The following is a 226518-nucleotide window of genomic DNA, read 5'->3' as shown; positions in this document are numbered from 1 at the left end:
TTCTTCGCCTCGTCCATGAGCGGCTGCGCCTGCTCCTTGACGCCCTCGGCGAGGTCCTTCTCCTTCTCCGAGGCCGGGATGAGCGAGGACACGAGCAGCCCCGCGGCGAACGCCATCAGGCCCACCGCCAGCGGGTTACCCTCCGCCTTGGCCGCCACGCGGTGCCCGGCGTCCTTCACGGACGAGCCCGCGTCGTGCAGCGAGGAACCGGCGTCGTCGGCACTGCCCATGATGCGCTCCTTCACGGACCCGAAGGCCCCCTTGATCTTGTCGGTCTGACGGTGCGCGATCTTCGACGGGGTCACCTTGTCGACGAGCGCGTCCGTGTCGTAGCTGAGTTCCCGGCGAGTCCGCTCGATCTCCGCGCGGATCGCCTCGGGCGAATCGGTCATCGGTTCTCCTCATTTCTCTTGAGGGCGTCGGGGATCTGCCCGAGCGTCTCCGCCGTGCGCGGAGCTCCCTTCACTTCCTTGAACTTGTTGCGGCCGACGAGGAACAGGATGGCGGCGATCACGCCCCAGATCAGGGCGACGATCACGGCCGACCAGCCGAGGCCGACGAGCTGTCCGATCGCCCACCACAGGGCGACGGACAGGAAGAACACGGCCATGAGCGCGGCGTATCCGGCGCCGCCCATCATTCCCGCACCCGTGCCGGCCTTCTGCGCCGACTCCTTGAGCTCCGCCTTGGCCAGCGCGATCTCCTGGCGCATCAGCACAGAGAGATCCTGCGTGACCTCGCCGAGCAGGTCGCCGAGCGAGGACGAGGCCGCCTTCTGCTCGGACGGCGTGGGGTCATCGACCATCGCGCGCCTCCCCCGGTTCCGTGAAGTCGGGCTCGGCCGCGGGGTTCGCGGCGCGGGACTCGTCGTACATCGGCGTGGGCTCGGACTCCGCTCCGGTCGTCGGGTATGCCGACGGCGTGCCGGTGGGGTCGGCCGGGTAGAGGGCCGGGTCCTGGTAGCCCTCGGTGGGGTACTCGGACGTCTCGAGGCCGGTCGCGCCGGTCGCGGTCACGCCCGCGGCACCCGCGCCGTACGCGGCTCCCGCGCCCGTCTGGTCGACGCTCGTGGCCATGCCCGTGGGGCTCGGCGTGCCCGATCCGAACGCGCCGCGCGCGCCCTCGCCGCCGGGGGTGGACGACACGGCGCCGGTTCCGGAGTCGTGCTCGTCCTTGGCGTTCTCGGTGAGCGCGCGCGTCAGGCGGCCGGCCGCGAGGCCCGCGACGAGCGCACCGGCGATGAAGACGCCCGGCTTGCGGCGCGCGAACGACTTCACCTCGTTCAGGAGGGAACCGGGGTCGCGCTGCGACAGCCACGAGGACGCGTCGCTCAGGCGCGTGGACGCCTGCTCGACGAACTCCGTGGCCATGCCGCGGTTCTCGGACCCGCGAGCCATCGACTGCAGCTCCTCGCCGATCGAGCGGAGCCCGTCGGCGACGCGCTGCTGCTGGGTGGCCGCCTGGTCGCTCAGCTGCTGCTTGGTCTGGGCGTACACCTGCTTCGCCTGCGACTTGGCCTCGTGCGCCACGTTGGACGCCTCCTGCTTCGCCGTCTGCGCGACGTGCCCGGCTTCGGCCTTGGCCGTGTCCTTGACCTCGCCGGCCTCCTGCTTGGCTGTGTCGGTCTTGCCCGAGGACGATGCGGCACCGCCCTGCGCCGATCCGTATCCCGTTGTGTCCGACGGCGATCCGTATCCCGTCGTTCCAGACGGGGGCACCTCACCATAGTTCTGCGACATCGGTCTTCCTCTCGGTAGCCGCTCGTGGTCTTGGAGCCACCATGTAACTGCGCAGGTGGGGGATGATGCTCGGGGGTTGACCCGTTGGGTTTCACGTGCCATAACGCATGGCGCGCGGACGACCGCTGCTGGGGTTGCCACGGATGCGCACGCCGCGTCAAGTGGGAGGCGTGCGTGGGCGGGGCCGGTTTTCATGGAGGAATGAGCCCCGCGACAGATCACTCCGTCCGCGATGAGAAGAACGCCCCCGACCCCGAGCACCCGTCGAAGCCGGACTCGCTCGGGGAGATCGAGAAGCGGTCGTGGATCTACGTCCTGAAGAAGACGATCCGCGAGTTCACCGACGACGGCTGTCAGGACCTCGCCGCCGGCCTGACGTACTACTCCGTGCTGTCCCTGTTCCCCGGCCTGATCGCCGTGTTCTCCCTCCTGGGCATCTTCGGGCAGGGTCAGCAGGGCGCGGATGCCGTGGTCGGCATCGTCGAGCAGGTCGCGCCCGATGCCGCACGGACCCTGAGCGGCCCGATCGAGCAGCTCGCCAGCGCCCCGGGAGCGGGCTTCGCCCTCATCAGCGGTATCGTCCTCGCGATCTGGACCGCGTCCGGATACGTGGGCGCCTTCGGCCGCGCGATGAACAAGATCTGGGAGATCGACGAGGGACGGCCCTTCTGGAAGCTCAAGCCGGCCCAGCTCCTCGTGACGCTACTCGCCATCGTGCTCGTCGTGATCGCGCTGGTTCTGCTGATCGTCTCGGGGCCCGTCGCCGAGGCCATCGGCCAGGCGATCGGGATCGGCGAGACCGGCCTGCTGATCTGGCAGATCGCCAAGTGGCCCGTGCTGGCCTTCATCGTGGTGTTCTTCGTGGCGGTGCTGTACTACTTCACGCCGAACGCGAAGCAGCCGAAGTTCCGCTGGGTCAGCACGGGCGCGGTCATCGCGATCGTCGTGCTCGCGATCGCCGGGGCGGGCTTCGGGATCTACGTCGCGAACTTCTCGAACTACAACCGCACGTACGGCTCGCTCGCCGGCGTCATCATCTTCCTGCTGTTCACCTGGATCACGAACCTCGCGCTGCTGTTCGGTGCGGAGTTCGACGCCGAGCTCGAGCGCGGCCGCCAGCTGCAGGGCGGTCTGCCCGCCGAGGAGCGCATCCAGCTCCCGCCGCGCGACACCAAGCAGATCGACAAGAAGGCCGAGCGCGAGGAGAAGGAGATCGCGGAGGCCCGCGAGATCCGGCAGAACGCGGCGTCGGAGGACGACGACCGCGGACGCTGAGCCCCGGAAGCACGAGACCCCGGATCCGATGCGGATCCGGGGGTCCCGTCATGAGTGCGCATGCGGCACTAGACCGCCGAACGATCAGCCGTTACGGTGTGGGCCATGCGATGGCGGCATCGTTCGATTCGCACCTGGGCCGCGGTCGGCGCAGGAGTGCTGACCGCGGGGATCTTGACTGCTGCGACGGTCGGCGCCACGCCGCCCGCGCACGCCGAGCCGGTCTCGCCGCTGTCGGTGACGTATGTCGCCCGCGTGTGCGACTCGTACTCGGACATCATGGCGAACAAGGCAAGGAACAACATCCAGGAATCGTTGTTCAACCTCGGGCGCGACTCTACGTACGCGCCGACGGACATCGTCGATCCGACGGATGAGGCCGAGGGATCCCCAGGGTGCCGACCGTTCCCGGGATGGCGGTTCTCGACCGGCTCCGGAATTGCGGGTAAGTCTCCGGCGACGTCCAACCTGTCAACGGTGACCGGCGTGTTCCGAAGCAACATCGTCACGGAATCGTCGACCACATTGCTTGACGGGCAGGGACAGCCTGTCACCGGCACCGACGGCCAGGAGCGGTCGATCGAGGGGGCGGTCACCGTGCAACTGACCGGCGCGGAGGCGGCGTGGGTCCGAAACGGCCGGCAATTGTGGGTGCAGGGCGGGACGCCGACGGACCCCTTGAACGGGTCCGCCGACATCGGGTTCGGTGCGCTGCGGTGCGCGCAGGACGCGTTGAACGGGGACAACGTCGACGCGGTCACCTACCCGCAGGGACGAACCCACGTCTTCTGCTACTACTACGCCGTCACGCCGCCGCCCCCGCCCGGGACGATCACGGTGGTGAAACACGTCGAAGGCGCCGCGCAGGGAGGGACCTTCGACTTCCAGGGCAACATCTCATACAACCCCGGCGGGACATTCTCGATATCCGCGGAGCCTGGGCAGGACCGCTCGGAGCGATTTGTGCGCGGTGCGACGTTGGGGAGCACGACGCAACCGCCGTGGTCCTTCTCGGAGTCCGCCGAGGCTGGATGGGCCCCGCCGCAACCTGCCGTATGTACATCGCGTACGGGGCAAAGCGTGATCACGACGTCCGGTGCGACAACGAGCGTGGACCTCGCCGGCGGCGATGACGTCACATGCACCTACACGAACACCCCGGCTCCGCTCGGGGCCGGGCAGCTGGCGAAACAGACCATCGGCGGAGTGGGCAGCTTCCCCTTCGAGATCACCGGCCCCGGCACGACGCAGAACGCCACGGCTACCACCACCACCCCCGGCACCCCCGTCACCTTCGCTTCCAGCACCGGGGCGCCGTCCGGGCAGTACACCGCGACCGAGACCATGCCCACGGACATCAGCCGCACCGGCCCGGGCACCTGGAGGTTGACCTCAGCTGTCTGCAACGACGCCGCAGTGCCGGTGGTGAACACACCAGCAACCGCGCCCACCACCGCCACCGCCACCTACACGGCTTCTCCGGGCAGTGACGTGTCGTGCTTGTTCACCAACACCTTCACTCCGTCCGGATCGATCGACATCGTCAAGACCTCTGAGGGAGGAACGGGACGATTCGAGTACACGGTCCTCTCCCCGAACCAGAATCTCACCTCCGTGGGCAGCCCGGCCGCCGTCACGACCGTCCCCGGACAGCCGACGACCGCGTCCCCGTCCATCACCGGCCTCTCTGCAGCTCCCGGCTCGCGATACCTCATCCGCGAAAGCTTGCCGGCACCGGATGCCGGTGGTTTCTGGGTCCTCGCCTCGGCCGACTGCGGGCCGAACTCACTGCAGGTCGACCTGGCGCGAGCGGGCGTCCTCGTGGCCCTCACTCCGTCGAACCCGCACGCGACCTGCCGGTTCGTGAATCGGTACCAGCCGTACGGCACCCTGTCCGTGGTGAAGAACACCACACCTGACGAGACGCTTCGACCGAACGCTGCGCAGGTCGACGTCGCCTGCACCGACGGTGTCGGCGGCCCCTTCACCGTGCCGGCCGGACAGCCCGCCGCGGACAGCGGCATCGCCGTGTTCGACCGGAACCTGGACTGCACGGTCACGGAGCCGAGTTCGGGCGCGGCCGACGATGTGACAGTCACGACGACAGCGGAACTCATCGTCGACGGCGGTCCACCACGCCCATACACGCTCGGAGACCCGTTCACTGCGGAACTCGGCAGCGACACGCAGCTCGTCATCACCAACACAATGCGCGCTCCGACGCCGACCCCCACCCCGACGCCGACCCCCACGCCGACGCCGACACCGACACCGACACCGACACCGACATCGACACCGACACCGACACCCCCGCCGACCGCGCCTACGCCCGCGCCGTCACCCACGCTTGCACCGAACGAGCCTGACGGCCAATCCCCGGCCGACGACCCGGCTGACGGCCTCACTCCCGGCTCAGGCTCGGGTCGCGATGGCGATGCAGGCGACGGTGATCTGGCGTCCACCGGCACCGACGGCACGGCCGGTCCGCTGGCCGCCGCCCTTGCCCTTCTGCTCACAGGATGCGCGCTCTGGACCCTGTCCCGGCGGTCTCGCCATCAGGAGGGCGGCACCCGCCGACGCTAGCGACCGCAGCCCGGTTTCGTCCTCGACGGCGACTTCGTCGACGTGTTCGAGCGGAGATCAACCGGCGCGCCGCAGGCCCGCGCAACTCGGCGGCAGTGCAGCGACTGCCTGATCGCGACCGGAGTCAAACCGGAGTCACGGCCGCTTCCTGAGAGCCGTCCCCAGAAAAGACGAAGCCCCCCGATCCGTTGTCTCGCAAGGGATCGGGGGGCTTTCGCAAGTGCGACAACGTCCGTGGAGCTGGGGGAATCGAACCCCCGTCCAGCGCTGAGTCTCTGGGGCTTCTCCGGGCGCAGTCTGTGGAAGCGTTCTGCTCGGCCCCGACCTTTGTCACAGACACCTAAGTCGACGGGCCCAGTCGAGAAAGAGTCCCGCGTGACGTCCCGACACCGTCACGCAGCAAGATCCCTAGATGACGCCAGGATCCGTGTCGGGATCAACCACGGTCTGACGGACTATCGGGCTCGCTTAGGCAGCGAGGGCGAAGTCAGTGCGCTTGGATTCGGCACTTATTGGTTTGCAGGGAGCGTTAACGAGATAACCCCGCATCCTCGGCCCGCTTCTCGCAGATTCGCAAGCACTGTCGAAACCGATCAGCCCCGTGAATCCTTCTCGTGAAGGAGGCGTTGTCGCACTGTTGAGTTGCCAGGCCCGCCGGAGCGGGCCACCTCGGTGACGGACACCGAGCATCACAGACTACAACGGATCGGCGCGCCGCGCCATTCCCGGCCGGGAGCCGCGACTCTCCCCCCGCCTTCACGGGGTCGCGTCTGCGCGCGCCCATCGGGCAGGAAGGGCGTTCACGCGGGACTCGCGCGCCCCACTAATGTGAGCGCATGGCAGACCCGGGCCACGTCCCCTCCCTCTCCCACGCCGCCGGCATCCCGCGGCGCGACGGCGCACCCGAGCGCCTCGCGCGCATGATCCGGATTCCCACGGTGAGCGCCGAGTTCGCCACGCGCGGCCAGGCGCCGTTCGAGGAGTTCGTGGCCCTGCTCGCCGAGTTGTATCCGCAGGTGCACGCCGCGTTCGAACTCGAGCGGATCACGGATCTCGGACTTCTGTACCGCTGGCGCGGCACGAGCGAGGACGCGCCGGTCGTGCTGATGGCGCACTATGACGTGGTGCCGGCCGACGCGCTCGACGGATGGACCCACCGCCCGTTCGACGGCGTGATCGACGACGGCTGGGTGCACGGCCGCGGCGCGCTCGACGACAAGGGCCCGCTGCTCGTGATCCTCGAGGCCGTCGAGGATCTGCTCACCGCGGGCTTCACGCCCGCGCGCGACGTCTATCTGTCCTTCGGCGGGAACGAGGAGACCTTCGGCGAGGCGGCGAAGGCGATCGCGCAGACCCTGCGTGAGCGAGGAATCGTGCCCTGGCTCGTGATCGACGAGGGCGGCGCGGTGGTCGACGCTCCCCTGCCGTTCGTGACAGGGCGGGCGGCGATGATCGGCGTGAGCGAGAAGGGCGTCGCGACGTTCCGCATCGAGGCCCGCGGCGACGGCGGCCACGCCTCCGCGCCGCACGGCCCGACCGCGGTGGGTCGCATCGCCAGGGCACTCGACCGCCTCGGTCCGCGCACCTTCCGCGCGCGGATGCCGCGGACGATCGCGCGCATGCTGCGAAGCCTCGCCGACCGCGCGACCGGTGCCCCGGGGCTGCTGCTGCGGACGCTGGCGGCCCTGCGTCCCGTCACGGCCCAGGCGTTCGCGCTGCTCGGCGGCGAGCCGGCCGCGCTCGTGCGCACCACGATCGCCGCGACCATGGCGGAGGGCGGATCGGCCGCCAACGTCCTGCCCTCGCGCGCGTCGGCGACGCTCAACGTGCGGATCCTGCCGGGCGAGACCGTGTCCGGATCCCTGCGGCGCATCCGGCGCCGGATCCGCGACCCCAGGGTGAGCGTCGAGGTGCTGGAGGGGAGCGACCCGTCGCCCGAGTCGCCCGTCGACGGCCCCGCGTTCGCCGCCGTCGCCGCCGCGGCGCGCGTCGCCTACCCGGACGCGGTGCCGGCGCCGTACATCATGATGCAGGCGAGCGACGCGCGGCACTTCCACCGCTTCAGCCCGGCGGTGTACCGCTTCGCACCGCTGGCGATGTCGGCCGCGCAGCGCGCGGCGATCCACGGCGTCGACGAGCGCGTCGACGTCGACTCCCTCGCGCGCGGCCGTGACTTCCACGTCGCGCTGCTGACGAACCTTCCGGACGGCGCATGACCGCCGTCGTCGCCGCGAAGCCCAGGCTCGGGACGCTCGCGAGCATCGTCGGCTTCCTTGCCTTCGTCGAGTTCACGAGCGGCGTGCTGCAGGGCTATTACACGCCGATGCTGACCGACATCGCGCGGCACCTGGGCATTCACGACGCCGACGTGAACTGGCTCGAGGGGTCGCAGCTCATGCTGTCGGCGCTCGTGGTGCCGATCTTCGCGAAGCTCGGCGACATGGTCGGCCACAAGCGCATGCTGCTCGTGTCGACCGCGCTGACGGCCGCGGCCTCGTTCGCGTTGCCGTTCACGGACTCATTCGCCGTGTTCCTCATCGCCTGGACGCTGCAGGGCTTCTACGTCGTCTGGCTGCCGCTCGAGATCGCGCTGATCTGGTCCCGCTCGCGCGCGACGGGATCGGGCTCCATCCGGACCGCGCGTGCCGCGGGGCTGCTCGTGGCGGCCCTCGAGGGCGGCGCGATCACGGGCGCGCTGGTGGGCGGCGCGCTCGTGGATGCGCTGCCGCTGTGGATCGTGCTGCTCGTGCCCGCACTCGCCGTCGCGGCGTGCTTCGTGGTGATCCTGTTCGGCGTGACCGAGTCGACGGTCGTGAACGGCGGACGCTTCGACACGGTCGGCGTCGTCCTGCTGACGCTCGCACTGCTCGCCTTCACGGGCGGTCTCAGCCTGCTGCGCCTGGACGGCGGTCTGGTCGCGTGGGCGCTCGTGATCGGCGGCGTGCTGCTGATCTGGCCGTTCGCGCTCTGGGAGCTGCGCTCGGCGGATCCGCTCATCGACGTGCGGATGTTCGCCGACCCGGCGCTGTGGCCGGTGTTCCTCACGGCGGGCCTGTTCGGGGTGAGCGTGCTCGGGGCACAGGCTCCCCTGTCGACGTTCGCCCGCACGGATCCGGCGGTGCATGGCTACGGCCTCGGCACGGCGGGATTCGCCACCTCGCTCATCATCGGCCTGTATCTGATCGCGATGATCGTCGGCGCACTGCTGTACCCGGTCGTCGCGCGGCTCGCGACACCGCGCGGCGCGCTCATCGGGGCGTCGGTGCTTGTGGGCGTCGGGTACCTGCTGTTCCTGCCGTTCCACGGGTCGTACGTCCAGGTGGTGCTCAACATGGCGCTCGCCGGCGTCGGATCGGGCGCGCTCGTGGCCGCGTTGCCGGCCGCGGCGGCCGCGGCCGCGCCGGTGCGGGCGACGGGACAGGCGACGGGCCTCACGAACGGCGTCAAGACGATCGGCGGTGCGATCGCCTCCTGCATCTTCGGCATCGCGCTGCTAAACGGCGCGCACGCCGCGGCCGAGTCGACCGCGGGCTCCTTCGCCGGCTACCTCACGGTCTGGATCGTGTGCGGTGCGACCGCGCTGGTCGCCGCGGCCGCGCTCCTGCTGGTGCCGAAGAGGGCCTTCACCGACTGACCTCGTGAGCGCCCGGTCGCCCGCCCGACCAATCACCTGATTCGCGCGTTCGCTCATGAGGAGCTATCGTTCGATCATGACCACGAAAGAACGCCACAGCCGCATCCTGGCGCGCGTGCAGGAGGAAGGCGCTGTCACGGTCGCCGACCTCGTCGCCGAGCTCGGCGCCTCCGAGGCGACGCTGCGTCGCGATCTCGCCGAGCTCGATGCTCAGGGTCTGCTGCGACGGGTGCACGGCGGAGCCCGTCGCGCCGAACTGCGGGGACTCGAGGAGCCGTTCGCCGCCCGCTCGGGCGCGAATCCCGAAGGCAAGCGCCGCATCGCCCGCGCGATCGCCGCGCTGCTCGCACCCGGGGAGGCGGTCGTGCTCGACAGCGGGACCACGACGCTCGAGGTCGCCCGCGCCGTGCGCGAGCTGCCGTTGCGCGTCGTGCCGCTCTCCCTCGCCGCACTGGACGTCCTCGCCGAGGGCGAGCGCGTCCGCGTCACCGTGCCGGGCGGCGAGCTGCGTCCCGGCGAGCGCTCGTTCGTGGGTCCGCTCGCCGAGCGCTCACTGGCCGCTCTGCGCTTCGACACCGCGATCATCTCGCCGTGCGCGCTGGACATCGCGGGAGGTGCGACCGCGTACGACACCGAGGACGCAGCCGTGAAGCAGGCGGCCATGCGGTCGGCCGAGCGACGGATCCTGGTGTGCGACGCGACGAAGTGGGGCCGGTCGGCGTTCGCCGCGATCGCAGATCTGTCGTCCTTCGACGTGCTCGTGACGGATCGCGACGTCACGCCCGACGAGAGCGCCATGCTCGAGGAGAAGCGGGTCGAGGTGGTCGTCGCATGACCGCGCAGAACCGACGCGCCCGCCGCGCCGTCATCGGCGCCTTCCTCATCAACGGCTTCCTGCTCGCGACGTGGGTCGTCAACATCCCTGCCGTCCAGCAGCAGGCGGGCGTCTCGCACGGCGTGCTGGGCGGGCTGCTCCTGCTGCTGGGCCTGGGTTCGTTCCTTGCCATGCAGGCGACCGGATGGGTCGTCGATCGGGCCGGCAGCCGGGTCGCGACGGTCGCCGGCGTCATCCTGCTCGCGCTCGCCACGCTGCTGCCGCCGTTCGCGTCGGATCCGCTCACCCTGGGGGTCGCGGTGTTCACGATCGGCATCGGCAACGGCACGCTCGACGTCGCGATGAACGCGCACGCCGTGGTCGTCGAGCGACGTTACGGCCGCCCCATCATGTCGAGCTTCCACGCGTGGTTCTCGGTCGGCGGCGCGCTGGGCGCGGGCTTCGGCGCACTCGCGAACGCGCTGGGCTGGGCCCTGCCGCTGCTCTTCGCGGTCCCGGTCGCGCTCGCCGTCGTCGCGGCGGCACTCGCACTCCCCGGGCTCTTGCGCGCATCGGACGCCGCCCCCGAGACGGAGGAATCCGACGCGACCGAGGCACCCTCCGGCGGGATCGCGCGCCGCGCCGTCCTGCTGGGCGCGCTCGCATTCATGCTGATGCTCGCCGAGGGCGTCGCCGCCGACTGGAGCGCGCTCCACACCCGCGAGCACCTCGGCGCTCCCGAATCGACCGCGGCGCTCGCCTACGCGGCGTTCGCCGTGGCCATGACCGCGGGGCGCTTCGCGGCAGACCGCGTCTCGGCGCGGATCGGCGCGGTCGCGGTCGTGCGCTTCGGCACCCTCATCGCCGCCGCGGGACTGCTCGTCGTGACGATGTCCGGATCGGTGCCGCTCACGCTCGCCGGCTGGATCCTGTTCGGCATCGGCCTGTCCGGCGCCGTGCCGCAGATCTTCACGGCCGCCGGCAGCCTCGGCGCGGCCCGCGCCGGCATCGTGATGTCCCGCATCGTCGGCGCGGGCTACGTGGGACTGCTCGCCGGGCCCGCGCTGATCGGCTGGCTCGCCGAGGGCATCACCCTCAGCGTGGCGATCGCCGTGCCCGTGCTCCTGTGCGCGGGCGCCGCCGCGCTGGCGTCCGCCGTCGCGACGCCGGCGCGCGCTGAGAGCGTGCGGATATGAGCGGGCGGCCGACCATCCGCGACGTCGGGCGCGCGGCCGGCGTCTCCCGTCAGACGGTGTCGCGCGTGCTCAACGCGTCCGAGGCGGTCCACCCCGCGACGCGCGCCCGCGTCGTCGCGGCGATCGAGAGCCTCGGCTACGTCCGGGACGAGGCGGCCGCACAGCTCGCACGGCGGCGCTGAGAGGCCGAGCACCGCGGCGGCACTGGACCGGTGACCCCGGACGCTGCGCCGCTGAGCGCTCCGGCGGGTGACCTCAGCTCGCGGAGCGGGCGTGCCAGTCGTCCCAGGTGGCCATGAGCCGGTCGATCGCGGCGTGGAAGCGCGCGGTGGCGGCGCCGGGAGTGGTGTCGCCGAAGTAGTGCGTCACCCAGTGCTGCAGGCGCGCGGCCGCCTCGGGGTCGGCCTGGACCCGCTCGACCTCGGCGACGATCCGCGGCGCGTCCGCGGCGTGCAGCCACTCGCACGCCGACAGGTAGCCGCCCTCGTCGACCTCGGCGGCCGGATCCTCCGGGCGGGTGATGAGCAGCGGCTTGCCGGCGGCGAGGCGGTCGTAGACCATGGCGGAGATGTCGACGATCGCGACGTCCGCCGCTGCCAGCTGCCAGCCCAGCTCCGGCTTGTCGTCGTACACGTGATGGGCCTGCGGATCCGCCGCGTTCGCCGCCGTCAGTGCACCGATGATGCGCTGGTTCGCGGCCCCGAACTCGGGGTCCACGACGCCGCTGCGCGGGTGGGGGCGGTAGATCACGCGGTGCCGGCCCGTCGCGAGCAGCGCCGTCACGAGCGCCTCGCCGTGGGTGGCGACCGAGCCGTAGTGCGCGGCGGGGCGGTCGCCCTCCCACGTCGGCGCGTACAGCACCACCGTGCGCTCGTCGGGCGCGTACGGCAGCTCGCCCGAGTAGTGATCCGCCTGCGGCCGGCCGATCTCGATCGTGCGACGATCCAGATCGAAGTCCCACAGCGTGCGGCTCAGGCGCTCGCGCGCGGCCTGACCGGCGATCAGCGCGTAGTCGTACGCCTTGTACTGGTTCGTCGTCATGTACATCTTGTCCGACTCGCCGTGGTTGATGAACACATGCCAGCGCTCGCCGTACCGGAACATCTGGAAGTTGCGGGTGTTCTGGTTGACGTACAGGACGATCCGGATGTCCTGCTCGTCGAGGAAGCGCTCGATGTCGCGCACGCCGGGCACGTAGGCGACGGGGATCTCGTCGTCGTTCAGGATGGCCGCCGCGCCCGTCGCATTGCGCGCCAGGACGACGACCGGGTGCGTCCGAGCGAGCTCGGCGAGCGGGCGGTACCACTGGCGCAGCTGGTACATGTTCACCGCGCCGTCCGCGAAGTACACGGCGATGCGGAATCCGCGCGGCGGGTGCGGCGGCCGGGCGGCGATCGCACGCGCGATCTCCTGCTTCGCCTGCCGGGCTGCGAGGGCCTTCCCGACGAGTTCCGCGGCCTTCTTGACGTCCCTCGCGATGCCCATCGGACAAGCCTAACCGGGGTCTCCCGGCCTCCCCGTGGGATGATCGACGAATGCGTAACGATCCCGCCGAGCGGCCGTCGTCGCCGCGGGAACGGCCCCGACGCGACGCGCCCGCGGTGCCCGACGGCTCCGGAGTGTCCTTCGTGATGCCCGTGCTGAACGAGGCCCGCTACCTCCGCCGCGCGGTCGAGACCGTGCTCGAGCAGGATGTGCACGGGCCCGTCGAGATCGTGCTCGCGCTGGGCCCGTCGAGCGACGGGACGACCGAGCTCGCGCAGCAGCTCGCGACCGAGGACGACCGGATCGTGCTCGTCGACAACCCGGCCGCGGACATCCCCGTCGGACTGAACGCCGCCATCCGGGCGAGCTCGCACCCCACGATCGTGCGCGTCGACGCGCACTCCGAGCTGGCCCCGGGCTACACGGCCCGCGCGCTGCGCACGCTCGCCCGCACGGGCGCCGGCAATGTCGGCGGCGTGATGCGCGCCGACGGTCGCACACCGTTCCAGCGCGCGGTGGCGCGCGCCTACAACTCGCGCGTCGGCCTGGGCGGCGGTGCGTACCACGGCGGCGAGCACGAGGGCGAGGCCGAATCGGCGTACCTGGGCGTGATGCGACGCACCGTGCTCGAGGAGGTCGGCCTTTTCGACGAGTCGATCCGTCGCGGTGAGGACTGGGAGCTGAACCTGCGAATCCGCTCGGCCGGCTACCGCGTCTGGTTCGATCCGGCGCTGTCGGTCACCTACTGGCCGCGGGAAAGCTGGCCCCGCCTCGCGCGGCAGTTCCTCGCGACGGGAACGTGGCGGGGCGAGCTCGTGCGCCGTTACGGACTGCGCAACTCGCTGCGGTTCTTCGCACCGCCCGCGCTCGTGCTCGCGGTGGCGGTCAGCCTGGTCCTCGGCGTCCTGCAGGCGACGGGCGTGCTGGGCGCGCCCTGGTCGATCCTGCACCTGCCGGTGCTGGCGTACGTGCTGCTGATCCTCGGCGTGGCGATCGGCCCCGGCGGCGGCTCCGGGATCCGCGACAAGCTGTGGACGCTCGCCGTGCTGCCCACCATGCACCTCTCGTGGGGTGCCGGCTTCCTGGGCGGCCTGCTGCGCGGCGCGCACGACACGGTCGACACGTCGCGCCTCGCCGGCCGGAACACCCCGCTGCCGTAGCGGGCCTCAGCGGGTCACGAACCCGCTGTCCAGGATGCGTGCGACGACGCGCTCCGCGGCCCGGCCGTCGTCCCGCGCGTTGAACCGGGCCGTCCATTCGGCGTAGCGCTCGGCGTGCGCGGCGGGATCCGCGGCGAGCGCGCCGACCAGCTCCTCCTGCGTGCGCACGAGCGGGCCCGGCGCGTGCGCGGCCAGGTCGAAGTAGAACCCCCGCAGCTCGCCGCGGTAGTGCTCCATGTCGGGCACGAGGAAGTACATCGGCCGGCCGGTCACGCCGTAGTCGAACATCACGGACGAGTAGTCGGTGATGAGGGCGTCGGCGGCCAGCAGCAGCGGCGCCGTGTCGGGGTAGCCCGTGACGTCGATCACCCGCGCTCCCGCGGCATCCTGCCCCGGGATGAGCGTGCGGGAGTGGCCGCGGACGAGCACCACCGCGCCGGTCGCGGCCGCGAGCGCGGCCGGGTCGAGGAAGTCGACGATCTCCTGGCGGTCGTCACGCCAGGTGGGGGCGTACAGCAGCACGCGCTCCCCCGGCGCGATGCCGAGCTCCGCGCGCGCCGCGGCCGCGTCGCCCGTGCGCAGCACGTCGTTGCGCGGGTACCCCTCGACCCACAGCGGCCGGCCGAGGAAAGCGTACGCCTTGCGCAGGATTCGGGCGGCGTACGGATTCTGCGCGAGCAGCACGTCCCAGCGCAGCGATTCCTTGATCACGGCACCCGCTCGCCTCGGGTCGAAACCGGGCCGATGCAGCGCGAGGCGCTTGAGCGGTGTGCCGTGCCAGGTCTGCAGCACCTTCTGCCCTCTGCGGCCGGCGTAGCGGCGGCGCAGCCAGTCGTTGACGACGAGCAGTCGCGCGACGCTGCGGGCGCGCCACCACTCCGGGCTGCCCTCCACGACGGCGATCGCGCCCTCGGGCACGCGCACGGACAGGTCGACCACGCTCCAGTACCGGATGACGCCGGGCGCGACGCGCGCCAGCTCGCGGTCGATCGCGAGCGGGTTGCAGCCCGCGCCGCGGCCGTAGAAGCTCTCGAAGAACACGGCGTTCTCGAGCGGCGCGGTGTGATCGACGTAGCGCCGCTCGAGCGCGCCCTGCGCCTCGGCGCCGTCGTAGATGGGGTCGGTCGGCGGGCCGATCTCGAGCCGGTCGCCGCGCAGGCTCGCGCGCAGGCCGTGCAGCAGCCGCAGCGGGAGCCGGGCGTCGACCTCGACGCCCTCGATCTCGACGCGGTACTCGCCCGACGGCAGCGGCAGCTCGGGACCACCCCAGCGTGCGGCGCGCAGCGGGAACCGCGCGGTCCACGTCTTGCCGCCCCCGTGATCCGCGCGGTCGTGCGCGCGCGCCGGCCGGACAGGACGGCCGAGGCTGGGCGGGCTCCCGTGCCCTGGATCACCAGCTGCGCACCGGCCTGATCGAAGCCGGCCGTGGTCTGGGCTGTCATGCGGATGATCCCCCTCGATCCGTGGTGCGGGCCGCGATCGCGGCGTACACGCGTTCGGCGCTGCGGTCGTCGTGGAAGGCGTGCACGCGGGCGCTCAGCTCGCGAGATCGCCGGATGCGCTCGGCCGAAACGGCCTCGTCGCCCAGCAGCGCGTCCAACTGCGGCAGGAGCTCGCGCCACGTCGTCGCCACCTCGTCGCCCGCGATGTCGCGATATGCGCCGTAGAAGCCGCGCCGTCGCGCGTACGCCGCGACGTCGGGCGCCAGGAACAGCACGGGCAGCGGCACGAGCGCGACGTCGTACACGAGCGACGAGTAGTCGGTCACGAGCGCGTCCAGGCCCGGCAGCGCCACGGTGACGTCCGGGAGCAGGTCGGCGTCGAGCGCGCGCACCCGCTGCACCCCGGCCGGCGGGGCGTAGTCCCCCGCGCCCAGCCGGTGCGACCGCACGAGCAGCACGGCGTCGTGCCGCGCGAGCGTCTCGTCGATCGCACGCCAGTCCTCCTCGCCCGGCACCGCGGGATCCGGCTCGCCGTCGCGCCAGGTGGGCGCGTACAGCACGAGGCGGGGCTCGCCCGCGGGCAGGTCCGGGATCAGCCGCCGGAGCAGCGCCCGCGCGCCCTGCCGCCGCTCCTCCGCCGTGCCGCGCGAGAGGACGTCGACGCGCGGCTCCCCGGTCACGAGGATCCGGTCGTGAGGCAGCCCGAACGCCGACTCGAGGCGCCCGCGCACGAGATGCGAGGCGGCGGGCAGGATGTCGATGCGCCGCGAGGACAGCCGGTACAGGATGCCGAGGGCGCTGCTGATGAGCGGCGCCGCGAACCGCACGGGGCTGCGCAGGGTCTCCGGCGCGTCCAGGCCGATGCGCTTGAGCGGGATGCCGTGCCAGAGCTGCGCCACGACCGGACGCCCCGTCACTCCGCCGCTGATCGCATACGGGTTCACGTCGCCCAGTCCGTACGCGACGACGATCACGCCGGCGCGGGCCGTGGCCCAGAAGCCCGCGAGCGACGAGGCGCGCAGGGTCGGGATGCCGAGGGCCGCCGCATCACGCGCCGCGCGCGGGTCGTCGGTCAGCCAGACCGCGTCGCGGCCGTTGTCCTCGGCGACGCGCCACAGCTCGAGCGGTCCGTCGCCGATGCCGGCGCCGCAGCCGAAGACCCAGCGGTCCGTGCGGGGCACGAAGAGCGTGACGAGCCGTCCGAGCGCATACAGCGGGATCCGCGCGAGCTTCCGGGCGTTGCCCGCGCCGAAAGAGAAACCCACCCCGCCAGAGTAGCGGGGTGGGTGCTCTTCGCCTTCCGGAGGGCGCGAAGCCGACGACTACTGCTCCAGGTCGCCCAGGGTGACGTCGACCGAACGGGTCTCGCCGTCGCGGACGTACGTCAGCGTCGCGTCGCTGCCGCCCGCCACCGCACGCACCTGCGCCGTCAGGTCGACCGCGTTGCCGATGCGGACGCCGTTGAACTCCGTCACGATGTCGCCCTCGCGCAGGCCCGCCTCCTCGGCCGCTCCGCCCTGCGTGACCTCGGCGATGAGCGCGCCGGCGGTGGTGGCGTTCTCGTCCACGCTCGACGGCTGCACGCTCGCGCCGAGCAGGCCGTGCGTCGCGACGCCGTTCTCGATCAGCTCGTCGCTGATCCGCTTGACGATGTTGGACGGGATGGCGAAACCGACGCCGATCGATCCGGACTCCTCGCTGCCGCCGGCCGAGGCGATCGCGACATTGATGCCGATCAGCCGTCCCTGCGAGTCGACGAGCGCGCCGCCCGAGTTGCCGTGGTTGATCGCGGCGTCGGTCTGGATCACCGAGATCGAGATGGACTCGGTGGGCGTGCTCTGCTCGGGCAGTCCATTGTCGAAGCGGAACGGGCTGTCCTCGTCCTCGGGCGACGGCTGCGCCTCGTCGCCGGAGTCGGGCGCGGCCGCCGACGCGATCTCGATGCTGCGGCTCAGCGCGCTGACGATGCCGGTCGTGACGGTGTTGGACAGGCCCAGCGGCGCGCCGACCGCGGCGGTCGTGTCGCCCACGTTGAGCTTCGCCGAGTCGGCGAACTCGATCGGCGTCAGGCCCTGCGCGTCCTGCAGCTTGATGACCGCCAGATCGTAGGTGGGGTCGGTGCCGACCACCTCGGCGCCGTAGATCCGGCCGTCCGCGTCGGTCACGCGGATCTGCGGATCGGCCGTGGCACCGCCGAGGGTCACGACGTGCGTGTTCGTGACGACGTAGCCGTCCTCGCTGATCACGACGCCGGATCCGCTGCCCGCCTGCGAGTCGCCGCTCACGTCGATCGTGACCACGCTGGGCAGCACCTCGGTCGCGATCGCGGTCGCCTCGTTGACCGAGCCGGGGTTGTTCACCGTGATGTTCGACGGTCCGGTGGCGGAGCCTGCCACCACGGTGCCGCCCGCGAGCTGATCCTGGAGGGCGGATCCGCCCATGCCCGCCGCACCGCCGACCAGCGCGGCGGCGACGAGGAGCGCCGCGACCCTGCCCGCGCCGCCCTTGCGACGGCTCTCGGCACGCTTGTCGTGCTCGGCGCCGGCGGCGGCCATCCGGAACTCCGGCGGCAGCTGCTGCGTGGCCTGGGTCTGCGCCACACCGGGCTGGTGCGCGGCGTGGCCGAAGGCCTGCCCCTGCGGCGCGCCGTGGCTGTGGGCGCCGTACGGCTGGTCGCCTGACGGCTGGCCCGGGGCCGGGAAGTGGGGCTCCGGCGGCGCGCCGAACGGCGCACCGTACGACGGTGCCGGCGGGCGCGGCGGGATGTGCAGGTCCTGTGGCGCGCGGTACTCGCCCGCCTGCGCGGCCGGGTCCTGCCGCGCGCGGTACTCGCCCGCCTGCGTCGTAGGCTGCTGCACCGTCGGGTCCTGCGTCGTCGCGGGATCCTGCGCGGCACCGGTGTTCGAGGTGTCTGTCTCGTCGGAACGCTCGTTGGTCATCGCTGCTCCTTCTTCCAAAGCCCTTACAGCGTCGCGCCGGATGCTTTGTGATCGCTATGACGACCGTAAGCCGTCTGTGTGACTTCCGGCGCCGGATCGCCGGGATCCCGCCGGTAGCCTGACGGGATGCAGCACCAGATCCCCGGCGCATGGCGCCGTACGGCGGCCGGCGCGGGCCTGCTCCGTCCGGACGGATCCGTCGGCAGCACGATCTTCGCCGAGATGTCCGCGCTCGCCGCGAGCACCGGCGCGATCAATCTCGGCCAGGGGTTCCCCGACGAGGACGGCCCCGCCGAGGTGCTGGAGGCCGCGCGCGAGGCGATCGCCCGCGGCGAGAACCAGTACCCGCCGGGCATCGGCATCCTCGATCTGCGCGAGGCGATCAGCGAGCATCAGCGCCGCTTCTACGGGCTCGAGATCGACCCCGCCACGCAGGTCGTCGTGACGGCGGGCGCGACCGAGGCCCTCGCGGCCGCGCTGCTCGCGCTTATCGACTCGCCGGATGACGAGGTCGTCGTCTTCGAGCCGTACTACGACTCGTACGCCGCCTGCGTCGCGCTGTCGGGTGCCCGGCTGCGCACCGTTCCGCTGCGCTGGCCCGACTTCCAGCCGGATCCCGACGAGCTCGCGACCGTGGTGAACGACCGCACCCGCGTGATCCTCGTCAACAACCCGCACAACCCGACCGGCGCCGTGTTCGATCACGCCGTACTCGAGGAGATCGTCCGGCTCGCGCACGCGCACGACGCGGTGATCCTGACCGACGAGGTCTACGAGCACCTGTCGTTCGGTGCGCCGCACACGCCGGTCGCGACGCTGCCCGGCGCGTGGGAGCGCACGCTGACGGTGTCGTCGGGAGGCAAGACGTTTCGCACCACGGGCTGGAAGACCGGCTGGATCACGGGCCCTGCCGAGCTCGTCGCCGCCGTGAACACCGTCAAGCAGTACCTGACGTTCACGAGCGGGTCGCCGTTCCAGCCGGCGATCGCGGTGGGGCTGCGCCTGCCCGACGCGTTCTTCACGGGTCTCGCCGACGAGCTGCGGCGCAAGAGCGACATCCTGGGCGACGGTCTGCGTGCCGCGGGCCTCGCGGTGTCGCCGCCGCGCGGGTCGTACTTCACGCTCGCGGACGCCGCCTCACTCGGCGCAACCGACGCGGACGACTTCTGCCGCGGCGCGCTCGCGGAAGCCGGAGTGGTGGGCGTGCCCATCACCGCCTTCGTCACGCCCGAGCGTCGCGCGGACTACGCCACGTTCATCCGCTTCGCCGCGTGCAAGCGCGTCGAGGTGCTGGGCGAGGCCGCGGCGCGTCTCGCGTCGCTCGCGCGTTAGCGGGGAACGACGCGGTATCGCCGCAGCTCGAGCGCGGGGTTCACGCGGCGCACGTTGCGGATCGTGTCGCGATCCGCCCAGCCGACCGTCACGTCCGTCGCGGTGCCGATCGAGGCGATCGTCACGCCCAGCGGATCGATCACGGCCGAGTGCCCCACGCCGAGGGTCGGCGGATGATCCGCCGCCGCGAGGTACATCGTGTTCTCGATCGCCCGCGCCGCGAGCAGCGTCGTCCAGTGGTGTTCCTTGAGCGGGCCCCGCACCCACTCGGCCGGTACGAGCGCGACGTCGGCGCCCGCATCGGCCAGGGCGCGGCCCACCTCGGGGAAGCGCAGGTCGTAGCAGGTCATCAGCCCGAACCTCAGGCCGCCCGCCTCGAACGTCTGCGGCGCGTCGAGGGCGCCCGGCTCGATCCAGTCGGACTCGCGCTGACCGAACGCGTCGTACAGGTGCTGCTTGCGATACAGCGCGACGATGCCGGATCCGTCCACGGCGACGACCGTGTTGCGCACGCGCCCGTCATCCGCGCGCTCCGTGAGACCGGCCACGAGGTGCACGCCGAGCTCGGCCGCCAGCGCGGCGAGCGCCCGCACGAACGGGCCGTCCAGCTCCTCGGCGTTCTCGGCGAGGGTCGCGTCGAACGGATCCGTGAAGAAGCTCGAGTACTCGGGGAACACCACGACCGAGGCGCCGCGCTCGGTCGCCCGACGGGCCAACGCCCCGATCGCCTCCCGGTTGGCGGCGGCGTCCGACGTCGGCGCGAACTGCGCGACGGCGATCCCGACGGGTTTCGTCATCGCTTCTCCTTTCGACGAGCACGCACGATGAGCGGGATCACGATCCACAGCACGCTCACGACCAGCAGCAGGCCGCCCGCCATGATCCAGGCGCTCGTCGTGCCCACGACCACCTGGAAGACGAAGCCCACCACGCCGATCAGCAGCGCCGAGACGATCACGAGCGCGCAGACGAGCGCCAGGTGCCCGTACGCGACGGTGGCGCCCTTGGCCCCGGCGCCGAAAAGCAGGCGGTGCAGCGCGACGGGGGCGAGCGCGATCACGGCGCTCACGGCCGAGAGCACGACGAGCACCAGATAGAACGTGCGCTGACCGTCCGTCAGATCGTGGAACGCGGGCTGGAAGGCGAGCGCGAGCAGGAAGCCGGTCAGGATCTGCGTGCCGGTCTGGAGGACGCGCAGCTCCTGCAGGAGCTCGTTCCAGTTGCGGTCGTAGCGCTCGGCGGGTGTCTCGTCACGCTCGGCGCCGCGGTCGATCTCGCCGGTCATGCGCCCATCCTCCCGTCACGGCGAGGGTCGGGCAAACTCTTGCGCACCGCGGCCGGCAGAAGTAGAGCCCGGGTCCGACCGATCCGACGGGTGCGTGTCGATCGGGCCCGGGCTGTGGGGACCACGGGCTCCCCCGGAGTCATGATCCCGATGCGGCCGATGGCCGGCACTCCGGCATCCCCCGGACGCCGATGTACTCCTCAAGGCTCCCACCGCCACCTGTCCCCCGACAGGGGTTGAACTGCCCATATCGGTGTGGATGCCCCGGGAGTTCCCTGTGTGCCGGCTGGACCAGGCGCGCTCGACGGGCATCCACAGCTCGCACGTGGCGGTGCGGAAATCGTCGGCGCGCTCCAGGATCGCCACGATCGAGGGCCCCGGACGCAGACGCCACGGATTGGAGGGGAACCACTCCGTCGCCGTCGCCGCCCACGCCTCCTGGAGCGCCTCCGGATGCGGACCCAATGTGCGGAAGACGACCCAGGAGCCGGCGGGCGCGACGATCACGTCGAGGTCGTCGGGCACGGCGGATCCGTCGGCGACCGCGACGCCGTGCAGGTAGGTGAGCATGCTGCCCTCCGTCACGTCGTCCTGTTCCGACGTCACCTGCAGCAGCCCGGCGGGCTCGGTGTCGGCGAGCTCCTTGAGGCGCAGGTGCTCCTGCATCGGGATCGAGGCGATGTGCTGCTCGATGTGCGGGTTGGCGCCCCGGTGGATCAGCGGCACGCGCGTCGCGTGCCCGATGAGGCGGAATGCGGGTCGTTCGGTGATGCGGGCGTCCATGGACGTCGTCCCTTCTACGGTCAGGCGGAACCTGAGCTGCGGTTGTGAGCGAAGGGGCCCGCCGTCGCGACGCACATCCGACGGTCCGGCGCCGTGCACGGCACGGAAGGCCCGCCCGAACGCGTCGCTGGAACCGTAGCCATACCGGACCGCGACACCGAGCAGGTCCTCGCCGGCGACGACGTCGCCGGCCGCGACCGTCATGCGGCGTCGGCGCACGTACTCCGACAGCGGCATGCCCGCGAGCGCCGAGAACATCCGGCGCAGGTGATACTCGGTGGTGCCTTCGTCGCGGGCGAACCCCGCGACGTCGAGCTCTTCGTCCAGACGTTCCTCGATCCGGGCCGAGAGCCGGTTCAGCGTCGCGATCATGCGATCCCCTTTCGCCTTCCAGCGTTGTCTGTGACCCGCGCCGGCGCCCGATCATTCCGGTCCGATCCTGTCGGATCGCGCGGCGGATGGAATGCCCCGCCGTGCGAGAGCGCCGTGCACCCGGCGTCCCCGCTCCGCGGCGTGGGAACCCTCGCCGATGTCGGAGCCCGCTTGTACCCTCGGCCGTGAGAGAAGCGAGGACCCATGGACTTCCGGATCGAACTCATCTTCGTGCCCGTCTCCGACACCGACCGCGCCGTCGCGTTCTACGGCGACACCCTCGGCTGGAATGTCGATCACGACCATCGCGTGAACGACTCGCTCAGGTTCGTGCAGGTGACGCCGCCTGGCTCCGCCTGTTCGATCAGCTTCGGCGACGGCATCACGGACGATGCGCCCGGCAGCATGCGCAATGTGCAGGTCGTGGTCGACGATGCGGACGCCGCGCTCGCCTACCTCCGCGAGCGCGGCGTGGACGCGCAGGGTGTCGAGGATCAGGCGTGGGGGCGCTTCGTGCACTTCGCCGACCCCGACGGCAACGCCTGGGCGCTGCAGCAGCTCGTGCAGCCCGGTTCCTAGCGCCGCGGTGGGCAGCTCGGGCCACGTCGGTCCGAGACATCGGATGTCATCGCCCACTTCCTGCGTGCACGGCCCCGGCCAAGATCACTCTTGCGCGGGAACATCCGATGTTTCAGGATGGGACGCGTGGCGGAGACGGACGCAGCGATCGAGCGCATCGGCTTGTCGCAGTCGGACGCGGCATATTGTCACGGCGCGCGCGGTGATCGGCGTGCTCGACGCGCGGCGCCGCGGCGACCGCACAGACGTTTCGTCGAGCACCGAGCGATCCCCGTTCGCGACACCGCCCTCGGCGACGCGGTAGGACAGGTGCTCAACTCCGACCTCGGGCGCCGACCGAGCCGGGCTCGTGGCACCTGACGCACGAGCACCCGCCGGCCGGAGCGTCCCCCGGCGCCACACGAGCAGTCTCGACCGACGAAGGAGAGATCGATGTCGATGATCACCCGGGCGCGTGCCTACCTCGTCGACCTCGACGTCGAGACCGAGCGGACCGACGCGGTGCAGAGCTTCCTGAAACAGGAGACGATCTTCGTCGAGATCGCGACGGACGATGGCCTCGTGGGCACGGGCTACTCCTACACGATCGGCACGGGTGGCCGCGCCGTGCTGTCGATGCTGCGCGACCACCTGCTGGACCGGTTGATCGGGATGGACCCGGGGCGCATCGAGGCCGCGTGGATGACGCTGTTCACCTCGACCCGGGCGACGACCACGGGAGCCATCACCTCGCTCGCCCTGGCTGCCGTCGACACCGCACTCTGGGACCTCCGATGCCTCCGCCACGACGCGCCGCTCTGGCAGGTCGCGGGCGGCTTCCGTCGCGACGTGCCGCTCTACGACACCGAGGGCGGCTGGCTGCACCTGTCGCCGGACGAGCTCGTCGAGGGCGCACGCCGGTCGGTGGCGGAGGGCTGGGCCGGGGTCAAGATCAAGGTCGGCAGCCCGCACGTCTTCGACGACGTCGAGAGGCTGCGCGCGGTGCGGGACGCCGTCGGCGAGCGCGTCGACATCATGGTGGACGCGAACCAGTCCCTGACTCGTGGCGAGGCTGTCCGCCGTGCCAAGGCCTTCGAGTCCCTCGACCTCGCATGGTTCGAGGAGCCCATGCTCGCCGACGACGTCGAGGGCCACCGCACCCTCGCGCGCTCGACGTCCATCCCGGTCGCCGTGGGCGAGTCGATGTACGCGGTCAGCCCGTTCCGCGAGTACCTGGAACGCGGCGCCGCGAGCATCGTGCAAGTCGACGTGGCACGCATCGGCGGCATCACGCCGTGGCTGAAGGTCGCGCACCTCGCCGAGGCGTTCAACGTCGCCGTGTGTCCGCACTTCCTGATGGAGCTGCACGTCAGCCTCGCCGCCGCCGTGCCGAACGGACGCTACGTCGAGCACATCCCGCAGCTGCGCGCCATCACCCGGAGCGAGATGCAGATCGCCGACGGTCACGCGCTGGCCCCCGAGAGGTCCGGGCTCGGGATCGACTGGGACCGCGACGCGATCGACGACAGGATCGTCGCATGAGCGCGCGCGGCTGTCCGTCGGACGACGGCGTCGCCCGGGACCGGGAGACGGAAGGGAGCCCGGCGTGATCGTCGACGCACACGCGCATCTCTGGCAGCGGCACCTGACGCCCCAGCCGTGGATCGACCCGATCACGATGGCGGCGATCGACCGGGACGTCTGGCTCGACGATCTGCTCGCGATGCAGCGGCAGAGCGGCATCGCGCGCACCGTTCTGGTGCAGACCGCGCACAGCACGGCGGAGACGCTCGCGTTCCTCGCCGTCGCCGACGCGCATCCGAGGACGGTTCCGGGAGTCGTCGGCTGGCTCGATCTCCACGGCGACGTCGAAACCGCGCTGCGGCGGCTGCGCGACGCACGAGGCGGTGACGCGCTCGTGGGCATCCGCCACCTCGTGCATCAAGACCCCGACGAGCACTGGCTGTCGCGTGCGCGCACGGGAGCGGGGCTCGACGCCCTCGCGGCCGCCGACCTTCCGTTCGATCTGGTGCTGCGTCCCGAGCAGCTCGCCGACGCGGCGGCGCTCGTCGCCCGTCATCCCGAGACGCGGTTCGTCCTCGACCACCTCGGCAAGCCGCCGATCGCGGCTGCCGGGATGGGCGCGAGGGACGGCCTGGAGCGGTGGCGGGACGACCTCGCGGCGGTCGCCGCGGCGCCGAACACGGTCGCGAAGCTCTCCGGGGTCGTCACCGAGGCACACTGGGACCGGTGGGACGGCGACGAGCTCCGCGGTGCGATCGACCACGCGTTCACGGTGTTCGGGCCCGATCGGCTGCTGTTCGGCAGCGACTGGCCCGTCGTGCTGCTCGCCGCGGCACCGCGCGAGTGGGTCGACGTGGTCGACGGGGTGCTCGCGGATCTCGCACCGGATCTGCGCGCGCGGGTATGGGGCGGCAACGCCGTCCGCGTGTACGGTCTGGCACACGTGGAGAACGACCGATGAAGACGCGCGCACTGCGCACCGGGCTGGAGCTGACCGAGATCGGCCTGGGCGCCGCACAGTTCGGCAACCTCTTCCGGGAGACGACCGCGGAGACCTCCGCGGATGCGGTGGAGCGCGCGTGGGACGCGGGCATCCGCTACTTCGACAGCGCCCCGCACTACGGGCTCGGGCTCTCGGAGGAGCGGCTGGGCGCGGCGCTCGCGGGATATCCGCGCGACGAGTACGTGCTCTCGAGCAAGGTCGGACGCCTGCTGCGGCCCAGCCCGGGCACCGCGGATCGCCTCGACGACGAGGGCTTCGTCGTCCCCGCCGCCACCCGGCGCGTGTGGGACTTCAGCCGGGACGGCGTGCTGCGTTCGCTCGACGCGAGCCTGGCGCGACTGCGCACGGACCACCTCGACATCGTCTACCTCCATGATCCGGACGAGCACTGGGCCGCGGCGTCGACGACCGGTGTCGACGCGCTCGTCGAGCTGCGCGAGCAGGGCGTCGTCGGCGCGATCGGCGTCGGCATGAACCAGGCGGAGATGCTGGCCGAGTTCATCCGGCGCTGCGACGTCGACGTCGTCATGGTGGCCGGGCGCTTCACGCTCGCCGATCAGCGCGCGCTCGACGAGATGCTCCCGCTCGCGCTCGAGCGCGGCGTCGGCGTCGTGGCCGCAGCCGCCTACAACTCGGGCCTGCTGAGCGCACCCGCGGTGCCGGACGACGCGCACTACGACTACGGCCCCGCCCCGCGCGAGACGATCGAGCACGCGCGCCGCATCGCGCGCGTGTGCGAGGCGCACGGCGTGACCCTGCCGGAGGCGGCGGTGCAGTATCCGCTGCGGCACCCCGCCGTCGCGTCGGTCGTGCTCGGCAGCCGGACTGCGGAGCATGTGGCGAGCACGATCGAGCGCTACCGCGCGCACGTGCCCGACGCCCTGTGGGCCGAACTCGACGCCGAGGGGCTGGTTCCGCGACCTGAACGAGAAGATCCCCGGCACGTCGGAAGGACATCATGACGCTCGGACGCCTCCGGATCGTCGGCCGCGAGACCGGCGTCGGCGACCCGCAGAACCTGTGGCTGCGGACGGGTGCGAAGACCGATGCATGACGACATCCCGCTCACCGTCGGACGTGCCGTTCGGGTGCTGCGCGAACGGATCCTTCCCGCCGTCCACGCGCAGCGCGTGCCGCTCGAGGTCGAGTTCCACGAGCTGCCCGGGGAGCCGATCGCACCGGCCGACGGCCTCCGACTCGACTTCCACCCCTTCGAGGTCGGCTCCTCGTGGGGTGCCGCGTGGGGCACGACGTGGTTCCGCGTCCGAGGCACGGTCCCGGCGGAGTGGTCGGGTCGCCGGGTCGAGGCCCTCGTCGACCTCGGCTTCGACGTCAACTTGACCGGTTTCCAGTGCGAGGGCCTCGTGTACCTGCCGGACGGCTCGCCGGTGAAGTCGCTCAATCCGCGCAATCAGTGGGTGCGGATCGCGGATGTCGCCTCCGGCGGTGAACCGGTCGAGTTCTTCATCGAGGCGGCATCCAACCCGGTGGTGCTGGACGTCGCCGCCTTCCCGGCGGGCCAGCCCTTCCTGCCGACGCAGCAGGGCGACATCCGGACGTCGTCGCCGCGCAGGCTTTACACGACGCGCTGCTTCGACCTCGCCGTTTTCGAGGCCGAGGCCTTCGAGCTCGCGCTCGACCTCGAGGTGCTGATCGAGCTGCAGGCGGAGCTCGCCGACTCGGGTCCGCGTCGCATGCGCATCCTGCAGACACTCGACGACGCGCTCGATCTGCTCGACCTGCAGGACGTCCCCGGCACGGCGGCCGCGGCGCGCGCGGCGCTCGCTCCGGCGCTGGCGTCGCCCGCCGAGGCGTCTGCGCACGAGATCTCCGCCGTGGGGCACGCGCACATCGACTCGGCGTGGCTGTGGCCAGTGCGGGAGACGATCCGCAAGGTCGCCCGCACGACGTCGTCCATGACCGATCTGATCGGCGAGACCGACGAGTTCGTCTACGGCATGTCGAGCGCACAGCAGTACGCGTGGATCAAGCAGCACCGCCCCGAGGTGTACGAGAAGGTGCGCACGGCGGTCGCGGAGGGGCGGTTCCTGCCGCTCGGCGGGATGTGGGTCGAGTCCGACACCGTCATGCCGACCGGCGAGGCGATCGCCCGGCAGTTCCTCTACGGGCAGCGGTTCTTCGAGGAGGAGTTCGGCATCCGCTCGAAGGGCGTGTGGCTGCCCGACTCGTTCGGCTACTCGCCCGCGCTCCCCCAGCTGATCCGGCGTGCAGGCTTCGAGTGGTTCTTCACGCAGAAGATCTCCTGGAATCAGGTGAACCGGTTCCCCCACCACACGTTCGCGTGGGAGGGCATCGACGGGTCGCGGGTCTTCAGTCACTTCCCGCCGATGGACACCTACAACTCCCGCCTGGCAGGCGCGGAGATCGCTCGCGCGACGCGTCAGTTCCGCGAGGCGCGTCTCGCGAACGGCTCCATCGCCCCGGTCGGGTTCGGGGACGGCGGCGGCGGCACGACCCGAGAGATGACCGGCATCGCGAAGCGCCTGGCGGATCTCGAGGGATCGGCCAGGGTGCGCTGGGAGCACCCGGACGCGTTCTTCGACCGCGCGAAGCAGCAGCTGCCGCAGCCGCCCGTGTGGGTCGGCGAGCTCTACCTCGAGCTGCACCGGGCGACGCTCACGAGCCAGCACAAGACCAAGCAGGGCAACCGGCGCAGCGAGCACCTGCTGATCGAGGCGGAGCTGTGGGCCGCGTCGGCGACGTTCTGGACGGGCGCCGACTATCCCTACGACGAGGTGGATGCCCTCTGGCGGCAGGTGCTGCTGCAGCAGTTCCACGACATCCTCCCCGGCACCTCGATCGCGTGGGTGCACCGCGAGGCTGTGGAGCAGTACGCCCGCGTGATCGCCGCGGCGGAGGCGCTCATCCGCCGGTCGATCGCCGCACTGAGCGGCGGCGAGACCGAGCTCGTCTTCAACCCGGCCCCGATCCCGCAGCACGGCGTGCCGGCGCTGGGCGCGGGGCGCCCCGCACGGTCGGGCGCGAGCGCGCGGGCTACGCCCGCGGACGGCGGGTACGTGCTGGAGAACGAGCTGGTGCGGGTCGTGATCACGGCGGAGGGCCTCATCGCCTCGGCGGTGGATCTCGCGACCGGGCGCGACGCGATCCCCGCCGGCGCGGAGGCGAACCTGCTGCAGCTCCATCCGGACTTCCCCGCGATGTGGGACGCGTGGGACGTCGACCGCTACTACCGCAACCGTGTCGACGATCTGCGCGCGGTGGAGTCGCTGACGATCGAACAGGCGTCGGACGGCGTGTCCGTGGTCGTGTCGCGCCGCTTCTCGCGGTCAGCGGTGACGCAGAGGATCACGCTGCGGGGCGGTTCGCGGGCGCTCGAGTTCGCGCAGACGACCGACTGGCGCGAGACCGAGAAGTTCCTCAAGGTCGCCTTCCCGCTCGCCCTGCATGCGGAGCACACCGCGGCAGAGACGCAGTTCGGCTACGCCAAGCGCGTGACGCACACGAACACAAGCTGGGAGGCCGCGAAGTTCGAGACCGCGATGCACCGCTTCGTGCACGTCGGGGAGCCCGGCTTCGGCGTCGCGCTCACGACCGATTCGACGTACGGCTACGACGTCACGCGGGACTCCACGCCCCGGCAGGGCGTGACGACGACCGTGCGCCTGTCGCTCCTGCGCGCACCGCGGTTCCCGGACCCGGAGACGGATCAGGGCGAGCAGACGCACCGCTACGCGTTCGTGATCGGCGCCGACATCGCCGAGGCGACCGCGGCGGGGCTCGCGATGAACCTCCCGCTGCGCGCGGGCGGCGGCACGGACGCGGGCGCCGGCCCGGCGCGATGGGAGCCGGCGACGATCGCACCCGTGGTCGAGGTCTCCGACGGCATCCTCGTGTCGGCGGTGAAGCTCGCGGCCGACCGCTCGGGGGACCTCGTCGTCCGCCTGTACGAGCCGCACGGGCGTCGCGCGACCGGCTGGCTGCGATTCGCTCGCGCGGTGACGGCGGTCGCCCCCGCGTCGCTCATCGAGGACGACGACGGGACCCTCGAGCCCGTCACGCTGGTCGACGGACGCGAGGTGGCCCTGTCGCTGACGCCCTTCGAGGTGCGCACGCTGCGCGTGACGCTCTGAGGCCCGAGCCCGAGGACCGACAGCCCGACAGGCCTGATCGCCCGCGGCCGCCGGGCGATCAGGCGCGCGGCATGTGCCGCGAGAGCTCGCCCGCGGCCTCCAGCCAGAGATCGGCGAGCGCGCGATGCCCGTGCGCAGTGGGATGGACGCCGTCGGCGGCAAGTGCGGGGTTGTCGCCGCGCATGCGGAGTTCGCGATCCGCCCGCACCAGGACGGCGTCGCGCTCCGCCGCGAGCGCATGCACGACCGCGATCTTCTCCTCGAGGTCGGCGCGCCAGGCGGCCTGCTCCTCGCGGACCGCCAGCAGGAAGGGCTCGATCAGCACGAGCCGCGCGCCGTCCGTCCCGTCCAGGATCGCGCGATAGTCGCGCTCGAAGTCGGCGGCGGATGTCGGATCGTCGCTGTCGAAGCGGCGCCACATGTCGTTGACGCCGATCAGCACGCTCACGATCGCGGGCTCGTGGACGGCGACGTCCTCCGACCAGCGCGCGCGGAGATCCCGCACGCGGTCCCCCGCGATGCCTGCGTTGACCACGCGCGCGCCGGCCAGTGCCGGGTCGTCCGCCAGCAGCCGCACATAGCCCTGACCGAGTCCGGCGGGGTCCATCCGGCGATCCGCGTCCGTGACACTGTCACCGGCGAAGACGAGCGTGGGCGCTGTCATGGGTACCTCCGTGGTCCGTCACCTCACCCTCGCAGGCTTTCTTTCGAGCGTCAATCAATCCGCGGCACCCTCTTGCACCACGCCTGCATGCGTGGTTACTTTATCTCGTCAAAAAAGGTGCTCCCCCGACGGGACGCGCCGTGCGCCCTGGAACAGTGCCGTTCCCGCACCTCGGCCAGCGCGCATCCCCCGAAATGGATGGAGAGCACGATGACACCCCCGATCCCCCGCACGCCCCGGCGACTGCTCCGGCAGATGCTCGGCGGGCTCGCCGCCGCCGGCGTGGTGGCCCTGGGCATGACGGCGCCCGCCCTCGCCGAGAGCGGCGGGCCCGCACCGGCCGAGAGCGTCCCGTCCGCCCCGACGGAGAGCATCGCCTCTGCAGCCGTCGCGGCCGGGCGCACGTCCGATGCGCCGGCACCGGTGCCCCGCCTGGAGCCGGGCGACCTCGCCACGGCGCCGTACATGGGCTGGAGCAGCTTCAGCCTGCAGGTCTACACGTCGAAGAACGACATCATCGACGCCGCCCAGCTCATGGCGCAGTCCGACGCCATGCACGCCAAGCTGCAGAAGTTCGGCTACGACCACATCAACGTCGATGCGGGCTGGAACGACGGCTTCGACGAGCACGGTCGCCCGAAGCCCAGTGCCGAGCACTTCCCCGACGGCATCGAAGCCGTGATCGACCACGTCCACGACAACGGGCAGAAGTTCGGCCTCTACTTCATCCCCGGCATCGGGCCGGAGGTCTACGAGGCGGCACTGCCGATCCTGGACGCCCCGGGCTGCACGACGCACGACATCGTGAAGCAGCCGCTGCAGCAGGCGGACTACTGGGATCTCGGCTACGCACTGGACTTCGAGAACCCCTGCGCGGCCGCGTGGGTCGACTCGGTCGGCGCGCTGCTGGAGGACTGGGGCGTCGACTTCGTCAAGTTCGACAGCGTCACGCCCGGGTCCGGCATCAGCGACCTGTCGCTCGACGCCCGCGCCGATGTGGCGGCGTGGTCGAAGTCGCTGCACAGCCGGGGCATCTGGTTCGAGCTCTCCTGGGCGCTCGACCCGGCATACTCCGACTACTGGCGTGAGCACGCGGACGGCTGGCGCGTCGACTGGGACGTCGAGGCGTATGCGCCGGGAGACGCGATGGTGAGCTGGGAGACGATCTCGCGGCTCTTCCCGAAGGCAGCGACCTGGTGGCGCGAGACCGGCCCCGGCGGCTTCGGCGACTACGACTCTCTGAACGTCGGCAACGGCAACATGAACGGACTGACGATCGACGAGCGCCGCACGGCCACCACCCTGTGGGCGATCCAGGCGGCGCCGATGTACACGGGCGACGACATGACGAAGCTCGACAAGGTCGGCCTCGAGCTGCTCACGAACCCCGAGGTCATCGCGATCAACCAGTCCGCGACGCCGGCCCGGCCCGTGTCGATGAGCACGCAGCAGCAGACCTGGTACGCCCTGCACGACGACGGCAGCTACACGGTGGCGCTGTTCAACCTGGGACGCACCGGACGCGACATGACCGTCCCCTGGAAGGCCATCGGCCTCTCCGAGAACAAGGCGAAGGTCCGCGACGTGTGGGCCCGCAAGAACCTCGGGACCTTCACCGACGGCTTCACGGCGGAGGCGGTGCAGCCTCACGCGGTGCGCCTGCTCACGGTGACGCCCGCCAAGGGCGCGACATCGCGGCTCAACGACGACACGATCCAGATCGGCTACCAGGGCGACTGGCGCCGCAACGGCGGCGACCAGGCGACGGCGACCACGCAGGATCTCGCGGTGAAGGTGGTCGCCTCGGGCGGTGACACCACGCCTCCCGCCGACACCACCACGCGACTGACGACGCTCAACAACTCGGATTCATCGATCATCTACGAGGGCGGCTGGAGCAGGAACGGACCGGGTCGAGGTCTCGGCGACATCGGCGACGACGTCGCGTTCGCCGAGCAGAACGGCGCGAGCTTCACGGTGCCGTTCACGGGGTCGGGGATCCAGTACATCACCGAGAAGGACGCCTCTCAGGGCGAGGTCGAGGTGTACCTCGACGACGAGCTGAAGGCCACGGTGGACACCTCGCTGCCCGCCGGCACGCCGCGCCAGTCCCAGCAGGTCGTGTGGGAGATCGCGGATCTGGAGGAGGGCCCGCACACGCTGCGCGTGGTCAAGAAGAGCGGCGACTTCATGCTGCTCGACGCCGTGAAGGTCAGGCAGCAGAACCTGCTCGTCCCGAACGCGGTCGTGATCGAGCGGGGCAAGGCACCCGACACGGAAGTGGTCATCGAGCGCGGCGCCGACGAGCTCGCGTCGATCGCGCGGGACGGGGCCGAGCTCGAGGAGGGGACCGACTACACGATCACCGACGCCGCGGTGGTGCTGAAGAGCTCCTTCCTCTCGGCCCTCCCGGAGGGCGACACCGCGATCGCCTTCTCGTTCCGCGGCGACCGCGACGACGACGTGCACACCGGCACGGGCGACGCGTGGACGGACCTCACCTTCACCGGCACCGCGGTCTCATGGCTCGCGCCCACGGCCCCCGATCAGGGGAAGGTCAAGGTGTTCGTCGACGGCCGCCTCGCGAAGACCGTCGACACGCACTCCGACTCGCGCCGCACGGAGCAGAAGCTGTTCTCCGTCGATGGCCTGAAGCGGGGCACGCATCGGATCGTCGTCCAGAACGCGGGCGACGGGGTGATCCGCAGCGACGGATTCTCCTTCACCCGCTGACCCGGGCGCACACGAAGCGCCGGTCGCCCACAGGGCGGCCGGCGCTTTTCGTGTGCCAGGTCGGCTCAGTCCACGGCGGAGAGCTCCAGCACCATGCCGGACGCGGGCTGCAGCACCGGCAGGGTGAGGCCCGCGGCGGCGAGCACCGCACCGGGCACGCGGAAGCCCTCGGGGCCGCGCGCCTGCGCGATCCACGCCGGCTCGTCGCCGTGGATCGCCGCCGCGCCGAGGGCGTCGGGCACCCGGACGACGTACGCCCGATCGCGGTCGAGACCCGGGAAGGGGACGCGCGCGGCCTGCGGACCTCCGGAGGTCTCCAGCCGAACCCATGCGAACAGCGCAGCCGACCCGTCCTGCGCGACGGTGCCGTGCAGCAACGTCTGCGCGTCGGGCAGGTCGGCGTGCACGCGCACACCGCCGTGCAGCAGGTCGCGTCGCGACGTCACGTACTCCGCCCACGCCGCGAGGCGATCCAGCTCCTCCTCCGAGCATTCCGTGATGTCCCACTCGATCCCCGGCGCCGCGAAGGCCGTCGTCACGAGCCGGAAGGAGAGGTCGGTGGTCCGGTGCGTAGTGTGCGCCCGCGGCGCGCCGACGTGGGATCCGAGCAGCTCGGGCGGCACCAGCAGCTCGCTCCAGCGCTGGATACCCTGCCGCTCCACGGGGTCGTTGCAGTCGGACGTCCACACCCGCTCCGTGCGGTCGAGGACGCCCAGGTCGATCCGGCCGCCGCCCGAAGCGCAGCTCTCGATCTCAAGCGCCGGATGGCGGCGGTGCAGCTCGTCGAGCATCGCGTACAGGGCCAGCGTCTGACGCCGCACCCCCGGGCGGTCGCCGCCGGCGTCGCGGGCGACCGCCTCATGCAGCTCCCGGTTGTGGTCCCACTTGATGTAATCGATGTCGTAACGCTCGACGAGCTGGGAGATGGCATCGACGAGGTACGCGTACGCGTCGGGGTTCGCGATGTCGAGCACGTACTGGTTGCGGAAGCTGGCGCCGACCCCGTCGGACGGGGCGAGCAGCCACTCCGGCCGCTCGCGCGCGACGTGCGAGTCGAGATTGACCATCTCGGGCTCGAACCACAGGCCGAACTGCATCCCCGCCTCCCGCACGCGCGTGACGAACGGCTCGAGGCCCTCCGGCCACACCGTGGGATCGACCTGCCAGTCGCCGAGCCCCGCGCGGTCGCTGCGACGGCCGACGAACCAGCCGTCGTCGAGGACGATGCGCTCCACGCCGATCCGGGCGGCGCGGTCGACGAGCTCCCCGAGCCGGTCCATGTCGTGGTCGAAGTACACCGCCTCCCACGTGTTGAGCACCAAGGGCTGCGGCGAGCGGCGGCCGCGTCGCGTGCGCATCCGGCGATGGAAGCGATCCGCGAGGCCGTCGAGCCCCGCGTCCGACCACGCGAAGAGCACCGCCGGGGCGTCGTAGCTCTCGCCCGGCGCGAGGCGCACCTCGCCCGGGCGCAGCAGCTCACCGCCCCGAGCACGGCCGCCAGGGAGCCCGCGCCCTCGGGCAGGCGCTGAGCGATCCAGCGCTGGTCCCCGCTCCAGGCGACGTGTGCGGCCCAGACCTCGCCCGAGCGGTGCGCGAACGCCGGCGTGCCGGCGACGAGCAGATAGGGAGAATCGAGCCCCGGCTTGCCGCGTCGCACCTCGCGCATGTGCGCTCCGTCGACGAGAGGCAGGCGCTGAGGCGCGCGCTCGCGGCTCCAGCGCCCGCTGAAGTCCAGGATCTCGGTGGCGCGCGACGGGATCGGCATGAGCGCCGTCAGGTGGGACAGATCGTAGGGGTCGCCGCCCGTGGCCGTCGAGCGCGCGGACCACTGCACGCGCAGGATGCCCGTCGTCTCCAGTTCCAGTTCGAGGGTCAGCTCGAGGTCGCCGATCGGGTCGTGCAAGGTGCAGCGCACTGTCCCGCCCTCGGCGCCCTCCGCCTGAGCGATCTCGGCGCGCGTGAGCACCGGGCGCGGCGTCGTCGCCGCACCGCCGCGGTGCCCCTCCAGTCCAGGCAGGCCCGACCAGGTGTCGCGCTCCAAGGGCAGCACGGTCACGGCGCGCGACGTCTCCGGGGAGTTCGCCACCCGCGCGGTCGCTCCCGCGGCTCGCAGGGCGGCCACTCCCCCGGCGTCGAGCGGGCCCAGGTCTTGACCCCAGTGCAGGACGGCGGGCGTCTCGCCCGTCAGATCCAGCAGGAGCGACACCCCTGATGCTCGCAGCACCGCGTATCCCGCCTGAGCGGACATCGTGACCACCTCGCCTCGATTTTATTGACAGCAGAAACTTACTGATCCTACGCTGACGGAGCAAGGCGAGCACACCGCCGTGCCCTGAGAGAAGTGAGGACGATGGCTCCCTCGAACCGCTCCGACGGCCTCCGGCTGCGCTGGACCGCTCCCGCCGCGCACTGGACAGAGGCCGCGCCGATCGGCAATGGCGCGCTCGGCGGCATGGTGTTCGGGGACAGGACGGGACGCGTCGCCCTGAACGACTCCAGCGTCTGGTCGGGCACCCCGGACGGCCCCGCGCGTGCGCTGGAGTCGGTCATCGCGAAGGGCGCGGGCCCCGCACGCCTCGCGGAGGCGCGCGCCGCGGTGGCCGCGGGCGACGACGATACCGTCGAGCGCCTGCTGCGCACGTTCGAGGGGCCGTGGAGTCAGGAGTTCCTGCCGCTCGGCGACCTGGAGGTCGACCTCGGCGCCGTGGATGCGCAGGAGTACGAGCGCGTGCTCGACCTGGACCGGGCGGTCGCCGAGGAGTCGTTCACCCGCGACGGCGCGCGTATCCGCCGGCGCACCTGGGCCTCCGCGCCCGATGGCGTGCTCGTCGTGGACGTCGCGGCGGACGCTCCGCTCGCGGCGCGCATCCGGCTGCGCTCGCCGCTGCGCCTCCTCGATGCGGCGGCAGGCGCGACGGCGGCCGGGAGCGGCGCGATCGACGTGCTGGTGCAGGCCCCCGTCGACGGTGCGCCGAGCCATCACCCGAATGCCCCGGCGCACGTGTGGGCGAACGACGCGTCCGAGGGCTTCGATCCCGCGGCGGCGGTCGCGCTCGCCGTGCGGACGGACGGCGAGGTGACCGCTCGCGACGCCGACCTGCGCATCGCGGGCGCGCGGCGGATCACGGTGGTCCTCGCGACGGAGACGAGCGCGCGCCGGTGGTGGAACCGCCTCCCGGCGCTCGCGCGTCCAGAGCTCGCGGCCCTCGCGCGCGAGCGCGCCACCCGCGCCGCCGACGAGGGCCCGGACGTGCTGGCCGCGCGTCACGAACAGGATGCGACGCGGCTGCTCGGGCGCGCGCGCCTGCACCTCGGCGATGCGTCCCGCGGCGCGGTCGACGTCGCGGACCTGCTCGCCTCGGGCGACGACCGCCGCATGGCCGAAGTGCTGTTCGCCTTCGGGCGCTACGTGCTCGTCTCCTCCTCGCGTCCCGGCTCACCGCCGGCGAACCTGCAGGGCATCTGGAACGACTCGATGCGCCCACCGTGGTCGTCGAACTACACGATCAACATCAACACCGAGATGAACTACTGGCTCGCCGAGCGCACCGGGCTGGGCGAGCTGCACGAGCCGCTGCTCGATCTGATCGACCGCGTCGCCGAGTCGGGTGCGGCGGTGGCGCGCGCGCTGTACGGCGCTCGCGGCTGGGTCGCGCACCACAACACCGACCCATGGGGCTACGCGCTGCCGGTCGGCGCCGGCGAGGGCGCCACGTCCTGGGCGTTCTGGCCGATGGGCGGCCTGTGGCTCGCGGATCACCTCTGGCAGCGGTGGGAGTACGGACGCGACCGGGCGCAGCTGGCGGAGCGCATCCTGCCCCTCCTGCGCGGGGCGAGCGCCTTCGCGCTCGACTGGCTCGTGGAGGACGGCAGGGGCGATCTCGGCACCTCGCCCGCGACCTCGCCCGAGAACTCGTTCCGTCGCGCGGACGGATCCGTCGGATCCGTCTCCACGTCGACCGGCATGGACCTCACCCTCATCCGCGCGACGCTCGAGCGCACCCTCGCCGCGGGCACGGCGGCGGGCACGGAGGGCGATCCGCTGCTCGAGGAGATCCGTGCGGCGCTGCCCCGCATCCCGCTGCCGCGCGTCGTCCCGGCGGGCGGGACCGCCCCCGCGGGCCAGGTCGCGGAATGGGGCGCCGATGTCGTCGCGACGGACGCGCACCACCGCCACGTGTCCCACCTCGTCGGGCTGTATCCGCTCACGACCATCGACGTCGAGCGCACGCCCGAGCTCGCCGAGGCCGCGCGGGCGACCCTCGACGCGCGCGGCGGCGGCGCCATGGGCTGGTCGTGGGCGTGGAAGATCGCGCTGCGGGCACGGCTCGGCGACGGCGAGGCGGCTCGCGACCTCTTCCGCGAGGCCATCCGTCCGTACACGGACGATCCGGATGTCGACGGCCCCGTCGATGGATCGGCCTGGGGCGGCCTCCTGCCCAACCTGTTCTCCACGCATCCGCCGTTCCAGCTCGACGGCAACTTCGGCTTCACCGCCGCGATCGCCGAGATGCTCGTCGGATCCGGCCGGGGAACGGCCGACGATCCGATCCGCCTGCTTCCGGCCCTGCCGACCGCGTGGCCGAGCGGCGAGATCAGGGGCGTGCACACGCGGGGCGGCGTCGCGATCGACCTCGCCTGGCGGGACGGACGGCCGACGGCCGTGACCGCGCACGACGCGACCGGCGCAGCCCCGGCGCGCGTCACGGTGAGCAACTGCGGCGAGCGCCACGAGGTGACGGTGGGGGCGGGCGCCGTGACCCTCCCCGCGTCGGCGGCGACGCGGTGAGCGCGGATCCGCGCGAGCCGGCGCTGCGCGCCTACCGGTCGACGCAGACGCCGCCCGACGACTTCGCGGCCTTCTGGCGCGGCACGCTCGCGGAGGCCCGCCGAGCGACCCAGGAGCCCGTGGCGACGCCGGTGGACACACCGCTCGAGACGGTCGACGTGTTCGATCTCGCGTTCTCCGGCTACGGCGGCGACCGCGTGCACGCGTGGCTGCGGCTGCCGCGGCACCGGCACGGCCGACTGCCGGCCGTCGTGCACTTCACGGGATACGGCGCGGGCCGCGGGCAGGCGATCGACGACCTGACGTGGTCATCCGCGGGATACGCGCACATCGTGATGGACACGCGCGGTCAGGGCGACGGGAGCACGCCGGACCGCGCCTGGCGCGACGGGACGGGCTACCTCACACGCGGCCTCGAGAGCCCCGACGCGTACTACTACCGGCGCGTCTTCACCGATGCGGCGCTGGCCGTCGACGCGGTGCGGCAGCTCCCCGACGTCGACCCGGCCCGCGTCGGGCTGATCGGCAACAGCCAGGGCGGCGGCATCGCGCTGGCCGCGGCCTGGCTCGCCGACGACGTCGCGGCGGTGCTCGCACAGGCGCCGTTCCTGTCGGACGTGCCCGGCGCCCTCACGATGAGCGCCCGCTACCCGTACCAGGAGCTCTCGGATCTGTTCGCGCGCGACCGCGGACGCCGCGCGACGGCGCTCGCCACGCTGCGCTACTTCGACGTCGTGAACTTCGCGCGCGTAGCGCACACCCCGGCGTGGTTCTCCTGCGGCCTCGCCGACGACATCGCCCCGCCGGCGACGACGTTCGCGGCGTACAACGAGTACGCCGCCGCGAAGGAGATCGCCGTGTGGCCCTCGAACGGGCACGACGCCGGCGGCAGCGCCGATCGGCTCGGCGCCCTCGCCGTGCTGCGTCGTGTGCTGGGCGCCGTCAGCTGACTGCGCGCGGGATCGGCCCGCCGCGGTCGTTCATCCGGTCCACGCGAAAGGCCCGACGTCCGGGACGTCGGGCCTTTCGCGTGGTCCGCTGCGCGCTGGCATCCGGTGCGCAGCGGGCGGGTCACAGGGCGTCGTACCCTGCCTGCATGAGCTCCAGGTAGCGGGGCAGGCCGAGGCCCTCCAGATCGGAGCGGTACGCGTCCCATGCCCCGTCGTCCGCGATGTCGCGCTGGCCCGTGACGAACTCGGCCTGCGCCTGCGAGACGTAGGTGGCGATGTTCGTCTGCAGCTCCGCGACCTCGGCGGACGTCTCGGGGTCCGGCCAGAGCTTCTCGACCGGAAAGAGGACGTCCTCGCCCGGCGCGGCGGGCTCGTACAGCTGCGTTGCCTGCAGGAGGCGGCGCTCGTACCCGTCCGTCGAGTAGATGTCCTCAGGGAAGACCTGGGCGTTGCGGTACTCCAGCGAGTCCCAGTACTGGCCCATCGAGCGCCACGACGCGTTCGACCCCTCGTCGTACGTGAGCGGCTTGAACGTCGGCTCCAGCTCGGGGTCGAGCGCCACGTCGCCGGACTCGGCGGGCACCCACGCCTCGCCCTCGGGGCCCATGGCGCCGAGGCGGTTGCCCTCGTCGGTGACGAGGTAGTCGATCAGCTCGATCGCCTTGATGCGCTCCTCCTCGCTGGACTTGTTCGTCAGCGCGAACATGCCCACCGGGTTCACGGGCGACATCCACGTCGCCAGGCGCGTCCCGTCGGGTCCCGCGATCGGGGCGACCGCGTCGTACGCGGTGTCGCGGCCGTCCTCCGCCGGCGCGGTCGTGATCTCGTAGGGGTGCAGCACAGCCGCCGAGCCGAGGATCACGTCGCCCGCGTTGTCGCCGAGCGCGCGCAGCGCGTCGCCGTTCTGCGTGAAGGCGGCGGTGTCGAGCAAACCCTCCTCCGCGAGCGAGCGCATGAACGCGAGCCCCTCGCGCCACTTGTCGGACTGGGCCGCCAGTGCGACCTGGCCGTCCTCGAGCACGAGCGGCGCCGGGCGGTTGCCGCCCGAGATCGGCGCGTAGGTGAAGGCGTTCATGAAGTAGTCGATGACCGACTCGTTGTTGTGCCCGCTGAGCGGGATCTCGTCGGCCTTGCCGTTGCCGTTCGGATCGTCGTTCTTGAACGCGCGCAGCACGGCGACGAGCTCATCCGTGGTGGTCGGCTGCTCGAGTCCGAGGTTGTCGAGCCAGTCGGAGTTCATCCACAGCTTGCGCTGGAAGCTGCAGTGGAAGCACTCGCTCCACTGCGTGATGGCGTAGATGTGACCGTCGGGGGCGGTCATCGACTGCCGCCACTCCGGCTTCTCCTCGAAGCGCGCCATGAGGTTCGGCGCGTGCTCCTCGATCAGGGTCTCGAGCGGCAGCAGCACGCCCTGCTTGCCGTACTTCAGCACCTCGTTGCGGGTGAAGCCGTCGACCCACGGCACGAGGAAGTAGGCGTCCGGGTAGTCACCGCTCGCGAGCGAGATCTGCCGCGCCTCGTTCGCGACGGCTCCGTCGTAGGTGGTGGTCTGCCAGGAGAAGTCGATGTCGAACTTCTCCTCCATGGCCTTCGAGAACACGTTGTCCTCGAGCGTGCCGTTGGTGCCCTGGGGCGCGAACACGGTGAACGTGCCGTCGTCCGCCGGCGCGCCGGGCGCGCACGCCGACATCGTCAGGGTGGTGGCCGCGATCGCGGAGGCCGCGATCGCGATCCGGAGAACACTGCGCTTCATTGCTGGGTCTCTCTCTCGGTGGTGGGGTGGGAATGAGCGGATCCGGATCAGCCCTTGACGGCGCCGATCATCATCCCCTTGGTGAAGTGCTTGGCGATGAACGGGTAGACGATCATCATCGGGACGGTCGCGATCACGACCGTCGAGTAGCGCAGCAGATCGCGGATCTCCCGCCGCTCGAGCTGCGTGGCGAGATCGGCGGCGCTGCCCTGGTCGTTCAGGATGAGCAGGCCGCGCAGCACGAGCTGCAGCGGCTGCAGATCGGCGTCGCGCAGGTACAGCAGCGCATCGAAGTACGAGTTCCACTGGCCGATGGCGTACATCAGCGCGATCACCGCGATGAGCGGCTTCGCCAGCGGCAGCACGATCTTCCACAGGATGCGCAGCTCGCTCGCGCCGTCCAGCTGCGCGGCCTCGTGTAGCTCCTCCGGCACCGAGGAGCGGAAGAACACCATCGCGATGATGACCTGCCACACGCCGATCGCGTTGGGTACCAGCATCGCCCATCGGGTGTCGAGCATGCCGAGGGACTGGACGACGAGGTACATCGGGATCACGCCGCCCGAGAACAACATGGTGAACACCACGCCGCCCGTGAGCACCTTGCGTCCGAACAAGTGGGTGCGAGACAGCGGGTAGGCGATGGCGATCGTCCCGGCCACGCTGATCGAGGTGCCGACGATCGTGTAGAACAGGGAGTTCGCGAAGCCGCGGACGATGCCGGGGTTTTCGAGCGCCAGTTCATAGCCGCGCAGCGTGAAGTCGACGGGCCAGAACAGCACGCGCCCGGAGGCGACGGCCGAGGGGCTGGAGAACGAGCTCGCGACGATGTTGAGCAGCGGCAACAACACCACGAGCAGGAACACCGTCAGCAGGATGTACGCGCACACGACGAAGATGCGATCCGCCCGCGTCTCCTTGACCTTGACCCCGCGCGAGCTCGGGCGCCGCCATGGCCACCGCCCGCGACGGCCCCGCGCCTCGCTCGTGACGATCAGCTCGGTGGCGTTCATCCGCCGCTCGTCGAGTGCGCTCACCACAGCCCGCTCCCCGTCACTCGCTTGGCCACCGCGTTCACCACGAGCAGCAGCACCAGATTGACCACGGCGTTGAACAGCCCGACCGCGGCGCCGAAGCTGAAGTTCGCGTTGAGGATGCCCGTCTTGTAGACGTACGTGGCGATGATCTCCGCGGTGGAGAGGTTCAGCTGGTTCTGCAGCAGGAACGCCTTCTCGAAGCCGATCGCCATGATGTTGCCGACACCGAGGATGAGGATGATCATCGCGGTCGGCATGATCGACGGGATGTCGACGTTGCGGATCTTCTGCAGCCGTGAGGCGCCGTCGATCTTCGCCGCCTCATAGAGCGACACATCGACCGATGCGAGCGCGGCGAGATAGATCACGGCGGAGTAGCCGGTCGTGGTCCAAAGGTCGGTCGCGACGTAGATGTGCCGGAAGAAGTCCGCGTCGCCGAGCAGGTCGACCTGCCCCATCCCGAAGGCGCTGAACGTCCTGCCGAGGATGCCCGCGCGGGGCGCGAGGACCAGGATCGTCATCGAGACGATCACGACGGTCGAGATGAAGTACGGCGCATACGTGACCATCTGCACGGTGCGCTTGAAGAACCGCAGCCGCACCTCGTTGAGCAGCAGCGCGAGGATGATGGGCAGCGGGAAGCTCGCCAGCAGCGTGTATCCCGCCAGCAGGAACGTGTTGCCGATGAGCCGCGGGAAGACCGGGTTCGAGAACAGGTTCTCGAAGTGCGTGAACCCGACCCACGGGCTGCCCCAGACGCCCAGCACCGGGCTGTAGTCCTTGAACGCGATGACGGCGTTCGCCATGGGGACGTAGCGGAAGACGATGAACCACACGACGGGCACCGCTAGCAGCAGGTACAGCTGCCAGTGCCGGCGCATGCTGCGCCACGCCTTGCCCCGCTTCGTGCGGACCGGGCGCGGCTGGGCCGACGCCGCAGGTCTGCGGGACACCCGGACGGCGGGCGCCTCCTCGACAGTTGTCATCTTCGCCTCCTCGCGAATTAATTGACGGCGTAACATTAACCCATCGGCGCGCAGTACGCCACCGTCCTCCGACCCTCCCACCGAGAGCCGTACGCCACCGCGAAGGAGCACATGCGACCACCCCCCACTCCGCACCCGCACCGCGGACCGGGCCGTTCCGCGCGCCCGCCCTCGCCGGCCCACGCGGAGCTCGTCCGACCTCGTCACCCGCGACGCTCGCTCCCATCGCGGCGGCCCGCTTCGCGAGATGCCCCGCCTCTTCCCGCCCGTCAGTACCATCGGACCAGCGCGATCGTCCTGCGTGACCGCTGCCGACCCCCATCAAGGAGTCTCATGAGCGCTGCGTCACCGGTTCTGACGCCCGACGACAAGCGGGGCATGCTCCCCGAGCTGCGGACAGCGACGTCCGCGGAGATCTTCACGCGGATCATCACGCATGGTCCGATCAGTCGAATTGAGATCGGACGCATCACGGGCCTGTCTCCCGCGAAGGTCACCAAGACCGTGAGCCCGCTGATCCGCGACGGCTTCGTGAATGTCGGCGAGCACGCCGAGCACTCGGCGCCGGGCCGGCCGGTCTACCCGCTCAGCGTCGTCCCGCACTCGATGCTCGCGCTCGGCGTGAAGGTCAACGCGGACGAGGTCGTGGCGACGACGGTCAGCCTCGGCAACGAGGTGCTCGCCTCCACGCGGCGCCCGCTCGCCGAGCACGATCCATCCACCGTCACCGCGGCGATCGCGGAGTGCGCCCGCGAGCTCATCGACGAGCTGGGAGACGCGGCGGATCGGCTCGCCGGCCTGGGCGTGTCGGTCTCGGGCGACATCGACACCGACACCGGCGTCGTCCGGCACTCACCGCTGATGGGCTGGTCGCAGGTGCCGCTCGGCGCGCAGGTCGGGACGCACATCGACCTGCCGGTGGTCATCGAGAACGACGTGCGCGCGCTCGCCAAGGCCGAGCAGTGGTTCGGCGTCGGCGCCGAGGCCGCCAGCTTCGCGATCGTCACGATCGGCGCGGGCATCGGCTGCGGCATCTACGTCAACGGCGACGTGGTCGTCGGCTCGCACGGCGTCGCCGGAGAGATCGGTCATCTCCCCCTCGCGTCACCGGACGCCCTGTGCGTCTGCGGGCGACGGGGCTGCGTGGAGGCCGTGGCATCGTCGAGCGCCATCCGGGACGCCGTCCGCGCCGCGCACGGCGACGCGGACCTCAGCCTGGAGGACGCGATCCGCCTCGCGCACGAGGGCGACGCGGGCGCCGTGGAGGCGTTCGATCGCGCGGGCACCGCCATCGGCGCGGCTCTGGCTGCGACCGTGAATCTCGTCGGCCCCGAGGTCGTCGTGCTCGCGGGCGAGGGCGTCACGGCGTACGACCTCTACGAGCGGCGCATCCGCGAGGAGTTCGCGGCACACGCCTTCGGCGCGGCCGCCCACTGCCGGCTCGTCCTGCAGCACCACACGTTCATCGACTGGGCACGCGGCGCGGCAATCGCTGCATTCCGCTCAGCGATCGCGACCGCCGCGGGCAGCTCTGCCGCCTAGCCACCATACGCGGATCACTCAGGCGGCCGGAGCCGCCGTCGAGGCGCGCACGATCAGCTGCGAGCCGAGCGAGACGACGTCGTCGATCGCGGTGCCGGACATCGCCTGCAGCAGGAGGTCGACCGCGAGCGCGCCGCTGCGCTCGATCGGCATGCGCACGGTCGTGAGCGCGGGAGTGACCGCGCCCGCGAGGTCGATGTCGTCGATGCCCACGATGCTGATGTCCGTGGGACAGCGTCTTCCGAGCTCGAGCAGCCCCGCCTCGAGACCGAGGGCCACGAGATCGTTGTAGGCGACGACGGCGGTCGCCCCGCTCGCCAGGGCCGGTGCCGCGGCGGCGCGGCCGCCCTGGATCGAGGCGGCATGGTGGCTCAGTCCAGTGAGGCGGATGCCGTGGCGCTCGCAGGCGCGTGCGACGGTGTCCGCCCGGCGCACGTCGGCCCAGGAGCCCCTGGGCCCCGCCGCGTAGGCGATGTGGGTGTGGCCGAGGGCCGCGAGGTGCTCGATCGCCTGCGCGGGGCCGTGCTCGGTGTCCATCAGGACGCACGGGGCGCCGTCGATCTGCCTGTTGACGATGACGCACGGGGTGCCGCCGACGAGCCCGAGGACCTCCGCGTCGGGGAGACGAGGCGAGCACAGCAGCATCCCGTCCAGCTTGCGGGCCTGCTCGATCTGCTCGCGCTCGCGTCGGAGGTCCTCGTCCGCGTCGAACAGCACGATGCGGTGCCGCCCGTGCCACGCCTGCCCCTGGATCGCCTTGAGCAGCGTGGCGTAGACCGGATTGGAGACGTCGGGCACGACGACTCCGAACGTGCGCGTTGCGGAGGCCGACTGCGGCGTCTGATACCCGAGCTCGTCGGCGGCCTCCAGCACACGGCCGAGCGTGTGCGGCGCGAGGCGATCCGGCTCTCCGAACGCGCGCGATGCGGTCGCGATGGACACTCCCGCACGCCGTGCCACATCCGTCAGCGTCGCCGCCATCCCCACCTCCCGGTTTCGCACAATCCTATGGTCCGTCGCCTCACTGCAAAAGGATTGACAAGTTTGTACAACTAATACACACTGTCTTTCACGACGATCATCGCCGATCACCCGCGTGGTGCGAGGCCAGAGCGAAGGAGCCACCGCGTGAGCATCGGAGCACCGGTCCTGCGCCGCAGCACCCCGGCGACAGCGGCGCCGCTGGTCACCCCCACCGGCGCGGGCATCCTGCACCTCGGGCTCGGGAGCTTCCACCGCGCGCACCAGGCGGTCTACACAGCGGCGGCCCTCGCGGCCGACGGCGGCGATTGGGGCATCGTCGGCGTCGCCTCGCGCTCCCGCTCCATCGTCGAGGCCCTGCACGCGCAGGACTTCCTGTACTCGGTGGCGACCATCGCTCCCGGCAGCACGTCGCTCGCCATCCCCGGCGTGCACACCGACGCGTTCGTGGGCGCCGACCAGCCGGAGCGCGTCATCGCGCAGATCGCCGACCCGGCCATCCGCATCGTGACCCTCACGGTCACGGAGAACGGGTACAGCTACTCCCCCGCGACGCAGCGCCTCGACCTGGACGACGCCACGGTGCGCGCGGACCTTCACGGCGGCCCCGCACGTTCGACGGTCGGCCAGCTCGCCCGCGGCCTCCAGGCGCGCGCGGCAGCGGGAGGCACTCCGATCGCCGTGCTCAGCTGCGACAACCTCGCCTCCAACGGCGCGCACACCGAGAAGCTCGTGCGCGAGTTCCTGCACGAACTCCCCGGCTCGGAGGGCGCGGAGGCGCTCGCCTTCCTCGATCGGTCCGTCTCGTTCCCCTCGAGCATGGTCGACCGGATCGTGCCCGCGACGACGACCGAGCTGCGCTCCCGAGTGAGCGCGCTGCTCGAGGCGCGCGACGACGTCCCCGTTCCGGCCGAGCCGTTCACGATGTGGGCGATCGAGGACCGCTTCGCCGGAGGGCGTCCGGCGTGGGAGGCCGGCGGCGCGGTCTTCACGGACGAGGTCGGCCGCTACGAGCAGATGAAGGTGCGCCTGCTGAACGGCACCCACTCCCTGATCGCCTACCTCGGCGCGCTGCGCGGCGTCGGCACGATCCCCGACGCGATCGGGCTGGACGCCATCGAGAACGCCGCGCGCGCAGTCCTGCGCGATGAGTACGAGCCCTCGATCGAGGTCCCGTCCGGTGTCGACATCCGCGCGTACGAGAGCGAGCTCTTCGAGCGGTGGGCGAACAGCGCTCTCGGGCACCGCACGAGCCAGGTCGGCACGGACGGCTCGGTCAAGCTCCGCCAGCGCATCCCCGAGCCGGCGCTCCTCGCCCTCGGCAAGGGCGCCATGCCGCACCTCATCGCCCTGACCGTGGCCGGCTACCTGTCGTGCCTCGCTCCGCTGCCGGGGTTCGACCCCGGCGCGCACGCCGCGGCGATGACCGACGGGGCCCGTGAGCGCCTCGCGGGACTCGCCGCCACCGCCCGCGACGGGCGAGAGCTCGCCCGGCGCGTGATCGGCGAGCTGCACCTGTTCGGCGACGAGCTGGGAGCGCAGGATGCGTTCATCGCGCGCGTCGGCGAGCTGATCGACACGATCCGTCGGCACGGCGTCGACGCCGCGATCACCGACGCCGTCTCGGCGTCCTCGACCATCACGAAGGAGCTCCAGTCATGAAGGCTCTCGCCATCCACGGCAAGGAGGACATCCGCTGGGAGGACCGCGAGATCCCGGCTCCCGGCGAGGGAGAGGTCCGCCTGCGCGTGAACTACGTCGGCATCTGCGGCTCCGACCTGCACTACTACTTCCATGGCGCGAACGGCGAGTACACGATCCGAGAGCCCCTGACCCCCGGTCACGAGCTCTCGGGCGTCGTCGACCTCGATCCGTCCGGTCGACTGGCTGCCGGCACGCCCGTCACCGTCCACCCCGCGCGCTACGGCCGCGAGGTGCCGGGCCTTGAGGACCGTCCGCACCTGCGCGCCGGCGGCGACTACCTCGGCAGCGCCGCGGCGCACCCGCACCGTCAGGGCGGGGCGTCCGAGCTGCTGATCGTGGAGGACCACATGGTGCGCGTGCTCCCCGAGACGCTGCCGCTCGAGCGCGCCGCGCTCGCCGAGCCGCTCGCCGTGGCGATCCACGCCGTGAGCCTCGCGGGCGACATCCGCGGCGCGCGCGTGCTCGTGATCGGCGCCGGCCCCATCGGCCTTCTCGTGGTCGCGGCCGCCGTCGCCGCGGGCGCCGCCGTCGTGGGCGCGAGCGACGTGCGACCGGAGCCCCTGGAGCGTGCGCGGTCCCTCGGGGCCGGCGAGCTCGCGCTCGTCGGCCGCGACGCGATCGAGGACGAGTCGTACGACGTCGTGTTCGAATGCTCCGGCGTCGGCGTCGCGCTCACCCAGGCGGTCCGCGCGACCCGCCGGGCCGGAACGATCGTGCAGGTCGGCATGCTCCCGAACGCCGACATCGGCGTGAACCTCGCGCCCGTGCTCGCGAAGGAGCTGACGATCCGCGGCGCCTTCCGCTTCTCCACCGAGATCGACGACGCGGTCGCCCTGCTGGCCGCGTCCAATGCTCTCGACCCCGTCATCTCCCACGTGGTCCCGGCATCCGATGCCGTCCAGGCGTTCGAGCTCGCGCGCGACTCGTCCGCTTCGGCGAAGGTCCTGCTGGCCCTCTGACGACTGCCCTCACGACGGCAGAAACCCGACACACACGCTGGTCCGAAGGAGTACCTCCCCATGTCACACCCGCAGACGACCGCCACGGCGGCCGACCCCACCGCGAAGAGGTCCGTACGCGACCTCGTCCGCGCCGCTGTGTCCGGCTGGCTCGGCACCGCCCTCGAGTTCATGGACTACCAGCTGTACTCGCTGGCCGCCGCGCTCGTCTTCGCCGACCTGTTCTTCTCCTCGGAGAACCCGGCCGTGGCCGTGGTCGCCGCGATGGCCACCTACGGCGTCGGCTACGTCGCGCGCCCGGTCGGCGCGTTCTTCTTCGCCCGCCTCGGTGACCGGACCGGTCGCACGAAGGTGCTGTTCTACACGATCCTGCTCATGGGCCTGGCGACGACGCTCATCGGCGTGCTGCCCACGTACTCGCAGGTCGGGATCCTCGCGCCGATCCTCCTCGTGCTGCTCCGCATCGCGCAGGGCTTCGGCGCGGGCGCCGAGATCTCGGGTGCGGGCGTCATGCTCGCCGAGTACGCGCCCGCCAAGCGCCGCGGCATCGTCGCGTCGCTCGTCGCTCTGGGCACGAACTGCGGCACGCTCCTCGCCTCCGGTGTGTGGGCGATCCTGCTCGTGGCGTTCAGCGAGGAGGAGGTCATCGCCTGGGCGTGGCGCATCCCCTTCATCGCCAGCGCGATCATCATGCTCTTCGCCATCTGGGTGCGCTTCAACCTCAAGGAGACGCCGGTCTTCGAGGAGCGCGAGGACGTCGTCGACGGCAAGGCCCTCTCGAAGGCCGAGACCATCCAGCTCGCCACCGAGACGGGCGACATCCGCACGCTCGAGGCGATGCAGCGCAAGCCCATCAAGGCGTTCGTCATCGCGCTGCTGCTGCGCTTCGGCCAGGCGGGCAACTCCGGCATGATCCAGACGTACCTGATCAGCTACATCACCGTCGTGCTGCTGCTGGACCGCTCCATCGGCGTCAACGCCGTGATCGTGTCGTCTCTCGTCGCCTTCATCACCGTGCCGCTGTCGGGCTGGCTCGGCGACCGCTTCGGCCGCAAGCGCATGTACATGGTGTGGGCGGTCGTCGCCCTCATCGTGATCGTGCCGACGATGCTGATGATCAGCAGCAAGGACACCGCGCAGGTCTTCATCGGCTACGTCGTGCTGCACAACCTCGCGGTCATGAGCTTCGCCTCGCTCGAGAACCTGACGCTGCCCGAGATCTTCGGCGCCCGCAACCGCTACACGTACACGGCCATGGCCCGCGAGATCGCCGCCATCGTCGCGACCGGAGCGGGCCCGGTGATCGCCGCCGCGTGGGTCTCCGCCGCCACCGGGTCGTTCATCCCGATCGTCGTGATGCTCGTGTTCTTCACGCTGTGCGCGCTCGTCGCCTCGATCTGGATGCCCGAGGTCGCCGGCCGCGACCTCACCGATCCGCGCGACGCGATCTGACCCACCCGTCATCACGACCCGGGGTGCGGGCGCGATTCGCGCCCGCACCCCACATCCTCAGGAGAACGCCATGACCATCGAGCTCGTCGACGTCAACGTCACCAGCCCCGGACGCAACTTCGTCACGCTCAAGATCACGACCTCCGACGGCCTCGTGGGCTGGGGCGACGCCACCCTCAACGGTCGCGAGCTCGCCGTGGCCTCCTATCTCGCCGACCACGTCGCCTCGACGCTGATCGGCCGGGACGAGGACCGCATCGAGGACACGTGGCAGTACCTCTACCGCGGACCGTACTGGCGCCGCGGACCCGTCACGATGGCCGCGATCGCCGCGGTCGACATGGCGCTGTGGGACATCAAGGCCAAGAAGGCCGGCATGCCGCTGTACCAGCTGCTCGGCGGCGCGAGCCGCGAGGGCGTGCGCGTCTACGCCCACGCGTCGGGCACGGACTACGCCGCGCTGAAGAACGCCATCACGGGCTACAAGGAGCTCGGCTTCACGGCCGTGCGCGTGCAGACCGGCGTGCCCGGACTGGGCCAGATCTACGGCGTCTCCGCATCCGGCCCCGGCGTGCGCTACGACTACGAGCCCGCCAAGCGCTCCGGCGACCGCCCGAGCGAGGAGCACTGGGACACGCGCAACTACCTGACCCACATGCCCGGCGTCTTCGCGCAGATCCGCGAGGACTTCGGCAGCGACCTGCGCGTCCTCCACGACGGCCACCACCGCATGTCCCCGATCGAGGCCGCGCGCTTCGCGAAGGACATCGAGCCCTACGACCTGTTCTGGCTCGAGGACTGCACGCCGGGTGAGGATCAGACGGCGCTGCGTCTGGTGCGCCAGCACTCGACGACGCCGCTGGCGATCGGCGAGGTGTTCAACTCGGTGTTCGACTACCAGACGCTCATCACCGAGCGCCTCATCGACTACGTGCGCTCGGCCGTCACCCACACCGGCGGCATCACGGCCATGAAGAAGCTGCTCGACTTCGCCGCGATCTACGGCATCAAGTCCGGCATCCACGGGCCCACGGACATCTCGCCGGTCGGCATGGCCGCCGCCCTGCACCTGGACCTCGCGATCCACAACTTCGGCATCCAGGAGTACATGCCGCACAACGAGCAGACGCTCGAGGTGTTCCGGACGTCGTTCACGTTCGACAAGGGCTTCGTGCACCCGGGCGACCAGCCCGGTCTCGGTGTCGAACTCGACGAAGAGGCCGCTGCGGCGCATGAGTACACCAAGGCGTACCTGCCGGTGAACCGCCTGCTCGACGGGACCGTGCATGACTGGTGAGACGCGTCGCGTCGCGCTGCCGCAGCGCACGGTCGACTCGCGCCTGATCGTCGTGGCGCGCGCCCGGCGTGCCGAGGACTACGACAGCGTGCTGGACGTCCTCATCGCCGCCGGCGTCCGCAGCGTTGAGCTCACGCTCACGACGCCCGGCACATTCGAGCACCTTCCCGGGCTGATCACCCGCTTCGGCGACGCGCTCGACCTCGGGGTGGGCACCGTCACGAACGCCGACGACCTGGCCCGTGCGGTCGATGCCGGGGCGGGGTACCTCGTCACTCCGATCACGTCGACAGCGCTCGTCGCGCAGGCGACATCCGCCGGCGTGCCGATCGTCCCCGGAGGCCTGACAACGACCGAGCTGTTCGCCTCGTGGTCTGCGGGCGCGGCGGCCGTCAAGGTGTTCCCCGCCGGCCAGGTCGGTCCCTCGTATCTGAAGGATCTCCGGGGCCCGTTCCCCGACCTCGTCGCCGTGCCGTCGGGCGGTGTCGACCTCGCGGGGGCCGAGGCGTGGCTCCGGGCGGGCGCGGTCGCGGTGAGCGTCGGAGGTCCGCTGCTCGGCGACGCCTTCGCGGGCGGCGACCTGGGAGCCCTGCGGGAGCGGGCCGCCGCGTTCGTCGACGTCTGCACGAGGAGATCCCTGTGAACGCATCCGCTCCGCCCGTCGTCACGCTGGGCGAGACCATGGCGCTCATGCGCACGACCGAGATCGGATCGCTGCGGCACACGAGCGCGCTCGCTCTCGGCATCGGCGGCGCCGAGAGCAACGTCGCGATCGGGCTGGCGCGCCTCGGCGTGCGCACCTCCTGGCTCGGGAGGGTCGGCGACGATTCCCTCGGCGAGCGCGTCGTGCGTGAGATCAGCGGCGACCGCGTCGACGTGCGTGCGATCGTCGACACCGAGGCGCCGACCGGCCTGATGGTCAAGGAGCGTCTATCGGCATCCGCCACCGCTGTGCACTACTACCGGGCGGGCTCCGCCGGGTCACGCCTGCGTCCGGAGGACCTCCCGGACGCGTGGGTCGAGGGAGCATCGCTGCTGCACGTCACCGGCATCACTCCCCTGCTGTCGGAGACGGCGCGCGCCGCGGTGCACGCCGCGGTGGATCGCGCACGCGCGGCGGGGATCGTCGTGACCTTCGACATCAACTACCGGTCCCGCCTCGCCGCCGCGGAGGTCGCGGGTCCGGTGCTCCGCGAGCTCGCGGAGCGCGCCGACATCGTCTTCGGCGGCGACGAGGAGTTCGCCCTGCTGTATCCCGGCGCCTCCATCGCCGACGCCGCGACCATGCTGCGGGATGCCGGGTGCGCCACGACCGTGCTCAAGCAGGGGCCCGCCGGCGCCACCGTCTTCACCGGCGGCACGACCGTGGCGGGCGCGGGATTCCAGATCGACCCCGTCGACACCGTCGGCGCCGGCGACGCCTTCGTCGCCGGTTACCTCAGCGCGCTGCTCGCGGGCCTCGAGATCGAGGCCGTGCTGCACCGGGCGAACGCGTGCGGAGCGATGGCGTGCCTCGTACCCGGCGACTGGGAGGCGGCTCCGACGCTGCGCGACCTCGAGCGGTTCCTGCACAGCGACGGCGACCCCGTCCGGCGATAAGGCGCGGGGCCACCGTCGCGCCCGATAGCGTGTTCCGATGGCTGCACAGAGCGAACCCCCGGTCCCGATGCTCGAGCGATCGTTCGAGGTCGTCGCCGAGCTGGGGCCCCTCGAGGACCACGGGATGACGCGCGCCGGGCATCGGCGGATCATCCCCGTGACCGGCGGCACCATAACCGGCGACTTCACGGGCGTCATCCTCGACGGCGGCGCGGACTGGCAGACCGTGCGCTCAGACGGCTCGATCGAGATCGACGGCCGCTACAGCGCGCGAAGCGACGACGGCTCACTCATGTACATCCGGGCGCAAGGTGTGCGCAGCGGCGATCCCGCCGTGCTCGAGGCGCTGCTGCGCGGCGAAGAGGTGGATCCCGCCGCGTACTACTTCCGCGCCGCTCTCACCCTCGAATCCGCGGACCACCCCGAGTTCGAGCGCTCCCTCTACGTGGCGTCGTACGTTCGCGAGGCGAACCGCGTCCGGTACGTGGCGTATCGCGTGACGTGAGGCCGACCCGCTGTCCGCGTTCTCCGCGGGCACGTGCGTCTGCGGCCGAGTCCCGGCTCGGGACGGACTGAAGGGGCGAGCGGGGCCGTGCGCTCACGCTGGCGTTCTTCCCGCCCAGCCCGCGTCGTGCCCCGACTTGACCCTATCCGCGCGCGTATGGCGGCACTCTGAGGCAAGTGCGCATGCGGTCCGCGACGCCGACAGGCAGGTGGGTGCGCTCTGCGGGACACTGACCGAGTGGAATCGCTCATCCAGCAGCGCATCGCGGTCGAGCGCGAGCGGATCAGCGCGCTCGTGTTGCTCGCTTCCGCCGTCCCGCTCCTCCTGCTCGGGTGCGTCCTTCTCGCCTTCGATCCCGGGCGCTGGTACTCCTGGCTGACCACCGCGGGGTGGGTCGTGCTCTGCCTGATCGCGGCGGCGCGCTACATCCGCGCCCGACGCAGGATCCGGGCATTCGAAGCCGCTCACGGGAAGGACGCCGGACGACAACGACCCGTGTAAGCCGACGACAGGCTTCACGCCTGACGCCTCGAGCATGTCGAAGGAGAGCCGCTGCGTCTCCGCATCCCTCGCCTTCGTCCTGCCCCGCATCGCGACTTGCCTCAATCTGACCCTGTAGACGCGAGTATTGCGGCACTTTGAGGCAAGTGCGCTCGATCGGGGACCCGACAGCGACGCATTGCGTTCGAGCGCGCGCGATCAGCGCGCTCGTGTTGTCACCGAGGTGATCCTTGACGGAAAGGACTGCTGTTCGTCGTACGTCCGCGGCCCGCGTCAGCTTCTTCCGCCCGGCGGGCCGATGATCAGAAGAACGACGAAGGCGAGCGCGACCGCAAGGACGAGCAGAATTCCCAGCAGCCGCGGTCGGCGGAGGACGGCACGCAGCAGCCGGTCCAGCGGCCGACGGTCACGCGGGTCCGCCGTCTCTTCGAGGCGCCAGGGTCCCGCAAGCCGTCCCGTACGGTGCAGCCACTGTTCCGTCGGGACGCTGGCGTAGGGGATGACGGCGCTGACGATCGCGACCACGGTTGGCCAGAGCCGCCAGCGCTGGTTCATCGCCACGAGGATCGCGGTCGCGCCGTACGCGAGGAAGACGAACCCGTGGATGCCGCCGCCGATGGTCACCGCCACGCGCAGGTCGGCGGTGGCTCGCAGGATGAGCCCGCCGATCAGCAGGGTCCAGGAGAACGCTTCGGCCATCGCGAGCGTGCGGAACAGGGTCAGGGGTGTGCGGAACACATCTCTCCTTGCTCGGGGCCTCTCACGATACGGACCGGCACCTTTCGGCAAGCTCCACGCGAACCAGAGCGGACCTGGGCACCTCTCGCCCGGGGGATCTCCTCTCGCTCGGGGGATCTCCTCTCGCTCGATGTGCGGAGGCGCGGGGGCGATACGCTGATGCGCCTGGACACCGCGAGTGCCCGGAGCAGCAGTCCCGCATCCCGGAGCTAGAGCGGAGTCCCTCCTGGCAACGGGCGCCGAACCGTACGTAGACACCGAGTCACCTCGGTTTCGCCCGCCCTCGCCCCTCAGGCACTGATCCGGCCGTAGACGCTCCCGCAGTGACGCGGAGCAGAAGAATGCCTGGATGATCACGTATACGTGTAGGTTTCGGCCCGTCGCCGTGCGGCGTCCAGCCCGCCGCTACGCTCAGCCGCATGCGACGCAGCCCCCTGGTCTTGACAGCCCTGATGACCGTTCCACTCCTGGCGGCTCTGACAGGGTGCGCGACCGACGCGTCGGGCACGGCTGCTCCGTCGACGAGCCCTACTGTGACCGAGTCACCTGACGTCTCGACGCCTACACCGACACCGACGGCCACCGCGGAACCGACGCCGGTCCCGACAGAGGCGCCGACGCCCACGTGCGAGAACATCCTGACGGCGGAGCGGCTGGAGTGGCTGGTCACGCAGCCGCTTGAGGCGACCGAGCGCGAGGTGTGGATCTCCGAGGGATCCCCGAAGCTGCCTGGCAGCATCCTCTGCCTGTGGGCTCCTCCCGGGGCGGCCACTGATGCCGTGTGGTCATACGGATGGGCGCCGTTGGAGGCGGGGCAGCGGGAGCTGATCGAGGCGGAGCTGGAACCTGCCGTGCCTAACGGCGCCTCGTTCGAGCGCACGGACGCTGTCACCTACTACTTCTGGGATGCCGTCAGCCCTACCGCGTATGAGATCACCGACGAGGCTCTCTGGATCGCGCCGTTCATCGAAGATCTCGAGTCGGTGACCTGGGGCAGGTAACGCAGCTCGGTGCGTCAGCCCATGCCGGGGCCGCCCCACGAGGTTCCGGGTGGTGGCGTATCGCAGACCGTTTGGTCCGAGAAGGCGTAGATCTCCGCACTGATCGCGACTCCGCCGTCTGCGCCCGCGACCTTGTAGACGACGCCCTCGAGGGACGTCTGCTCTGGCACGTTGCTGAGCATGCGGCTGTCGATCTGCGGATCGTCGTTGGGCGTGAAAGCGGTGGGGACGACCAGGTCAGCGGATGGGTGCTCGATCATCCAGTTCCACGTCTCGGTGAACTCGGCTCCGGGGACGAACCAGAGGCCGCTCTGCCGGTGCACCGGCCGACAGGGCGGCGCATACCGCCCTGGGTCGAAGGAGGCACCCTCCGGTGTGGCCTCGACGGGTACCGCGCCCGGCGGCAGGACGAGCTGTTCCAGCCACAAGTCAGCCTTGGTGGGCGCCTCGGGCTGAGCGGTCTCTGTCGCCGCGCGTGAGGGCGAAGATGACGCCGCTGCCGAAGACGGTGGAACCTCGCCGGGCCCCGCCACGAGAGGGCTTGCGCACCCTGAGAGCAGCACGACGATGAGCGACGAGACGAGGAGGGGCCGCACGGTCCGCATGGCCCGATCGTATGGTGTCGATGCTTCGGCCGACAGCGCGGGATTTCTCATATCCCGCCGCGATCGGCACAGGGTTCCGGACAGTGCGCCGTGGGAGGCGACATTGACGACCTCAGCGGGCGTCCGCTCCTCAGGACACGGATGAACGTTACGCAGCTTCTCGCAGAACCCGACTGAGGCCTAGAACGGAGGTCGCTCTCGCCCGGGACAAAGCAGAAGGCCCGGTCCTTGCGGACCGGGCCTTCGTTTTGTTGCGGGGACAGGATTTGAACCTGCGACCTCTGGGTTATGAGCCCAGCGAGCTACCGAGCTGCTCCACCCCGCGGCACAAGAGAAAACTCTAGCACGGGGTTTACGAGCACGCCAATCGGGAGGACATCCGTGCTTCCCGGGCGCGTCGCCGCGCGTTCATCGCCGCGTCCCACGGCGACGAGAACGAGCACGAGCACGATCACGATCACGGGCACACGAACGAGGCGAGGACGATCCGGATGGATCGCCCTCGCCTGAGAGCGTGTGACTACGGCTGCAGCTCCAGCAGGCGCTGCACGGCCTCCGTGAGTCGCGCGTCCGCCTCGGCGTACGCCACCTGGTCGTCGGCCTCGAGCGCGGCCTGCTTGGCCTCGAGGGCCTCCTGCACGTCCGCGAGCGCCTGCTCGTAGGTGTCGCCCTCGGCCGGCGGGGTCTCGCCCTCGGTCGGAGGCGTCTCCCCCTCGGCCGGAGGCGTCTCGCCCTCGGCCGGCGGGGTCTCCGGGTCGGTCGGCGTCACGCCCTCATCACCCGTCTGCGCACCCGAGTCGCCGCCGAACAGCGAATCCAGCGCCTCGGCGAGCGTGTCCTCGAACGCGAGCTGGTCGCCGAACGCCACGAGCACCTTGCGCAGCAGCGGGTACTGCGTGCCACCCGTCGACTGCACGAACACGGGCTGCACGTACAGCAGGCCGCCGCCGACGGGAAGGGTCAGCAGGTTGCCGAGCCGCACGTTCGAGTTTCCGATCTGCAGCACGTTCATCTGCGACGCGATGTTCGCGTCGGAGTCGAACGCGTTCTGCACCTGACCGGGGCCGGGCACGGTCGTGTCCGCGGAGATCTCCAGCAGCCGCAGCTTGCCGTAGTCCTCGCGCTTGACTCCCGTCTCGTTGCCGGCGTCCGAATCCACCGACAGGTAGCCGGTCAGCACGTTGCGCTGGCCGCCCTCGGGGATGAACGTCGTGAACATCGAGAACGTCGGCTCCTCCTGCCCCGGCATGCGCATCGACAGGTAGTACGGCGGCTGCAGCACCTGGTCGTTGGCCGGGTCGGCCGGCGCCGTCCACGCGTTGTCACGCTGGTAGAACTGCCCCGCGGTGTCGACGTGGTACGTGCCGAGCATCGCCCGCTGCACCTTGAACAGGTCGGTCGGGTAGCGCACGTGGCTCATGAGCTCGCCGCTCATCTCGCTGATCGGCTCGACGGTCGACGGGTAGACCTTCTGCCACGTCTGCAGCACCGGGTCGTTCTCATCCCACGCGTACAGCTTCACGCTGCCGTCGTAGGCGTCGACCGTGGCCTTGACCGAGTTGCGGATGTAGTTGATGTCGTCGATCCGCAGGTTCGGAGCGGGGTTCGTGGAGTCGCTGATCGCGCTCGACAGGCTGACGCCCGACGAATACGGGTACGACGAGCTCGTCGTGTACGCGTCGACGATCCACACGATCCGGCCGTCCACCACGCTCGGGTAGGGGTCGCTGTCGATCGTGAGGTACGGAGCGACCTTCTGCACGCGCAGCGACGGATCGCGGTCGTAGAGGATCTGCGACTCCGCGTTCACGTTGTCGGAGAAGAGGATCTGCTCCGACTGGAACTTCATGGCGTACAGCAGCTTGTGGAAGAAGTTGCCCACGCTCGGCCCGCCCTCGCCCTCGAAGGTCGTGCGGGTCTCGTTCGCCCCCTCCTCGCCGCGCGGGTAGTCGAGCTCCATGTCCTCGGCACCCTCGGGCGCGCCGACGATCGAGTACTCGGGCGAGTTCTCGCCGAAGTACACGCGCGGCTCGTAGTCGAGCTCCGACAGGAAGCCCGACGACGGGATGCTGCCCTCGATGAAGACCGGCTCGCCCTCGTTCGTGCGCTCGTTGCCCTTCGCCGCGACCATGCCGTAGCCGTGCGTGTAGACCATCGTGGTGTTCTGCCAGGTCTGCGCGCTGCCGTCGAGCTCGTCGAGGTTCAGCTCGCGCACCGCCACGACGGTGTCCTGCGTCTCGCCGTCGATCTCGTACCGGTCGACGTCGAGGCGCTCGTTGAAGCCGTAGTACGGGCGGTACTGCTGAAGCTGGCGCACGGTGGGGCTGACGATGCCCGGGTCGATCAGACGCAGCGACGCGGTGGTGTCGGCGTCGTTGCGCAGCTGTCCGGCCTCGACCTCGGTCTCCGCACTGAACTCGGTCTTCTCGATCCCGTCGAGTCCGTACGCGGCACGCGTGCTGTCGACGTTGCGCTGGAAGTAGTCCATCTCCAGCTCGCGCTCGTTCGGGCGCACCTGGAACGTCTGCACGGCCCAGGGGTAGCCGATCCCGACCACGAGAGACGTCACGATCAGCAGCGCGGTCGCGATCAGCGGGTACCGCCACTTGCCGATGAAGGCCGTGACGAAGAACAGGATCGCCACGAGCGCGGCGACGACGGACAGGATCGTCTGCCCGGGGATGATCGCGTTCACGCCGGTGTACGCGGGTCCCGTGATCCGCCCGTCGACCTCGACGAGCGTCAGGTAGCGGTCGAGCCACAGACTCCCCGCCTGGATCAGCAGGTACACGCCGGCGAGCACCGCGAGCTGGATGCGCGCGGGTTTAGAGATGCGCAGCTCGCCCTGTCCGACGCGCACCGAGCCGTACAGGTACGACACCAGCGCCGTCAGCAGCAGGCTGATCAGCACCACGGCCGAGGCGAAGCCCGCGACCGCCGAATAGAAGGGCATCGCGAACATGTAGAAGCCGGCGTCGAGCCCGTGCTCGGGGTCGGACTGGCCGGTGGCGACGCCGTTGAACCACAGCCACGTGGTCTCCCACTGGGCCGAGGCGGCGAATCCGGCGAAGAAGCCGAAGAACACCGGGATGCCCCACATCGCGAGGCGACGCAGCGGCTCGACGACCTCCTGGTAGCGGTCGAGCTGCGAGCTCAGTCGCGCGTAGACGGGGCGCAGCCGGTACGCGAGGAAGATCGCGAGCCACACGGGGCCCGCCATCGCGATGAACCCGATGAGGAACATCACGATCCGCGCGAGCCACTGCGTGGTCAGCACGCTCTCGAAGCCGAGCTGATCGAACCAGAGGTACTCGGCGTAGAGGTTCGAGAACGCGAAGAACGCGACGACGAGGGCCGCGATCACCGAGAGGGAGATCGTGACGATACGTCGGAATGGGGACGGCGCGGCCGCCTTCGGCGCAGGGGTCGTGGTCACCCTTGGAAGCCTACTAAGAGCTCCTTATGGGTCTGCCCTGAGCGGCTCATGTTCGCCCACGGGGGAACGCGCGCGTCCCGCTCAGCCCGCCGCGCAGGTGGCGAGGTCCGCGGTGTCGCCCGCCGCGATGCCCTCGAGCGCGGTGAGGGAGTCGTCGAGCGTGGCGACCGAGAACACCTGCAGACCGTCCGGGATGTGCCCGACGACCTCGTTGCAGTTGTCTGCCGGGGCGAGGAACCACTCGGCGCCCGCGTCGCGCGCGCCGTAGAGCTTCTGCCGGATGCCGCCGATCGGCCCCACCGTGCCGTCGGCCGTGATCGTGCCCGTGCCGGCGACGTTCTCGCCGCCGTTGAGCGCGCCGGGCGTGAGCACGTCGATCATGCCGAGCGCGAACATCATGCCCGCACTCGGGCCGCCGACGTTGTCGAGCTGGATCGTGACGTCGAACGGGAAGTCGTAGGCGGTCGTGAGCGTGATGCCGATCAGCCAGGCCTGCTCGCCCTCGATCTGTCCCTCCTCGGGGGTGACCGTGACGGTCCCCTCCTCGCCGTCGCGCTCGTAGGCGATCTCGACCGGCTCCCCCTCGCCCTCCTGGATCAGCTCGCGCAGCTGCGTCGCCTCCGTCACGGGCGTGCCGTTCGCGGACAGGATGCGGTCGCCCGCCTCGATCAGTCCCGCGGCCGGCGCGTCGTCGGACGGCACCCCCGCCACCTCGACCGTCGCGTCGAGGTCGTAGCCGAGCTGGCCGAGCGCGGCGGCCGTCGCCTCTGCCTGCGAGTCGACCATCAGCACAGCGTTCTGCTCCTCGCGCTGCTCGCTCGTGACGCCCTCGGGGAACACCGCGTCGATCGGCACCACGGCCCGAGACGGATCCAGCCATGCGATCGCGAGCTCGAACCAGGACGGCGTGCGCTCGCGGTTGCCGACGACCTGCACCGTCGTGAGGTCGAGCGTGCCCGCCGTGTCGTCGAACGTCTCGGTGCCCGAGATCGCGATCAGGGGAAGCTCGGTGCCGTCCGCGGACTCGGCCGTGCCGATCGTGTCGTACACCGGTCCGGGTCGCTGGATCACGTAGGCCGTCGGCAGGAAGGTCAGCACGACGAGCACGACCACGGCGATCACGATCGCCCACATGCCGGCAAGGGTGCGGCGCGACATGGATCGCGCGCGGGGCGGCAGCCCGCGCTCGTCCTCCTGCGCTTCGAACAGCGTCACGTCTTCTCCCTCGCGGTCCCCACCGGATCCTGGATGCGCCGTCGTTCGCGGGCGGCGTAAGGCGTCTGCGGCGAGGGCCGGAGTAGGCGAAGACGGGTGAGACTAGCGTAGAACCACCGAGCTTCGACCGGCTGAAAGGCGGCTGACGTGGCAGATGACGACCGCTCCCCCGAGGACGAGTTCCAGGAGCTCATGCGACAGCTCTTCGGGGCCTCGGGCAGCCAGTTCGATCCCGAGCAGTTCGCTCGCATGGATCCCGAGCAGCTCGCCCGGCTGACGGGCATGCCGATCGACCCGGCGACCCTGTCCCAGGTGATGCAGAACCTGCAGAGCGCGTTCCGGACGTCCGGGAACGGCATCGACTGGAGCGTCACGAAGCGACAGGCGCTGCACATCGCGAACCAGGACGGGCTGAGCGTGACGCAGGGTCAGCGCGCCGACCTGGACCAGGCGTTCCACCTCGCCGACCTGTGGCTGTCGGAGGCGACCGCGATCGCGGACCTCGCCGAGGCGCCGCGCGCGATCACGCGCGGCGACTGGGTGGAGAAGACGCTCGCGGTGTGGCAGGAGCTCGCCGAGCCCGTCGCGGACGCGCTGACCGAGAGCCTCAGCCAGCAGGTGCCCGAGGAGATGCAGGGACTCGTCGCGAACGCCGGGCAGATGATGCGCGGTATCGGCGGGTCGCTCTTCGCGACCCAGCTCGGCCAGGTCGTCGGCAAGCTCTCGCTCGAGGTGGTCAGCGGCGGCGACGTGGGCATCCCGGTCCTGCCGGCCGGCACGGCGGCCATCCTGCCGCAGAACTTCGCGGATCTCGGGCGTGGCCTGGAGATCCCCGACGACCAGCTCGCGCTGTACGTCGCGGCGCGCGAGCTCGCGCACGCGCGGCTGTTCCGGCACGCGAAGTGGCTGCGGCTGCACGTGCTGTCGCAGGTCACCGAGTACGCGCGCGGAGTGCACATCGACACCGAGCGACTCGAGGAGCTCGCGTCGCGCTTCGACCCGTCCGACCTCGACGAGCTGCGCTCGGCGCTCGAGAGCGGTGCGCTGCTGCCGCAGCAGACCGAGGCGCAGAAGCGGGCGCTCGACCGGCTCGAGAACATGCTCGCGCTGATCGAGGGCTGGGTCGACGTGGTGACCGCCGACGCGACCTCGCGCATCCCGGCTCTCGATCGCATCGCCGAGGCGATCCGTCGTCGGCGAGCCGTGGGCGGCCCGGCAGAGGACGCGCTCGGAGCGCTGGTCGGCCTCAAGCTGCGTCCGCGACGCCTGCGCGAGGCGGCCGCGATGTGGCGTGCCGTGACCGAGGCCGTCGGGGTCGAGGCGCGTGACGCGCTGTGGGACTCCCCCGATTTCGTCCCCGAGGCCGCCGACATCGACGACCCGTCGCGCCTGATCGCCCGCCTCGAGGCGAGCGCCCGCGGCGAGGCGCCGCAGCGCGACGAGATGGACGACGCTATCGACCGCCTGCTCGCGGAGGCCGAGGGCTCGCCTGCTCCCGAGCCGGGGGGCTCCTCCGACGGTGTGGACAGCGACCGCTCGGACGAGGGCGGATCGGATGACGCGCCGCGCACGGACGGTGACGACGCTCCGGAGGGTCCCCGGCCGGTGTGAGCCTCGTCCACAGCGCGCCGCGCGACGAGCGGGCGGCAGGGGCTGTGGACAGCCCGCCCGGCGTCTGACGCGGGCGCGCACGATGGGCCCATGACGTTCCTCCGGATCGATCCGTCCCACCCGGCGCTCTGGCGCGATGAGACGACGTTGCAGCTGGGCGCGCATGCCGTCGTGACCCTCCGGGACCCCGCGCCGTGGCAGCAGCGGGTGCTCGGCGCCATGGAGCGCGGCGTCGATTCGGCGACCCTCGAGCGGCTGACCGCGGCGCTGGAGGTGCCGGCGCACGAGCTGGCCGCCTTCCTCGCGGAGCTGGAGGGCGCGCTCGCGCGTCCCGGTGCGGTCCGCACGGTGCAGCTGCGCGCGGCCGACGGCGTGGACGCCACGACCTCGAGCGACGTGGCCGAAGCCCTGGGCGCTGTCGGCATCGCCGCGACGTGGGCGGCACCGGCGGCGCCGTTCGCGGGCGATGCCGTCGTGCTGCTCGCCCATCACCACGTGCCGCCGCACGTGCCCGCGCAGCTGATGGCCGACGACGTCCCGCACGTGCCGGTCGTGTTCGACGGCGGCGGCGTGACGGTCGGCCCGCTCGTCGAGCCCGGACGCACGGCCTGCCTCGCGTGCCTCGCCGCGCACGAGCGCGAACGCGATTCGGCGTGGCCCGCGATCGTCGCTCAGCTGGTCGGACGCCGCCCCGTCGCCGTGCCCCGCGCGCGGGCGATGGAGGCCGGGATGCTCGTCGCGCGTCTCCTGCGCGACGGCGTGCACCCGGGCCGCGGCCGGGACGTCAGCGCGTCGGCGTCCGTGCGCTCGAGCGCGGAGGCGCGCCGCGCGTGGCACTCGCACCGTCCGCACCCCGAGTGCCTGTGCCGGACGGGCGCCCCTGCGCGAGATGAGGACCGATCTCGGCGAGGAAGCGCGACGGAGCGCGCTCCCCTCGTCCCGCTTCCGACTGCCGAGCCCACGAGATCGACAGCGTTCGCGCGGCGCGCGTGATGCCGACGTAAGCGAGCCGCCGCTCCTCGTCGACGCCCTCGAGCGACGAGGCGTACGAGATCGGCAACAGCCCCTCGGAGAAGCCCAGGATGTGCACGTGCGGCCACTCGAGCCCCTTGGCGGCGTGCAGCGTCGACAGCGTCACGGTGCGCATCGCGAGCTCGTGCTGATCCTTCGCGCGCGCCATCAGGTCGTCGGCGAACGAACGCAGGGTCGTCCCCGCCGGGGCCTCCTCCGCGAGCCGCAGGATCGCGGCGCGCGCCTCCCACGCGTCGCGCAGCGCTCCGCCCGCGGCGGGCGGATCGTCCTGGTGCCCCAGGCCGCGCAGCGCCGTGCGCACCTCGTCCACGAAGCCGGCGCCGTGCGGGGCGACGGCGGCCGCGCGGATGGCCAGCACGGCCTGTCGCACCTCGGGCATGTCGAAGAACCGCGTGCCGCCGAGCACGCTCGTCGCGATGCCCCGCGCCGAGAGCGCCTGCTGGATCGCCGCCGACTGGGCGTGCGATCGGTACAGGACCGCGATCTCGTCGGCGCGCGCGGACTGCATCCGCCGCGCGATCGCGTCCGCGACGCCTTCGACCTCGGCGCGGTCGTCCGGATAGGCGACCACCTCGGGCCGGGGCGACGACGCCTCACCCGCGGCGGCGACCAGGGTGAGCGCCCCGGGGCGCCCCCGCATGAGCGCATTGGCCACCTCCAGCACGGCACCGTCCGAGCGGTAGTTCCGCTCGAGGCGCACGACCGTGGCATCCGGGTAGCGCGTGGGGAACTCCAGCAGGAAGCGCGATTCGGCGCCCGTGAACGAGTAGATGGTCTGGCTCGCATCGCCGACGACGCACAGGTCGCGGCGGTCGCCCAGCCACAGCTCGAGCAGGCGGTTCTGCAGCGGCGAGACGTCCTGGAACTCGTCGACGGTGAAGTGACGGTACTGCTCGCGCACCGCGACCGCGACGCGCGGTTCGGCCTCGAGCATGCCCGCGCAGGCGAGCAGCACGTCCTCGAAGTCGAGCTGGCGGCGCTCGTCCTTCAGCGCCTCATACCGGCGCATCAGCTCGACGAGCGCGTCGGTCTTGAGCGAGCCGACCGTGCGGCCGAGGCGCTCGTACTGCTCGATCGTGCGCATCGTGACCTTGCGCCATTCGATCTGCGCGGCGACGTCCCGCAGCGTGGCGCGGTCGGGTCGCAGACGCAGCGCATCGGCGGCGTGCGCGAGCAGCTTCACCTTGTTGTCGACGATACGCGGCGCCTCGTCGCCCGCGACCTGCGGCCAGAAGTAGTTCAGCTGCGCGAGGGCCGCGGCGTGGAACGTCTTCGCCGAGACGCCCTCGATGCCCAGCGCGCGCAGTCGCCCCCGCAGCTCGCCCGCCGCCTTCGTCGTGAAGGTCACTGCCATCACACGCTGCGGCGAGTACGCCCCGGTGTCGACGCCGTGCGCGATCCGGTGCGTGATCACGCGCGTCTTGCCCGCGCCGGCACCGGCCAGCACGACGACGGGACCCCGCAGGGTCGCGGCCGCCTGTCGCTGATGCTCGTCGAGCCCGTCCAGTGGGGATCCGGCGCCGCTCACGCGTCGCCCTCCTCGAACCAGTCGCGGATCAGCCGGTGCGCGATGGACGCCGGGCCCGGCAGGCCCACCTCGCCGCGGCCTTCGAGCGCCGCGCCGATCTCCGCGCGCGTGAACCAGCGCAGCGACACGATCTCCGCGCCGTCCGCGCGCGCCTCGTCCGGATCGATCGCGGTCGCCTCGAACCCGAGCATGAGCGAGTGCGGGTACGGCCACGGCTGAGACGCCGAGTAGCGCAGTCCCGTCAGGCGCACGCCCGCCTCCTCCCGGATCTCGCGGTGGATCGCGGTCTCGAGGGACTCGCCCGCCTCGACGAAGCCGGCGAAGCACGAGTGCATCCGTCCGCGCCAGTTGACGTTCGCGCCCAGCAGGAGGCGACGGCGATCCGCGTCCGTGATCGCCACGATCACGGCGGGGTCGTTGCGAGGGAAGTGATCGCGTCCGCAGTCCTCGCAGCGCCGCGACCAGCCGGCCTGCCGCAGGATCGCGCGCCCTCCGCAGCGGGGACAGAAGCGGTGACCGGTCAGCCAGCGTCCGAGGCTCACCGCCACGATGAGCGTGTCCGCCTCGACGGGATCGAGCTGCGCGGCCACCTCCCGCGGACCCGCCCACCCGCCCGGCGGGTCGAGCGGCTCTGCCGTGGACGCGTCGAACGCCGCCACGAGGACGGCGGCGCCGTCGGACGTCCGGCCGAGGAAGCCCCACTCGGCGTCCCCCGGCACGTCGCTCGGCGCGATCCCCCAGAGGTGAGGCTCCTCGCCTCTCGCGAGCGCGGCGTGCGCACCGCGCACGACGACGACCCGCGTGGTGCCCGCGACATGCGCGCTGTCGAGCAGGTCCGGATCGTCACGCTCGGCCGCGGCGCGATCCGCGGCGACGGGGTGGGCGGCGGGGGCTTCGTGGCGGCTCATGGCGGCGAGTCCCTTTCGTCACGAGTGCGGCTGCCTTCCGCAGAGCGCGGGGTCGGCGATCGCGGGCGTGGCGAGGGGCGAACGCGAGAGCCTCCGACCTACCCTTGGGGGCATGGCACGCTCCCCTCTCACTCTAGCGGCGGCCGTCACCGCGGCCGTCCCGGATGCCGAGGTGGTCGGCGCCCGCCGGCTCACCGCGGGCGGCGGCGGGCGGTTCGACTCGGCCGTGGCGACCCTCGCGGACGGCCGCGAGCTCGTCGTGCGAGTCGCGAACGAGGAGGCCGCGGATCGGGAGCTCGCCGCCGAGGTCGTCGCGCTCCGTGCGCTCACGCCCGGGGTCCGCGGCATGCTGCCGTTCCGCGCGCCCGAGTACGCCGGGGCCGCGGCGCTGCTCGCGGGTCGCGCCTTGGTGACGACGTTCGTGCCGGGATACCTGATCGACGCCGACGAGATCCCGCCCGGCGAGGGCGCCGCGACCTCGATCGGACGGGCGCTCGCTGCGCTGCACGCGCTGCCGCCGTCGGTCGTGCGCTCCGCAGGTCTCCGCGAGCACACGCCGGAGCAGACGCGCGCCGACGTGCGACGCGTGGTCGAGGCCGCCTCGCACAGCGGCCGCCTTCCCGTGCGACTCACCGTGCGCTGGCGGGACGCGCTCGAGGACGACCGCCTGTGGGCGTTCGAGCCCGCCGTGTGCCTGGGCGGCACGCAGGCGACGTCCTTCCTGTTCGAGGACGACGAGCGTCGTGCACCCCGCGTCTCGGGCGTGCTCGACTGGCAGGGCCTGTCGATCGACGACCCCGCCGTCGATCTGCGCTGGGTCGCATCGGCGCCCGATGCCGCGAAGGACATCTTCCGCGCCTACGGCGACGCCGCGCACCGCGCGCCCGACGCCGCCGTCCGCGTCCGAGCTCGTCTCCACGCCGAGTTGGAGTTCGCCCGCTGGCTCGTGCACGGCCTCGAGAGCCACCGCACCGATGTCGTGGACGACGCGGCGGCGCTGCTCGAGTCGCTCGCCGAGGGCGTCAAGGACGACGTGCTGCTGGCCGAGATCGACGACGACGGCCGCACGGACATCGACGACGCGATGACGGTGCTCGCGAACATGCCCCAGCGATCCGGCCCCGCCGCGGTCGACACGTCCATGCAGACCGACGCGTTCGACCCCGACGACCTGACCCTCGGACCCGACAGCTCGTGGAACAAGGACGACTGGAGCGACGAGAAGCGCGCCCGCGCGACGTCGGCGGCGCACGAGACGCAGCCGATCGACAGGGACGAGCTCGTCGGCATCGCGCGCGAGGACGCCCGCACGCCGCTCGAGGAACGGCGCGGGACGCCTGAAGACCGTCAGCCGGACGCCGAGGACGCCCGCCGTTCGGCGCGCGCGGCATTCCAGCGCTGGACCAGCTCCTCCTCGGAGTAGATCCGGTCGTCGCGGATGACGAGGTCGTCTGCGACGTAGAACAGCGCCACGTCGATCCGGTCGAGCGGCACGCCGTGGCGGCGGTGATAGGCGACGCGGTACAGCGCAAGCTGCAGCATGCGCTGCTCCTTCTCGGCCGCGGTGCGCGGCGCCTTGCCGGTCTTCCAGTCGACGATCTCGATCCGGCCGTCGCGTTCGTACACCGCGTCGAGCTTGCAGATCACGATGTGGCCCGGCTCGCCGTGGGGGCCCGGCATCGCGAAGTCGATCTCCGTCTCGACCTCGAGCGGCTTCCGGTGCGCCCACTCGCTGGCGAGGAAGATCTCGCGCAGGCGCGCGAGGGCCGCCTCGTCCTCGGCCGACACCTCGGTCTCCGCACCGAGATCGGCGTCGCCCCACAGCTCCTCGTCGCTCTCCCACAGGGCGTCGTCGGTCGAGGACCCCGCACCGGCGATGCCGGAGCGCTGCTCGACCCACTGGTGGAACAGCGTGCCGATGCGCGTCTGCGTGTACGGCCGCTCGGGGAGCGGGCGGTCGATCTGTGAGACGGTTCCGGCGAAGTCGCTCACGTAGTCCTTGAATCGCGACGCGGGGATGCGCGTGGGCGCGACGAGCGGGCGTCCGCGGCCCCGCTCCTCACGCTCGGCGAGCAGCCGCGCGGCCTGTAGGGTCGGCTCGGTGGGCGTCGTGCGGCGCACGAGCTCGGCCGCCTCCGCCACGCGCGAGCGGCGGTGGCCGAGCGGGTCGAGCGGCCACTGCCGCGTGAGCGCCGTGCCCTCGTACGGGTTGTCGTCCTTGTCGACCTCGCCGATCGCATCCAGCCCGAGCTCGTCGATCATGTCGAGCAGGTAGGGGCTGGGCTTGCGGGGCGACTTCTGGCCCGCCCAGTGCGCGCCCGTCAGCAGCAGCTCGCCCCGCGCGCGGGTGACCGCGACGTATGCGAGGCGCCGCTCCTCCTCCTGTTGATAGGCGCGATAGGCGTCCTTGAACCGGGTGAGCGCGCCGCCGTCCGGATAGGCCTTGGTCTTCCCGGCCGCGAGCGAATCGAGGGCCGCCTTGTGCCGCTTGGCCGGGTCCTCCCCCGCCTCGGCCATCGCGCCGGCCGGATCCCACGAGAACTGCGGCAGCGCCGCGGCGTCGCCGCGCAGCGCGAACGGCGCGACCCCGAAGCCGAACCAGCCCGAGGTGTCGCTGACGCGGCTCGGCAGCTCGTCCTCGACCATGCGCACGACGGCGACCGCGTCCCACTCCAGCCCCTTCGAGCCGTGGATGGTCAGCAGCTGCACGACGCCGGGCTCGGGCGGCTCCGTGCGCGGCATCAGCTCGTCGGTGGACTCGGCCTTGTCGAGCCAGGCGAGCAGGCTGCCGATCGTGCCGCGCTCGTCGGCGGACAGGAAGCCGCGCACCTCGTCGACGAACGCGCGCAGCTGCGTCGACGCGATGCGCGCGGGGCCGCGCGTCTCGTTCGCGGCGAGCTCGATGTCGAGGCGCAGCTCGAGCTCGATGAGTCGGATCAGCTCGGGGATCGGCTGGCCGACCGCGCGCCGCAGCCGGGCGAGCATCTCGCCCGCGTCGCGCATGCGCTCCCGCCCGGCGGCCGTGATGCCCTCGAGCAGGCGGTAGTCGTCGCGCGTCGTGCGGACGAAGTCGAGCGCGTCGACGATCGACACCGCCTCGTCCACGCCCGCCGAGCTGCGCAGCCGCGCCTTCAGCTCGTCCGACAGCGGCGCAAGCGACCCGTCGCGCACCGCCAGCTTCTCGGCGAGGTCGTACAGCGCGGCCATGTCGGCCACGCCGATCCGGAAGCGGGGGCCGACGAGCAGCCGGATGAGCGCCGATCCGGCCGTCGGATCGTGCAGCACGCGCAGCATCGACACCACGTCGGTGACCTCGGGCGTGGTGAGCAGGCCGCCGAGGCCGAGGATGCGGTGCGGGATGCCGCGGTCGCCGAGCGCCTTGGCGAAGGTCTGCATGTGCTTCTTCGAGCGGAACAGGATGGCGCCGCTGTGCGGCTTCACGGCCCCGGCCGCGTTCTGCGTGCTGTCGAGGTCGTGCGTGGCACGCAGGCCCGCGAACCAGTCGGCGACCGCGGCCGCCTCGTCGTCGACCGTGAGCTCGAACCGCGACGACACGTGCCCGTCCGCGGCGCCCGGGCGGGGCTCGAGCTCGGGGACGGAGAAGGAGCCGCGCCCCTGCAGCGGCCGCAGCACGCGGTTCGCCGCCGCGAGGATGCGCCGGTCGTTACGCCAACTTGTCATCAGGCTGTAGTGCGCGGCGGGCACCTCGCGGGCGAACGCCTGATCGAACGCGTAGAGGTTGTCGGCGCTCGCGCCACGCCAGCCGTAGATCGACTGGTGAGGGTCGCCGACGGCCATGACCCGGGCGTCGCGGAACAGCTCGGCCAGGAACCGGGTCTGGATGACGGAGGTGTCCTGGTACTCGTCGAGCAGCACGACGCGGTACTGCTCCCGCAGCTGCTCGCGCACCTGTGGCGCGCGCTCCACGATCTCGAACGCGCCGCCCACTTGGTCGGCGAAGTCGAGCACGCCGCGCCGCTGCTTCTCGGCGATGTAGTCGCGCACGAGCTGCACCAGGATGGGCATCGCGAGCAGGTTGGCGGTTGCCTTGTCGACCTCGCCCTTCTCGCGATACGGCTCGAATGCCGCCGCCTGATCGAGCGCGACGCGCTGGAGGTCGTCCAGCTCGATGCGGTGATCGAGCACCTCGGCCGCGAGCCGCTGCACGGCGTCGACCACGCCGTTGAGCGCGCGATCCACGTCCTCGAGGCCCGGGATCTGGGCGCGCAGCACCACGTGCCGCGCGATCAGCCACGAGGCCGACTGGCTGAGCATCGCGGCATCCGGGTCGCGCCCGATGCGCGCGGCGTGCTCGCGCACGATCGCGTCGGCGAACGCGTTGTAGGTCGCCACGCGCGGGCGGATCATGAGGTCGGACGCGTCGCGCGGGGCGGTGGGATCCCATCCCGTCCCGTACGCCGTCGCGAGCTCGTCCAGCACCTCTCGGCGCACCGCGTCGCGCTGCGCGGCCGAAGCCGCCTGATCGATGCGAGCGAGCGACCCATCCCGCACGATGTCGCGCAGGTGCGGCAGGAGACCGCGCCGGCCGAACTCGTCGATCAGCGCGAGCCGGGCTCCGATCCGCTCGGCGAGCTCCCCCGCCGCCTTGCGCGTGAACGTGAGGCCGAGGATCTCGTCGCGGCGCACGTGCTCATTCGCCACGAGCCACACCACGCGTCCCGCCATCGTCTCGGTCTTGCCGCTGCCCGCGCCGGCCACCACGAGGGCCGGGCTCGGCGGGGCCTCGATCACGCGCTGCTGGGCAGGCGTGGGTGTCGGCAGGCCGAGCGCGGCCGCGATGTCGGTCGCCGCGATGCCGTGCCCGCCCTCCCAGGCCGCGTCGGGCAGGATCCGCTCGGTCTCGGCCTGCATCGTCACGCGCTCACCGCCTCGACCGTGTGGATCCGGCACGGCTTCACGAACATCCCCTCGGTGCAGTGCGCGTCGACCTGTGCCGTGAAGCTGCTGGCGGACATCCCGCGCGCGGCCTCCGCCACGCGACGCAGGAACTCGGTGCGCGGCTCGTCGGCCAGCCGGTGCTGGTGGGCCACGCGATAGTCGCTCTTCGCGAGCGTCTGCGACACGATCACGAGCCGCGCCCCTGCGAGGCCGCCGGCCGTCGCACCCTCGATCAAGCCCTCCTGCACGGCGACCTGGTACGCCGCGAGCTGCGCGTGCTGCAGCACGTCGCCGTCCCCCGGCTTCTCGTAGCGGCCGCTCTTGAGGTCGACGACCACGACGTGCTCGGTGGCGTCCGTGTCGGCGCACGCCATCGCGGCCCAGCCGCGCGAGCGTCCGGGGCCATGCTCGCCCTTCCCCACGGGATACGTCTCGACGCGATCGATCACGCCGCTCACGATCGCACGGCGGGGTCCGTCCGCCTCCTCGCCCACATACACGGCGGGTGGGGGCGCATCCTGCTCCGTCGTGTCCGGCGCGGTGGTGTCGATCGCGAAGCGGAAGGCCGCTTCCGAGACGACGTGCGCGCCGCCGTCGGCACGCACGGCGCGCAGGTAGGCGTGCAGCCGTTCGACGTAGAGGTCGGCACGCGCGCGCTCCTTGACCGCGATCCAGGGCGTCTCGAAGTCGAGCTCCGGCCAGCGCTCGTCGACGACCGCCCGCAGGCCGTCGAGGTCGCCGTCGGGGAACCGCTCGAGCGCGGCGTGAAGGATCGTGCCGATCCCGGCGCTGGGCGGCGTGACGGTGTTGCCGCCCAGCGTGTCGATCACCCATCCGAGGCCGCACTCTTCGAACGCCTCCATGCGCGACGGCGACACGCGCGCCGGCCCCGCGTCGAGATCGCGCAGCGGGCGGTCGGTCGTGGGCGCCGGCACGCCGTACCAGTCGGCGGGGTCGGCTCCCGGCACACCCTCACGCGCGAGCATCGCCAGCTGTCCGGCGGCCTCGGCGCGCTCCCGCTCGTCGGGCGACTCGGTCAGCGTGCGGCGGTGACGCGCGACGAGCCCGCGCAGCGTGAGCGGGTGTGCGGCGCGCCCGTCGTCGTCGCCGGTCGGTTCAGGGAGGAACGAGAACAGCGCGCTGGGTCCGGTGTCGTCGTCGTCCACCGCGGTGACCAGCAGGCGCGTGCGCGCCCGGGACACGGCGCGCACGAACAGCCGCAACTCGTCGTGCAGGGCCGCGCGGCGCCGGTCGAGCACGCCCGCGGGCTCGACGTCGGCCCGCCCCTCGCGGCGCGCCGCGACCGCGTCCGCGAGCAGCCACGCATCGAGCAGGCCGCCGCGCAGGCGCACGTTCGGCCAGACGCCGTCCTGCACGCCCGCGATCACGACCGCCTCGAACTCGACGCCGAGCGCGTTCGCCGGCGTGAGCAAGGTGACGGCGCCCGAGCGATCCGGCGACGACAGCGTGTCCTCGGGCACGTCGCTGTCGAGGATCTCGCGGATGAACGGCAGCGGCCCCTCCTCGGGGCTGCGCTCGACCGAGCGCTTCGCGGCCGCGAACAGCGCCACGAGGCCGTCGAGCGCCCGGCCTGTCTCGGCCGCGAGCGGCCCGTCGCCCTGCGCGGTCTCATGCCACGCGCTCTCGAGCCGGCGCCCGTCGCCCGTGCGCGCGCGATCCCACACCAGCCAGAGCAGCTCGTGGATCGTCGCGCCCCGCGCGCCGTCCTCGTGCACCAGCCGCAGGGTCTCGGCGAGGCGGCGCCCGGTGCGGGCCTCGGGGGTGTCGATCAGGTCGAACGTCGCCGGATGACCGAGCGCCTCGTGCAGCAGCTCGCGCGCCGGCCGATTGCCGCCGTCTGCCAGCTCGGCGTGCCGCATGTGCGCCCGCAGCCGCCGCAGGCCCACCCCGTCGAGACCGCCGAAGGGGGAACGGAGCGCCTCGATCAGCAGCTCCGGCTCGCGCTCGGCGTGATCCAGCAGGCCCAGGCGGACGATCTCGACGATGTCGTGCACCACGGCCTCGCTGCCGAGCGGCCGCTGCACGCCGGCCGCGCGGGTGGGCACCTCGCGCGCGGCGAGCTCGGCCTCCAGCATCGTGAGCTGACGGGTGTCGTGCGCGATCACCGCCATCCGGTCCCACGGCACGCGCCCCAGCAGATGCCAGTCGCGCAGGGCCCACGCGATCTGGTCGACCTCCTCGTACGGGGAGGCCGCGAGGCGCACCTCGACCGAGCCGGACGGCAGGGTCTCGGGCCCGGGCGCCCGGCGGTGCGCGACGACGCCCGCGGTTCCGATCGCCTGCGTCACGGTGCGCGTCAGGCGCGTGAGCTCCAACGCCGCGCGGTGGGCGCCGTCGAGCACGTGGCGCTCGCCGAGCGCGTTCGCCAGACGCAGGAACAGCTCGGGCGTCACGCCGCGGAACGCACCGGAGCCGATGTCGGGATCGCCGAACGCGAGCACCGCGATCCCCCGCTCGCGCAGCGCCTCGACGACGGCGAGGCCGCCGCGCGTGAGCTCCTGGGCGTCGTCGATCAGGACGACGCGCAGCCTCTCCAGTCCCGCCACGGCCGCTCCCGCGCGCAGCGCCGCGGCGGCCTCGCCGTACAGCTCGGCGACGTCGCGATGCGGCGCGCGCATGCCGTCGATCACATTGCGGTAGTCGCGCATGAACCGCGCCACGGCCGTCCACGACGGCACGCCGAGCGCCGCCAGCTCGGCCGGCCCGACGCCCAGCTCGGTGAGCTCGCTGAGGAACGCCCGCAGCTCCGAGCGGAAGCCCTTCGACGCCCGCACGGGTGCACCGAGCTGCTCGGGCCACAGCGAGACGCCGTCGCGCTCGTCCTCCTCGTCACCGGCCAGGATGTCGGCCACGATCCGGTCCTGATCCGCTCCTGTGAGCAGCTTCGGCGGCTCGTCGCCACGGCGCACGGCCTCGGCGCGCACCACCTGGAAGGCGAACGACCCCGCCGAGCGGGCGAGCGGTCCGGGGGTGGCGACGCGCACGCGCACGCCGAGCTCGTCGCGCAGCCGCGTGGCCGACACGCGCGTCGGCGTCAGCACCACGAGCTCGTCGGCCGCGACACCCGCGTCGATCAGGCGCGCGACGCGCTCGACGAGCACCGCGGTCTTGCCGGTCCCTGGCGCGCCGACGACCGTGCCCGATGCCTCCGGCGGCAGCGCGAGCACGGCGCGCTGGCCGGCATCCCAGGCGGGTGAGGTCATGCCTCCCACGCTAATCGCGGTGTCCGACATCGTCGCCGCGACGCCCGGGGGCCGGCAGCGTTCGCCCTCAGCGTTCAGCCGCCTACCGTGTCGGCCGCCTGCCATAGAGTTGAAGCCCGGCCCGCTGAGGGCTTCTGGCGCGACGAAAGGCAGTCACCCGTGGACATCCGCATCGGCATCACCAACACCGGCCGCGAGCTGAGCTTCGAGTCGTCGGACAGCGCCGAGGCCGTCAAGACCGCCATCGCCGCCGCCCTCGACAACGGGCAGAGCCACCTGTCCTTCACGGACGTCAAGGGCAACTCCTACATCGTCCCGACCGCGAACCTGGCGTTCGTCGAGGTCGGCAGCGAGGAGACCCGCCGCGTCGGCTTCGTCGCCTGACGCCATGTACATCCTGCTCGCGCTCGTCGCCGCGGTCGCGATCGGCGTCGGCATCCACTTCGCGCTGCCACGCCGCTCCACGCGCGGCGTGGCGCTCGCTCCGGCGATCGCGGGCGCGGTCGCCGCGCTGGCCTACGGCATCTGCACGTGGAGCGGCCTCGGCGAGGCGAACGCGCTGACGTGGCTGATCACGCTCGTGGCCGCGGCGGTCGTCTCGTGGTTCGGCACCGACGCGATCAGCCGCGTCCGTGCGACCCGCGACGCCGCCGTGAGCAAGCGCCTCAACCTGGCCTGATCGTCGGCCGCGGCTCGACTCTCCGGCTCCCCCGACCGGAGGGTCAGCCCACGCAGTCGCCCGTCGACACGGCGTCGCCGGCCGCATCCACCTGCTCCAGCGCCGGCATCAGCTCGCTGGTCGTCATGGCGTAGCCGACGTCGGCCTGCAGCTCGTCGCGCGCGAAGATGACACCGGCCACGGCGCCCTCCGTCGTCAGCACCGGACCGCCCGAATTGCCGGGATACACGGCCGCCGCCAGCGCGTAGACCTCGCGCGGCGCGACGGATCCGCCGTAGATGTCGGCGATCGGCGCGGCCCCGACGGCCGCGATCGAGGCCGTCGTCGTGCGGAACGGCCCGCCGTACGGGAAGCCCTGGATGACGGCGGGATCGCCGTTCGCGAGCGGCTCGACGATCGGCAGCGCCGCCGCGTCCACGTCCACCGAGATCACCGCGAGGTCGTCGACCGCATCGAAGTACACGACGCGGCCGTCTCGCGCCGGCTCCCCCGGCAGCTCGACGATCGGCGTGTCCATCCCTGCGACGACGTGCGCGTTCGTCACCAGCAGGTCCTCGGCCGCGACGAATCCGGTGCCGCTCGCGCCGCGGCCGCACGAGTTCGCACCGTGGATGCGGGCCACCGAGGCCGCCGCGGTGCGCAGCGCCGGGTCCTCCGTGTCGACGGTCGCGGACGTGGACGTGTCCACTTCGCCCAGCAGGCCGCTGATCGTCGGCAGCACCGTCTCGCCGAGGATCGCGGCATGCAGCCGGGCCATCGCCTCGGACACGGGCGGCGGCGTGAGGCGGTCGATCGTGCGCAGCGCGTTGGACGAGGCGACCGCCGAGGAGACGACCGGGATGCCCGCGCTGACGATGCCCGAGCCCACGAGCGTGAGAGCGAGCGCGGCCGCGACCGCGCCCAGCACCCCGCCCAGCAGCCGCTCGACGACCTTCAGCCGCAGCTTGTCCGCGCCGCGGCGGATAGTCGATCCGACGATGGACCCGAGCGTCGCGCCGATCGCGAGCAGGGCGATCGCGCCGCCGACCACGGTCAGCGGGCGCCACATCGGCTCGACGATCCCGGCCAGCAGTGGCAACACCCACGGCGCCGCGAGCCCGCCGATCACGAGGCCGCACAGCGTGCCGAGGGCGGAGAACAGCCCGACGCGCAGCCCGATCACCAGCGCGACGATCAGCAGCACCACGATCACGATGTCGACCACGGGCAGCACGGGCTCCTCCTTCGGGCCGCGCGACGCTCACTGCCCATGGCTCAGGCTATTGCGTGCTCCTGCGGCGCGCCCGTGAATGCCCGAATCCCGAGCTCGAGCCACCACCGGGGCACCGGCTTCTCAGAAGATGCCGTCTTCTCAGAGCGGTCATCCGAGGATCAGTCCTGAGCAGGCGGCATCCCCTGAGAACCGTCACCAGAGTGCACGAAGACCGTCATGCGAAAGCTACGACGCGAGACCGAGGGCGTCCATGCGGCGGGCGTGCGCGGCCATGAGGGCGGTGAACACCGGCTCGACCTTCTTCTCGTCGTCGAGGCCGAGGCGCCGCGGGCGCAGCGCCGCGCGCGCGACGAGCAGCGTGTCGCCCACAAGGCGACGGGCCCACATCGACAGCAGGGAGCGCATTTCGTCGTCCTCGTCGATGGTCGCGCGGATCAGGTCGACGATCAACTCGCGATCGCTGTCGACGTTCAGGATCCGCGCGATGCGGCGCCCGGTCTCGCCGTAGCTCGCGGCCAGCGCGCGGTAGAAGTCGTCGAGCATGCCCGCCGTGATGTGCACGGACAGCATGGTCTCGCGGGGCCGGGCGCCGATCGTCGCGCGGCGGAAGCCGTCGAGCTGCTCCTGGAAGGGGCGCATGATGGCGGCCGGATCCTCACCGCGGTCCCGGATCACGTCGATGATCGCGCGGTGCTTCACGAGCGCGGCGCCCGCCGCGAGCGACAGCGCCTCCTTCTCGCGCAGGTCGGGAGTGGCGCGGATGAGCCGGGTCAGCGTCTCGAAGTAGCCGAGCTGGAGGTAGGCGGCCTGGCCGAGGAAGGTCTCGACGTCGGGCGCGAGCTCCTCGAAGTCGACGCGCCGGGCGTCGCCCATGTCGCCGCGGGACCGCAGTCGCAGCATCCGCGCGGGCGGTCGGCGCCGCCAGAACCTCCAGTTGACCACGGGCCTAAGCCTACGGGTGCGGCCCGGTCCCAACCGCAACGCGGATCCGCATCGAGGTGCCCCGCTCCGGGGAGTGTCAGGCTGCTCCGGTAGGCTGATACGGTCCCCGGCGACGGATCGGGGCCGCCGCGCCTGGAGCAGAGAAGGGCGTGGATCCCATCTCCCAGGCAGCGACGGCTGCCGGACAGGCCACCTGAACATCGTGACCACTTTCACCGACCTCGGTGTCGACCAGGACATCGTCGACGCCCTCGCCGCGAAGGGGATCGTCGACGCGTTCCCCATCCAGGAGCAGACCATCCCCCTCGCCCTGCCGGGCCAGGACGTGATCGGCCAGGCCAAGACCGGCACGGGCAAGACCTTCGGATTCGGCATCCCCGTCGTCCAGCGCCTCGGCCAGAACCCCGAGCCGGGCGTCAAGGCGCTCATCGTCGTCCCCACCCGCGAGCTCGCGGTGCAGGTCTACGAGGACATGGACCTGCTGACCTCGAACCGCGCCACGAACGTCGTCGCGATCTACGGCGGCAAGGCGTACGAGGGCCAGATCGAGCAGCTCAAGGCCGGCGCGCAGATCGTCGTCGGCACGCCCGGCCGCCTGATCGACCTCGCGGGCCAGCGTCTGCTCGACCTGTCGAACGCGACCGAGGTCGTGCTCGATGAGGCGGACAAGATGCTCGACCTCGGCTTCCTCGCCGACATCGAGAAGATCTTCCAGAAGGTCGCGCAGGTGCGTCACACGCAGCTGTTCAGCGCGACCATGCCCGGCCCGATCGTCTCGCTCGCCCGCCGCTTCATGACGAACCCCATCCACATCCGCGCGACGGATCCGGATGAGGGCCTGACGCAGGCGAACATCAAGCACGTCATCTACCGCGCGCACTCGCTCGACAAGGACGAGGTCATCGCGCGCATCCTGCAGGCCGAGGGCCGCGGCAAGACCGTGATCTTCACGCGCACGAAGCGCGCCGCCCAGCGTCTCGTCGACGAGCTCACCGACCGCGGCTTCAGCGTCGGCGGCGTGCACGGCGACATGGGCCAGGAGCAGCGCGAGCGCTCGATGGCGGCGTTCAAGGCCGGCAAGAAGGACGTGCTGGTGGCGACGGATGTCGCGGCGCGCGGCATCGACGTCGACGATGTCACGCACGTGATCAACCACACGATCCCGGACGACGACAAGACGTACCTGCACCGCGCCGGCCGCACGGGTCGTGCGGGCCGCACGGGCATCGCGATCACGTTCGTCGACTGGGACGACCTGCACAAGTGGGCCCTCATCAACCGCGCCCTCGAGTTCGGGCAGCCGGAGCCGACCGAGACCTACTCGTCGAGCCCGCACCTGTACACCGACCTGGACATCCCGGCCGGCACCAAGGGCCGCCTGACGACGGCCCCCAAGGCGGAGCGTCCGCGTCCCGAGCGCCGCTCGGACGGCGAGGGCCGTCAGCGCACGCGTCGTCGCGGATCGTCCGACTCTCCCGCCGCTGCGACCGAGACCGGCGAGAAGCCCGAGGGTTCGGGCACGCACGACGGCGCGGGCAAGGAGCACCACGACGGCAAGGCGGCCCCGCGCCGGCGTCGTCGGCGCCGCCCGTCGGGCCAGGCACCGCAGGGCGCCTGACCCTCCCGCCCGCGGTCCCACCGCGGGCGCGGAGCGGCCCTACGCCGGGTGGACCGGCGCGGTGCCGGTGGCGCGCTCGATGATGCGCGCCACCATGTCGTCGCTCGTCGTGTTCTCACCCGGCAGGTTCGGCTTGCCGCGGCCGTGGTAGTCGCTCGAGCCGGTGACGATCAGGTCGCGCTCCTCGGCGATCCGGCGCAGGATGCGCTTGCCCTGCGCCGAGTTCTCGCGGTGCCCGATCTCGAAGCCCGCCAGCCCTGCGTCGATCAGCGCGTGCAGGACGGAATCGGGCATCATGCGGCCGCGGCCACCCGGATGCGCGATGATCGCGACGCCCCCGGCCGCCGTGACGAGCTCGACGGCACGGAAGGGATCGGGCGCGTAGTGCGGCTCGTAGTACCCCTCGCGCGGGTGCAGGATGCCGTCGAAGGCCTCCGTGCGGTCGCGAGCCAGCCCGCGCGCAACGAGCGCGTCGGCGATGTGCGGGCGACCCACCGTCGCGTCCTGCATCGTCTGCGCGAGCACGTCGTCCCAGGTCAGGTCGTAGTCGCGGGCGATGTTGGCGACGATCCGCTCGGCCCGGCCGATCCGGTCGCCGCGGATGCGGTCCATCTCGGCACGCAGCGGCGCGTCGTCCGGATCGAACAGGTACGACAGCACGTGCACGCTGCGCCAGTCGTGCTTGGCGGAGAACTCCATGCCCGGCAGCAGCGTCATGCCGAGCGATGTGCATGCCTCCGCGGCCTCGGCCCATCCGGCCGTCGTGTCGTGATCCGTGAGCGCGACGGTGCGCAGCCCGTGCCGGTGCGCGGCCGCCATGACGTCGGCGGGAGGCTCGGTTCCGTCCGACCGGGTGGAGTGCAGATGCAGGTCGCTCGGCCCGCTGAACCGCCTGTCCCCGTCGTCGCCCACGAGCCGATCGTAGTCCGATACGCAGGTGATCCCGACGACGCACGCACGCGATACGCGCGCCGCGTGCGCCGGTTTCTCAGCGGGGCGAATTAGTGTCGGAGGCGTGTTGCGCTTGCTCGGGATCCTCGTGACGGTGGCATTCGCCATCGCGACCGCGCTCGTCAGCTGGCCCCAGTTCTTCCGTCTCGAGCAGACGATGCCGTTCGCTCAGATCGTGTCGATGCGGGGCGTGCTCGTCGTCGCGTTCGCCGCGCTGACGATCCTGTTCCTGCTGATGGCGCTGGCCCGTCCGATGCGTGCGTTCGCGATGTCGATGGCGCTCGTCGCGGGCCTCGGCGCCATCGTCGGCGGCGTGACACTGGGCATGCGCGGCTACGGCGACACCCTGCCTCCCGAGACAGAGAGCAGCATCCGCGTGATGACGTGGAACACGGCGGGCGACGCGACCGGCGCCGACCAGATCGCGCAGTCGGCGGTCGCGATGGACGCCGACATCATCGCGCTCCCCGAGACCGCGCAGAGCGTGGGCGAGGACGTCGCCGTCGAGATGCGCGAGCTCGGGCGCCCGATGTGGGTGCACCACGTGCAATACAACAAGGAGATCGAGCGCGGCCCGCAGTCGTGGGTCACCACCATCCTGATCTCCCCCGACCTCGGCGACTACGCCGTGATCGAGTCGTCGGACGACGGCTCGAGCAACACCGCCCTGCTGCCGAGCGCCGTGGTCATGCCGGTCGACGGCACGGGCCCGACCGTCGTCGCCGTGCACGCGATCGCGCCGCGCCCCGCTTACATGGACGTGTGGCGCGAGGATCTGCGCTGGATCGCGGATCAGTGCCCGCAGGACGCGAACGTCATCATCGCGGGGGACTTCAACGCCACCCTCGATCACATGGGCTCCCTCGCCGCGGGAGACGGCGACCTGGGGTACTGCCACGACGCGGCGGCCTCGACGGGCAACGGCGGCGTCGGCACCTGGCCGACCGACGTGCCGTCGCTGCTGTCGGCGCCGATCGATCACGTGATGCACTCGGACGCGTGGCGCGCGACCGGATCCATCGTGCTCACGAACCTGGACGGCGCGGGCGGCGACCACCGTCCGCTGGTCGTGCAGCTCGAGCCCGTCGGCTGACGTCAGCCGCGGCGCCGACGGACGAGGCGCAGGATGAGCCGCCAGCCGATCAGCAGCACCGCGAGCGTGATCGTCGCGACGATGAGGAAGGGCACGGCCGCCGTGCCGCCCGACACCACGCGCAGCACCATCCCGACCACGAGCGTGCCGATCCACGCGATCACGCCGGCGAGGACGTCCGCCGCGGGCGTGCGCGCCAGCAGGATCGCGACCCAGCCGACGACGAGTGCGACGAGGAAGGGCCAGGCGCTGCCGAGGAACCCCTCGAAGAACGGCTCGCCGTGCGCCGAGCGCCCGATCACGAGGAAGACGAGCACGAGCACGACGTCGATCGCGAACGCGACGGCCGGGTGCACGGTGCGGGGCTGAACTGCCATGCCCTCCAGCCTAGGATCGCGACGAGGAGACCCCCGGCTACCGTCCTGGTCGTCGATCCGGACCCCCGAGCGCGGCTCGGCGTGCGGTGACAGACTGGTGACATGAGCGACACGCAGGCGAAGACCGACACCGAGCAGCAGCCGCGGGGCGTGACGAACCGCCGTCAGCCCTACCCGCAGGGGTTCCTCGACACGATCTCGGAGGGCTGGGCGGAGCGCCCCGAGCAGCTCCCGCCGCTGCGCGAGCAGGCCTCGTACGCCGCCGCCCGCCGCGCCGCCGTCTCCGACGCCTTCCCGGGCAAGCGCCTCGTCATCCCGGCCGGTCCCCTCAAGCAGCGCAGCAACGACACCGACTACCCGTTCCGCGTGCACTCGGCGTTCGCGCACCTCACCGGCTGGGCGAACGACTCCGAGCCCGACTCGGTGCTCGTGTTCGAGCCGACCGACGCCGGACACGACGTCACGCTGTACTTCCGCGAGCGCGCCGACCGCACCACGGCCGAGTTCTACTCCGACGCGACGATCGGCGAGTTCTGGATCGGACCGCGCCCCGCGCTGCCCGGCGTCGCGGGCGAGCTGGGACTTCCGACCGCCCACATCGACACGTTCGAGACGCGCGAGGGCGACCTGGTCGTCGACCTGGACGAGGACCTGACCCGCTTCGTCTCCGAGCTGCGCCTGCGCAAGGACGAGTACGAGATCGCGCAGATGCGCCTCGCGGTGGAGGTCACGGCGGCGGGCTTCGACGACATCGTCCGGGAGCTGCCCCGCATCATCGAGCACCCGCGGGGCGAGCGCGTCGTCGAGGGCGTGTTCCACCAGCGCGCCCGCAGCGACGGCAATTGGGAGGGTTACGACACGATCGCCGCGTCGGGTCCGCACGCCTGCTACCTGCACTGGACCCGCAACGACGGCGCCGTATTGCCGGGCGACCTGATCCTGATCGACGCCGGCGCCGAGGTGGACAGCCTCTACACCGCCGACATCACGCGCACGCTGCCCGTGAACGGCACGTTCACGCCGATCCAGCGCAAGATCTACGAGACCGTGCGCGAGGCCGCCGACGCCGCGTTCGCCGCCGCCAAGCCGGGCGTGAAGTTCCGCGCCGTGCACGAGGCCGCCATGGACGTGCTGGCGCGCCGCACCGCCGAGTGGGGGCTGCTGCCGGTCACCGCCGAGGAGGCACTGGACGCCGACCGGGGCGGGCACCACCGCCGGTACATGGTCCACGGCACGAGCCACCACCTCGGCATCGACGTGCACGACTGCGCGCAGGCCCGTCGCGAGATGTACTACAACGGCGTGCTGGAGCCCGGCATGGTCTTCACGATCGAGCCCGGGCTGTACTTCCAGATCGACGACGTCACGGTGCCCGAGGAGTACCGCGGCATCGGCGTGCGCATCGAGGACGACATCCTGATGACCGAGGACGGCCCCGTCAACCTGTCCGCGGACATCCCGCGCACGGCCGACGAGATCGAGGCGTGGATCGCCCGGCTGAACCCCGGTCGTTGAGCGGAGAGTGACGCATCGCGTCGAGACGGCCCGACGTCGCCGGACCTGCGAATCCGGTCCGCCGGGCCGTCTCGACGCGGCATCCACTCAGCGGACGGGCGCGTCCACGAAGCGCGACAGGATGGGTGCGAGCTCGGCACCGATCACGTCGGCGGGGCGTCTGCGGCCCTTGACCTCGAACGAGTGGTTGCCGCCCTCGATCCACTCGACCGTGGCGTCCCGGCACGTCGCCACGACGTCGCGGAACTGCTCGAGCGGCTGGATGAACGGGTCGAGGTCGCCCTCGAGGAACAGCTGCGGCTGAGCGACCGACGGCAGGTGCTCGGCGCGGGGCTTCTCGGGCTTGCCCGGCGGGTGCAGCGGATACCCGAGGTACGCGAGCGTGCGCACGGGGAGGCCGCCCTCCGCGGCCGCCATCGACGCCATCCGGCCGCCGTACGACTTGCCCGCCGCGTGAACCGGCAGACCGGCCTCGGCCGCGTGATCGACCACCGTGCGCCACGCCGTGACGGCGTCGCCCGGGCGGCCCGGCATCCGCCTCCCCGCCTCCACGTACGCGAAGTTGAACCGGATCACGGTGATGCCGTCGTCCGCGAGAGCGCGCGCGAGTCCCGCGAGGAACGGGTGCCGCATGCCGGCTCCGGCCCCGTGCGCGAGCACCAGCACGGCCCGTGCGTCATCGGCCGTGTCCGTCGCGACCGAGATGTCGACGGGTCCGCTGGCGAGCGGGACGGTGAGCGTGCTTTCGGGCGCGCTCACGCGCGGTCGGAGTCCCGGGGCTCGCCCTGCGGGGGCTGGCCGGAGGGCTCATCGCCCGACGCGTCGTTCTCCGGGCTCCAGCCCTGCCCCTGTGCCGGCGGCGTCTGCGCGTCCGGGTCCTGGGGCGTCTCGGGACGCGTGACGGGCGGCGCGGGCGGCTGGGTCGGCGGAACGGGCTGCTGGGCCGGCGGTGCGGGTCGCTCGGTCGGCGGAACCGGCGGCACCGGGTCGACGCGCACGCCGTAGCGCGGCGGCTCCTGCGGCGCCGGGGGCGCGGGCGGGGTCACGACCTGCGTCGCGGGGCGAGCGGGCGCGGACCCGCCGCCCAGCACCTGCCGCGCCTTGCCGACGCTGCGCGACTGCACGGTGACGTCGTAGTGCTCGGCCGAGACCTGCATGACGCTGGCGAAGTCGCGGCGCCGGCGCAGGATCGAGTACGCGATCAGGCGGAACAGCATGCCGAGCGCGATGCCCACGAGCAGCACGCCCGCGAACGTCGAGATCGGCAGCCCGGGCGTCCAGATCACCACCATGGCCGCGAACAGCAGGCCGAGCAGCACGCCGTTCACGGCGCCCGACCACGCCGCCTGGGCGTAGCCGAGGCGGCCCGTGACCTTCTCGACCGACCGGAGCGCGGTGCCGACGATCGCGATGTCGGCCGCGGGCACCTCCGCCGCGATCAGCTTCGAGACCGCCTTCTGCGCCTGGTCGTACTCCTTGAAGCTCGCGACGGTCTCACCGATCTCGAACGGCCTGTTCAACCCGCTCACCATGCTCATGCGCGCCATTCTCGCACGCGCGTGCGACGCGCTCGCGGTGGTGCAGCGGCATCCGTCGGCACCGCGCGCGACGGATCGGCGTGCGGGGCACGCGGACTACGCTGGGGGCATGAGCACGCAGAGGGTTTTCGCGGCGCGCCTTGCCGGCTGCCCCGTCTTCGACCCCGCGGGCGACCGGCTCGGCAAGGTCCGGGACGTCGTCGTCGTGTACCGAAGTAGCGCGGCGCCCCGCGTGATCGGTCTGGTGTGCGAGATCCCCGGTCGGCGTCAGGTGTTCGTCAACATCGGACGCGTCACCTCCATCTCGTCGGGCCAGGTCATCACGACCGGGCTGATCAACGTGCGCCGCTTCCAGCCGCGCGCCGACGAGGTGCGCGTGCTGGCGGAGGTCGTCGGCCGCCGCGTGCACTTCGTCGACGGCAGCGGGTCCGCCGTGATCGAGGACGTCGCGATCGAACCGAACCGGGTGGGCGAGTGGGCGATCGGCCAGCTGTTCCTGCGCAAGCCGAAGACGAGCGCCTCGCCCTTCGCGAAGGGCCCCACGACGTTCGCGACCTGGAGCGAGGTGCGCGAGCAGCACACGCCGGGCCAGGCCCAGTCGGCCGAGGCGCTGGCCGCGAGCTACGCCGAGCTGCGTCCCGCCGACCTCGCAAACACGCTGCTGGATCTGCCGGAGGAGCGGATGATCGAGGTCGCCGAGGAGCTCTCGGACGAGCGCCTCGCCGATGCGCTCGAGGAGATGCCCGAGGAGGAGCAGGCGCACATCCTCGAGAAGCTCGGCGACGAGCGCGCGGCCGATGTCCTCGACGCGATGGACCCCGACGACGCCGCCGACCTGCTCGCCGAGCTCGAGCCCGAGCGCTCGGAGGAGCTGCTGCAGCTCATGGAGCCCGAGGAGGCCGAGGACGTCCGCATGCTGCTGCGCTACGGCGCGGACACGGCGGGAGGCCTCATGACTCCCGAGCCGATCATCATGTCGGCCGACGCCACGATCGCCGAGGCGCTCGCGACCATCCGCCGTCATGAGCTGCACCCGGCGCTCGCGGCGAGCGTGTTCGTCACGCTGCCGCCGTACGAGACCCCGACGGGCCGCTTCCTCGGCGCCGTGCACTTCCAGCGCATGCTGCGCTATCCGCCGCACGAGCGGATCGGCGCCATCCTGGACGACACGATCGACCCCATCCCCGTCACCGGTTCGGCGGCGGAGGTCGCCCGTCGCCTGGCCAGCTACGACCTCGTGTCGCTGCCGGTCGTGGATCAGGCGCGCCGCCTGGTGGGCGCGATCAGCGTGGACGACATGCTGGACTACCTGCTTCCCGACGACTGGCGCTCGCAGGACGCCGATGCGCCGCTGCCCGCCGCGCCCGCGACGGGCTCGATCCCGACGGTGAGGCGGGCATGATGGCCTCCCGCGACATGTCCCGCCCCGAGGCCGTGCGGGGCCGCTCGCCGATGCTCGCCTCCCCCGCGCCGCGGAACCGCGACCGCTTCGGGCGGGCGACCGAGTGGATCGCGCGCGCGATGGGCACGCCCACGTTCCTGATCGCGCTCACGCTGTTCGTCGCGCTCTGGATGGTGTGGAACTCCGTGACCCCGGAGGGCCTGCGGTTCGACTCGGCCGACCTCGGCTTCACGGCACTGACGCTCGCGCTGTCGCTCCAGGCGTCGTATGCCGCGCCGCTCATCCTGCTCGCGCAGAACCGGCAGGATGACCGCGACCGCGTGCAGATCGAGCAGGACCGGCAGCGGGCAGAGCGCAATCTCGCCGACACCGAGTACCTGGCGCGCGAGATCGTGGCGCTGCGGCTGGCGCTCGGCGATATGCAGGAGCGCGCCGTGAGCCGCGAGGTGCTGCGCGAAGAGCTGCGGGCGATGCTCGAAGAGCTCGACCAGCGCGACTCCGAGCGCGTGGACGAGGAGAAGTGACGGACGGCACGGATCTCGTCGGCCGGGTGCGGGAGGCGGTCGGCCGCGTGTCCGACCCCGAGCTGCGCCGCCCGCTCGCCGAGCTCGACATGGTGCGCGGCGTCGACGCCGAGGGCGCGGATGTGCGGGTCGGCATCGCGCTGACGATCGTCGGCTGTCCCGCGGCGGATCGCATCGAGGCCGACGTGCGGCACGCGGCCGAGTCGGTGGCGGGCGTGGGCACCGTGACGATCGACGTGGGCGTCATGACCCCCGCCGAGCGGCAGGCGCTGACCTCGCGGCTGCGCCCGGCGCGCGGGATGCCCTTCGGACCCGACTCGCTCACGCGCGTGATCGCCGTCACGAGCGGCAAGGGCGGCGTCGGCAAGTCGACGGTCACAGCCAATCTCGCGGTCGCGCTGGCGCAGCGCGGACTGTCGGTGGGCCTCGTGGACGCCGACGTGCACGGCTTCTCCATTCCGCCGCTGCTGGGGCTCGCGAAGGACGGGGAGATCGCCCAGCCGACGCGCGTCGACCAGCTCATGCTGCCGCCCGTCGCGCACGGCGTGAAGGCGATCTCGATCGGGATGTTCCTGCAGGACGACGGCACGGGATCCGGCGCCCGCACGGGCGCGGTCGCATGGCGCGGGCCGATGCTGCACCGCACGGTGCAGCAGTTCCTCACCGACGTGTACTTCGGCGACCTCGACGTGCTGCTGCTCGACATGCCGCCCGGCACGGGAGACGTCGCGATCTCGGTCGGGCAGCTGCTCCCCCACGCCGACGTGCTGGTGGTCACGACGCCGCAGGCGGCAGCCTCCGACGTCGCGGTGCGCAGCGGTCTCGTCGCGCGACAGACCGGCCAGCGCGTGATCGGCGTGGTCGAGAACATGGCCGCGATGACCCTTCCCGACGGCACCGTGATGGATCTGTTCGGCTCGGGCGGCGGCGCCGACGTCGCGGCCGCCCTGTCGGCGGAGGGGCAGGACGTCCCCGTGCTCGCGTCGATCCCGCTCAGCCCGGCGCTGCGCGCCTCGGGAGACGCGGGCGATCCGATCGTCGTCGCCCACCCCGAGGACGCCGCGGCGGCCGAGATCGCGCGCCTCGCCGAGCGCATCGCCTCGCAGCCGCGGCGCCTCGCCGGTCGCCGGCTTCCCGTGACACCGCGCTGAGGCGATGCTGAGGGGCGGCCATGGAGGGTGACACGTTGCAGCGGTACGCCAGGGACCGCGCCGAGGAGCTCCCGGGTGCCGGTCTCGAGCACCCGTTCGGACCGGAGTGGGACGTGTTCAAGGTTCGGGACAGGGTCTTCATGCTGCTGACCGAGGTCACGGGCGAGCCGATCGTGACCGTCAAGGCGGCGCCGCAGGATGGCGAAGCGCTCCGCGCGGAGTATGACGACATCACCCCGGGCTATCACATGAACAAGCGGCACTGGATCACCCTTCGTCCGGGCGGACGTCTGCAGAAGCACATCGTTGAGGAGTTGGTGACGGAGTCCTACCTGCTCGTGGTGGAGAAGCTGCCGAGAGCTCGGCGGCCGGTGGATCCGGACACGTTCGGGAGGAGCGGCCGGTGACCTTCTCCAGCGAGGACGTGCAGCCGACCCCGCGCCATCGGCGCGACGACGATCCTGAGCGACCGGACTCAGGTGGCCTCGGCGTCGAAGGGCGGCGGTGCCTCGGCCGTGAAGGTGTGCCGCACCATCGGCCCTGAGGGGCGCGGAGGCGCGATCACGGGCGCCGGCGGGGCGGGCGCCGGCTCGTCGTCCTCCAGCAGGGCCTCGCGGATGATGCGACGCGGATCGTACTGACGCGGGTCGAGCTTGCGCCAGTCGACCTCGTCGAACTCGGGGCCCATCTCGTCGCGCACGCGGCTCTGGGCGCCCCGCGCGAAGTCCCGCACGCGCTTGACGGTCCTCGCCAGCATCTCGGCGTAGCGCGGCAGCCGCTCGGGCCCGATCAGGAGTGCGGCGATCACACCGATCAGCAGCACCTTCTCGAAGGTGAGCCCGAAGAACATGGCCTCCAGCCTACCGGCCGCGCCTGTCCGGTCCGCGCGCGCGGCGACCGTACGCTGGTGGATGATCCAGGAGGTGTCAATGAGCGAGCATGACGCGATCGCGCGCTTCGCACGGGAGACGGTCGTCGAGCCGGAGCACATCGCGAAGGCACGTCAGCACGCGCTCGAGCTCGGGGCCGCGCCCATCAGCGCGGGCGTCGGCGCGCAGTGCGCCGTGATCGCGGCGGCGACCGACGCGCGCTCGATCATCGAGATCGGCACGGGAGCGGGGGTGTCCGGCCTCTGGCTGCTGCACGGCGCCCCGAGGGCCGTGCTCACGACCATCGACAACGAGCCGGAGCACCTCGCCGCGGCGCGTCAGGCCTTCACGCAGTCGCGCATCCCCTCCTCGCGCGTGCGCCTCATCACGGGCCGCGCGGCCGACGTCCTGCCCCGCATGAACGAAGCGTCATACGACATCGTGCTCGTGGACGCCGATGCGGAGAACACGCTCGAGTACGTCGAGCACGCGCTGCGGCTCGCGCGCTCCGGCGGGACCGTCCTCGTGCCGCGTGTGCTGAACGGGAGGGTGGCGGATCCCGTCGCGCGCGACGCGGTGACGACCGCGTACCGCACGCTGCTGCAGGAGACGCAGGCATCCCCGGCCGTCATCCCGGCGATCTCCACGATCGGAGAGGGCCTGCTGCAGCTCACGACCGTCGCGGAGTGAGCACACGAAAGAGGTCCGGACCCCCACGGGGATCCGGACCTCTCGAAGTCATCCGTGGCGGCTCAGGCGCCGACGACCTCGCCGAGAACGCCGTAGAGCTCCTTGGCCTCGTCGTCGTTGACCGAGACGACCAGACGGCCGCCGCCCTCGAGCGGAACGCGCACGATGATCAGGCGCCCCTCCTTCACGGCCTCCATCGGTCCGTCACCGGTTCTGGGCTTCATGGCTGCCATCGTGGCTTCCTTTCGTCGAGGTTCCCCCACCGAGTTTACCGGTCGGCGAGTCGGTGGCCCACTTTCGCGACGCTCCTGTACGCGATATCCCGGTAGCCCAGAAGGTCCCCGGTGTCTTCATCACGGCACCTGCCAGTAGGTATTCCCGCTGCCGTACATGAGAGCGATCCAGAGCCACTGACCCGCCAGGCACAGCGCCAGGGCGATCCAGCGCCCGATCCGCGAGCGCGGCGCGGCGCCCCACAGCGGCGACAGCGGCAGCAGCAGCCGGAAGGTGCTCGACTGCGGGAAGAACACCGCGAGCAGGTACAGCACGTAGCTCGCGGCCCAGAGCCGGATCTCCGGGCCGAGCCGCCGCACGGCGGGCGCGAACAGCGCGGCCGCGACGCCGACCACGAGCAGCGCGAGCGCGACGTACCCCAGCCACCCGGGCAGACCCCACAGCGAGAACCACAGCGGCGCCGCGCGGATCCATCCCTCGAGCGGCACGAACGCCTCGATGCCGGGAATCCATCCGCGCCGCCAGGCGAGCTCGGTCTCGAGGTACGCGCTCGGCATGCCGGTCGCGATCGCGGCGAAGATCTGCCACGAGAACCCGACCGCGACCGCGAGCGCGCCGAGCGCGAGGATGTGCAGGATGTGCGCCCCGGGGAGCGGGTCCTCCCGCCGCCGCAGCCAGCGGTGGATGCCGTACAGGCCGAGCAGCAGCGCGAACGCCAGCACGCCGGGGCGCGTGTAACCCATCAGCGGGATCAGCAGATAGAGCCATCCCCAGCGCCGCGCGCTCAGGGCGAGGAGCGCGAGCATCAGGAACGCCAGGAACAGCGACTCGGCGTAGCCGACCTGGAACAGTGCGGCGAGCGGCGCGCTGGCGAACAGCGCCACGGCCCACAGGGCGGCATCCGCCTCGACGCGGCGGGCGAGCAGCGCGTGCAGCGCGAGGCAGGCGATGTAGCCGGCCCCGAGGGAGACGATCAGCGCGCCGATCCCCCACACCCCGAAGCCCAGGACGTTGGCGAGGTGGGCGTAGACGGGCATGAACGCCCACGCGTTCTCGCGCACCACGCCCCGCTCGTCGACGGGCAGCTCCGACGGGTAGCCCTCGAACGCGACGAGCCAGTACCACTGCGCGTCCCAGCCGAGGACGTAGTCGGCGAGCGTCGGATCCGCCCCGAAGCGGGAGTCGGGCGGGGAGCCGGCGGCGACGATGAGCATGATCGCCGTGGTCGCCAGCCGCGCGAGCGCGTAGATCGCGGCGATCCGCGCCGCGACCGGCAGGCCGCGCCATCCGGCGGCGACGCGGCCGACCGGGCTCAGCGCGTCGTGAGCCACGCCCGGAGCCCCCGCTCGACCTCCTCGATCTGCGCGACGGCGACGCGCTCCTCGTCATGGTGCGCGAGCAGCGGGTCGCCGGGGCCGTAGTTCACAGCGGGGACCCCGAGCGCCGAGAAGCGCGCGACGTCGGTCCAGCCGTACTTCGGCTTGGGCGTGCCGCCCACCGCGCGCACGAACTCCTGCGCGAGCGGGGCGTCCAGGCCCGGGCGCGCACCGCCCGACAGGTCGGTGATCTCGACCTCGAAGCCCTCGAACACCTCGCGCACGTGCGCGACCGCCTCGTCGGCCGAGCGGCTGGGCGCGAACCGGAAGTTCACCTCGACCTCGCACAGGTCGGGGATCACGTTCCCCGCGACGCCGCCCGTGATCTTCACGGCGTTGAGGCCCTCGCGGTAGTCGAGCCCGTCGACCGCGATGGTCTCGGGGCGGTAGTCGGCCAGCCGGGACAGGATGGGCGCCGCGCGATGGATGGCGTTCTCCCCGATCCACGCGCGGGCGCTGTGCGAGCGCACGCCGTGCGTGCGGACGACCGCACGGAGCGTGCCGTTGCAGCCGCCCTCGACCACGCCCGCAGTGGGCTCGCCCAGGATCGCGAAGTCGCCCGCGAACAGCTCCGGGCGGTTCACCGCGAGGCGCGTGAGCCCGCTCAGCTCGGCTGCGACCTCCTCGTGGTCGTACCAGAGCCACGTGATGTCGACCGCGGGGTCGGTCAGCTCGGCCGCGAGCTTGAGCTGCACCGCGACGCCGGCCTTCATGTCCACGGTGCCGCGGCCCCAGATGAAGGGCTCGCCGTCGATCTCGATGTCGCGCGTGGGCACGTTGTCGTTGATCGGCACGGTGTCGATGTGCCCGGCGATCACCACGCGCTGAGCACGACCCAGGTGCGTGCGGGCGACGATCGTGTCGCCGTCCCGATGCACATCGAGGTGCGCGAGCGACGCGATCGCGGCCTCGATCTCATCCGCCAGGACCTTCTCCTGATCCGACACGCTCGGGATGTCGCAGATGGCGCGGGTGATGTCGGACGAGGAGGCGGAGAGGTCCAGAGCCATGCGACCAGCCTATTGTCCGAGTGCGCGCCGACCGGACGTCGCGGTCGAGCGCGGCGGTGGCCCGGCCGCGCCAGGACGCCGGAGACGCGACTCAATAGAATCGATCCCATGGGAGACGAACAGCGCTGGGTTTCGGGAGTCGGGCTTGCCACGGTGGCGGCGGACGGCACGGTGCTGGACACCTGGTTCCCCTCGCCCCGCGCGGGGCGGGCGGGCGACCTGGCGGACGACGTCGAGCGACTGGACGGCCTCGCGGCTCCCGACGACCGCCGCAACGTGTCGATGGAGGTCGTGACGCTCGAGATCGACCTGGATGCGGCTCCCGCGTCGACCTCGGATGCGTATCTGCGCCTGCACGCGCTGTCGCACCGCATCGTGCGTCCCAACGAGCTGAACCTCGACGGCATCTTCTCGCACCTGCCGAACGTCGCCTGGACGAACGCCGGCCCCATGCACCCGGACGATGCGATCCGCCTGCGCCCCTACCTCCAGCGAGACGGCGTGCAGATCGCGTCGCTCGACAAGTTCCCCCGCCTGACCGACTACGTCGCGCCCGTGGGCGTGCGGATCGCCGACGCCTCGCGCGTGCGTCTGGGTGCGTACCTCTCCCCCGGCACCGTGGTGATGCACGAGGGCTTCGTCAACTTCAACGCCGGAACGCTCGGCGCCTCGATGATCGAGGGCCGCATCTCGCAGGGCGTCGTGATCGGGGACGGATCGGACATCGGCGGCGGATCGTCGATCATGGGCACCCTCTCGGGCGGCGGCAAGCACCGCGTGTCGTTCGGCGAGCGCTCGCTGCTCGGCGCGAACGCGGGCGTCGGCATCTCGATCGGCGACGACTGCGTCGTGGAGGCGGGTCTCTACATCACGGCCGGCACGAAGATCCTGCTCGTGGACGAGCCGCCCGCCGAGGACAGCTCGCCGCGCGTCGCGAAGGGCGCCCAGCTGTCGGGATCCAGCGGCCTGCTCTACATCCGCAACTCGCTCACGGGCGCGATCGAGGCGCGTCGCCGCACCGGCGTCGGCGTCACCCTGAACAGCGCGCTGCACTGATCCCGAGGGACGTCTCGGCCGTTTCGACTCCCTCGCTGCGGTCGGTCGCTCAGCGAGCAGAAGGCAGACGGGCGCGAGCGCAGCGCGGCGAAACCGCGCACCATGCAGAAAGGCCGCAACCCCGTCGGGTTGCGGCCTTTCTCGTGGAACCGGATCAGGCGGTCGGGTAGCTGCGCTCGGGCGAGCCCGTGTAGAGCTGCTGCGGGCGGCCGATCTTGGTCTTGCCGTCCTGGTGCAGCTCGCGCCAGTGGGCGAGCCAGCCCGGCAGGCGGCCGATCGCGAACAGCACGGTGAACATGCGCGTCGGGAAGCCCATCGCCTTGTAGATCACGCCCGTGTAGAAGTCGACGTTCGGGTAGAGGCGACGCTCGCGGAAGTAGTCGTCCTCCAGCGCGATCTCCTCGAGCTCCTTGGCGAGGTCGAGCAGCGGGTCGTGCACGCCGAGCTGGTCGAGCACCTCGTCGGCCGACTGCTTGACGATCGTCGCGCGCGGGTCGTAGTTCTTGTAGACGCGGTGCCCGAAGCCCATCAGCTTCACGCCCTCGTCCTTGTTCTTGACCTTCTCGACGAAGCGCTTGACGCCCTGGCCGGACTCCTGGATCTGGCCCAGCATCGTCAGGACGGCCTCGTTCGCGCCGCCGTGCAGCGGGCCCGACAGGGCGTGGATGCCCGCCGAGATCGAGGCGAACTGGTCGGCGCCGGTCGAGCCGACCAGGCGCACGGTCGAGGTCGAGGCGTTCTGCTCGTGGTCCTCGTGCAGGATCAGCAGGCGCTCGAGCGCGCGGGACATCACGGGGTCGACCTGGTAGTCCTCGCTGCGGACGCCGAAGTTCAGCTTGAGGAAGTTGTCGACGAAGCTCAGCGAGTTGTCCGGGTACAGGAAGGCCTGACCGACGCTCTTCTTGTGCGCGTACGCCGCGATGACCGGCAGCTTCGCGAGCAGGCGGATCATGTTGAGCTCGACATGCTCGGGATTGTTCGGGTCGGACTCGTTCTCGTAGTAGGTCGACAGCGCCGAGACGCCGGACGACAGCACGGCCATCGGGTGCGCGGTGTGCGGCAGCGCCGTGAAGAAGCGGTCCTTGAGGTCCTCGTGCAGCAGCGTGTGGTGACGGATCTTGTCGTCGAACTCGGCGAGCTGGTCGGCCGTCGGCAGCTCGCCGTAGATCAGCAGCCAGGCCACTTCGAGGTAGCTGGAGTGGGTCGCGAGCTGGTCGATCGGGTAGCCGCGGTAGCGCAGGATGCCCTTGTCGCCGTCGATGAAGGTGATGTCCGAGGCGGTCGCCGCGGTGTTCACGAAGCCGTAGTCGAGCGTGGTGAAGCCGGTCTGACGCGTCAGCGTCGAGACGTCGATGCTGGGCGCCCCGTTCGTGGCCGGCAGGACCGGCAGTTCGACGGTCTTGTCACCGACGGTGAGTGTGGCCTTCTCGGGCAGCTGTCCCGCGTCGCTCACGGCGCCTCCTTGCGATTGCTCGTCGCGAATTGTGTCGCGTCCCTGGGAGTCGGCACGCCGGAGTCGTTCACACCGGCGCACCGCTGGGCGGCGCCCCGGTATGCCGGGACGGCCTCGTACAGCCTATCCGCCGCGCAGGTCACCTGTGACACCCGCCCAAGTCGGCGTCGATCCGTTGACAGATCCGACAGATCCGGCGTCAGGAAGCCCGCAGGCGTGCGGCGGCGGCCGCGATCCGCTCGTCGCTCGCCGTGAGCGACAGCCGCACGTGCTGCGGGAAGAACGGGCCGTAGAAGACACCGGGCCCGGCGAGAATGCCCAGGTCGGCGAGGCGCCCCATCGACTCCCAGGCGTCGCGCCCCTCGGTCGCCCACAGGTACAGACCCGCCTCGCTGCGGTCGATCGTGAAGCCCGCGGCCTCGAGGGCCGGGCGCAGGATGTCGCGGCGTGCGCGATAGCGCTCCTTCTGCTCCGCGACGTGCGCGTCATCGGCCAGGGCGACCGCCATGGCGTGCTGCACGGGTCCGGGCGGCATCAGGCCGAGGTGCTTGCGCGCCGCGAGCAGGTCGCCCACGATGCGCGCGCAGCCCGCGAGGAAGGCGGCACGGTATCCGGCGAGGTTCGACTGCTTGCTCAGCGAGTACACGCTCAGGACGTTCGCGCGGCTGTCGCCGATCACGCGCGGATCGAGGATGCTCGGCACCGGCTCGGCGTCCCACGGGGCGTCCCAGCCCAGCTCGGCGTAGCACTCGTCGCCCGCGATCACGGCGCCCAGCTCACGCGCACGGGCGACCGCGCGGCGCAGCTCGTCGACGTTCCACACCCGGCCGTCGGGATTGCCGGGAGAGTTGATCCAGATGAGCCTGGTGCCCTCGGGCCACTCGGCGGGCTCGTCCGAGGCGAGAGGCGTGGCACCCGCGACGCGGGCCCCGACCTCGTAGGTCGGGTACGCGGCACGCGGATGCACGACGACGTCCCCCTCGCCCAGCCCGAGCAGCGTCGGCAGCAGCGCGACGAGCTCCTTGGACCCGATCGTGGGAAGGACGTTGCGCGGCTCGAGGCCCGTCACACCGCGGCGGCGCGCGAACCAGTCGACGATCGCCTCCCGCAGCTGGGGTGTGCCGACCGTCTGGGGGTACGCGTGCGCATCCGTCGCCTCCGCGAGCGCGCGGCGCACGACATCCGGCGTCGGATCGACGGGCGATCCGATCGACAGGTCGCAGATCCCGTCGGCGTGGGCTCGGGCCCGGTCGGCGTAGGGGGCGACGGCGTCCCAGGGGTAGTCGGCGAGGTCCTTGACGCTCACGACGCGCTCAGTGGGCGTCGCCCTGCGGAGGCAGGGCCGCGATGATCGGGTGGTCCTTCGGGATCACGCCGACCTTGGCGGCGCCGCCCGGCGATCCGATCTCGTCGAAGAACTCGACGTTCGCCTTGTAGTAGTCCTGCCACTCGTCCGGCAGGTCGTCCTCGTAGTAGATCGCCTCGACGGGGCACACCGGCTCGCAGGCGCCGCAGTCCACGCACTCGTCGGGGTGGATATAGAGGCTGCGCTCACCCTCGTAGATGCAGTCGACCGGGCACTCGTCGATGCACGCGCGGTCCTTGACGTCCACACACGGAAGGGCGATCACATAAGTCACGGATCGATTCTACGCGCCCTCGCGGGGTCGTCTCCGGACGCGCCGGTGTCGCCGGCGCCCGGCCGCGGCGTCGTCCGCAGCCGCGAGAGATCGGGCCACGCGCCGACCAGCAGCACGACGCCCGTGACGGCGTAGGTCCACACGATCCCGAGGGGGAACTCGCCCTCGGCCGGCTGCGGCACGACGACGGATCCGCCGGGACCCTGCCCCGAGAACAGCAGCAGGGTCGCGAGCATCCCGAGCCCGCCGATCCAGGTGATCCACCGATGCGGGAAGAGCAGCCGCAGCCCGACCAGCAGGGCCGCGCACCCGATCAGCGCCAGGACCAGGCCGACCGGCAGCACGCCGAGCGTGAACGAGTGCGCGATCGTGCCGGCGATGCCGAAGACCGCGCCCGTGACCGCGGCGACCACGCCGAGCAGGATCCGCTGGGGCAAGGACGCGCGCATCCGTCAAGGGTATCCCGCCGGGCGTCCGCCGCCGGGCGGCCTCCTAAGCGGCCCAGCCGAGCAGCCGCAGCAGCGCCGCCACGGCGGCCGCGGCGACGACCACGACGAGGAACGACGCGCGCAGCCACAGCAGGATGCCGGCGACCACGAGGGCGGGCACACGCGCGTCGATCACCACCGCCATGCCGGATCCGACCGTCTGCACCGCGACGAGCGCGCCCAGCAGCGCCACGGTCAGCAGGTCGGTGATGCGCGCCGGGCGCTCGCGCTCGAGCCATCCCGCCGGGACGAGATACCCGCCCAGCTTGAGCGCGACGCAGATCACGGCGGCGAGCAGGATCGCGGTCCACATCGTCATGGGACGCGCTCCTCTCCCCGGCCGAGCCAGTTGAACCAGCCGACGAGGATCGCCACGAGCGCCGCGATCAGGACGGGCATGCCCGGCATGAGCCAGGGCGTGAGACTCGCGGCCACGACCGCCGCGGCGATGCCGACCGCGACGGCCTGACGGGAGCGCAGCCGCGGCCACAGCAGGGCGAGGAACGCCGCGGCTGCGGCCGCGTCGAGCCCGTAGGCGCGCACATCACCCAGGACGTCACCGAGCAGCGCTCCGGCGAGCGTGGCCACATTCCAGCCCAGGTAGATGCCGAGGCCCGTGACCCAGAAGCCGATCCGGCGCGCACGCGGCTCGGTGTGCGCGAGCGCGACCGCCGTGGACTCGTCGATCGTGAACTGCGCTGCCGCGATCCGATGCCACCACGACAGCCCCACGACCGGATTCATCCGCACCGCGTAGGCGACGTTGCGCACGCCGAGCAGCGCGGCGGATGCGATCGCCGAGGGCGCCGCCGCGAGCCCGCCCGATGCGATCACGCCGATGAAGGCGAACTGCGATCCGCCCGTGAACATCAGCAGGCTCAGCACACACGTCTGCCACACGTCGAGCCCCGCCGCGACGGCGAGAGCGCCGAATGAGACGCCGTAGGCCCCGGTAGCGATCGACACGGCGACACCCTGGCGCCAGGCACTGCGCTCCTCGGCGGTGCGGGAGCGGCCGGACGGCCCTGTTCGCTCCGCTGAACGCATGAACATCATTCTGAACGCGGACCAACCCGTCCGTCAAGACGAACGATTGTTTGACACACTGAACGCATGGAGGACCTCCGGCCGCGCATCGCCCGCACGCTCCGCAGAGAGCGCGAGTCGGCCGGACTGTCCGTCTCCGAACTCGCCCGCCGCGCCGGCATCTCGAAGGCGACCGTCTCGCAGCTGGAGAACGGCGCCGGCAACCCCAGCGTCGAGACGCTCTGGGCTCTCGGCGTCGCCCTCGGCGTGCCGTTCGCCGTCCTCGTCGATCAGCAGGCGAACGCCCCCACGCTCATCCGCGCGAGCGAGCACACCGGCGTGCCGTCGGCCGCGGCCGCCTACAACGCGACGCTCCTGTCCGCCTCTCCCCCGGGCGCCCGCCGCGACGTGTATCTGATCCGCGCCGAACCCGGCGAGCCGCGCCGCTCGGATCCGCATCACACGGGAACCACCGAGCACGTCATCCTGCTCTCCGGCCGCGGCGCGATCGGACCGGCGGACGCACCCGTCGAGCTCCTCCCCGGGGACTACCTCGCGTACGCCGGCGACGTGCCCCACGTGTTCGAGGCGCTCGAGCCGGGCACGAGCGCCGTGCTCATCTCCGAGCTGCGCTGATCCGCCCGGCGCCCGCGGTCACCGCTCGAAGCGCGCCGCGTCGCCACCCGCGACGGCCTGCCGGATGCGCTTGCGCATCTCCGCGCTCACGTCGTCGAGATCGTCCAGCCGGCGCCACAGCGCCTCGGTGTTCTCGCCGTCGGCGGGATGCGGCTCTCCCGAGACGTACCGGCAGCGGAACACCAGGTCGAGGTACTGGGCCCGGTCGCCGTTGTCGTACTGCATGGGCGGCAGGGCGTGCACCCATACGAGCGCCTCGACCTCGGCGACGATGCCCGCCTCCTCGAGCACTTCGCGCTCGGCGGCGATCGCCGGCTCCTCGCCCGGATCGATGATGCCCGTCACGGGGGTGAGCCGGGCGTTGTCCGCGCGCCGCACGAGCAGCACCTCGTCGCCGCGCACCACCACGGCCGTCACCCCTGTCAGCCACAGCAGATCGGTCCCGATCTTCTCGCGCAGAGTGAGGACGAACTCGGGTGTGGGCATACGCGCCAGCCTAGGCGCGCTTCGCCCGCTCGCCGAGCGTCGGCAGCACCGCGCCGACGCCGGCCGCCGCGGCGAGGAGGAACGCGATCCCGAAGCCCGCTCCCGCCGCCAGGGCGCCGAGCACCGCAGCGCCCACGGCCTGCCCCAGCACCAGCACGATGAACAGGAGCGCGGTCCCCGTCGCCGCGCGCCGCACATCGATCTCGGTCGTCCAGGCGATGAGGGCGCCGCTGCCGGCCGTGTACGACCAGCCGAAGACCAGGCACGCGGCGATCGCGAGGGGCAGCACTGACGGCGCCGCGCCCAGCAGCGCTGTCGCGCCGGCGACGCCGCCCGTCGTGACGGCCCAGGACGACCGCGGCGACAGTCGGGACATCGGACGCACGGTCGCCACCACGGCGGCGCCTCCGGCGCCCAGCACGATCCAGGCGACCACGGAGAGCACGGTGGGCGCTCCCGCCTCGACGAGGAGTCCGCGTCCGGAGATCCACACCGCCGCGGATGCCACGCCCATGAGGAACGCCGCGGTGATCACCCCGAGGTGCGCCCGGAGCCATGCCAGGGGAAGACCCCCGCGCGGCTCGGCATCTGGGGAGACGCGCCTGTCGAGTGCGAGGACGCTGCCCGCGGCGGCGACCGTCACGACGGCCGCGACCACCCAGGCCCGCCGCCAGTCGGGCAGAAGCGCCAACGCGAGCATCCCGGCAAGGACCAGCCCGGGGCCGGTGCCCGCGTTCACCACGCTCTGGCCGCTCTCCCGCGCGTGCGGTCGCAGATTCCGCTGGAGGATCGCGACCATCGCGGGCGACGCGAGGCCCGCACCCGTGGAGGCGAGCACCGCCCACGCGGCGAAGGACGGGAATGCGCCGGCGAGCGCCATCCCCGCTGCACCCGCGCCCGCCGTCCCGCCCGCCGCGGCGACGAGCAGCCGGGCATGACGACCGCCCAGCACGAGGCCCGCCGCGGCGCCCACGCAGTAGAGAACCGACGCCCCGGCGGACACCGCCCCCGCCGCGGCGGCGTCGAAGCCGAGGTCGCGCTGGACATCGGGAAGGAGCAGCCCGTAGGAGAGGCGCACCAGGCCGTAGGTCGCCGCGATGAGCGTCGCCCCCGCGACGATCAGGCCGATCCCGGTCGCCGAACTAAACGAAAACGTGCGTTTCACATTCATCCCGCTTAGGGTACCGGCATGGGGATCCGGGCTCGCACCGAGCAGAAGCTGCTGGACGCCGCCGACGAGCTGCTGTTCTCGCGCGGCATCGTCGCCACGCCGATCGACGCCATCACCGAGCGCGCCGGCGTGTCCGCCGCCACGCTGTACCGCGGCTACGCCAGCAAGGAGGCGCTGCTGGCCGCGGCACTCGAGCGCCGGCAGCGCGCGTGGGTGGAGACCTGGGATCGCGCCGTCGAGCGGGCCGATTCCGCCGCCGGTCGCCTGCTCGCCGTGTTCGACGCGCTCGACGATTTCCGCGAGCGCGCGGACGGTGCCCGGTGGTGCGCGTTCCTCGGCACCGCGGCCGAGTACGCCGATCCTCCGGCCGAGGTCGCCGCGGCCGTGCAGGCGGACACGGACGGCTTCCGCGATCGGCTCACCGCGTTCGCCCGTCCGCTCGCGGGCGACGAGGCGGCGCGGCTCGCCGACGACATCCTGCTCCTCGTCACCGGGGAGCTCGCCATGCGGCTGCGCGACGCGCACCGTCGCTCGGACGCCGCGCGACGGATCGCTCGGGCGCTGATCGACGGCCGGTGAGACGCGGAACGGCCGGATGGCGAACCATCCGGCCGTTCGCGATCACACGGATCAGGCGTTGGCGTCCTGGCGCTTGCGGCGAGCGGCCTCCCGGCCGCGCTCGGTCGCGTCGAGCACGACCTTGCGGATGCGCACGGCCTCGGGCGTGACCTCGACGCACTCGTCCTCGCGCGCGAACTCGAGCGATTCCTCGAGCGACAGCAGGCGCGGCGGCGTCATCGACTCGAAGGAGTCGGCCGTGGCCGAGCGCATGTTGGTGAGCTTCTTCTCCTTGGTGATGTTCACGTCCATGTCGTCGGCGCGCGAGTTCTCGCCGACGACCATGCCCTCGTAGACCTCCTCGGTCGGGCGGACGAAGAACGACATGCGCTCCTGCAGGCCGATGATCGCGAACGGCGTCACGACGCCCGCGCGGTCGGCGACGATCGAGCCGTTCTGGCGGGCCGTGATCTGACCGGCCCAGTCGTCGTAGCCGTGCGAGATCGCGTTCGCGATGCCCGTGCCGCGCGTGACCGACAGGAACTCGGTGCGGAAGCCGATCAGACCGCGCGACGGCACGATGAACTCCATGCGGATCCAGCCGGTGCCGTGGTTGATCATGTTGTCCATGCGGCCCTTGCGGTTCGCCATGAGCTGCGTCACCGCGCCCAGGTGCTCCTCGGGGACGTCGATCGTGAGGTGCTCGTAGGGCTCCTGGACCTTGCCGTCCTCGCCCTTGCGCGTGACGACCTGGGGCTTGCCGACCGTGAGCTCGAAGCCCTCGCGGCGCATGTTCTCGACCAGGATGGCGAGCTGCAGCTCGCCGCGGCCCTGCACCTCCCAGGCGTCGGGGCGGCCGATGTCGTTCACGCGGATCGAGACGTTGCCGATCAGCTCGCGGTCGAGGCGCTCCTTGACCATGCGGGCGGTGAGCTTGTGCCCCTTGACCTTGCCGACCAGCGGCGAGGTGTTGGTGCCGATCGTCATCGAGATCGACGGCTCGTCGACCGTGATCTGCGGCAGCGGGCGGACGTCCTCGGGGTCGGCGATCGTCTCGCCGATCATGATGTCCTCGAAGCCCGCGATCACCGCGATGTCGCCGGGGCCGGCCTTCTCCGCCGGGTAGCGGTCGAGCGCCTTCGTCATCAGCAGCTCGGTGATGCGCGCGTTCTGCGTCGTGCCGTCCTGACGCACCCAGGCGACGGTCTGGCCCTTCTTCAGCTCTCCGTTGAAGACGCGCAGCAGTGCGAGGCGCCCCAGGAACGACGACGAGTCGAGGTTCGTGACCCATGCCTGCAGCGGCGCCTCGTCGTCGTAGGACGGGGCGGGGACGTGCTCGAGGATCGCCTCGAACAGGGGCTCGAGGTCGTCGTTGTCGGGCAGCTCGCCGTTCGCCGGGCGGTTGCGCGACGCGGCGCCGGCACGTCCCGACGCGTACACGACGGGGACGTCGAGCAGCGCGTCGACATCCAGGTCCGGGACGTCGTCCTGCAGGTCGCCGGCGAGACCCAGCAGCAGGTCGTGCGCCTCCTCCTCGACCTCGGCGATGCGCGCGTCGGGGCGGTCGGTCTTGTTGACGAGGAGGATGACCGGCAGCTTCGCCTCGAGCGCCTTGCGCAGCACGAAACGGGTCTGCGGCAGCGGACCCTCGGACGCGTCGACGAGCAGCACGACGCCGTCGACCATCGACAGGCCGCGCTCGACCTCGCCGCCGAAGTCGGCGTGGCCGGGGGTGTCGATCACGTTGATCGTGATCGGGGTGTCGGTGTGGGCACCGTTGTACGTGATCGCCGTGTTCTTGGCGAGGATCGTGATGCCCTTCTCACGCTCGAGGTCGTTCGAGTCCATCGCCCGCTCCTCGACGTGCGCGTGCTCGCCGAAGGAGCCGGTCTGGCGCAGCATGGCGTCCACGAGCGTGGTCTTGCCGTGGTCGACGTGCGCGACGATGGCGACGTTTCGGAGGTCGGAACGGAGGGCGCGCGCCATGAAAGATCCTTAGCTGGAGAAGGCGGGAGAAGTCGAAGGCCCGGAGCCGAGCCTCTCGATACTATCGCGGGCCGCGATCCGGGGCCTGAACGGTGGCCGTAGCCGAGCCTGCCGGGTCAGCCGGCGATGGTGACAGACGCGACGCACGCCACGGCGATGACCGCGGCGGCGACGAGAGACGGGATGTCCCACGAGACCGTGGGACGCGCATCGGGCTGGCGGCCGACCGATGCGTGCAGGCCGCGCATGACGTCGAGCGTGACCTCGGTGTCGTCGGTGCGCCGGCGCCCGGTGCCTCCCCAGCGACGGGAGAACGACCAGGCCTCGACGACGCCCTTGCGACCGCCGGGGCCCGTCGCCGCCGCGTCCGCCGTGAGGTGGAACTCCAGCTGCCAGCGCATCGCGATGTCGTCGACCGTCGACCAGGGCAGCGAGATCGTCCGCAGCACGTTGTGCACGCGCACGCGCTCCTCATCCAGCTCCAGGTGCGGGGCGTAGAGGAAGACGTACACGAACCACACGGGGATGAGCAGCCACGGCGCGATCAGCAGCGCCTGACCCCAGCTCCCCCGCACCACGACGTCGCCGAGCAGGAACAGCACGACCACCGCCACGGCCACGAGCCAGAACGTGCCCGTGGCCGGGCGGAGGACGCGACGACCGGTCACCTCAGTGGCCGGCCAGATTCACCGAGGCGCCCGGGATCGCGTCGAGCAGGCGCTGCGTGTAGGCCTGCTGCGGCGACGCGAAGATCTCGTCGACGGTTCCCTGCTCGACCAGGCGGCCCTGCTCCATGACGCACACCAGGTCGGCCGCGACGCGCACGACGGCGAGGTCGTGCGTGATGAACAGGTACGTCAGGCCCAGCTCGGCCTGGAGCTCGGCGAGGAGCTTCAGGATCTGGTCCTGCACGAGCACGTCGAGCGCCGAGACGGCCTCGTCGAGCACGACGATCGACGGCTTGAGCGCCAGCGCACGCCCGATCGCGATGCGCTGCCGCTGGCCGCCCGAGAGCTCGTTCGGGTAGCGCCACGCGAGCTCTCGCGGCAGCGACACCTGCTCCAGCAGCTCGAACACGCGCTCCTGGCGCGCCTTCTCGTCGCCCCAGCCGTGCACCTTGAGCGGCTCGGCGATCAGGTGGCCGATGCTGCGGAGCGGATCGAGCGACCCGTACGGGTCCTGGAACACGGGCTGCATCCGGCTGCGGAGGTCGAACACGTCCTTGCGGCTCATGGTCGACGTGTCCTTGCCGTCGATCAGGATCTGGCCGCTCGTGACCGTCTCGAGCTGCAGCACCATCTTCGCGACGGTGGACTTGCCCGATCCGGACTCCCCCACCAGCGCGAGCGTCTTGCCGCGCGGGATCTGGAACGAGACGCCGTCGACCGCGCGGAAGGGCTCGCTGCGGAAGCCGCCCTTGCGGATCCGGTACTCCTTCACGAGGTCGCGCACCTCGACCACCGGGTGGGCGTCGGCGACCTCGTCGAGGTGCTCGACGCCGCGCTCCTCCGCAACCGCCTGGATGCGCTGCGACGCCAGGCTCGGCGCCGCCGCGACGAGTCGCTGCGTGTAGGGGTGCTGCGGGTTCTCGAGGATCGTGCGGCTCGGACCGGCCTCGACGATCTCGCCCTGGTTCATCACGATGATGCGGTCAGCGCGATCGGCCGCGAGGCCGAGGTCGTGCGTGATGAAGAGCACGGAGGTGCCCTTGTCGCGCGTGAGCGAGGCGAGGTGATCCAGGATGACGCGCTGCACGGTGACGTCCAGCGCACTCGTGGGCTCGTCGGCGATCAGCAGCTTCGGGTCGGCGGCGAGGCCGATGCCGATCAGGGCGCGCTGGCGCATGCCGCCCGAGAACTGGTGCGGGAACTGGTGCAGGCGGCGCTCGGCGTCCGCGAGACCGGCCTGCTTGAGCACCTCGATCGCGCGGGCGCGGACCTCCCTGCGGCCGCTGGCGAGTCCGTTGGCACGGACCGCCTCCTCGACCTGGAAGCCGATCGACCACACGGGGTTGAGGTTCGACATCGGGTCCTGCGGGACGTAGCCGATCTCGCGACCGCGGATCGACTCCATCTCGCGCCGGCTCGCGCCGGTCAGGTCGACGCCGTCGAGGGTGATCTCACCCTCCGTCACCTTGCCGGTGCCGGGGAGCAGATCGATCACGGCGGCTGCCGTCGTCGACTTGCCGGAGCCCGACTCGCCCACGATCGCCACGGTCTCACCGGGGAAGACGTCCAGGTCGACGCCGTGCAGCACCTGGCGCGCGTTCTTGCCGGTGCCGAAGGAGACCTTCAGCCCGCGGATCTTCAGAAGCGGCTCGGACACGGGATTCTCCTTCGCGGCCGCGCGCAGGTCGGCACGCGTCATCGAGACATCGGATGCGCTCATCGCTGGGCCCTCGCCTTCGGGTCGACCGCGTCGCGCAGCAGCTCGCCGAGCGTGACGAACGCGAGCACGGTGATCGTCAGCGCGAGCGACGGCCAGAACAGCGCCATGGGCGAGGTGCGGATCGACGTCTGCGCCTGGCTGATGTCCGCACCCCACGAGACGCCGCCCAGGCCGACACCGAGGAACGACAGCGTGGCCTCCGCCACGATCGCCTGACCGAGACCGATGGTCGCGACCACGATGACCGGCGCCATGGCGTTCGGCAGCACGTGCACGACGAGCGTCTTGAACCGCGACAGGCCGAGCGAGATCGACGCCATCACGAAGTCGGCCTGCTTCACGCGCAGCACCTCGGCACGCATGATGCGCGCCGTGCTCGCCCACGAGAAGCCGCCGATCGCGAACGCGAGCACGAACTCGTTGCGGAGCTCGCGCGGCACCACCGTCATCACGACGACCGCCGCGACGATGTAGGGGATCGTGAAGAAGATGTCGCCGACGCGCGAGAGCAGCGAGTCGAGGAAGCCCCCGTAGAAGGCGGCCAGGGCGCCCATGACCACGCCGATCACGGTGCCGATGATCGTGGCCATGAGACCGACCGCCATCGACACGCGCGCGCCGTACACCAGGCGCGACCACACGTCGCAGCCCAGGTTGGTGAAGCCCAGCGGGTGCCCGGCCTCCGGACCCGCGTTCGACTTGTTCAGGAAGCAGGCTCCCTGGCCGGACGGCGGTACGGAGGTGAACAGCGACGGCCACAGCGACACGAACACGATCAGGACGCACAGGACGATCGAGACCCAGAACAGGGGGCGGCGGCGCAGGTCCCGCCACGCGTCGAGCCAGAGGTTGCTCTTCTTCTCGCTCAGCCGGACGGCGTCGACGACGACGTCGGCCTTGACCGGCGCGACGTAGTGCGTTGCGTTACTTGACATAGCGGATCCTCGGGTCGAGCAGGCCGTAGAGAAGGTCGACGACCAGGTTGACGAGCACGTACACGACCACGAAGACGGTCACGAACGAGACGACGGTGGGCGTCTCGTGGCGGATGATCGCGTTGTAGAGCGTGGCGCCGACGCCGGGCACGTTGAAGATGCCCTCGGTCACGGTGGCGCCGACCATCAGGATGCCGAAGTTGGTCGCGATGTCGGTCACCATCGGGATGAGCGAGTTGCGCAGCACGTGCACGGGGACGACGCGACCGCGCGAGAGGCCCTTCGAGTAGGCCGTGCGCACCCAGTCCTGACCGAGCGACTCGATCATCGACGAGCGGGTCAGGCGCATGCTGGCGGCGTACACGCTGAAGCCGAGCACGATCGCCGGGAGCCACAGGTCACCCCAGTCGTTCTGCCCGCCGACGGTCGGCTTGAACCACGCGAGCTGCACCCCGAGGAAGTACTGCGCGAGGAACGCGAGCACGAAGATCGGCACGGCGATGAACACCAGCGCCAGGACGAGCTGGAAGTGGTCGTACCAGGACCCCTTCAGCAGCGCCGACGTGGCGCCGATCACGATCGAGAGCACGAACGAGATCAGGATGGCCATCACGGCCAGGCGCAGCGTCACCGGGAAGGTGCGCCCGAGGACCTCGATCACGCTCTGGCCGGAGAACGTCGTGCCGAAGTCGAAGCGCAGGATGCCGCCGAGGTAGTGCAGGTACTGGACGATGAGCGGCTGGTCGAGCATGTAGCGGGCCCTGATCTGGTCGATCACGGCCTGCGGGGGCTGTCGGTCTCCGAACAGTGCCGCGATCGGGTCGCCGGGCATGCCGAACACCATGAAGTAGATCAGCGCTGTGGCGCCGATGAACACGGGGATCACCTGCAGGATCCGTCTGAGGATGTAGGTGGCCATCCTCCCCCTCCTTCCGGGGAAATCTCGACCTGGAGGTCGAACGCGTCGGGTGCGCGCAGAGAAAAGGGCCTCGCCACGCAGCGAGTGCCCTCGATGCTTTCATCCTCACCCTCGGTTGCTGAGAGAAAGGTGAAGCGAAAGCGCGTGATGCACCGCGGGGCGGTGACGCGAACGCCACCGCCCCGCGGCTGGGAGACATGCTCCCCGGGTGTCTTACTCCGCCTTGGTGATCTGGTGGAACAGCGGCACCGAGTTCCAGCCGAACTCGACGTTCTCCACGCCCTCGGCCCAGCCGCCCGTGACGTTCTGGTACCACAGCGGGATCGAGGGCAGGTCGGTGAAGAGCACCGTCTGCGCCTCCTGGAACTTGGCGTTGGCGTCCTCGGGGTTCGTCGCGCTGATGCCCTCGGCGATCAGCGAGTCGAACTCCTCGCTCGAGTACTTGCCGTCGTTCGAGCCGGCACCGGTCGCGTAGAGCGGGCCGAGGAAGTTGTACAGACCCGGGTAGTCGGCCTGCCAACCGGCGCGGAACGCACCGACCTGCTCGTTGTCACGCGCGTCGAGGTACGTGGCGAAGTCCGGGAACGGCTCGCCCACCGCGTCGATGCCCAGCGTGTTCGAGATCGAGTTGGCGACCGCGTCGACCCAGGTCTGGTGAGCGCCGTCCGCGTTGTAGGCGATGGTGAACTCGCCCTCGTACGGGTTGATGGCGTCGGCCTCGGCCCACAGCTCCTTGGCGAGCTCGGGGTCGTAGTCGAGGACCTCGTTGCCGGGGACCGAGTCGCTCCAGCCGTCGATGACCGGCGAGGTGTAGTCGGTCGCCGGCGTGCGCGTGCCCTTGAACACGACGTCCGTGATCTCCTCGCGGTTGATCGAGTGCGAGATCGCGGCGCGGCGGAGGCGCCCCTCCTCGTCGGTCGCGAAGCCGGGCAGCCACTCGGGGATCGTCACCGACTGGAAGACCGCGGCCGGCTGGTTGACGAAGCGGTCGCCCAGGTCGGACTCGTACGTCTCCAGGTTGGCGTCCGGGATGGCGTCGATCACGTCGACGTTGCCCGAGAGCAGGTCGGCGTAGGCCGCTTCCTGCGTCGCGTAGAAGACGATGTCCAGGCCGCCGTTGACGGCCTTGCGGGGGCCGTCGTAGTCGGGGTTGACCGTGAGGTCGATCCGCACGTCGTGCTGCCAGGCGCCCTCGCCGTCGAGCATGTACGGGCCGTTGCCGATCGGGCTCTCGCCGAACGCCTCCATGTCCTCGAACGCGACGTCCGGGAGCGGGTAGAAGGCCGAGTAGCCGAGGCGCTGCGCGAAGTCGGAGGCCGGCTTGTTCAGCGTGATCGTGAAGGTGTAGTCGTCGACCTGCTTGAGGCCGGTGAGGTCACCCTCGGCACCGTACACGTCGCCCTCGGCGACGAAGCCCTCGATGTCCTCGAAGAAGTAGCCCGCGTTGTGCGCGCTCTCCGCCTGAGCGGCGTAGTTCCACGCCTTGATGAAGTTGTCGGCCGTGACCTCTTCGCCGTCCGAGAACGTGAGGCCTTCCTTGATCTTCACCGTGAGCTGGGTCGGCGAGTCGGTGGTGATGTTCTCGGCGACGTCGTTGACGACCGAGCCGTCGGCCTCGTACGAGATCAGGCCGGCGAAGATCGAGTCGAGGATCTTGCCGCCGCCGACCTCGTTGGTCATGGCGGGCAGCAGCGGGTTCTGGGGCTCGTTGCCGTTGGTGGTGATGACGGCCGTCGACGAGCCCTCGGCGGGGCTCTCGCTGCCGCCGGTCTCGCCGCCGCCGCTCGCGCAGCCGGCGAGCACGATGCTGCTCGCGCCGAGCAGCGTGATGCCCGCCAGGGCGATCTTGTTGCGCTTCACTGAGGTTCCTCCTGGGGAAGGGTGGGTAGGTGCCCAGGGCCGGGTAGACGCGTGGGCGATAGCGATCACCCTAAGCCGAGCAGCGGACTGACCCAAATGTTGCGCAGAACCGTTACATACCCTTTACAGCGGGCGCACGTGATTGGGCAATCTGACGGGGATCGACGAATTCATGCCCGGATCCGGGCATATGGTCGTGTGGCAGTCTTGCCGGGTGCCCCAGAGCGATCCGTTTCCGAGCCCGGTCGACGCCTCCGCGCGGACGCGCGTGCGCATCGAGATCGTGCTCGTGCTGGCGATCACCGTCGGCCAGTCGGCGCTCTACGCCGTGCTCTCCCTCGTCCGCCGTCTGTTCGAGCCCGTGCCGCTGTCCGAGCAGTCGGCGCAGCTCAACACTCCGCTCGACGCCGCTGTGGTGTGGGACGTCCTGTATCGCGTGCTCGACGTGGCGTTCGACCTCGCCCTGGTGGCGCTCGTGCTGTTCCTGCTGTGGGAGCCGGGCCGCAGCGCGCTGCGGCGCCTGGGCCTGGACTTCTCGCGCTTCGGCGGCGACGCCGGCCGCGGGATCGCCCTGGTCGCGGCCATCGGGATCCCGGGCCTCGCGCTCTACGCGGCCGGGCGCGCGATCGGCGTGACGGTCGAGGTCGAGGCCTCCCCCGGCGCGCTCGACCTGTGGACCGTGCCGCTGCTCGTGCTGTCGGCCCTGCGCGCGGGACTCGTCGAGGAGGTCATCGTGCTCGGCTACCTCGGCGACCGGCTCTCACGCCTCGGGTGGGGACCGTGGCGGATCATCGTGAGCGCCGCCATCCTGCGCGGCGCCTATCACGCGTATCAGGGCTGGGGCGCGATCGTCGGCAACATCGCCATGGGTCTGGTGTTCGGATGGTGCTACCGGCGCTGGGGCCGGCTCATGCCGTTCGTCGTCGCGCACACCGTGATCGACGTCATCGCGTTCGTCGGCTACCCGCTCGCGGCGACCCTTCTGCCCGATCTGTTCTGACCCGGCTGCCGGTGCTCAGCGCGCCGCGATCCGGTGCGCGAGGCCCGCGCGCACCGCGGCCCACTCGGTGCTCAGGATCGAGAACACCACGGTGTCGCGCGCAATGCCGTCCGGCATGATCGTGTGGCTGCGCAGCACACCGTCCTGCTTGGCCCCGAGGCGCTCGATCGCCGCGCGCGACTGGTGATTGTGCCAGTGCGTGCGCAGCTCGACGGCGATGCAGCCGAGCACGTCGAATGCGCGCTCGAGCAGCAGCAGCTTGGCGGCCGGATTGATGCCGGCGCCCTGCGCGACGCGGCCGAGCCAGGTGGAGCCGACCTCGAGGCGGCGATTGGCCTCGTCGAGGTTGAGGTAGGTCGTCATGCCGACGGCGCGGTCCGTGCGCGCGTCGACGACCGCCCACGGCGCGAGCGCACCCGCGGCCTGCCGCGCGAGACGGCGGTCGATCTCGTCGCCCATCTGCTCGGGCGACGGGATGCGCGTGTACCAGGTGCGCCACAGATCGCCCACGGCCTCGGCGAGGTCGTCGCGATGGTCGTGCGACAGCGGCTCCAGCCGCACGACGTCGTTCTCGAGGACGGGTGTCTCAGCGAAGCTCACGGGCCAAACCTACCGGCGGTCGCGGCGGTGGCCGCAGGGCGTCCGACAGCACGGACACGGCGACACCCTGTTCGTTGAGCGACCGAGCGCCAGCGAGGGAGTCGAAACGGTCGCACGATGCCCCGGCAGAGTCTGGGCCGTTTCGACTCGCTCCGCTCGCTCAACGAACAGGCCAGTCAGCCAGACCCTGTTCGTTCAGCGACCGAGCGCCAGCGAGGGAATCGAAACGGTCGCACGATGCCTCGGCGAGGTCCCGACCGCTTCGACTCGCGTCGCTCGCTCCGCGTCCTAGGCGAACGCCTCGATCGGCGGGCAGGCGCACACGAGGTTGCGGTCGCCGTAGGCCTGGTCGACACGACGCACGGGCGGCCAGTACTTCGCCGCGACGGATCCGGTCGGATACACCGCGAGCTCGCGCGCGTAGGGGTGCGCCCAGTCGGACGCCACCGCCGCGGCCGCGGTGTGCGGTGCGTTCACGAGCGGGTTGTCGTCCGCGGGCCACTCCCCCGCCGCAACGCGCTCGGCCTCGGCGTGGATCGCGATCATGGCGTCGGCGAAGCGGTCGAGCTCGGCGAGGTCCTCCGACTCCGTCGGCTCGACCATGAGAGTGCCCGCGACGGGGAACGACATGGTCGGGGCGTGGAAGCCGTAGTCGATCAGGCGCTTGGCGACGTCGTCGACCGTGATCCCTGTGCGCTCGCGCAGCGGACGCAGATCCAGGATGCACTCGTGCGCGACGAGGCCGTCCTCGCCCGTGTACAGCACCGGGTAGTGGTCCTTGAGCCGTGCGGCGACGTAGTTCGCCGCGAGCACGGCCGCGCTCGTCGCCTCCGTGAGGCCCTCGCGGCCCATCATCCGGATGTAGGCCCACGTGATCGGCAGGATGCCGGCCGAGCCGTACGGCGCGGCGGAGACGGGACCGATGCCGTCCGCGTGCGCGTCGCCCTGCGCGAACGCGTGCGACGGCAGGAAGGGCGCGAGGTGCGCCTTGGCCGCCACGGGTCCCACGCCGGGGCCGCCGCCGCCGTGCGGGATCGCGAACGTCTTGTGCAGATTGAGGTGCGACACGTCGCCGCCCAGGTCGCCGAAGCGGGAGTGGCCGACGAGCGCGTTGAGGTTCGCGCCGTCGATGTACACCTGGCCGCCGGCCTCGTGCACGGCCGCGGTGACGTCGCGCACGTCGTGCTCGTAGACGCCGTGCGTCGACGGGTACGTGATCATGAGCGCCGCGAGCGTGTCGGCGTGCGCCGCGATCTTGGCGCGCAGATCCGCGAGGTCGACATCACCGCCCTCGCCCGTCGCGACCACGACGACCTTCATGCCCGCCAGCACGGCGGAAGCCGCGTTCGTGCCGTGCGCGGACGACGGGATGAGGCACACGTCGCGCTGCACGTCGCCGCGCGAGCGGTGGTAGCCGCGGATCGCGAGCAGGCCCGCGAGCTCGCCCTGCGATCCGGCGTTCGGCTGCAGCGAGACCGCGTCGTAGCCCGTGACGTCGGCAAGCCAGGCCTCGAGCTGCGAGATCAGCTCGAGGTAGCCCGGCACGTCCTCGCGCGGCGCGAACGGGTGGATGCGCCCGAACTCCGGCCACGTGATGGCCGCCATCGCGGTCGCGGCGTTGAGCTTCATGGTGCACGAGCCGAGCGGGATCATGCCCCGGTCGAGCGCGTAGTCCTTGTCGGCGAGCGCCTTGACGTAGCGCATCATCGACGTTTCGCTGTGGTGCGTGTGGAACACGGGGTGCGTGAGGTAAGCGTCCGTGCGACGGAGCGCGGCGGGGATGCTGTCGGGCGCCTGCTTCTCGAAGTGCCCGAAGGACCGCCGCTCCGGGCCGCCGAAGGCCCGCGCGACGCGGTGGAGGTCCGTCATCGTCGTGGCCTCGCCGACCGAGACGCCGACCGTGTCGACGTCGAACCGGTGCAGGAGGACGCCGAGCTCGTGCGCGGTCGCGACGACGTCGTCCGCGCGGCCCGGCACGCGCACGGCGAGCGTGTCGAAGAACGCCTCGTGCAGGATCTCCGCGCCGGTCTCCGCGAGCCAGTCGCGCAGCAGCGTGGTCTTGGCGGCGATGCCGCGCGCGATGTCCCGCAGCCCGGTCGGCCCGTGGTAGACGGCGTACATCGACGCCATGACGGCGAGCAGCACCTGCGCGGTGCAGATGTTCGACGTCGCCTTCTCGCGGCGGATGTGCTGCTCGCGCGTCTGCAGTGCGAGCCGGTACGCGGGCTTCCCCTCCGCGTCGACGGACACGCCCACGAGGCGTCCGGGCAGCTGGCGCTCGAGGCCCGTGCGCACGGCCATGTAGCCCGCGTGCGGGCCGCCGAAGCCGAGCGGCACACCGAAGCGCTGCGTGGACCCGACCACGATGTCCGCGCCGAGCGACCCGGGCGATGCGACGAGCGTCAGCGCCATGAGGTCGGCGGCGACGACCACCTGGCCGCCCGCGACGTGCACGGCGTCGATCACTCCCGAGGGGTCCCAGATCCGCCCCGATGCGCCGGGGTACTGGACCAGGGCCCCGAACAGGCCCTCCGGCAGCTCGGCGCCGCCCGCGAGGTCGAGCTCCACGAGCTCGATGCCCAGTGCCTCGGCGCGCACCGCCAGCACGGCCTTCGTCTGCGGCAGCGCGTCCGCGTCGACGACGAACACGTCGCCGCCGCCGCGCACGGCGCGACGCGCGACCAGCATCCCCTCGACCGCGGCGGTCGCCTCGTCGAGCATCGACGCGTTCGCGACCGGTAGCCCCGTGAGGTCGCCCACCATCGTCTGGAAGTTCAGCAGCGCCTCGAGCCGGCCCTGCGAGATCTCGGGCTGGTACGGCGTGTAAGCCGTGTACCAGGACGGGTTCTCGAGCACGTTCCGCTGGATGACGGACGGGGTCAGGGTGTCGCTGTAGCCGAGGCCGATCATCGGCGTGAGCACGCGGTTCTGCGCGGCGAGCGCGCGCAGCTCGGCGAGCGCCTGGGCCTCCGAGACGCCCCGCTGCGGCAGCCGCCCCTCACCGTGGGGCGATCCGGTGCGGATGACGGGCGGCACCGCGACATCCATGAAGCGCTCGAGCGCGCGGCGGTCGTCCGCCGGGATGCCGACGGCCTCCGCCATCGTCTCGTGGTCGGTCGCGGAGGTGCCGATGTGCCGCGTTGCGTAGTCGAGGCTCACTGCGCGTCGCCGCCCGTCAGCGCGACGTACGCGTCGCGGTCGAGCAGGCCCGAGGGCTCGGACGTCACGCGCACCCGGATGAGCCAGGCCGCGAACGCGTCGGAGTTGACGGTCGCCGGGTCCGCGTCGACGTCGTCGTTGACCTCGACGACCTCGCCGTCGACCGGCGCGTACAGCTCCGAGACGGACTTGGTCGACTCGATCTCGCCGAAGACCTGGCCGGCCGTCACCGTGGTGCCCACGGAGGGAAGGTCGACGTACACGACGTCGCCCAGCTGATCCGCCGCGTAGTCGGTGATGCCGATCGTCGCGACGTCGCCGTCCACGGCGATCCACTCGTGCTCGGCGGTGTAGGAGAGGGCGTTGAGGTCGGTCATGAGTTCCTCCGGTAGAAGGGCAGGTCGGTCACGGACGCCGGGATGCGCGTGCCGCGGATGTCGATGGTCAGGTCGGTTGCGTGCGCGGCGTCGGGATCGACGAACGCCATGGCGATGGGGTGGCCGAGGGTGGGGCTGAGCGCGCCGCTCGTGATCTCGCCCACGAGGTCGTCTCCGCGGTACACGGCGTATCCCGCGCGCCCGGCGCGGCGGCCCTCCGCCGACAGGCCGATCAGCGCGCGTGCCCCCTCGCGCGGCGCGTGCTCGCCGACGAAGCCCGTCTTGCCGGCGGGGATCACGCGGCCGAGGCCCGCCTGCGCGGGGACGATGTCGCGCGAGAGCTCGTGACCGTACAGCGGCATCCCGGCCTCGAGCCGCAGGGTGTCGCGCGCGGCGAGGCCCGCGGGAACGAGGCCGTGCGGCTCGCCCGCCGACAGCAGCGCACGCCAGAGCGCGGCGGCGTGCGCGACAGGGACGAGCAGCTCGAAGCCGTCCTCGCCCGTGTAGCCGGTGCGGGCGATCAGCAGCGGCTCGCCCTCGAAGAACGCGGATCCCCAGGCGTAGTTCCGCAGGTCGACGAGCGCGGGCGAGACGTCCGTCACCACTGAGACCGCGGCGAGGACGCGCTCCGCCGCGGGCCCCTGCAGCGCGATCAGCGCGTAGTCGTCGCTCTGGTCCTCGACCGTCGCGTCGAAGCCCGCGACCCGGTCGGTCAGCGCGCGGGCGACGGTCTCGCGGTTGCCGGCGTTCGCGATCACGAGGAACACCTCGTCCTGCAGGCGGTAGACGATCAGGTCGTCCAGGATGCCGCCGTCCTCCGCGAGGATCATCGTGTACTTGGCGCGGCCGACGGGCACGGCCGAGATGGCACCGGCCAGGGCGCGGTTGAGAAACTCGCCCGCTCCAGGTCCCTCGACGAGGAGCTCGCCCATGTGCGAGATGTCGAACAGGCCCGCCGCCTGGCGCACCGCGTGATGCTCCGCGAGGTCCGACGAGTAGCGCACCGGCATGAGCCAGCCGCCGAAGTCCGTGAACGAGGCGCCGAGGGCCTCGTGCTCGCCGCGCAGCGGCGTCTCGCGCGGGTCCCCGTCGGGAGGGGTGTCGAGGGCGTCCATGAGTTCTCCAGTGCCCCGGATCTCGGATGAGACCGGGAGAACTCCCCCTCTGTCATGGACCTGAGAGTTTCGGCGGCGCCTGCGCGAGCGCGTCGTCTTTCACCGTCGGCGGGAGCATGGGCTCCACTTTCCAGAGTGGCCCGATCCGCACGGTACGTGGACCTGAGAGATTGGCGGGGAGGCTTGCTCCTTCGGTGTCGCGCTCGCGCCGGATCCGCTGGATCCTGACGCCCGGCGACTCTCCCGCGGGGATCATGGGGCCGTATTCGGTTGTGCCGCGCCGAGGGTTGCGCGCGGTGCTCGGGTCAGCATATCGCGCAGCAGCCCGCCGCGCCGGAAGACGGCGCGGCGGGCTGCAGGTCGTGCTGCCGGACGGGTCAGCGCAGCCGGTGCGTCGACTGCGCGAGCCGGTTGAGCAGTCGCGTCAGCTCGGAGATGTCCCGCTCCTCCCAGTCGCCGAACAGCAGGCGGTAGCGCGAGCGGGCGATGCGCTTGATCGCGGCCTCCCGGTCGCGCGCGGCCTCCGTCGGCTCGACGACGAACACGCGCGCATCCGCCTCCGAGCGATGCAGGGTGACGAAGCCGTTCTCCTTCAGGTCGCGCAGGTGACGGGACACGACCGACTTGTCGATCTGCGTCTCGGCGATGATGTCCGACACCGTCAGCGGCTCGCCCTGGGAGCGGGCCGCGTGCAGCACGGTGCGCAGCACCATCCAGGTGCCCGGCCGCATCTCCGGGTCGAACTCGGACGCGACCGAGCTGCGCCACTCCTTGATCAGCGGCCCGAGCGCCGCGAAGGCCGCCTCGAGCTCGTCGATGGACTCTCCCTGCATGTCCCGATTCTCGTGGACCACGGCGCGCTCACTCGCCGTCGCGGCGCCGGCTGCGGCGCGTCGGCTGCTCGCCCGGCAGCGTGATCCGGCCGGTCTCGACGAGCTCGCGGAAGCCCGCGCCACCCCGCTCGGCGGGCTCGAGCGCCGAGAGCTCGGCGCCCAGCTCCTCCTCGATCTGCTGCGCCGCGGTCTTGCGCGACAGGGGCTTGTTCGGCAGGAAGATCGTGCAGATCAGCGTCACGATCGCGAGCGGCACCACGAGAAGGAACAGGTGCGCGATCGAGTCGCCGTATCCGCTCTCCACGACCGTGCGGACGGGCTCGCACAGGGCGGCGATGTCGGGGAGGCTGCCGGACTGCATCTGCTGGAGGCTGTCGGCGCAGTCGGGGTTGTCCGCGAGCAGCTGCGGGACGCCGAGTGTGGGGTCGATCTTCGCCACCAGCTCCTCGAGGCCCGTCTTGATCTTGTCGCCCACCTGCGTGCCCAGGATGGATCCGAGCACCGTCACGCCGACCGTGCCGCCGAGGCTGCGGAAGAACGTGATCGCGCCGCTGCCCGAGCCGAGCATCGTCGGCGGCAGCGAGTTCTGGGTGACGAGCACGAGGTTCTGCATCAGCACGCCCGAGCCCAGGCCCAGCAGGAACATGTAGCCCCACACCGCCCAGATGTTCGTGTCGTAGTGGATGGTGGACATCCCCGCCAGACCGGCGGTCAGGACGACGGCGCCGAGGATGACGAAGATCTTCCACTTGCCCGTGCGGGAGATCGCCTGGCCCACGCCGATCGCGCCGGCCATCGAGCCGATCACCATCGGGATCGTGGCGAGCCCCGCGTCCGTGGGGGTGAAGCCGCGCGCGTACTGCAGGTACTGCGCGAGGAAGACCGAGGTGCCGAACATCGTCACGCCGACCGAGACCGAGGCGACCGACGCGAGGGCGAACGTGCGCTGCGCGAACAGGCGCAGCGGGATGATCGGCTCGGCCACGACGAACTGGGTGACGATGGCGCCGACCGTGAGCAGCGCGCCCACGCCGACCATCGTGAGGCTGGCGGGCGAGTCCCATGCGAAGCCGCCGGCGTCGGGCTTGCCCCCCAGGCTGATCCAGATCAGGATCAGCGAGATCCCGGACACGATGAACGCGGCGCCCACGAGGTCGATCTTGACCGGGCGAGGCTGGCCGGGCGCGGCCGGCTCGGACGCCTTGGCGCGGAACTCGATGACGATCGCCGCGGCAGCGAAGAACACGCCCGCACCGGCGATCAGGAAGCTCAGGGCCGAGTTCCACTCGAAGCCGCCGTCGGCGGGCTTGCCCCCGAAGAGGATCCAGATCAGGAACAGGCCGATGCTGGCCACGACGAAGCCGATGCCGAGGAAGTCGACGCGCACGGGACGCGGGCGTGCGGTGACGTGCAGGGTCGCCTGCATCATGACGAACGCCACGACGGCGATCGGCACACAGACGAAGAAGCACCACTCCCATCCCCACGTGTCGGCGATCACGCCGCCGAGGAGCGGGCCGGCGATCTGGCCGACCGCCATGACAGCGCCCATGATGCCCATGTACTTGCCGCGCTCGCGCGGCGAGATGATGTCGGCGATGACCACCTGACCGAGGGCCATGAGACCGCCGGTGCCGACCGCCTGCACGAAGCGCCAGCCGATGAGCCAGGACGCGCCACCGTCGTGGCTGTCGCCGCCGATGTAGCCCGCGAAGCCCGCGGCGACGGTGGCGAGCGTGAAGATCGCCAGCGCGATCTGCAGCAGCGCCTTGCGATTGAAGATGTCGGACAGCTTGCCCCACACGGGGGTCGTGACCGTCATGGTGAGGAACGCGGCGACGAGCACCCACGTGTACTCCGTGTTGGTGCCGCCGAGGTCGGCCATGATCTGCGGCATGGGCGTGGCGACGACCGTCGACGAGATCAGCACGACGAACATCGCCGCCATCAGGCCGGAGATGGCCTGCAGCACCTGCGCCGGACGCATCGCGGGCGTGGATCTCGTATCGGTGTCTGGGCTCGCAAGATCGGTTGACATGCGTCAACTATGTCACAGATCGTTGACCTGAGTCAAGTTGTTCGGCGCCCGGCCCCGGAAGCGTGCACTGCGCGCTTCCGGCGGCGGCCGCGGGCAGAAGTAGGGTCGAAGGGTGAGCGACACGAGCGAGCGACCCGCGGACGAGATCCGCGTCGCCGTGTCGACCGTGATCTTCTCGCTGCGCCCGGACCCGGAGTCAGACCGGCTGATGCTGCCGCTCGTCCGGCGCACGCGCGAGCCGCACAAGAGCATGTGGGCGCTCCCCGGCGGCTGGCTGGGAGCCGCGGAGGGCCTCGCCGACGCCGCCGCGCGCACGCTCGCCGAGACCACGGCGCTCACGCCCAGCTACCTCGAGCAGCTGTACACGTTCGGCGACGTCGACCGGTCGCCCACGCGCGTGGTGTCCGTCGTGTACTGGGCGCTGCTGCGCTCCGATCTCGTCGACGCGCAACGCGCCGTGGCGGGCGCCCCCGAGAACGTGGAGTGGTTCGACGTCGACGACCTGCCGCCGCTCGCATTCGACCACAACCGCATCGCGGAGTACGCCCTGTGGCGCCTGCGCAACAAGGTCGGATACAGCCGCATCGCGGCGGGCCTCCTCCCCGACCGCTTCACGCTCACCGAGCTGCGCGAGGTGTACGAGTCCGTGCTCGGCCGCCGCCTGGATCCGTCGAACTTCCGTCGCCTGCTGGAGGGCTCGGAGGCGCTGGTGCCGACGGAGTCGTTCCGCACGGGCAAGCACCGCCCCGCGCGCCTGTACCGCTACAACGCCGAGGCCGACGCATCCTGAGCGTCTCGCGGCCCGCGCCGCCGCGCTCCCGCCCACCCCGCGGCGCTCTCTTCCCGTGCCCGTTGCAGTTCTGGTCGAAACGACTTAATCTGATCGCGACAGTAAGTGGCGAAACGACCAGAAGGTGACGGTGCGTCATGCCCGCCTCTCCCGTGCTCCCCCTCCGTCGGCCGCTCGACCCCTCGGTCGACCGTGGCATCCAGGCGATCGCCTCGGGCGTCGGACCCGGTACCGCGTGCACGACCGAGCTCGCCGCCGCGCCCTGGACGTTCGACAGCGCCCCCGGCTACGGCCCCGGCGCGTCGATGGGCGACGTGATCCCGACCGGCTCGCCCGTTCAGGGCGCCCTGCCTGCCGCGTACCGCGACGCGTCCGAGGACGAGCTGCACGACCGCATCCGCGCGGCGAAGGCGGCCCTGGGCGGGCGGGTCGTGGTCCTCGGGCACTTCTACCAGCGCGACGAGGTCGTCCGTCACGCCGACTACGTGGGCGACTCGTTCCAGCTCGCCAAGGCCGCGCAGGCGCATCCGGAGGCCGAGGCGATCGTCTTCTGCGGCGTGCACTTCATGGCCGAGACGGCCGACCTGCTCTCGGGGCCCGATCAGGCGGTCATCCTGCCGAACCTTGCGGCGGGCTGCTCCATGGCGGACATGGCCGACATCGACCAGGTCGAGGAGTGCTGGGAGCAGCTCGAGGAGCTGTACGGGCCACTCGACGAGACGGATGCCGAGGGCCTCGTTCCCGTCGTCCCGGTGACCTACATGAACTCCTCGGCGGCGATCAAGGGCTTCGTCGGGCGGCACGGCGGCATCGTGTGCACGTCGTCGAACGCGCGCACGGTGCTGGAGTGGGCCTTCGCGCGCGGCCGCCGCGTGCTGTTCTTCCCCGACCAGCACCTGGGCCGCAACACGGCCAAGGCCATGGGCGTGCCGCTCGAGGCGATGCCGATGTGGAATCCGCACCGTCCGCTCGGCGGATCGACCGAGCGCGACCTGCATGACGCGCGCGTGATCCTGTGGCACGGGTTCTGCTCGGTGCACCGCCGCTTCACGGTCGACCAGATCGACAAGGCCCGCGCCGATCACCCGGGCGTGCGCGTGATCGTGCACCCCGAGTGCCCCATGCCGGTCGTGGACGCGGCCGACGAAGCCGGCTCCACCGACGTCATCCGGCGCGCGATCGAGGGCGCGACCGAACCCGCGACCTTCGCGATCGGCACGGAGATCAACCTCGTGCAGCGCCTCGCGGCGCAGCACCCGCAGCACACGATCTTCTGCCTCGATCCCGTCGTGTGCCCGTGCTCGACCATGTACCGCATCCATCCCGGCTACCTCGCGTGGACCCTGGAGGAGCTCGCCGCCGGACGCGTCGTGAACCGGATCACCGTGCCCGGCTCGGTCGCGCAGCCCGCGCGCGTCGCGCTGGACCGCATGCTCGCGTGCGTGCCGCAGGCATACGCTCGGGCGGTGTGACGTGACGAGCGCCATCGTCGTCGGCAGCGGCATCGCCGGGCTGACCTTCGCCCTGCACGCCGCCCGTCGCGGCGTGCAGGTCACTCTCGTGACGAAGGGCGGCGCGGATCACGGATCCACCCGGTGCGCGCAGGGCGGGATCGCCGGCGTCCTCTTCCCCGAGGACCGCATCGAGGACCACGTCCGCGACACGCTGACGGCGGGCGCCGGCCTGTGCGACGAAGCGGCGGTGCAGGTGCTCGTCACCGAGGGACCTCAGCGCATCCGCGAGCTCGCCGCGTGGGGCGTCGCGTTCGACCGCGACGCGACCGGCAGGCTGCGGCACGGACTCGAGGCCGCGCACTCGTTTCCGCGCATCCTGCATGCGGGCGGCGACGCGACGGGCCTGGCGATCGAGAGCGCACTGCTGCGCCGGGCGCGCGAAGCGGGCATCCGGATCGTCGAGCACGCGTTCCTCGCCGACCTCGTCGTGCGGGACGGGGCTGTGCGCGGCGTGCGCCTCCTCGTCGAGGGGCGCTCGCGGATGCTGACGGCGCACGCCGTCGTGCTCGCCACCGGTGGCACGGGACAGCTGTACGCCCGGACGACCAACCCGGCCGTGGCGACGGGCGACGGCATCGCGGCCGCGATCCGAGCCGGCGCCGAGGTGCGCGACCTGGAGTTCGTGCAGTTCCATCCGACGGTCCTCGCCGCCGGCACCCCGTTCCTGGTGTCGGAGGCGGTGCGCGGCGAGGGCGCGGTGCTTGTCGACGAGGACGGCCGCCGCTTCGCGTTCGACGCTCATCCGGACGGCGAGCTCGCGCCGCGCGACGTGGTCGCGCGGGCCATCGCGGCGCAGAGCGGACGCGTGCGCCTGGACGCCACCGGGATCCCCGGGCTGAGCGAGCGCTTCCCGTCGATCGACGCCGCTGTCCGCGCGCGCGGGCTGGACTGGACGCGCGAGCCGATCCCGGTCACACCCGCCGCGCACTATCTGATGGGCGGGATCGTGACGGATCTGGACGGTCGCACGGCCCTCGCCGGGCTGTACGCGGTCGGCGAGTGCGCCCGCACGGGCGTGCACGGCGCCAATCGCCTCGCGTCGAACTCGCTGCTGGAGGGCGCGGTGTTCGGCGCCCGCGCGGCAGCTGCGGTCGCCTGGGGACCTCTCGCCCCCGCTGCGTCACCCGTCGCCGCGCGGGCGGAGCGTGTCGAGCCGGCGGGGAGGCACCACGACATGGCGCCGTTCTCGCGCGGCGCCCTCCAGCGCCTGATGTGGGAGCACGCGGGTCTCATCCGCGACGCCGACGGACTGCGGGCGGCAGCACGGACGATCGCCGCATGGCGGGCGACCGCGCCCAATCCGGTAGCCGTCGCCGCGCACGAGGACGTGAACCTGCTCATCGTGGCCGAGGCGGTGGTCGCCGCGGCGCTCGCGCGGAGCGCATCGGTCGGAGCGCACTGGCGCGCGGACGCCGCCCCCGCTCCGGTCGCCCGAGAGCTCACGACGGTGGGAGCCGCATGCTGACCCCGCAGATCATCGACCGCACGGTCGCCGCCGCGCTCGAGGAGGACGCGCCCTGGGGCGACCTGACGAGCACCGCGTTCCTGCCTGCGGAGGCCACCGCGCGCGCGGAGCTCGTGGCGCGTGAGCCCGGGGTGTTCAGCGGCGGCGCGGTGTTCGCGGCCGCGTTCCGGGCGACCGATCCGCACGTCTCCGTCGAGCTGCGTGCCGCCGATGGGGAGGCCTTCTCCCCCGGCGCCGTGCTCGCCGTCGTCGAGGGATCCGCGCGCTCCGTGCTCACGGCCGAACGCGTCGGCCTGAACTTCGCGCAGCGGATGTCGGGCATCGCGACGCTCACCGCCCGCTACGTCGCGGAGGTGGCGGGCACCCGCGCGCGCATCGTCGACACCCGCAAGACGACACCGGGCCTGCGCGCACTCGAGCGTCACGCTGTGCGCTGCGGCGGCGGCTTCAACCACCGGTTCTCCCTGTCCGACGCCGTGATGGCGAAGGACAACCACCTCGCCGTGCTGACCGGCCGCGACGAATTGCGGCTCACGGCGGCGCTGCGCGCGGGGATCGCCAGCCTGCCGCACACGACGCACGTCGAGGTCGAGGTCGACCGGCTCGCGCAGATCGAACCGGTGCTCGCTGCGGGTGCGCACACGGTCATGCTGGACAACTTCTCCCTCGAAGACTTGCGACGCGGCGTGGAGCTGATCGCCGGCCGCGCGATCGTGGAGGCCTCGGGCGGCGTGACGCTCGAGACCGTGCGCGCGATCGCCGAGACGGGCGTCGACGTGATCTCGGTCGGCGCGCTCACGCACTCCGCGCGGGCACTCGACCTCGGCCTCGATATGCGCATCGACTGAGGAGGCGGGCCGGATGAGCATGCTCTACCTCGACAACGCCGCCACGACGCCCGTGCGTCGCGAGGTGCTCGACGCCATGGCGCCGTACCTGACGGGCGAGTTCGGCAACCCCTCCAGTCGCCACACCTTCGGCGAGCGCGCCGCCCGCGCGCTGGAGGACGCGCGCTCGCGCGTGGCCGCCCTGCTCGGGATGCGCCGCGCCGACATCGTGTTCACGTCGGGCGGCACCGAGGCGAACAACCTCGCGCTCAAGGGCATCGCGATCGCGGCGCTGCTCGATCGCGGCGCGCGCCACCTCGTCACGTCCCCGATCGAGCACGAGTCGATCCTGCGCTCGGCCGAGTTCCTCGAGCGCGTGCACGGCTTCGAGATCACGCGTCTGCCCGTGGACGCCGCCGGGATCGTGAACGCCGCGGACGTCGCCTCCGCCGTGCGCGACGACACCGCGCTGGTGTCGATCGCGTACGCGAACAACGAGGTCGGCACGGTGCAGGACATCCCGGCGCTGCGCGCCGCCGCCGGCCGCGTGCCGTTCCACACCGACGCCGTGCAGGCCGCAGGCTGGCTGCCGCTGACCGACCTGGGCGTCGACGCCCTGACGATCGCGGGTCACAAGCTCGGCGCCCCCAAGGGCACGGGCGTGCTCGCGGTGCGGGGACGCGTGCCGATCGAGCCGCTGCTGCACGGCGGCGGGCAGGAGCGCGGCCGCCGCAGCGGCACCGAGTCCGTCGCCGGCGCGGTGGCTCTCGCCACCGCGCTGGAGCTCGCGGAGGCCGAGCGGGCGGCGAACGCCCAGCTCGTCACGGCGCTGCGCGACGAGCTGATCGCGCGCGTGCTCGCGCTCACGCCGTCGGCCCGGCTGACGGGGCATCCGGACCGGCGGCTGCCCGGCACGGCGAGCTTCACGTTCGAGGGCACGAACGGCGAGACGGTGCTGCTCGAGCTCGAGCGCCGGGGCGTCGTGTCGTCGAGCGGATCCGCCTGCGCGGCGGGCAGCTCCGACCCGTCGCACGTGCTGCTGGCGCTCGGCCTCTCCCCAGAGGTCGCCCAGACCGCCGTCCGCATCACGCTCGCGCACGACCACCGCGCGGGGCTCGCGCCGGTGGCGGCGGCGATCGCGGCGTCCGTCGCCGCCGTGCACGCCTGATCCGCTGATCCTCGGTCGCGGGCTCGCGGCATCCGCAGCGGCCATAGGATCGCGAGGTGCCCCTTCCCGAGCCGCTCGTGACCGTGATCGTGCCCGGGTGGAACATCGCCCGCTACGCCGCTGAGGCCCTCGCGTCGCTGCGCGCGCAGACGCTCGCGGCGTGGCGCGCGATCCTCGTCGACGACGGATCCACGGACGGCACGGGCGACGTCTTCGCGGACTTCGCGCGAGAGGATGCGCGGTTCACGCACGTGACGCACCCCGCGCAGCGCGGCCTGGGCGCGGCGCGCAACACGGGGCTCGAGCTGGTCGACACGCGCTACGTCGGCTTCCTCGACGGCGACGACGTCATGCTCCCGCGCGCACTCGAGCTGCTCGTGGGTTCCCTCGAGCGCACCGGAAGCGACATCGCGGTCGGACAGTACACCCGCCTGCGTCCCGTCGCGGGCGGATACGAGCCCTCCCCCGTGCAGCCGTGGGTGCGGGACTCCACGGTCCCGGGCCGCGCGGGCGTGACGCTCGCGGACCATCCGGAGGTCACGTCGAACATCGTCGCGTGGTCGAAGGTGAGCCGCACCGATTTCTGGCGCACCCACCACCTGCGCTTCCCGCAGGGCCTGTACGAGGACCAGGCCGTCGCCCAGACGATGTACGCCCGCGCCCGCGCGATCGACACGATCGCCGAGCCGGTCGTGCACTGGCGCGTGCGCGCGGAGGGCACCTCGATCACGCAGCACGAGGCCGATCCCGCCGTCCTCGCCGCCGTGCTCGACGCGCTGCGCGAGGGTCTCGACATCCTGCGCCGGGAGGGTCCGGATGTCGCGGTGCGCGCCCGGATCGGCCAGATCCTGCGCATGGACGTCCCGCGCCTGCAGGCACTCGACCTCGACGCGCACTCCCGCGCGGCGGTCGACGACTTCGCCGCCGAGCTGGACGAGATCCTCGTGGCCGACTTGCCCCCACGTGACGGCTTCTCGACCGGATCGGCGTCAGATTCGGGCAAGTCGGGCGCGCTGGCTCAGGATCGCGGCGCGTAGATCCGCGAGCAGCGCTGCCGGATCGTCCAGGTCGGCCTGGGTGACGCTGAGGTACACCCAGCCGAGGGCCTCGAGTCGGCGGCGGCGCTGCAGATCCCTCCGCCACTGCGCAGGACTGCGATGGTGGTCGCCCTCGTACTCGACGTCGATCCGCAGAGCCCTCAGCACGAGGTCGCCGCGCGCCACGAACCCGCCGTCGTCGTCGCGGATCACCCCGTTCACCTCGAATCCCTCGAAGCCGTGGTCCTGCAGGAGCACGCGCAGCTCCGACTCCTTGGGCGACTCGGCCCGATGGTCGAGGCGAGCGAGCACGGCGCGCAGCATCGGACGGCGCTGGCGCCGGGGATACCGCTCGATGGCCGCGGCGATCTCCCGCCGCATCCGGCCCGCACCCCAGCGGCGCAGCAGGTGATCTCCCACCGCGACGAGCTCCGCGGTGCTCAGCAGATCCGCCAGGTCGCAGAACATCCGCCCGCGCGACGTGCAGCGCACATCCGACCACGTCATCCTGTCCTCCGGCGCCAGCTGCCGCTGGTGCCCCACGACGCCCCGTCCGCGGCGAGCGCGCGTCCCGAACGGGGTGGTGACGTGGATCGCCGGCGCTTCCGCGAGCCGGAGCGGGAGCGGGACCTTGGTCAGCAGCGCGACTGTGACGTGGCTGTACACGGCGCCCTCCGGCAGCATGAGCGCCCGGGCGCGGAGGTCCGACGCGAGGTCGGTCACCTCCGCGGGAAGCCGCGTGCCGTAGGCGGGGCGGCGCAGATCAGTGCCGCGTCGCCGGCGGGCGGACAGCCCGCAGTCCGCCACGCGGAAGGCCTGCCCGCGGAGGTGGTCGGGAAGCGGTGCGTGCGGGGTCATGGCCCCGAGCATCCCTGCCCCGCCATCTCGGCCCTCGGCTCTCCCCCGATCGGAAGAACATCCACGGCACTTCGACGCCTGTGGACGAACTCCCCGCGGATGGACTTGCCTCCAAGTGACGCCGAATCCGCCCCTCAGCCGTCAGTTCGGGGCAAACGGCCCCGCGCCCCGTTGCGCCTCAGGCCTCGGCAACGCCTGGCGCCGGCGGCCCCACCACGACGGGCGTGGACGGCAGCGGGCGGTCGTCGGCGGGCGGCCTGTCGGCGCGGCGCTCCGGATGATCCGCCGCTTCGTTCACGACCTCCGACTCGAGCACGCGGCTCGCGGCGAGCTGCTCCTCCGCGAGCTCGGCGTACAGCCCGCCGAGCGCGATGAGCTCGGCATGCGTGCCCGACTCGACGATCCGGCCCGCCTCCACCACGTGGATCACGTCGGCGTCGATCACGGTCGACAGGCGGTGCGCGATCGAGAGCGTGGTGCGGCCCGCGGCGGCGGTCTCGAGCGCCTCCTGCACGATCCGCTCCGACACCGTGTCGAGCGCGCTGGTGGCCTCGTCCAGCAGCAGGACGGGCGGATCCTTCAGCAGCACGCGCGCGATCGCGATCCGCTGCTTCTCGCCGCCCGACAGCCGGTAGCCGCGCTCGCCCACGACCGTGTCGTAGCCGTCCTCGAACCCCGCGATGATGTGGTGGATGTTCGCCTTGCGGCACGCCTGCTCGATCTCGGCGTCGGTCGCATCCGGCTTCGCGTAGCGGAGGTTCTCGCGGATCGTCGCGTGGAACAGGTACGTCTCCTGCGACACGATGCCGACGTGGTCGATGATCGACTCGTGCGTGAGGCGACGCACGTCCTCGCCCGCGAACAGCACGGCGCCCTCCGACGCCTCGTACATCCGCGGGGTCAGGTACAGCACGGTGGTCTTGCCGGCACCCGACGGGCCCACGAACGCCACCTGCTGCCCGGGCTCGACGGTGAAGGACACCCGCTGCAGGGTCGGCCGGGTGTCCGCCGCCGCGTCGGGGTACCGGAACGACACGTCGCGGAACTCGATGCGGCCGATCGGCCCGGGCGCGGCGGTCACCGAGACGGCGTCGGGCGCATCCTGGATCGCGGGCTTCAGGTCGAGGTACTCGAAGATGCGGGCGAACAGCGCCGCGGAGGTCTGCACGTCGAGCGCCACGCGCATCAGGCCGATGAGCGGCTGCAGCAGCCGCGCCTGCACGGTCGTGAACGCCACGACGGTTCCCGCCGTGATGATGCCGGGGTCGCCGACCAGCAGGAAGCCCGCCACGAGATAGATCACGGCGGGCACGCTCGCCATCAGCACGTGCACGACCGCGAAGAACCCCTGGCCGCTCATCGCCTGACGCACCTGCAGTCGGATCTGGTTGGCGTTCTCGTCGGCGTACCGCGCCGACTCGGTGCGCTGCCGGTTGAACGACTTCGACAGCAGGATGCCCGAGACGCTCAGCGTCTCCTGCGTGATGGCGGTCAGCTCCGACAGCGACTGCTGCGTCTGCGCCGCGATCTTCGCCCGGATCTGCCCGACCCGCCGCTGCACGAGCACCAGGATCGGCATCAGCACGACCGCGATCAGAGTGAGTCGCCAGTCGATCAGGATCATCGCGACGAGCGACGCGATGACCGTCACGGTGTTGCCCAGGATGCTCGCGACGGTGTTGGTGAGGACGCCGGAGACGCCGCCCACGTCGTTCTGCAGCCGCGACTGGATCACGCCCGTCTTCGTGCGCGTGAAGAACGCGAGCTCCATCGCCTGCAGGTGCTCGAACATCCGCACCCGCAGGTCCCCCGTGACGCGGTTGCCGACGTTCGACGTGAACCACGTCTGCGCGACGCCCACGAGCGCGCTCACGATGTAGAGCCCCACGATGAGCAGCACGAGGCGCACGAGGAGATCCAGCTGCACGGATCCCATCACTCCCGCCGCTTCGTCCACCGGGAAGAGGGCATCGTCGAAGATGCGCTGGATCACGAGCGGCGGGATGGCGCCGAGCGCCGCCCCGAGCACGACGAGCAGTCCCGTGACGGCGATGCGCGCGCGGTAGGGACGGAACAGCGCCATCACCCGCCGGCCGAGGTTCGGGATGCGCGGGGCCTCGGCGTTCTGGCGCCGCAGCGCGTCCTCGTCGATGGGACGCCCGCCACCGCCACGGACGCCGCCCATGCCCCGCCCCATGCTCACTTCGGCTGTCTCCGTCCGCTCGGTGCACCGCTTGCCGCAAGCCTAGTTTCCGGGCGAGGTGTGCCGGCGCGGGCGAGCGCGCGGCCCTCGAGCCGCCGGAGGAGACCGCCGGATGACCTCGAGATGAAATCCCGCGGATCGGGAATACGACGTCGGAAGCCCCCGTTAGGCTGAACCGTCGGCGCATGCTCATGCCCTCTTGCCGGCCCGCCCGCCTTCTGCCGCATCACCGCCCGATGCGCACCGGGTGCTTCGCCCTTCCCGCCTCGAGGAGAACGATGACCGCCACCGACACCACCCCCGGAACCGGATCGATTCCCGCCGTCTCCGCGCCCTCGCGCGCGCCCGAGATCGACCCGCGCGGCATGCGCGTCGTCTGGCTGCTGCTGATCGCCGCGTTCGTCGCGATCCTCAACGAGACGACGATGAGCATCGCGATCCCGCACCTGAACACCGACCTCGGCGTGCCGCCCGAGCTCGGCCAGTGGCTCACGAGCGCCTTCATGCTCACGATGGCCGTGGTCATCCCGACGACGGGCTTCCTGCTGCAGCGCTTCACCACGCGCCAGGCGTTCGTGCTGGCGATGACGCTGTTCACGGCGGGCACCCTGCTGTGCCTGGTCGCGCCCGGCTTCGTCGCGCTGCTGATCGGCCGCGTCGTCCAGGCGGCGGGCACCGCGATCACCATGCCGCTGCTCATGACGACCGTCATGACCGTCGTCCCCGCTCAGTCGCGCGGCCGCATCATGGGCCGCGTCGGCATCGTGATCTCGCTCGCCCCGGCCATCGGCCCCACGCTGGCGGGCGTGCTGCTCGACATCGCGAACTGGCGCTGGATCTTCGGCGTCGTCCTGCCGATCGCGATCGTCGCGCTGATCATCGGCGTGAAGTGGATGACGAACCTCGGCGACACGTCGCGCGCTCCGCTCGATGTGCTGTCGGTCGTCCTCTCGGCGCTCGCGTTCGGTGGCCTCGTGTTCGGCCTCAGTCAGGCCGGCGGATCGCACGGTGGCGAGTCGACCGCGGCGATGCCGACCGGCGTCGCGATCGGCATCATCGTCGGATCTGTCGTGGTGCTCGGCCTGTTCGTGTGGCGTCAGCTCTCGCTGCAGAAGGCCGACGACGCGCTGCTCGACCTGCGCGTGTTCTCGTCGCGCAACTTCACGTTCGCGATCGTCGTGCTCGCGATCCTGTCGCTGGCGATGTTCGGCACCTTCACGGCGCTGCCGCTCTACATGCAGGACGTCATGCAGCTCTCGGCGACCGAGTCGGGCCTCGTCGTGCTCCCGGGCGCGATCATGATGGGTCTCCTCGGCCCGATCATCGGCCGGATCTACGACGCCCGCGGCGCGCGCGTCCTGCTGATCCCCGGCACGGCTCTCGTGGCCGCCGTGATGATCTTCTACGCGACCCTGACCGAGTCGACGCCCGTCGCGGCGCTCGTCGGTGCGCAGGTGGCGATGTCGATCGGCATGGCCATGTCGTTCACGCCGCTGTTCTCGGCGTCGCTCGGCTCGCTGCAGCCCCGCCTGTACTCGCACGGCTCGGCCGTGCTGAACACCCTGCAGCAGGTGGCGGGTGCGGCCGGCGTCGCCGTGCTGATCACGACCATGGCCTCCGTGTCCGCCTCGCGCGAGGCGGCCGGCGTCGCGGAGCTCGCGGCCGGTGCGGCGGGCGCCCGCGCGGCGTTCCTGTTCTCCGCGATCGTCGCGGTGATCGCGGTCGCAGCGGCGTTCTTCGTGCGCAAGCCCGAGGAGCAGCCGGGCGGCGGCGGCTTCCACGGCGGTCACTGACCCGGAGAGGGAGTGAGCGATCCGCTCACTCCCTCTGCACGGTGACCTCGACGGCTGCGCAGATTGCGCGCTTGGGCTGCACTCGTGATAGCTAAGAGGGATGAGCACCACGCATCGTCCCGAGGTCGGCGCCGCTTCGGCCGACCGAGCCGCACGGCTCGCCGTCACCGTCTTCCCGATCCTCGTCATCGTCGCGGGAATCCTCGGGTTCCTGCTCCCGGACGCGATCGCGCCGCTCGGGCAGGCGGTGCCGTGGCTGCTCGGCGTCGTGATGTTCGGGATGGGCCTGACGCTGACGCTGCCCGACTTCTCGCGCATCCTGAAGCGGCCGTGGATGGTGCTGATCGGCGTTGTGCTGCAGTACCTGATCATGCCGCTCACGGCGTGGGTCATCGTGCTCGTGCTGCAGCTTCCCGCCGAGCTCGCGGCGGGCGTCATCCTCGTCGGGTGCGCGCCGGGCGGCACCGCATCGAACGTCGTCACCTACCTCTCGCGTGGCGACACCGCCCTGTCGGTGACGATCACGACCTGCTCGACCCTGCTCGCGCCGATCCTGACGCCGCTGCTGACGCTGTGGCTCGCGGGCCAGTTCCTCGAGGTGCCGTTCGCGTCGATGATGATCTCGATCCTGCAGACGGTGCTGCTGCCCGTCGTGGCGGGACTCGTCGTGCGCCTGCTGCTGCGCCGCTGGGTCGAACGAGCGCAGCCCGCGCTGCCCTGGATCTCGACCATCGCGATCGCGCTCATCGTCGCCGCGGTCGTCGCGGGCAGCGCCGACCGGATCGTGGAGGCGGGCCTGCTCGTGTTCCTCGCCGTGTTCCTGCACAACGGGTTCGGGCTGCTGCTGGGCTACCTCGCCGCCATGGCGCTGCGGATGAGCCAGCGCGAGCGCCGGGCGATCGCCGTCGAGGTCGGCATGCAGAATTCGGGCCTCGCGGCATCCCTGGCCGCCGCGCACTTCTCGCCGCTCGCGGCGCTGCCCGCCGCGGTGTTCTCGGTCTGGCACAACCTGTCGGGCGCGATCTTCGCGATGATCATGGGCCGCCGACCGGTCACCGACGACTGACGCGGGGTCAGGCCTCCGGGAGGCGGCAGACCCCGTCGACGCACACCGCGGCATCCGCATCGCCCAGCGCGATCAGCGGGAGCGGGGCGAGGCCGGGGGCGGCCTGATCGGCCTGCGCGGCGTCGTCCGTGTGCGCCTTCTGCGGTGTGGTGTCGGAAGTCACGCGGGCAATCGTACGCCCGCGGCCACGGACCGAGGGCCGCGCGCGAGCCGGACCACCGCGGCCCGGCGCCGTAGGTCCGGTCGGTCGTGGTGTCAAGGGATGTCCTCCGCCGCCACAGCGCTCGTAGCCTCGCGGTACCGGGGCGCCACTCCGCTGCGTCGCCGCCACCGCATCTCGCGTCATCGCCTCGCAGAGGCCGGAAGGGGCTTCCCATGACCACGGTCGCCGATCAGATCGTCCAGCGACTCGCCGACTGGGGTGTCGGCCGCGTGTTCGGATACAGCGGCGACGGGATCAACGGCGTGCTGGACGCGCTGCGCCGCTCGGACGCCGGGATCGAGTTCGTGCAGGCCCGCCACGAGGAGAACGCGGCGTTCATGGCCGTGGGGCAGGCGAAGTACGACGGCGGTGCGGGCGTCGTGATCTCGACCCAGGGGCCGGGTGCCATCCACCTGCTGAACGGCCTGTACGACGCGAAGCTCGATCACGCGCCGGTCGTCGCGCTCATCGGCCAGCAGCACCGCAGCACGCTCGGCTCGGGCTACATGCAGGAGGTCGATCTGCGCACGCTGTTCGCGGATGTCGCGTCGGCGTACATCACGCAGGTCGCGTCGCCCGAGCAGGTGCCGCTCGCGATCGACCGCGCGTTCCGCAACGCTCTCGCGACCCGCCAGCCGGCGGTCGTCATCCTGCCTCACGACGTCCAGAGCGCCGAGGCGTCGGACGTCGAGCAGTCGCACGGCGTGGTGCGCACGGGCGCGGTCTTCGAGCCCCCGCTCGTCACCCCGCCCGCGGAGCGTCTGGACGAGGCCGCCGCCCGGCTGCGGCGGGCGCAGCGCCCGATGATCCTCGCCGGGCGGGGTGCGGCGTCCTGCGGCGACGCACTTGCCGAGCTCGCGACGCGGATCCGCGCCGGCGTGGTCACGAGCCTGCTGGGCAAGCCCTACATCGACGAGTCGCTGCGGCACGCGGCCGGCACGATGGGCCACCTCGGCACGACGGCGAGCGCCGAGCTGCTCACCGCGTGCGACCTGCTGCTCATCGTGGGATCGAACGACCCCTGGACCGAGTACTACCCCGCGCCGGGACAGGCCGCCGTCATCCAGATCGACGTCGACCCGCGGATGATCGGCAACCGCCTGCCCGTGGACGTCGGCATCGTGGGAGACGCGGGCGCCGCCATCCGCGGTCTCGCGGAGCGCGTCGAGGAGCGGGCCGAGGACGAATGGTGGGCGCGCGTGCGGGACGCCGTCGACCGCTGGCGGCAGACCGCCGAGCGCCGCGCGGCCGTGCAGGCCGAGCCGCTGAACCCGGAGGCCGCGGTCCGCGCGCTCAACGCGCACGTCCCCGACGACGCCCGCATCGCGCTGGATGTGGGCAGCATCGTCTACTGGTACGCCCGGCAGCTCCGCCTCCCCCGCGGTGTGCCCGCGCATGTGTCGGGCACGCTCGCCACGATGGGCTGCGGCGTGCCGTATGGCCTCGCCGCCAAGCTGGGGGCGCCGGACCGTCCGGTCGTCGTGCTCGCGGGCGACGGCGGCATGCAGATGACCGGGGTGGCCGAGCTGATCACGGTGGCCGCGCGCTGGCGCGACTGGACCGATCCGCGCTTCGTCGTGGCGGTGTTCGAGAACCGGGATCTGGCCGAGGTGAGCTGGGAGCAGCGCGAGATGGAGGGCGCACCGCGGTTCGCCGAAACGCAGGATCTGCCCGAGTTCGCCTACGCGGAGTACGCGCGCATGCTGGGCCTCGGCGGCGAGGTCGTCGACGATGCGGACGACCTCGACGCCGCGTGGGGCCGCGCGTTCGCAAGTGACCGCCCGTACGTCCTGCATCTGCGCACGGACCCGGCCGTGCCGCTGCTGCCGCCCGCGGCCTCCTCGCCCGATGCGGCCGAGGAGATGCGCTCGGCGCTGCGGGCGGAGGTCGAGGCCGGCGGGCCCCAGGGCGAGCGCGCACTGCGTCTGCTCGACGCGTACCTCGACATGCCCGCCACCTGAGCGCGCGGAAAGGGGGCCCGGATCTTCCGGACCCCCTTCTCGCATGCGCTCAGGGCATCGTCCCCCGGCGTCATCCGCTCACTCGGACGGCGGCGGCGGCGGGTAGGGCGACTCCTTGAGCAGACGCGCGAGGTGCGCCGCGTTGCGGGCGAGCGTGGCGGTGGTGCTGGCGACCTGCTCGGGCGTCTCTTCGAGATCCTTGTAGTCGGTCGTCTTCATCGCCTCGCCGTTCCAGTAGACGCCGCCCTGAGACGGGACGGTGTAGCCCGCGTCGACGAGCGCCTGGTACAGGTCGGCCGTGATGCCGTGGGCGCCGTCCTCGTTTCCGACGACGACCGTCACGGCGACCTTGCCCGCCAGGATCTGCCGCCCCGCGTCGTCCGTCACGGACAGCTCGTTGTCGAGCCGCTCCAGCACGCGCTGGGCGATGCTCGACATGTGCCCCATCCACGTCGGCGTGCCGAAGACGAGGATGTCCGCGTCCAGCACCTTCTGTCGGAGCGCCGGCCAGGCGTCGCCGTTCCCCATGTCATCGAGCACACCCGGCTTGACGTCGTGGTCGACGACCCGGATCTGCTCGCCCGTGATGCCGTAACCGGCGAGCGCTTCGAGCACCTGGCCGTTGAGCAGCTCGGTGCTCGACGCGTCCGGAGACGGCGTGAGTGTGCAGTTGAAGGCGAGTGCGTGCATCGATTCCTCCTCGATCAGGCGGCCGTCGGGTGCAGCAGGACCTTGGTCCAGCCGTCCTCGCGCTTGTCGAACCGCTCGTAGGCCTCCGGCCCCTCGCTGAGATCGAGCTCGTGCGAGACGATCAGGCCCGGGTTCGCCCGGCCCTGGATGATCAGGTCCCGCAGCTCCCGGTTGTAGCGCTTGACCGGGCACTGGCCGGTGCCGATCGTGAGCCCCTTCGTGAAGGCGGTGCCGAACTGGAAGTCGTAGCGCCCCTCCTTCGCCGGCTCGGTCGCCGCACCCGGATCCTGCGGCACGTAGACGCCCACGACGCCGAGGCCGCCGGTCGCACGGACGACCTTCACGAGCTGGTCGAGCACGAGCTCGGGGTGCTCCTGCCCCGCGGCGTCGTGCGCCTGGTACCCCACCGCCTCGACGCCGCAGTCCGCCCCCTGTCCGCCGGTGGCGTCCATGACGACCTGCTCGACGTCGGTCTGCGAGAAGTCGATGGCCGTGGCGCCGAACCGCTCGGCGAGCGCGAGTCGATCGGGCTCCTTATCGACGACGAAGACCTGGGCGGCGCCCTTCAGCATCGAGCTGTGCGCGGCCATGAGACCGACCGGTCCGGCGCCGAAGATCACGACGGAGCTGCCGGGCTTGACACCCGCCATCTCCGCACCGTGATACCCGGTAGGGAAGATGTCGGACAGCAGCGCGAAGTCGCTCTCGTGCTCGGTGCCCTCCGGCAGCAGGAGCAGGTTGAAGTCGGCCCACGGCACCCGGAGGTACTCCGCCTGTCCCCCTGGTACGGACCCATCATCGGGTAGCCGTAGCCCGCGCCCGGATCACCCGAGGGGTTGGCGCGCTGACATGCCGACGTGAACCCGGCGTTGCAGTTGCGACACGAGCCGCACGCGATGTTGAACGGGACCGAGACGCGGTCGCCGACCTTGATCCGCTCCACTCCCGGCCCGACCTCGACGACCACGCCCATGTTCTCGTGCCCGAGCGTCATGCCGGACTCCATGGCGGCGCGTCCCTCGTACGGGTGCAGATCCGAACCGCAGATGTTGGTGGTCGTGATGCGGATCACGGCGTCGAGCGGCGCCTCGATGCGTGAGTCCTCCACCTCCTCGTAGCGCACGTCGAAGGCATCGCGATAGACCACGGCTTTCATGACTCTCCTCTCCGCGCAGGCGGCGTTCGCCGGCGAGAGCCCCAGTCAACGCGCGGCCACCCCGTCGCAGACACCGGGTTGACAGCCCGATCCGATCATGCGGACCGCGACTCAGCGTCCCGGCAGGTCCCGGGGACAGGATGGACGGATGCGCACTCGCCGGATCGTGATGGCCGCCGTGACCGTGTCCGCACTGGTGGCGGGCGGCGCCACGATCGTCGCCCTCGCCCGGTCGCAGGCGGAGCCGCCCGGATGCGACGACATCCGCGCCTATCAGGAGCGCTACGGCGAGATCGAGACGCTGGGTGAGGGCGCGCACGAGATCACGGTGCTGGGCGACTCGTACTCGGCCGGCGACACCCTGCGCGCCCGGGGTCAGCGCTGGACCGACGCCCTCACGCAGCTCGACGCCGAGCTCACCGTCACGCTCGACGCGGTCCCGTTCACGGGATTCGTGAACAGCGGCGCGTGCGGGCCGAACGCGTTCACCGACCGCATCGACCGTGCGGTGGCGGCGGCCGACGACGTGCTCGTCGTCCAGGGCGGGCTGAACGACGTGGAGGCGCAGCCGGAGGACGTCGCGGATGCCGCCGCTCGCGTGCTGGACGCGGCCGACGGCGTCACGCACGTGCTCGTCGTCGGACCCGTGGACGCGCCCGCCCGCGACGGCGAGCGCGCGATCGACGCCGCGCTCGAGCGCGCGGCAGCCGCGCACGGCGCGCGCTACGTCTCGGCGCTCGCGTGGGACCTGCCGTTCGGCGCCGACCGCCTGCACCTGACCGCGGCCGGCCACCACGCGTATGCCGAGCGCGTGCTCGAGGAACTGCGCGCGGCCGGCGCGATCTGACCCGGACGTCGGCCCGAGGGCTCAGGCGCGCGGGCCTCCCGCGACGTACAGCACCTGGCCCGACACGTAGCCGGCGCCCTCGGAGCAGAAGAACGACACGGCGTGCGCGATGTCGTCGGGCTGTCCCGCGCGCGGCACGGGCGTCTGCGACGCGACGCCGTCGAGGAACTCCTCGAACGAGATGCCCATGCGCTCGGCGGTCTGCTTCGTCATGTCGGTGACGATGAATCCCGGGGCGACGGCGTTCGCCGTGATGCCGAACTTCCCGAGCTCGATCGCGAGCGACTTCGTGAAGCCCTGGATGCCCGCCTTCGCCGCGGCGTAGTTGACCTGACCGCGGTTGCCGAGCGCCGAGATGGACGACAAGTTCACGATGCGTCCCCACCGTGCTTCGACCATGTGCGCCTGCACGGCACGCGTCACGAGGAACGCCCCGCGCAGGTGCACGTCCATGACCGAGTCCCAGTCGTCGACGGACATCTTGAACAGCAGGTTGTCGCGCAGGATGCCGGCGTTGTTCACGAGCACGGTGGGCGCCCCGAGCTCGGCCGCGACGCGCTCGACGGCCGTCGCCACGGCGCTCTCGTCCGTGACGTCCACGCCCACCGCGATCGCGCGTCCGCCGTCCGCCACGATCGCCTCCGCCGTCTCCCGGGCCTGGTCCTCCAGGCGGTCGAGCACGGCGACCGCGTTGCCGTCGGCGGCGAGGCGGCGAGCGGTCGCGGCTCCGATGCCGCGCGCGGCGCCGGTCACGATGGCGGTTCGAGTTGTCATGCTGATCCTCCGATGCTTCCTTGCAGTGAGGGCGACGTGCGAGCGCCGGCCGCGGACGACGCGGTGGGCCGGATGGCCGTCGACTCGAGCGACTGTATCGCCTGGCGGGTCACATCCACCGGCGCCATTTGAACACGACGTACAGACCCACGGCGGTCAGCACCATGAGTCCGAGCGCCATCGGATAGCCCCACGCCCACGACAGCTCGGGCATCCGGTCGAAGTTCATCCCGTACACGCCCGCGACGATGCTCGGTCCGAACAGGATCGCGGCCCATCCCGAGATCCGCTTCACCTGCTCGTTCTGCGCCAGCGCCGTCTCGGTCTGGCGGCGCGTCACGAGCGTCGAGTTCACGGTGAGCGCGTTGTCGAGGATGGCGCGATACGACGCCAGGCGCTCCGCGATCCGGATGGCGTGGTCGAGCACGTCCCGCAGCGACCGCTGCAGCTCGATGTCGACGCCGTAGCGGTCGGCGCCACGCAGCAGCCCCTCCAGCATGGCGCGCAGCGGATCGGCGGAGCGCTGGAAGCCGATCACCTCGCGTGAGAGCAGGTAGATGCGCTGCGACAGCTCGGCGTGCTCGGATCCGAACAGCGCGTCCTCGATCTCGTCGATGTCGTTCTGCAGACCGGCGACGACCGGCTCGTACTCGTCCACGACCTCATCCATCACGGCGTACAGCACCGCCTCGGGACCGAACGCGAGCAGCTCGGGCTGCCCCTCCATGCGCCGGCGCACGCGCGCGAGATCCGGCGACTCCGCATGGCGGATCGTCACGACGAAGTCGGGGCCGACGAACACGTGCAGCTCGCCGAACTCCACGGTCTCCTCGCGCTCGAGATAGCGCGCCGGAAGCAGCACGGCGAACAGCGTGTCGCCGTAGCGCTCGAGCTTCGCCCGCTGGTGGCCCTGCAGCGCATCCTCGACCGCGAGCGGGTGCAGCGAGAACTCCTCCGCGACCTGGCTGATCTCCTCGCGCGTCGGTCGGAACAACCCGATCCACGCCATGCCGCCCTCCGAGCGCATGTACTCGAAGGTCTCCTCGAGGCTCGCGGGGTTCTCGATGCGGCGGCCGCCGACGTACACGGCGTTGTCGATGATGGGCACCCGGCAATTGTCGCGTGCCCTGCGCGCTGGGGCGGGGAGGCGCGGTGCCTCCTTCACGCCCTTCTCAGCCGAGGTCGATCCAGTACCGGCGCAGTGCCTGATCGCCGTCGCGCCGGATGTCCTCGAGCACACCGCCGTTCTTCTCGATCACCCGCGCCGAGGCCGCGTTCCGATCGTGACACACCACGAGGATCCGCGGATACCGGCGTCGCCGGGCGAGATCGGCCGTGCGCGCGAGCGCCCATGTCGCCAGACCGCGGCCGCGGGCGGACGGGCGGATGCCGTAGCCGACGTGGCCGGCGAAGTTCAGCAGGTAGTCCGTCAGCTCGTGTCGGAAGGAGACGGCCCCCAGGTACTCGTCGCCCTCCACGACCCAGCGGTAGGTGTCTGTCACCCGTCCCGGTCGGCGCGGCGACTTCTCGGCGGCCACGAGCGACGTCGTGTACCGCTCGAATCCGGCCGGCGTGATGACGTCGTCCTCGTCGTCGATCCCCGCGCCGTCCTGCGTCGCGCCGGCCCACTCGGCGTGAGACTCCAGGAACGACCGGTGAAAACGGGGGTGCGGCGCGACCAGCTCGGGCATCCTCCGATGATGCCATCGGCATTGCGCCCCGCACGCGGGCGGACTAGACACGAGCCATGACCCGAGCACAGGACTGGCTGGACGGATATCTCCGCGCGTGGAAGTCGTACGACGCGGCGGACGTGCGCGCGATCTTCACCGACGACGCCGAGTACTGGTTCCGCCCGAACGATCCGGAGCCGACCCGCGGCATCGACGCGATCATCGAGATGTGGGACTCGGACCGCGACGACGACCCGGAGTACGACTTCGAGGTGCTGATCGAGGACGATCGGCTCGGCATCATCAAGGGCCACGTGAACTACCCGGGCGGCAAGCACTACACGAACATCTGGGAGGTCTGGTTCGCCCCGGACGGGCGCGCGCAGAAGTTCGTCGAGTGGTGGATGCTGCCGCGCAAGCGCGACGCGGCCGAATCCGCCGGCTGACGGATCCGCCCCGCACGACGTCAGTCGTGCGGCCGATAGAGGGACGCGCCGCTGGGCTCGACCTCGAGCACATGCCCCGCCGCCGTCGCGAGTCGATCGAGGATCTCCGCACGACGCCCGCGCATCCATGCCGGGAGCACGCGGTCCCAGTCGTCCGCGTGCGGCACGTAGAGCTTCATCGGCGTCATGCCCCAGCCGCCCTCGAACACGAAGCGCCGCCCGCCCTCGCGGTAGACGATCTCCTCCTTCCAGCGCGGTTCGACGCTCCAGTCGCTCTCACTCACCGCGATCCCGCATTGTCTCTGCCAGCACGGTCGGGTTGCGTCCTTCGAGAGCCGCGCCGATCCGATCCGCTCGCCAGTCGCTCATGTCACCACACGGTACCGATCCGCGCGGACGTCGACGGCCCATGCCAGGATGACCGAGTGCTCACGGCTCACTCGCGCATCCTCCCCCGCATCGGCGCCGGCGTCGCGCTGACCGCTCTCCTCGTCTCCCTCACGGGCTGCACCGACCCGGGAGAAGAGGCGACGCGCACGCTGGCCGACGACCTCGCCGCCGCCCTGTCGGGGCATACGCTGGACGGCGTCGCCCTGACGGATCAGGGTGCCGCCGCGGCGTTCGCCGAGCAGGTCGAGCCGCTCGCCGCGTACGACGTGAAGGTGGCCGCGGGCGAGGTGGAGCGCGAGGGCGGCGAGGGCACAGTGCCGCTGCGGTGGACGTGGGACGTCGAGGGTCACGAGTGGACGTACGACACGACAGCGGCGCTCGTCGAGGGCGAGGAGCAGAAGTGGGCGGTCGAGTGGACGCCCGCGACGCTCGTGCCCGGGCTGAGCGCGGAGGAGCGCATCGAGGTCCAGCGCGAATACGGCCCGCGTGCCGACGTGGTGGACGCGGGCGGCGACCCGATCGTCACGCTGCGCCCCGTGGGCCGCTACGGCCTCGACAAGGCGAACACGCCGGCGGATCAGGTGGGCACGTCGGCCGAGCGGATCGCGGGCGCCCTCGGGATCGATCCGGCCGCCTTCCGTGCGACGGCCGAGGCTGCCGGGCCGGAGGCATTCGTCGAGGCGCTGACGGTCCGCGAGGGCCAGGAGAGCGAGCACGTCAAGCCGGAGTTCGCAGACATCCCTGGCGCGCTCGTCGTGCCCGACGAGGTCGACCTTGCGCCGACCCGTGCGTTCGCGCGCGAGATCCTCGGCTACGTGGGCGAGGCGACCGCCGAGGTCGTCGAGAAGTCCGAGGGGACGATCCACCCGGGCGACCGTGTGGGGATGGCAGGCCTGCTCGCGACGTACGACGGCCGGCTGCGCGGCACGCCGACGCTGCGCATCGAGGCCGTCGGCGCCGACGAGACCCGGCGCGAGCTCGCCGAGTGGCAGGGCGAGGCCGGCGAGCCGCTCGAGCTCACGCTGAACCAGCAGATGCAGCTCGTGGCCGAGCACATCCTGTCGCGGATCTCGGGCGAGGGCGCGCCCGCCAGCGCGCTCGTCGCGATCCGGCCCTCGACGGGTGAGATCCTCGCCGCGGCGAACGGTCCCGGAAACGGCGGGATGAACGCCGCGACGGCGGGGCAGTACGCGCCCGGGTCGACGTTCAAGCTCGTCACCTCGCTGGCGCTGCTGCGCTCGGGCGCCACGCTCGACGACGTGCTGAGCTGCCCCGAGACCCTCGACGTCGACGGCTACACGTTCCACAATTTCGACGACTATCCGGCGACCGCGCTCGGCGACGTGACGTTCCGCACGGCCCTGGCGAACTCGTGCAACACGGCGCTCATCGGCGCACGGGACCGGATCGACGACGGTGCGCTCGCGTCGGCCGCCGCGACGCTGGGCCTCGGCGAGGCGCCTGATCTCGGCTACCCCGCCGCGCTCGGCACCGTGCCCGAGCCCGAGAGCGAGACCGAGCGGGCCGCCGACCTCATCGGTCAGGGGCGCGTCACGGCCACGCCGCTCGGCATGGCGACGGTGGCCGCGTCGATCCAGGCCGGCCGCACGGTCGTCCCCCACCTCGTCGCGGATCGAACGGGAGAGGCGGATCCGGATCAGCCGCTCACCGCCGAAGAGACCGCCGCTCTGCAGGAGCTCATGCGCGCGGTCGTGACCGAGGGCTCGGCGACGTTCCTCGGCGGCATCCCGGGCGAGCCGGTGGGAGCCAAGACGGGCACGGCCGAGTACGGCGACCCGGGCGAGGACGGCTCGTATCCGAAGCACAGCTGGATGATCGGCACGCACGGGGATCTCGCCGTGGCCGTGTTCGTCGAGACGGGCGAATCGGGCGCCACGACCGCGGGCCCGCTGCTGCAGGCCTTCTTCGAGAAGTGGTGAGCGCGTGGCGTGGGAGTTCGAGGCCGAGCTGATCGAGTGGCGCGGACCCGCGCCGTTCGTCTTCGCTCCCCTGCCTGCCGAGCTCTTCGCCGAGATCAAGGACGCCGCGCGTGGGCTCATGTACTGGGGTCAGATCCCCGTGATCGCCACGGTCGGTCAGACCGAGTTCGACACCGCGATGTGGCCCAAGGACGGCCGCTTCCTGCTGCCGATCAAGGTCGCCGTGCAGCGCGCCGAGCGGATCGACATCGGCGATGTCGTCACGGCGGTGGTGCGACTGCCGGGCGAACCGGACCGATGACCGTCATCCCCGGCGGCCGAGCAGGCTCCGGTTCAGTCCCCACCCGGCGAGGCTGATCAGCACGATCGCGCCGGCCATCGCGAGCAGCTGCGGCGGCTCGGTGAGGATGCCGAGGCTGACGATGAGCGTGGTGGCGCCGGCGGGCGGATGCGGCATGTTCAGCAGGCTGAGCACCAGAGTCGTGATCGCCACCGAGAGCACCCCCGCCACGACGTAGGCCACGGTCAGCCCGCCGACGGGCGCCGGCGGCTGCCCGCTCAACCCCAGCGCGAAGAAGCACGCGATCCCGGCTCCGAGGCCCACGGCATGTCCGACCAGCGCATTGGCGGGACGGGAGGACGGCGACGCGGGCGACTCGAAGAACAGCATGACCGTCGGCCCGAGGCTCGGGAACAGCCATGGCTGCTTCAGCACGAGCCCCACGACGCCGGCGCAGGCGAGCACGACCAGGCACAGCGTTGCGGCATACGCCGCCGCTCCGGTGCGGCTCTCCCGCAGCCGCACGGCGGGCCGCGTCACGAGGTCACCAGGAGAGCCTGCGGCGCCGCCTGCTTGATGCGGGTGAGCAGCCAGTCCTGCTGCAGCTTCGTCTGGCTCTCGCAGTCCGTCGCAACCGCCAGCAGTTCCTCGTCACGCAGCGCCAGGGCTCCCTGCTTGACGACGGTCCAGGTCGTGTCGACGAACGAGACCAGCATCCGCACATCCTGCAGGTCGCGCAGCAGGGCGAGCGCACCCGTGCGGCTCTCGCTCATGGCCTCGAGACGGAAGCGCTCGGGTTCGGCGTCCGGCTGCTCTCCGTACCGCTCCACGATGGGCGCCAGCCGCTGCTCGTGCTCGTCGCACTGCTGGGCGAGGGTATGGCACAGGTGATAGACGTCCGGCTCGTCGCCGTGCCCGTCGGCGAGCTGGCGGAAGGACTGTGCGAGCGCCTGCTCCCCCGCGTGCAGCAGTCCGATGTACACGGCGAGCTTCATGATGCCGTCCCCTCCATCACCGACTCCTCCGCCCGCGCGTCCGCCCCGCCGACCGTCGCCGGCACCGAAGCGGGATCGGCCGGGCGCGATGCGGAGGTGGTGGGTGCGGGTGCCGGCGCCGCGCCGTCCGCCACCTTCTCGACGCGCACGGCCGCGACCTTGAAGATCGGCTGCTTCGAGACGGGGTCCCATTCCGTCATCGTCAGCTCGTTCGCCGCCGTCGGACGATCGTCCGGTCCCGACCGGCCGTCCTCCCAGTAGCCGTAGTGGAACGGCGCGAACACGCACCCCTCCCGCACGTCGCCCACCCGCGCGGGCACGACGATCTCGCCCCGCGGCGAGCGCACGCGGACGATGTCGCCCTCGCGCACGCCCAGCCGCTCGGCATCCGCGCGCGACAGCTCGGCCCACGCCGACGGTGCCGCGCGCTGCAGCTGCCGGGTGCGGCCCGTCTTCGTGCGGGTGTGGAACTGATACACCGTGCGCCCGGTGGAGTACTGCAGCGGGTACTCGTCGCTCGGCACCTCATGCGGCGGGTTGTAGGCCGCCGCCTTCAGGATCGCCCGGCCGTTCGGAGCCATCGCCCGATAGGCGATCTCGCCGATGGTCGCGCCGGTGAGCAGATCGTGACCGTAGCTCTCGGCCCGCTCGGGCTCGGTCGGGAAGACGCCGTCCGCATACAGGCGGTCGGTGCCGTCCGGATGGTCCGCGTTGCACGGCCAGGGGATGCCGCTGCCGCCGCGCAGCTTCTCGTAGCTGAGGCCGGTGTAGTCGCACAGCCGCCCGCGGGAGCACTCCTGCCAGGCGCGGAAGCCGTCCTCCGGCCCCGACCAGTCGATCAGCGGAGCGCCGTCGTCGCGGCGGAAGTCCATGCGCCGCGCGTAGTCGAGGAAGATGTCGAGGTCGCTGCGCGCCTCCCCCGGCGGCTCGACGGCCTTGTCCGACAGATGCACCGTGCGGTTCACGTTCGTGAACGTCCCCTGCTTCTCGCCCCAGCCGGCCGCGGGCAGCACGACGTCGGCGAGTCGCGCGGTCTCGGTGAGGTAGAGATCCTGCACCACGAGGAACAGCTCGGGCCCCGCGAGGATGCGACGGATCCGCTCTGCCTCGGGCATGGACACCGCCGGGTTCGTCGCCTGCACCCAGAGGAACTCGATGCTGCCCTGCTCGGCGTAGCGGAAGATCTGCATGGCGTGCGTGGGCGGCGCCCAGTGCGGGATCTGATCGACGTGCACGCCCCACAGCTCGGCCAGCTCGCGGACGTGATCCGGGTTCTCCCAGTTGCGGAAGCCGGGCAGGTCGCCGTCCGCGCCGGCCTCGCGCGCGTTCTGGGCGGTGGGCTGACCGTTCATCTGCAGGATGCCCGAGCCGGGCTTGCCGATCCGGCCCGTCAGCAGGTGCAGGTTGTTGACCTGGCAGGAGGCCGCCGTGGCGTCCGAGGACTGGTAGAAGCCCTGCAGCACGGTGGAGAGCACCCGATCGGATGTCGCGAAGATCGCGGCGGCGCGCCGGACGTCGTTCGCATCCACCGCGCACGTCTCCGCGACCTTCTCGGGCGTCCACGGCTCGACCGTCGCGCGCAGCTCGTCGACGCCGATGGTGTGCGCCGCGACGAACTCCTCGTCGATGCCGCCGGTGACGAACAGCTCGCGCACGAGTCCGTTCATCAGGGCGAGGTTGGTGCCGGGCCGCACGGCGAGATGCACCTCCGCGTGGCGGGCGACGTCCGTACCTCGCGGGTCCACGCACACCACGCGCGGCGGGTGGGGTCCCGCCAGGCGGTCGAGCACCCGTGCCCACAGCACGGTCTGCGTCTCGGCCATGTTGTGGCCGAAGAGGAAGATCGCGTCGCACTCGTCGATGTCGGAGTAGCTGCCGGGCTGGCCGTCCGAGCCGAAGCTCTCCTTCATGGACGCGGCCGCGGTGGCCGTGCACAGTCGCGTGTTGCCGTCCATGTGGGGCGTGCCGATCCCGGCCTTGCCGATGATCCCGAGCGCGTAGTACTCCTCCAGGAACAGCTGACCGCTGCTGTAGAACCCCATGCTCAGCGGCCCCTTGTCGGCCAGCAGCGAGCGGCTGCGCTCGACGATCCGGTTCATCGCCGTGTCCCAGTCGGTCTCGATCAGCTCGCCGCCCTGCCGGATGAGCGGGCGTGTCAGGCGATCGTCGCTCGTCATCCCCTGCCAGCTGCCGAACAGGCCCTTCGGGCCGAGGCGGCCGTGATTGACCCGGTCGACAGCGCGCCCGCGCACGCCGACCATCCGGCCGTCCTTGACCGCGATGTCGGTCGCGCAGCCGTTGCTGCACAGCACGCAGGCCGACTGCACCCAGCGGTCGACGTCGTCGCTGCCGAGTCCTTCCGCCAGCTTGGTGTCCACCCGCACGGGCCACCGCTCACCGCGCGCGAAGGGCGTCCTGGTCCCCCAGATGTCCGCGATCCGATCCACCGTCATCCGAACCTCCCGCCGGAGAGTCTCCTGCCGGCGACGATGGCGGCGAAAGCCGCTCGACACCGACGTGGCGCTGTGGAAACATGCGCCCGCGAGGCGGAGGCACGGCCGCGTCTACGCGGAGGCTCCTCCGCTGCCGAAGGGCGGGTAGACCGCGAGTGTCGCGGCGATGACCGCGACCGTCGCGACGAGGAGCAGGATGTCCGCCCGCGCGGTTCGACGACGCGCCAGACCGCGGCCGAGCTGCACGGCGACGACGACGCCGACGATGGCCGACCAGGCGGTGAGGGTCCAGCCGAGGAGCATGCCGAGCGTGACGAGCTCGTCCGCGCCGGTGCCGCGGTTCAGGAGGTGCGCCGCCGTGAGCGAGAGCGCGGCGACGGCGGCCAGGCCGAGCGCCGCGCCGCCGGCGGCTGTGGTGGATCGCGAGGCGTCGCGCACGGTGTCCATGTCTCGAACGCTAGTGACCATCCGCCAGGGAGACAACGATCGCGTCAGACGGATCGGTCGGGCCTGCCCGCCCGTCAGCCGACGGGGTCAGCGGTTCACCGGGTCAGGCGCATGTGCAGCAGCGGGTACGGGCGCCCCTCGCCGTCCAGCGCGCTGCGTCCCGTCACGGCGAATCCGACGCGCCGGTAGAACGCGACCGCCTGCGCGTTCTGCTCGTTGACGTCGACGGAGTCCACCCCGTGTGCCTCGATGGCGTGCTGGATCAGCCGCGTTCCGATCCCGGCGCCGCGGTTGTCTGCGGCGATGAACAGCATCTCGAGCTTCCCCGAATCCGTCCCCGCGAACCCGACCGGCCTGCCGTCCCGCTCGGCGACCGCCAGGCGCACGTGGGGCAGATAGTCGGATGCGAGTCGCTGTTCGATCTCCGCCTTGTGATCGGCGGCGAGAAAGTCGTGCGTGGCGTCCACCGCACTGCGCCAGATCTTCACCAGCGACGGGTATTCGTCGGCTCCGCGCGGCGGACGGATCAGGAGGTCACTGCTCACCATCCGATGCTACGAGTCGGCGGCCCGCGCCGCGGAACGCGACGGGCCCGCCGTTCCCGCGGCGCGGGCTCACGCCTCGGAGGACCGGTAGTGCAGGTACACGGTGCCGTTGTCGAAGGTGCGCTGCTCGACGAGCCGGAGGTCGAGCCGCGCGTCCTGCGGCAGCGCCCGCAGACCGCCTCCGACGACCTTCGGCACGATGAAGAACCGGAAGTCGCGCACCATCCCGGCGCGGATGGCGTCCCCGGCCGTCGTCGGTCCGAAGATCTCCACCTCGCGTGGCGCCTCCTCGACGATGTCGCGGAGATCCGCGAGGCGGAGATGACGGATCAGCCGTCCGCGGTCCGGCGGGACGTCCTCCGGCGCGAGCGTCGATGACGCCACCATCCGATCCAGGCTCCGCCAGCGCCGCGCGAACTCGCGCTCGTCCTCGCCCCAGGAGTCGTCCTCCGGCTCCGTCTCCCAGTACTGCATCAGCAGGAAGGTGTTGCGCCCCAGAACCTCGGTCGACACCGCCGCCATGCGTTCGACGTGGAGCTGGAAGACCTCGTCGCTCGGCCCTGACCAGTTGAAGTCGCCGGTCGCGTCGTTGACGTACCCGTCGATCGAGACGGTCGCCGTGTAGCTGAGGGTTCCCATGCCGCATGGTCCCGCCGTTGGGTGGAGCGCGCAACCGATTCCCGGCTCTCGTCCTGCCCGGGTCGTCCGCGGTTCAGCGCCGCCAGACGTAGGGCGTGGTCGTGGAGACCTTCACGAGGCCCGAGCGCTCGAGGATCGGGCGCGAGTACTCGGTCGAGTCGCTGTGCACGTAGGTCTTGCCGAGCGCCAGCGCCGAACGCGCGCGGGCGGCGGTCAGCGCGCGGTAGATGCCCTTGCCGCGCCAGCGCTCGAGCGTCGCACCGCCCCAGACGCCCGCGAACTCCGTACCGGCGACCGGCTCCAGCCGCCCGGCGCTGACGATCTCGCCGTCCGCCTCCGCGACCCACAGCTCCATGCCGTCGCCGCGTGCGAGCCGGCGAAGGATCGCTTCCGCGTACTCCGGTGAGACCTCGCCTCCGAACACCCGATCCTGCATCGCGCACATCGCCCGCACGTCGTGCTCCTCGCGCACTCTGCGCAGCGTGACGCCGTCGGGAATCGGCACGTCGGACACGAGCGCTGCGGCCTCGCCGATCATGATCGACTCGGCCTCATCGGGCACGAAACCGCGCGCGACGAGGGCATCATGCAGTCCGGGCGCCTCGTCGTGGCCGCGCGTCTTCCACTCGATCCTGGCGATGGACGCGTCGGCCTCGTAGTAGGCGAGCGCGCCGGCGACGAGCCGCCCGATCCGCTGCGCGTCGGCGCCGTCCAGGTCGCGGTAGGAGATGAGACCTCGACCACCGGAGAACTCGACGAGCCGGAGCGGCCCGAACCTCGTGACGCGGATCGCGCTGGGCGTCTCGGCGTCGGTGCGGAGCTGGTCGTCGTAGGCACGCAACAGCGCTGTGGCATCCATGCGGCTCACCGTATCGGCCTCGGACCGCCGCCGAGCATCGCACCACACCCTGCGTCAGCAGGCGCGGTAGACGTAGCCGGCCGAGCCGGGCGCGACGAGCGCCCTGTCCCGCAGGATCGCCAGCGGCGCGCGGTCCGGCTGGTCGCACACCTCGCCGAACGTCGCGGCGTGCTGTTCGAGCGCGTCGGGGTACTCGATCTGCAGCACGTGGGCGCCGTACTCCTCGGTGTAGGCGGCGCACTCGGCCCACGCGCCGCACTCCTCCGTGACGGCGAAGTCGAAGCCGAGCTCGTCGTGGAGCAGCGGCGTCATCTCCGCCGCGTTCTTCTGCGCGATGGCGAGCCCTGCGGTGTGCGCCCGTTCCACATACGCCGCGGCGAGCGCGTGCGCGCCCGTCATGTCGATCTCGTCGAAGCGTGTCCACGTGTCGAGGTTGTCGATCTCCACGGCGTCGAAGCCGTCCGTCGCGCAGCCGTCGATGATCGGGCCGACGACCTCGAGGATGCCCGCCCGCTGGTCCGGAGTGCTGGGGTCCAGGATGTACTCGTCGGGCCAGTCGGGATCGACGACCGGGTCGCCGCCGGCGTCGCGCAGCAGCAGGTCGTCCTGCGACAGCCAGAACGCCGCTTCGGCCGGCTGCGTCTGGAAGCCGTTGACGTAGCAGACGCTGTAGGCGTCTTCGAGCGGTTCGGCCGTCGCGTCGCGCACGACGACGTCGATCTCGGCCGGACCGTCTCCGAGATCCACGCGGTCGGCGATCTCGCCCAGCTGGTAGTCGAACACCCCGCTGGTGGGCGGCAGCTGGATCCCGTTCGCACCGCTCGCGCTCACTGCGGGCGTGCCTGAGGCACACGCCGTGAGCGCCGCCGCAGCGGCCAGCAGGGTGCCGGCGACGGTCGCGGGCTTGTTCACGGGATCTCCTCGAGGTGTCGGATCGTGCTCGGTCGACGGGCCCGGCTCGGCGAGCGGCTAGACCCGTCGGCGGCCCCTCCCTCGATCATGCGCGATGTGAACCCGGGCCCGCGCCACGGGCGCAGGCGCGCCGGTGGGAGAATCCGATCGTGACCGTCGCGACACCGCCACCCGTCGTCCGCGAGGCAGGCCCCTCCGACGCCGAGGCGGTGGGAGCGGCCCTGCGCGACTACCTCGTCCAGACCGAGATCGAGAAGAGCGAGCGGGGCGCCGGCCGGCTCTCCGCCTCGGGCGACCTTCCCGCGGCCTATCGCCGCGAGGTGGAGAACCCCGCCGACGCCCTGACGGGCTGCCGGATCCTCGTGGCCGAGCTCGACGACACCGTCGTCGGCGTCGCCGTGCTGAAGCCGCGGGCCGCGTCCGCCGAGATCAAGAGGCTATGGGCGTCGCCGGGCGTGCGCGGGCGTGGCGTCGGGTCAGCCCTCCTCGACGCGGCGATCGCCGCGGCGGGAGCCGCACCGGTGACGCTGACCGTGTGGGACTGGCGGGCGGGCGTGATCGGGTTGTACGAGTCGCGCGGCTTCGTCCGGGTTGCGTCCTGGGATGCGCGCCCGCGGCTCGTCTGCATGCGCCGCGACGCGGCTCATTCGGCCCCTGAGACACCCTCCGAGGATCGCTGACGCGGTCCCGGTCATCCGGATCCACGGAGAGCAGCCGAAACGGAGGATCGTGCGGGACGATCCATCCTCCCGTTCGGCTCTTCTCCGGAGATCGGGGCACCGCCGCCGTCACTCGACCGAGATGAGGACGCGGTGCCAGCCGCTCGACCCGTCGGGCGCGATGGGCGCCTTCTCCTCCACCTGCAGGTTGCCGTCCTTGTCGGTCGCGCGGACCGCGACGTAGTGCGTGCCGGCCTCGGCATCCCAGTCGAGGTACCACTGCACCCACGTGTCGTTGTTGATCGGCGAGGCGAGCGTCGCCTCCTGCCATGCGCCGTCGTCGATGCTGACCTCGACGCGCTCGATCCCGACCGTCTGCGCCCAGGCGACGCCCGCGATCGGCGTGCGTCCCGCGGTCACGCGCTTGCCCGGCCTCGGGGTGTCCACGCGCGAGGAGAACTTGATCGGCGCCTCCGCGCTGTAGCCGCGGGGCGTCCAGTACGCCTCGTCGGCGGCGAAGGTCGTGACCTTCAGCTCCGTGAGCCACTTCGTGGCCGACACGTATCCGTAGAGCCCGGGCACGACCATCCGGACGGGGAAGCCGTGCTCGAGCGGCAGCGGCTCGCCGTTCATGCCCACGGCGAGGATCGCGTCGATGCCGTCGTCGGTGAGGGACGACAGCGGCGTGCTCGCCGTGTACCCGTCGACGCTGCGTGAGAGCACCATGTCGGCGTCGCCCTGCGGACCGGCGAGCCGCAGAACGTCGCGGATGGGCACGCCCAGCCAGCGCGCGTTCCCGACGAGCTCGCCACCGACCTCGTTGGAGACGCACGTGAGGGTGATGACGTACTCGTCGAGGCCCATCTCCAGCAGCTGATCGAACGTGAGCTCGATCCGCCGGTCGACCATGCCGTCGACGACGAGGCGCCACGTGCCGGGATCGATCGCCGGCACGGTGAGTGCGGTGTCGACGCGGTAGAAGTCGGCGTTGGGGGTGATGAGCGGGCTGATGCCCGGGATGTCGAGCTCGGCGCCCTCCGGCAGGGTGACGGTCGCGCGCGGCGCGGGCAGCCGCAGCGCGTCGCGGATCGCCTGGACGGAGGTGGTCGCGACGTTCGCGACGCGCGCGCCGACGCCGACGACGAGGGCCGTCCCCGCCGCGACGAACGCGAGGGTGAAGAAGGAGCGGCGGCCCAACCGCGCGGCTTCGTCGGCGGTTCCCTCCGCATCCCCGCGCTCTGCCGGCGCCGTCGCCCAGCGCCGGTAGCGGTCCATCAGGAGGAGCAGAACCGCGATGCCCGCGATCGCCCCGATGAGCGGCGGCAGCCAGGCGAACCCGCTCGCCCCGGAGCGGGTGAGGATCGCGGCCGTCGCGAGCGCGGCCCCGATCCCGAGCACGACGGCGCCCGAGAAGCGCCAGCGCGCCTCGAGCAGACCCGCGATGCTCGCCGCCACGACCACCGCCAGGGCGAGACCGAGTAGCAGCGCGACCTTGTCGAGCGCCCCGAACGCCGCGATCGCGAACTCCTTGACCGGCTGCGGCACGACGTCGATCACGAACGAGCCGACGGCGAGGATCGGGCTGGCCTCCCGCGCGACGAGCAGCGCGACCAGCTCGCTCATCGCGAGCAGAACACCCGCGCTGATCACGCCCGCCAGCGCGGGCCACCAGATCCTGCCGGCCTTCGACATCCGCGTCATGCCCCTCCCCCTTCGCAGGCGGGGCGGCCGCCGGCATCGACGCCGGCGACCGCCCCGATCAGATCCGCGATCCGTCCCCGGATCAGGATGCCGGCGGCATCAGGACGGAGTCGATCAGGTACACCGTCGCGTTGGCGGTCTGCACGCCGCCGCAGATGACCATGGCGTCGTTGACCATGAGCTCGTCGCCCTCACCGGTCACCTCGAGGTCGGCGCCCTGCACGGTGGTGTGCATGCCGGCGATGTCGTCGGGCATGACCTGGCCGGGCACGACGTGGTACGTCAGGATCGACGTGAGCATGTCGGCGTCGGTCGACAGCGTCTCCATGGTGGCCGCGTCGATCGCCGCGAAGGCGTCGTCGACGGGGGCGAACACGGTGAACTCGTCGCCGTTGAGCGTGTCGACGAGGTTCACGTCCGGGTTCACCTCACCGCTGACCGCGGCGGTCAGCGTCGTCAGGATCGGGTTGTTGGACGCGGCGGTGGCGACGGGATCCTGCGCCATGCCCTCGACCGACCCGGCACCGTCCGGAACCTGCTCGGCGTAGTCGGCGCAGCCGGGGCCCACCAGGTTGGAGGCGGGGTCCATCGTCTCGTCCATCGAGTCCTCGCTGGGCGCCTCCGACGAGGGCGCGGTCGACGGCGCGGTCGACTCGCTCGACTCCTCGGCCGAGCCGCCCGCTCCCATCGAACATCCGGTCAGTGCCAGTGCGGACACCGCGAACAGTGCGAGCCCTCCAGTGATGTGCTTGGTGCTGTTGAGCATGAGTTTCTCCCTGGTTGGGAGCCCGGTCGGGCTCTTCCTTCCGTCTCCTGGTGCTGGAGCCGGAGCGCCCCGTGGAGGCGGCGCTTACAGGGAGTTCGGTGGCCTGCGCCGATCGGATTGGACGGGATCGGCGCGGGCAGGAACCGGCTCGTTCCTCCGCGGGCCGCGGCCTCACCTCCGCCCGTCGCGCCCGACACGAGGAGGAACATCGAAACGAAGGACCAGATCGTGAATCCGGTCCTTCGTTTCGGCTTCGGTCCGACGATCCGGAGGGGGATTCCCCCCCCCGCCGCGATCGTCCTACGCGACAATCACGCGTCCAGGTCTGCTGCCAGCCGGACGAACCAGCGGCGCTGATAGGCGGGCAGATCACTTCTCAAGGCCGACTGCACCCCCTGAATGACGAATTCCCGGCTCCAGACGCCGGCTTTCACGAGCCCGGGCACCACCACTGTCCGCATCGGATGGTCGCCCTCGGCCTGGTCGATCTGCTCCAGAGAAGCGCCTTTGACGCCCGGCGTGGAGAAGATGCGCGCGAAGAGCTCCGCGGTGGTCCTCGGCCTGTCGAGCAGCCATCGCAACAGCCGCTTCCCCGGCCGAGCGGCCCAGCCACCGACCAGCATCAAGACGGCGCCGTCGTGATGTGGGCCCTCGACGAGGCCGCCCTCGATCCACTCGTACATCACGGCTCGACCACTGTTGCGATCCCAGTGCTTGGGGTTCGTTGCGAAATCCGCCGACCACCGTTCGACGATCGCTTTCATGTCATTCGGGAAGAACGCCGGGTAGACCCACCGTGCGAACGATCGGTCCTGAGGGATCGGCCATACTCTCGCCGCCTGAGCGGCCGTCTTCGAGCCCAGCAGGACGGTGGTGGCGGCATCCCAATGCCCGGTACTCAACTTTCCTGTCCAGGCGTCGACGAACTGCTCGTGTCCGCCGGGATAGTCCTCCCGCAGATCGCGCAGCCACGAGGCGACCGTCGAGCCCGAGCTCGCGCTCAGGATGGCTTCGGCCTTGCCGGTCAGGCGCTTGCATGTGGCGCGCCGGTCGCTCGGCTCGACGGACGCGAGCATCCGGCCGAGATCGCTCGCGCGCCCTGCTTCCAGGAATTCTTCGATCGAGTCGAGGGTGCGTGTACCCGGTCTCACAGCGCTACTCTGGCATGCCCCTCGCGGCCTACGTCGCCCCTCCGCCTATCGGGAAGTCCCGCGCTGCGCTGCCCGGTAACTCGGCTCGCGCAACCGGCGGACCCAGGAGTAGGTGGTGTACCCGGGGAGCGGATGCCCCACCGGATCGAAACGCAGCTCGGCCGAGTCCGGCTCGGCAGCCGGTCGAAGCAGGACGTCTGCGAAGGGATGCCACCTGCCGGTCGGCGCCGCGTGATACAGCCGGACCTGCCACGGCTGCTCCTGGAGCGACCGACGCAGACCCTCGAGATCCGCGGGGAGCACCCGCGAGGGAACGCTCCGAGCGCAGATCAGCACCGGCCCCCGCGACGAGCGGTACGGCAGCAGGCTCCCGAAGGTCGCGCCCGTAGCCGAGCGCCGGGGCACGAGTACGAACCGGAACGGGAAGCCGATGCCGGTCGATGACAACAGCACGTCCGCATGCCGATCGTTGTCGTGGAGTCGCAGGGCGAGGCCGAGCACGTCGGGCAGATTGTCGGGAAGCCCGACTCCTCGGGACAGCCGCGCGGTCACCTCGACCGGCTTTCCCCGGACGTCGTCGATCCAGCCGACGGCTGACGGCGCCGCGTCGCGAATCCAGGTCGCCTGCCCCGTCAGCACCAGCCCGCGCGGATGGATGGGGCGCGGATGACGGATGCGCCGGAGCAGAGAGAAGAACCCGCCCAGCGCGGTTCCAGCCACCTCTGCAAGTCCAGCGAGCATGCGAGGTCTCGTGCTTGATGCCCGCGTCACTCGCTGCGGCCGCTGTGATCCGCGACGTCCGGCTCTGCCCGGAGAACGTCCGCGATCTCCTCTTCTGGCCGGGGTGCGGTCGTCTCGTCCTCCTCCAGCTCCGGGACGGTCGACTCGTCGAGCGCTGGGACGTGGTGGGGCGCGATGTCGTGGCTGTTGGCGGGCATCGTGATCCTCCTCTCGCGGAGCCTCAGGCTACGCGCGGAGCACTCAGGTGACCAGCCGCTCCCGCCGATCCGCCGGTTTCAGCGGAGAACGGCTTCGCCGATCCGATGCGAAGATCCTGCCCAACGAGCCGTATCTTCCGTCGGACCTCACACGTTGAAGCGGAACTCCACCACGCTCCGAAGCGGAGAAACGTCTGCGGGTCAGGCACTAGTCGGCATGGTTCCGAGCAGCGGTTGCGCCTCGTGCGGGTTGCGATAGCCCGGCTCCCAGGGATACGTATTGGTGGAATCCGGCCAGACAAGCTGCAGCGCGCGGAACTCGCCCACGATCGCGGTTGCAGCCGTCATGCCCGTGACGTCCTCGGCGGTGATGAACATCACGTCTCCCGACTCAGTGAGGGCGCTGATTCGCTCCCCTGCCACAAAGCACTTCTCTTCCGTCTGAACGTCCACAGCGTTCGAGATGAAGGCGTGCGCGACGTCGGTCGGCAATCCGGTGATCACCAGTTCAGGCCAGCCGCGCGACGTGAGTCCGACAGTGTAGGAGAAGGCGGCCTGCGTTGTCGTTGCATCCGCAAGCACATGTCGAACGGCCCATCCGTGGCGGTCCACCAACACCTTGAGATCAGCAATCGCCTGTTCGGAGTGCTCGTTCATGAGCCGACTCTAGAGCGAGTGAGGCACAGCGCCGGCGCACTGCCTCAGACGTTGAATGGAAACGCGGTCACACGTTGAAGCGGAACTCCACCACGTCGCCGTCGGCCATCACGTAGTCCTTGCCCTCGATGCGGACGCGGCCCTTGGACTTCGCCTCCGCCATGGACCCTGCCTCGTCGAGGTCGGCGAACGAGACGACTTCCGCCTTGATGAAGCCGCGCTCGAAGTCGGAGTGGATGACGCCGGCCGCCTGCGGGGCGGTCCATCCCTTGCGGATCGTCCAGGCGCGCGACTCCTTGGGGCCGGCCGTAAGGTACGTCTGCAGGCCGAGCGTCTCGAAGCCGACGCGGGCGAGCTGGTCGAGGCCGGACTCCTGCTGTCCGAGCGACTGCAGCAGCTCGAGCGCCTCCTCGGGGTCGAGGTCGATCAGCTCGGACTCGACCTTGGCGTCGAGGAACACGGCCTTCGCCGGCGCGACCAGCGCGGCGAGCTCCGCCATGCGCGCCTCGTCGGTCAGCACGCCCTCGTCGACGTTGAAGACGAAGAGGGTGGGCTTCGCGGTCAGCAGTCCGAGCTCGCGGATCGGCGTCACGTCGAAGCCGGCCTGGAACAGCGTCTTGCCCGTGTCGAGCACGGCCTTCGCCGCGTTGGCGGCCTCGAGCACGGCCGGGTCGGCCTTCTTGCCCTTGACCTCCTTCTCGAGACGCGGGATCGCCTTCTCGAGCGTCTGCAGGTCGGCCAGGATCAGCTCGGTGTTGATCGTCTCCATGTCGGACGCCGGATCGACCTTGCCGTCCACGTGCACGACATCCGAGTCGGAGAATCCACGCACGACCTGCGCGATGGCATCCGCCTCGCGGATGTTCGCGAGGAACTGGTTGCCGAGACCCTCGCCCTCGCTCGCACCGCGCACGATGCCCGCGATGTCGACGAACGAGACGGGAGCGGGAAGGATGCGGGCCGAGCCGAAGATCTCGGCAAGGCGGTCGAGGCGCGGGTCCGGCAGCTCCACCACGCCCACGTTCGGCTCGATCGTCGCGAACGGATAGTTCGCGGCGAGCACCGTGTTCTTGGTCAGGGCGTTGAAGAGGGTCGACTTGCCGACGTTGGGAAGGCCGACGATTCCGATGGTAAGAGCCACGGGAGTCCAGTCTACGCGGGCCCTCTCACCCGGGCCGGCCCGGCGGGCGGCCGCTCGGAGGATCCATGGAGGTCCGCGTGCGATTCTGGAATGATGAGTGCCCCAACTACCGGCCGGACCGCCGCCGCGCAGAATCCCCACGAGGATCGGCGCTTCTTCGGTCATCCGCTCGGTCTGCTGACGCTCTTCACGACCGAGATGTGGGAGCGCTTCAGCTTCTACGGCATGCGCGCGATCCTGCTGCTGTTCCTCACGGCCGAGCTGGCGGAGGGCGGTCTCGCACTCGACGAGACCACCGGCCAGGCGCTCGTCGCGATCTACGGCACGGGCGTCTACCTGCTCACGATCGTCGGCGGATGGCTCGCCGACCGCATCATGGGATCGCGCCGCGCGACGCTGTACGGCGGCGTCGTCATCGCGGCCGGCCACGTCAGCCTGGCCCTGCCGGGCGCGACGTTCACGTTCCTCGGCATGGTCCTCGTGGCCGTCGGCACGGGCCTGCTCAAGTCGAACGTCTCGACGATGGTCGGCGACCTCTACGCCCGCGACGACGCCCGCCGCCAGTCGGCGTTCTCGATCTTCTACATGGGCATCAATCTCGGCTCGTTCTTCTCGCCGCTGATCATCATGCCCGTGCGCCTGGCGTTCGGCTTCCACGCCGGCTTCCTGGTCGCGGCGATCGGCATGGCCCTCGCGGTGGCCTTCTTCATCGGCGGTCGCCGCCTGCTGTCCGCCGAGGGCGACGTCGTGCCCAATCCGATCCCGCGCGCCGAGGTGCCGAAGGTCGTCCGGATGATCGCCCTCATCCTCGCCGGCGTCGCGGTGCTCACTCTCCTCGCGTCGCTGATCCAGGGCGGCTGGGGCCTCGACGCCCTGATCGACGCGCTCAGCTACGTCGGCCTCGTCGCCCCCGTCGTCGCGTTCGCGCTGATGTACCGCTCCCCCAAGGTCACCGCCCCCGAGCGGAGCCGCCTGCTCGCGTACATCCCGCTGTTCATCGCGGCGATGCTGTTCTGGATGATCCTGGATCAGGCGGCCACGACCATGACGACGTTCGCCGACGAGCGGACGGACCTGAGCATCTTCGGATGGCAGTTCGGGGCCGAGTTGTTCCAGTCGATCAACCCGTTCGTGATCTTCGTGCTCGCGCCGGTGTTCGCATGGATCTGGGTGAAGACCCACGACCGGCCGGCCGTGCCGTACAAGTTCGCGATCGGCCTGGCCCTCGCGGCCGTGTCCTTCGTCGTGCTGGCCGGCGGCGCGTGGCTCGCGGGCGACGGCAAGGCGCCCGCCGTCCTGCTCATCTCGGTGTATGTGATCCAGACGATCGGCGAGCTGTTCCTGTCGCCCGTCGGCCTGGCCGCCACGACGCTGCTGGCGCCCAAGGCGTTCCGCGGCCAGGCGATGGGCCTGTGGTTCCTCGCCCCGGCGGCGGGGTCCGCCATCACGGCCCAGGTGGTGCAAGCGACGGAGGGCGTCTCGGACGTCGCGTACTTCGGCTGGACCGGCGTCGTCGCCGCGGTGTTCGCGGTCGCGCTGTTCGCCGTCAGCCCGTGGGTGCGCAGGCTCATCCACCAGGCCGACGAGGCCGAGGGCGTGCACACCTCGGGCGACTGACCCGCTCGATCGGAGCCCCGGCGGCGCGCCTGCCGGGGCTCCGTCGTGCCGCCGCGCAGACTCGATCCGTGGCTCTGGACTTCACGGCGATCGACTTCGAGACGGCGAACGGATCCAGGGCGAGCGCTTGTCAGGTCGGGCTTACGAAGGTGCGCGACGGCAAGGTCATCGCGACGGCCGGGTGGCTCATCCGCCCACCGGTGGGACACGACGAGTTCCTCGAGTGGAACACGCGGATCCACGGCATCACGGCGGAGGACGTCATCGACGCGCTCGGCTGGGACGAGCAGATCGAGGATCTGATCGGGTTCGCCGAGGACGACGTGCTCGTCGCCCACAACGCCAGCTTCGACATGGGCGTGCTGCGCGCGGCCTGCGAGGTCACGCGGTACGACCTGCCCGCCTACCGCTACGCGTGCACGCTGCAGGTCGCGCGGAAGGTCTATCGCCTGCCGTCCTACCGGCTCCCCGTCGCGGCGGAGGCCGCGGGCTTCGCCGGCTTCGCGCACCACGACGCGGTCGCCGACGCCCTCGCGTGCGCGCACATCCTGATCGACGCCGCCCGGATCTCCGGCGCCGAGGACGTGGACACCCTGTCGGCGCTGATCGGCGCCCGCATCGGCCGGATCGAGCCGGCCGTCGTCGCCGCCTGAAGTCGCTCTCCTCCCGGCGCGCCGATTCGCGCAACGCAGGAGTTGCGCCGCAGCACCCAACGGCGCGCTTACGACCGGCGCAGCGGGGCATAGGGTTCGACCGTGGACTTCATGCTCGCTCTCGCAGCAGGAGCGTTGCCGATCGCGTCGCTGCTGCTCGGCGCCTGGCTGCGCGGCCTCAGACCACCGCGGCAGGACGACCGAGAAGCACGCCCCGGCGCACCGGCCGCATCGCGGACGTGGACGCTCGTCCGGCTGCTGGTCGTCATCCTCGGCAGTTCGTTGATCCTGATCGAGCCGGCACTGATCGAGCCGCTGCCCGTGCAGTACATCCTCCTGATCGCTGTGCCGCTGGTGCTGGGTTTTGCCGTGAGAGCACTGCTCGAGAGGCGCCTGTCAGCGATTCGCTGACGCTCTCCTTCTGCACAACGCAGGAGTTCCCCGCCGCCGCAACGGTCGGCGCGTCCGCGGTCCGGGTGGTGCCCCGTCGGTGCGGCGTGTCGGCTCCTGCATTGTGCGGGCGTGGAGGGCCGCCGAACGGATGTCCGTGGTGCCGTCCATGATGGGCCCATGGACGCACTTCTCCTCCTGCTCGTGATCGTGGCGCTGCTCGCCGGCGCGGCGATCGGCTGGTTCGCGCGCGCCGGGCGCGCGGCACGCGACGCCGCTGCGCTCGCGGCGCGCACCGCGGAGGTCGCCGGGCTGCGCGAGGCGCTCGAGCGGGAGCAGGATCTGCGCCGTGACGCGATCGCGCACGCGCAGGCGGAGCGCGCGCAGACGGAGGAGCGCGCACGACGCGAGAGCGCGGTGCTCACCGCCCTCTCCCCCGTGCGCGAGAGCCTTCACCGCATGCAGCAGCGGGTCGACGAGATGGAACGCGAGCGGCACAGCCAGTTCGGCACCATCGCCGAGCAGCTGCGCCGTGCGCACGCGTCGGACGAGGCGCTGCGGGCGACGACCGAGTCACTCGCGGGCGCCCTCCGATCGACGACGGCGCGTGGCGTGTGGGGCGAGACGCAGCTGCGCCGCGTCGTCGAGTCGGCCGGCCTCGTCCGGCACGTCGACTTCGACACGCAGACCGTGCTGGCGGGGGAAGACGGCTCCGGCCGACCCGACATGGTCGTGCGCCTGCCGGGCGACAAGGCGATCGCGATCGACGCCAAGGCGCCGCTCGATGCGTTCCTGGACGCCGCGGCGATCCCCGACTCGGCAGCGGGCGATGACGCGCGCCGGCGCCGCGAGCTGCTGAAGCAGCATGTGAAGGCCGTGCGCGGTCACGTCGACGCGCTCGCGCGCAAGGCCTACTGGGCGGGGCTGCCGTCGAGCCCCGAGTTCGTCGTCTGCTTCCTGCCGAGCGAGTCGATCCTGGCGGTGGCGCTCGACGAGGATCCGACGCTGCTGGAGTACGCGTTCTCCAAGCGGGTCGCCCTTGCCTCCCCCGTCAACCTCTGGGCCGTGCTCAAGACCGTCGCCTACGCCTGGACGCAGCAGGAGGTGTCCGACGAGGCCCGCACCCTGTTCACCCTCGGCAATCAGCTGTACGAGCGCCTGGGCACGCTCGCGCAGCACGCCGACGGCCTGCGCCGGGCGATCGAGCGCACCGTCGACAGCTACAACAAGTTCGCGGGATCCCTCGAGTCGCGCGTACTCGTCACGGCCCGGCAGTTCCCCGGCATCGACGAGACGAAGCTCGCCGCGACGCCCGAGCCGCGTCCGCTGCACGCGACCACGCGGCGCATGGCGGCGCCGGAGCTGCTCGCAGGTCTTGAGGAGGACGTCGCCGTGACCGAGTCGATCGCGTTGCGACTGGATCAGTCACGGCTCGCGCCCGCGGATCCGACGACGGCGGACGACGAGAGCGAGGCGATCAGCCGGGGATGAGGCTCAGCAGCGCCGTGACGGCGCCCGAGAAGCCCACGAACGCACCGACGAACCACCAGGCACTCGGCTCCTGGCCGGGTGCGCGCCGAACGCGCAGCAGGACGTCGGGACGACGGGCCGGATCGGGGTAGACCGGCTGCGGGGCGCTGCGCTCAGGCACGTGCTGAACCGGCGCGTTCTGTACTGACATGCCTTTTCGCCCCCTGCTGTGTCGGACATTCCGCTTCGCCCATCATCCCAGACGGAACCTCCGAAATCGGTCACAGGTGCATCACACGCTCCGGCGTGGCGCGGGCAGCTCACCCCGTTGCGGTCACAGCCACTTCGACGTCAGGTGATCCGACGAGACGCGACGCAGCGTCCCGGAGTGGCTGCGCAGCACGACGCTCTCGGTGTAGACGTAGTCGCCCTGGCGTCGCACTCCGGCGACGAGCTGACCGTCGGTCACGCCCGTCGCGACGAACAGCGTGTTGTTGCCGGCGACCAGATCATCCGCCTCGTAGACGTGGTCCATCTTGAGGCCCGCGTCGATGCCCTTCTGGCGCTCCTCGTCGTCGCGCGGCCAGAGGCGGCCCTGGATGTGGCCGCCGAGCGCCTTGATGGCGCACGCGGTCACGATGCCTTCGGGGCTGCCGCCCACGCCCACGCACATGTCCGTGCGGGCGTCGTGGCGCGCCGCGTTGATGCCGCCCGCGACATCGCCGTCGCTCATGAGGCGCGTGCCCGCACCCGCTTCGCGGATCTCCTGGATGAGCTTCTCGTGACGCGGACGGTTCAGCACCGACACGACCACCTCGTCGACGGGCTTGTCGAGCGCCTTCGCAAGGCGGCGGACGTTCTCGCCGATCGGGAGGCGGATGTCGACGACGCCGACACCCGCGGGACCCGTCACGAGCTTGTCCATGTAGAACACGCTCGACGCGTCCAGCATCGTGCCGCGATCCGACATGGCGATCACGGACAGCGCGTTCTGCCGGCCGGCGGCCGTCAGCGAGGTGCCGTCGATCGGGTCGACCGCGATGTCGTAGGAGCGGCCCTCGCCCGTGCCGACGTGCTCGCCGTTGTAGAGCATCGGCGCGTTGTCCTTCTCGCCCTCGCCGATCACGATCACGCCGTCGAACTCGACCGTCGCCAGGAAGGCCCGCATGGCGTCGACCGCCGCGCCGTCCGCCGCCTCCTTGTCGCCGCGGCCGATGAACGGCACGGCACGGATGGCGGCCGCTTCCGTGGCACGCACCAGCTCGAGGGCGATGTTCCTGTCGGGGTGGAGCGGGGACATGTCGGCGGTCTGCATAAGGCGAGCGTATTGCGATCCGAACGCGGACTTGCGCGCGTGTCGCCCGCAGGATCACCGCTTCTTTCCAAAACCGCAAAGCAGGCGTCGCAGCGACGCCCACGAACGGCATGAACCCCGGAGTTTCTCTAGACTGGCGGCGAATCCGTCGAACGACTCCAAGGAGCAGACATGGCCTTCGCCACCCCGGATCAGTACGCAGAGATGCTCGACCGCGCAAAGGCGGGCGGCTTCGCGTATCCGGCGATCAACGTCTCGAGCTCGCAGACGATCAACGCGGTTCTGCAGGGTCTCCAGGAGGCCGGCAGCGACGGAATCCTGCAGGTCACGACCGGTGGCGCCGACTACTTCGCCGGCCACACCGTCAAGAACCGTGCCGTGGGCGCGATCGCGATGGCCGAGTACGTCAAGCGCGTCGCGGCGTCGTACGACATCACCGTCGCGGTGCACACCGACCACTGCCCCAAGGACGCGCTGGACAGCTTCCTGCTGCCGATCCTCGCGGCCTCCGAGGAGCAGGTGAAGGCCGGCGGCGCGCCGATCTTCCACTCGCACATGTGGGACGGCTCGGCCGTGCCGCTCGACGAGAACATCCAGATCGCGAGCGAGCTGCTCCCCCGCCTGCACAACATCAACGCGATCCTCGAGATCGAGGTCGGCGTTGTCGGCGGCGAGGAGGACGGCGTCAAGCACGAGGGCTCGAACGAGGCCCTGTACACGACGGTCGCGGATGTCGCGAAGGCCGTCGAGGCGCTGGGGCTGGGCGACAAGGGCCGCTACATCTCGGCCCTGACCTTCGGCAACGTGCACGGCGTCTACAAGCCCGGAGGCGTCAAGCTCCGTCCCGAGCTGCTGGGCGAGATCCAGGAGGGCATCGCGGAGCAGTTCGGCACGGACGCGAAGCCGCTCGACCTCGTCTTCCACGGCGGCAGCGGCTCGACGGACGAGGAGATCGCGACCGCGGTCGGCAACGGCGTCATCAAGATGAACATCGACACCGACACGCAGTACGCGTTCACGCGCTCGATCGCCGGGTACATGCTCTCCCACTATGAGGGCGTGCTGAAGGTCGACGGCGAGGTCGGCAACAAGAAGCAGTACGACCCGCGCGCGTGGGGCAAGGTCGCCGAGACGGCGATGGCCGCCCGCGTGGTCGAGGCCACCAAGCAGCTCGGCTCGTACGGCCAGTCGCAGCGCTGACGACCTCACGAACGGATGCCCCGGAGCCGCGCGGCTCCGGGGCATCCGACGTTTCGGGCCGGTGGGATCAGCCCAGCGCGCCGTCCTGCCCCAGCCACCGTTCCGCCCAGCCGCGGGCCGTCTCTCAGCCGGCGGCGGTGAGCTGCGCTTCGACGGCCGCGTACAGCGCGCGCGACTCGACGAAGCGCGCCTCGTCGTCTGCCTGCGACAGCACGACCGCGTAGACGCGCACGGTCTGATCTCCGACCGTGATGTCCTTCGCGGACAGCAGGTTGCTGCCGTCGAGCGTTCCGGTCTTGATCCCGACCACGCCCGGATCCGTCAGCAGGTCGTTCGTGTTCTCGACCAGCCCCGCCCCGGGCAGCTCGATCTCCGGCGTCGCGACGATCTCGGCGATGACCGGATCCGCGAGCGCCAGCTTTCCGAGCTCGATGAGGGCCGACGGGGTGGCGGTGTTCGCCGGGTCGATGCCCGTCGCCTCCACGACCGTGATGTCCTCGATCCCGTGCGCGGGTAGGAACTCGGACGCCGCGGCGGCGAAGGCCGCGTCGTCGCCCCAGATCTCCTCTACCAGGATGTCCGCGTAGTTGCAGGCCGAGCCCATCAGCATGCCCTGCAGCAGCTGGTACTGCGTGAGAGAACCGCCGGCGGGCACCGGCAGCGCCGACTCGTCACGCGCCAGGTACTCCTCGTACGAGTCGTTCCACTTCTCGACGAAGTGGAACTCCGGGCCGGGCTCTCCCGGCGCGAGCGGCTTCGCATCCAGCACCATGAGCGCGGTGACGAGCTTCGTGACGCTCGCCATGGCGTGCACCTCGTCGGACGGCGTGAGCGTCTCGCCGTCGCCGACCGCCACGGCCGCGGCGCCCTCGGCCGGCCACGGGATGTCGGCCGTGTCGAGCGCGGGCAGCGTCGCCTGCGCGACCGCGCGCTCCTCCGCGACCGCCTGCGGCGCATCCTGCGGTCCGACGGCCGAGTTCGCGAAGGTCGTGATGCCGGCGCCGAGCCCGACCGCCAGCGCGATGAAGAGGCCGAAGCGCGCGAGGCGCAGGCGGCGTTTGCGGCTGAGGGGACTCATCGCCTCTCAGTCTGACCCACGCACCCGCGGATTGGCGGGAGCCGGGCCCGGTTCGTCGCCGACGGGTCGGCGATCCCGCGATCAGGTCGGTTTCCGGCGTCCGATCAGGCGCCCGACTGGCGCATCACCGCGTCCAGCACCGCCGGGTCCGACAGCAGCGCGGCCGTGATGAGGATGGCCGAGATCGCGTTGAACACGAAGCCGCCCACGAACGGGATCCAGAACACGACCCAGCCGCGGCGATGGGCGGCATACGTCGCCCATGCGGTCACCAGCCAGCCGAAAACGAGCGTGATCGCGGCGGCGATCCCCCACGCTCCGGTCGCGGTGAGGCCGACCTCGTCCGCGTCGAGACCCAGCATGGTGAGCAGCGGCGCGGGATCCAGCGTCGCCGGGATCGCGCTCACCAGGCTCAGCACGCCGTAGACGAGCAGCCCGATCGCGACCGCGCGGTCGAGGATCCGGCCGGGCGTCAGCGCGCGGCGCGACGGCGTGGGCTCCGCCGCAGCGGGCGGCGCGACCGGCGCCAGCGGCGGAAGCGGCTGCTGGATGCGCGCGGCCTGCTCCTCGGGTGTCGCGTACTCGCCGTACTGCGGTCGCGGCCTGTCCCCCGACATCGCCGCGGATTCCGAATCGGTCACGTGCTCGCCTCGCTCAGTTCGCTCGCGGAGGGCGCGGCGTCACGCCCGGCCCCGGCCGCCGATCGCGCGAGCGTCGCGGCGGCCGCTGGCGTCCTGGCGCAGCTCCTTCGGCAGCGAGAACATCAGGTCCTCCTCCGCCGTGCGCACCTCCTCGACGTCGCGGTAGCCGGCGCCGGAGAGCTCGGCGAGCACCTCCTGCACGAGCACCTCGGGCACGGATGCCCCGCTCGTGACGCCGACCGTCTCGACGCCCTCGAGCCACTCCTGGCGCACCTCGTCGGCGTAGTCGACGCGATAGGCGGCCTTGGCGCCGTGCTCGAGCGCGACCTCGACCAGCCGGACACTGTTGGACGAGTTCGCCGAACCGACCACGATCACGAGATCGGCCTCGCGGGCGACCTTCTTGATCGCGACCTGGCGGTTCTGCGTCGCGTAGCAGATGTCGTCGGACGGCGGATCCTGCAGCTGCGGGAAGCGCTCGCGCAGGCGGCGCACGGTCTCCATCGTCTCGTCCACCGAGAGCGTCGTCTGCGACAGCCACACGACCCGATTCGGGTCGGCGACCTCGACCGTGTCGGCCTCCTCGGGCGAGTTCACGATCGTCACGTGGTCCGGGGCCTCGCCCGCCGTGCCCTCGACCTCCTCATGGCCATCGTGGCCGATGAGCAGGATCTGGTAGTCATCGCGCGCGAAGCGGACGGCCTCGCGGTGCACCTTCGTCACGAGCGGGCAGGTGGCGTCGATCGCCTGCAGGCCGCGGTCGGACGCGGCGTTGACGACCGCGGGCGAGACGCCGTGCGCGCTGAAGACCACGTGCGCACCCGCCGGCACCTCGTCGACCTCCTCCACGAAGATCGCGCCCTTCGCCTCGAGCTCGGTCACCACGTGGATGTTGTGCACGATCTGCTTGCGCACGTACACGGGCGCACCATAGCGCTCGAGCGCCTTCTCGACGGCGACGACCGCGCGGTCGACGCCCGCGCAGTACCCGCGGGGAGCCGCCAGCAGGACCCGCTTCTGTCCGGGGACCGGGATATCCTGTAGGGGCTCGCGACGGACCTGCGCACGGCGTGCCGGGACGGCGGGCACGGGCAACGAGATGGCGGTGGCGCTCACATCTCGATTCTACGGTCGGCCCCCTGTACGGGGCCCGAGCGGCCCGAGTTCCCGCCCGTCCGGAAGCAAGAGGTGGCATGACGTCGTTCCAGCCCGTCGCCGTCGCAGGCGAGGCGCCGCCGCCCGACAGCGTCGCACCCCGTGACTCCACGCCCGCCGCACCCACGTCGATCCATCGCCTCAACCAGACGATCAAGGGCTTCATCGAGCGCTGGGGATCCGTCTGGGTGGAGGGCGAGATCACGTCGTGGAACGTGCGCGCAGGCGCCGTCTACGCCCGGCTGAAGGACCTGCAAGGCGACGCCCAGATCTCGATCCGCATCTGGTCGAGCGCGCGCAACCGGATGCCCGCCGATCTGAAGGTCGGCGACCACGTGATCGCCTGCGTGAAGGCCGACTTCTATCCGCGCGGCGGCGACTTCTCGTTCCAGGTGTCCGCGATGCGGCACGTCGGGCTCGGCGAGCAGCTCGAACGTCTCGAGAAGCTGCGCGCGCAGCTGCGCGCCGAGGGGCTGTTCGACCCGTCGCGCAAGAAGCCGCTGCCGTTCCTGCCGCACTGCATCGGCCTCATCACGGGCGAGCGCAGCGACGCCGAGAAGGACGTGCACCGCAACGCCGAGCTGCGCTGGCCGCAGGTGCGCTTCCGCACCGAGTACGCCGCCGTGCAGGGCGACCGCTGCGTGCCGGAGACGCTCGCGGCTCTGGGGCGCCTGGACACGGACCCCAACGTCGACGTGATCGTGATCGCGCGCGGCGGCGGCGACCCGCAGACCCTGCTGGGCTTCAGCGACGAGCGCCTGCTGCGCGCGGTCGCGGCCGCGCAGACCCCCGTCGTGAGCGCGATCGGGCACGAGAACGATCACCCGCTGCTCGACGACGTGGCCGACCTGCGCGCCTCGACCCCCACGGATGCGGCGAAGCGCGTCGTGCCGGACGTCGGAGAGCAGCGCGCGATCGTCGCGCAGCTGCGCTCGCGCCTGACGATGCGGCTGACGCAGCGCATCTCGCACGACATCGCCCAGCTCGAGCAGCTGCGTTCGCGCCCCTCGCTGCGCTCGCCCCAGCACCTCATCCGCACGCGCACGCAGGACGTGTGGCAGCTCGTCAGCCGCGGGCGCGACCTCGCCGAGCGCCGTGTCGAGCAGGGGCTGCTGCGGACGGCCGAGCTGCGCGCGTCGCTGCGCGCACTGTCCCCAGCCGCGACCCTGGCGCGCGGCTACGCGATCGCGCACGCGGACGGCGGCGTCATCCTGCGCGACGCGGATCAGGCGCCCGCCGGCACGCGGATCGTCGTGACGCTGGAGCGCGGATCGCTCGGGGCGACGTCCACGGGCGAGGTCGCGGAGGGACCGACGAGCGCGGGCCGGTCGTCCGCTGCCGGCGGACCGGCGGCGGCGGGAAACGCCGGAAAGTAGGATGGATCCCGTGACCTCCGACATCGCCGACCCCTCGCTCCCGGACGTCGCCACCCTCTCGTTCGAGCAGGCGCGCGACGAGCTCGTCCGCGTCGTCGGCGAACTCGAGCAGGGCGCGCCCACCCTCGAGCACTCGCTCGCGCTGTGGGAGCGCGGCGAGGCGCTCGCGGCCCGCTGCGACGAGTGGCTGCGCGGCGCCAAGCGCCGCCTCGAGGCCGCTCAGGCCGCGGGCGACACCGAAGGCGACGCCTGATGGCCAAGGAACCGCGCGTCGTCGCCGAGCTCGGCCGCCCGGAGACCGCCGAGGAGACGGCGGTGCGGAAGGCCGCGAACTCGAAGGCGTACCGCGACAGCCAGAACTTCCGGAACCTCGTCGTCGCCCTGCTCGCGACGCTCGCGATCGTCCTGGTGATCTTCTTCGCCGTGCCCCGCGGTGAGCCGGCGCCCCGCCCCACGATCGATCCCGCGCAGGTCGCGGCCGAGGCCGGGTCCCAGTTCCCGACCGTCATCGTGCCCGCCGTGCCCGAGGACCTCGGCTGGACCGTCAATCAGGCCCAGTTCGAAGGCGCCGAGTGGCACATCGTCTACCTGCCCGCCGATCAAAGCTTCCTGCGCTTCGCGCAGGGCTTCGGTGCGGACGAGACGTGGGCCGCGCAGGTCCTCGGCGGTTCCGCGCCGACCGACGAGCTCGTGATCGGCGACATCACGTGGCAGGTGTACGAGGTCGACCCGGGCGAGAACGGCAACGTCACGTACGCGCTCGGCACCCAGGCCGGGCCCGACCACATCCTGCTGTACGGGTCGTCGACCCCGGAGAAGACCGCGGAGGCGGCGGAGATCGTCGCGCCGGACGTGCGCGCGCTGATGGAGGAGAGCGAATGACGCAGATGACGCCCGACGAGGCCTGGCAGACGATGCTCGAGGGGAACGCCCGCTTCGTGGCCGGCGAACCCGAGCACCCCCATCAGGACGTCGAGCGCCGTCACGACATCGCCGCGGCTCAGACCCCGCGCGCCGCGCTGTTCGGCTGCTCCGACTCCCGTCTGTCGGCCGAGATCATCTTCGACCTCGGTCTCGGCGACCTGTTCGTGGTGCGCAACGCGGGCCAGGTGGTGGGCGACTCGATCGTCGGCAGCCTCGAGTACGCCGTCGAGGTGCTCAAGGTGCCGCTCATCGTCGTGCTCGGCCACGACGCGTGCGGTGCGGTGCGCGCCGCGATCGAGAGCACGCACGCCGACGCGCCCCCGCTGCCCCCCACGATCTGGCGCCTGATCGCACCGATCGTGCCCGCCGTGCGCCGCGTGCTGCGCGCCGGCGCCGCCGAGGGTGTCACGCCCGAGACCGTCGACGCCGACTCCGTCGGCCGCGAGCACCTGCGCGACACCGTGTCGGCCCTGCTGCAGCGCTCCGAGATCATCACGACCGCCGTCGCCGAGCGACGCCTCGCAGTCGTCGGCGCGAACTACCGCCTGGCCGAGGGCACGGTCGTGCCCGACGTCATCCTGGGCACCGCGCACGACGCCGCGTGACGCCGACCCGACCGAACCGATCCACCCTCAACCGCATCCGGAGGACGAAGAAGTGACCGAGATCGAGTACCGCATCGAGCACGACACGATGGGCGAGGTGCGCGTGCCCGCGTCTGCGCTCTACCGCGCGCAGACCCAGCGCGCGGTGGAGAACTTCCCGATCTCGGGCAAGGGCCTGGAGTCGACCCAGATCGCCGCGCTCGCGCGGATCAAGAAGGCCGCCGCGCTGGCGAACAAGGATCTCGGCACGCTCGACGGCACGATCGCCGACGCCATCGCGGCCGCGGCGGACGAGGTCGTGTCGGGCGCGCACGACGCGCACTTCCCCGTGGACACGTACCAGACCGGATCCGGCACGTCGTCGAACATGAACATGAACGAGGTGCTCGCCACGCTCGCGACGCAGAAGCTCGGCGCCGACGTGCACCCGAACGACCACGTCAACGCGTCGCAGTCGTCGAACGACGTCTTCCCCACCTCCGTGCACGTCGCCGTGACGCAGGCGCTGATCCAGGACCTGGTCCCCGCACTCGACCATCTCGCGAAGGCCTTCGAGGAGAAGGCGGAGCTGTGGAAGGACGCCGTCAAGTCGGGCCGCACGCACCTGATGGACGCCACGCCCGTGACGCTGGGCCAGGAGTTCGGCGGCTACGCCCGCCAGATGCGCCTCGGCATCGAGCGCGTCGAGGCGGCGCTCCCCCGTGTCGCCGAGGTGCCGCTCGGCGGCACGGCCGTCGGCACGGGCATCAACACGCCGCTGGGCTTCCCGCAGAAGGTCATCGAGCTGCTCGCGGCCGAGACCGGCCTGCCGATCACCGAGGCGAAGGACCACTTCGAGGCGCAGGCCAACCGCGACGGCCTCGTCGAGGCCTCGGGCGCGCTGCGCACGATCGCCGTGTCGCTCACGAAGATCAACAACGACCTGCGCTGGATGGGCTCGGGGCCGAACACGGGCCTGGGCGAGCTGCACATCCCCGACCTTCAGCCCGGCTCGTCGATCATGCCCGGCAAGGTCAACCCGGTCGTGCCGGAGGCCGTGCTCATGGTCGCCGCGCGCGTGATCGGCAACGACGCCACGGTGGCGTGGGCCGGCGCGTCCGGCGCGTTCGAGCTCAACGTCGCGATCCCCGTGATGGGCACCGCGCTGCTCGAATCGATCCGACTGCTCGCGAACGCCTCGCGTGTGCTCGCCGACAAGACCGTCAAGGGCCTCGAGGCGAACCTCGAGCGCGCCGCCGCGTTCGCCGGCATGAGCCCGTCGATCGTGACGCCGCTCAACAAGCTGATCGGCTACGAGGCGGCCGCGAAGATCGCCAAGCACTCGGTCGCCAAGGGCATCACGGTCCGCGAGGCCGTGATCGACCTCGGCTACGTCGAGCGCGGCGAGATCACCGAGGCTCAGCTCGACGAGAAGCTCGACCTGCTCTCCATGACGCACGCGGGCTGACGCATCCGCCGCAAGGCGGAACCGTCTGAGAGGCCCGGAGGACATCGTCCTCCGGGCCTCTCGTCGTCCGTCGCCGGCGGGCAGAACTGCCCATGCCTCGTTTCCTTCGCCGTCACCCGCGCCTCCTAGCGTGGGCACCCCCTGCGACAATGACTCACGAAGGAGCACCGATGCCCTTGCGCACCCAGACCCGCGGCCTCATCGCGGCAGCCGCGACCGTGGCGCTCGCCCTCGGCACCGCCGCCCCGGCCCTCGGCGCGTCGCCCGCGCCCACCGACCGTCAGGACGGCGGCCACGGCCACCACGGCGACCGCGACAGGTCGCTGCGGGTCGCGACCTACAACCTGTCGCTCAACCGCAACGAGCCCGGTCAGCTCGTCAGGGATCTCTCGACCGGCGCCGATCCGCAGGCGCGCACGGTCGCCGAGATCATCCAGCGCGCCCAGCCCGACGTCGTGCTCCTCAACGAGTTCGACTACGTCGAGGGCGGCGAGGCCGCCGACCTGTTCCGCGAGAACTACCTCGAGGTCGGTCAGAACGGCGCCCGCGCCGCCGAGTACCCCTACGCGTTCGTGGCGCCGTCGAACACCGGCGTCCCGAGCGGCTTCGACCTCAACAACGACGGCACGGTCTCGGGCGGCGACGACGCCCTGGGCTTCGGCGCCTTCCCCGGCCAGTACGGGATGCTCGTGCTGTCGAAGCACCCGATCGTGACGGACGAGGTCCGCACCTTCCAGCACTTCCTGTGGAAGGACATGCCCGGAGCGCTGCTGCCCGACGACCCGGCCACGCCCGCACCGGCCGACTGGTACACGGCCGAGGAGCTCGCCGTGCTGCCGCTGTCGAGCAAGTCGCACTGGGACGTGCCCGTGCGCGTCGGCCGCGAGACCGTGCACGTGCTCGCGTCGCACCCCACGCCGCCGACGTTCGACGGCGCGGAGGACCGCAACGGCGCCCGCAACCACGACGAGATCCGCTTCTGGTCCGACTACGTCACGCCGCGCGCCGGACGCTACATGTACGACGACGAGGGGCGTCGCGGCGGTCTCTCCCCCTCCGCGTCGTTCGTGATCGTGGGCGATCAGAACGCCGATCCGCTCGACGGCGACTCGGTCGACGCGGCGATTGACCAGCTGCTCCACAACCGCCGCATCCAGGACCCGCGCCCGTCGTCCCAGGGAGCGGTCGAGGCGGCGAGGCTGCAGGCCGGAGCGAACACGACGCACCGCGCCGACCCGCGCTACGACACGGCCGACTTCGCCGACACCGCGCCGGGCAACCTCCGCGCCGACTACGTCCTGCCCTCGCGCGACCTGCGTGTGTCCGGCTCGGGTGTGTTCTGGCCCGTGCAGGCCGATCCGCTGTCCGCGCTGACGGGCGTCTACCCCTTCCCGTCGAGCGACCACCGTCTCGTGTGGGTCGACATCGCGTTGAAGCGGGGCAAGCGCTGACGCGGCCGCTCCCTCGACGACAACGGGCCCGGAGGATCATCCTCCGGGCCCGCTGACGTCGATCCGACGCTCAGCAGCAGCGCGAGCCGGGGTTCGCGTCCTGCTCGCTGTAGACGCAGCGCCAGTACTCTGCGGGCGTCATGGGCTCGCGATCCGGATGGACGGCGCGCTCGTGCGCGAGGTACGAGTCGTACTTCGACTCCCCCGTCACGCCCTTGATGAACCACACGAGTGCGCGCCAGCCCCGGCCGGCCATCGCCGCGAGGGTGGTCGGCCGGACCTGCGGGCGCGTGTCAGTGACCACGGGTCGGCTGCATCTCCTCGGGGAGCGCGTTCCACTCCTTCTCGAGCGCGCGCTCCTCCGCCGTGGCGAACAGGCCCGCGGGGGCGAAGCGACGCGACGGCACCGCCGGGTCCTCGTTGTCGATGACCTCCGTCGCGCGGAACGCCTTGACCACCTGGATGATCGCGACCGAGATGACGATCGCCGCGAGCACGAGGAACACGATCGAGAGCGTGCCCTGCACCGCGGTGTTGCGCACGGTGGCCTCGGCCGCCGCGAGCTTGGCCGCGTCGTCCACGCCCGGCGCGAAGTCGGCGTACGTGCCGTCGGCGATGCCGTCGCGGAACTTCACGTGGTTGGCCCAGTAGCCCACCGCCGGGGTCGGCGAGAAGATCTTCTGGATCGAGCCGGTGAACGTCACCACGGTCACGAACGCGAGCGGGACGGCGACGATCCACAGGCCCTTGAACGTGCGGCGACGGGCGATGATCACCATCACGACCGCGAGGGCGATCGCCGCCAGCAGCTGGTTCGAGATGCCGAACAGCGGGAACAGCGTGTTGATGCCGCCGAGCGGATCCGTCACGCCCATGAGCAGGACGGCGCCCCACCCGGCGACCATGATCGCCGTGCAGATCCAGGCGCCCACGCGCCACGACGTGTCCTTGAACTTCGGGACGATGTTGCCGATCGAGTCCTGCAGCATGAACCGGGCGACGCGCGTGCCGGCGTCCACCGCGGTGAGGATGAACAGCGCCTCGAACATGATTGCGAAGTGGTACCAGAAGCCCAGCCACGCGGTGCCTCCGAGCCACTGGTGCAGGATGTTCGCGAGCCCGAAGGCCAGCGTCGGCGCGCCGCCGGTGCGGGAGATGATCGACTCCTCGCCCACGCCGACCGCGGCGCCCGTGAGCTGCTCGGCCGTGACGTTCACGCCCGTGAGGCCGAGGTTGTTGATGAAGGCCACGGCGCCCTCGACCGTGCCGCCCGTCGCGGCCGGAGAGGAGTTCATCGCGAAGTAGATGCCCTGATCGATCGTGATCGCCGCGACGAGCGCCATGATGGCGACGAACGACTCCATGAGCATGCCGCCGTAGCCGATGAAGCGGGTCTGCTTCTCCTTCTCGACCATCTTCGGCGTCGTGCCCGAGGAGATCAGCGCGTGGAAGCCCGAAAGCGCACCGCACGCGATCGTGACGAACAGGAACGGGAACAGGCTTCCCGCCCAGACGGGGCCGGTCTCACCGGCGGCGAAGATGCTGAGCGCCGGCATCTGCACGGTCGGCTGCACGAACAGGATCGCCACCGCGAGCAGGACGATGACGCCGATCTTCATGAACGTCGACAGGTAGTCGCGCGGCGCGAGCAGCATCCAGACGGGCAGGACGGCGGCCACGAAGCCGTAGATGATGATGCACCACGCGATCGTGGTGCGGTCGAGGCCGAAGATCGCCTGGCCCCACTCGCTCGCGCCCACGTACTGGCCGGCGACGATCGCCGCCATCAGCAGCACGAAGCCGATGAGCGAGACCTCGGCGATCTTGCCCGGACGGATCCAGCGCAGGTACGCGCCCATGAACAGTGCGATCGGGATCGTCATGGCGACGGAGAACACGCCCCACGGGCTCTCGCCGAGCGCGTTGACGACGACGAGCGCCAGGATCGCCGTGATGATGATCATGATGAGCAGCGTCGCGAGGATCGCGGCCGCGCCGCCGAAGCGGCCGAGCTCGTCCTTCGCCATCTGCCCGAGCGAGCGGCCTCCGCGACGCATCGAGAAGAACATCACGAGGTAGTCCTGCACGGCGCCCGCGAGCACGACGCCCACGATGATCCAGATGGTGCCGGGCAGGTAGCCCATCTGCGCCGCGAGCACGGGACCCGTCAGCGGGCCGGCGCCGGCGATGGCGGCGAAGTGGTGGCCGAACAGGACGCGGCGGTCGGTCGGCACGAAATCCTTGCCGTCCGCCTTGTACTCGGCCGGCGTCGCGCGGCGGTCGTCCGGCCGCGTGATCAGGCGCTCGATGTACTTGGAGTAGAAGCGGTAGAAGATCAGGTACGTCGCGACGGCCGCGAAGACGAACCAGATCGCGTTGACCGTCTCGCCGCGCACGATGGCGAGCATCGTCCAGCCCAGGCCGCCGAGCAGGGCGATCACGGCCCAGATGACGATCTTCAGCGGCGTCCACTTCGGCTTGTCCTCGACCGCGACGGGCGGCAGCGCCCGCTCTCGGGTCCGGGATCTGGTGTCTGACATGCTGAAGCTCCTTCGTCGCGCACACGCAGAAAAGGCGGCCGACGATGGCCGCATGCTGGGATTTTACTGAACACCGGCGAGAACGCCGCCCGCACACGCAGACGGCCCGGTCCGAGCGGACCGGGCCATCTGCGTCCGACAACCGTCAGGCGAGCTCGCCGACCTCCAGCAGGTCTGTGACGAGCGCCGCGATGGCCGAGCGCTCCGAGCGGGTGAGCGTCACGTGACCGAACAGCCCGTGGCCCTTCAGGGTCTCGATGACGCTCGCGATCCCGTCATGGCGGCCGACGCGCAGGTTGTCGCGCTGCGCCACGTCGTGCGTGAGCACGACGCGCGAGTTCTGCCCCATGCGGCTGAGCACCGTCAGCAGCACGTTGCGCTCGAGCGACTGCGCCTCGTCCACGATCACGAACGCGTCGTGCAGCGATCGTCCGCGGATGTGCGTGAGCGGCAGGACCTCCAGCAGTCCGCGCTGCACGACCTCGTCGAGCACGTTGGTCGACACCACCGAGCCGAGCGTGTCGTACACCGCCTGACCCCAGGGGTTCATCTTCTCCGCCTGGTCGCCGGGCAGGTAGCCCAGCTCCTGGCCGCCGACCGCGAACAGCGGGCGGAAGACGATGATCTTCTTCTGCTGCTGCCGCTCCAGCACCGCCTCGAGGCCCGCGCACAGCGCGAGCGCCGACTTGCCGGTGCCGGCACGGCCGCCGAGCGAGACGATCCCGACCTCGGGGTCGAGCAGGAGGTCGATCGCGATGCGCTGCTCGGCCGAGCGGCCGTGCAGGCCGAACACGTCGCGGTCGCCCCGCACGAGCTTGAGCTCTGCGTCGCCCGTGACGCGGCCGAGCGCCGATCCGCGCTCCGAGTGGATCACGAGGCCGGTGTTGACCGGCAGCCCGTGCGCGTCGTCATGCGACGCGACCTCGCTCTCGTACAGATCCGCCATGTCGTCGCCCGACAGGTGCAGCGTCGCGATGCCGGTCCAGCCCGAGTCCACCGCCTGCTCGGCCAGGTACTCCTCCGCGGAGAGTCCGAGCGAAGCGGCCTTGACGCGCATCGGGAGGTCCTTCGAGATCACGGTGACCTCGTTGCCGTCCTGCGCCAAGTGCATCGCGACCGCGAGGATCCGCGTGTCGTTGTCACCGAGCCGGACGCCGCTCGGCAGCACGCTCGGGTCGGTGTTGTTGAGCTCGACACGCAGCGTGCCGCCTTCGCCGACCGGCACGGGGAAGTCGAGACGGCCGTGCTCGACTCGCAGCTCGTCGAGGTGGCGAAGCGCCTGGCGGGCGAAGTAGCCCAGTTCGGGATCGTGCCGCTTGCCCTCGAGCTCGGTGATCACCACGACCGGGATCACGACCGAGTGCTCGGCGAAGCGGAAGAACGCCCGGGGATCGCTGAGCAGCACCGACGTGTCGAGCACGTAGGTGCGCAGGATCTCCGCGCTTTCGCTGGGTGAGGCCTGGCGCGCACCGGTCTTGCGATCCGTGGTGCTGGTGCTGCGACGGCTGGCCTGCTGAGTTGTGCTGATGGTCACGCCCCACTCCCGACCCGGGAACCTTGCCCGGCTTCAACGAGTCGACCTGGGGGCCACGAGTCGCGATCCTGTATGGCCGACCCGATCAGGCGCCTTGCCCGATGCGCTCACGGTAAGCCCGGCGGGCGTGCCAGCGCCACGAATGACAGGCGTGTCGTTCGTTACGATCTCGTGAACGGGATCCGGCGTTCCGCGCGCGTCTACGCGCGCTGCTGCGCGAACGCCGCGCACGCGTCATCGAGCAGTCCGAGCGTCTCGTCGTCGGTGCCCACGTGCGGTGCGACGCGCACCAGCCCGGACCGGGTCGTGACGCTCACTCCGCGATTGGCGAGCTCCGCGCCGAGCGCCGCGACACTGCCGGGCGCGAGCGCGACGATCCCTGCCCTGCGAGCCGGGTCGAGCGGCGTCACGACGGGGATGTCATGCCGCTGCGCGATCTCGATCACGCGCGCGGTGCGCTCGGCCAGTCCCTCCTCGATCGCCGCGACGCCGACGCCGTCGATCTCGGCGAGCGCGACCGCGAGCCGCGCGGGCAGCATCGCGTCGGAGCCGCTGACGGTGTACGCCTGCGCAGAGGCGGCGGGTGGCGGCACGGCGTCGACCGTCATGCCGCCCTCGGCTCCGCGGAACCCGGACAGGACGGGCTGGATCGCGGCGCGCGCCCGGGCGCCGAACCACGCGAAGCCCGTGCCCCGACCGGCGCGCAGCCACTTGTAGCCATGACCGCACACGACGTCCGCGACCTGCCAGTCCGCCTCCACGATGCCGAACGACTGCACGGCGTCGACGATCAGCAGCCGGTCCGGCCCGATCGCCTCGCGCAGCGCGCCGAGATCGACGCGGTACCCGGTGCGGAAGTCGACGTGGCTCACCACCAGCGCGGCCGTCTCCTCCTCGAGCGCGTCCGCGACCGCCTCCGGCGTCACCACGCCGTCCGGCGCCGTCAGCCATTGCGGGCGCACCCGCCCGAAGGCGTCGGCGGCGCGCGTGATCGCGGTCGGGATGTTGGGGAACTCCGCGGGCGAGGCGAGCACTCCGCCGGAGAGTCCGTAGACCGCGTGCATCAACCCGTACGTCGCGGAGGGCTGCAGCGTGACCTCGTCGGTCGCCGCGCCCAGCAGCCGGGCGATCAGGGCGCACGTCTCGTCCTGCTGCGCCGCGACGTGCGCGATGCTGCTCGCGCGTCCGGTGCTCAGCATCTCGAAGTCGGCGGCGACCTCATCGCGGACGGCGGGCGAGACCGGCCCGAAAGCCGCCCAGTCGAGGTATCCGGGTTCGACCTCGAACGTGGCGCGGAACGCGTCGATGGTGCTGGTCACACCGCCATTCTGGCAGGCCGGTGTCAGCGATCGTCGCGCCGGTGCGGCTCAGCCCCCGAAACGCCGGTCGCGCTTGGCGTAGTCGCGGATGGCGCGCAGGAAGTCGACCTCCCGGAGGTCCGGTCCCAGCGCCTCCACGAAGTAGAACTCGCTGTGCGCGCTCTGCCACACGAGGAAGTCGCTCAGTCGCTGCTCGCCGCTCGTGCGGATGACCAGGTCGGGATCCGGCTGTCCCCCGGTGTAGAGGTGCTCCCCGATCGCCTCCGGCGTGAGGTTCTCGGCGAGCTGCTCGAGCGTGCCGCCGCTCTCGTCGTGCTTGACGATGATGCGGCGCACCGCGTCGACGATCTCGTGGCGCCCGCCGTAGCCGACGGCGAGATTGACGTGCAGGCCGGTGTGCGTGCGGGTGCGCTCCTGCGCCTGCCGCAGCGCCGTGGCGAGCGTCTCGGGGAGCCCCTCCGGGCGCCCCGCGTGGTGCACGCGCCAGTCGCCGCTGGCCGCGAGGTCGCCCGCCAGGTCGGCGATGATGTCGATCAGGTCGGCGAGCTCGGTCGAGTCGCGCTTTCGCAGGTTGTCGTTCGAGAGCAGGTAGAGCGTGACGACCTTGACCCCCAGCTCGTCGCACCAGCCCAGGAACTCCATGATCTTCGCCGCGCCGGCGCGGTAGCCGTGCGCGACCGAGTCGTAGCCGAGCTGCCTCGCCCACCGGCGGTTGCCGTCGATCACCATCGCGACGTGGTGCGGCACGCTCTCCGGGTTGATCTGACGCCGCAGCCGGGAGCTGTACAACCGGTACAGCGGGCCGCGGCCCTCGGCCGGACGCAAGATACGCACGGCAATACGGTACTCCGCGAGCTCGGATGTCCCGTGCGAGGCCGTCCCTCGACGCGGGTTCGTGCCGCCGTCGGCATGGACCGGCCCGTACGCTCAGAACATGACGCAACCGGCGAACGACGACCCGACCTCCGCCGACGGTGTGCCTCAGCTTCCTCTGCTGGACGCAGCCGATCGCGATGCAGACGTCGAGATCAGACCGACGTGGCGGGGCTGGATCCATGCGGGCACGTTCCCGGTGGCGGTCGCGGCCGGCATCGTCCTGATCAGCCTCTCAGAGGGCGCGCCCGCGAAGTGGGCGTCGGCCGTGTTCATGGCGTCGTCGCTGCTGCTGTTCGGCAACTCGGCGGTCTATCACCGCTTCGACTGGAATCCGACGACCAAGGCGATCCTGCGACGGATCGATCACGCGAACATCCTGCTGCTCATCGCCGGCACGTACACGCCGATCGCGGTGCTCGCGCTGCCGCCCGGCAAGGGCTCGCTGCTGCTCACGCTCGTGTGGGGCGGCGCGATCCTGGGCATCCTCTTCCGCGTGTTCTGGCTCGGCGCTCCGCGCTGGCTCTACGTGGCGCTGTACCTGCTGCTGGGCTGGGCGGCCGTGATGTACCTCGTCGACCTCCTGAACGCCAACGTCGCGATGATGGTGCTGGTCATCGTCGGCGGCCTGCTCTACTCGGCGGGTGCCGCCGTCTACGGCGTCAAGCGTCCCAACCCGTGGCCGGGGCGCTTCGGCTTCCACGAGATCTTCCATGTCTGCACGGTGCTGGCGTTCCTGTGCCACTGGACCGCGGCGCTGCTCATCGCACTCGAGCCCCTGAGCGGCTCGCTCGGCGGCTGAGGCTCCGCGTTCACCCGTTCTGGGTGACCCGACCGGAGGCCGCCTCGCCGGCGTCCGACCCGCGCCCGGCATCCGTGACGCGCGTGGCACGCCCGGCCTTGGCAGCGTAGAGCGCTCGGTCGGCCCGCAGCAGAAGGTCGTCGGGACGCTCCCCCGTGCGCAGCGCGGCGGCACCCCACGACCACGACTCGTCCGCCTGCAGCCGCAGCCGCCGCATCACGGCACCGGCGCCTTCCAGGTCGACCCCGGGCAGCGCCAGCACGAACTCGTCGCCGCCGAAGCGGGCGAGCGCGTCGCCGCCTCGCAGCCGCTTCAGCCATCGGGCGCTGGCGGTGCGCAGCGCGAGGTCGCCGTGGTGGTGGCCGTACTCGTCGTTGAGCAGCTTGAAGTCGTCGAAGTCGATGGCGACCACGGTCAGCGCCGTGCCACGCCGATGAGCTCGTCGCACCATACGAGCCAGACGGTCCTGGAAACCCAGCCTGTTCAGGGCGCCGGTCAGCTCGTCCACCTCCGCGAGCCGGCGCATCCGCAGTCGCACGGCCAGCACCACCTCGAGGAGGAACCACGAGGCGGGGATGCCGACGACGACGGGGACGTGGACGAGATCGTCCCCGGCCCGCGGGCCGGCCGCGATCATGCCTGTCACCATGGCCACGGTGACGACGAGCAGGAACGCGCGGGCGACGCCCGCCGCGTAGAGGCATCCGAGCAGCATCGCGATGAGCTGCAGTCCCAGCAGAGCCTCCGCGAGCGGCACGGGCGAGTGCATCCATGCCAGGTGACCGAACGTGGTCGCGGCGGTCAGCGCCACCCACACCAGAGCCGCCCACGACGGGAAGCGGTCTCTCATGGCCAGCGCCACCGCGATCGTCAGAGCACCGATCAGCACGTCGACGAGCGAGACCGCCGATTCCGGCCCGGCGTCCGCGCGGATCACTTCGGGGAGATCGGTGAGCAGGAACAGCGCCGCGGCACCGATGCAGACCCCCGTCGCCAGCCGGTGACGCGTGGCGCCTGCGGCCGTCCTCACTGCGGTGAGGACCGCCGTCGTCCGCGGCGGGAAGACGCGGGCCGGACGCGACGGCGTGCGGTGCTTGTCGCTGTACAGCTGCCGATCGGCCTGCCGGAACGCCCTGTCCAGCGACACGGCGGGAGTGAGCTCGGCGATGCCGGCGCTGAACCGGTGCGGGGAGGCGCGGCGCAGCGCGAGCACGGCGTCCTGCGCGGCGGCTGCGTCATCCGCTTCCACCACGATCACGAACTCGTCGCCGCCCCAGCGTCCGATGAGCGCCGTGTCGTCGAGCGCGCTCCGCCACGCGCGCACGCTCTCTCGCAGCAGCATGTCGCCGGCGGCATGACCGTTCCGGTCGTTGAACGGCTTCAAGCCGTCGAGGTCGATGACGACCACCCAGTGCCCGCCCTGCCGCCGGCCGCGCGCCTCCGCGCGAAGGCCGCGCCGGTTCAGCGCCCCCGTGAGCGGATCGGTGCTCATGGCGTGACGGAGTCCCCGGATCAGCGCGATCGACACCTCGAGCACGAAGACGCTGACCAGGGCTGCGTACAGGCTCGACCAGCCGACCGGCCCGAGGACACCGCCGAGGGCCGGGTTGACGGCCGCCGCGGCCATGGACGCGAGCAGGATGCAGCCGATGCCGAGGCGCGCGGTCCGCTCGGGATAGGCCCAGCCGAGATAGAGCGCCAGCAGCGGAAGCAGATACAGGCCGCTGAGGAATCCGCCCATGTCCGGCGAGGCCATCTGGGCCACCGTGATCCCCAGCCCGACGCCGCACACGAGCACGAGCCCCGCCCAGCGCGGAAGCCGCCGTCCCGCCGCCAGCGCCCACGCGCCGCCGAGGAGACACAGCGCGAGCTGGGCGAGCTGCGCGCTGGTCTCGACGAGCGTGTGCCGGTGGACGAGGACGTGCGCGCCGATGAGCACGGCGAAGAACAGCGCGCCGACGGCCGTCGCGAAGGAGAAGCTGGACTGCCGCGGCAGGCGGCGGCCCTGCTCCTGGCCGCGGGCGCGCCGGATCGAGCCCACGGCAGCGCCGAGGGCATGGTCGACTGAGCGCGACATGCGTTGTCTCCAGGGTGCACCGGCTCGGGCAGCCGGCGTTGCGCCGGCTCGGGCAGCCGGCGTTGCGTCGGCTCGGGTAGCCGACAATCGCCTTCACGGCTCGGGTAGCCGATCAGCGACTCGCACAGACTAGCGGACGCGACCGCCGTCGACGCCACCCCGGGCATCGGATCGACGCGCCGTCGCCGGACGACTAGAGTCGCTGGAGAGCACGACGAGAGCGAGATCATGCAGTTTTGGAGGGCGCCGGAGCCGCTGCGAGGAAATGGGCATGAGATCCACTTCCAGCGGCTCATCGACGTGCGTTCGGAGGAGGTCATCGGCTACGAGGCGCTCGCGCGCTTCGCCGACGGACGTCCGCCGACCGCCCACCTGGCGCAGGCCGCCGAGGCGGGCCGGCTGATCCAGCTCGAGATCGAGCTGCTGCGCAGCGCCGTCGCGGCCGCGCGGATCGTGCCCGATCACCTGCTCGTGACCATCAACGCCTCGGCTGCCACGATCACGGCGCCCGAGATCGACGGCGCGCTGCCGGCCGGCCGGCGGTGGGGGCTCGAGCTGGCGGAGACCTCCCGCATCGAGACCGCAGATGACCTGCGCTCGCGCGTGGCGCAGCTGGGCGCCCTCATGCTGATCGACGACGCCGGCGCGCAGCATGCGTGCCTGGATTGGATCCCGAAGCTGCAGCCCGCGATCGTGAAGATCGACAAGAGCGTCGTCTGGGAGGCGTGTCAGCGGCGGTCCGCCCGTCGCCGCCTCGACGAGTTCGTGACGGTGTCTCGTCGCGTGGGCGCCAAGACGCTCGCCGAGGGCGTCGAGACCGAGCTGCACGAGCGCGTCGTCACGGAGGCGGGCATCGACTACGCCCAGGGCTTCCGCTACGGCGAGCCCGCCGCCGTCGCCGCCTGAGCCGTCCGCACGGAAAGGCCCGCGCGGATCAGACCGGACCGTCGGGATGGATGCTGCGCGTCTCGCTGCGGACCACGCGCCCGCGGCGCGGACGCGGCTTCGGCATCAGCTTCGCAATCGCCAGCGCGAGGTAGAGCAGGGTGTTGACCGCGACGAACGCGGCTAGGACCGCGAACCACTCGCTGTGCAGGATCGACTCGGGCAGCAGGAATCCCATCCGAGGTGCGATGAGCGCGCCCAGGATCATGCGGTCACCTCCTCGGTCGCCCGTCGCGCGCTCAGGTGCGACCACGTCGCCTCGCGTCGGAACACCATGTCGATGATGCCCTTGACGAACACGATGTCCAGGAACAGGTCGAACACGAGCTCGGGCAGCACGAGCGCCGCGAGCAGCCTGCCCCTCCATCCCGCACGCCACACCGTCACGATCCGCTCGACGGCGAAGATCGCCCCCAGCCCGGCCCAGAACGGGAACCAGACCCACTCGTCCATCGCCACCACCATCAGCGCGAGGAGCAGGAAGTACGCGCTGAGCGCGATGACCGAGTAGCCGATGCCGATCTGCTGCGCCCAGTAGCGCACGGTCGTCGGGGTGACGCCGTAGGCCGCGAGGTTCTCGATCGCGCCGCGCTGCCAGCGCAGGCGCTGCTTCCACAGCATTGTCCACGTGGGCATGAGCTCCGTGATGACGGTGCACTCCCGCGGCGAGGTGATCAGTCCGCCCAGGCTCTTGATCGCGATGGTGAGCTCGTTGTCCTCCGTCAGCGCCGCGGTGTCGTACACGTCGCCGTTCGTGCCCGGCAGCAGCGTTCCCCGCGACGCGGCGACGGCGCGCAGCGCCGCCGGGCGGAACACAGACGCCGTGCCCGTCAGCACGAACACCTTGCCGCGGCGACGCTCGATCTCGCGCGTGTACCGCGCGTACTCGTTGCGCTGCAGCATCCCCAGCACGCCGTGCCCCGGCTCGCCCAGGAACAGGCCGCCCACGGCCATGAGCGCGCGGTCGGCGGTCATGCGCTGGCGCGCGGTGGCGAGAAACGCGGCCGACGCGAGCCGCGTGTCGGCGTCCATCACCATGACGGCGTCGTTGTCCCCGAGGGTCAGGAGGACCCGGCGCAGGGCCTGATTGAGGGCGCCGGCCTTCTTCCGGTCGTTGTCGATCGTCTCCCACACCTCCACGCCGGCGGCACGAGCCACCTCGACGGTGCGGTCGGAGCAGTTGTCGGCCACGACGACGATCCGCTCGGGCGGCGTCGACTGCGCCCGGAGCGACGCGATCGTCGCGGGCAGGCTCGCCTCCTCGTCGTGTGCGGGGATGAGCACGGTGATCGTCACCTCGCCGGCGAACACGCCGCGGGTGTCGGCCATGATCCGGCGCGGTGCCAGCGGTCGCGCGGCGACCCGGGGCGCCGTGCGGCGCGAGCGCTTCAGGACGGCGTCCTCGTAGACCGCGATGCCCGCCCCGGCGATCAGCGCGACGGCGATCGCCGCGACGATCAGCGCCACGGCCGGCGCATGCGGGTCGTAGCGGATGGACCACGCTCCCAGCTCGAGCGTGCGCGGCTGCCAGAACGGCCGCGGATCGGTCGCGGCGAGCACCCACCACAGGACACCTGCGGCGCACAGCGTCACCGCGAGGATGCCGAGCCCCGCGAACCTCTCGAATCGCGACCGCTTCATGCGGTTCCTCTCCCCGGCACGACGGCTCGGAACTCTGGGCCGGGCGAGTACCCGACGAGAGACGTCATCGCTCGCCTCGGGCGGCGTGGCAGACGCGAACAGCCCGAGAAGGCGCCTAGTCCTTGTCTCGCGCCGTCTCGTCCCGCGGCTTCTCGTCGCGCACCGTGGCGTCCTGCGCGGTCGCGTCCTGCCCCATCGCGTCCTGCGGCGTCACGTTCTGTTGCGTATCGCCGCGCGCGGCGGCTTCCTCGGCGTCCAGCGCCTCGTTGGCCTCCTCGCGGTACCGCGTACGACGCACGCGGCGCAGCATGTCGAACACGAGCAGGGCGACGAGGACCACGAGGATCGCGATGACCGTGAACCCCTCGGGCCCCGGCGTGACGATCGACGGATCGACGGTCGGCGTGGGGGTCGGGACGGGGGTCGCCGCGAGAGCGTGCATGTGTGGCTCCTGTTCTAGCCTGGAAGCTCCAGCCTAACTTTCGCGATCCCCCGCGATCGCCGCACCGAGCCCCACGGAGACCGATGACCACCCAGGCCGAGCTCGACGACCGCTACGGCCGCACCCGCCATCCCGCGCGCCGGCGGATCGCGTGGGGGGCCGTCATCGCGGTCGCCGCCGTCGGCGTCGGCTGGCTCGGATGGAGCGCGGTCTCGAACAGCATCGACGCGATCTCGGTCGACGACCTGGGCTTCGAGGTGCGCGACGCGCACGCGGTCGAGGTGTCGTTCCAGCTCACGGCGCCGACCGGGCGCTCCGTCGCCTGCGCCGTGCAGGCCCTCGACGAGGAGTTCGGCGTCGTCGGCTGGCTGATCGTGGAGTACGAGGGCGACGGAGACCACCGGATGCAGCACACGGAGACCGTGCCGACGGTTGCGGAGGCGACGACGGGTTTGGTCGAATCCTGCTGGGTCACGTAGGGTGAGCCACAGATCTCATCGACGCCCCGGCAGTACGCCGGGGCGTCTTGCACTATCTCCGTCCATCGAAGGGAGCCCATCGTGTCGAACGATGCTCAGGTCACTTTCCTCACGCAGGAGGCCTACGACCGCCTCGCCGGCGAGCTCGAGGAGCTCTCGACGACCGGCCGCGAGGAGATCGCCAAGCGCATCGAGATCGCCCGCGAGGAGGGCGACCTCAAGGAGAACGGCGGCTACCACGCCGCGAAGGACGAGCAGGGCAAGATCGAGATGCGGATCCGCCAGCTCCAGGGTCTGCTGAAGGGCGCGGTCGTCGGCGAGGCGCCGGAATCCGACGGCACCGTGCAGTCCGGCACCGTCGTCACGGCCCTGGTGCTCGGTGACGAGGAGCGCTTCCTGCTCGGCAGCCGCGAGATCGCGGGCGGCACCGACCTCGACGTGTACAGCGAGCAGTCGCCGCTGGGCGCCGCCATCCTCGGTCTCAAGGAGGGCGACAAGACCTCCTACAAGGCTCCGAACGGCAAGGACATCGCCGTCGAGATCGTCAAGGTCGAGACCTTCACCGGCTGACCCCACGCACGCGACGAAGGCCCCGCTCCTCGGAGCGGGGCCTTCGTCGTCATTGTGCCGTCTTAGAGGCCTACCGCGTTGACCCCGTAAGTCGCCTGGACGGCGGTGAACCCCTCGTACTGCAGCTGAGCGATCAGACCCGAGCGCGAAAAAGCCGAGTACTTCAGATAGCTCTGCGCCGCCTTGACCGCCTGCGCATTCCAATTCGTCTTCGTCGCGTCCACGCCATACGTCGCCTGTGCCGTGGAGAAACCCTCGAACTCCAACTGATCGATCAGACCCGAACGCGAAAAAGCCGAGTACTTCAAGTAGCTCTGCGCCGCCTTGACCGCCTGCGCATTCCAATTCGTCTTCGTCGCGTCCACGCCATACGTCGCCTGTGCCGTGGAGAAACCCTCGAACTCCAACTGATCGATCAAACCCGAGCGCGAAAAAGCCGAGTACTTCAGATAGCTCTGCGCCGCCTTGACCGCCTGCGCATTCCAATTCGTCTTCGTCGCGTCCACCCCGTACGTCGCGTCGGCGGTGGAAAAGCCCTCGTACTTCAGCTGATCGATCAAACCGGAGCGCGAGAACGCGGAGTACCTCAGATAGCTCTGGGCCTTCTTAAGGGCGTTCTGCTGGCTGACGGTCGGCTTCGCCGGCGCGGCTTTCACCGCTACCGCACGAGAGGTCTTCGTGACGGTTTGGTAACCGGTCTTCTTCCCGGTGACCTTCACCGTGATCTTCTTGCCGGCGTCCGCCTTGGTCAGCCTGTAGACGTTCCGCGTGGCACCTGTGATCTTCGCCGATCCGCGATACCACTGGAACGAGATCCTGGGAGCCGGCGACCAAGTGCCCGTCTTCGCAGTCAGTGACTTACCGACGATCGCCGTGCCGGCGATCGTCGGTGAGGGACTGCTCTTGAAAGCCTTTGCCTTCGCGGAGAAAACGTTCGTCGACGTTGCGGTGGTCTCCACCGCCTGGACGGGGGCGGAAACTCCGCTCGTCAGCGTCAAGGCGAGGGCGAGACTCGTCGCCAGGACGCCGAGGGATTTCTTCATCGATGCTCCATTTCACATTCGGGTGAGCGCACCAAGTATGTCGGATCTCTCGACACGCGACATACTCCGGGCGCGAATCTCTACCCCGTGCAGGAGGATCGAATTCAGTCGGGCAATACCTCGGGGCGGAATCCCGCGTCGCGCAGGATCTGCAGGGTGAGCTCGCGGTGCTCCTGCCCCCGCGTCTCGACGGAGATCTGCAGCACGACCTCGCTGATCTGCAGCCCCTGTCCGTGGCGGGTGTGCAGCACCTCGATGACGTTCGCTCCCGCCTCGGCGAGCAGTTCGGACACGCGCGCGAGCTGACCGGGGCGGTCGGGCAGCGGGATCCGGATCGTCATGTAGCGCCCGGAGGCGGAGAGCCCGTGCGCGACGACGCGCTGAAGCAGCAGCGGGTCGATGTTGCCGCCGGACAGCACCGCGACCGTCGTGCCCGTCGCCGTGACCTTGCCCGCGAGGATCGCCGCGACGCCGACGGCTCCCGCCGGCTCGACGACCACCTTGGCGCGCTCGAGCAGCACGAGCAGCGCGCGAGCGATGTCGTCGTCCGTGACCGTCACGACCTCGTCGACGAGCTCGCTGATCACCGCGAACGGCACGTCGCCCGGCCTGTCCACGAGGATGCCGTCCGCGATCGTCGGCTGCGTCGTGATCCGGACCGGCTCGCCCGCCTCGAGCGACACCGGATACGGTGCGGCATTCTCGGCCTGCACGCCGATGACGCGCACCTCCCGGCCCGCGGCCGCCGCACGGGCCTTCGCCGCGGCGGCGATGCCCGCGATGAGGCCGCCCCCGCCGATCCCGACCAGGATGGTGGTGACATCCGGCGCGTCGTCCATGATCTCGAGGCCCAGCGTGCCCTGCCCGATCACGATGTCGCGGTGGTCGAACGGATGGATCAGCACCGCGCCGGTGCGCTCGGCGTGCTCCGCCGCGCGCTCGAGAGCGACCGCCACCGTGGGGCCCTCGAGCACGACCTCGGCGCCATAGCCGCGCGTCGCCAGCAGCTTGGGCACCGGCACGCCCAGCGGCATGTAGATCGTCGCGGGGATGCCCAGCTGCTGCGCGCCGAGCGCGACGCCCTGAGCGTGATTGCCGGCCGAGGCCGCGACGACGCCGCGCGCGCGCTCCTCCGGCGTCAGCTGCGCCAGGCGATAGGTCGCGCCCCGCACCTTGAACGACCCGGTCCGCTGCAGGTTCTCGAGCTTGAGATGCACGGGCGCGCCGAGCACCTCGCTCAGGTGCAGCGAGTACTCCAGCGGGGTGTGGTTGATGACGCCCTCGAGGCTCCGCGCGGCGGCCTCGATCTCCGGGAGGGTCGGGATGAGCGGCACCTCGTCCGGGCCGACGGCGTGCTGGGCGGGATCCAAGGTGGTCACGGGGTGGTTCCGTTCTTCGATGCCGGTTCGGCGGCGGACGCACCCGGCCGCACCGGTCGGATGGTCTTCGGGACGGTGTCCCAGATGAGGCGGTCGGCGGGCACCGGCGCGCCCGTGCGCCACGACCCGGTCGAAAGGGTCACGGCGACGACGTTGACGAACGCCGCGAGCGGCACGGCGAACAGCGCGCCCGGGATGCCGGCGATCATCGACCCGCCCGCCACGACGAGCACGACCGCGAGCGGATGCACCTTCACGGCGGATCCCATCAGGATCGGCTGCAGGATGTGACTTTCGATCTGCTGCACGGCGAGCACCACCGCGAGCATCGCGAGCGCGATCCACGGTCCGTTGTAGACGAGCGCGATGAAGACCGCGACGGCGCCCGTCAGGATCGCACCGACGAGGGGCACGAACGAGCCGAGGAACACCATCACGGCGATGGGGATGGCCAGCGGGACCTGCAGAAGGAACGCGCCGACGCCGATGCCCACGGCGTCGATCGTCGCGACGAGCAGCTGGGTGCGCGCGTAGTTCATGACCGTCTGCCAGCCGTTGCGCGCGGCACGGTCGACGGCGGTGCGGGCCTGCGCCGGGAACAGCCGCACCGTCCAGCGCCAGATGCCGCCGCCGTCGGCGAGGATGCAGATCAGGGCGAACAGCGTCAGCAGCGCACCGGCCGCGAAGTGCCCCACCGTGGAGCCCAGGGCGAGCGCGCCGCTCCACAGGGTGGCGGCCTCGGCCTGCAGCAGGTCGAAGCCGTCCTGGATGTAGCCGTTGATCTCGGCCTCGGAGACGCCGATGCTCACGAGGAACGCCCGCAAGCCGTCGACGGCCTCGAGCACGCGGTCGCGCACGCCGCCGAACTCGCGCGACACCTGCCAGGCGACGAGCCAGACGAGCGCGCTGACGATCGCGATCGTGCCCAGCAGCGTGACGATGATCGCCACCCACCGCGGCACGCGGTGTCGCAGCAGCCAGGACAGCGCGGGCCACACGAGCGCGGTGATGAGGATCGCCACGAGCAGCGGGATCACGAGGAGCTTGAACTGGATCACGAGCCACACGAGAACGCCGACCGCGGCGGCGACCACCAGGAACCGCCACGCGTACGCGGTCGCGATGCGCAGACCCGCCGGCACGGTCGATTCCGCGCCCTCCCTTGCCGGGGCCGCGCTCTGCGGCGCGTGCGTCTCGGCGGGCCGGGAGCGGAACACGTCCCAGAAACCGGTGCGAGGCTTGTCGTCGCTCATTCCGGTCAGTCTAGATCGGGGCGCGATCCGCGTCCGGAATATGTCCGTGGCCGTGAGTAGCGTGAGGCGGGTGAAGCAGCACCTGTCGCTCCCGGAGGCCCGCCGCGTCGCGCTGGCGGCACAGGGGTTCGCGCGCCCCCGACCCGACGCCCCCGGCACCCGCCAGCTCAACGGCGCGATCGCGCGCATGGGCGTGCTGCAGATCGACTCGGTCAACGTCTTCGCCCGCTCTCACTACATGCCGCTCTTCTCGCGTCTCGGGGCGTACGACACGGGCGACCTCGACCGGCTCGTCCTGCGGCACGGTCCCGGTGGCCGACCGCGCCGCACGGGCGCATACGTCGAGTACCTCGCGCACGAGGCGACGTTCCTGCCGATCGACGACTGGCCGCTGTGGCGTTTCCGGATGGACGCCATGCGCGCCAAGTACGGCGGGGCGGGCAGCTGGTACGACGAGAACGCGGCGACGGTCGACTGGGTGCGCGACGAGCTCGCCGCGCGCGGTCCCCTGCGTCCCGCGCAGATCGAGTCGGACGCGCATCGCGGGCGGCGTGGTCCGTGGTGGGACTGGGACGTCGTCAAGCGCGCGCTCGAGCTGATGTGGCGGTTCGGTGAGGTCGCGATCGCGGGTCGCCGGGGCTTCGAGCGCCGTTACGCACTCGCGCAGGACGTCGTGCCGGCTCCGCTGCTCGATGCCCAGGTGCCGCGCGACGACGCCATCCGCGAGCTGCTGCGCCGCGCCGCTCGCGCCTCGGGCGTCGCAACGGCGGCGGATCTCGCCGACTACCACCGCATCCGCGATCGCCGCGCCGTGCTCGCGGCGGTGCACGAGCTGGTGGACGACGGCGAGCTCGCGCCCGTGACGGTGGACGGCTGGACTCGCGGCGCGGCCCCGCTGCCGGCATGGGTGCACCGCGATGCGGTGCTGCCTCGCCGCATCGATGCCGCGACACTGCTGACGCCGTTCGATCCGGTCGTCTGGTTCCGCGAACGGGCCGAGCGCCTGTTCGGCTTCGACTACCGCATCGAGATCTACACGCCGGCTCCCCGGCGCCGGTTCGGCTACTACTCCCTGCCGGTGCTCGTCGACGACCGCATCGTCGGACGCGTCGATCTCAAGGCCGACCGTCCCGCCGCGACGCTGCGCGTGCAGTCGGCGTGGTGGGAGGCCGGGGTGCCGGCGATCACCGCGGAACGCGTCGCCGTGGCGCTGCGCGAGGCCGCGGCGTGGCAGGGCCTCGCGCACATCTCGATCTCGACGTGGGGCGATGCGACGGCCGACCTCGCCTTCGTGATGCCGGATGCGGCCCGCCACGACCGCCCTGCCGTCGAGCCGCAGCCCGAGCCCGAGGCCGGGCTCGACGTCGCCTGACCGGGTCAGCGCCGCGCGAAGTCGGGGGCATGCTCGGGCAGCGCGCCGACGCCGATGAGCCGCGCGGGGATCGCCGCGAGCCCGGGCAGCGCCCGCAGCAGCCGCGCGAGCGGCTTCGGCACGATCGGCGTCCATTTGACGCGGAACGCGCGCCGCAGTCCGCGGTGCGCGATCCGCTGCGCGAACTGCGTCACGGCGGTGGGCAGCGCGCGACGGCGCTGCACGGCGGCCACGCGGTCATCGCTCATCCGGCCCGTGCGCAGCGGCCCGGCGAGCAGCCGCGCCGCCGCGACCCCGTCCTGCACGGCGAGGTTCACGCCGACGCCCGCGACCGGCGACATCGCATGGGCGGCGTCGCCGATGCAGAGCAGACCGCGCGTCCACCAGCGCCGCGCGCGGTTCAGTCGCACGTCGAGCCCGTGCACGTCCTCGAGCCGCAGGGCCGCGGCGGACGCCGCGAGCTCCGGCACGGCGGCCGCGACCGCGGCCCGGAACGCCTCGACGCCCTCCGCGCGGATCGCGGCCTCCTGACCCTTGGGGATGAGCAGTCCCGCCTGCACGTAGTCGCCGCGCGGGATCAGGACGAGCAGTCTGCCGTTCGCGCCGCGCGGCGTGAGCGACTGCCCGATGCCGGCGGGCCGGCTGTCGGCGTCGCCCACCGGGATCCGGAACCACAGCACATCCAGCGGTGCGCCGAACTCGTGGACGTCGAGCCCGGCGAGCTGTCGCACCCGGGACCCGCGGCCGTCCGCCGCGATCGTGAGCAGGGCCTCCTGCTCACCCTCCTCCCCCGTGGCGTGGTCGACGAAGCGGACCCCGCTGATCCGGTCTCGCCGCCGGATCAGACCGGTCACCTCGGTGTGCATCCGCAGGTGGAAGTGCGGCTCGCTGCGCCCCGCATGCGCCAGCACGTCGAGGAAGTCCCATTGCGGGGCGATCGCGATGTACGGATACGGATGACGCAGCCGGTGGAAGTCGGCGATCGTCGCGAGCGTGCCGTCGGCGGCGGGCACGCGCGCGGTCTCCAGCCGCGAGTACGGGATGCGCTGGAACTGCTCCATCAGTCCGAGCTCGTCGAGCAGCAGCTGCGTCGAGCAGTGGATCGTGTCCCCCCGGAAGTCGCGCAGGAAGTCGCCGTGCTTCTCGAACACCGTCGTATCGACCCCCGCGCGGGCGAGCAGCAGCCCCACGATCATGCCCGCGGGACCGCCTCCCACCACGATGCAGCCGGATGACTCGTCGCTCATGGCCTCAGCCTTGCCGCTCCGTAGACCGTGCGCCAGGGGCGAACATGCCTGGAACGACGAGGCGGCCGGGGGCAGACTGCGCTCATGCGACTCCTCGTGCTGGGCGGCACCGTGTTCCTCTCGCGGGCGGTGGCGGAAGCCGCGCTGTCCCGCGGCCACGACGTGACGACGGTCAGCCGAGGTGCGAGCGGATCGCCCCTGGAGGGCGCGCGTCACGTGCACGCGGATCGCGACGCGCCCCTGCCCGCCGAGCTCGCCGGGGTGGAGTACGACGCGGTCGTGGACGTCTCCTCGCGGCCCTCCCGCGTGCGCTCCGCCCTGGCGCAGCTGCGCGCCGCGCACTGGGTGTACGTCTCGTCGATCAGCGTCTACGCCGACGAGGCGACCGTCGGCGGCGCCCCGGGGATGCTGCCGCAGCACGAGCCGCTCGACGAGGACAGCGACGACATGGCGGACTACGGCCGGCTGAAGGCCGGCTGCGAGCGGCTCGTCGGCGAGCGGGCGCAATCGCGGGCGATCGTGCGACCGGGTCTCATCGTGGGGCCGGGCGACCGCTCGGGCCGGTTCACGTACTGGGTCGACCGGATGCGCCGCGCGAGCGACGGGGAGATCGTGCTCGCTCCGGGCGACCCGTCCGACCGCGTGCAGCTCATCGACGTCCGAGACCTGGGGGCCTGGATCGCGCTGCTCGCCGAGCGGCGCACCGCGGGGGTCTTCGATGCGATCGGCGAGCCCGCCTCGATCCGCGACGTGCTCGACGATGTCGCCGCCGGGTGCGGCGCGCTACCGCGGTGGCGCTGGGCCACCGACGAGCAGCTCGAGGGAGTCGAGGTGAGCCCCTGGATGGGGCCGCGCTCCCTGCCGCTGTGGCTGCCGCGTCCGGCGTACGACGGCATGATGACGCACCTGGCGGCTCCCGCCTTCCAAGCCGGGCTGCGCACGCGGCCCGTCGCCGACACGGCCCGCGACACCCTGGCCTGGCTGGAGACCGCGGACGACCCCGCCCTGACCGGGCTGACCGCGGACGAGGAGCGCGAGGTGCTCGCGGCGTTCGGCTGAGCAGCGCCGGTCGGGGCCGCGGTCACGCACAGGGCATCGGCCGCGCGCCCGGAGGGACGCGCGGCCGATGTCAGAGCCGGGAGATCAGAACTGCACGCGCGGCGGCTCCGCGATCGCGGCGCCGTCGACGACCTCGAAGAACTCGCGCTCGGAGAAGCCGAGGTTGCGGGCGAACAGGTTGTTCGGGAACACCTTGATCTTGGTGTTCAGCTCGCGCACGCCACCGTTGTAGAACCGGCGCGAGGCCTGGATCTTGTCCTCGGTGTCGACGAGCGAGTGCTGCAGCTGCAGGTAGTTCTGGCTCGCCTGCAGCTGCGGATACGCCTCCGCGACCGCGAACAGGTTCTTCAGCGCCTGCTGGATGTGCCCCTCGGCGACGCCCGCCTCCGCCGGCCCCTGGGCCGCGAGCGTCTCGGCACGCGCACGCGTGACGTTCTCGAACACGGCCTTCTCGTGGGCCGCGTATCCCTTGACCGCCTCGATGAGGTTGGGGATCAGATCCGCGCGTCGCTTGAGCTGCACGGTGATGTCGCTCCACGCCTCGTCGACGCGCACATTGAGCTGCACGAGCGAGTTGTACGTCGCCCACAGGTAGATGCCCGCGATGACGACGACCGCCAGCACGATGACAACAGGAATCAGCCATTCCATCGGGTGCCCCCCTCGGTGATGCCCCCATACTAGACGCGCCGCCCGACACGCCGCGTCGGCCATCCGGCGGACGTCCGGCGCCGGCGCAGCAGGTGAGGCGCGCCGTCACCGTGGAACACGACGGGTCGGCGTTAGGACTGCACCGCCGCGGCACCGCCGTCCCCCCGCTGGGATTCGAACCCAGACTGAGGCGAGTTTAAGTCGCCTGCCTCTGCCGATTGGGCTACGGGGGGGCTCATCCACGCTACCGGCGCGAACGACGAGAGCCGCCACTCCCCCGCGAGGAAGTGGCGGCTCTCACCAGCTCAGAGTCACTTGGCCGAAGCCGGCACCTTCTCCGGCTCGGCGGACGCCTCCACCGGCGGCTTCGGGCGCGACGCGTACGCCTCGAAGAACGCGCGCGGCTGCTGCACGGCCTCGAGCTGCACCGTGTCGCGGCCGAGCCAGAGGTTGTGCCACCAGCCCCACAGGACGCGCCACTTGCGCTCCCACGTCGGCATCGCCAGGCCGTGGTAACCGCGGTGCGCCACCCACGCGAAGAAGCCCTTGATGGCGATCTTGCCCGACTGGAAGACTCCGTCGTACAGACCCAGACCGGCGACCGCGCCGAGGTTCTTGTGGTAGTAGTCCACCGGCTCCTCGCCGCGCAGGACGGCGGTGAGGTTCTTCGCGAGACGCTTCGCCTGGCGCACGGCGTGCTGCGCGTTCGGCACGCACGTGCCGTCCGGCAGGCCGCCCGTCTTGTCCGGCACCGCCGCCACGTCACCGGCAGCCCAGGCACCCTCGACGACGTTCTTGTCGGCGTCGACGACACGCAGGTCCGCGAGCGTGGTGATGCGGCCGCGGGGCTCGGTCGGCAGGTCGCCGCCGCGCACGACGACGGGGTTCGCCATGACGCCGGCGGTCCAGACGATCAGGCCGGCCGGGTAGGTGTCGCCCGTGGAGGTCTCCACGATGCCGTCGACCGCGCTCGTGACCTGCGTCTCGAGGTGCACGTTCGCGCCTCGGCGGGCGAGGTCCTTGAGCACCCACTCGCTCGTGGGCAGCGAGACCTCGGGCATGATGCGCCCCATGGCCTCGATGAGGTGGAACTGCGTCTCCTCGAACGAGATCTCCTCGAACTTGCCCAGGAGCGACGACGCGAGCGAGCGCAGCTCGGCGAAGGTCTCGATTCCGGCGAACCCGCCGCCCACGACGATCGTCGTGAGCAGGCGCTGGCGCAGCGGATCGCCGACGGGCAGCGCCGAGGCCTTCTCGAAGTTCGAGATCAGCGTGTCGCGGACGTACACGGCCTCCTCGACCGACTTCAGGCCCACCGCGTTCTCGGCGATGCCCGGGATCGGGAACGTGCGCGAGACGGATCCGGCCGTGACCACGATGTGGTCGTACGTGAGCGGGTACGGCTCCGCGCCCTCGGGCGAGATCGTCGCCGTCTTGTTGGCGTGGTCGATGCCGGTGACCTTGGCCGTGATCAGCTTCGTGCGCTTGAGGTGACGGCGGTGCGAGACGACGGTGTGGCGTGCCTCGATGGATCCGGCCGCGACCTCCGGCAGGAACGGCAGATACGTCATGTAGGGAAGCGGGTCGACCATGACGATCTCCGCCTCCCCGCGACGCAGGTGCTTCTCGAGCTTCCACGCGGTGTAGAAACCCGCGTAACCGCCGCCGACGATGAGAATCTTGGGCACGAGTGAAGAACTCCTTGAGTCAGGGTTTGCTCGGGGACCGCCGCACACGGGCCGAGCGGACGCGTCGCACGGCCGCGATGACGCCCAGCACCACGAGGATACCAGCGCCGCTGAGGGCGACGAGCGGCAGCGTGCCCGATCGCAGTTCGTCCTCGGACGGCAGGAACGACGACCTCGCCTCGGCGGGCGGGTCGGCGGGCGGCAGCGGCGGGATCTCCACCGGCGTCACGGTGGGCGTCGGCTGCGGCGCGGGCTGATGACGGCGATTGACCTCGATCCAGCGCTTGAGGTCGCCCATCGGGTTTTCCGTCACGGGCGCCACCTCCGCGCTCACCGCCGCGGCGGCGTTGACCAAGCCGTAGCCGTAGAACGGATCGGGCACCTCGGACACGCCCTCGGGCTTGCGCGCCGTCGTGATGATGCGGTTGATGACGTCGGCGGCGCTCAGGTCCGGATGAGCGGCACGCACGAGAGCCGCGATGCCCGACACGATCGGGGCGGCGCCGCTCGTGCCCTTCCACTCCTCCACCACCCCGTCGGCCGAGATGCCGAGCAGTCCCTCGCTCGGGGCGGAGACGCCGATCGTGATGCCCTGCGTCGACGCCTCGAAGCTCGCTTCTCCCTCGGGCGTGACGCCGGCCACCGTCAGGACGCCGGGGATGGTCGCCGGCGCACCCACCGACTGCGTGCCGGCGCCGCGGTTGCCCGCCGCCACCACGATGACGACGTCCTTCTCCATCGCATACAGGAACGCGTCGTCCCAGGACTCGTCCCAGGCCTTCTGGTTCGTCGTGAACGAGAGGTTGATGACGTCCGCACCGTTGTCGACCGACCAGACGATAGCGTCGGCGACCTGCTGCGCGAAGGGCACGGTCGCCGCGGCGCCGAAGCCGAGCGACACCGACAGCAGGTTCGCCTCCGGTGCGACGCCGATCATCTTGTCCGTGTCGCGTCCGCCGCGGGCCGCCGCGAGGGATGCGACCCAGCTGCCGTGATTGCGATTGACCACGTCGACGGGGGTGCGCCCGTCGGGGGTTCCCACGCCGGAGACGTCCGTACCCCCGACGACCGCCTCCTCGAACTCCGGCGGACCGTCCACGATGCCCGTGTCGATCACCGCGATGGTCACGCCCTCGCCCTGCGTGGTTCTCCACGCCCGGCGGACGCCGTAATCGTTGAGCCAGTACTGGCGGTCGCGGATCGCGGGGGCGCTCGTCTCCTCCGGATCGGGCGTCGCCTCGGGAGTCGGTGTCGGCGTCGCGCCGGTCAGCAGCACCAGGGCGAGCGCGAAGGACGCCAGGCGAGCGACCCGCCTCATCCGGCCTTCCCCGGCTCGACGCACGCGCAGCGCTGGGGCGACCACGCGGACCGCTCGAGCGCCGCATCGCCGACCGGGTTCACGCCGGGACCGGCGGCGAGCGCGTGTCCCGCGAGCGCGTGCAGGCATTTCACGCGAGTGGGCATCCCGCCCGCCGAGATGCCGGCGATCTCGGGCACGTCGCCGAACGCGGCGCGGTCGGCGAGGTAGGCCTCGTGCGCGCGCCGATACTGCGCGGCGAACTCGGGTTCCTCGTCCAGGCGAGCCGCGAGCTCGGGCATCAGCTGCCCCGCTTCGAGCCGCGACATCTCCGCCGTGGCGGCCGGGTGGGTGAGGTAGTAGAACGTCGGGAACGGCGTGCCGTCGGGCAGGCGCGGCGACGTCGCCACGACCGTGGGATTGCCGCACACGCAGCGCGCGGCGATGCCGACGACCCCGCGGGCCTCCCGACCGAGCTGCGAGGAGACGACCTCGATGTCGACCGGGCGCACGGGTTCGAATTGAGTCGTCGTCACCCTCTCAGGCTACCGGCGGCCTCCTGAACGATCCCTCGTGGGTGGCGCGTCGCGGGCGATGGAAGCGGGGTCAGGGTGCCGGCGTCTCGGTGACGGCGGGGTCGTCGGGCACGCCGATCGTGATCTCCATGGCGGTCTCGGCCGTGCCCGCGCCCACGATCGATCGCAGCAGGCTGCCTGTCCAGTCGGAGGACTTCTCCTCGACCTCCGCGCTGACGGGCTCCGGATCCTGCGGCGTCTGCGTCGCCTCGAGGTCGTCGATCACGAGGAAGCGCACCTCTCCGGGCTTGACGTAGTAGAGCCGCTCGCGCGCCTGCGTGGTGATGTACGCCGGATCCTTCCAGCGCTCCCTCTCGCGCTCGAGCGCCGCGATCTCGTCCTTCGTGACCTGCACGGACTCCTGCATCGCGGCGATCTTCTGACGCTGCTCCACGTAGGTGGCGACGGTCGGCGAGAGCACGGCGACGCCGAGCACCACGAGGCCCAGCATGATGGCCGTGAACCCCGAGAACCGGATCCCGCCGAGCCATTCCCGGGCGTCCGTCGCGCGGCGCGGGAGGCGCCGGGACGCGGAAGGGGGAGCCGTCTTCCTGCTCACGGCTCCCCCTTCGTCGTCGTCAATGCTTACGCGGTGAATCGCGGGTAGGCGCTGCGGCCCGCGAACACGGCGGCGGAGCCGAGCTCCTCCTCGATGCGCAGAAGCTGATTGTATTTCGCCACCCGGTCGCTGCGAGCAGGCGCGCCCGACTTGATCTGGCCTGCGTTGACCGCGACCGCGAGGTCGGCGATCGTGGTGTCCTCCGTCTCGCCCGAGCGGTGCGACATCATCACGGTGTAGCCCGAGTTCTGGGCCAGCGCGACGGCGTCGAGCGTCTCGGTGAGCGATCCGATCTGGTTCACCTTGCACAGCAGCGAGTTCGCGACGCCGCGCTTGATACCGTCGGCAAGGCGCTCCGGGTTGGTGACGAACAGGTCGTCGCCGACCAGCTGCACCTTCGAGCCGATGCGGTCGGTCAGGGCTCTCCAGCCGTCCCAGTCGTCCTCGGCGAGCGCGTCCTCGATCGTGACGAGCGGGAAGTTCGCCAGGAGCTCCTCGTAGTAGCCCGTCAGCTGCTCGCTCGACCACTCCTTGCCCTCGAAGCGGTACACGCCGTTCTCGAAGAACTCGGTGGCCGCGACATCCAGGCCCACGGCGATGTCGGTGCCGGGCTTGTACCCGGCCTTCTCGATCGCCTTCATGAGGAAGTCGAGCGCCTCGCGGTTGCTCGGCAGATCGGGCGCGAAGCCGCCCTCGTCGCCCAGGCCCGTGGCGTAGCCGCCGGACTTCAGCTCGCTCTTGAGCACGTGGTACGTCTCAGTGCCCCAGCGCAGCGCCTCGCTGAACGACTCGGCGCCCAGCGGCACGAGGAAGAACTCCTGCATGTCGACGCCCGTGTCGGCGTGCGCGCCGCCGTTGATGACGTTGAGCGCGGGCACCGGAAGCACGTGGGCGTTCGGGCCGCCGACGTAGCGGAACAGCGGCAGGTCGGCGCTGTCGGCCGCGGCCTTGGCCACCGCCAGGCTGATGCCGAGGATCGCGTTGGCGCCCGTGCGCTGCTTGTTCGGCGTGCCGTCGGCGTCGATGAGCGCCTGGTCGATCACGCGCTGGTCGCTCGCGTCCAGCCCCTCGATCGCCGGGCCGAGCTCGTCGATGACCGCGTCGACGGCCTTCTGCACGCCCTTGCCGGCGTAACGGCCCTTGTCGCCGTCGCGCAGCTCGTACGCCTCGAACGCGCCCGTGGACGCTCCCGACGGGACGGCAGCACGCTGCACGATGCCGTCGTCGAGGAGCACCTCCACCTCGACGGTCGGGTTGCCGCGCGAATCCAGGATCTCGCGCGCGCCTACAGCTTCGATCAGTGCCACGGAATGACTTCCTCTCGGTGGACGCTTCAGTGGAGGGTGCGGGGCCCGCACGCCCCCGCGGCCAGTCTATGACTCCCCCGCGGCGCGCTCAGGACGCGATGTCGTCCGGGTCCTCCTGCGCCCTGACCACGGCGATCGCCACCCCGTCCCAGCCCTTGACGCCCACCGTCTGCAGCGCGGTCGCGTCGAATCGCGGATCGGATCCGAGCATCTCCAGCGCGTCCCGCGTGCCGCGCACCTTCGGATCCTGCGAGTCGTCGCGCACGATCTCGCCGTCGCGGCCGATGTTGTCGAGCACGACGACCGTCCCCGGCCGCCCGAGTCGCGCGGCCCAGTCGAGGTACGTGGTGTTCGACTCCTTGTCGGCGTCGATGAACACCAGGTCGAACGGGCCCTCGAGCGTCGGCAGCACGTCGGCGCCGCGGCCGATCCGGATTTCCACCCGCTCGACGATCCCGGCGCGCTCCAGGTTCGCCCGCGCGACCTCGGCGTTCGCGGGCTCGGCCTCGATCGTGACGACGCGCCCGTCGTCGGGCAGGGCGCGGGCCAGCCAGGTCGTCGAGTAGCCGCCGAGCGTGCCGATCTCGAGCACCCGGCGGGCGCCGCTGATCCTGGTCAGCAGATGCAGCATCTTGCCCGCGACGGGAGCGACCTCGATCGCCGGGAGCCCGGCCTCCTGCTGTGCGGCGAGTCCTTCCTCGAGCGCGGGGTCATGCCCCACGAGCAGGTCGGAGAGCCAGCGGTCGGCGGCGGCCCAGTTCTCGGGAGTCGGTTCCATGCCGTCATCCCACCGGGGCGCGCGCACGCCCGTCAAGGGGCGGCGCCGGGGGCGCCCCTTGCGGAACGGGCGTCACGCCGCGGCTGCGCGCGCGAGGACGTCGCGGCGGAACTGCCCGGTGAGAAGCAGGATCACGACCACCACCGCGAGCACGCCCCACACGACGAGCCCGAGAGGACCGACGATCGCGGCATCGAGGGGCTGACCCGCGGCGGCGAACACGATCAGCAGGCCGGCGGCGGCGTTGATCGCGCCGTGGGCGAACACGGCCGGCCAGACGCTGCCCGTGCGCAGCCTGCTCCAGCCGAACAGCACGCCCCATGCGACGCATCCGCCCACCATGAGCAGCACGCCGAGGAGGTCGGGACGGGAGAAGTTGTAGCCGAGCAGGATGACCGGCGCGTGCCACAGCCCCCAGAGCGCACCGCTCGCGAGCAGGGCGGGCCACGTCCCGAGCGGGCGCAGGGCGTGCAGGAGCCAGCCGCGCCATCCCAGTTCCTCGCCGAACGCGAAGATCGCGTTGATCACGGCGCCGATCGGGATCGACACCAGCTGGCTGATCGCGATCGCGGCGATCGGGATCCCTGCCGTGTCCATGCCGGCCTGCTCCAGCTGACTCGCCAGGCCGGAGAAACCCTCCAGGTCGAGCCGCACGAGACCGAGCGCGGCGGAGACCACGACCGCGGCCGCGATGATCAGGGGCGGCACGAAGATCGCCGCGACCGTGAATCCCACCGTGCGTCCGACCGGCTTCAGCGGCCACATGCCGAGCGCCCTCAGGCGCTGCCCCCGCGGGGGCCTGCGCAGCGCGAAGGTCACGACGACAGTCGCGACGGCGGGCGCGAACATCATGGTCTGGAGGATCACGCCCGCGAAGGGCGAGGCGAGGCCGTCGCCGAGCCACAGGGGGAGCGCGACGAGCCACGCGAGCCCGAAGGCGATCGCCACGAACACCGCCACCGCTGCCCACGGCACGCGCGTCGACGTCGGCGCGGTCGCGGTCCGGAGCTCTGCTTCGGTCATCGACTGCTCGTGTCCTTCGGCGTTCATGGCACTCCTTCGGCTCCGTCCGGCACTCAGGAGGTGGGGCCCCGGCCGGATCCGAGGCGCGCCTGCTCGTCTCGCCCGGCGTCTTCACCGGGCGCGGATTCCGCCTCGGCGGAGGAGACCAGCGACAGCGGATCGGCGATGTCCTCCAGCGACCTGCCGGCTGCACTCACGCCGAAGATGCCGCAGACGACGCCTCCCACCATCATGATCACCGAGCCGAGGACGTATCCCCAGAACAGCGGGCCGCGGTCGCCGGTCTCGGCGCTCTCGCCGATCAGCGCGCCGTACAGCGACGGAGCGATCGCGCCCACGAGCTGCCCGATCGAGAAGACGTAGGAGATCACCTGGCTGCGCAGCTCGAGCGGGAAGATCTCGCTCACGGTGAGGTACGCGGCCGACGCTCCCGCCGAGGCGAAGAAGAACGATGCGCACCAGAACGCCGTGTGCGTCGCGGCCGACAGCACGCCCGCGTTGAACAGGAACGCGCTCACGAGCAGGATGGCGCCCGCGAGGACGTACGTGGCGAACAGCATCCGCCGGCGCCCCCACGTGTCGAAGAAGTGCCCCAGCAGGAGCGCTCCGGCGAGGTTGCCGACCGCGAACACGATGAAGTACTGGGACGCGTCGGCCGGCGGCGTGTCGTAGAAGTTCTCCAGCACGAGCGCGTAGGTGAAGAAGATCGCGTTGTACAGGAACGACTGCGTCACCATCATCGTGATGCCGACGAGCGTGCGGCGCGGATACTGCCGGAACAGCACCTTCGCGATGACGAGGAAGGGCACCCGTCCGTACTCCTTGACGGTGATGGCCTTCGACTCGTCGACCGCCGGGATCTCCTTGCCCTCCTGGCGGATGCGCTCCTCGATGCCGTCGACGTTGCGCTCGGCCTCGTCCTCGCGTCCGTGCGTCATCTGCCAGCGCGGGCTCTCAGGGATGTGCCGGCGCAGCCAGATGATCAGCAGGCCCAGCACCGGTCCGAGGAAGAAGCTGAGCCGCCAGCCGATGTCCTGCGGGAGGATGTCGGTGTTCAGGAAGAACACGTTGGCGAACGCACCGAGCGCCGCGCCGCCCCAGTACGTGCCGTTGATCGCAATGTCGACGCGACCCCGGTACTTCGAGGGGATGATCTCGTCGATCGCGGAGTTGATCGCGGCATACTCGCCGCCGATCCCAGCACCGGCGACGAACCGCCAGATGTAGAAGAACCACGGCGCGAAGGCCAGTCCCGCCACGGCGCTGCCGATGAGGTAGACCGCGAGCGAGAGGATGAACAGCTTCTTGCGGCCGAGCCGATCGGTGAGGCGCCCGAAGAACAGCGCGCCGAAGACCTGCCCGAGCAGGTAGAACGTGCCCGCGAGCCCGACCTCCGCGGGCCCCATGCCGAGCGTGGCGGCGTAGCCGTTGGCGGCGACGATCTGCACCTCGAGGCCGTCCAGGATCCAGGAGAAGCCGAGCCCGACGACGATCATCCAGTGGAACCGCGCCCACGGCAGCCGGTCCATGCGAGCGGGGACGAGCGACTTCACTTCCTTGGCCTGTGTGCCCGACGACGACATCGGCGCTCCCTTCTCGGGGGAGCATCGATCGCCCCCGCCGGGACTGTTCTACTCCTGCGCGCGCGAGCAGTGCCCCTGACGCGCCCGTCCGCGCGGTTTCCGACCGCCGTCGCTCGTCACCGCACGGGCCCGTCCGTGTCATCCGCGCCACCTATACTCCGGCGCATGACGACGCCTCCGGCCCTCGCCCGACGACTCGGACTGGCCGACGCGGTGGCCATCGGCCTCGGGGCGATGATCGGCGCGGGGGTGTTCTCCGCGTTCGCCCCGGCGGCGCAGGCGGCCGGCTCGTGGCTGCTCGCCGGGCTGGGCATCGCCGCGGTCGTCGCGTACTGCAACGCGACCGCGTCGGCTCAGCTCGCGGCCGTGCACTCCGTCGCGGGTGGGACCTATGCCTACGGGCGTGCCGAACTCGGCGCCTGGTGGGGGTTCGCGGCCGGGTGGTGCTTCGTGATCGGCAAGATCGCCAGCTGCGCGGCGATGGCGATGACCTTCGCCGCCTACGCGGCACCGCCCGGGTGGGAGCGTCCCGTCGCGATCACCGCGGTCGCCGCCCTCGTCGGAGTGAACCTGCTGGGCGTCACCCGCACGGCGCTGGCGGCGAAGGTCATCGTCGCCGCCTCCCTGCTCACGCTCGCCGTCTCCGTCGCGGCGGGGCTGACGGCGCCTGCCGCGGCTGACGGAGCCTTCGCCGGCGCACTCCCGCACGGCACCGTCGGGCTGCTGCAGGCGGCCGGGCTGCTGTTCTTCGCGTTCGCCGGCTACGCCCGGATCGCGACGATGGGCGAGGAGGTGAGGGATCCGTCCCGGACGATCCCCCGCGCGATCACGATCGCCTTCGTCGTGGCCCTCGCGCTCTACGCCGCGGTCGGCGGCATGCTGCTGTGGGCGCTCGGCGCGGACGGCACGGCGGCGTCGTCCGCTCCCCTGTCCGACGCCGTGGTCGCGGCCGGGTGGGACTGGGCGTCTCCCGTCGTGCAGGTCGGCGCAGCGGCCGCCTCGCTCGGCGCCCTGCTCGCGCTCATCGCGGGGATCGGCCGCACGAGTCTCGCGATGGCGCGCGAGCACGATCTGCCGGTCTTCCTGTCGGCGATCCACGCGCGGTTCCGGGTGCCGCACCGGGCCGAGCTGGCGGTCGGCGCGGTCGTGCTCGCCGTCGTGGCGTTCGCCGATCTGCGCGGGGCGATCGGCTTCTCGTCCTTCGGCGTGCTGCTGTACTACCTGATCGCGAATCTCGCCGCCCTCCGGCAGGCAGACGCGGTGCGGCTGTACCCGCGGTGGATGCAGGTGCTCGGAGCGGCGGGCTGCGTCGTGCTCGCGTTCTCCCTCCCCTGGCAGAGCGTCGCGGCGGGCGTCGCGGTGCTCGCAGTGGGCCTCGTCGCTCGCGCGATCCGTCTCCGGCGCGAGCGCGCACGGGCGGCGGACTGAGCGCCGCAGTGGCACGCTGGACCGCGTGCGGAGCCGGTTCCGCGACGTCCGACCCCGACTGACAGGATGGACGGCGTGAGCGAGCGCTACAGCGAGGAGTACGCCGCGGCGCACGGACGGTTCGCCGTGATCCCGGCCGTGTACGTCCTGCTCCGACGCGGGGACGAGGTGCTGCTGCAGCTGCGCTCGGACACCGGCTACTACGACGCGCACTGGGCGGCGGGTGCCGCCGGGCACGTCGACCGGGGCGAGTCGCTGCTGCAGGCGGCCGTGCGCGAGGCGGCCGAGGAGCTCGGCGTGCGCATCTCGGTCGACGACCTCGAGTTCCTCACGCTCGAGCACCGCACCGGCGACGGGGCCGCGATCGACGAGCGCATCGACGTCTTCTTCGGCTCCCGCAGCTGGGAGGGGACGCCGGCGCTGCAGGAGGACAAGGCCTCCGACCTGCGCTGGTTCCCGCTGACGGCCCTGCCGGATCCCTTGGTGCCGCACGAGCGCGAGGTGCTCGTGCGCTGGGCCGCCGACGCGCTGGAGCCGATCCTGCCGATCGGCTTCTGAGCGCGCGCGGCGTCCGCCTGCCGGCGGGACCCGCCGCCGTCGCGGCGGACGTCAGCCCAGCGGCTTGAGCTCGAGGTCGGCGCGGTCGGCACCGGCCGCGACCGTCGCGAACGCCGTGTAGCCGTCGGCCGTGGCGCGATCCAGCAGCGCCTTGAGGTTCTTGGTCCGCCGCTCGAGGCGCACGCGCGAGCCCTCCGCGATCAGCTGCGCCTTCAGCGCGAGCAGCTCGGAGACCGGCACGTCGCGGTCGTGCACGAGCACGACGGCGGCCGCCGCATCCGGATCCCGCAGCGCGACGAGGTCGACGATGCGCTCGAAGCCGATCGAGAAGCCGACGGCCGGCACGTCCTGCCCGAGGAAGCGGCCGATCATGCCGTCGTAGCGACCGCCGCCGCCGAGCGAGTACGACACCGACGGGTGCGCGAGCTCGAAGATCGTGCCGGTGTAGTAGCCCATGCCGCGCACCAGGAACGGGTCGAACTGCAGCGGCACGTCGCCGCGGGCGGCCGCGACCGCTTCGCCGATGCCGACCAGATGGGCGACGACGTCGTCTGGGACGCCGTCGGGCAGCGCGGTGCGGATCTGGGATTCGCCGTAGGGCGCGTGCTCGCGCGTCTGCGGCCGGCCGAGGAACGCCTCGAACGCGTCGACCGCTTCGGCGGTGGCGCCGCGCTCGCGCAGCTCGGCGGTGACCCCGGACGGGCCGATCTTGTCGAGCTTGTCGATCGTGATGAGCACGCCCGGGCGCTCCGCCGGCGGGAAGCCGAACACGTCGAGCATCGCGTCGAGCGCGCGGCGGTCGTTGATCCGCACGATCGCGCCCTCGAGCGAGAGCGCGTCGAGCGTGTCGAGCGAGGCGACGATCAGCTCGGCCTCCGCGCGCGCGGACGCGTCGCCGATGATGTCGATGTCGCACTGCATGAACTGGCGGTACCGCCCCTTCTGCGGGCGCTCGGCGCGCCAGACCGGCGCGATCTGGATCGAGCGGAACACCGCGGGCAGCTCGGCGCGGTTCGTGGCGTAGAAGCGCGCGAGCGGCACCGTGAGGTCGTAGCGCAGCCCGAGGTCGGTCAGCGCGGCCTGGTCGTCCGCGGCCGCGTGGATCGTGTCCGCGTCCAGACCGCGGCGCAGGATGTTGAAGGCCAGCTTCTCGTTGTCGCCGCCGATCCCGGCGTGCAGGCGGGCGTACTCCTCGACCACGGGCGTCTCGATCTCGTCGAACCCATGGGCGCGGTAGCGCTCGCGGATCACGGCGAGCACACGCTCGCGCCGGGCCTTGTCGGCGGGGAGGAAATCGCGCATGCCGCGCGGCGCATTCACGGAAGCCATAGCGGATCCATTGTCCCATTACCCTGCGAGACCTCACGCGCGGCGCGAGACCTCGCCGCACGGCGATGTCTCGCGCCGCAGGTGAGGTCTCGCGCCGGTGGAACGCGCGCCGCGGGCGTCAGGCCTCGGCGTCGCGGATCTCCGCCTCGAGCGTGCGCAGGCGCTCGCGCAGGGCGCGCTCGGCGTCCCAGCCCCGGGCGCGGGCGGCGGCGGTCAGGGTGAGCAGCAGGTCGCCGAGCTCCTCCTCCGACTCCGGCACCGCGCCGATCTCGTCCGCGTCGTGCACCGCGAGCGCGACGTCCGCACCGACGCCGACCTGCGCCGCCTTGCCCACCAGCTTCTGCGCGAGCGCCAGCGAGGGCATCGATCGCGCCACGCCGTCCAGCACGCTCGCGCGCTGGCGCTTCTCCGCCGCCTTCGCCGCGTTCCACAGCTCGAGCACGCGCTCGGGCGTCTCCGCCGTCTCACCCGCGAACACGTGCGGGTGCCGGCGCACCATCTTCTCGACCAGGCCCGCGGCGACGTCGTCCATGTCGAACGGGTCATCGGTCGCGCGCGAGGCGATCTCGGCGTGGAACAGCACCTGCCACAGCAGGTCGCCGAGCTCCTCGCGCAGCTCGGTCGCGCCGCCGGTCTCGATCGCGTCGATGAGCTCGTGGCTCTCCTCGATCAGGTACGGGACGAGCGCCCGGTGGTCGATCCCCTGGGTCCAGACGCAGCGGTCGCGCACGGCGCGCATCGTCTCGACGGCGCGTCTCAGCTGATCTCCTCCGGGCAGCGCATCGGCCATCGGCACCTCCTGGCTCTCGGCGTCGTTCACGGGGCGGTCGGCCCGATGGCCGAGGACGACGCCGCCAGGCGCCGGTGATGGCGCGCCCGCATCGAGACGAGCACGGCGCACAGCACGAGCGCGATCATCGATCCGCCCAGGACGCCCAGGATCGCCTGGTCGCGGATGACGGCGTTGTCGGCGAACGCGAGGTTCGCCAGCAGCAGCGACACGGTGAAGCCGATGCCGCCGAGCGCGCCCGCCGCGAGCAGGTCGGGGAACGCCACGGTCGGCGCCGTGCCCCGCGGACGCAGGCGCATCCCGACCCAGCCGAACAGCGCGATGCCGACGATCTTCCCCACGGGCAGCGCGATCAGGATGGCCCACAGCGCGGGCGACAGCCGGCTGGGCGACACCTGCGGGATCACCACGAGCGCGGCGGCGAACGCGAACAGCGGCAGGATGAGGCCGTTGATCCAGGGCTCGAGCACGTGGCGCGCACGCATTCCCGGGCTCTGCTGCATCGCGAGCCCCAGCAGCACACCCGCGATCGTGGCGTGCACGCCCGACAGCAGCACGAACGCCCACGACAGGACCGCCGTGACGATCATGAGGACGACGACCGCGATCCGCGCGCCGCGCCCGTCCGGATCGATCCGGCTCAGCACCGCGAAGACGACGACGAGGACGACGCCGATCGCGAGCAGCCCGAGGTTCATGTCGTGCGCGAACAGGACCGCGATGAAGACGATGCCGACGATGTCGTCGATGATCGCGAGCGCGAGCAGGAAGATCCGCACCGGCGACGGCAGGCCGCGCCCGAACACCGCGAGCACGCCGAGCGCGAACGCGATGTCGGTCGCGGTCGGGATCGGCCAGCCGTCCCGCGTGGCGGGGTCGTGCCCCGCGATCGCGAGGTAGACCAAGACCGGCACGATCACGCCGCCGGCCGCGGCGATCGCGGGCTGCAGCGCCCGTCGCACGGTCGAGAGCTCGCCGGTCGTGAGCTCGTACTGCAGCTCGACCGCGACGCCGAAGAAGAAGATCGCGAGCAGTCCGTCGGAGACCCAGTGCGCGAGCGACAGGTCGATGGGCGTGCCGGGGATCGCGAGGTGCGCGTGGCTGAAGTCGATCACGGACCCGCCGAACGGCAGATTGGCGACGAGCAGGCCGAGGGCCGCTGCTCCCAGCAGCAGGATCGCGGGGAATCTCTCGGATCGGAGGAGGTGCGTCATGGGCGCCTTTCGGGTGGGCGGGAACGATGAGACGGATGATCCGCCGCCGACCAGACTTCCCGGCACTCCGAGAGCCAGCCTACCGGGGCCGTCACACGACGATGTCCGCCTGCTCCGGGTGGCGCTCGAGCCACGCCTGGATGAACGTGCACACCGGCACGATCCGGGTGCCGCGCGTGCGGGCGTCCTCGAAGGCGTGCGTCGCGAGGCGGCCGCCGACCCCGTGGCCCGAATGCTCCTGCCACACGACGGTGTGCAGCAGCGTGCGGGCGCCGTCGGCGCCGTCCTCGTACGCGAGCACGCCCACCAGCTCGTCCTGGCCGGTCTCGGACGGGGTCAGGTGCGCCTCGTAGCGGGCATGCGCGGCGTTGTCCGTGACGACGATGTCGGGTTCCATGCGCCCATCCAACCGCCGGGCCCGCCGCCCATCAACCGTCGGCCGGTCAGGCCGGGGCGTCCTGCTCGACGGGCGCCGGCTTGGGCGCCGGGAACAGCGCGTCCAGCAGCTGCCCGACCCACGCCAGCAGATCCGCATCCGCGAGCGGCTCGCCGCCCGCCGTGGGCAGCGGCACGACCATGGCCTCGCCTCCCGACAGCAGCTTGGCGCCCGGATACAGGCGCTGCAGGCGCACACGCATCGACTCCGGCAGGTTCGCCGGCGCGACGCGGAGGTTGCGCCCCATCGCGACGACGTCGCTGAGGCCCGCCTGCGCCGCGCGGCGGCGCAGCCGCGCCGCGGCGACGAGGCCGTCCACCTCGGGAGGCGGGGTGCCGTAGCGGTCGGTGAGCTCCTCGATCACGAGGTCGATCGCGTCGTCCTTGGCGGTGGCGGCGGCCGCGGCCGAGAGCTTCTGGTAGGCCTCGAGGCGCAGGCGCTCCGCGTCGATGTACGACTCGGGCAGGCGCGCCTCGATCGGCAGCTCGAGCCGCAGCTCGACGGGCCCCTCGGTCTCCTCACCGCGGAACGTCGCGACGGCCTCGCCGATCATCCGCAGGTACAGGTCGAACCCGACGCCCGCGATGTGACCCGCCTGCTCGGCACCCAGCAGGTTGCCCGCGCCGCGGAGCTCGAGGTCCTTCATCGCGACCTGGATCCCCGACCCGAGGTCGTTGTGCACCGCGATCGTCTGCAGGCGGTCGGCCGCGGTCTCCGACAGCGGCTTCATCTCGTCGTACACGAAGTACGCGTACGCGCGCTCGCGCCCGCGCCCCACGCGGCCGCGCAGCTGGTGCAGCTGCGCGAGGCCGTACTTGTCGGCGCGGTCGATGATGATCGTGTTCGCGTTGGCGATGTCGATGCCGGTCTCGATGATCGTCGTGCAGACGAGCACATCGAACTTGCGCTCCCAGAAGTCGTCGACGACCTGCTCGAGCTGGTGCTCGCCCATCTTGCCGTGCGCGACCGCGATGCGCGCATCCGGCACGAGCTCGGCGAGATGCGCCGCGACCGAGTTGATCGACGTGACGCGGTTGTGCACGTAGAACACCTGGCCCTCGCGCAGCAGCTCACGGCGGATCGCGGCCGCGATCTGCTTGTCGTTGCGCGGGCCGACGTACGACAGGATCGGATGCCGGTCCTCGGGCGGGGTCGCGAGCGTCGACATCTCGCGGATGCCGGTGACCGCCATCTCGAGCGTGCGCGGGATGGGCGTCGCGCTCATCGCGAGGATGTCGACGTTCGTCTTGAGCTTCTTGAGCTGGTCCTTGTGCTCGACGCCGAAGCGCTGCTCCTCGTCGACGATCATCAGGCCGAGGTCCTTGAACTTCACCTGCTCGGTCAGGATGCGGTGCGTGCCGATCACCATGTCGACGGAGCCGTCGAGAAGGCCCTGCACGGTCTGCCGCGCCTCCTTCTCGGTCTGGAAGCGCGACAGCGGCTTCACGACGACGGGGAAGCCCGCGAACCGCTCCTGGAACGTCTCGAGGTGCTGTTTGACGAGCAGCGTGGTCGGCACGAGCATCGCGACCTGCTTGCCGTCCTGGATCGCCTTGAACGCCGCACGCACGGCGACCTCGGTCTTGCCGAAGCCGACGTCACCGGACAGCAGGCGGTCCATCGGGATCGGGCGCTCCATGTCGCGCTTGATCTCGTCGATCGTCTGCAGCTGGTCGGGCGTCTCCGCGAACGGGAAGGCCTCCTCGAGCTCGCGCTGCCACGGGGTGTCGGGGCCGAACGCGTGACCCTTGGCGGCCATGCGCGCCGAGTAGAGCTTCACGAGCTCGACCGCGATGTCGCGCACCGCCCGGCGGGCCTTGCCCTTCGCCTGCGCCCAGTCGCTGCCGCCCATCTTCGACAGGGCCGGAGCCTCGCCGCCGACGTACTTCGACAGCAGGTCGAGCTGATCCGTCGGGACGTACAGCTTGTCGCCCGGGTAGCCGCGCTTGGACGGCGCGTACTCGAGCACGAGGTAGTCGCGCTCGCTCTTGACCGCGTTGCGCCCGCCGCTCGACACCTGGCGCTTCGTCATCTCGACGAAGCGGCCGATGCCGTGCGTGGCGTGCACGACGTAGTCACCGGGCTTCAGCTGCAGCGGGTCGACCACGTTGCGCCGACGCGATGCGAGCTTCTTCACGACGCGGGTGTCGCCGCCGATCGTGCGGCCGTAGAACTCGGTCTCGGTGAGGACGGCGAGCTTCGCCTCCTCGACCTCGAAGCCGCGCTCGACCGATGCCTGCGTCAGGGTCGCGACGCCCGCCTCGGGCGCCTCGTCCAGCGACTCCACGACGCGGGCCGCGAGCCCGCGCTCGGACAGCACGTCGCGCGCGCGCTCGACGAGGCCGGAGCCGCCCGCCGCGACGACGACGCTCCACCCGTCGCCCAGGCGCGCAGCGACGTGCTCGATCGCGCCGTCGATGCTGCCCGCGAACGACGGCACGGCGGATCCGCGGATCCGGATGGCGGTGCCCGCGTCGGGCGCGATCCGCACGTCGTCGTCGGCGAGCGCGTCGAGCTCGGCGGCGATGTCCGCGGCGCCGGAGTCGAACGGGCTGAGCGTCCACCACACGCCGCCGCGCTCGCGGACGTCGTCGTGCAGCCGCGAGATCGTGAGGAAGTCGCCGGCCTCGAGGTTGATCGGCGCCCGCGCGCCGCTCGTGGCGGCGTTCCAGGCGGCCTCGAGGAACTCGCGGTTCGTCTCGCCGAGGGTGAGCGCGCGCGAGACCGCGCGCTCCGGGTCGACGAGCGCGACCGCGGCGCCCTCGGGCAGGTACTCGACGACCGACGCGAGCGGCCCGGCGACCACCGGGGTCAGCGACTCCATGCCCTCGACCGGGATGCCCTGGCCCATCTTCTCGAGCATCTGCGCGATCCCGGGGAACTCGTGCTGCAGCTCGCGCGCGCGGCCGCGCACCGCGTCGGTGAGCAGCAGCTCGCGGCTCGGCACCAGCTCGACCTCCCGCACGTCGCCCGGGAGCGAGCGCTGGTCGGCGACGGAGAACGCGCGGATCTGGTCGACCTCGTCGCCGAAGAACTCGACGCGGTACGGATGGTCGGCGACCGGCGGGAAGACGTCGAGGATGCCGCCGCGCACCGCGAACTCGCCGCGGCGCGACACCATGTCGACCCGCGCGTACGCCAGCTCGACAAGACGACGCACCACGTCGTCGAGCTCGGCGCCGCGCTCGCCCACCGCGAGCCGGATCGGCGCCGCGTCGCCGAGCCCGCGCGCGAGCGGCTGGATCGCCGACCGGACGGACGTCGTGATGATCAGCGGCGTGGAGCCGTCCCACGTCGCGAGGCGGCGGAGCGTCGCCAGACGCCGTCCGACCGTCTCGGGGCTCGGGCTCAGGCGCTCGTGCGGCAGCGTCTCCCAGGACGGGAAGTCACGCACCTCCGCACCCGGCATGACCGCCTGCAGCGCCGAGGCGAGCGTCTCGGCGCGCCGGCCCGTGGGGGCGATCGCCAGCAGCACGGCCGGATGACCGGCGTCCACGCGACGCGTCAGGAGGGCGGCGAGAGCGGGGGCGTCGAGCCCGTCGACGAGCGACAGATCGGCGTCGACCGCGGACGCGGACAGCGCATCCCGGAACGATTCGGCCGACTGGAGGGCGCGCACAATCCCGGGAACAGTCACCAGAGGATTCTACCCAGCGGGCACCGACACCGGTCGTCCGTAGGATGAGCCGGTGAGCGCACCGCACCAGCCGTCCGTCCCTCAGCCGCCCGCGCCCGGCGGGTACGCCGCCCCGTACGTCGCGCCGCAGGACCCCCGCTTCGCGCAGGCCCTCCAGGCGCCGGCCGCCAGACCCTCGGCCGCGCTCGGCACCGTCGCGCTCATCCTGTCCCTCGTGGCGGCGATCGGCGCGAGCGTGGTCCTCGCCGTCGCGCTCGCCGCGATCGGCGCCGGCGTGGGGCCGCGCCTGCAGACGATCGTGCCGGGGACGGGGCTCGAGATCCTCACCCCGGTGCGCGACATGGTGCTCGTCGCCGAGATCGCCGTGTGGGTCGCGGGTGCTCTCGGCATCTGGGCGCTCATCCAGGGCATCGTCGCAGTCGTCAAGCGCCGCGGCCGCGGCGCCGGCATCGCGGCGATCGTCATCTCCGCCGTCGGACCGTTCCTCGCGGGCATCGCGGCGTTCGTCGGCGCCGTGCTGGGAATCGCCGGGTCCGGCGCGGTCTGAGCCCGCGCTACGCCTTCGGCGCGTGGTGCCTCTGCTGCGCCGCGACCAGACCGTCCTCCACGATCTGCTCGACCGCGTCGGCGGCATCCGAGATCAGGATCGGCAGCGTCTGCCGGTCTGTCGCGCTGAAGGGGTCGAGCACCCAGTCCGCAGGGTCCTGGCGGCCGGGCGGACGTCCGATCCCCACCCGCACGCGCAGGAAGTCGGCGGTGCCGAGCGCCTTCGCGACGTCGCGCACGCCGTTGTGTCCGCCGTGGCCGCCGCCCGCCTTCAGGCGCAGCGTGTCGAACGGGATGTCCAGCTCGTCGTGCACGACGATCACGCGGTCGGGCGCCGTGCCGTAGAAGCGTGCGAGGTTCGCGGCAGGGCCTCCCGAGACGTTCATGAACGAGTTGGGCTTGGCGAGCACGAGCTTCGCCGCCCCCGGGCGCAGCCACGTCTCCGCGACCCGCGCATTCGCCTTGTGCTGCTTGAACGGCTCGCCGCGCCGGGCGGCGAGCTCGTCGATCACCATCTGGCCGACGTTGTGCCGGGTCGCCTCGTATCGGGGTCCGGGGTTGCCGAGCCCCACGATCAGCCAGGTATCCGCCATGGCCTCATCCTCTCAGTGAACGGGCATGAAGAAGGGGGACGCGATCGCTCGCGTCCCCCTTCCCGAAGCAGTCCGATTACTCGGCGGCCTTCTCCTCGGCGGCCTCGCCCTCGGCGGGGGCCTCGCCCTCGGCGGCCTCGCCCTCGGCGTCCGACGTGGTGTCGAGCTGCGGCGTCGAGACCGCGACGACGAGCGTCTCCGGCTCGGTGACGAGCTCGGCGCCCGTGGGCAGCTGAACGTCGGCGGCCGTGATGTGCGCGCCGTCCTCAAGGCCCTCGACGTTCACAACGAGGTGCTCGGGGATGCGCGTGGCATCGACCTCGACCGTCAGCGTCATGGCGTCGAGGTTGGCGATCGTGCCGGCGAAGGGCTCGCCCTCCACGGCGACAGGGACGTCGACGGTGACCTTCTCGCCCTTGCGCAGCACGACGAGGTCGACGTGCTCGATGACCTGGCGCACCGGGTCGCGCTGGACGTCCTTGACGAGCGCCAGCTGCGTGGTGCCGTCGAACGAGAGCTCGACGATCGGGTTCGCGTGACGCACGAGCAGCAGCGTCTCGTGACCCGGCAGCGCCAGGTGCACGGGCTCGGTGCCGTGACCGTACAGGACGGCGGGGATCTGGTGGGCGGCGCGCAGGCGGCGGGCGAAGCCCTTGCCGAACTGGGTGCGCACCGATGCGTCGAGCGTGGTGTGCTCAGCCATGGTGTCTTCTCCTCGTGGCGCGAGACCGATCGGTCGCGCGGTGGTCTGTGGGATTCTCTCGACCCAGCGGCGCTTCGTGCGCAACGCGTGGGGAGAGCCACGAGGCTCGCCCGCGTCGATAACGGCTGAGCACGCGTACGCGGCTCGCCCTCGCCGAGGTCGTTTCTCATCCTACCGGACGAACGGCTACCGTTATGACGTGATCGATCCCGCCGCCCTGTCCCACGTCCTCGCCGGCCTCATCGGCGCCATGACCATCGGCGCCGCCATCCTCGTCGTCGGCGCCTTCTTCTCCCTCGGACGCTCGGGCTACCGCAAGGACTGATCGCCGGGTCGCGCGCGTCGTCACAGACGCGCGGCGACTCATGTGAGCGCGTCGCGCACTAGCCTGGGTCCGACGGGACCGGCTCTCGCGTCCCGCAATCCGCAGTGATCCGCCCAGAGATCCGTGTGCAAGGAGATCGCGTGACCGACGCTTCCACCCTTTCCCGCTCCACCAGCGATGTCGCCGTCGCCAACATCGGGGTCGTGGGCCTCGCCGTGATGGGCTCGAACCTGGCCCGCAACCTCGCCAGCCGCGAGGGGAACACGGTCGTCGTGTTCAACCGCAGCCGCGAGAAGACCGACCAGCTGCTGACCGAGCACCCCGAGGCCGAGTTCGTCCCGGCCTACTCGTACGAGGAGTTCGCCGCGTCGCTGGCCAAGCCGCGCACGGCCATCATCATGGTCAAGGCCGGTGGCCCCACCGATGCGGTCATCCAGGCGCTCACCGAGGTCTTCGAGCCGGGCGACATCATCGTCGACGGCGGCAACGCGCTCTTCACCGACACGATCCGCCGCGAGAAGGCCGTGCGCGAGACCGGCATCAACTTCGTCGGCGCCGGCATCTCGGGCGGCGAGGAGGGCGCCCTCAACGGCCCGTCGATCATGCCCGGCGGCCCCGAGGAGTCGTGGGTCACGCTCGGTCCGATCCTGCGCTCGATCGCCGCGGTCGCCGAGGGCGAGCCGTGCGTGACGCACGTCGGCACGGACGGCGCCGGCCACTTCGTCAAGATGGTGCACAACGGCATCGAGTACGCCGACATGCAGCTCATCGCCGAGGCCTACGACCTGATCCGTCGCGGCACGGGCAAGTCGCCCGCCGAGATCGCGGACATCTTCGCCGAGTGGAACACCGGCGAGCTCGAGTCGTACCTGATCGAGATCACGGCCGAGGTGCTGCGCCAGATGGACGCGTCCACCGGCAAGCCGCTCGTCGACGTCATCCTCGACCAGGCCGGCGCCAAGGGCACCGGCGCCTGGACCGTGCAGACCGCGCTGTCGCTGGGCGTGCCCGTGTCGGGCATCGCCGAGGCCACGTTCGCGCGCTCCCTGTCCTCGCACCCCGAGCAGCGCGAGGCCGCGGCAACGCTCCCCGGCCCGGGCGAGACGTTCGAGGTCGCCGATGTCGACGCCTTCGTCGAGGACGTGCGCCAGGCGCTGTTCGCCTCGAAGATCGTCGCCTACTCGCAGGGCTTCGACGAGATCCGCGCGGGCGCCGCCGAGTACGGCTGGAACATCGACCTCGGCGCGATCTCGAAGATCTGGCGCGCCGGCTGCATCATCCGCGCGCAGTTCCTCAACCGGATCGCGGACGCCTACGCCGAGACCCCCGAGCTGCCGCTGCTGATGGCCGCACCGTACTTCGCCGACGCCCTCACGCGCGGCCAGGCCGCGTGGCGCCGCGTCGTGATCGCCGCCACGCAGGCGGGCATCCCGTCGCCGGCGTTCTCGTCGTCGCTCGCCTACTACGACGGCATCCGCGCCGAGCGCCTGCCGGCCGCCCTGGTGCAGGGCCAGCGCGACTTCTTCGGCGCCCACACCTACAAGCGCATCGACAAGCCGGGCACCTTCCACACGCTGTGGTCGGGAGACCGCTCGGAGATCGAGGCCGAGGACACGCACTGAGGACCGATCCTCGGCGGCCGACGGGCCGCTGAAGCCGGAACGACCGCGAGGCCGCACCCGTACCCGGGTGCGGCCTCGCGTGATCTCCCGCGTCAGTCGATCTCGGTGACGACGCCCTTCGCGAGCCGCAGGCGGCGCTTCGCCCGCCGCGCGACGGCGGAGTCGTGCGTCACGACGACGAGCGTGAGCCCCTCGTCATTGAGCGTCTGCAGCACCTGCAGGATCTCGTCGCGCATGCTCTCGTCGAGGTTCCCGGTCGGCTCGTCCGCGAGCAGCACCTTCGGACGCTTCGCGATCGCCCGCGCGATCGCCACGCGCTGCTGCTGGCCTCCCGACAGCTCCCCCGGCCGGTGATCGCCCCGCTCGGCCAGGCCGACGTGCGCCAGCGCCTCCGTGACCCGCCTCGCGCGCTCGTCCCGCGCCAGCCCCAACGGCTCGAGGCCCATATCGACGTTCTCGGCGGCCGTGAGCGTCGGGATCAGGTTGAAGCCCTGGAACACGAAGCCGATCTCGTGGGCGCGCAGGCGGCCGAGCTCGGCGTGGGATGCCCGGGCGATGTCGCTTCCGCTCAGCAGCACCTCCCCCGACGTGGGCCGGTCGAGCGCGCCGAGGATCTGCAGGAACGTCGACTTCCCGCCTCCCGTCGGCCCCTGGATCGTCACGAAGTCGCCGTGAGCGATGTCGATGTCGACGCCGGTCAGCGCCGTGACCTGCCGGCCCTTCTGGTCGTAGGTCTTCGTGACGCCCGCGATCCGGTAGGCGGGCTCTGTGAGTGCTGTCGTCATTTTCTGTCTCCTGTCGTCGGGGGTCATGCCACGGATCGCAGCGCCTCGGCCGGGCTGAGCCGCGAGGCACGCCAGCCGCCGAAGGCGCCCGCCACGAGACCGGCGAGGATCGCCAGTCCGACGGCGGCGGCGAGGACCGTGAGCGAGACGGGAGCGCTGAGCGCGATGTCCGTGGCGCTCTGCGCGGCCTGGCCCATCGCGCCGGGGCCGCCGCCTCCGGGGCCGGCCATGCCGCCGCCGGGTCCACCGGCCGGGGCCGCGCTCGCGGTGCTCGAGATCGTGGGGTGGATGAGGTTGATCGCGAGCACGCCCGCGAGGCCCAGCGCGACGCCGAGCGCGCCGCCGACGAGCCCCTGCACGACCGACTCGCCCGCGACCTGCCCGACCACGCGGCGGTTCGACCAGCCGATGGCCTTGAGCGTGCCGAACTCCCGCGTGCGGCGCGAGACACCCGAGATCGTGAACAGCACGGCGAGCACCACGGCCACGGCGAGCACGATGACCGACAGCCACGTGCCGAGGTTGGCGATGAGGGCCGACGCGCTCGACAGCGATCCGGAGACGGTCGAGGCGAGGTCCAACTGCGAGCTGACCGTCGCATCCGGCAGCGTCTCCTCGAGCGCCGTCTGCACGGCGGCGATCCGGTCGGACGAGACGGCCTGCACGTACACGGTCGAGACGACATCGCCCGCGCCCGAGATGTCCTGCGCGACGTCGAGGGGGAGGTACGCGTTGGCGGCGGTGTCCGCCTCGGACGACGCCGACGCGACGACGCCCACGATCTCCATCTCGGTGCCGCCCACGTCGAGCGTGCCGCCCACCGAGAGCTCGCTGCTCGCGGCGTACGTCTCGTCGAGCACGACGACGTCCTGACCGGCGTCGTCCGCCGTGAGCAGACGGCCGTCGACGAGCTCCACGGCGGACAGCGGGCCGACCGCCGCGTCCGACGACTCGATGCCCAGCACGGTGAACGAGTCGACGCCGAACTCGCCGCCGCCGAAGCCTCCGCCACCCTGCGGCGCACCGCCCTGGGGCATCCCGCCCTCGGCCGCGTCGCCGTCCGCCGTCTCACCGTCCGTCGCGTCGCTCGGCGCGGCCGGGAGCTCGCCGTCGAAGGTCGTGTTCGTCAGGCTCAGCGCGCCGGACGCCGCCGAGACGCCGTCGAGGCCCGCGACCGTGTCGACGACCGAGGATTCGAGCGTGCCCCGGCGGAAGTCGGTCATCAGCTGCGACTGGCTCAGGGTGGTCGAGCCGTCGTCGTTCTCGGTGCCGCCGTCCTCGCCGAACTGGAACGACGGGCGACCGCCACCCTCGCCGGGCTCTGCCTGAGCGCCGGTCACCGTGAGGTCGGTGCCGACGCCGTATACGGTTTCGAGCGCCGCCGCCTGCGCATCGCGCACGCCGGCGGCGAGCGCGTTCACGATGATCACCAGGGCGATCGCGATCGCGAGGCCGGCTGCCACGATCGCCGTCTGCTTCTTGCGGCCCGCGAGTTCGCGCCGCAGATAGGTCCAGTACATGGGTCTCCTTCTCGGCCACGCGTCGGGCCGTCCGGGGAGACGCTAGGAACTCAGCTCATGGGAACCGCCAGGGCCGGTTAGGAGATTCCTATGGCGCGCTCACGCGGGGAGCACGTTGTGGTTCCGCGAGAAGACGTTGGCCGGATCCCAGCGGCGTTTGACGGCGCCGAGCCGCGCCATGGTCACCGCGGGGTACATCCGCGTCGCCCAGCCCGGGTCCGTCGACGTCGTGAAGTTGCCGTACACCCCCGACCCCAGCGCCTCGATCGCGTTCCACTCCGACAGCGCGCGTCTGCGGGCCTCCTCGCTCAGCACGCCGGGCATATCGAACGCCGCCGCCATCGCGAACCACGTGGCGTCCCGGCCGGGAAAGGCCGACGCGTCCTGCGCGACGTCCGCGAACGCGCCGCCGAGTGAGCGCAGGAAGAGGATCGACGCGGGGTTCGCCTCGCGGAACGACGCGAGGTGCTCGACCGCGTCGTCATCCAGCTCGCGCAGCAGGGTGTTGCCGCCCACGAACCCGGGCATGGGGCTCTCGGGGTCGAACTCGGGCGCCTCCAGCAGCACCTCCGGGTACGGGCGAGCGCCGAGCGACCGCTCGACGACGCCCGGCGCCGCGAGCAGCGACGCGAGCGCCTCCCGGGCGCGCGCCTCGTCCGCGCCCGCCCACACGCCCGAGATCGAGGCGCCGGCGGGTGCGCTCGGGTCCATCGGCGGCACGTCCATGTACGTCAGGGTCAGTTCGCGCGGCGCGCGGGCCATGACGTCGCGCATCGCGCGGATCACGGCGCGCGGGTCGCCCTCGACGCCGAGCTCGACGGCCACGACGCCCTCGAGCGGGTGCGCCTCGAAATCGAAGCGCGTCACGACGCCGAAGTTGCCGCCGCCGCCGCGCAGCGCCCACATCAGCTCGGGCTCCGTCTCGTCCGTCGCCTCGACGATCCGGGCGTCGGCGGTGACGAGCTGGACGCCCACGAGCTGATCGCAGGCCAGCCCCCACGCGCGCACCATCAGCCCGATGCCGCCGCCGAGCGTGAGCCCGCCTACGCCGACGGAGGCCGTGTCGCCCGAGCTGATGCCGAGGCCGTGTGCGGCCAGCGTGCGCGCCACGGCGCCCCACTGCGCGCCGCCGCCGACGCGCACGCGCGTGCCGTCGACGGAGACGTCGGCGAGCGCCGACAGATCGAGCGTGAGTCCACCGGGGACCGTGCCCCACGCGCTGTGTCCACCGCCGCGCACCATCACGGGGAGGCCCTCCGCCGCGGCGAAGCCCACGGCGGCTCGGACGTCATCGGTCGAGGAGGCCCGCGCGATGAGCGCGGGCTCGCCGATTCCCGAGTGGAATCGGCGCGCGACGTCCCAGTCGGGATCGCCGGGGCGGATCACAGTGCCGAGTGCGGCAGTGAAATCGTCGTCAGCCATGCGCGCAACGTACCCGCCGCTGCCGACATCGCAACAGACCAGCCGTCGAAAGCGGTCCGATCGACGCGCGCAGTTCACATCCCGCGCATAGCCCCCGCCATAGAAACCTCATAGGTTCGGCCGCAGAATTGTCACCATGACAACCCCCCACGCCCCCGCCCTCACGCGCGCAGACGGCAACCCCGTGCGCGTGCTCGTCGTCGACGACGAGCAGATGCTGACGGATCTGCTGTCCATGGCGCTGAAGATGGAGGGCTGGGAGGTGCGCACCGCGGCGAGCGGCTTCGAGGCGCTCGCGACGGCGAAGGAGTTCAAGCCCGACTCGCTCGTGCTCGACATCATGATGCCCGACCTCGACGGCATGTCCGTGCTGCAGCGGCTGCGGCAGGCCGGCGACGACGTGCCCGTCCTGTTCCTCACCGCGAAGGACGCCGTGTCCGACCGCGTCGCCGGCCTCACGGCGGGCGGCGACGACTACGTCACGAAGCCGTTCAGCCTCGAGGAGGTCGTCGCGCGTCTGCGGGCGCTCATGCGCCGCTCGGGGACGGCGCACGCGGCCGAGGACGAGCCCATCCTGCGGGTGGGCGACCTCAGCCTGAACGAGGACAGCCACGAGGTCGAGCGCGGCGGCGCCGAGATCGAGCTGACCGCCACGGAGTTCGAGCTGCTGCGCTTCCTGATGCGCAACGAGCGCAAGGTCGTGTCGAAGGCGCAGATCCTCGACCGCGTCTGGAGCTACGACTTCGGCGGCCGCTCGAGCGTGGTGGAGCTGTACATCTCGTACCTGCGCAAGAAGATCGACGCGGGCCGGGAGCCCCTCATCCACACGGTGCGCGGCGTGGGGTACATGATCAAGGCACCTCAGTGATCGCCGGGACCGGCGCGGCGAAGCGCCAGCTGTCGTTCCAGGCGCGGCTGATGCTCACCGTGTTCGGCTTCGTGTCCCTCATCTTCGTCGTGGTGGGGGCCGTCACGAGCGTCGTGCTGACGAACGTGCTCGAGGAGCGCCTGTCGCAGGCCGTGCGCAGCATGGTGTTCGAGTCCGAGCGCTGGGTGATGGAGACCGGCGCGAGCGGAGACGCGGCCGCCGTGCTGTCGCAGAATCCGGTGGCTCCCGGCACCATCCTGATCCTCGAGACGACGGGCGGCGCGCAGAGCGGCGCCTACCTGGACGGGCACTTCGAGGTGCAGCGACTGTCGGACGGGCAGCTCGAGAGCCTCAAGATCGACCGCAGCGGCGAGCAGACCCTGACGCTCTCGGTGGACGGCCTCGGCGACTTCCGCGTGCAGGTCAACCAGATCCCCGGCGGCTTCTCGGCCATGGGGATGTCGAACACGGAGGTACGGTCGACGGTCGGCCAGCTGCTGACGACCATCACGTTCACGACCGCCGCGGGGCTGTTCGTGCTGGGCGCCGCGATCACGCTCGTGATCCGTCGGGGCCTGAAGCCGCTGCGGGCCGTCGCCGAGACGGCGCAGCGCGTGGCGCGGCAGCCGCTGGATCAGGGTGTCGTCTCCATCGAGGAGCGCGTGCCCGCCGACCAGTCCGACCCCGGCAACGAGATCGGACAGGTCGGCGCGGCGCTCAACACGCTGCTCGACCACGTCGACGCCTCGCTGCACGCCCGCCAGCGCAACGAGGAGCGCATGCGCACGTTCGTGGCCGACGCCAGCCACGAGCTGCGGACGCCGCTCGCCTCGATCCGCGGATACTCCGAGCTCTCCCTGCGGGATCCGTCGCTGAGCGAGACGACGGGACAGTCGCTCGAGCGCATCCAGGCGCAGTCGATCCGGATGACGGGGCTCGTCGAGGATCTGCTGCTGCTCGCCCGCCTGGACGAGGGTCAGGAGCTCGTGTACGGCGCCGTCGACCTCACGCAGGTGGCGCTCGAGTCGGTCGCGGATCAGCGCGTCACCGGCCCGGATCACACCTGGCGGCTCGACGTGGCCGAGGAGCCCGTGATCGTCGCGGGCGACGCGGCCCGACTCAACCAGGTCATCGTGAACCTGCTCGCGAACGCGCGTACGCACACGCCGGCGGGCACCACCGTGACCGTGTCCGTGCGCCACGAGGGGTCCGGCAGCGGCACGCGCGGCGTGCTGCGCGTGCACGACGACGGTCCCGGCATCGATCCGGCGCTGCAGGCCGAGCTCTTCACGCGATTCGCGCGGGGCGACCGTTCGCGCGCCCGCGCCACGGGCGGCACGGGGCTCGGCCTCGCGATCGTCAAGGCGATCGTCGAGGCCCACCACGGCACGATCTCGGTGACCAGCTCCCCCGGGGACACGACGTTCGAGGTGAACCTGCCCGCCAAGCCGGTAGACCCGGCCTGATCAGGACGGGCCCGCCGCCGCCTCGGCGAAGCGCGCGGCCTGCACGGCGAAGGCCTCCGCGAGCTCGCGGGGCTCCACGTCGGCGATCGGCGCGTCGAAGCGCCCCAGGGCCGCGGCGAGCGCTGCCCACGACCACGACCCCGACCGCAGGCGGCACCGCCCGTCGCCGAGGTCGAGCACGGTGCCGTCGCCGGCGAACGGCGCCACGTCGCGCGCGGCGAGGGCGAGCGTGACCGTGCCGATGCAGGGCCATGCGTCGCCCGAGTCTGATCCGCGGAAGCGCGCCGAGACGAACGCGGCGGGATCGTCGCCCGGCACCCGGCGGCGGGTGAACCCGGGCCCGAGCGACGAGCGCGGCCGCATCCGGTCGGCCCGGAACACGCGCCAATCGTCGCTGCGCTCGTCCCACGCCAGCAGATACCAGCGGGAGCGCCACGTGACGAGAGCGTGCGGCTGCACGCGACGTGGTGGGCGGCGCGCGTGCTCTTCGTTCGCGTGATCCTCGTCGAGGCGCACGATCTGGCGCCGCCGCACGGCCTCCGTCAGGAGGGCGAGCGTCTCGGGCCGCACGGGTGCGGCGGGCTCGACGGTCGAGTCGGGGACGGGGGTGAACCCGATGCCGTCGACGCGTCGACGGAGCCGATCCGGCATGACCTGCCGCACCGTCGTCAGCGCCCGCGAGGACGCCTCCGCGATGTCCGCGCCGGAGCCCGCCGCGGTGCGCAGCGCGAGGCCGATCGCGACGGCCTGGTCGTCGTCGAACAGCAGCGGCGGCAGCTCGGATCCGGCGGCGAGCCGGTAGCCGCCGTACGGCCCCATGGCGGCCTCGATGCGGTAGCCCATCTCGCGCAGACGCTCGATGTCGCGGCGGAGCGTACGAGGGGCGATCCCCAGGCGCGCCGCGAGCTCGCCGCCCGGCCAGTCGCGCCGGGCCTGCAGGAGCGAGAGCAGAAGCAGCAGCCGGGACGTTCGCGCCATGTCGCGAGCGTATGTCAGGTGGCGGACAGGAACTGACCTCCACCCCCGCGAGAGTGGGGCCGTCCCGTCAGAGCGGCGGGTGTCGATCGAAGGAGCGGATCATGGCGATCCAGACAACCACCCACCTCAACTTCCGCGGCGACGCACGCCAGGCCCTGGAGTTCTACCGCTCCGTCTTCGGCGGCGACCTCGCGGCCGTCACGTACGCCGACGCCCAGGCGGTCAGCGACCCGGCAGAGGCCGACCAGCTCATGTGGGGTCAGGTCGCATCCGCGGACGGCTTCCGCATCATGGCCTACGACGTGCCCGCCCACACGGCGTACGAGCCCGGCGTCATCCCGGTGTTCGTCTCGGTGCGCGGCGCCGATCCCGACGAGATCCGCCGCTCCTGGTCGGCGCTCGCCGAGGGCGCGACGATCATCGCGGACCTCGCGCCGTCCGGCTGGGCGCCGCTGTACGGCATGCTGCGCGACCGCTTCGGCGTGACGTGGGTGCTCGATGTCGAGGTGGCGTGGACGGGCGCCTGACGCCCCGCCGGGGCGCCGGGCTCGGCGGCCCGGCGCCCGGCGTTCCCTCAATAGCCGGCGAACGCGTCGGTCGTCAGGCCCTTCGCCCTGCTCAGTGCAGGCGCGAGGCCCGCGATGAGGGCCGGCGGGCCCGAGACGTAGGTGTGGCGCTTCGCCAGGTCGGGCACCGCGCGCAGGAGCCCGTCGGCGGTGAGACGCTCGCCGCCCGCCCAGGTCCAGTGCGTGGGCAGGTCCCGGGGCTCGTCGGGCGTGTACACGACGGTGCGCACACCCGACGCCTCGAGTTCGTCGCGATATGCGAGCTCATGCGCGGCCGACGCGACGTACGCCAGCATCACGTCCCGGCGCTCGCCCGCGAGCCGGTCGTGGCGCAGCTGCGAGACGAACGGCGTCACGCCGATCCCGGCCGCGACGAGCAGCACGGGCGCCCGCTCCGGACGCGGCAGCGTGAAGTCGCCCCACACGCCCGTGACGGCGAACACCGCGCCGGCCTCGGCCGCCGCGAGCGCCCTCTTGTAGCTCGATGCCGCGCCCGTGCGGCTCTCGCGGAAGGCGATCCGGATCGTCGGCAGGTCCTCGGGCGCGGACGAGATCGAGAACTCGCGCCGGGTTCCTCGCGCGTCGGGACGGCGGTGCGGCACATCGAGCTCGAGGTACTGCCCAGGAGCGAAGCGGACAGGGCGCTTCGCCGTGAACGTCAGCTCCTGCACGGTCGGGGTGAGTGCGGTGCGCCGCTCGAGCGTGAGCCGCACGGCGCCGCGCGCCGCGAACGCGAAGGCGATGAGGTTGCCGATGAGCAGCGCGCGCTCCTGGCCGAGCGTGATGATGCCGAGCGAGATCGGCCAGCCCGCGAGCACGCCCACCACGACCGCGACGAGGTACTGCTGCCACCGCCGGGGCGGCATCGTCAGCGGCTCGGACAGCATGAACGCACCGAGGAACAGATACGGCGACTGCACGAGCACGTTCTGCAGCAGGGTCTCCAGCGGCAGCGCGGCGCCGCTCGCGTAGAGCTGCACGATCGTCCGGGTGGCACCGACCACGACCGCGACCGCGAAGAACAGCGCCACCACGCGCAGCTTCTCCGTGCGCCAGAGCACGAGCACGCTCACGACCAGCAGCGGCGCGAACAGCGCGGGCGTGCCGACCCACCAGGACGAGCCGCCGAGCCCGACGAGCGTCGCGACGGTCGCTCCGGCCGCCGCCGGATTCAGGACGTGCCGTCCCCGCCAGGCGATGAGGTACTTCGACAGCGACGCGGCGGCCGCGGCGATCGCCGCCCCCGTCACGGTCGCCACGTCGAGCCCGGGGCGGACCACGAACAGCAGGATGCCCGCCGTGATGAGCGTGGACTCGGGACGCCAGACGACACGCAGGATGCGGTGCGCGATCGCGTCGACCACCGAGCCGACGGCGATCAGCACGGCGGCCGTCGCGAGCAGCTCGAGCGGCGTCGGCAGCACGAGGCCGAACAGCGACAGCGCGAGGGCGATGACGGCGAGCGCCGCGAGCGCGAGCAGCACGAGGCGGTACATCGAGAGCCTGCCCAGCTGCCGCATGCCGCGCTGGTACACCGCCGTGAGGCGTCCGATCATGTGAACAGCTCCGCTTCTCCTCGTTCGATGCGAGATCCCAGCGACCACTCCGCGCGGCCGTCGGTCAGCATCCGCACCCAGTGCACGTCGTGCGCGTGGGCGAACTCCGGCCCGCCCTCGAAGAACAGCGCCGTGGCCGCCGCGTCGGCGATCATCGCCGAATCGGCGAGCGCCCAGGTCGCCGCGACCGTGCGCACGGGCAGCCCGGTGCGGGCGTCGAGCACGTGGTGCAGTCCGTCGCCCCACGTGCGCCGGTTCGCCGCCGATGCGCACAGGGCACCGTCCGTGACCGTCACGACCCCGATGGCGCGCCGGGGGTCGTACGGATGCTCCAGCGCCACGCGCTGGGGCATGCCCCGCACCGCCAGGTCGCCGCTGGCGTCCACCACGACCTCGCCGGGGACGAGCGCCGCGACCAGGTCCACCAGGCGGCCCTTGCCGAGCGCTCCGACGTCGATCGTCGCCGGACCCCGGAGCCGCAGCGTGCCGCCGTCCCAGGACAGCCGCGACCGCCAGTCGCCGGGCGCCGCGACCGGGTCCCCGGGCGGAGCGAGTACGACGCGTCGTACCCGAGCCGCTCGAGGGAGCCGCCGATCAGCGGGTTGATCGCGCCGCCCGTCGCGCGATCCAGCTCTGCATAGGCGCCGAGCATGTCGACCGCGTCGAGCGGAGCGTCCGCCTCTCCCCCGTCCGCCGCGAGGCGGGTGACGAGCGAATCGGGCCGGAACCGCGACCAGGCCGCGTCGAACGACTCGATCTCCCGCCCGACCCGCGCACGCACGGGCGCGGGCAGCGGCTGCGGTGTGTCGACGCGCCAGCTGGTGCCGATGGCGTCGAAACGCCACTCGGCTGCCACGTCAGGCCGCCGCGTCGAGCTTGATCTGCTCGATTGCCTGGTTGAAGCCGCCGCTCGTGAGCGACGAGCCCGCGACGCGGTCGACCGAGAGGTCGTCGAGCGCGACGCCCACGACCTCGTCGGCGATCCCGTCGATGAACTGCCCCTGGTACTGCTCGCTCTCCCGCGCCTGCGGGTCGCCCGTCACCTCGACGTCCGTGACGACGTCGTCCTCCAGCGTCACCGTGACGGTGACCGACTCGACCGTCTCGGGCGTCTGATACGTGCCGTCGGCGGTGTAGGTGCCGTCCGTGTAGCCGGCCGCGTCCGTCTCGGAGGACCCCGACGTGCCGGCGTCGCTCTCGGACGTGCTCGTGTCGGGCGCGCTCGTGTCGCTCGCGGCGTCCTCGTCGGCGGAGCCGCCGACGGTCACGGCTCCACAGCCGGCGAGCGCGACGATAGCCGCCACTCCCGTGAGCGCGGCGCCGGTGCGTACGGATCGGTTCATGTCGGTCCCCTGTCGTCGGTGCCGCGCGTCGCGGCTGTGAGGCAAACCTAACCGGGTCGCTTCGGGGCGGGATGAACGGACCCTATGGGGTTCCTATGGCTTACGCCGCCCCGTCGAACATGCTCGTGACGGATCCGTCGTCGAAGACCTCCTTGATCGCGCGCGCGAGCAGCGGCGCGGCGGAGAGGACCGTGAGCTTGTCGAAGCGACGCTCCTGCGCGAGAGGCACCGTGTCCGTGACGACGACCTCGTCGATCGACGCGTCCTGCAGGCGCTGGGCCGCGGGGTCGCTGAAGATCGCGTGCGTGGCCGCGACGATCACCTTGCGGGCGCCGTTCGCCTTGAGCGCCTGCGCGGCCTTCACGATCGTGCCGCCCGTGTCGATCATGTCGTCGACCAGCAGACAGGTGCGGCCGCTGACCTCGCCGACGATCTCGTGCACCGTGACCTGGTTCGCCACCTTGGGATCGCGGCGCTTGTGGATGATCGCGAGCGGCGCCCCGAACTCCTCGGCCCACGTGTCGGCCACGCGCACTCGGCCCATGTCGGGCGAGACCACCGTCAGCGTCTCGCGGTCCTCGCCCTGCAGCGAGTCCGCGAAGTAGCGGGCGAGGATCGGCTTGGCGAACAGGTGGTCGACGGGACCGTTGAAGAAGCCCTGGATCTGCGCGGCGTGCAGGTCGACGCTCATGATGCGGTCGGCGCCCGCGGTCGCGATGAGATCCGTCACGAGTCGGGCCGAGATCGGCTCGCGGCCCCGGCCCTTCTTGTCCTGGCGCGAGTACGGGTAGTACGGCGCGACCACCGTGATGCGCTTGGCCGACGCGCGCTTGAGCGCGTCGAGCATGATGAGCATCTCCATGATCCACTCGTTGACGGGGCTGCCGAACGTCTGGATGAGGAAGACGTCGGCGCCGCGCATCGAGGTCTCGAAGCGGGTGTAGATCTCGCCCGAGGCGAAGGTGCGACGCTCGGTCGGGGCGACCTCGATGCCGAGCTGCTCGGCGATCGCGTGCGCGAGCTCCGGGTGCGAGCCCCCGGCCACCACGACGAGGCGCTTCTTTGTCTTCGCGACGATCCCGGGGGCGATGCCCCGCTGTCGCTCGTCGTCAGTGGTCGTCCTGCTCTTGCGCGCCATCGGCCGCCTTCTCTGCGCTTCGGGCGCGCTCCGCGGCAGCGGCCGCTGCGGTGCCCGCTCGGTTCTTGTCCACCCACCCCTCGATGTTGCGCTGAGGGGCGACACTCAGGGCGAGAGCTCCGGCGGGGACGTCCTTGCGGATCACGGCCCCGGCTCCGGTCTTCGCGCCGGCCTCAATCCTAACCGGCGCCACGAAGACGTTATGAGACCCGGTGTGCACCTCGTCGCCGATCTCGGTGCGGTGCTTGGCGATGTCGTCGTAGTTCGCGGTGATGGCCCCGGCACCGAGGTTGACGCCCCGGCCGATCGTGGTGTCGCCCACGTACGACAGGTGCGGCACCTTCGATCCCGCGCCGATCTGGGAGTTCTTGACCTCGACGTAGGTGCCGACCTTCGCGCCCGCCGCGAGCTCGGCGCCCGCGCGCAGATAGGCGAAGGGCCCCACGCTCGCGCCCGCGCCGATCACCGCGAGCGTCGCATCCGCGCGGCGCACCGTCGCGCCCTCCCCCACCTCGCAGTCGATGAGCGACGTGTCGGGGCCGATGGTCGCGCCCTCGGCGATCGTCGTGGCTCCCACGATGTGGGTGTTCGGCAGGATCGTGACGTCCTGCGCGAGGGTTGCGGTGTCGTCGATCCACGTCGTCGCCGGATCCTGGATCGTGACGCCCTCGCGCTGCCAGCGTCGCACGATCCGGGCGTTCAGGATGGCGGCGGCCTCCGCCAGCTGCACGCGGTCGTTCACGCCGAGCGCGATGCGGGCGTCGGACGCGGCCTGCGCCGCGACCTGGCGACCGGCCTCGCGCAGCAGGCGCACGACGTCGGTCAGGTACATCTCGCCCTGGGCGTTGGCGGTGCCCACGCGTGCGAGGCTCTCGCGCAGCGACGCGGCGCGGAAGACGTAGACGCCGGCGTTGATCTCGGCGACCGCGGCCTCGGCCTCGCTCGCGTCCTTCTGCTCCACGATGCGGGCGACCGATCCGTCCGCGTCGCGGATCACGCGGCCGTAGCCCGTGGGGTCGTCCAGCTTCGCGCTCAGCAGCGTCGCCTCGGCCGCGGCCGCGCGATGCGCCTCGAGCAGCGCGCCGAGCGTATCGGTCTCGAGCAGCGGCACGTCGCCCGAGAGCACGAGCACGTCGCCGTCGAACTCAGCGGGCAGCGCCTCCACCGCGAGCTGCACGGCACGACCCGTGCCGGGGATCTCGTCCTGGTCGACCACGTCGACGCCCGGGATGTCCTCGAGCGCCTGCACGATGCGGTCGCGCTCGTGACGCACGACGACCCGCACCATCGAGGCGGGCAGCTGCTGCGCGGTGTGCAGCACGTGGCCCAGCAGCGTGCGGCCGCCGATCGGGTGCAGCACCTTGGGCAGCTTCGAGCGCATCCGCGTGCCCTGCCCCGCGGCGAGGATGACGATGGCCAGATCGGTGTTCTCGGTCATGCTCCGCCACCAGGATTCGAACCTGGTCCTCACAGCTCCAAAGGCTGTCGTGCTGCCGTTACACCATGGCGGACCGCGGCCCGTCCGGATGCACGGAACCGCGAGTCAAGTCTGCCACTCGCGCATCCGCGGGACGGACGCGCCCTCGTCGCGCGGATCGGGCGCGGCGCCGGTGCCGCGCGGGCGCGGCCCACGCCTCACGCTCCGGGACGCGGCGGCGGTGAACGGCACGCGAAGGTCGCGGCATAATGACCGGATGGCATCCGAGACGGACGAGGTCGACCGCATCGTCGGCGCGTGGGCGCAGCAGCGCCCCGACCTCGACTTCTCGCCCATGGAGGTGCTCTCGCGCGTCGACCGGCTCTCGCGCCACCTCGACCGCGCGCGCCGCGACGCGTTCCGCCGCACCGACATCGAGCCCTGGGAGTGGGACGTGCTGTCCGCGCTGCGCCGCGCGGGAGATCCGTATCAGCTCAGCCCGAAGCAGCTGCTGCAGCAGACGCTCGTCTCGAGCGGCACCATGACGAACCGGATCGACCGGCTCGTCGGCCGGCGCTTCGTGCGGCGCGAGGCGGATCCTGGCGACGGGCGCAGCGTGCTCGTCACGCTCACGGACGACGGCCGGGTGCGCGTCGACGCCGCGATCACGCGCCTGATGGATGCCGAGGCCGAACTGCTCGACCGCCTCAGCACAACCGAGCGCGATCGCCTGGCGACGCTCCTGCGTCGCCTCAGCCTCGGCTTCGACACGGTGCCCGGCGCCTGAGCCGGCGACGGCAGGATCGCCGACGCACCGCGCTTCGCGCAAGCCCGTTGAGGGATCCGGCCGGGCAGGGTGAAGTGGTCCGGTGAAGCAAGACGAGATCCAGCAGGTGGCCCGCACGACCTTCGGCTGGGAGCACCTGCGGCCCGCCCAGCTCGAGGCCATTCAGGCGGCGGTGAGCGGGCAGGACGTGCTCGCGGTCCTCGCGACGGGATACGGCAAGTCGGCGGTGTACCAGGTCGCGGCGCAGCTGCGGGAGGGCATCACGGTCGTGGTGTCGCCGCTGATCGCGCTGCAGGAGGACCAGATCGCCGGTCTGCGGCAGGCGCCGGACGCGCCTGAGGCCGTCGCGCTGCATTCGGCCGGCGGTGCGCGCAGGACGAAGGACGCGTGGCGGCGGCTGCGCTCCGGCGAGGCCGAGTACGTGCTCCTCGCGCCCGAGCAGCTCGCGAAGGAGGACGTGCAGCAGTCCCTCGCGGAGCTGGAGGTCTCGATGCTCGTCGTGGACGAGGCGCACTGCATCGCGTCGTGGGGCCACGACTTCCGTCCCGACTACCTGCTGATCGGCGCGGCGGCGGAGCGGCTGGGCCGCCCGCCGATCGTCGCGCTCACCGCCACGGCCTCGACGCCGGTGCGCGAGGAGATCGTCACCCGCCTCGGCCTGCGCGATCCGCGCATCCTGCTCGGCGACATCGACCGGCCCAACATCGAGCTCGCGGTGCGCCGATACGCCGAGGACGGCGAGAAGCGCGCGGCCGTCCTCGCCGAGGTCGCCGAGGCCGAGGGCACCGGGCTGCTCTACGTCGCCACGCGGCGCGAGACCGAGAGCTACGCCGAGGAGCTGGTCGCGCGCGGGAAGCGGGCGGCCGCGTATCACGGCGGGCTGCCCGCTCGGGAGCGCGATCGCGTGCACCGGGAGTTCCTCGACGGCTCGCTCGACGTCGTGTGCGCGACCTCGGCGTTCGGGATGGGGATCGACAAGGAGGACGTGCGCTTCGTCGTGCACGCCGACGCGCCCGAGTCCGTGGACGCGTACTACCAGGAGATGGGCCGCGCCGGCCGCGACGGCGAGCCGGCCCGCGCGACGCTGCACTACCGCCCCGAGGACCTCGCGCTGCGCCGCTACTTCGCCACGAAGCGACCAGGGCGCGCCGAGCTCTCGAAGGTGGTCGCCGCGCTCGGGCAGAGCGAGACGCCGCGGACGCGTCTCGTCGAGGCGACGGGCCTGTCGGCGCGGCGTGTGACGGCTCTGCTGACGCTGCTCGTCGACACCGCCACGGCGCGGCTGGGCCGCCGCGGAGCCCGCCTGCGCGGCGGCGTGGATGCCGAGCGTGCGGTCGAGCAGGCGCTCGAGCGCGTCGAGGAGCGTGAGCGCATCGACCGCTCGCGCATCGAGATGCTG

205 protein-coding genes, 3 tRNA genes, 1 other RNA gene, 4 pseudogenes and 2 riboswitches (2 of these 215 only partly in view) are annotated in these 226518 nt (G+C 71.5%); of the genes and pseudogenes, 85 read left to right on the top strand and 128 right to left on the bottom strand.

Annotated elements, in window-relative coordinates:
• The 3 genes in view from BJP60_RS05845 to BJP60_RS05835 are tightly spaced (each overlapping or abutting the next) and all read right to left on the bottom strand, a layout consistent with a single transcriptional unit that may run on beyond the window.
• Positions 1-392, bottom strand: the 5' portion of a protein-coding gene (locus BJP60_RS05845) for a DUF3618 domain-containing protein (protein WP_203138200.1). 172 nt of this gene lie to the left of the window's left edge; the window shows 392 of its 564 coding nt (coding positions 1-392); it begins with the start codon at positions 390-392; its stop codon lies beyond the left edge, outside the window.
• The gene (locus BJP60_RS05840) at positions 389-805 is read right to left on the bottom strand and encodes a phage holin family protein (protein WP_203138198.1); all 417 of its coding nucleotides are present in this window, start codon (positions 803-805) and stop codon (positions 389-391) included. The genes BJP60_RS05845 and BJP60_RS05840 overlap by 4 nt, the downstream gene beginning before the upstream one ends.
• Positions 795-1739 (bottom strand): hypothetical protein, encoded by a 945-nt coding sequence (locus BJP60_RS05835; RefSeq protein ID WP_203138197.1) that lies wholly within the window; start codon positions 1737-1739, stop codon positions 795-797. Before BJP60_RS05835 ends, BJP60_RS05840 begins: the two co-directional genes overlap by 11 nt.
• Positions 1740-1940: 201 nt before the next feature.
• Between BJP60_RS05835 and BJP60_RS05830 the strand changes: the two genes are divergently transcribed.
• Positions 1941-3014, top strand: coding sequence for a YihY/virulence factor BrkB family protein (locus tag BJP60_RS05830; protein ID WP_203138196.1), 1074 nt, complete (start codon positions 1941-1943; stop codon positions 3012-3014).
• A 105-nt stretch (positions 3015-3119) separates the two neighbouring features.
• Positions 3120-5597 (top strand): prealbumin-like fold domain-containing protein, encoded by a 2478-nt coding sequence (locus BJP60_RS05825; RefSeq protein WP_203138194.1) that lies wholly within the window; start codon positions 3120-3122, stop codon positions 5595-5597.
• Positions 5598-5829: 232 nt separating this feature from the next.
• Here BJP60_RS05825 and ssrA read toward each other — a convergent pair.
• Positions 5830-6198, bottom strand: a transfer-messenger RNA (tmRNA) gene (gene ssrA / locus BJP60_RS05820).
• 235 nt (positions 6199-6433) lie between these two features.
• Here ssrA and BJP60_RS05815 point away from each other — a divergent pair.
• The 5 genes from BJP60_RS05815 (at position 6434) to BJP60_RS05795 (ending at position 11423) form a co-directional block, all read left to right on the top strand.
• On the top strand, positions 6434-7813 hold the full coding sequence (locus BJP60_RS05815) for a M20/M25/M40 family metallo-hydrolase (protein WP_203138192.1): 1380 nt from the start codon (positions 6434-6436) through the stop codon (positions 7811-7813).
• On the top strand, positions 7810-9231 hold the full coding sequence (locus tag BJP60_RS05810) for an MFS transporter (protein WP_203138191.1): 1422 nt from the start codon (positions 7810-7812) through the stop codon (positions 9229-9231). Before BJP60_RS05815 ends, BJP60_RS05810 begins: the two co-directional genes overlap by 4 nt.
• 76 nt (positions 9232-9307) lie before the next feature.
• The gene (locus BJP60_RS05805; RefSeq protein WP_203138190.1) at positions 9308-10066 is read left to right on the top strand and encodes a DeoR/GlpR family DNA-binding transcription regulator; all 759 of its coding nucleotides are present in this window, start codon (positions 9308-9310) and stop codon (positions 10064-10066) included.
• Positions 10063-11241, top strand: coding sequence for an MFS transporter (locus BJP60_RS05800; RefSeq protein ID WP_203138189.1), 1179 nt, complete (start codon positions 10063-10065; stop codon positions 11239-11241). Before BJP60_RS05805 ends, BJP60_RS05800 begins: the two co-directional genes overlap by 4 nt.
• Entirely contained in the window at positions 11238-11423 is a 186-nt protein-coding gene (locus BJP60_RS05795) for a LacI family DNA-binding transcriptional regulator (RefSeq protein WP_203138188.1), read from the top strand. The genes BJP60_RS05800 and BJP60_RS05795 overlap by 4 nt, the downstream gene beginning before the upstream one ends.
• A gap of 73 nt (positions 11424-11496) precedes the next feature.
• Here the strand turns inward: BJP60_RS05795 and BJP60_RS05790 are convergent, their stop codons facing one another.
• The gene (locus BJP60_RS05790) at positions 11497-12726 is read right to left on the bottom strand and encodes a CDP-glycerol glycerophosphotransferase family protein (RefSeq protein ID WP_203138187.1); all 1230 of its coding nucleotides are present in this window, start codon (positions 12724-12726) and stop codon (positions 11497-11499) included.
• 146 nt (positions 12727-12872) lie between these two features.
• On the opposite strand from BJP60_RS05790, the gene BJP60_RS05785 reads away from it, so the two are divergent.
• Entirely contained in the window at positions 12873-13886 is a 1014-nt protein-coding gene (locus BJP60_RS05785) for a glycosyltransferase family 2 protein (RefSeq protein WP_238439632.1), read from the top strand.
• Positions 13887-13892: 6 nt separating this feature from the next.
• On the opposite strand, the gene BJP60_RS05780 is transcribed toward BJP60_RS05785, so the two are convergent.
• Positions 13893-14927, bottom strand: a complete 1035-nt coding sequence (locus tag BJP60_RS05780) for a CDP-glycerol glycerophosphotransferase family protein (RefSeq protein ID WP_336244368.1) — start codon at positions 14925-14927, stop codon at positions 13893-13895.
• Positions 14928-14948: 21 nt separating this feature from the next.
• Between BJP60_RS05780 and BJP60_RS15510 the strand changes: the two genes are divergently transcribed.
• Positions 14949-15299 (top strand): hypothetical protein, encoded by a 351-nt coding sequence (locus BJP60_RS15510; RefSeq protein WP_336244367.1) that lies wholly within the window; start codon positions 14949-14951, stop codon positions 15297-15299.
• 25 nt (positions 15300-15324) lie between these two features.
• Here BJP60_RS15510 and BJP60_RS05775 read toward each other — a convergent pair whose 3' ends face one another.
• Positions 15325-16593 carry a CDP-glycerol glycerophosphotransferase family protein gene (locus tag BJP60_RS05775; RefSeq protein WP_203138185.1) on the bottom strand — a complete coding sequence of 423 codons (1269 nt, stop codon included), beginning with the start codon at positions 16591-16593 and terminating at the stop codon, positions 15325-15327.
• A 57-nt stretch (positions 16594-16650) separates the two neighbouring features.
• The gene (locus BJP60_RS05770; protein ID WP_203138184.1) at positions 16651-18267 is read right to left on the bottom strand and encodes a S1C family serine protease; all 1617 of its coding nucleotides are present in this window, start codon (positions 18265-18267) and stop codon (positions 16651-16653) included.
• A 126-nt stretch (positions 18268-18393) separates the two neighbouring features.
• Between BJP60_RS05770 and BJP60_RS05765 the strand changes: the two genes are divergently transcribed.
• Entirely contained in the window at positions 18394-19599 is a 1206-nt protein-coding gene (locus tag BJP60_RS05765) for an aminotransferase class I/II-fold pyridoxal phosphate-dependent enzyme (RefSeq protein ID WP_203138182.1), read from the top strand.
• On the opposite strand, the gene BJP60_RS05760 is transcribed toward BJP60_RS05765, so the two are convergent.
• The 3 genes and pseudogenes from BJP60_RS05760 to BJP60_RS05750 form a co-directional block, all read right to left on the bottom strand.
• Positions 19596-20396, bottom strand: coding sequence for a carbon-nitrogen hydrolase family protein (locus tag BJP60_RS05760; RefSeq protein ID WP_203138180.1), 801 nt, complete (start codon positions 20394-20396; stop codon positions 19596-19598). The genes BJP60_RS05765 and BJP60_RS05760 overlap by 4 nt on opposite strands.
• Positions 20393-20884 carry a DUF6328 family protein gene (locus tag BJP60_RS05755; protein WP_203138179.1) on the bottom strand — a complete coding sequence of 164 codons (492 nt, stop codon included), beginning with the start codon at positions 20882-20884 and terminating at the stop codon, positions 20393-20395. The genes BJP60_RS05760 and BJP60_RS05755 overlap by 4 nt, the downstream gene beginning before the upstream one ends.
• A 294-nt stretch (positions 20885-21178) precedes the next feature.
• A pseudogene (locus tag BJP60_RS05750) lies at positions 21179-22039 on the bottom strand (AraC family transcriptional regulator); the annotation flags it as partial.
• Positions 22040-22243: 204 nt separating this feature from the next.
• On the opposite strand from BJP60_RS05750, the gene BJP60_RS05745 reads away from it, so the two are divergent.
• From BJP60_RS05745 to BJP60_RS05725, 5 genes are all read left to right on the top strand, one after another.
• Positions 22244-22618, top strand: coding sequence for a glyoxalase superfamily protein (locus BJP60_RS05745; RefSeq protein ID WP_203138177.1), 375 nt, complete (start codon positions 22244-22246; stop codon positions 22616-22618).
• A gap of 432 nt (positions 22619-23050) precedes the next feature.
• Positions 23051-24139, top strand: coding sequence for a mandelate racemase/muconate lactonizing enzyme family protein (locus BJP60_RS05740; protein WP_203138172.1), 1089 nt, complete (start codon positions 23051-23053; stop codon positions 24137-24139).
• Positions 24140-24203: 64 nt separating this feature from the next.
• Positions 24204-25082, top strand: coding sequence for an amidohydrolase family protein (locus BJP60_RS05735; protein WP_203138170.1), 879 nt, complete (start codon positions 24204-24206; stop codon positions 25080-25082).
• Positions 25079-26086: an aldo/keto reductase gene (locus BJP60_RS05730; RefSeq protein WP_203138168.1), complete on the top strand. Its 1008-nt coding sequence runs from the start codon at positions 25079-25081 to the stop codon at positions 26084-26086. Before BJP60_RS05735 ends, BJP60_RS05730 begins: the two co-directional genes overlap by 4 nt.
• Positions 26087-26170: 84 nt before the next feature.
• Positions 26171-29236 (top strand): alpha-mannosidase, encoded by a 3066-nt coding sequence (locus BJP60_RS05725; protein WP_203138166.1) that lies wholly within the window; start codon positions 26171-26173, stop codon positions 29234-29236.
• A 58-nt stretch (positions 29237-29294) separates the two neighbouring features.
• Here the strand turns inward: BJP60_RS05725 and BJP60_RS05720 are convergent, their stop codons facing one another.
• Positions 29295-29900, bottom strand: coding sequence for an SGNH/GDSL hydrolase family protein (locus BJP60_RS05720; protein WP_203138164.1), 606 nt, complete (start codon positions 29898-29900; stop codon positions 29295-29297).
• 210 nt (positions 29901-30110) lie between these two features.
• Between BJP60_RS05720 and BJP60_RS05715 the strand changes: the two genes are divergently transcribed.
• Positions 30111-32633, top strand: a complete 2523-nt coding sequence (locus BJP60_RS05715) for a X2-like carbohydrate binding domain-containing protein (protein WP_203138162.1) — start codon at positions 30111-30113, stop codon at positions 32631-32633.
• A gap of 65 nt (positions 32634-32698) precedes the next feature.
• On the opposite strand, the gene BJP60_RS15505 is transcribed toward BJP60_RS05715, so the two are convergent.
• Positions 32699-34090, bottom strand: coding sequence for an alpha-galactosidase (locus tag BJP60_RS15505; protein WP_336244366.1), 1392 nt, complete (start codon positions 34088-34090; stop codon positions 32699-32701).
• 110 nt (positions 34091-34200) lie between these two features.
• Positions 34201-34881 (bottom strand): annotated as a pseudogene (locus tag BJP60_RS15500) (glycoside hydrolase family 36 N-terminal domain-containing protein); the annotation flags it as partial.
• Between the two features lie 102 nt (positions 34882-34983).
• Here BJP60_RS15500 and BJP60_RS15225 point away from each other — a divergent pair.
• Both BJP60_RS15225 and BJP60_RS15220 read left to right on the top strand, forming a co-directional pair.
• Positions 34984-37422, top strand: a complete 2439-nt coding sequence (locus BJP60_RS15225; RefSeq protein ID WP_238439587.1) for a glycosyl hydrolase family 95 catalytic domain-containing protein — start codon at positions 34984-34986, stop codon at positions 37420-37422.
• Positions 37419-38372 carry an acetylxylan esterase gene (locus BJP60_RS15220; protein WP_238439586.1) on the top strand — a complete coding sequence of 318 codons (954 nt, stop codon included), beginning with the start codon at positions 37419-37421 and terminating at the stop codon, positions 38370-38372. Before BJP60_RS15225 ends, BJP60_RS15220 begins: the two co-directional genes overlap by 4 nt.
• A gap of 121 nt (positions 38373-38493) precedes the next feature.
• On the opposite strand, the gene BJP60_RS05700 is transcribed toward BJP60_RS15220, so the two are convergent.
• The 3 genes from BJP60_RS05700 to BJP60_RS05690 are packed head-to-tail and all read right to left on the bottom strand — an operon-like array spanning position 38494 to position 42148.
• Positions 38494-40125, bottom strand: a complete 1632-nt coding sequence (locus tag BJP60_RS05700) for an extracellular solute-binding protein (RefSeq protein WP_203138160.1) — start codon at positions 40123-40125, stop codon at positions 38494-38496.
• A 47-nt stretch (positions 40126-40172) separates the two neighbouring features.
• A complete protein-coding gene (locus tag BJP60_RS05695) occupies positions 40173-41162 on the bottom strand; it encodes a carbohydrate ABC transporter permease (protein ID WP_238439585.1) in 990 nt (329 codons plus the stop codon).
• Positions 41159-42148 carry an ABC transporter permease gene (locus BJP60_RS05690; protein ID WP_203138156.1) on the bottom strand — a complete coding sequence of 330 codons (990 nt, stop codon included), beginning with the start codon at positions 42146-42148 and terminating at the stop codon, positions 41159-41161. Before BJP60_RS05690 ends, BJP60_RS05695 begins: the two co-directional genes overlap by 4 nt.
• Before the next feature lie 333 nt (positions 42149-42481).
• On the opposite strand from BJP60_RS05690, the gene BJP60_RS05685 reads away from it, so the two are divergent.
• Positions 42482-43690, top strand: a complete 1209-nt coding sequence (locus BJP60_RS05685) for an ROK family transcriptional regulator (protein WP_203138154.1) — start codon at positions 42482-42484, stop codon at positions 43688-43690.
• Between the two features lie 18 nt (positions 43691-43708).
• Here the strand turns inward: BJP60_RS05685 and BJP60_RS05680 are convergent, their stop codons facing one another.
• A complete protein-coding gene (locus BJP60_RS05680; protein ID WP_203138152.1) occupies positions 43709-44671 on the bottom strand; it encodes a LacI family DNA-binding transcriptional regulator in 963 nt (320 codons plus the stop codon).
• Between the two features lie 147 nt (positions 44672-44818).
• Between BJP60_RS05680 and BJP60_RS05675 the strand changes: the two genes are divergently transcribed.
• The 8 genes from BJP60_RS05675 to BJP60_RS05640 all read left to right on the top strand — a co-directional run bounded on the left by BJP60_RS05675 (position 44819) and on the right by BJP60_RS05640 (position 52688).
• Positions 44819-46333, top strand: coding sequence for a mannitol dehydrogenase family protein (locus BJP60_RS05675; protein WP_238439584.1), 1515 nt, complete (start codon positions 44819-44821; stop codon positions 46331-46333).
• On the top strand, positions 46330-47334 hold the full coding sequence (locus BJP60_RS05670; RefSeq protein WP_203138151.1) for an L-idonate 5-dehydrogenase: 1005 nt from the start codon (positions 46330-46332) through the stop codon (positions 47332-47334). The genes BJP60_RS05675 and BJP60_RS05670 overlap by 4 nt, the downstream gene beginning before the upstream one ends.
• A 60-nt stretch (positions 47335-47394) precedes the next feature.
• Positions 47395-48786 (top strand): MFS transporter, encoded by a 1392-nt coding sequence (locus BJP60_RS05665; protein ID WP_203138150.1) that lies wholly within the window; start codon positions 47395-47397, stop codon positions 48784-48786.
• A 70-nt stretch (positions 48787-48856) separates the two neighbouring features.
• Positions 48857-50083: a D-mannonate dehydratase ManD gene (gene manD, locus BJP60_RS05660; protein ID WP_203138149.1), complete on the top strand. Its 1227-nt coding sequence runs from the start codon at positions 48857-48859 to the stop codon at positions 50081-50083.
• The gene (locus tag BJP60_RS05655) at positions 50073-50726 is read left to right on the top strand and encodes a bifunctional 4-hydroxy-2-oxoglutarate aldolase/2-dehydro-3-deoxy-phosphogluconate aldolase (RefSeq protein ID WP_203138148.1); all 654 of its coding nucleotides are present in this window, start codon (positions 50073-50075) and stop codon (positions 50724-50726) included. The genes manD and BJP60_RS05655 overlap by 11 nt, the downstream gene beginning before the upstream one ends.
• Positions 50723-51682 carry a sugar kinase gene (locus tag BJP60_RS05650; protein WP_257793737.1) on the top strand — a complete coding sequence of 320 codons (960 nt, stop codon included), beginning with the start codon at positions 50723-50725 and terminating at the stop codon, positions 51680-51682. The genes BJP60_RS05655 and BJP60_RS05650 overlap by 4 nt, the downstream gene beginning before the upstream one ends.
• 37 nt (positions 51683-51719) lie before the next feature.
• Complete coding sequence (locus BJP60_RS05645) at positions 51720-52187, top strand: DUF3237 family protein (protein WP_203138147.1); 468 nt, start codon at positions 51720-51722, stop codon at positions 52185-52187.
• 237 nt (positions 52188-52424) lie between these two features.
• Positions 52425-52688 (top strand): hypothetical protein, encoded by a 264-nt coding sequence (locus BJP60_RS05640; protein ID WP_203138146.1) that lies wholly within the window; start codon positions 52425-52427, stop codon positions 52686-52688.
• Positions 52689-52961: 273 nt separating this feature from the next.
• On the opposite strand, the gene BJP60_RS05635 is transcribed toward BJP60_RS05640, so the two are convergent.
• Positions 52962-53426, bottom strand: coding sequence for a DUF3817 domain-containing protein (locus BJP60_RS05635; RefSeq protein ID WP_203138145.1), 465 nt, complete (start codon positions 53424-53426; stop codon positions 52962-52964).
• A 419-nt stretch (positions 53427-53845) separates the two neighbouring features.
• Between BJP60_RS05635 and BJP60_RS05630 the strand changes: the two genes are divergently transcribed.
• Complete coding sequence (locus tag BJP60_RS05630; RefSeq protein ID WP_238439583.1) at positions 53846-54427, top strand: hypothetical protein; 582 nt, start codon at positions 53846-53848, stop codon at positions 54425-54427.
• A gap of 14 nt (positions 54428-54441) precedes the next feature.
• Here the strand turns inward: BJP60_RS05630 and BJP60_RS05625 are convergent, their stop codons facing one another.
• From BJP60_RS05625 to BJP60_RS05610, 4 genes are all read right to left on the bottom strand, one after another.
• Entirely contained in the window at positions 54442-55032 is a 591-nt protein-coding gene (locus tag BJP60_RS05625; RefSeq protein WP_203138140.1) for a hypothetical protein, read from the bottom strand.
• Positions 55033-55283: 251 nt separating this feature from the next.
• Positions 55284-55357, bottom strand: a tRNA-Met gene (locus BJP60_RS05620).
• A 195-nt stretch (positions 55358-55552) separates the two neighbouring features.
• Positions 55553-58468 (bottom strand): UPF0182 family membrane protein, encoded by a 2916-nt coding sequence (locus BJP60_RS05615; RefSeq protein WP_203138139.1) that lies wholly within the window; start codon positions 58466-58468, stop codon positions 55553-55555.
• An 81-nt stretch (positions 58469-58549) separates the two neighbouring features.
• Positions 58550-59683: a YlbL family protein gene (locus tag BJP60_RS05610; RefSeq protein ID WP_442923410.1), complete on the bottom strand. Its 1134-nt coding sequence runs from the start codon at positions 59681-59683 to the stop codon at positions 58550-58552.
• Between the two features lie 147 nt (positions 59684-59830).
• Between BJP60_RS05610 and BJP60_RS05605 the strand changes: the two genes are divergently transcribed.
• Positions 59831-61294: a zinc-dependent metalloprotease gene (locus BJP60_RS05605; RefSeq protein ID WP_203138137.1), complete on the top strand. Its 1464-nt coding sequence runs from the start codon at positions 59831-59833 to the stop codon at positions 61292-61294.
• 784 nt (positions 61295-62078) lie between these two features.
• On the opposite strand, the gene BJP60_RS05600 is transcribed toward BJP60_RS05605, so the two are convergent.
• Positions 62079-63854, bottom strand: a complete 1776-nt coding sequence (locus tag BJP60_RS05600) for an ATP-dependent helicase (protein ID WP_203138135.1) — start codon at positions 63852-63854, stop codon at positions 62079-62081.
• On the bottom strand, positions 63851-64762 hold the full coding sequence (nudC, locus tag BJP60_RS05595; protein ID WP_203138133.1) for an NAD(+) diphosphatase: 912 nt from the start codon (positions 64760-64762) through the stop codon (positions 63851-63853). The genes BJP60_RS05600 and nudC overlap by 4 nt, the downstream gene beginning before the upstream one ends.
• A gap of 112 nt (positions 64763-64874) precedes the next feature.
• On the opposite strand from nudC, the gene BJP60_RS05590 reads away from it, so the two are divergent.
• Positions 64875-66185 carry a phosphotransferase gene (locus tag BJP60_RS05590; protein ID WP_203138127.1) on the top strand — a complete coding sequence of 437 codons (1311 nt, stop codon included), beginning with the start codon at positions 64875-64877 and terminating at the stop codon, positions 66183-66185.
• Here BJP60_RS05590 and BJP60_RS05585 read toward each other — a convergent pair.
• Positions 66110-69634: an ATP-dependent DNA helicase gene (locus BJP60_RS05585; protein WP_203139002.1), complete on the bottom strand. Its 3525-nt coding sequence runs from the start codon at positions 69632-69634 to the stop codon at positions 66110-66112. The genes BJP60_RS05590 and BJP60_RS05585 overlap by 76 nt on opposite strands.
• Positions 69635-69636: 2 nt before the next feature.
• Complete coding sequence (locus BJP60_RS05580) at positions 69637-72885, bottom strand: ATP-dependent DNA helicase (RefSeq protein ID WP_203138123.1); 3249 nt, start codon at positions 72883-72885, stop codon at positions 69637-69639.
• 159 nt (positions 72886-73044) lie between these two features.
• Between BJP60_RS05580 and BJP60_RS05575 the strand changes: the two genes are divergently transcribed.
• Together BJP60_RS05575 and BJP60_RS05570 are read left to right on the top strand one after the other, a co-directional pair.
• Positions 73045-73269 carry a DUF3107 domain-containing protein gene (locus tag BJP60_RS05575; protein ID WP_203138122.1) on the top strand — a complete coding sequence of 75 codons (225 nt, stop codon included), beginning with the start codon at positions 73045-73047 and terminating at the stop codon, positions 73267-73269.
• A gap of 4 nt (positions 73270-73273) precedes the next feature.
• Positions 73274-73564 carry a hypothetical protein gene (locus BJP60_RS05570; RefSeq protein WP_203138121.1) on the top strand — a complete coding sequence of 97 codons (291 nt, stop codon included), beginning with the start codon at positions 73274-73276 and terminating at the stop codon, positions 73562-73564.
• A 43-nt stretch (positions 73565-73607) separates the two neighbouring features.
• On the opposite strand, the gene BJP60_RS05565 is transcribed toward BJP60_RS05570, so the two are convergent.
• Positions 73608-74777, bottom strand: a complete 1170-nt coding sequence (locus tag BJP60_RS05565; protein WP_336244364.1) for a MarP family serine protease — start codon at positions 74775-74777, stop codon at positions 73608-73610.
• A 225-nt stretch (positions 74778-75002) separates the two neighbouring features.
• Positions 75003-75719 carry a ferritin-like fold-containing protein gene (locus BJP60_RS05560; RefSeq protein ID WP_203138120.1) on the bottom strand — a complete coding sequence of 239 codons (717 nt, stop codon included), beginning with the start codon at positions 75717-75719 and terminating at the stop codon, positions 75003-75005.
• A 202-nt stretch (positions 75720-75921) separates the two neighbouring features.
• On the opposite strand from BJP60_RS05560, the gene BJP60_RS05555 reads away from it, so the two are divergent.
• Positions 75922-77337, top strand: coding sequence for a DEAD/DEAH box helicase (locus tag BJP60_RS05555; protein WP_203138118.1), 1416 nt, complete (start codon positions 75922-75924; stop codon positions 77335-77337).
• A 39-nt stretch (positions 77338-77376) separates the two neighbouring features.
• On the opposite strand, the gene BJP60_RS05550 is transcribed toward BJP60_RS05555, so the two are convergent.
• Positions 77377-78249 carry a PHP domain-containing protein gene (locus tag BJP60_RS05550; RefSeq protein WP_238439582.1) on the bottom strand — a complete coding sequence of 291 codons (873 nt, stop codon included), beginning with the start codon at positions 78247-78249 and terminating at the stop codon, positions 77377-77379.
• A 133-nt stretch (positions 78250-78382) separates the two neighbouring features.
• On the opposite strand from BJP60_RS05550, the gene BJP60_RS05545 reads away from it, so the two are divergent.
• Complete coding sequence (locus BJP60_RS05545; RefSeq protein ID WP_336244363.1) at positions 78383-79381, top strand: endonuclease/exonuclease/phosphatase family protein; 999 nt, start codon at positions 78383-78385, stop codon at positions 79379-79381.
• 2 nt (positions 79382-79383) lie between these two features.
• Here BJP60_RS05545 and BJP60_RS05540 read toward each other — a convergent pair whose 3' ends face one another.
• A complete protein-coding gene (locus BJP60_RS05540; RefSeq protein WP_203138113.1) occupies positions 79384-79758 on the bottom strand; it encodes a DUF3054 domain-containing protein in 375 nt (124 codons plus the stop codon).
• 102 nt (positions 79759-79860) lie between these two features.
• Between BJP60_RS05540 and BJP60_RS05535 the strand changes: the two genes are divergently transcribed.
• Entirely contained in the window at positions 79861-81273 is a 1413-nt protein-coding gene (locus BJP60_RS05535; protein WP_203138112.1) for an aminopeptidase P family protein, read from the top strand.
• Between the two features lie 87 nt (positions 81274-81360).
• Here BJP60_RS05535 and BJP60_RS05530 read toward each other — a convergent pair whose 3' ends face one another.
• Both BJP60_RS05530 and BJP60_RS05525 read right to left on the bottom strand, forming a co-directional pair.
• Positions 81361-82032, bottom strand: coding sequence for an alpha/beta hydrolase family protein (locus BJP60_RS05530; protein ID WP_203138111.1), 672 nt, complete (start codon positions 82030-82032; stop codon positions 81361-81363).
• The gene (locus BJP60_RS05525) at positions 82029-82811 is read right to left on the bottom strand and encodes a general stress protein (protein WP_203138106.1); all 783 of its coding nucleotides are present in this window, start codon (positions 82809-82811) and stop codon (positions 82029-82031) included. Before BJP60_RS05525 ends, BJP60_RS05530 begins: the two co-directional genes overlap by 4 nt.
• A 109-nt stretch (positions 82812-82920) precedes the next feature.
• Here BJP60_RS05525 and BJP60_RS05520 point away from each other — a divergent pair, with 109 nt between their 5' ends.
• Genes BJP60_RS05520 through BJP60_RS05505 form a run of 4 tightly spaced genes read left to right on the top strand, consistent with a single transcriptional unit; the run spans position 82921 to position 86295 of the window.
• A complete protein-coding gene (locus BJP60_RS05520; protein ID WP_203138105.1) occupies positions 82921-84213 on the top strand; it encodes a magnesium transporter MgtE N-terminal domain-containing protein in 1293 nt (430 codons plus the stop codon).
• Entirely contained in the window at positions 84213-84737 is a 525-nt protein-coding gene (locus BJP60_RS05515; protein WP_238439581.1) for a DUF1003 domain-containing protein, read from the top strand. Before BJP60_RS05520 ends, BJP60_RS05515 begins: the two co-directional genes overlap by 1 nt.
• Positions 84734-85888: an Mrp/NBP35 family ATP-binding protein gene (locus BJP60_RS05510; RefSeq protein WP_238439580.1), complete on the top strand. Its 1155-nt coding sequence runs from the start codon at positions 84734-84736 to the stop codon at positions 85886-85888. Before BJP60_RS05515 ends, BJP60_RS05510 begins: the two co-directional genes overlap by 4 nt.
• 20 nt (positions 85889-85908) lie before the next feature.
• On the top strand, positions 85909-86295 hold the full coding sequence (locus BJP60_RS05505) for an MmcQ/YjbR family DNA-binding protein (RefSeq protein WP_203138104.1): 387 nt from the start codon (positions 85909-85911) through the stop codon (positions 86293-86295).
• 68 nt (positions 86296-86363) lie between these two features.
• Here the strand turns inward: BJP60_RS05505 and BJP60_RS05500 are convergent, their stop codons facing one another.
• Positions 86364-86738 (bottom strand): Sec-independent protein translocase TatB, encoded by a 375-nt coding sequence (locus tag BJP60_RS05500; protein WP_203138103.1) that lies wholly within the window; start codon positions 86736-86738, stop codon positions 86364-86366.
• Positions 86739-86817: 79 nt separating this feature from the next.
• Here BJP60_RS05500 and BJP60_RS05495 point away from each other — a divergent pair, with 79 nt between their 5' ends.
• A complete protein-coding gene (locus tag BJP60_RS05495) occupies positions 86818-87447 on the top strand; it encodes an O-methyltransferase (RefSeq protein WP_203138102.1) in 630 nt (209 codons plus the stop codon).
• 62 nt (positions 87448-87509) lie between these two features.
• Here the strand turns inward: BJP60_RS05495 and BJP60_RS05490 are convergent, their stop codons facing one another.
• From BJP60_RS05490 to dapE, 3 genes are all read right to left on the bottom strand, one after another.
• The gene (locus BJP60_RS05490; protein ID WP_203138100.1) at positions 87510-87680 is read right to left on the bottom strand and encodes a DUF3117 domain-containing protein; all 171 of its coding nucleotides are present in this window, start codon (positions 87678-87680) and stop codon (positions 87510-87512) included.
• A gap of 120 nt (positions 87681-87800) precedes the next feature.
• Complete coding sequence (locus BJP60_RS05485) at positions 87801-89012, bottom strand: hypothetical protein (RefSeq protein WP_238439579.1); 1212 nt, start codon at positions 89010-89012, stop codon at positions 87801-87803.
• Positions 88994-90067 carry a succinyl-diaminopimelate desuccinylase gene (gene dapE, locus BJP60_RS05480; RefSeq protein WP_203138098.1) on the bottom strand — a complete coding sequence of 358 codons (1074 nt, stop codon included), beginning with the start codon at positions 90065-90067 and terminating at the stop codon, positions 88994-88996. The genes BJP60_RS05485 and dapE overlap by 19 nt, the downstream gene beginning before the upstream one ends.
• Positions 90068-90175: 108 nt before the next feature.
• Between dapE and dapD the strand changes: the two genes are divergently transcribed.
• Entirely contained in the window at positions 90176-91123 is a 948-nt protein-coding gene (gene dapD, locus BJP60_RS05475) for a 2,3,4,5-tetrahydropyridine-2,6-dicarboxylate N-succinyltransferase (protein WP_203138096.1), read from the top strand.
• Positions 91124-91277: 154 nt separating this feature from the next.
• On the opposite strand, the gene BJP60_RS05470 is transcribed toward dapD, so the two are convergent.
• The 6 genes from BJP60_RS05470 to BJP60_RS05445 all read right to left on the bottom strand — a co-directional run bounded on the left by BJP60_RS05470 (position 91278) and on the right by BJP60_RS05445 (position 95751).
• Positions 91278-92576 (bottom strand): citrate synthase, encoded by a 1299-nt coding sequence (locus BJP60_RS05470; protein ID WP_203138095.1) that lies wholly within the window; start codon positions 92574-92576, stop codon positions 91278-91280.
• A gap of 199 nt (positions 92577-92775) precedes the next feature.
• Positions 92776-93882: a succinyldiaminopimelate transaminase gene (gene dapC / locus BJP60_RS05465; protein ID WP_203138089.1), complete on the bottom strand. Its 1107-nt coding sequence runs from the start codon at positions 93880-93882 to the stop codon at positions 92776-92778.
• 7 nt (positions 93883-93889) lie between these two features.
• Positions 93890-94216, bottom strand: a complete 327-nt coding sequence (gene fdxA, locus BJP60_RS05460) for a ferredoxin (RefSeq protein WP_203138088.1) — start codon at positions 94214-94216, stop codon at positions 93890-93892.
• Complete coding sequence (locus BJP60_RS05455; protein WP_238439578.1) at positions 94213-94665, bottom strand: histidinol dehydrogenase; 453 nt, start codon at positions 94663-94665, stop codon at positions 94213-94215. Before BJP60_RS05455 ends, fdxA begins: the two co-directional genes overlap by 4 nt.
• Positions 94666-94708: 43 nt before the next feature.
• Positions 94709-95023 (bottom strand): AzlD domain-containing protein, encoded by a 315-nt coding sequence (locus BJP60_RS05450; protein WP_203138087.1) that lies wholly within the window; start codon positions 95021-95023, stop codon positions 94709-94711.
• Positions 95020-95751 (bottom strand): AzlC family ABC transporter permease, encoded by a 732-nt coding sequence (locus BJP60_RS05445; protein ID WP_203138086.1) that lies wholly within the window; start codon positions 95749-95751, stop codon positions 95020-95022. Before BJP60_RS05445 ends, BJP60_RS05450 begins: the two co-directional genes overlap by 4 nt.
• Before the next feature lie 66 nt (positions 95752-95817).
• On the opposite strand from BJP60_RS05445, the gene BJP60_RS05440 reads away from it, so the two are divergent.
• Entirely contained in the window at positions 95818-96366 is a 549-nt protein-coding gene (locus BJP60_RS05440) for a helix-turn-helix domain-containing protein (RefSeq protein WP_203138084.1), read from the top strand.
• Between the two features lie 18 nt (positions 96367-96384).
• On the opposite strand, the gene BJP60_RS05435 is transcribed toward BJP60_RS05440, so the two are convergent.
• Together BJP60_RS05435 and BJP60_RS05430 are read right to left on the bottom strand one after the other, a co-directional pair.
• Positions 96385-96852 carry an NUDIX hydrolase gene (locus BJP60_RS05435; protein WP_203138082.1) on the bottom strand — a complete coding sequence of 156 codons (468 nt, stop codon included), beginning with the start codon at positions 96850-96852 and terminating at the stop codon, positions 96385-96387.
• Positions 96853-96862: 10 nt separating this feature from the next.
• Positions 96863-98023, bottom strand: coding sequence for an MFS transporter (locus BJP60_RS05430; RefSeq protein WP_203138080.1), 1161 nt, complete (start codon positions 98021-98023; stop codon positions 96863-96865).
• Positions 98024-98041: 18 nt separating this feature from the next.
• On the opposite strand from BJP60_RS05430, the gene BJP60_RS05425 reads away from it, so the two are divergent.
• Positions 98042-98602, top strand: coding sequence for a TetR/AcrR family transcriptional regulator (locus BJP60_RS05425; protein WP_203138078.1), 561 nt, complete (start codon positions 98042-98044; stop codon positions 98600-98602).
• 51 nt (positions 98603-98653) lie between these two features.
• Here the strand turns inward: BJP60_RS05425 and typA are convergent, their stop codons facing one another.
• The 6 genes from typA to BJP60_RS05395 form a co-directional block, all read right to left on the bottom strand.
• On the bottom strand, positions 98654-100567 hold the full coding sequence (gene typA, locus BJP60_RS05420) for a translational GTPase TypA (protein WP_203138076.1): 1914 nt from the start codon (positions 100565-100567) through the stop codon (positions 98654-98656).
• A 116-nt stretch (positions 100568-100683) separates the two neighbouring features.
• A complete protein-coding gene (locus BJP60_RS05415) occupies positions 100684-101235 on the bottom strand; it encodes a PH domain-containing protein (protein ID WP_203138074.1) in 552 nt (183 codons plus the stop codon).
• 1 nt (position 101236) lies between these two features.
• On the bottom strand, positions 101237-102934 hold the full coding sequence (locus BJP60_RS05410; RefSeq protein WP_203138993.1) for an ABC transporter ATP-binding protein: 1698 nt from the start codon (positions 102932-102934) through the stop codon (positions 101237-101239).
• Positions 102935-102951: 17 nt separating this feature from the next.
• Positions 102952-103890, bottom strand: coding sequence for an ABC transporter permease (locus BJP60_RS05405; protein ID WP_203138073.1), 939 nt, complete (start codon positions 103888-103890; stop codon positions 102952-102954).
• Positions 103880-104809 (bottom strand): ABC transporter permease, encoded by a 930-nt coding sequence (locus BJP60_RS05400; protein ID WP_203138072.1) that lies wholly within the window; start codon positions 104807-104809, stop codon positions 103880-103882. Before BJP60_RS05400 ends, BJP60_RS05405 begins: the two co-directional genes overlap by 11 nt.
• 213 nt (positions 104810-105022) lie before the next feature.
• A complete protein-coding gene (locus BJP60_RS05395) occupies positions 105023-106669 on the bottom strand; it encodes a peptide ABC transporter substrate-binding protein (RefSeq protein WP_203138071.1) in 1647 nt (548 codons plus the stop codon).
• A gap of 190 nt (positions 106670-106859) precedes the next feature.
• Here BJP60_RS05395 and BJP60_RS05390 point away from each other — a divergent pair, with 190 nt between their 5' ends.
• Positions 106860-107669 carry a CPBP family intramembrane glutamic endopeptidase gene (locus BJP60_RS05390; protein WP_203138070.1) on the top strand — a complete coding sequence of 270 codons (810 nt, stop codon included), beginning with the start codon at positions 106860-106862 and terminating at the stop codon, positions 107667-107669.
• Between the two features lie 15 nt (positions 107670-107684).
• On the opposite strand, the gene BJP60_RS05385 is transcribed toward BJP60_RS05390, so the two are convergent.
• From BJP60_RS05385 to BJP60_RS05360, 6 genes are all read right to left on the bottom strand, one after another.
• Positions 107685-108269 (bottom strand): GNAT family N-acetyltransferase, encoded by a 585-nt coding sequence (locus tag BJP60_RS05385; RefSeq protein WP_203138069.1) that lies wholly within the window; start codon positions 108267-108269, stop codon positions 107685-107687.
• A gap of 288 nt (positions 108270-108557) precedes the next feature.
• Complete coding sequence (gene gcvP / locus BJP60_RS05380; protein ID WP_203138068.1) at positions 108558-111428, bottom strand: aminomethyl-transferring glycine dehydrogenase; 2871 nt, start codon at positions 111426-111428, stop codon at positions 108558-108560.
• Positions 111425-111805: a glycine cleavage system protein GcvH gene (gene gcvH, locus BJP60_RS05375; RefSeq protein WP_203138067.1), complete on the bottom strand. Its 381-nt coding sequence runs from the start codon at positions 111803-111805 to the stop codon at positions 111425-111427. The genes gcvP and gcvH overlap by 4 nt, the downstream gene beginning before the upstream one ends.
• Complete coding sequence (gene gcvT, locus BJP60_RS05370) at positions 111802-112920, bottom strand: glycine cleavage system aminomethyltransferase GcvT (RefSeq protein WP_203138066.1); 1119 nt, start codon at positions 112918-112920, stop codon at positions 111802-111804. Before gcvT ends, gcvH begins: the two co-directional genes overlap by 4 nt.
• A 39-nt stretch (positions 112921-112959) precedes the next feature.
• Positions 112960-113060: riboswitch (glycine riboswitch) on the bottom strand.
• Positions 113061-113176: riboswitch (glycine riboswitch) on the bottom strand. It lies immediately after the preceding riboswitch.
• A 121-nt stretch (positions 113177-113297) separates the two neighbouring features.
• On the bottom strand, positions 113298-113753 hold the full coding sequence (locus BJP60_RS05365; protein WP_203138064.1) for a MarR family winged helix-turn-helix transcriptional regulator: 456 nt from the start codon (positions 113751-113753) through the stop codon (positions 113298-113300).
• A gap of 28 nt (positions 113754-113781) precedes the next feature.
• Positions 113782-115791 (bottom strand): MFS transporter, encoded by a 2010-nt coding sequence (locus BJP60_RS05360; RefSeq protein WP_203138062.1) that lies wholly within the window; start codon positions 115789-115791, stop codon positions 113782-113784.
• 157 nt (positions 115792-115948) lie between these two features.
• On the opposite strand from BJP60_RS05360, the gene BJP60_RS05355 reads away from it, so the two are divergent.
• The 6 genes from BJP60_RS05355 to BJP60_RS05330 all read left to right on the top strand — a co-directional run bounded on the left by BJP60_RS05355 (position 115949) and on the right by BJP60_RS05330 (position 122592).
• Positions 115949-116581: an NUDIX hydrolase gene (locus tag BJP60_RS05355; protein WP_238439631.1), complete on the top strand. Its 633-nt coding sequence runs from the start codon at positions 115949-115951 to the stop codon at positions 116579-116581.
• A 137-nt stretch (positions 116582-116718) separates the two neighbouring features.
• Entirely contained in the window at positions 116719-118053 is a 1335-nt protein-coding gene (gene nadA / locus BJP60_RS05350; RefSeq protein ID WP_203138060.1) for a quinolinate synthase NadA, read from the top strand.
• Position 118054: 1 nt separating this feature from the next.
• Complete coding sequence (gene nadB, locus BJP60_RS05345; protein WP_203138058.1) at positions 118055-119560, top strand: L-aspartate oxidase; 1506 nt, start codon at positions 118055-118057, stop codon at positions 119558-119560.
• On the top strand, positions 119554-120408 hold the full coding sequence (gene nadC / locus BJP60_RS05340) for a carboxylating nicotinate-nucleotide diphosphorylase (protein ID WP_203138057.1): 855 nt from the start codon (positions 119554-119556) through the stop codon (positions 120406-120408). Before nadB ends, nadC begins: the two co-directional genes overlap by 7 nt.
• A gap of 19 nt (positions 120409-120427) precedes the next feature.
• Positions 120428-121555, top strand: a complete 1128-nt coding sequence (locus BJP60_RS05335) for a cysteine desulfurase family protein (protein WP_203138989.1) — start codon at positions 120428-120430, stop codon at positions 121553-121555.
• A 56-nt stretch (positions 121556-121611) separates the two neighbouring features.
• Positions 121612-122592 carry a glycosyltransferase family 2 protein gene (locus tag BJP60_RS05330; protein WP_203138056.1) on the top strand — a complete coding sequence of 327 codons (981 nt, stop codon included), beginning with the start codon at positions 121612-121614 and terminating at the stop codon, positions 122590-122592.
• Here the strand turns inward: BJP60_RS05330 and BJP60_RS05325 are convergent.
• Together BJP60_RS05325 and BJP60_RS05320 are read right to left on the bottom strand one after the other, a co-directional pair.
• Positions 122545-123450, bottom strand: a complete 906-nt coding sequence (locus tag BJP60_RS05325) for a hypothetical protein (protein ID WP_203138055.1) — start codon at positions 123448-123450, stop codon at positions 122545-122547. The genes BJP60_RS05330 and BJP60_RS05325 overlap by 48 nt on opposite strands.
• Before the next feature lie 178 nt (positions 123451-123628).
• Positions 123629-125635: an ABC transporter ATP-binding protein gene (locus BJP60_RS05320; protein WP_203138987.1), complete on the bottom strand. Its 2007-nt coding sequence runs from the start codon at positions 125633-125635 to the stop codon at positions 123629-123631.
• A 296-nt stretch (positions 125636-125931) separates the two neighbouring features.
• Between BJP60_RS05320 and BJP60_RS05315 the strand changes: the two genes are divergently transcribed.
• Both BJP60_RS05315 and BJP60_RS05310 read left to right on the top strand, forming a co-directional pair.
• The gene (locus BJP60_RS05315; RefSeq protein WP_203138053.1) at positions 125932-127446 is read left to right on the top strand and encodes a DHA2 family efflux MFS transporter permease subunit; all 1515 of its coding nucleotides are present in this window, start codon (positions 125932-125934) and stop codon (positions 127444-127446) included.
• Positions 127447-127546: 100 nt separating this feature from the next.
• On the top strand, positions 127547-128512 hold the full coding sequence (locus BJP60_RS05310; protein ID WP_203138051.1) for a bile acid:sodium symporter family protein: 966 nt from the start codon (positions 127547-127549) through the stop codon (positions 128510-128512).
• Positions 128513-128519: 7 nt separating this feature from the next.
• Here the strand turns inward: BJP60_RS05310 and BJP60_RS05305 are convergent, their stop codons facing one another.
• The gene (locus BJP60_RS05305; RefSeq protein ID WP_203138049.1) at positions 128520-128675 is read right to left on the bottom strand and encodes a hypothetical protein; all 156 of its coding nucleotides are present in this window, start codon (positions 128673-128675) and stop codon (positions 128520-128522) included.
• 212 nt (positions 128676-128887) lie between these two features.
• Here BJP60_RS05305 and BJP60_RS05300 point away from each other — a divergent pair, with 212 nt between their 5' ends.
• On the top strand, positions 128888-130675 hold the full coding sequence (locus BJP60_RS05300; RefSeq protein WP_203138047.1) for a thiamine pyrophosphate-requiring protein: 1788 nt from the start codon (positions 128888-128890) through the stop codon (positions 130673-130675).
• Between the two features lie 78 nt (positions 130676-130753).
• On the opposite strand, the gene BJP60_RS05295 is transcribed toward BJP60_RS05300, so the two are convergent.
• From BJP60_RS05295 to BJP60_RS15215, 3 genes and pseudogenes are all read right to left on the bottom strand, one after another.
• On the bottom strand, positions 130754-131365 hold the full coding sequence (locus tag BJP60_RS05295; RefSeq protein WP_203138045.1) for a flavodoxin family protein: 612 nt from the start codon (positions 131363-131365) through the stop codon (positions 130754-130756).
• 14 nt (positions 131366-131379) lie between these two features.
• Complete coding sequence (locus BJP60_RS05290; RefSeq protein ID WP_238439576.1) at positions 131380-132123, bottom strand: zinc-binding dehydrogenase; 744 nt, start codon at positions 132121-132123, stop codon at positions 131380-131382.
• Between the two features lie 116 nt (positions 132124-132239).
• Positions 132240-132521 (bottom strand): annotated as a pseudogene (locus BJP60_RS15215) (alcohol dehydrogenase catalytic domain-containing protein); the annotation flags it as partial.
• Positions 132522-132669: 148 nt separating this feature from the next.
• Between BJP60_RS15215 and BJP60_RS05285 the strand changes: the two are divergent.
• Positions 132670-133368 (top strand): SGNH/GDSL hydrolase family protein, encoded by a 699-nt coding sequence (locus tag BJP60_RS05285; protein ID WP_203138043.1) that lies wholly within the window; start codon positions 132670-132672, stop codon positions 133366-133368.
• Between the two features lie 21 nt (positions 133369-133389).
• On the opposite strand, the gene fabG is transcribed toward BJP60_RS05285, so the two are convergent.
• From fabG to BJP60_RS05270, 3 genes are all read right to left on the bottom strand, one after another.
• Positions 133390-134142, bottom strand: a complete 753-nt coding sequence (gene fabG, locus BJP60_RS05280; protein WP_203138041.1) for a 3-oxoacyl-ACP reductase FabG — start codon at positions 134140-134142, stop codon at positions 133390-133392.
• Positions 134143-134251: 109 nt separating this feature from the next.
• The gene (locus BJP60_RS05275; protein ID WP_203138039.1) at positions 134252-135250 is read right to left on the bottom strand and encodes a magnesium and cobalt transport protein CorA; all 999 of its coding nucleotides are present in this window, start codon (positions 135248-135250) and stop codon (positions 134252-134254) included.
• A gap of 64 nt (positions 135251-135314) precedes the next feature.
• Positions 135315-135833, bottom strand: a complete 519-nt coding sequence (locus tag BJP60_RS05270) for a GNAT family N-acetyltransferase (RefSeq protein WP_203138037.1) — start codon at positions 135831-135833, stop codon at positions 135315-135317.
• 56 nt (positions 135834-135889) lie between these two features.
• Between BJP60_RS05270 and BJP60_RS05265 the strand changes: the two genes are divergently transcribed.
• Positions 135890-136261 (top strand): nuclear transport factor 2 family protein, encoded by a 372-nt coding sequence (locus BJP60_RS05265; protein ID WP_203138035.1) that lies wholly within the window; start codon positions 135890-135892, stop codon positions 136259-136261.
• Positions 136262-136281: 20 nt separating this feature from the next.
• On the opposite strand, the gene BJP60_RS15210 is transcribed toward BJP60_RS05265, so the two are convergent.
• On the bottom strand, positions 136282-136545 hold the full coding sequence (locus BJP60_RS15210) for a hypothetical protein (protein ID WP_238439575.1): 264 nt from the start codon (positions 136543-136545) through the stop codon (positions 136282-136284).
• Between the two features lie 141 nt (positions 136546-136686).
• Between BJP60_RS15210 and BJP60_RS05260 the strand changes: the two genes are divergently transcribed.
• Positions 136687-138591 carry a penicillin-binding transpeptidase domain-containing protein gene (locus BJP60_RS05260; protein ID WP_238439574.1) on the top strand — a complete coding sequence of 635 codons (1905 nt, stop codon included), beginning with the start codon at positions 136687-136689 and terminating at the stop codon, positions 138589-138591.
• A 4-nt stretch (positions 138592-138595) separates the two neighbouring features.
• On the top strand, positions 138596-138892 hold the full coding sequence (locus BJP60_RS05255) for a DUF1905 domain-containing protein (RefSeq protein ID WP_203138030.1): 297 nt from the start codon (positions 138596-138598) through the stop codon (positions 138890-138892).
• Between the two features lie 3 nt (positions 138893-138895).
• Here BJP60_RS05255 and BJP60_RS05250 read toward each other — a convergent pair whose 3' ends face one another.
• The 8 genes from BJP60_RS05250 to BJP60_RS05215 all read right to left on the bottom strand — a co-directional run bounded on the left by BJP60_RS05250 (position 138896) and on the right by BJP60_RS05215 (position 145721).
• Positions 138896-139411 (bottom strand): HPP family protein, encoded by a 516-nt coding sequence (locus BJP60_RS05250; RefSeq protein ID WP_203138029.1) that lies wholly within the window; start codon positions 139409-139411, stop codon positions 138896-138898.
• On the bottom strand, positions 139408-139866 hold the full coding sequence (locus BJP60_RS05245) for a hypothetical protein (RefSeq protein ID WP_203138028.1): 459 nt from the start codon (positions 139864-139866) through the stop codon (positions 139408-139410). The genes BJP60_RS05250 and BJP60_RS05245 overlap by 4 nt, the downstream gene beginning before the upstream one ends.
• The gene (locus BJP60_RS05240; RefSeq protein ID WP_203138023.1) at positions 139863-142319 is read right to left on the bottom strand and encodes a molybdopterin oxidoreductase family protein; all 2457 of its coding nucleotides are present in this window, start codon (positions 142317-142319) and stop codon (positions 139863-139865) included. The genes BJP60_RS05245 and BJP60_RS05240 overlap by 4 nt, the downstream gene beginning before the upstream one ends.
• Positions 142320-142430: 111 nt before the next feature.
• A complete protein-coding gene (locus tag BJP60_RS05235) occupies positions 142431-142766 on the bottom strand; it encodes a hypothetical protein (RefSeq protein ID WP_203138020.1) in 336 nt (111 codons plus the stop codon).
• Positions 142767-142861: 95 nt separating this feature from the next.
• Positions 142862-143311 carry an acetyltransferase gene (locus BJP60_RS05230; protein WP_442923408.1) on the bottom strand — a complete coding sequence of 150 codons (450 nt, stop codon included), beginning with the start codon at positions 143309-143311 and terminating at the stop codon, positions 142862-142864.
• A 69-nt stretch (positions 143312-143380) separates the two neighbouring features.
• On the bottom strand, positions 143381-143950 hold the full coding sequence (locus BJP60_RS05225; protein WP_203138017.1) for a dihydrofolate reductase family protein: 570 nt from the start codon (positions 143948-143950) through the stop codon (positions 143381-143383).
• Positions 143951-144023: 73 nt separating this feature from the next.
• Positions 144024-144809: a GNAT family N-acetyltransferase gene (locus BJP60_RS05220; RefSeq protein ID WP_203138015.1), complete on the bottom strand. Its 786-nt coding sequence runs from the start codon at positions 144807-144809 to the stop codon at positions 144024-144026.
• A 54-nt stretch (positions 144810-144863) separates the two neighbouring features.
• Entirely contained in the window at positions 144864-145721 is an 858-nt protein-coding gene (locus BJP60_RS05215; RefSeq protein ID WP_203138014.1) for an endo alpha-1,4 polygalactosaminidase, read from the bottom strand.
• A 149-nt stretch (positions 145722-145870) separates the two neighbouring features.
• Here BJP60_RS05215 and BJP60_RS05210 point away from each other — a divergent pair, with 149 nt between their 5' ends.
• Positions 145871-146401, top strand: a complete 531-nt coding sequence (locus BJP60_RS05210) for a GNAT family N-acetyltransferase (protein ID WP_238439573.1) — start codon at positions 145871-145873, stop codon at positions 146399-146401.
• 108 nt (positions 146402-146509) lie between these two features.
• On the opposite strand, the gene BJP60_RS05205 is transcribed toward BJP60_RS05210, so the two are convergent.
• The 7 genes from BJP60_RS05205 to ychF form a co-directional block, all read right to left on the bottom strand.
• On the bottom strand, positions 146510-148081 hold the full coding sequence (locus BJP60_RS05205) for a molybdopterin-dependent oxidoreductase (RefSeq protein ID WP_442923406.1): 1572 nt from the start codon (positions 148079-148081) through the stop codon (positions 146510-146512).
• 82 nt (positions 148082-148163) lie between these two features.
• Positions 148164-148847: a fasciclin domain-containing protein gene (locus BJP60_RS05200; protein WP_203138012.1), complete on the bottom strand. Its 684-nt coding sequence runs from the start codon at positions 148845-148847 to the stop codon at positions 148164-148166.
• Between the two features lie 311 nt (positions 148848-149158).
• The gene (locus BJP60_RS05195; RefSeq protein ID WP_203138010.1) at positions 149159-149998 is read right to left on the bottom strand and encodes a hypothetical protein; all 840 of its coding nucleotides are present in this window, start codon (positions 149996-149998) and stop codon (positions 149159-149161) included.
• Positions 149999-150043: 45 nt separating this feature from the next.
• On the bottom strand, positions 150044-150637 hold the full coding sequence (locus BJP60_RS05190; protein ID WP_238439572.1) for a hypothetical protein: 594 nt from the start codon (positions 150635-150637) through the stop codon (positions 150044-150046).
• A 128-nt stretch (positions 150638-150765) separates the two neighbouring features.
• Positions 150766-150936 carry a hypothetical protein gene (locus BJP60_RS05185; protein ID WP_203138007.1) on the bottom strand — a complete coding sequence of 57 codons (171 nt, stop codon included), beginning with the start codon at positions 150934-150936 and terminating at the stop codon, positions 150766-150768.
• Positions 150937-151137: 201 nt separating this feature from the next.
• The gene (locus BJP60_RS05180) at positions 151138-151593 is read right to left on the bottom strand and encodes a DUF4262 domain-containing protein (RefSeq protein WP_203138006.1); all 456 of its coding nucleotides are present in this window, start codon (positions 151591-151593) and stop codon (positions 151138-151140) included.
• A 67-nt stretch (positions 151594-151660) separates the two neighbouring features.
• The gene (ychF, locus tag BJP60_RS05175; protein WP_203138003.1) at positions 151661-152734 is read right to left on the bottom strand and encodes a redox-regulated ATPase YchF; all 1074 of its coding nucleotides are present in this window, start codon (positions 152732-152734) and stop codon (positions 151661-151663) included.
• 93 nt (positions 152735-152827) lie between these two features.
• Here ychF and BJP60_RS05170 point away from each other — a divergent pair, with 93 nt between their 5' ends.
• The 4 genes from BJP60_RS05170 to BJP60_RS05155 all read left to right on the top strand — a co-directional run bounded on the left by BJP60_RS05170 (position 152828) and on the right by BJP60_RS05155 (position 156885).
• Positions 152828-154351, top strand: coding sequence for a peptide MFS transporter (locus BJP60_RS05170; RefSeq protein WP_238439571.1), 1524 nt, complete (start codon positions 152828-152830; stop codon positions 154349-154351).
• Positions 154352-154419: 68 nt separating this feature from the next.
• On the top strand, positions 154420-155004 hold the full coding sequence (locus BJP60_RS05165) for a 3'-5' exonuclease (RefSeq protein ID WP_203138001.1): 585 nt from the start codon (positions 154420-154422) through the stop codon (positions 155002-155004).
• Between the two features lie 102 nt (positions 155005-155106).
• The gene (locus tag BJP60_RS05160; protein WP_203138000.1) at positions 155107-155415 is read left to right on the top strand and encodes a hypothetical protein; all 309 of its coding nucleotides are present in this window, start codon (positions 155107-155109) and stop codon (positions 155413-155415) included.
• Positions 155416-155574: 159 nt separating this feature from the next.
• The gene (locus BJP60_RS05155) at positions 155575-156885 is read left to right on the top strand and encodes a DNA recombination protein RmuC (RefSeq protein ID WP_203137999.1); all 1311 of its coding nucleotides are present in this window, start codon (positions 155575-155577) and stop codon (positions 156883-156885) included.
• Here BJP60_RS05155 and BJP60_RS05150 read toward each other — a convergent pair.
• Positions 156872-157075: a hypothetical protein gene (locus BJP60_RS05150; RefSeq protein WP_238439570.1), complete on the bottom strand. Its 204-nt coding sequence runs from the start codon at positions 157073-157075 to the stop codon at positions 156872-156874. The two genes, BJP60_RS05155 and BJP60_RS05150, sit on opposite strands and share 14 nt — an antisense overlap.
• Before the next feature lie 123 nt (positions 157076-157198).
• The gene (gene glpX, locus BJP60_RS05145; protein ID WP_203137998.1) at positions 157199-158179 is read right to left on the bottom strand and encodes a class II fructose-bisphosphatase; all 981 of its coding nucleotides are present in this window, start codon (positions 158177-158179) and stop codon (positions 157199-157201) included.
• Between the two features lie 171 nt (positions 158180-158350).
• Between glpX and fbaA the strand changes: the two genes are divergently transcribed.
• Positions 158351-159379 carry a class II fructose-bisphosphate aldolase gene (gene fbaA / locus BJP60_RS05140; protein ID WP_203137997.1) on the top strand — a complete coding sequence of 343 codons (1029 nt, stop codon included), beginning with the start codon at positions 158351-158353 and terminating at the stop codon, positions 159377-159379.
• A gap of 124 nt (positions 159380-159503) precedes the next feature.
• Here the strand turns inward: fbaA and BJP60_RS05135 are convergent, their stop codons facing one another.
• The 3 genes from BJP60_RS05135 to BJP60_RS05125 all read right to left on the bottom strand — a co-directional run bounded on the left by BJP60_RS05135 (position 159504) and on the right by BJP60_RS05125 (position 162214).
• Entirely contained in the window at positions 159504-160457 is a 954-nt protein-coding gene (locus BJP60_RS05135; RefSeq protein ID WP_203137996.1) for a hypothetical protein, read from the bottom strand.
• Positions 160458-160561: 104 nt separating this feature from the next.
• Positions 160562-161098, bottom strand: coding sequence for a DUF6264 family protein (locus BJP60_RS05130; protein WP_203137994.1), 537 nt, complete (start codon positions 161096-161098; stop codon positions 160562-160564).
• Positions 161099-161137: 39 nt separating this feature from the next.
• Positions 161138-162214 carry a 4-hydroxy-3-methylbut-2-enyl diphosphate reductase gene (locus BJP60_RS05125; protein WP_203137992.1) on the bottom strand — a complete coding sequence of 359 codons (1077 nt, stop codon included), beginning with the start codon at positions 162212-162214 and terminating at the stop codon, positions 161138-161140.
• 77 nt (positions 162215-162291) lie between these two features.
• On the opposite strand from BJP60_RS05125, the gene xseA reads away from it, so the two are divergent.
• The 6 genes from xseA (at position 162292) to BJP60_RS05095 (ending at position 168056) form a co-directional block, all read left to right on the top strand.
• Positions 162292-163629 (top strand): exodeoxyribonuclease VII large subunit, encoded by a 1338-nt coding sequence (gene xseA, locus BJP60_RS05120; protein ID WP_203137991.1) that lies wholly within the window; start codon positions 162292-162294, stop codon positions 163627-163629.
• A gap of 1 nt (position 163630) precedes the next feature.
• On the top strand, positions 163631-163882 hold the full coding sequence (locus BJP60_RS05115; protein WP_203137990.1) for an exodeoxyribonuclease VII small subunit: 252 nt from the start codon (positions 163631-163633) through the stop codon (positions 163880-163882).
• A complete protein-coding gene (locus tag BJP60_RS05110) occupies positions 163882-164511 on the top strand; it encodes a DUF4245 family protein (protein WP_203137989.1) in 630 nt (209 codons plus the stop codon). The genes BJP60_RS05115 and BJP60_RS05110 overlap by 1 nt, the downstream gene beginning before the upstream one ends.
• Positions 164508-165158: a carbonic anhydrase gene (locus BJP60_RS05105; protein WP_203137988.1), complete on the top strand. Its 651-nt coding sequence runs from the start codon at positions 164508-164510 to the stop codon at positions 165156-165158. The genes BJP60_RS05110 and BJP60_RS05105 overlap by 4 nt, the downstream gene beginning before the upstream one ends.
• A gap of 52 nt (positions 165159-165210) precedes the next feature.
• Complete coding sequence (locus BJP60_RS05100; protein ID WP_203137987.1) at positions 165211-166605, top strand: class II fumarate hydratase; 1395 nt, start codon at positions 165211-165213, stop codon at positions 166603-166605.
• 170 nt (positions 166606-166775) lie between these two features.
• Positions 166776-168056 (top strand): endonuclease/exonuclease/phosphatase family protein, encoded by a 1281-nt coding sequence (locus tag BJP60_RS05095; protein ID WP_203137986.1) that lies wholly within the window; start codon positions 166776-166778, stop codon positions 168054-168056.
• 70 nt (positions 168057-168126) lie between these two features.
• Here BJP60_RS05095 and BJP60_RS05090 read toward each other — a convergent pair whose 3' ends face one another.
• The 5 genes from BJP60_RS05090 to BJP60_RS05070 form a co-directional block, all read right to left on the bottom strand.
• Complete coding sequence (locus BJP60_RS05090) at positions 168127-168360, bottom strand: YbdD/YjiX family protein (RefSeq protein WP_238439569.1); 234 nt, start codon at positions 168358-168360, stop codon at positions 168127-168129.
• On the bottom strand, positions 168350-170596 hold the full coding sequence (locus BJP60_RS05085) for a carbon starvation CstA family protein (RefSeq protein ID WP_203137985.1): 2247 nt from the start codon (positions 170594-170596) through the stop codon (positions 168350-168352). Before BJP60_RS05085 ends, BJP60_RS05090 begins: the two co-directional genes overlap by 11 nt.
• 145 nt (positions 170597-170741) lie before the next feature.
• Positions 170742-172031, bottom strand: coding sequence for a PhoH family protein (locus BJP60_RS05080; protein ID WP_238439629.1), 1290 nt, complete (start codon positions 172029-172031; stop codon positions 170742-170744).
• 299 nt (positions 172032-172330) lie between these two features.
• Positions 172331-173449 (bottom strand): aminotransferase class V-fold PLP-dependent enzyme, encoded by a 1119-nt coding sequence (locus tag BJP60_RS05075; RefSeq protein WP_203137982.1) that lies wholly within the window; start codon positions 173447-173449, stop codon positions 172331-172333.
• Between the two features lie 48 nt (positions 173450-173497).
• Positions 173498-174274 (bottom strand): isoprenyl transferase, encoded by a 777-nt coding sequence (locus tag BJP60_RS05070; protein ID WP_203138972.1) that lies wholly within the window; start codon positions 174272-174274, stop codon positions 173498-173500.
• A 109-nt stretch (positions 174275-174383) separates the two neighbouring features.
• Here BJP60_RS05070 and trhA point away from each other — a divergent pair, with 109 nt between their 5' ends.
• Complete coding sequence (gene trhA, locus BJP60_RS05065) at positions 174384-175124, top strand: PAQR family membrane homeostasis protein TrhA (RefSeq protein WP_203137981.1); 741 nt, start codon at positions 174384-174386, stop codon at positions 175122-175124.
• Positions 175125-175134: 10 nt separating this feature from the next.
• On the opposite strand, the gene BJP60_RS05060 is transcribed toward trhA, so the two are convergent.
• Positions 175135-177201, bottom strand: a complete 2067-nt coding sequence (locus tag BJP60_RS05060; protein WP_203137980.1) for a GGDEF domain-containing protein — start codon at positions 177199-177201, stop codon at positions 175135-175137.
• Positions 177202-177429: 228 nt separating this feature from the next.
• Between BJP60_RS05060 and BJP60_RS05055 the strand changes: the two genes are divergently transcribed.
• Positions 177430-178107, top strand: coding sequence for an EAL domain-containing protein (locus BJP60_RS05055; RefSeq protein ID WP_203137979.1), 678 nt, complete (start codon positions 177430-177432; stop codon positions 178105-178107).
• Between the two features lie 28 nt (positions 178108-178135).
• Here the strand turns inward: BJP60_RS05055 and BJP60_RS05050 are convergent, their stop codons facing one another.
• From BJP60_RS05050 to BJP60_RS05040, 3 genes are all read right to left on the bottom strand, one after another.
• Positions 178136-178354 (bottom strand): hypothetical protein, encoded by a 219-nt coding sequence (locus tag BJP60_RS05050; RefSeq protein ID WP_238439568.1) that lies wholly within the window; start codon positions 178352-178354, stop codon positions 178136-178138.
• Positions 178351-179787 (bottom strand): glycosyltransferase family 2 protein, encoded by a 1437-nt coding sequence (locus BJP60_RS05045; protein WP_203137975.1) that lies wholly within the window; start codon positions 179785-179787, stop codon positions 178351-178353. The genes BJP60_RS05050 and BJP60_RS05045 overlap by 4 nt, the downstream gene beginning before the upstream one ends.
• Before the next feature lie 115 nt (positions 179788-179902).
• Positions 179903-180229: a hypothetical protein gene (locus BJP60_RS05040; protein WP_238439567.1), complete on the bottom strand. Its 327-nt coding sequence runs from the start codon at positions 180227-180229 to the stop codon at positions 179903-179905.
• A gap of 83 nt (positions 180230-180312) precedes the next feature.
• Between BJP60_RS05040 and BJP60_RS05035 the strand changes: the two genes are divergently transcribed.
• Positions 180313-180708: a DUF4307 domain-containing protein gene (locus BJP60_RS05035; RefSeq protein ID WP_203137973.1), complete on the top strand. Its 396-nt coding sequence runs from the start codon at positions 180313-180315 to the stop codon at positions 180706-180708.
• Positions 180709-180789: 81 nt separating this feature from the next.
• Complete coding sequence (gene greA / locus BJP60_RS05030) at positions 180790-181278, top strand: transcription elongation factor GreA (RefSeq protein WP_203137971.1); 489 nt, start codon at positions 180790-180792, stop codon at positions 181276-181278.
• Between the two features lie 62 nt (positions 181279-181340).
• Here greA and BJP60_RS05025 read toward each other — a convergent pair whose 3' ends face one another.
• The 3 genes from BJP60_RS05025 to BJP60_RS05015 form a co-directional block, all read right to left on the bottom strand.
• Complete coding sequence (locus tag BJP60_RS05025; RefSeq protein WP_203137968.1) at positions 181341-182321, bottom strand: Ltp family lipoprotein; 981 nt, start codon at positions 182319-182321, stop codon at positions 181341-181343.
• 104 nt (positions 182322-182425) lie between these two features.
• Positions 182426-183700, bottom strand: a complete 1275-nt coding sequence (ilvA, locus tag BJP60_RS05020; RefSeq protein ID WP_442923405.1) for a threonine ammonia-lyase — start codon at positions 183698-183700, stop codon at positions 182426-182428.
• Entirely contained in the window at positions 183697-184953 is a 1257-nt protein-coding gene (locus BJP60_RS05015; RefSeq protein WP_203137966.1) for an AI-2E family transporter, read from the bottom strand. Before BJP60_RS05015 ends, ilvA begins: the two co-directional genes overlap by 4 nt.
• A gap of 70 nt (positions 184954-185023) precedes the next feature.
• Between BJP60_RS05015 and BJP60_RS05010 the strand changes: the two genes are divergently transcribed.
• A complete protein-coding gene (locus BJP60_RS05010) occupies positions 185024-186325 on the top strand; it encodes a winged helix-turn-helix domain-containing protein (RefSeq protein ID WP_238439566.1) in 1302 nt (433 codons plus the stop codon).
• Positions 186326-186330: 5 nt separating this feature from the next.
• Here BJP60_RS05010 and BJP60_RS05005 read toward each other — a convergent pair whose 3' ends face one another.
• The gene (locus BJP60_RS05005) at positions 186331-187572 is read right to left on the bottom strand and encodes an FAD-dependent oxidoreductase (RefSeq protein WP_203137962.1); all 1242 of its coding nucleotides are present in this window, start codon (positions 187570-187572) and stop codon (positions 186331-186333) included.
• Positions 187573-187656: 84 nt separating this feature from the next.
• On the opposite strand from BJP60_RS05005, the gene BJP60_RS05000 reads away from it, so the two are divergent.
• Positions 187657-188631 carry an NAD-dependent epimerase/dehydratase family protein gene (locus tag BJP60_RS05000; RefSeq protein ID WP_203137961.1) on the top strand — a complete coding sequence of 325 codons (975 nt, stop codon included), beginning with the start codon at positions 187657-187659 and terminating at the stop codon, positions 188629-188631.
• A gap of 84 nt (positions 188632-188715) precedes the next feature.
• On the opposite strand, the gene BJP60_RS04995 is transcribed toward BJP60_RS05000, so the two are convergent.
• The 10 genes from BJP60_RS04995 to BJP60_RS04950 form a co-directional block, all read right to left on the bottom strand.
• A complete protein-coding gene (locus tag BJP60_RS04995) occupies positions 188716-189282 on the bottom strand; it encodes a LemA family protein (protein WP_203137960.1) in 567 nt (188 codons plus the stop codon).
• A 159-nt stretch (positions 189283-189441) separates the two neighbouring features.
• Positions 189442-189515: transfer RNA gene (locus BJP60_RS04990), tRNA-Leu, on the bottom strand.
• 78 nt (positions 189516-189593) lie between these two features.
• Positions 189594-190970: an NAD(P)/FAD-dependent oxidoreductase gene (locus BJP60_RS04985; RefSeq protein WP_203137959.1), complete on the bottom strand. Its 1377-nt coding sequence runs from the start codon at positions 190968-190970 to the stop codon at positions 189594-189596.
• A 19-nt stretch (positions 190971-190989) separates the two neighbouring features.
• Positions 190990-192288: a S8 family serine peptidase gene (locus tag BJP60_RS04980; protein ID WP_203137958.1), complete on the bottom strand. Its 1299-nt coding sequence runs from the start codon at positions 192286-192288 to the stop codon at positions 190990-190992.
• Entirely contained in the window at positions 192285-192803 is a 519-nt protein-coding gene (locus BJP60_RS04975; protein WP_203137957.1) for a DUF501 domain-containing protein, read from the bottom strand. Before BJP60_RS04975 ends, BJP60_RS04980 begins: the two co-directional genes overlap by 4 nt.
• Positions 192804-192873: 70 nt before the next feature.
• The gene (locus tag BJP60_RS04970; RefSeq protein WP_238439565.1) at positions 192874-193401 is read right to left on the bottom strand and encodes an FtsB family cell division protein; all 528 of its coding nucleotides are present in this window, start codon (positions 193399-193401) and stop codon (positions 192874-192876) included.
• 26 nt (positions 193402-193427) lie between these two features.
• Entirely contained in the window at positions 193428-194708 is a 1281-nt protein-coding gene (gene eno, locus BJP60_RS04965) for a phosphopyruvate hydratase (RefSeq protein ID WP_203137956.1), read from the bottom strand.
• Positions 194709-194796: 88 nt separating this feature from the next.
• Positions 194797-195486 (bottom strand): O-methyltransferase, encoded by a 690-nt coding sequence (locus BJP60_RS04960; protein ID WP_203137954.1) that lies wholly within the window; start codon positions 195484-195486, stop codon positions 194797-194799.
• A gap of 72 nt (positions 195487-195558) precedes the next feature.
• Entirely contained in the window at positions 195559-196536 is a 978-nt protein-coding gene (locus BJP60_RS04955) for a CPBP family intramembrane glutamic endopeptidase (protein ID WP_238439564.1), read from the bottom strand.
• Between the two features lie 26 nt (positions 196537-196562).
• On the bottom strand, positions 196563-198092 hold the full coding sequence (locus BJP60_RS04950) for an MFS transporter (protein WP_238439563.1): 1530 nt from the start codon (positions 198090-198092) through the stop codon (positions 196563-196565).
• A gap of 165 nt (positions 198093-198257) precedes the next feature.
• Here BJP60_RS04950 and BJP60_RS04945 point away from each other — a divergent pair, with 165 nt between their 5' ends.
• Both BJP60_RS04945 and BJP60_RS04940 read left to right on the top strand, forming a co-directional pair.
• Positions 198258-199520: an APC family permease gene (locus tag BJP60_RS04945; RefSeq protein ID WP_203137953.1), complete on the top strand. Its 1263-nt coding sequence runs from the start codon at positions 198258-198260 to the stop codon at positions 199518-199520.
• Between the two features lie 75 nt (positions 199521-199595).
• Positions 199596-200078, top strand: coding sequence for an NUDIX domain-containing protein (locus BJP60_RS04940; protein ID WP_442923404.1), 483 nt, complete (start codon positions 199596-199598; stop codon positions 200076-200078).
• Between the two features lie 51 nt (positions 200079-200129).
• Here the strand turns inward: BJP60_RS04940 and hisS are convergent, their stop codons facing one another.
• From hisS to mfd, 5 genes are all read right to left on the bottom strand, one after another.
• Positions 200130-201407, bottom strand: coding sequence for a histidine--tRNA ligase (gene hisS, locus BJP60_RS04935; protein ID WP_203137951.1), 1278 nt, complete (start codon positions 201405-201407; stop codon positions 200130-200132).
• Positions 201408-201525: 118 nt separating this feature from the next.
• Positions 201526-202197, bottom strand: coding sequence for a MazG family protein (locus BJP60_RS04930; RefSeq protein WP_203137950.1), 672 nt, complete (start codon positions 202195-202197; stop codon positions 201526-201528).
• A 26-nt stretch (positions 202198-202223) separates the two neighbouring features.
• Positions 202224-203411, bottom strand: a complete 1188-nt coding sequence (gene nhaA, locus BJP60_RS04925; protein WP_203137949.1) for a Na+/H+ antiporter NhaA — start codon at positions 203409-203411, stop codon at positions 202224-202226.
• A 91-nt stretch (positions 203412-203502) separates the two neighbouring features.
• Complete coding sequence (locus tag BJP60_RS04920; protein ID WP_203137948.1) at positions 203503-203808, bottom strand: GNAT family N-acetyltransferase; 306 nt, start codon at positions 203806-203808, stop codon at positions 203503-203505.
• Between the two features lie 46 nt (positions 203809-203854).
• On the bottom strand, positions 203855-207484 hold the full coding sequence (gene mfd, locus BJP60_RS04915; protein ID WP_203137946.1) for a transcription-repair coupling factor: 3630 nt from the start codon (positions 207482-207484) through the stop codon (positions 203855-203857).
• A 52-nt stretch (positions 207485-207536) separates the two neighbouring features.
• Between mfd and BJP60_RS04910 the strand changes: the two genes are divergently transcribed.
• Positions 207537-208031, top strand: coding sequence for a hypothetical protein (locus tag BJP60_RS04910; protein WP_203137934.1), 495 nt, complete (start codon positions 207537-207539; stop codon positions 208029-208031).
• A 7-nt stretch (positions 208032-208038) separates the two neighbouring features.
• Here the strand turns inward: BJP60_RS04910 and pth are convergent, their stop codons facing one another.
• Together pth and BJP60_RS04900 are read right to left on the bottom strand one after the other, a co-directional pair.
• Positions 208039-208623 carry an aminoacyl-tRNA hydrolase gene (gene pth, locus BJP60_RS04905; RefSeq protein WP_203137933.1) on the bottom strand — a complete coding sequence of 195 codons (585 nt, stop codon included), beginning with the start codon at positions 208621-208623 and terminating at the stop codon, positions 208039-208041.
• A 76-nt stretch (positions 208624-208699) separates the two neighbouring features.
• Complete coding sequence (locus tag BJP60_RS04900; RefSeq protein ID WP_203137932.1) at positions 208700-209326, bottom strand: 50S ribosomal protein L25/general stress protein Ctc; 627 nt, start codon at positions 209324-209326, stop codon at positions 208700-208702.
• Positions 209327-209525: 199 nt separating this feature from the next.
• On the opposite strand from BJP60_RS04900, the gene BJP60_RS15405 reads away from it, so the two are divergent.
• Entirely contained in the window at positions 209526-209651 is a 126-nt protein-coding gene (locus BJP60_RS15405) for a hypothetical protein (protein ID WP_257793736.1), read from the top strand.
• A gap of 140 nt (positions 209652-209791) precedes the next feature.
• Complete coding sequence (gene gndA, locus BJP60_RS04895) at positions 209792-211273, top strand: NADP-dependent phosphogluconate dehydrogenase (RefSeq protein ID WP_203137931.1); 1482 nt, start codon at positions 209792-209794, stop codon at positions 211271-211273.
• A gap of 92 nt (positions 211274-211365) precedes the next feature.
• Here the strand turns inward: gndA and BJP60_RS04890 are convergent, their stop codons facing one another.
• From BJP60_RS04890 to BJP60_RS04880, 3 genes are all read right to left on the bottom strand, one after another.
• Positions 211366-212058: an ABC transporter ATP-binding protein gene (locus BJP60_RS04890; protein WP_203137930.1), complete on the bottom strand. Its 693-nt coding sequence runs from the start codon at positions 212056-212058 to the stop codon at positions 211366-211368.
• A gap of 23 nt (positions 212059-212081) precedes the next feature.
• Positions 212082-213578 (bottom strand): ABC transporter permease, encoded by a 1497-nt coding sequence (locus BJP60_RS04885; protein WP_203137929.1) that lies wholly within the window; start codon positions 213576-213578, stop codon positions 212082-212084.
• A gap of 99 nt (positions 213579-213677) precedes the next feature.
• The gene (locus tag BJP60_RS04880; RefSeq protein ID WP_203137927.1) at positions 213678-215000 is read right to left on the bottom strand and encodes an FAD-binding oxidoreductase; all 1323 of its coding nucleotides are present in this window, start codon (positions 214998-215000) and stop codon (positions 213678-213680) included.
• 136 nt (positions 215001-215136) lie between these two features.
• Here BJP60_RS04880 and BJP60_RS04875 point away from each other — a divergent pair, with 136 nt between their 5' ends.
• Both BJP60_RS04875 and BJP60_RS04870 read left to right on the top strand, forming a co-directional pair.
• The gene (locus BJP60_RS04875; RefSeq protein ID WP_203137926.1) at positions 215137-215868 is read left to right on the top strand and encodes a response regulator transcription factor; all 732 of its coding nucleotides are present in this window, start codon (positions 215137-215139) and stop codon (positions 215866-215868) included.
• Complete coding sequence (locus tag BJP60_RS04870) at positions 215865-217334, top strand: sensor histidine kinase (RefSeq protein ID WP_336244362.1); 1470 nt, start codon at positions 215865-215867, stop codon at positions 217332-217334. Before BJP60_RS04875 ends, BJP60_RS04870 begins: the two co-directional genes overlap by 4 nt.
• Here BJP60_RS04870 and BJP60_RS04865 read toward each other — a convergent pair whose 3' ends face one another.
• Positions 217335-218312: a helix-turn-helix transcriptional regulator gene (locus BJP60_RS04865; protein WP_203137925.1), complete on the bottom strand. Its 978-nt coding sequence runs from the start codon at positions 218310-218312 to the stop codon at positions 217335-217337.
• 101 nt (positions 218313-218413) lie between these two features.
• Here BJP60_RS04865 and BJP60_RS04860 point away from each other — a divergent pair, with 101 nt between their 5' ends.
• Positions 218414-218839 carry a VOC family protein gene (locus BJP60_RS04860; RefSeq protein ID WP_203137924.1) on the top strand — a complete coding sequence of 142 codons (426 nt, stop codon included), beginning with the start codon at positions 218414-218416 and terminating at the stop codon, positions 218837-218839.
• A gap of 47 nt (positions 218840-218886) precedes the next feature.
• Here BJP60_RS04860 and BJP60_RS04855 read toward each other — a convergent pair whose 3' ends face one another.
• The 7 genes and pseudogenes from BJP60_RS04855 to BJP60_RS04830 all read right to left on the bottom strand — a co-directional run bounded on the left by BJP60_RS04855 (position 218887) and on the right by BJP60_RS04830 (position 224426).
• On the bottom strand, positions 218887-220434 hold the full coding sequence (locus BJP60_RS04855; protein WP_203137923.1) for an FAD-dependent oxidoreductase: 1548 nt from the start codon (positions 220432-220434) through the stop codon (positions 218887-218889).
• The gene (locus BJP60_RS15495) at positions 220431-220892 is read right to left on the bottom strand and encodes an FAD:protein FMN transferase (RefSeq protein WP_336244373.1); all 462 of its coding nucleotides are present in this window, start codon (positions 220890-220892) and stop codon (positions 220431-220433) included. Before BJP60_RS15495 ends, BJP60_RS04855 begins: the two co-directional genes overlap by 4 nt.
• A 167-nt stretch (positions 220893-221059) precedes the next feature.
• A pseudogene (locus tag BJP60_RS15490) lies at positions 221060-221215 on the bottom strand (FAD:protein FMN transferase); the annotation flags it as partial.
• A 76-nt stretch (positions 221216-221291) separates the two neighbouring features.
• The gene (locus BJP60_RS04845) at positions 221292-221777 is read right to left on the bottom strand and encodes an FMN-binding protein (protein WP_203137922.1); all 486 of its coding nucleotides are present in this window, start codon (positions 221775-221777) and stop codon (positions 221292-221294) included.
• Between the two features lie 100 nt (positions 221778-221877).
• The gene (locus tag BJP60_RS04840) at positions 221878-222915 is read right to left on the bottom strand and encodes a ribose-phosphate diphosphokinase (protein WP_203137921.1); all 1038 of its coding nucleotides are present in this window, start codon (positions 222913-222915) and stop codon (positions 221878-221880) included.
• Positions 222887-224353 carry a bifunctional UDP-N-acetylglucosamine diphosphorylase/glucosamine-1-phosphate N-acetyltransferase GlmU gene (gene glmU, locus BJP60_RS04835; RefSeq protein WP_203137919.1) on the bottom strand — a complete coding sequence of 489 codons (1467 nt, stop codon included), beginning with the start codon at positions 224351-224353 and terminating at the stop codon, positions 222887-222889. Before glmU ends, BJP60_RS04840 begins: the two co-directional genes overlap by 29 nt.
• A 1-nt stretch (position 224354) precedes the next feature.
• Positions 224355-224426: transfer RNA gene (locus tag BJP60_RS04830), tRNA-Gln, on the bottom strand.
• A 183-nt stretch (positions 224427-224609) separates the two neighbouring features.
• Between BJP60_RS04830 and BJP60_RS04825 the strand changes: the two genes are divergently transcribed.
• Positions 224610-225119, top strand: a complete 510-nt coding sequence (locus BJP60_RS04825; RefSeq protein ID WP_203137918.1) for a MarR family winged helix-turn-helix transcriptional regulator — start codon at positions 224610-224612, stop codon at positions 225117-225119.
• Between the two features lie 82 nt (positions 225120-225201).
• Positions 225202-226518: the 5' portion of a RecQ family ATP-dependent DNA helicase gene (locus BJP60_RS04820; protein ID WP_203137916.1), read on the top strand. The gene runs 300 nt beyond the window's last position; 1317 of the gene's 1617 nt are visible here — the first part of the coding sequence; the start codon lies at positions 225202-225204; the stop codon falls past the right edge of the window.

It is taken from the genome of Microbacterium sp. JZ31, from assembly GCF_016805985.1.
Taxonomy (GTDB): domain Bacteria; phylum Actinomycetota; class Actinomycetes; order Actinomycetales; family Microbacteriaceae; genus Microbacterium.
Note: the sequence above shows the minus strand (reverse complement) of the source record. Positions and strands in the feature narration are given on the sequence as shown.

Excerpts from the sequence above, each read along its gene's own strand:
- manD (WP_203138149.1), top strand. The coding sequence starts at position 48,857 with ATGACCATCGAGCTCGTCGACGTCAACGTCACCAGCCCCGGACGCAAC.
- BJP60_RS05535 (WP_203138112.1), top strand. The coding sequence starts at position 79,861 with ATGAGCGACACGCAGGCGAAGACCGACACCGAGCAGCAGCCGCGGGGC.
- BJP60_RS05830 (WP_203138196.1), top strand. The coding sequence starts at position 1,941 with ATGAGCCCCGCGACAGATCACTCCGTCCGCGATGAGAAGAACGCCCCC.
- BJP60_RS05135 (WP_203137996.1), bottom strand. The coding sequence starts at position 160,457 with ATGAGTCCCCTCAGCCGCAAACGCCGCCTGCGCCTCGCGCGCTTCGGC.
- BJP60_RS05810 (WP_203138191.1), top strand. The coding sequence starts at position 7,810 with ATGACCGCCGTCGTCGCCGCGAAGCCCAGGCTCGGGACGCTCGCGAGC.
- BJP60_RS04960 (WP_203137954.1), bottom strand. The coding sequence starts at position 195,486 with ATGGAACCGACTCCCGAGAACTGGGCCGCCGCCGACCGCTGGCTCTCC.
- BJP60_RS04920 (WP_203137948.1), bottom strand. The coding sequence starts at position 203,808 with ATGGAACCCGACATCGTCGTCACGGACAACGCCGCGCATGCCCGCTAC.
- BJP60_RS05265 (WP_203138035.1), top strand. The coding sequence starts at position 135,890 with ATGACCCGAGCACAGGACTGGCTGGACGGATATCTCCGCGCGTGGAAG.
- BJP60_RS04980 (WP_203137958.1), bottom strand. The coding sequence starts at position 192,288 with ATGAGGCGGGTCGCTCGCCTGGCGTCCTTCGCGCTCGCCCTGGTGCTG.
- BJP60_RS04865 (WP_203137925.1), bottom strand. The coding sequence starts at position 218,312 with ATGGCGCGAACGTCCCGGCTGCTGCTTCTGCTCTCGCTCCTGCAGGCC.
- BJP60_RS05205 (WP_442923406.1), bottom strand. The coding sequence starts at position 148,081 with ATGACGCGGATGTCGAAGGCCGGCAGGATCTGGTGGCCCGCGCTGGCG.
- BJP60_RS05270 (WP_203138037.1), bottom strand. The coding sequence starts at position 135,833 with ATGCCCGAGCTGGTCGCGCCGCACCCCCGTTTTCACCGGTCGTTCCTG.
- BJP60_RS05490 (WP_203138100.1), bottom strand. The coding sequence starts at position 87,680 with ATGGCAGCCATGAAGCCCAGAACCGGTGACGGACCGATGGAGGCCGTG.
- BJP60_RS05235 (WP_203138020.1), bottom strand. The coding sequence starts at position 142,766 with ATGGACACCGTGCGCGACGCCTCGCGATCCACCACAGCCGCCGGCGGC.
- BJP60_RS05495 (WP_203138102.1), top strand. The coding sequence starts at position 86,818 with ATGAGCGAGCATGACGCGATCGCGCGCTTCGCACGGGAGACGGTCGTC.
- BJP60_RS05815 (WP_203138192.1), top strand. The coding sequence starts at position 6,434 with ATGGCAGACCCGGGCCACGTCCCCTCCCTCTCCCACGCCGCCGGCATC.
- BJP60_RS04885 (WP_203137929.1), bottom strand. The coding sequence starts at position 213,578 with ATGTACTGGACCTATCTGCGGCGCGAACTCGCGGGCCGCAAGAAGCAG.
- nadA (WP_203138060.1), top strand. The coding sequence starts at position 116,719 with ATGCCCGCCTCTCCCGTGCTCCCCCTCCGTCGGCCGCTCGACCCCTCG.
- BJP60_RS05685 (WP_203138154.1), top strand. The coding sequence starts at position 42,482 with ATGAGCGCTGCGTCACCGGTTCTGACGCCCGACGACAAGCGGGGCATG.
- BJP60_RS05580 (WP_203138123.1), bottom strand. The coding sequence starts at position 72,885 with ATGACCTCACCCGCCTGGGATGCCGGCCAGCGCGCCGTGCTCGCGCTG.
- BJP60_RS05440 (WP_203138084.1), top strand. The coding sequence starts at position 95,818 with ATGGAGGACCTCCGGCCGCGCATCGCCCGCACGCTCCGCAGAGAGCGC.
- hisS (WP_203137951.1), bottom strand. The coding sequence starts at position 201,407 with ATGGCTTCCGTGAATGCGCCGCGCGGCATGCGCGATTTCCTCCCCGCC.
- BJP60_RS05325 (WP_203138055.1), bottom strand. The coding sequence starts at position 123,450 with ATGACCCCGCACGCACCGCTTCCCGACCACCTCCGCGGGCAGGCCTTC.
- BJP60_RS05185 (WP_203138007.1), bottom strand. The coding sequence starts at position 150,936 with ATGCCCGCCAACAGCCACGACATCGCGCCCCACCACGTCCCAGCGCTC.
- BJP60_RS05805 (WP_203138190.1), top strand. The coding sequence starts at position 9,308 with ATGACCACGAAAGAACGCCACAGCCGCATCCTGGCGCGCGTGCAGGAG.
- BJP60_RS04875 (WP_203137926.1), top strand. The coding sequence starts at position 215,137 with ATGACAACCCCCCACGCCCCCGCCCTCACGCGCGCAGACGGCAACCCC.
- BJP60_RS05240 (WP_203138023.1), bottom strand. The coding sequence starts at position 142,319 with ATGACGGTGGATCGGATCGCGGACATCTGGGGGACCAGGACGCCCTTC.
- BJP60_RS05225 (WP_203138017.1), bottom strand. The coding sequence starts at position 143,950 with ATGGGAACCCTCAGCTACACGGCGACCGTCTCGATCGACGGGTACGTC.
- BJP60_RS05055 (WP_203137979.1), top strand. The coding sequence starts at position 177,430 with ATGCAGTTTTGGAGGGCGCCGGAGCCGCTGCGAGGAAATGGGCATGAG.
- BJP60_RS05410 (WP_203138993.1), bottom strand. The coding sequence starts at position 102,934 with ATGACGCGTGCCGACCTGCGCGCGGCCGCGAAGGAGAATCCCGTGTCC.
- BJP60_RS05590 (WP_203138127.1), top strand. The coding sequence starts at position 64,875 with ATGGCACGCTCCCCTCTCACTCTAGCGGCGGCCGTCACCGCGGCCGTC.
- BJP60_RS15225 (WP_238439587.1), top strand. The coding sequence starts at position 34,984 with ATGGCTCCCTCGAACCGCTCCGACGGCCTCCGGCTGCGCTGGACCGCT.
- dapE (WP_203138098.1), bottom strand. The coding sequence starts at position 90,067 with ATGGCTCTGGACCTCTCCGCCTCCTCGTCCGACATCACCCGCGCCATC.
- BJP60_RS05045 (WP_203137975.1), bottom strand. The coding sequence starts at position 179,787 with ATGAAGCGGTCGCGATTCGAGAGGTTCGCGGGGCTCGGCATCCTCGCG.
- BJP60_RS05155 (WP_203137999.1), top strand. The coding sequence starts at position 155,575 with ATGGACGCACTTCTCCTCCTGCTCGTGATCGTGGCGCTGCTCGCCGGC.
- BJP60_RS05285 (WP_203138043.1), top strand. The coding sequence starts at position 132,670 with ATGCGCACTCGCCGGATCGTGATGGCCGCCGTGACCGTGTCCGCACTG.
- BJP60_RS05755 (WP_203138179.1), bottom strand. The coding sequence starts at position 20,884 with ATGACCGGCGAGATCGACCGCGGCGCCGAGCGTGACGAGACACCCGCC.
- BJP60_RS05390 (WP_203138070.1), top strand. The coding sequence starts at position 106,860 with ATGGTCGTGTGGCAGTCTTGCCGGGTGCCCCAGAGCGATCCGTTTCCG.
- glmU (WP_203137919.1), bottom strand. The coding sequence starts at position 224,353 with ATGACCGAGAACACCGATCTGGCCATCGTCATCCTCGCCGCGGGGCAG.
- BJP60_RS05740 (WP_203138172.1), top strand. The coding sequence starts at position 23,051 with ATGTCGATGATCACCCGGGCGCGTGCCTACCTCGTCGACCTCGACGTC.
- BJP60_RS05730 (WP_203138168.1), top strand. The coding sequence starts at position 25,079 with ATGAAGACGCGCGCACTGCGCACCGGGCTGGAGCTGACCGAGATCGGC.
- BJP60_RS05455 (WP_238439578.1), bottom strand. The coding sequence starts at position 94,665 with ATGCGCGCGTCCTTGCCCCAGCGGATCCTGCTCGGCGTGGTCGCCGCG.
- BJP60_RS05150 (WP_238439570.1), bottom strand. The coding sequence starts at position 157,075 with ATGTCAGTACAGAACGCGCCGGTTCAGCACGTGCCTGAGCGCAGCGCC.
- BJP60_RS05430 (WP_203138080.1), bottom strand. The coding sequence starts at position 98,023 with ATGAATGTGAAACGCACGTTTTCGTTTAGTTCGGCGACCGGGATCGGC.
- typA (WP_203138076.1), bottom strand. The coding sequence starts at position 100,567 with ATGGCGCGCGCCCTCCGTTCCGACCTCCGAAACGTCGCCATCGTCGCG.
- BJP60_RS05670 (WP_203138151.1), top strand. The coding sequence starts at position 46,330 with ATGAAGGCTCTCGCCATCCACGGCAAGGAGGACATCCGCTGGGAGGAC.
- BJP60_RS04880 (WP_203137927.1), bottom strand. The coding sequence starts at position 215,000 with ATGGCTGACGACGATTTCACTGCCGCACTCGGCACTGTGATCCGCCCC.
- BJP60_RS05520 (WP_203138105.1), top strand. The coding sequence starts at position 82,921 with ATGAGCACGCAGAGGGTTTTCGCGGCGCGCCTTGCCGGCTGCCCCGTC.
- BJP60_RS05715 (WP_203138162.1), top strand. The coding sequence starts at position 30,111 with ATGACACCCCCGATCCCCCGCACGCCCCGGCGACTGCTCCGGCAGATG.
- BJP60_RS05570 (WP_203138121.1), top strand. The coding sequence starts at position 73,274 with ATGTACATCCTGCTCGCGCTCGTCGCCGCGGTCGCGATCGGCGTCGGC.
- BJP60_RS05315 (WP_203138053.1), top strand. The coding sequence starts at position 125,932 with ATGACCGCCACCGACACCACCCCCGGAACCGGATCGATTCCCGCCGTC.
- BJP60_RS05400 (WP_203138072.1), bottom strand. The coding sequence starts at position 104,809 with ATGGCCACCTACATCCTCAGACGGATCCTGCAGGTGATCCCCGTGTTC.
- BJP60_RS05500 (WP_203138103.1), bottom strand. The coding sequence starts at position 86,738 with ATGTTCTTCGGGCTCACCTTCGAGAAGGTGCTGCTGATCGGTGTGATC.
- BJP60_RS05000 (WP_203137961.1), top strand. The coding sequence starts at position 187,657 with ATGCGACTCCTCGTGCTGGGCGGCACCGTGTTCCTCTCGCGGGCGGTG.
- BJP60_RS04955 (WP_238439564.1), bottom strand. The coding sequence starts at position 196,536 with ATGAACGCCGAAGGACACGAGCAGTCGATGACCGAAGCAGAGCTCCGG.
- BJP60_RS05840 (WP_203138198.1), bottom strand. The coding sequence starts at position 805 with ATGGTCGATGACCCCACGCCGTCCGAGCAGAAGGCGGCCTCGTCCTCG.
- fabG (WP_203138041.1), bottom strand. The coding sequence starts at position 134,142 with ATGACAACTCGAACCGCCATCGTGACCGGCGCCGCGCGCGGCATCGGA.
- BJP60_RS05790 (WP_203138187.1), bottom strand. The coding sequence starts at position 12,726 with ATGGGCATCGCGAGGGACGTCAAGAAGGCCGCGGAACTCGTCGGGAAG.
- BJP60_RS05245 (WP_203138028.1), bottom strand. The coding sequence starts at position 139,866 with ATGAAGCTCGCCGTGTACATCGGACTGCTGCACGCGGGGGAGCAGGCG.
- nudC (WP_203138133.1), bottom strand. The coding sequence starts at position 64,762 with ATGAGCCGCCACGAAGCCCCCGCCGCCCACCCCGTCGCCGCGGATCGC.
- xseA (WP_203137991.1), top strand. The coding sequence starts at position 162,292 with ATGACGTCGTTCCAGCCCGTCGCCGTCGCAGGCGAGGCGCCGCCGCCC.
- BJP60_RS05295 (WP_203138045.1), bottom strand. The coding sequence starts at position 131,365 with ATGCACGCACTCGCCTTCAACTGCACACTCACGCCGTCTCCGGACGCG.
- BJP60_RS05085 (WP_203137985.1), bottom strand. The coding sequence starts at position 170,596 with ATGTCAGACACCAGATCCCGGACCCGAGAGCGGGCGCTGCCGCCCGTC.
- BJP60_RS05105 (WP_203137988.1), top strand. The coding sequence starts at position 164,508 with ATGACGCAGATGACGCCCGACGAGGCCTGGCAGACGATGCTCGAGGGG.
- BJP60_RS05680 (WP_203138152.1), bottom strand. The coding sequence starts at position 44,671 with ATGGCGGCGACGCTGACGGATGTGGCACGGCGTGCGGGAGTGTCCATC.
- BJP60_RS05005 (WP_203137962.1), bottom strand. The coding sequence starts at position 187,572 with ATGAGCGACGAGTCATCCGGCTGCATCGTGGTGGGAGGCGGTCCCGCG.
- BJP60_RS05515 (WP_238439581.1), top strand. The coding sequence starts at position 84,213 with ATGGCCTCCCGCGACATGTCCCGCCCCGAGGCCGTGCGGGGCCGCTCG.
- BJP60_RS05025 (WP_203137968.1), bottom strand. The coding sequence starts at position 182,321 with ATGAAGAAATCCCTCGGCGTCCTGGCGACGAGTCTCGCCCTCGCCTTG.
- BJP60_RS05700 (WP_203138160.1), bottom strand. The coding sequence starts at position 40,125 with ATGAAGCGCAGTGTTCTCCGGATCGCGATCGCGGCCTCCGCGATCGCG.
- BJP60_RS05785 (WP_238439632.1), top strand. The coding sequence starts at position 12,873 with ATGCCCGTGCTGAACGAGGCCCGCTACCTCCGCCGCGCGGTCGAGACC.
- BJP60_RS05770 (WP_203138184.1), bottom strand. The coding sequence starts at position 18,267 with ATGACCAACGAGCGTTCCGACGAGACAGACACCTCGAACACCGGTGCC.
- BJP60_RS05320 (WP_203138987.1), bottom strand. The coding sequence starts at position 125,635 with ATGGGCGGCGTCCGTGGCGGTGGCGGGCGTCCCATCGACGAGGACGCG.
- BJP60_RS05220 (WP_203138015.1), bottom strand. The coding sequence starts at position 144,809 with ATGGATGCCACAGCGCTGTTGCGTGCCTACGACGACCAGCTCCGCACC.
- trhA (WP_203137981.1), top strand. The coding sequence starts at position 174,384 with ATGACGCAACCGGCGAACGACGACCCGACCTCCGCCGACGGTGTGCCT.
- BJP60_RS05765 (WP_203138182.1), top strand. The coding sequence starts at position 18,394 with ATGCAGCACCAGATCCCCGGCGCATGGCGCCGTACGGCGGCCGGCGCG.
- BJP60_RS04840 (WP_203137921.1), bottom strand. The coding sequence starts at position 222,915 with ATGGCGCGCAAGAGCAGGACGACCACTGACGACGAGCGACAGCGGGGC.
- BJP60_RS05425 (WP_203138078.1), top strand. The coding sequence starts at position 98,042 with ATGGGGATCCGGGCTCGCACCGAGCAGAAGCTGCTGGACGCCGCCGAC.
- BJP60_RS04930 (WP_203137950.1), bottom strand. The coding sequence starts at position 202,197 with ATGGCCGATGCGCTGCCCGGAGGAGATCAGCTGAGACGCGCCGTCGAG.
- BJP60_RS05015 (WP_203137966.1), bottom strand. The coding sequence starts at position 184,953 with ATGAGCGACGACAAGCCTCGCACCGGTTTCTGGGACGTGTTCCGCTCC.
- BJP60_RS04890 (WP_203137930.1), bottom strand. The coding sequence starts at position 212,058 with ATGACGACAGCACTCACAGAGCCCGCCTACCGGATCGCGGGCGTCACG.
- BJP60_RS05525 (WP_203138106.1), bottom strand. The coding sequence starts at position 82,811 with ATGAGCATGGTGAGCGGGTTGAACAGGCCGTTCGAGATCGGTGAGACC.
- BJP60_RS05725 (WP_203138166.1), top strand. The coding sequence starts at position 26,171 with ATGCATGACGACATCCCGCTCACCGTCGGACGTGCCGTTCGGGTGCTG.
- BJP60_RS05760 (WP_203138180.1), bottom strand. The coding sequence starts at position 20,396 with ATGACGAAACCCGTCGGGATCGCCGTCGCGCAGTTCGCGCCGACGTCG.
- BJP60_RS05365 (WP_203138064.1), bottom strand. The coding sequence starts at position 113,753 with ATGCAGGGAGAGTCCATCGACGAGCTCGAGGCGGCCTTCGCGGCGCTC.
- BJP60_RS04950 (WP_238439563.1), bottom strand. The coding sequence starts at position 198,092 with ATGTCGTCGTCGGGCACACAGGCCAAGGAAGTGAAGTCGCTCGTCCCC.
- BJP60_RS05405 (WP_203138073.1), bottom strand. The coding sequence starts at position 103,890 with ATGTCAAGTAACGCAACGCACTACGTCGCGCCGGTCAAGGCCGACGTC.
- BJP60_RS05310 (WP_203138051.1), top strand. The coding sequence starts at position 127,547 with ATGAGCACCACGCATCGTCCCGAGGTCGGCGCCGCTTCGGCCGACCGA.
- BJP60_RS05445 (WP_203138086.1), bottom strand. The coding sequence starts at position 95,751 with ATGCGTTCAGCGGAGCGAACAGGGCCGTCCGGCCGCTCCCGCACCGCC.
- BJP60_RS05690 (WP_203138156.1), bottom strand. The coding sequence starts at position 42,148 with ATGACAACTGTCGAGGAGGCGCCCGCCGTCCGGGTGTCCCGCAGACCT.
- BJP60_RS05505 (WP_203138104.1), top strand. The coding sequence starts at position 85,909 with ATGGAGGGTGACACGTTGCAGCGGTACGCCAGGGACCGCGCCGAGGAG.
- BJP60_RS05745 (WP_203138177.1), top strand. The coding sequence starts at position 22,244 with ATGGACTTCCGGATCGAACTCATCTTCGTGCCCGTCTCCGACACCGAC.
- BJP60_RS05540 (WP_203138113.1), bottom strand. The coding sequence starts at position 79,758 with ATGGCAGTTCAGCCCCGCACCGTGCACCCGGCCGTCGCGTTCGCGATC.
- BJP60_RS05200 (WP_203138012.1), bottom strand. The coding sequence starts at position 148,847 with ATGCTCAACAGCACCAAGCACATCACTGGAGGGCTCGCACTGTTCGCG.
- BJP60_RS05110 (WP_203137989.1), top strand. The coding sequence starts at position 163,882 with ATGGCCAAGGAACCGCGCGTCGTCGCCGAGCTCGGCCGCCCGGAGACC.
- fbaA (WP_203137997.1), top strand. The coding sequence starts at position 158,351 with ATGGCCTTCGCCACCCCGGATCAGTACGCAGAGATGCTCGACCGCGCA.
- BJP60_RS04900 (WP_203137932.1), bottom strand. The coding sequence starts at position 209,326 with ATGGCTGAGCACACCACGCTCGACGCATCGGTGCGCACCCAGTTCGGC.
- BJP60_RS04860 (WP_203137924.1), top strand. The coding sequence starts at position 218,414 with ATGGCGATCCAGACAACCACCCACCTCAACTTCCGCGGCGACGCACGC.
- BJP60_RS05095 (WP_203137986.1), top strand. The coding sequence starts at position 166,776 with ATGCCCTTGCGCACCCAGACCCGCGGCCTCATCGCGGCAGCCGCGACC.
- BJP60_RS05665 (WP_203138150.1), top strand. The coding sequence starts at position 47,395 with ATGTCACACCCGCAGACGACCGCCACGGCGGCCGACCCCACCGCGAAG.
- BJP60_RS05585 (WP_203139002.1), bottom strand. The coding sequence starts at position 69,634 with ATGCAGGCCGAGACCGAGCGGATCCTGCCCGACGCGGCCTGGGAGGGC.
- BJP60_RS05825 (WP_203138194.1), top strand. The coding sequence starts at position 3,120 with ATGCGATGGCGGCATCGTTCGATTCGCACCTGGGCCGCGGTCGGCGCA.
- BJP60_RS05050 (WP_238439568.1), bottom strand. The coding sequence starts at position 178,354 with ATGATCCTGGGCGCGCTCATCGCACCTCGGATGGGATTCCTGCTGCCC.
- BJP60_RS05630 (WP_238439583.1), top strand. The coding sequence starts at position 53,846 with ATGCGACGCAGCCCCCTGGTCTTGACAGCCCTGATGACCGTTCCACTC.
- BJP60_RS05645 (WP_203138147.1), top strand. The coding sequence starts at position 51,720 with ATGGCTGCACAGAGCGAACCCCCGGTCCCGATGCTCGAGCGATCGTTC.
- BJP60_RS05655 (WP_203138148.1), top strand. The coding sequence starts at position 50,073 with ATGACTGGTGAGACGCGTCGCGTCGCGCTGCCGCAGCGCACGGTCGAC.
- nadC (WP_203138057.1), top strand. The coding sequence starts at position 119,554 with ATGCTGACCCCGCAGATCATCGACCGCACGGTCGCCGCCGCGCTCGAG.
- BJP60_RS04945 (WP_203137953.1), top strand. The coding sequence starts at position 198,258 with ATGACGACGCCTCCGGCCCTCGCCCGACGACTCGGACTGGCCGACGCG.
- BJP60_RS05625 (WP_203138140.1), bottom strand. The coding sequence starts at position 55,032 with ATGCGGACCGTGCGGCCCCTCCTCGTCTCGTCGCTCATCGTCGTGCTG.
- BJP60_RS05720 (WP_203138164.1), bottom strand. The coding sequence starts at position 29,900 with ATGACAGCGCCCACGCTCGTCTTCGCCGGTGACAGTGTCACGGACGCG.
- BJP60_RS05435 (WP_203138082.1), bottom strand. The coding sequence starts at position 96,852 with ATGCCCACACCCGAGTTCGTCCTCACTCTGCGCGAGAAGATCGGGACC.
- BJP60_RS05300 (WP_203138047.1), top strand. The coding sequence starts at position 128,888 with ATGACCACGGTCGCCGATCAGATCGTCCAGCGACTCGCCGACTGGGGT.
- BJP60_RS05800 (WP_203138189.1), top strand. The coding sequence starts at position 10,063 with ATGACCGCGCAGAACCGACGCGCCCGCCGCGCCGTCATCGGCGCCTTC.
- nhaA (WP_203137949.1), bottom strand. The coding sequence starts at position 203,411 with ATGACGCACCTCCTCCGATCCGAGAGATTCCCCGCGATCCTGCTGCTG.
- BJP60_RS05835 (WP_203138197.1), bottom strand. The coding sequence starts at position 1,739 with ATGTCGCAGAACTATGGTGAGGTGCCCCCGTCTGGAACGACGGGATAC.
- BJP60_RS05035 (WP_203137973.1), top strand. The coding sequence starts at position 180,313 with ATGACCACCCAGGCCGAGCTCGACGACCGCTACGGCCGCACCCGCCAT.
- BJP60_RS05335 (WP_203138989.1), top strand. The coding sequence starts at position 120,428 with ATGCTCTACCTCGACAACGCCGCCACGACGCCCGTGCGTCGCGAGGTG.
- BJP60_RS05795 (WP_203138188.1), top strand. The coding sequence starts at position 11,238 with ATGAGCGGGCGGCCGACCATCCGCGACGTCGGGCGCGCGGCCGGCGTC.
- BJP60_RS05115 (WP_203137990.1), top strand. The coding sequence starts at position 163,631 with ATGGATCCCGTGACCTCCGACATCGCCGACCCCTCGCTCCCGGACGTC.
- BJP60_RS04855 (WP_203137923.1), bottom strand. The coding sequence starts at position 220,434 with ATGATCGGACGCCTCACGGCGGTGTACCAGCGCGGCATGCGGCAGCTG.
- BJP60_RS05180 (WP_203138006.1), bottom strand. The coding sequence starts at position 151,593 with ATGAACGAGCACTCCGAACAGGCGATTGCTGATCTCAAGGTGTTGGTG.
- BJP60_RS05450 (WP_203138087.1), bottom strand. The coding sequence starts at position 95,023 with ATGACGATGTGGACCGCGATCCTGCTCGCCGCCGTGATCTGCGTCGCG.
- BJP60_RS05170 (WP_238439571.1), top strand. The coding sequence starts at position 152,828 with ATGAGTGCCCCAACTACCGGCCGGACCGCCGCCGCGCAGAATCCCCAC.
- BJP60_RS04825 (WP_203137918.1), top strand. The coding sequence starts at position 224,610 with ATGGCATCCGAGACGGACGAGGTCGACCGCATCGTCGGCGCGTGGGCG.
- BJP60_RS05040 (WP_238439567.1), bottom strand. The coding sequence starts at position 180,229 with ATGCACGCTCTCGCGGCGACCCCCGTCCCGACCCCCACGCCGACCGTC.
- BJP60_RS05360 (WP_203138062.1), bottom strand. The coding sequence starts at position 115,791 with ATGTCAACCGATCTTGCGAGCCCAGACACCGATACGAGATCCACGCCC.
- gcvH (WP_203138067.1), bottom strand. The coding sequence starts at position 111,805 with ATGACCGACCTCAACGCCCTCTCCTACACCGCCGAGCACGAGTGGATC.
- BJP60_RS04995 (WP_203137960.1), bottom strand. The coding sequence starts at position 189,282 with ATGGAATGGCTGATTCCTGTTGTCATCGTGCTGGCGGTCGTCGTCATC.
- pth (WP_203137933.1), bottom strand. The coding sequence starts at position 208,623 with ATGGCGGATACCTGGCTGATCGTGGGGCTCGGCAACCCCGGACCCCGA.
- BJP60_RS04845 (WP_203137922.1), bottom strand. The coding sequence starts at position 221,777 with ATGAACCGATCCGTACGCACCGGCGCCGCGCTCACGGGAGTGGCGGCT.
- gcvT (WP_203138066.1), bottom strand. The coding sequence starts at position 112,920 with ATGGACGCCCTCGACACCCCTCCCGACGGGGACCCGCGCGAGACGCCG.
- dapD (WP_203138096.1), top strand. The coding sequence starts at position 90,176 with ATGGGAGACGAACAGCGCTGGGTTTCGGGAGTCGGGCTTGCCACGGTG.
- glpX (WP_203137998.1), bottom strand. The coding sequence starts at position 158,179 with ATGCAGACCGCCGACATGTCCCCGCTCCACCCCGACAGGAACATCGCC.
- BJP60_RS05060 (WP_203137980.1), bottom strand. The coding sequence starts at position 177,201 with ATGTCGCGCTCAGTCGACCATGCCCTCGGCGCTGCCGTGGGCTCGATC.